The following is a 230,686-nucleotide window of genomic DNA, read 5'->3' on the forward strand; positions in this document are numbered from 1 at the left end:
TTGGGCGCCAGCTGCGCTGCCGATGGAGCTGCTGGCGCCGCCTGCCCTGCTGCGGAAGCCGTTGCCCCCGCAGCAGCAGGCGTTTCACCGCGGCCGCCCACACGACCGGCCGCGCTCCCCTCAGGCTGGCCCGTAATCGTTCGGCCAGCCGCAGGATCCACAGCCGCCCCCGGCAAGCCCGGGCGGCTCCCAGCAATGCCCGCATCAGCTGCACGCGGGCTCTCACCAGGTATTCCGGTTCCCGCAGGAATACCTGACCCTATCTTGCCAGCAGTTTCAACATTGCTGGCCCCAGCCTTAAGCCCTGCAGTTTCAGCCTGCCTTGCTCCTGTCTGCCCGCTGCCCTTTAATGCACCACCTGCAGCATCCTCTGATCCATCAGCCAATGGAACAGCAGCTGGGGACGACCCAGTGAGTTGCCCTGCCAAACCAGACGTTCCGCCTATCACCCGCCCACCGCCTGACGCGGCTAACGTTTCTCCCGCCTGCTCTCCTCTTAAAGGTACAGGCAATCCACTCATTACGGGCGGCTTCACCGTAGCTGCCTGTTCACCAGTCGCTAACGTTTTCCCGGCTGTTTGGGTCAGCATGGATTCCAGCTGTTCAGCCAATCCCTTCAATAACTGATGCAGTGGCGGACCAAATACAGCCTGATGCAACCCCTTTACTGTTTCCGCTGTAACGGGTAAACCACGCTGAAAAGCAATACCTGTCGCCTGCACCCATTCTTCAACAGGAACCTGCGCAGGTTTGGCGGTCATCATATTTTGAACGGTAGCTATATTATCCTTGGTTAAGGGTAATCCGCTTCGCTGCATGGCTAACAGCAGTTCCCGATTCCCTTTGGTATCCGGCAAACCGACCTCCTGAAGCAAATTGTTCAAAGACGCCTGTGGCAGTTCGGCTAATGTACCCGTCAGCGGTTTCATTACCGTTATGCCATTCTCACCTGGAGGCTGTACCTGAAGCAGGGTCGTTTCGCCTGGTCGAAGTGGGGTTTCCAGTTTTGCACGCACCTGCACACCCTGAATCTGAAGAACCGCATCTGCTCCATCATCGGATACACTAACCACAGACCCTCGCACAACCTGACCTTCTTTTAACTCCAGTGGCTTGGCATTTCCCGGTTTACTATCCCCCAGCAACCCCCGAATCACTGAACTTATATTCATACTCTTCACCTTCCCTCCATGTAACGCGTCTAATTAAAATAAAGTGTGCTGCTCTCCCAGCAGGTTACCGAGAAAACTGCGGCGATGCATGGGTGTAGCACCAAGAGCCATAATTTGTTCACGGTGAAATTTCGTTGCATACCCCTTATGTATCGATAAACCATATTTCGGATATAACGTATCCCAATCCTCCTTGCAAAGCCGATCCCGAGTTACCTTGGCAATAATGGATGCTGCCGCAATGGATTGACTATTGGCATCCCCTTTAATAATGGACAACTGTGGAATATTTAGATCTACCTTTTCGGCATCCACAAACAAATAATCTGGAACACCTTCCAGTGCTTCCACTGCCCGTTTCATGGCAAGTCGTGCAGCCTGTTTAATATTAAGTTGGTCAATCGTCTCTGCGTCCGCATAACCGATCCCAACGGACAACGCTTTTTCCATAATAATGTCATATAATGCGTCCCGCTTCTTCTCTGTTAGTTTTTTGGAGTCATTGACCCCTTCCAGAACCAGACCCGGAGGCAAAATAACGGCTGCCGCTACGACATCCCCGAATAAACATCCCCGTCCCACCTCATCTATTCCCGCTATGCGTTCAAACCCACTTTCCCAATACTCACGCTCATAGATGAGTAGATCTTTAGGCTCCACCGATTCCTTTTTTTTCTTTTTCGGTTCAACCAGGGCATCCAGTTGCGTCAATTCGGTTAACTCATTTATTTCATTCATTACATTGTCATCTCCTCTGCCCACTCTTGCTTTAACATTACTTTTATATCGTTATATTATATAGACGTAGATTCCCTATTTTTGTTCTACCAAACCAATTAAAACTAGAAACAAATTGCTTTAAAGCATATATGATAATTCATGTGAGTTATTATTTTATCGGTATCTGATGGTTTAAATTGAAGATATTCAGCATTGAGCAGGCTAAAACTTCATCAATCATCATAGCATGATTTACGAGTCCCAGATATACGGCGCAAGACAATCCCACAAAGTACAATTTTCTAGAAACCACTTCCAGTTCAAGTACATTCTCCGATCCATAATCCAGCACGCTAAAAAGCGACCGCTCCCGGTAATCCGGTAACGGCCGCTTCTTTCGGCAATTGCTTTATATTTAATAAGGGGCTTCCATAGAGAAACGTCCCATTTTACCTGCACGCAGTTCACGCAGAAAAGCCCGCGACGCTTTTTCCAAATCGATACGTCCGCCACTCACAACGCAACCACGTATGCGACCCACTTGTTCCATGATCGCAATGACATTATCTGAATCATCCGCATCCTTGGAGAACTCCTGAAGTCCATATCTCTCTTCCAGGGAGTCCCAGTAGTAACGCATCAGATAACTAATACCGAAAAAGGCGATATCTTCTGCATTTAGAATCTCTTCCTTAATCGCACCTGTTACCGCTAAACGATACCCCACGTTTTGATCCTCGAATTTCGGCCAAAGAATACCCGGAGTATCCAGCAATTCCATTTCCTTACCAACCTTGATCCACTGTTGCCCTTTTGTAACACCGGGACGATCCCCTGTTGCTGCAATATTCCGTCCGGCAAGTCGGTTAATCAGTGTGGATTTACCCACGTTTGGAATACCAACAATCAGCCCGCGAACCGCTCGAGGGTTAATCCCTTTAGCCAGTTGACGGTCAATTTTTTCTTTAAGAAGAAGCTTGGCTTGTGTTGGAATGTCTTTCACATTGGTGCCTGTCGAAGCATCTACAGGAAAAGCAGTGATTCCTTCTTTTTTAAAATATTCAATCCATTCCTGCGTCACTTTCGCATCCGCCAAGTCAGATTTATTCAACAGAATCATCCGGGGTTTCCCCTGTAAAATCTCATCAATCATCGGGTTGCGGCTGGAGACAGGCAGACGGGCATCCAGCAGTTCGATGACCACGTCAATCAGCTTTAACTTATCCTGAATCTGGCGTCTGGCTCGGGTCATATGACCTGGAAACCATTGAATCGTCACCTTGTCTTCACCTCATTATTTGTTGATATACAAGCTGGACCATAAAATCCGCATGAAGGCGAGTCTGTTCATTGAAAGCAGCCTTATTACAAGTACTTTCCGCTCTTCAGGATCAGATTGGCTCTGCCCTCTCCTTATCATGTGCATTTTATTTTTTGCTTATATATCCTGCATTCATATTAATGGTTAATCCACTTGATATCACCGATCGGCCAGAAAATCACATCTGCACGACCTACAATATCCTTCAGCGACACATAACCAATCATGCGGCTATCTGTACTGTTCGGACGATTATCGCCCATGACAAAAACATGGCCCTCAGGTACTTTCCCATCCGGGAATTGTTCATTCGGGAAATCCTTCACGTTATAGGTTCCGCCATTCGCTTCTGCAGCATCGATAGCTCCCTGAATATAAGTCTCATCGACTTTTTTACCATTGACCAGAACCGTATCGTCCTGAACCTCAACGGTATCTCCAGCGACAGCAATGACGCGTTTAATGAAATCACGGCCCTCAGATGGAACGTGGAATACAATAACTTCCCCGCGCTGCGGTTCCCTAATATCATACAAAATCTCATTGACGATCACACGTTCACCTGTATGAAAATTCGGCTGCATGGAAGGTCCATCCACAACAAACGGTTTGAACAGCAACCACCGAATCAAAATGACAAGTACTAATGCGATCACGATGGCTTTGAGCCATTCAACAATTTCATTTTTGGCTTTTTTGGATCGACTGCCTTTCTCTTCGGCAGCATTGCCCTGGTCTTGTTGAACTTCCTGTTCCATTAATGATCTTCCTCTCTTCACAGTACATGTTATAGCAGTTTTTACACATCCATCAGTTATGTAATCTTTCACGCAAGCATTACCAGTACATTCAATCCACAATTCAAATGTCCTTCAATAACTGATTTCACAAGCCTCCCGGACTATTCGCACGTGTGCCGCCATACCATTTTACTCGGAAGTGTACCCCCGGTTCAACTTTTCCCGGACAAAAACGAAAAGGGCTTGTCTCCAAGCCCTCTCCGGTATCCGTTATATTAACGAATTTCTTTAATTCTCGCTGCTTTACCGCGTAGTTCACGAAGATAATAAAGCTTCGCACGACGCACTTTACCACGGCGAGCCACTTCGATTCTATCGATTTTAGGGGAATGAAGCGGGAAAGCTCTTTCCACACCTACACCGTAAGAAATTTTACGAACTGTAAAAGTCTCACTGATTCCACCACCACGGCGTTTAATCACAACACCTTCGAACAATTGGATACGCTCACGAGTTCCCTCGATTACCTTAACGTGCACTTTCAAAGTGTCACCAGGACGAAAACTCGGAATATCCTTACGAAGTTGTTCTTGTGTAATCGCTTGAACGATATTCATCTATGACTCCCTCCTTCCGTACAGGCGTTCATACTTCTTCCAGAGATCACCTTGTCTCCTTCATTATCCATAGAGGACCGCCGTATTCCACATAACAGACTTATTGTATCACGCAGCATATCAAAACACAAGAATAAATATACATATTGCTGATGAACCAGACACAAATCTTTAATTTCATGTTTAACGATGCTGTGATCTATGAAATAGTTTGCTAACCCCATCACTATATTCCTATTCTATTCTCATCACTCTCATTACAAACATCCCTGCAACTTTTGAACCGTATATGTTGTGTTCTCTTCTTCGGGATCAGAAAACCATGATCAGCTTTTTAATAAGTCAACCTTCTAAAAGGGAAAAATCCTGTAACTTTATGTTATGCAAGATCGTTTATGATATAGCTTGTGGAATGATGTGGTGGATTATGCACCTTTTGTTTCAAAAAAAAGAAGAGATAACCATGTAAAAGGAGAACCCGTTAACCTATGAAACGCTGGAAAAAAATCATTCTTGCCGCACTCGCTTTATTGACTTGCACCGTTACAATGTACGCATACGCCGTCACTCACCCTACCAATGCCATATCCCACAAAGCATGTACGTCCTGGGATATGGTCAAACGTAAGGCGTTTCTAATGTCTCACTCCGACTATTCCAGCAAGCCTGTACTGGATTTGGCCACCTTTCAGATTAAGCAAGGTACAGCGACCGAAGTTCCTGTGCTCATGTATCATTACATAGAGCCTAAAGTGAACAATCGTGAAACAGGCAACAAATCGATCATTAACCTGGAAGACTTTGAAGAAAATATGAAATATCTGCACGAAGAAGGTTATCACACGATTACGCTGGAACAACTTGAACAATACGTCAACGGACAGATCTCATTGCCCCGAAAATCCATTGTCATCACCTTTGATGATGGATACCAGAACAATTATACGTTAGCTTACCCTGTTCTCAAAAAATATAATTTCCATGCTTCCCTGTTTGTTATTGGCAGCAAAATTCAGGATCAGCCCTCGGACTTTGATCCCGCCAAAAAATCATTTATCTCCAAGCAGGAGATGCAGGCCGCTATGGATGTCTTTGAGTTTAATAGCCATACTTATAATTTGCATCATAAAGGTTTTATGCGTTGCGGTGACAACGTGCCTGTGGGACTTGATACAAGCCTGCTGAATGACGACATCAAGCTGATGAAAGAAAAGGGAATTGATACTCCATACTTGGCCTATCCGTTTGGATATACCAGCACACAGATGATCTATCAGCTGCAGCAAAATGGGTATCGTATGGCCTTTTCCGTTCGATCCGGATTTGTGCGTCCAGGGGATAATCCCATGAAGCTGCCTCGACTAACCGTTACCACTGGAACAGATCTGGCAGCATTGCTTCATCCTGAATCAGACCAGCAGGATACACTTCCTGTGGTAGAAATCAGTCATTAACTCTGATTCGCAACGTGGATTAATACGTCCCCGCCCATGAATAGAGTCAAGCTGTACAGCCTTTCCGGCTAAGCTGGACTCTTTCAGCTTATTGAAGAAATGTCGTGCCTCCGTTTCACATCCTTCCGGGGCTGCAAGTTGTACATGATCAAGACCATCAAAGTGATATGACATATATTCCCTACCTTTAGTTTCATTTAGTGAAACACAGTTACATCATAAAACATAATTTTATAACCATGTTAATGGAAATCCAGTTTTTTTCAATATTTCCCATATCAAAAAGACCAACCCTCTGGTCATACAGGCTGGTCTTTCAATCTTTCGAATTTCTAAGCGCTTATACCCTATATCCAATTACTCCGTGTTCTTTTCACGATCAGCACGAAGCTTGTTTAGCCAAATTCGTTCTTTATCGGTCAAGTCCGCCTTGTCCAACATATCCGGTCTGCGTTCCAGCGTGCGGAGCAAGGACTGTTCCCTGCGCCATGCCTCGATATTTAGGTGATGTCCAGATAATAGCATATCCGGCACCTTCATCCCTCTGAATTCAGGAGGACGGGTGTAGTGCGGGTATTCCAGCAAACCAGTACTGAATGAATCCGTAACTGCGCTCGTTTCATTACCAAGCACCCCCGGAATAAGGCGTACATTACTCCGTGTTCTTTTCACGATCAGCGCGAAGCTTGTTTAGCCAAATTCGTTCTTTATCGGTCAAGTCCGCTTTGTCCAACATATCCGGTCTGCGTTCCAGCGTGCGGAGCAAGGACTGTTCCCTGCGCCATGCCTCGATATTTAGGTGATGTCCAGATAATAGCATATCCGGCACCTTCATCCCTCTGAATTCAGGAGGACGGGTGTAGTGCGGGTATTCCAGCAAACCAGTACTGAATGAATCCGTAACTGCGCTCGTTTCATTACCAAGCACCCCCGGAATAAGGCGTACGATGCTGTCAATTGCCACCATCGCTGGCAGCTCACCGCCAGTTAACACGTAATCACCAATCGACAATTCGTCTGTCACGAGAAATTCCCGGATACGCTCATCATAGCCCTCATAATGTCCACATATGAAGATCAGATGATCTTCCTGAACAAGTTCTTCTGCTTTTGCCTGTGTGAACGTCTCCCCTTGTGGGCACATGAGAATGATACGTGGCGGTTTCATCGTTGCTGCGGCTTCGCCGCGTTGCTCTAATACATCTTCGACAGCAGCAAAGATGGGATCTGGCTTTAATACCATACCTCCACCTCCGCCGTAAGGTGCATCGTCAACTGTATTATGCTTATTGGTCGCAAAATTTCGAAAGTTCGTTGCTCCCAGAGATACAAGCCCTTTGGTTTGGGCTTTACCCAGAATGCTGGTTCCGAACACGCCGTCAAACATTTCCGGGAAAAGGGTTAATACATCCACTTTCATGTTACAGCAGCCCTTCCATCAAATGAATCTTGACCTGCTGCTGCTCGATATCCACATCAAGCACGACATCATCAATAACCGGAATCAGAACTTCTTTACCTGCTGGCGTTTTGACAACCCATACGTCATTGGCACCTGGAGTCAAGATTTCAGAGATCGTTCCGAGCGTTTCACCCTCTTCGGTGATCACAGAACACCCAATGATTTGATGGAAGTAGTACTCACCTTCCTCCAGCTCAGCCAAATTTTCTTTCAACACCTTGGCCATGCCACCCTTAAACTTTTCTACTTCATTGATGTTTCCGTATTCTTTCAGATTAAGAATGTACATATTTTTATGCAAACGCGCAGATTCCACTTGAACTAATACGGGATGATTATCCGGTGTAAAAAGATACAATTCCGCACCTTTAGCGAACCGTACTTCCGGGAAATCGGTTAAAGGCATAATTCTCAACTCACCACGAATGCCGTGTGTATTGACGATCTTACCTACATTCATAAACTCTGCCATAAGTTCCTCCTGCAATCCATTCATATTGGTACTCATACTTGACGAGCTATTTCAATCCTATTATTTAAGTTTCAGCATGCACGAAAAGGGGCTAGGACATGCATCCTAACCCCCTTTCGTATATCTTTAAGATATGATATCGACGGTTACCCGTTTATCCATCTTAACTGCTGCTGATGTGACGACCGTACGAAGAGACTTTGCGATTCGTCCCTGTTTACCAATCACTTTCCCAACATCGTCAGGGTGAACGGTTAACTCATATACGACAAGCCGATCTTTCTCAACCGTCCGAACCGCCACATCTTCCGGATGATCGACCAAAGCCTTAGCAATTATGCTTACTAATTCTTCCATAGATGACCCTCCGAATCAGCACCTTATTTAGTCAATTTAGACTCGTGGAACTTCTTCATCACGCCCGCTTTGCTCAGCAAGTTGCGGACAGTGTCGGATGCTTGCGCACCGTTTTGAAGCCATTGCAATGCTTTATCTTCATCGATCTTAACAACAGCCGGTTGTTCAACCGGGTTGTAGTAACCGATCTCCTCGATAAAACGACCGTCACGTGGGGAACGGGAATCCGATACCACTACGCGGTAGAAAGGAGCTTTGTGAGCACCCATACGTTTCAGACGAATACGAACTGCCATTTGAAAATTCACCTCCTTCAATGAAATCTGTATATCGTTCAGCTGCCATTGGAATCAACGGAAAGGAAACTTCATTCCTTTGCCCAGACCCTTAAGCTGCTTCATCGCTTTGTTTTTGCCGCCTTTAGGTCCCATCATATCCGAGAACTGTTTCATCATGCGGCGCATCTCATCAAATTGCTTGATCAGACGGTTTACTTCGGCCAGAGATGTTCCACTACCTGTAGCAATCCGTTTCCGGCGGCTGTGGTTAATCATATCCGGGTTACGTTTCTCCTCGGTCGTCATGGAGTACACGATCGCTTCGATCCGTCCCATCTGCTTATCATCAACCTTCAGATCTTTGGCTTGTTTCATCTTGCCCATGCCAGGAATCATATCCATGATCTGATCGATTGGCCCCAGCTTCTTCACTTGATCCATCTGCTCCAGGAAATCTTCGAACGTGAATTCTGCATTACGCATCTTACGTTCCATTTCCTTGGCTTTTTCGGTATCGATGTTGGACTGTGCTTTCTCAATCAGAGAGAGCATGTCACCCATACCCAGAATACGAGAAGCCATACGCTCTGGATGGAAAGGCTCAAGTGCATCAAGTTTCTCTCCCAGGGAGGCAAACTTGATTGGACAACCGGTAACGGCTTTAACAGAAAGCGCAGCACCACCACGCGTATCTCCATCAAGCTTAGTCAGAACTACGCCGGTCAGATCAAGCTGCTGGTTAAAGTGTTCTGCCACATTGACCGCATCCTGACCTGTCATGCTGTCCACGACAAGCAATACTTCATCCGGGTTCACTACGCTGTGAATCTGACGAAGTTCTTCCATCAGTTCTTCATCGACATGCAGACGTCCAGCTGTATCGATAATGACATAGTCATTACCATTATCCTTCGCGTGCTGCAGACCCTGACGTGCGATCTCTACAGGGCTTGTCTGATCTCCCAGTGTAAATACTGGCGCTTTGATCTGCTCACCGAGTACTTGCAGCTGCTTGATCGCTGCTGGACGATAAATATCTCCTGCAACAAGTAACGGTCTGCTATTTTGCTTTTGCAGCATCTTGGCCAGTTTACCGGATGTGGTCGTTTTACCTGCACCCTGCAAACCAACCATCATCAGTACCGTAGGCGGTTTGTTGGCTTTGGCCAGCTTCGACTGGCTTCCACCCATCAAATCCGTCAGTTCCTTGTTTACGATGTCGATAATGACCATTCCGGGCGTGAAGCTTTCCATCACTTCTTTGCCAACAGCCTTCTCTTTCACCTTGGCGATGAATTCCTTGACCACTTTGAAGTTTACATCCGCTTCGAGCAATGCCAGACGTACCTCGCGCATCGCTTCGGCAACATCTTCATCAGACACCTTGCCTTTGCCGCGCAGCTTGCTGAACACATTCTGCAATCGGGTCGTTAATCCTTCAAATGCCATGATCCCACCTCCTTAAGCTGTAATACTGTTTTCAGGACCGATACGTTTCGTTCAACTCTTACAAACTATTCTCTGAGCTGATGAATAATATCGTTTATTGGTTGGTTGTTATCAATGGAAACGCCTGCGCGCTCCAAAGCATGTTGTAACTCTTCAAGATTACGGTTGCGCCGTTCGTGCTTCTCCAGCAAACCAAGCTTGCTTTCGTAATTTTCCAGCACTTGTTCGGCACGCTTAATGTGCTCATATACCGCCTGGCGGCTGATCTCGAACTCGGCTGCAATCTCGCCAAGCGAGAAATCATCATGAAAGTAATACTTTAAAAAAGTCTGCTGTTTCTCGGTAAGTAACAATTCATAGAAAGCAAACAGCAAGTTAATCCGGTTTGTCTTCTCAAGCCGGTTTTCTTGACTCATATCGGGGCACTCCCTTCGTCAAGGAGAAACACTTTACACTCTTGCAACGTTCCTAATAATACCTAAAACAAATCAGGTTGTCAAGCAAAAATACTTGTCACAATGAAAACACCCATTTCACGCTCGTATTTCGTCCCCAAATGGTTGATTTCCATCTGTTATTTTCCTGAAAATATCATCTCATATCTCCTCATATAAAACAAAAAACGAATACGTCTCCACGGGTGGAGCCGATTCGCTTTATATTACCTTCCCCGCCTCTAGCGAAGAGGAGTCAGGTATAGTAATACCATAAAGAAATGAAGAATACTGCCTGCCAGCACAAAGAGATGCCAGATCGCATGGTGGTACGGAAAACCACGCCACACATAAAAAACCGTACCCAGCGTATACATCAGTCCTCCAGCAACCAGCAGCACGATTCCACCTGTAGGAATGGCAGCCACAAGCGGTTGCCAGGCAATAATGATAAGCCAGCCCATTGCAATATAGAAAATCGTGGACATGAATAGAAACTTTTTCGTAAAAAACGCCTTAAAGATCACGCCGAATAATGCGATTCCCCAGATTACACCGAACAGGCTCCAGCCGAGTGTGCCCCGAACAGCAATAAACAAAAGCGGAGTGTATGATCCCGCAATAAATAAATAAATGGAAGAATGGTCAAAAATCTCAAATAAATCTTTCATTTTGCCATCTTTCCATGCATGCACAAGTGTTGAGCTCGTATACAGCAGCAGCATCGTGATCCCATAGATCGTGAAACTGACCACATGCAGTGCCGTGCCTTTCAAACTGGAAACTACAATCAACAGCACCAGTGCAGCTACACTCAGCGCAGCGCCGATTCCATGAGTCACTGCATTGGCGACTTCTTCACGTCGGGAATAGGTATAGGTATTGGCCATATCAACCGTCCTTTCTTACCCTATTGGAATTGCCTGATTCATTCCATTATACACGTATTGCCACTGATATAACACGTGACACTTATCACGTATATCAGTGGCAATACGGTCTACAATATTGATTTATTTAACGACTACGAATTGGATTCCTCTTCTTCTGTGCTTTGCTCTGGCTGTTCCTGGATCAATCCCGCGAACAAAGCGTGCACGAATTGCTCTGAATCAAATGGTTGTAGATCATCGATTTTCTCACCTAGTCCCACGAGCTTCACTGGCAAGTCCAGCTCCTGACGGATCGCAACAACGATACCACCTTTGGCCGTTCCATCCAGTTTCGTCAGTACGAGGCCAGTCACGCCACTTTTCTCACCGAAAAGTTTAGCCTGATTCAAGGCATTCTGACCTGTAGTGGCATCCAGTACCATCAGTACTTCATGTGGAGCTTCCGGAATTTCACGTTGAATGACACGATAGATTTTGTTCAGTTCGTCCATCAGATTGGATTTATTCTGCAGACGGCCCGCTGTATCACAGAGCAACACATCAGCACCCCGCTGCTTCGCTGCCTGCACCGCATCATACATTACAGCTGCAGGGTCAGAACCTGACTGCTGCTTGATGACTTCCACACCGGCACGTTGCCCCCATACTTCGAGTTGTTCAATCGCTCCGGCGCGGAACGTATCGCCTGCTGCCATGATCACCTTTTTGCCCTGCTGCTTGAAGCGATGGGCCAGTTTACCAATCGTTGTCGTCTTACCAACACCATTAACTCCGACAAACAAAATGACCGTGATGCCATCCGGATTCATTTTCAGTTCATTATTCTGCTCCCCGCGGAGCAGATCCGTCAGTTTTTCGGACAATACAGGCTGTAGTTCAGCCGCATCCTCGATTTTGCGTTTTTTAACCTCATCACGCAGATCTTCGATCAGTTTCATGACCGTATTGACACCTACGTCGGCTCCAATCAGAATCTCTTCCAATTCTTCATAGAACTCCTCGTCGATTTTTTTGCGACGGATAACGAGATCCGACACTTTCTCTACAAGGCCTTTACGTGTCTTTTCCAACCCATCTTTGAACTGTTTGGTGACCGACTCCGTTTTGCTTGCAATGCTGTCTCTCAGCTTTTTAAAAAAACTCATAAAGCCCCTCCATCGTGTACATTTCTTGGTTTAAATGATATTAGATGAGTTCATGTGTGACAACCAACTCTAAGATCAGGCAATAACAGCTTCCTCATCTTCCAGTTTAACCGAAACGAGCTTGGATACTCCGCCCTCTTCCATTGTGACACCATACAGCACATCGGCTTCTTCCATTGTGCCTTTGCGGTGTGTAACAACGATGAATTGGGTTTGTTCCGAGAACTCACGTAAATACTGGGCAAAACGCACCACATTGGCTTCATCCAGCGCCGCTTCGACTTCATCCAGTACGCAGAACGGTACAGGCTTCACATGCAGAATGGCGAATAATAATGCCATTGCAGTCAACGCTCGTTCTCCACCGGATAATAACTGAAGGTTTTGCAGCTTCTTGCCTGGTGGCTGGGCGACGATATCAATGCCCGTTTCCAGCAGACGCTCAGGGTCCATCAAGACCAGATCCGCGCGTCCCCCGCCAAACAGCTTGGTAAACACCGTGCCGAACTCCCGACGAATCGCATCAAACGTCATCTTGAATCGTTTGGCCATCTCGTCTTCCATTTCCCGAATGACCTGATACAACGTTGTTTTCGCTTCAACCAAATCATTCTTCTGCGTGCTGAGGAATTCATACCGCTCATTGACCCGCTGGAATTCCTCAATCGCTCCCAGATTGACATCGCCTAGAGCAGTTATACTGCGCTTCAGTTTTTGAACCTCTGCCTGTGTGCTTTCCACATCTTCTGGCACAGGATAACGCTCTTTGGCAAGTTCATAGCCGAGTTCGTACTCATCCATTAGTTTGCGCAAAATATTCTCTAACTCAACGTCAAGTCTGTTCACGGAAATCTCTGTCTGGCGCATCTGCTCTTCCACAGCTTTCAGTTGTGTGCGCTGTTCCTTCGTTTCACTCTCGGCTAGCTCAAGCTTCTTCGACAACTCGCTTCGGGCAGCACGCTTGAAGTCCAGCTCCTGTGCAGATTCGGCTTTTTTCAGTTTGAAATGGTTCAGATCTTCAATCTGTTTAACACTCTCAGTCTCTGTTTTTTTCAGATCGGCTTCCATGGAGGCCAACAACGTACGATTTTGACGAAGATCCTTCACCAGTGAATCCACTTCGCGCTCCAGACGCCGTAATTGCTCCTCGTTGGAGAATCGCTCCTGATCCAGTTTCCCTTCTCGCACTTTCAGTTCGGTGAGCTGGGTCTGCAATTCCTCCTTCGCGGATTCATTCGCTTTACGCGCGAATTCTGCGGCATGAATAGCCCGATGGGTCGCCTTCTCTTCTTCTTCAAGCTGCTCCAGCTTCTTCACAGCGACATCGCGAGCTGTATCCATCTCTTTGATCTCTTCGGTAAAGCCGGTCTTCTCCTGCCCGGCTACCGCAACCTGTTCCAGTACATGACGCAGCTCATGCTCCACTTGCTTCATTTCCATCGAGGCTTGCTGCTCTGCATTTCGTGTGTCGTCCCCGGACTGACGCAGCTCGTCCAGCTTGTCCTGACACTGCTCCAATTGCGCTTTCACATCATCCACACTGCGATGTAATTTCACAATCTGATTTTCGGTGTCCATAATATCTTGATCGAGCTGGTCCAGCTGCCGTTTCCGACTAAGCAGACTCACATTTTTTTTATGCTGGCTACCACCCGTCATCGAACCACCCGCGTTCACCACATCGCCTTCCAGGGTTACCACCCGGAAACGATATTGGCAGCGAGCCGCGATTTTATTGGCATCCTCCAGCTTTTCCGCAATAATGACATTTCCGAGTAGGCTTCCAATGATCGCAGCATAACGGGAGTCATATTGTACAAGGTCCGCACCAATTCCCACAAAACCATCCATGCCTTCGATCATCGAACGTTCACCCGCACCAATGGTACGTGGACGAATAACATCCAGCGGGAGGAACGTAGCTCTGCCCAATTGACGTTGCTTCAGAAAAGTGATCGCCTGTCTGGAAACCGATTCATTCTCCATGACGACATGCTGCAGTGAAGCGCCCATCGCTGTCTCTACCGCAAGCTCGATCTTCTCGGGCACTTTAACGAGCTCTGCAACAGCTCCATGGACCCCGTTCAGTGTACCTTTGCGTGATGCTTTAAGAACTTCTTTGACACCCAGCATAAAACCGTCAAAATCATCCTGCATTTCTTTCATTGTATCGCGACGGGAAACCTGGGCTTCACGCTTCTGCTCCCATTTACGGACAGTTCCCCGGCTTTCCTCAAGCAGCTTCTGCAACGACTGGAGACGTTCACTTTCCGTAATATATCCACCGCGCAGATCACTGATTTCCTTGCCCAGACGAATGACTTTTTTTTCAATATCCGCTTTGCGGGCTTCCAGCGTTTCCTTTTGGCCTTCCCATTTGCCGGATTCCTCAGCCGCTCGATTCATTCGCCGCTCCAACGTTTCTTTCTGCTGGTCTGCGTAACGAATCTCATTTCGCGTCTGAGCCATCTGATTCATCAGTTCCAGCAAGTTGCCTTTAAGGCTTTCCTCCTGCTGTTGACTAATTCCGCCAGTAACACCGATGAGTTTGGCCTCTTCCTCGGACAGACGGTTTCTTACGTCATTTAGTTCAAGCTCAAGGTTGGCGAACTTTTCACGCAGTGCAAGTAACTCGGCCTCACGCTCCCGATGTCTCTCTTCACTCGCTGCAAGCGTCACTTTAAGCTGTTCCTGATTCGTTTGCAGATGACGTGAACGTTCCTTCAGCAGTTCCCCAAGCCCTTCGCTCTTCTCCGTTGCTTCACTGAATTGCAGTAAGGCGGATTGCAGCTGTTCTGTCTCCATTTCCAGCGTACGCAGTGCATTCCGGTCACTTTCCAGCTTGGCATCATGAGTGGATACGATGGCAGCCAATCCGACTTCTTCCTGTTTTAACGATTCAAGTCGTTGATTGGCTTTGCTCCAGGACGCATGAATCTGTTCGATCTGATACACATACATGGAGATTTCCTGTGATTTCAGCTGTCCACGCAATTCCTTGTAGTGGATGGCTTTCTCCGATTGTTCCTTTAACGGACCAATCTGGTCTTCCAACTCGGTGACCAGATCATGAATGCGCAATAAATTCTGTTCCGTCTCATCCAGTTTGCGTGTAGCATCCCGCTTCCGAGATTTATATTTAACAATACCTGATGCCTCTTCAAAGATCCCCCTGCGATCCTCTGAACGGGTACTCAGAATCTCTTCGATTCGTCCCTGCCCAATAATCGAGTAAGCTTCCTTGCCGATCCCGGTATCCATAAACAATTCCGTAATGTCCTTCAAACGGCACGACTGTTTGTTGATAAAATACTCGCTGTCTCCACTGCGATGCACACGACGCGTTACCGTTACTTCACCAAAATCCAAAGCAAGCGCATGGTCCTCGTTATCCAGCGTCAACGAAACTTCACCATAATTAACAGCCTTCCGTGCATCACTGCCGGCAAAGATGATATCTTCCATCTTCCCACCACGGAGTGATTTGGCGCTTTGTTCCCCAAGAACCCAGCGTATACCGTCTGAAATGTTACTTTTCCCACTTCCGTTCGGTCCCACAACAGCGGTTATGCCACGAACGAATTCCATTTCCGTTTTGTCGGCGAATGACTTGAATCCACCCAGTTCAATCCGTTTCAAAAACATAGGGTCTCCCGTCACCTCCTCTTGCAAATTTCAAGTGTTGCACTCAGCGCCTAGTTAACGGTCAGGATAACATGCCCTGAACCTCTTTACAAAAAAAAGAGCAAAAAGCAGTCCGGCCGATAAATTCCGCCAGGCGGACCCGCGGGCTGCTCTTTGCTCTTCGTTTGTCTATGCGCCTTACGGTAAAGCTCAGGCTTCCGGAAGCTTCAGTCGATCCAGTGCTGCGGATGCAGCCTGCTGCTCGGCTTCCTTTTTGGAACGTCCTGTACCTCTGCCAAGCCGTTCTTGACCCATATGGACCTCTGAGACAAACTCACGTTCATGGGCAGGACCCCGTTCCTCAACGATACGGTATTCCAACGCTCCCATATTGTGGTGCTGAGTGAGTTCCTGCAATTCCGTTTTGAAATCGCTCATTTGCAACTTGCTGCCCAGAACGATCAACGGAAATACATGCTGATCCAGAAATGTCCGGACAGGCGCCAATCCCTGATCCAGATATAATGCACCGATGAAAGATTCAAACACATCCGCCAGAAGAGCCGGCCTTGTTCGTCCTCCCGTCAGTTCCTCACCTTTACCAAGAAGTACATACTGTCCAAAACCCAATGCTTCAGCAAATTTGACGAGGGAAGGCTCACAGACAATCGATGCCCGCAGCTTAGTTAATTCACCTTCCGGGCGATTAGGATACAAATGATACAAGTATTCCGATACAGTCAGTTCCAGCACCGCATCGCCCAGAAACTCCAGGCGTTCGTTATCCTGATGCTGACTGAATCGGTGTTCGTTTACATATGAAGCATGGGTAAACGCTTGTTTTAAAAGCTGCCTGTTGTCAAATTTGATTTGAAGTTTGTGTTGTAACTGCTTCAGATCTTCACTCAAACGAACTAGCCCCTTATGCTTCAAATTTTTTGAGAATAATGGTGGCATTGTGACCGCCGAACCCAAATGAATTGGACATGGCAATATTAACTTTAGTTTGACGCGGAACATTCGGAACATAATCCAGATCACATTCCGGGTCCTGATTTTCCAGGTTGATTGTTGGAGCAAGCGTCTGATGTGTGAGCGACAATCCGCAGATTACGGCTTCCACGCCACCAGCAGCACCAAGCATATGACCTGTCATCGATTTCGTGGAACTCACCGCAAGCTTGTACGCATGATCACCAAACGCTTTTTTGATCGCAAGCGTCTCGGATCTGTCACCTACAGGTGTTGACGTTCCGTGTGCATTGATATAGTCCACTTCTTCCGGTTCAATACCAGCATTACGCAGCGCCATCTTCATGCAGCGAGCTGCTCCGTCCGGATCAGGTTCTGTCATGTGATGTGCATCGCCAGTGAGACCGTAACCGATAACTTCACCGTAAATACGGGCACCACGTTTTTGAGCATGTTCAAGGGACTCAAGGATCAGAACACCTGCACCTTCACCCATGACAAACCCGTCACGTTCTGTATCAAAAGGACGGCTCGACTTAGCCGGATCATCATTACGCGTAGACATGGCACGCATCGCACAGAACCCAGCCAGACCGGTTGGTCTGATGGTCGCTTCCGCACCACCACAGATCATCGCATCCGCATCACCGTTTGCAATCAGCTTGAAGGAATCTCCGATGGAGTGTGTTCCTGTAGCACATGCGGTTACCACGTTGATGTTAGGACCTTTCGCCCCAAGTGAGATCGACATTTGGCCAGAAGCCATGTTGGAGATCATCATTGGAATAAAAAACGGGCTAACGCGTTTAGGACCTTTTTGCAACAAGGCATTATGTTGGTCCTCCCAAGTACCCAATCCACCGATACCCGATCCGATAGATACGCCGAAACGTTCTGCATCAATGTTCTCGTCAATTTTCAGACCACTGTCTTCAACAGCTTTGAAACCAGCTGCTACAGCGAACTGAACAAAACGGTCCATTTTGCGTGCATCTTTGCGATCCATGTACTCTTCCGGGTTGAAATCCTTAATCTCGGCTGCAATTTGAGTGGTGTATTCACTTACATCAAACGCCTCAATCTGAGAGATTCCGGACTTGCCTGCCATTAAACTGCCCCAGAACGTTTCCAAATCTTTTCCGAGCGATGTCATTACGCCCATTCCGGTAATTACAACTCTTTGTTTCAAACCGACTCACCTCTATATCGACTGCATTACGCAAGTATTTTGTGGGAATATCCGCAAACAGACAACTAGTCAACCATGATCCAAAGATCCGTTTGACCTCGCCGCTTGCGGAATGAGAATAACCAATGAATGATGAGAAGTCCCGCCTGTTCGAAAACAGGAGCGGGACTGAATTGACTTTAGGTATGAGATTGTATGTAGTTTACAACTTCACCTACGGTCGTGATTTTTTCTGCATCTTCATCAGAGATTTCCAAATCGAATTCATCTTCCAATTCCATGACCAATTCCACTACATCCAAAGAATCAGCACCCAAATCTTCTTTGAAAGATGCTTCAAGTGTAACTTCAGCTTCGTCTGCGCCCAAGCGGTCGACGACGATGCGTTTTACACGCTCCAATACATCGGACATCCGGTTCACCTCCTCCTTGGTATTATACGAGAATCGCAGGCAAAATGCCATAGAAGACATATGCGGCTCCCGGCCGGGGAACCCGGCCTTTTTCCGGCATTTCGGATCGTCCAGCGCCTGTTCCCCGACTATTGTTCAAGTCCGGGAAGAATTACATGTACATGCCACCATCAACATGCAGTGTCTGCCCTGTCATATAAGATGAAGCGTCTGAAGCCAGGAACGTGACAACACCGGCAATTTCATCCGGCTGGCCCAGACGGGACAACGGAATACCGTTCAACATGTTGTCCACGATCTCCTGGGACAATTCCTTCGTCATATCGGTCTCAATAAATCCTGGTGCAACGCAGTTCACTGTGATGCCGCGTGAGGCAAGCTCACGTGCAGATGCCTTCGTTAAACCGATGACCCCTGCCTTGGCAGCAACATAGTTTGCTTGTCCAGCATTTCCGAGTACACCCACAACCGAGGAGATATTGATGATTCTTCCAGATCGCTGCTTCATCATTGGACGCGTAACCGCCTTAAGGCAGTTAAACACCCCTTTGAGATTGGTTTCGATCACCTGATCAAATTCCTCTTCTTTCATACGCATGATCAGATTATCACGGGTAATTCCAGCATTGTTGACAAGAATATCAACATTGCCCCACGCCTCAAGCGCAGCTTTGACCATTTGTTCGGCTTCGTCCATCTGGCCCACATTCGCTTGAATCGTAATGGCCTGAACACCTTTGGCACGAATCGCTTCCGCTACTTCCTCAGCTGCCGCTTGACTGCCCGCATAATTCACGGCCACGTTTGCGCCAGCCTCGGCCAAAGCGAGTGCAATACTCCGCCCAATACCACGGGATGCACCGGTAACTAGCGCATTTTTGCCTTGTAATGGTTTAGACATAATCATTCCTCCTTTCCCCAAATCTAATCATGGTTAATCAAATTAATGCAGCTGCCGTTGTTTCGAGCGTCTCAAGACTGTTCACATTGTACAGTTTAACGGTTTTGTCTGTTTTTTTAATCAAACCTGTTAACACACTGCCAGAACCAATCTCGATGAAGGTATCTACACCTTGCTCAATAAGCCATGTCACACTGTCTTCCCATAAAACCGGAGAATAGACCTGTGCCGTCAACAATTCCTGAACCTTACCATCTTCCACTGGTCTTGCAGTCACATTCGCGACTACAGGGACCACCCCAGGTGAGAACGAAACAGTTTTCAGTTTCTCAGCCAGCTTCTCTGCCGCATCCTTCATTAAGGAAGAATGGAACGGACCGCTTACTTCAAGTGTAATGGCACGTTTACCGCCCGCTTCCTTGACCCGTTCAGCAACAGCAGCTACCCCTTCCTTCACACCGGAAATCACGATTTGTCCCGGGCAATTGATGTTGGCAAGTTCAACGGCATGACCACTTTCGGATACGTCCCGGCAAAGCACCCCCAGCGCTTCCCGATCCGCACCCAATACCGCAGCCATCGCACCCCGTCCACCAGGAACAGCCTGTTCCATATATTGACCGCGTGCCCGCACAATGCTTACCGCATCCGCGAACGAAAGAACGCCCGCCGCAACCAACGCACTGTATTCACCCAGGCTGTGTCCCGCGGTATAATCAGGCTGAATTCCTTTTGCTTTAAAAGCTTCAAGTAGTGCAATACTTGCTGTCAGCAGAGCCGGTTGTGTATTCGATGTCTGTTTCAACTCGGTCTCTGGTCCCTCAAAAACAAGATTGCTCAACGAGAAACCTAACGTTTCATCGGCTGTGCGAAAAATCTCTGTTGCGGCAGGCACAGATTCATAGGCATCCTTTGCCATGCCCACAGTCTGCGATCCCTGTCCGGGAAATACAAATGCTATTTTGCCCATCCAATTCATCTCTCCCAGCTGTCTAGTTTACCAAACGAGCACCGATGCACCCCATGTTAGTCCGCCGCCGAAACCAACCATAAGCACGGTATCTCCGGCTTTCATACGGCCTTCTTCAGCAGCTTCTACCAGAGCAAGCGGAATGGAAGCAGCGGATGTGTTGGCGTATTTATCTACGTTGACTACCACTTTCTCTTCAGGAAGCTCAAGTCGCTGCATTGCAGATTGGATAATCCGGATATTGGCTTGGTGAGGAACAAACAGATCCACGTCCGTACGTTCCAGACCAGCCTTGCGCAGCACTTCAACTGTCGCTGTACCCATCACCCGCACTGCAAATTTAAATACTTCACGGCCATTCATATAAATGTAATGTTTTTTGTTCTCAACCGTTTCTACGGATGCAGGCAGACGTGAACCTCCGCCCTCCATTTGAAGCAGGCTTCCACCCGCACCTTCAGCTCCGAGATCGAATGATTTAAATCCACGACCTTCCGGCACTTCACCAACGATAACCGCGCCCGCGCCATCGCCAAACAGCACACAGGTATTACGGTCGGTGTAGTCAGTAATGCGAGACAAGCAATCTGCACCAATAACAAGTGCATTGTTGTACATGCCGCTTTGGATAAAGCTTGTCGCTGTTGCCAAACCATATACAAATCCGGAGCAGGCAGCAGACAAGTCAAATGCCGCAGCGCCCTTGGCACCAAGCTTATCTTGCAAAATACAAGCAGTAGAAGGGAAGGAAGAATCCGGTGTAATGGTTGCCACAATAATCAGATCAAGATCACTGCCAGTCATGCCAGCAGATTCAAGTGCTTTGATAGCTGCCTCATATGCCAGATCCGAAGTCGCCTGATCCGGTGCAGCGATGTGACGCTCCTTGATTCCTGTACGACTGACGATCCACTCATCATTCGTATCGACCATTTTCTCCAAATCGCTGTTTGTCAAAATTTTCTCAGGTACATATTTACCTGTACCGATAACCCCTACCGGGCGTAAATTATTCATGTCGTCACTCACTTCCCGCTAATTTCCTTAGATATGCTCTCTACCAGCTGGTTCTGTACTGCAATCCGCGCTTGGCGCACAGCATTTTTGATGGCATTGCCATCAGCCGATCCATGACTCTTTACCACTAGTCTGCTCAAACCGAGGAGTGGTGCCCCACCATGCTCGGTATAATCCAGTTTCCGTTTCAAACCGCGCAGCTCAGGCATGAGCACAGCAGCAGCCAGTTTACTTTTGAGCGACGATGAGAATTGTTCCTTAAGCAGAGCGAAAATGGCACCTGCTGTGCCTTCGAGCGATTTCAGCAATATATTTCCGGCAAATCCATCACATACAAGCACATCACATGCACTTGTAAGCACGTCACGGGCCTCTACGTTACCAACAAAACGAATCGGAAGCTGCTCCAGCAAAGGATAGGCATGTTTGGTCAACTCATTCCCCTTACCCGGCTCCGTTCCCACATTAAGCAGCCCCACTCTTGGCGACGCGATTCCCTGCACTTTTTGCCGATACAAACTCCCCATCAGTCCATACTGTGCGAGGTGTTCCGGCTTGGCATCCATATTCGCACCGAGATCAAGTGCAAGTACACCCACATCATCGATCGTTGGAATCATGGGCGCAAGCGCCGGGCGCTCAATACCTTCCATACGGCCTACCACAAGCAAGCCGGCTGTCATCAGCGCTCCGGTATTGCCCGCAGAGATCATGGCATCTGCTTCGCCTTCCTTAAGCATCCGACCCGCAACCACCATGGAGGCATCCTTCTTGCGACGGACCGCCTTCACCGGTTCATCATCCGAACCGATCACTTCGGAAGCATGCCGAATCGTCAGATTAGCAGGTCTGGCACCTGACTGACTCAGAAGAGGTTCCAGCTTGGCTTCATCGCCGACCAGGACGATCTCTGTATCCGCCCATTCCGTAGCCGCGGCGATCGCACCTTCTACTGTTGCCGCAGGTGCGTTATCGCCTCCCATGGCATCAATGACGATTTTCATTCCAAATGACCTCCTTCTACGCTGTCTTCTCCACCTGAACGGTAGATGACAAAGTTGCCTTGAAACACCATTTCTTCACCTACATACGTGAATACTTCCACTTTTGCTTTGCCCTTTTGGCCGGAGATCGATCTCACATAAGCCTTCGCAATACATTTCTCTGCCAAATGAACCGAACGAACAAAACGAATGTCTGCGGAAGCTGTCAAAGCAATCTCGTCATTTATTACGGCAACAGCCAGCGAGTTGGCTTGCGCAAATACATAATGTCCCCGAGCGATCCCTGTTCTCGAAAATACGTGCTCTTCCTTAATCTCAAACAAGGAAATCCCGCTCTTGTCCAACTGCAAGTCCACAATATCACCGATAATCTCATGCAGGGGCAAGGAGCGTACCTGATCATAGGAACGCTCCGCCATCAGTTTCATCCGCTCCCGAAGCTCGGGAATTCCAAGTTCCAGTCTGTCGAGACGGATCGTCTGAATACTTACCTTCAACTGGCGTGTAAGTTCCTGATCCGTCACAAACGGGTTGTCTTCGATCATTTTGGTTAACTGCTGCTGCCTCTGTCTCTTCGGTACACGTTCGATGCCTGACACCCCCCGATGTATCGTTTACGGAACCGCCCATCCGGTCAGTTCAACATTCTTCTTCGTTACTTCTATAATTGCATCCCTGTTCCTGGCAGGGTCGTTCTCATACGAATGAAGGTTCATCTTTATGTAACGTCAAATCTTAGAACCTGGTACTAAACTATAGTATATCTCATCCCGTGTCAAAAAGAAAGGCTGGCTGAGCAAAAACAATCCCGCTTCGTAAAGCCCGGCTTCAGCGCACCTAGCAGATCCTATCGCAAGGTGGATGAACGTTAGAAACTTCTGCTGTGATTTCTCCAAGAAGAGACTGCGAGCAACTTGCGAATATACTCTTCGACTCTATAATCTAAAAAAAAGTAGCACCTCATCGAAATGAAGTGCTACTTGATGTCTAGCTATTATTGAGAGATGATCTCTCTTGCTTTGTACGTTCCGCACACTTTGCACACGTGGTGACTAAGTTTAAGTTCGCCACATTGTTCACATTTCACCATGCCCGGTACAGCCAATTTAAAGTGAGTGCGACGTTTGTCGCGACGCGTCTTGGACGTTCTCCGTTGAGGTACTGCCATTATTCCCACCTCCTTATCAAAATCAACCTTTGCAGGTAGTTGTTACGTTCGATTTTCACTCATGCTCATTTAAAAAAATCCTTGAGCCCTGCAAGCCGCGGATCGATAACTTGGTTATCACAACCGCAGTCACCTTCGTTCAGCTCATGGCCACACTTGGGGCATAACCCTTTGCATGTATCGCTGCATAGCGGTATAAACGGAAGATCCAGCAGAAAAGCTTCCTCGGCATAACCTTTCAGATCAACGCTCTCTCCATCCACATAGAAAGTATCATCGTCTTCAGGCAATTCCTCTGGCTGTTTCCCCTGCTTGAATTGCTCATGAAAATCAATATGAAAATGTTCATTAATTGGCTTGAGACACCGGGAGCACAACATGTCCACTCCTGCTGTCAGCACGCCATGAACATCCACAACGTCGCCCTCTCTGTACTCTGCAGATAAATCTGCAGACAGCGGGGTAACGGCTGTGATATCCTGTCGGTTAGAAACCAGTTCCTTGATATCCCACTGTTCCTTGAACTGTAGGGGGCGGTCACTGGTAGCCACTTTGCGAAATGGCATTAACATTTTCCATCACTCCAAACGAAACCAATTTCATAATTCAAATCAAACGCATTACGACAGTTATACAGATCAAGCCTGACTGTGAAACTCATCATATTCCTGACTGTATGTATTCTGACGTTTTATCGCAAAAAGTATTATGAAATTGACTTAACAAACAAAAATCATTATACCGATTTTCCAAGACGTTTGTCAACACTTTTAACTTTACACCCTTTTAAAAATGATGATCCAGAGCCGAACACGATCTCTGGTCCATTATAGGCTTATTCACGGATAAACTACAAGTCATGCATTTTGTCGCAAGCTCGGTCACATTTCGTTAATGATTTGTGTGATCTATATCACACGTACCCCCATGTGTCCTATCTATACTTGCTATAAAACGAAGCACGATAAGCTTCTACCACGATTTATTCAACTACATTATTACTATCAGGAGGGAATATCGATGTTAAGTCAAAACACGATTAAAGTAATCAAATCAACGGTACCCGTACTTGAAGTCCACGGCGAAGCCATCACACGCCATTTCTATGAAACGATGTTCAGACATCATCCGGAGCTCCTGAATATTTTTAATCACGCAAACCAGAAACAGGGACGGCAACAAGCCGCCTTAGCCAACATGGTATACACTGCTGCCCAGCATATCGATAATCTGGGCTCTATCCTGCCTGCCGTAAGGCAGGTTGCACATAAACATCGCAGCCTCGGCATTGTTCCTGAGCAATATGCAATTGTTGGCACTTATCTGCTTCAAGCCATCAAAGATGTACTTGGAGATGCAGCCACCGATGAAATAATAACAGCTTGGAGTGAAGCCTACAATGTGATCGCGGATGCCTTTATCGGCATCGAACAGGAAATGTACACAGAGTCAGAGCACCAGCGTGGAGGCTGGAAAGGATTCCGTTCCTTCAAGGTTGCAAAGAAAGTGCAGGAGAGCGAATTGATCACTTCCTTTTATTTCGTTCCGGAGGATGGTTTGCCCATTGCCAGCTATGAACCAGGACATTACATCAGTATCAGACTGCACCCAGAGGGGCATGCTTTTACCCAGATTCGTCAGTATAGCCTTTCGGATGCCCCAGGTAAACCTTATTACCGTATTTCCGTCAAACGTGAATGTGCTGTGATGGAGCGTCCTGAGGGGGTCATCTCCACGTATCTCCACGAGCACATTACTGAGGGTAGCGTTGTGGAGCTTTCCGCCCCAGCTGGCGACTTTGTCCTGAACATGGAAGATCAGCGCCCTGTTGTGCTCCTTAGCGGAGGGGTCGGACTTACCCCCATGATCGGCATGCTGAACACCCTTGTGAACCTTGGAGACAGACGGAGTATCACATTTTTACATGCAACTGCAAATGGAAGAACCCATGCATTCCGTGAACATGTGAACATGCTGGCAGAGAGCCACGAAGGGCTTCAGGCTTACTATTGTTATACACAGCCTACTGCTTCTGACCGTGAGAATGCGTATTTTCACAAGGAGGGTTATATGGATACAGACTGGCTTCGCCAGATAATCGGGGGACAGGATGCCACATATTATCTGTGCGGACCGGTTTCGTTCATGCGCGCAGTTTATACATCACTCCTAGACATTGGCGTTGCACCCGACGACATGCATTATGAATTCTTTGGACCCAAAACAAGTCTGGTCCCTTCGCCGGAGAATGTGTAAGCAGCCTATGAATAATAAGGCAATTTATATGCGTTTTAATTGGGTAAGCACTTCTCCTAAATCAGCTGTAAAATGATTTCAATTATAATCTCATTGCGTCGAAGGCGCGTTCTAACATCTTAGATGTAAGATTCGCGTCTTTTTCTCATGTCTTCAAGGCAACATGATTTGATCAAATGCTGGCACATCCCCTATGATGGAACTGAACTACATGATTTAAAATGGTACAGAACACGTTATACATTAAAATGATAACTCAGCCTGTCATCATTTGACCTATCTATTTAACATGATGTACATAACAATCCCCATTGTATTCGAAAGGAGTGAGCTCTAATATGAACGTCGTTGGCGTCATCGTTGAATATAATCCCTTACACAACGGGCATGTCTACCATTTGAGCGAGGCCAGACGACTCAGCGGAGATGACACTGTTGTGGCCGTAATGAGCGGCCCTTTTCTCCAGCGCGGCGAACCCGCCATCGTCGGCAAAAGGGCCCGCACGGAGATGGCGCTGCATGCTGGCGCTGATCTTGTGCTTGAACTGCCGGTTGCCTATGCGGTACAACCGGCCGAGTGGTTCGCCTTTGGTGCGGTGTCGCTGCTGCACCACACCGGCGTTGTGGACTCGCTCTGCTTCGGCAGCGAGTCCGGCGACCTCGCCAGCCTGCAGCGCATTGCGCGCGTGCTGGCTGTGGAGCCCGCAGGGCTGCGCGAGGATATCGCGCGCCGCCTGCGAGAAGGCGCCAGCTACCCCGCCGCATACGCAGGAGCGGCGGCAGCGCTGGCGCCTGGCGGCGTCAATGCAGACGACGCCGCTGCACTGCTGGGGCAGCCCAACAATTCGCTTGGGCTGCACTACCTGATCGCGCTGCAACGGCTGGACAGCGCGATCAGGCCCTTTACGGCGGCGCGTACCGGTGCCGCGTATCATGAGGCGACGCCCGGACCGGGGGCGATCGCCAGTGCAACTGCTGTCCGCCGCCTGCTGATGGCGGACGGACCCGAAGCCGCCGCGCCATACGTGCCGGCGGCAACCCTTGCCATTCTGCATCGCGAATGGCAGGAAAAGCGCGCTCCCGTGCACTGGGAGCGCTTTGCACAGCCGCTGCTGCACATCGCGGCTACCCGCCGTGCCTCCGAGCTGGTACACATCGCCGAGGTCACGGAAGGACTCGAACACAGGCTGAGCCGCACGCTCGCTCAGCTCCCGGAGCCTTCGGTCGAGGCGCTGCTGAGCGCGCTTAAGACCAAACGGTATACACGTACAAAGCTACAGCGCATGCTCGCCCATCTGCTGCTAAATCATACCAAGGCCGAGTGTTCCCCTGAGAGACTGGCTGAAGGTCCGGCATATCTCCGGGTGCTTGGATTCAATTCACAAGGACAGGCTCTTTTGAAATTAATGAAAAAGACGGCATCTCTGCCTGTCCTGCTGAGGCCATCGACTTTTACCCACAACCAGCTGGAACTGGATATACAAGCTCAGGCAGCATACGCACTAGCCTGCGAACATACCGATACACGCATGATGTACAGCGACTACTATGAATCACCGGTGAGAATCTAGCTCTGCATTCAGCCAATCTTTAGCCGGTTGTAACTTTACGATCCAGAAGGCCTCCCTATCGTTTATGCGGAGGGAGTCTCAACGTTCTGCTGCTTCCCATCAATGGTGTCTGGGATGATGACAACCCACACCGTTTGTTGTATGACTACGAATAAAATTGATCAAAAGACGTTGTTAGATGTGATATTATTCATTACATTCTAGAACGATGAACATGGGAGCGAACAGCGTATGCCAGGTTCATTAGACCTAATTATCGCAAACAAGGGGCGTCCCTCGTCATGCTCACGACTTATGGGATAGCCCCTCCATATCAATCTCTTACTTTTTATAAAGTCTGTCCTACACTCTCTTATACGTTACTTTTTCAACGAGAATGATCATTTTATGATTTGACAGACAAGCTTTTCAAATAAGCAAGCGCATCATCCACCGTGCTGACAGGAATAAGTTTCATCTTGGTTCCGATCTGCTCCGCCTTCGCCTCGGCTTCCTTATAATTGTCCTTGGGCACAAAGAAAAACTCCGCTTCTTTTCGGTCCGCCGCAACAATTTTGTGCACAACGCCACCGATTGCACCAACCACGCCTTCTTTGGTAATGGTACCCGTACCAGCAATCCGGTGACCTTTCGTCAAATCTCCAGGGGTCAATTGATTATAAATCTCCAACGTGAACATCAGTCCGGCTGATGGGCCACCTACCTGAGTATCCGTGAAGGATATCTGTTTATTCGGATCTTCTGCTTTGACCTTCTGAACCGCTCCGATCATGACACCCAGTGCCGGGCGAGTTTCACCCGTTTTGCTGTCTTTCACTTCAATGAGCTGAACGTCGCGGCTGATGGTCTCTCCGCCTCGCTCCAATTGCATCTCAACCGTATCTCCGGCCTTTTTGTTCTTTAACAGCTCAGACAGGACCGTATTGTCCGGGGTTGCGGTTCCGTCTACACCCAAAATAATATCTCCGGGCTTAATATCTCCCTTGGGTTTTGGATCCTCGGACAACCCAAATACAAAAATATGCTCAGGAACAATGGAGTATTTCACGCCCGCCTGCTCATAAGCCGCCTCCATTGCCGAGGATTGTGAATCACTCATGAACCAAACCTGTTCTGCAGAATATTCCGCTTCACTTTTGCCGCGCAGCCGATCTTCTTTTTTATCCACTTGAGCATTTCGATTAAACAAGGAGGTTCCTAGCAAAAACACATTGGCATATGTTGCCGACACTGTCGTCATCATAAAAACACCACGTTCTTCCTGATCGCCATCCTTAACGGTAACCATGGGTTTAACTTCGTCGGCGCTGCCAGGCATATAAATAATATATGGCGTTGGCATATACACCGCAACATAGACGACCAGAGCCACCACGATCACAAAGATCGAAGCTCTGAATCCGCCAGATTTCCGAATCCGATTCATTGCATGAGCCCCCGTTCTTTGTGTATCTTTCCATAATTATAAGTCTAACATTCCCCTGCTCCCGCATACAATGGTACAGGCCGGATAGGCCGCTGTTTACAGTAGTCTATCCGGTCAAGGCCGAACCGTTTGCGGACGTCATTCGGCCGTCCATAACTAATCCGAAGCCAAGTGCTAGACTTGCGGCTATCCATATGAGGTGAAACCATGACAATGCAGGGCGAAGTTGCGGGCTCTGGACCTTTACGAACAGCACTTCTGAGTACCGGTGCTTTATTACTGGTAATTGCAGTAGTTGTTTCGCCAAAAGAAGCCTTTGATGCTTCCATTCAGGGTCTGGATATTTGGTGGAAAATTATCTTTCCTGCCATGCTTCCATTCCTGATGTTATCCCAAATGTTGACTGCATTTGGCTTCACTCATGCGCTCGGCGTCTTACTCGGGCCATTGATGCAGCGCTGGTTCCGTCTGCCCGGCAAAGCCGGACTCGCTATTGTTGTCGGTATGTGCGGCGGTTTCCCGGCAGGGGCGGATACCGCATCTCGCTTGCTGCAGGATCGGCAAATTACCGCCAAACAGGCGGGGATTGTGGCCTCCACAGCTCATTTCGCCAACCCGCTGATGATTATACTTGTCATCGGAGCCGCTTTTCTCCACCAGCCTGCTGCCGGATATTTCCTTCTTGTGGTTCACTGGATAAGTGGCTGGATTGCCAACATCATCGGGGTACGTCTTCTGCCTGCGGAATCAAAGAGAGCACGTATCGCCTCTTCATCCGCTGAATCGGAACACAATAAGGCAATCTCCGATCCAATAAAGCCTGCTTCTGCACATCAAGCTGCTTCATTCAAACGGCGCAGCCTGTGGTCGCAAATGATGCTTGCCGCACGCGAGGCCCAGGAACGGGATGGACGCGGGTTCGGCAAACTGCTTGGTGACACCGTCTCCCAAGCTGTACAAACCTTGATGATGACCGGGGGATATATGATTGTGTTTGCCGTATTCATTCGGCTGCTCACCCTGTATATCACACCCGGCACTTCAGTCGCTCTCTGGCCCTCTCTGCTGGAGCTCCATCTGGGAGCCTATCACCTGAGCCAAAGCCAGTTGAGCCCTTTGCTCATCATATCTTTACTCGCAGCCATCCTCGGCTGGGGGGGTCTAAGCTCTCATCTGCAAGTCTCCGCTGTACTGAAAGAAGCCGGGCTTGCCACAGCATCCATGTTCTACTTTACCGGCGTACGCCTGTTTCATGCGATGATTGCCTTCTTGATCAGCATGCTGCTGTGGCTGCCATTCAGCCGTTACAGTTCTGAAGTCTGGGCCACGTTTCAGAGCAATCCAGACCATAGTTTGACACCCTTCCTAACCAAGCGATCCTTGATTGGCATGAACACCTCCGACATCATTGACGCCGTCTGGAGCGGCTTTCCGTCTGCCTGCATCGGTCTGGCATTACTACTCGCCGTCATGATCAGCCTATCGGGGCTGACCTTCTTGTTCAACCGCCGGTTTTCTCGATAATTTTCTGACGCAGCGCAGCTTCCACTTCAGGTGAGACCAGATCAGTGACATCCCCGTGGTAGTGGGCAATTTCCTTGACGATGCTGGAGCTCAGATAAGAATATTTCGGATTAGTCATCATAAAAATGGTTTCCGCATCCGGGTTTAACTTGCTGTTCGTCGAAGCCAGCTGCAGTTCATATTCAAAATCCGTCACCGAGCGGATACCGCGGACAATGACCTGTGCTTCTTTTTGCCTTACATAATTTGCCGTCAGATCACGGAAGCTGTCCACTTCCACATTAGGCAGATGACCTGTGACTTCCGTAATGAGGCTCTTGCGTTCTTCCACCGTAAACAATGGATTTTTGCTCATATTATTCAATACCGCCACAATGACACGATCAAACTGCTTCGACGCTCTCGCAATAATGTCCAGATGGCCCATAGTTACGGGATCAAAACTTCCTGGATATACGGCAATTCGTTCCTGACGATGAATCATTTCACTCATGAGGAGCCTCCTCTTCTGCTGTGCTAGGTTCTCCATCTTCTGTTGTTGCAGCAGGTGCATAATGATAGATGGATACAGCTGTCTCCCCATACAATGCTTTGCGCGTTTGTTCAAACGGGCCGAATTGCTCTGGGTAACTATATTTGGATTCATATTCAAGCACGATGGTCGCTTCCGGTTCAAGCAAGTCCAGCTCGTGCATTGTAAGCATTAACTCATCCCCATTTTTCATACGATAGGGCGGGTCCAGAAATACGAGATCAAATTGGGTGCTTCGCTTGGCGAGTGCCTTTAATGCACGACTGGCATCGTTCCGGTATATGGCCGCTTGATCTTCCAGCTTGGTTGCCTTCAGATTAGCACGGATTACTTCAATGCTCTTCGATTCCAAGTCAACAAAAACAGCCTTGTCCATGCCGCGGCTCAGCGCCTCAATACCGAGACCTCCACTGCCTGCAAACAGATCCAATGCTGTACCGCCCTCAAAATAAGGGCCAATCATACTAAACAACGCTTCCTTCACCTTGTCGGTGGTCGGCCGCGTTCCTGTGCCAGGAACAGCCTTCAGCGGTCTGCCTTTCGCACTCCCAGATACCACTCTCACTGATGAGTCACCTTTTCTCTCTATGTAAGTTTATTGATAAAGCTATCGTACCACAATCGGGTTCAGTTTGAAAAATAGTCCGTCTGCTTTCACTCCAGAAAATTGTTGACACAATTGTTGATGGATATGTATAAAAAGGAAACAATCGGGCGATTCTATAATTATCGACATCACAAGTGTCGTAGACAACCGCGGAGAAGACTTACGTTTCCCCATAAGCTCTTCGTCCGGTTTCTCCTCTCCCATGAAAAAGAAGCTCTCGAAAGAGGGCTTCTTTTTGTTATCATTATTATGTACCATAACCGCATTGACCCATTATAAAACCATTGCCCTCAGAAATACCTTCAGAAAATCCTATTCCCCATATTCATTCATACTGGCCTCCAATTCGGATTGAAACCATCCAATATCTTTAAGCCATTCTTCCATGTCATTCATAAATTCTGTATGATTCAAGTGTTCGATCTTATATTTCTTCAGTTTGTCACTCAGAAAAGCATAGAAGTAATGACTCAGCTCATATCGCTGTCTGCTTTTGCTGAACGTTTTATACTGATCCTCACTGACCGTCATATCAAAGTAAATCGTATTGTCCTTCTTTGCATATCTGACCGTCGATTTTCTCTCATATTCTTCAGGCAGACATCTAAAAACAAAGAACAGCTCAATGTCACACGCTTGATATTTACTTTTTGCTTTGTCAAACACAGGCTGTAATTCATCCGAAAGTGCGGCAACCTGTGTTATCCCTGAGGTGTCTGTCGACTTATCCAGTATCATGGCACACATGGCCTCCTCATAGCTCATTCAAATTCATATCACAAAAGTAAATCTGCGTTTTTGCCACTCCATCCAGCTTAGTTGCTTCTTTTTTTGTTACGAATGGATATATTCAAACTTAACAGCGGAATCAATAATCCCAATGCAGGAAAGGCCATATTCCATGACTGGTATCTGATCGATTGAATAACAATAAAGACAATCGCCATCAAGATTATGATCTGAGTAATCTGAAATCTGTCCAGATTACGCTTGAATGCCTTTTTAGAAACCATTCGAATCAGGAAATAGGCAACTAAACTATAAAAAACGATCATGCCTGTAACGCCAAAGAAAACGATTAAAGCAGCATGGCCCAAAATTTTGCCTCCTTCACTCCATCCTATTTCCTTAATTTTACCATATGAGTGAAAGAGAGTCATCGGAATACTCTAGCTGAACTTTCCACACCGTCCTTCATTTATTTCTCTTCACTGATCACTGTTGCGTTATAGATTACAATCCGTTTGCCATCCAGGTCAAAAAGCACCTTATTTCCATACTCCGTATCCTGCAAATCAATCTTACCTTCATACGTCTGAATCAATTCTCCCGAATCACCATACACTTTAACCACACGTTCCAGACCGCCGGAGTTGTTGGATTTCATCGTTTTGAGTGCACGTTCACCTGAAGCCGTGTTGAAATACCAGATGAAGCACCCCACAATAATGCCAAGTATGACCAACGAGGTCACCCATACACCCGTCTTTGCTTTTCTACTCAAAATAAACCCCTCCTTTATCCATGTTCAGTACTGTACGAGGCAGAGACGATAGCGGTTTCATAGTTCAGGCCATCAGCTATAAAAAAGAGGCCTCCCTTGGGAGACCTCTGTCCTACATCTTATACAGCGCTTTTACAGCGCACGAATAACAAATTCAAATTGCAGTTCGCCATCTGAGGCGATGCGGTATTCCGGATGAACCGGAGCCCCCCAGCTGTCGTCGCCGCCTACGCCCATTTGTTTGCCGGCTATCGTTACAACCGTATAATGCACCGGAGGCAGCTCATACGCATGTTGTGCATTCTCCAGTTCAAACGCTGTATATGGAGATACATTCAGCTCAACCGGAGCTGCAGCAGATTCAATTTTGAAGCCGCGTCCCGCGTTGTCGGTCAATTTGGCCCAACGTACACCCGTACGGTTGCCCGACTCCTGCGGTACAAGATATGGAGCAACGGTATCGGCTACCTTTCTGCCATGGATGCCCAGACGAGCCCCAAATGCCCGGTCCACATAGTTTTCTTCCGGTCCCATCGCGAGCCATTCCACATTTTCGAAGTCCGGTGAGGTTTTGAAGGAAAGGGCGTGGATCGGAAGCTCTGGCAGACCTGCCGTTCCGGTATACGTATTATGCACATGCACACTTCCATCTGCGCGCACGGTATAGGCCACTTTCACTTGAACATCTGCTGAAATATTGAGCTTGTACGTGAATTCAATCCGATATTGATCCGGGTTCTGTTCCGCTTTCCAGTTCACACATCTAGGCAGCAGACTTGCAGCATACCAAGCCCCAAGCTCGAAACCCATGGCAGTACCTTTATCATTATCGGTAGTCGCACGCCAGAACAACGGCATAGGAGGCTGTGCAATCGTCTCCTGACCTGACAGCTTCAGCGATACCAATGTTCCAAACGCCTTGGAGAACAGAACATGGGTTTGTCCTACCCTTACACCGATATTAACGTCCCCTTCAACGACCTGAATCTCATTTATCAGGTTCAGATCTGGCACCACAGTATCGTCTAATTGGGCTTCCGACCTGTCCTGAACGAATATAAACTGTCCAAAGGCAACTTCCTCGCCTTTTTTTGCCCACAACGTTGCTGCTTTTAATACAAACGCGGTATTCACCCCATATTCCCCACTAGCAAGAGATTCCACATGAAGTGGAAGTTTCACAATAGTCTCGCTTTGTGGGCCCACATTTACTTCAAGCGTTCCACGCAGCACTTCATGACCTTCACAATCCAGGCTGTATACCAGTTCGAATTCAGATGTGTCCGCGAACAAATTATTGTTAACGATTTTCACACCTTCCCGATCCGGGAACAGCTTGATGTTTTGGTACAGGAATTTGATTTCCTGCATCTTGGCAGACACTTTGCGGTCTGCGTGCACAATGCCGTCTCCACAGAACGAATAGTCCGAAGGACGATCACCGAAATCTCCGCCATAAGCAAGGAACTCTTTGCCGTAGCGATCTTTTTTGTAAATGGCCTGATCGATGTAATCCCAAATGAAGCCGCCCTGGTACATCGGATATTTATCTTCCAGTTCCGTATACTTATGCATACCGCCGATAGAGTTACCCATGGCATGCATGTACTCACAGCTGATATATGGTTTTTCAGGATTGGCGTTCAGGAACTCCTCAATGTCCGCCGGTTTGGCATACATGCGGGACTCCATGTCGCTCGTATCGTTGAAACGACGGTCATGGAAGACGCCTTCATAGTGAACGAGACGGGTGGGATCTGCTGTTCTGAAGTATTGAGATACTTTATAGATAACTTCACCACCATGAGACTCGTTACCACAGGACCAGATCAGAATGGATGGATGGTTTTTATCCCGCTCTAACATTGACACCGCGCGATCCATAACGATATCATGCCACTCTGGACGGTCACCAGGAATAACCCACGAAGGCTCAACTGCACCCAGTTTCTGCCATGATCCGTGCGTCTCCAGGTTCATTTCATCAATCACATACAATCCATATTCATCACACAGTTCATACCACAGGCTCTGGTTTGGATAGTGGGATGTACGAACAGCGTTCATATTGTTTTGTTTAATCGTCTGAACATCCCACAGCATGTCTTCCTTGGTTACAGCACGTCCGCGGCGCGGATTAAACTCGTGACGGTTCACCCCTTTGAACACAATACGTTTACCGTTGATATGCATCACTTTATCAATCATCTCAAAGGTTCGGAAACCAACTGACTGTGGCACAACTTCGACCACCGCGCCAGCCGCATCATATACACGAATATACAGACGATAAAGGTAAGGAATTTCCGCACTCCAAAGGTTTACTTTGCCGATCTCCTCACGAAGACTCACCAGACCATTGATAACTTCAATACCACCAAATGTTTTTACCGTGTTGCCTTCCGCATCCCGCAGTTCAGCCTCTACTTTTGCTCCGGCAGCTGCTTTCCCTTCAAGCTTGAGATCAACGTTTAACGTACCGTTTGTATAAGACTTGTCCAGATCCGTCACAACCCGCACATCGCGAATATGCGCAGCTGGCACAGTATACAGATACACATCTCTGAAAATACCGGAGAAACGCCAGAAATCCTGATCTTCCAGCCAACTGCCTGTGCTGCGTTGATACACTTCCACAGCCAGTTTATTCTCTCCGTCCTGAAGGAATGGCGTCAGATCAAAATCGGATGGTGTAAAGCTGTCTTCCCCATATCCGACAAACTGTCCGTTAAGCCATACATAGAATGCAGATTCCACACCCTGAAAAGAAATATATACCGGGTGGTTCTGCCATCCTGTTGGTAAATGGAATGTACGAATATAACTGCCTACCGGATTTTGGTCCTGTGGCAATGCGGGTGGACGCAGTTCATTCAACCCGTCCCAAGGATATTGGGTATTAACATATTGGATCTGACCGTACCCTTGGAGCTGAATATGCCCCGGCACTTCGATATCATCCCAACCGTCACCGGAGAAATCCTGCTTATAAAAAGCTTCGGGTCGGCAATCCGGACGGATGGCATAATTAAATTTCCATGTTCCATTCAGATCGTAGCGCATTGGCATCGCACCGGATGTCTGTGCTTCTTCCATGGTATGGTAGTAACGATGATCTGAATAAGCCTTGAGACGGTTCACTTCATACACGCTCACATCGCCGAGCCAGTTGATATCTGCTTGTGTTGCTTTCATTCAGCTCTCTCCCTCTTGAAACAAATATATTGATTACTTATTCAGTACAGATTCTTATTTTCCTTTTATTAAACCAACATAAACAAACAGAAAGACAGAGGCACGCCATGATGGTCGGCCTCTTCTTTCCTTCTTTCTTTCTGGCATTGACGTCCAATTAGACTTTATCGTACTGACTTATTTCACAGAACCAACCATACCTGCGACAAAGTGTTTTTGCATAATGAAGAATACTAAGGCGGTTGGCAATGTTGCAATGACGATGGCAGCCATAATGACACCATAATCCGGTGAATAACTGGAACCGAGGTTCGAGATTAACAGCGGGATCGTCTGTTGGTCTGGCGTTTGCAGTACCACGAGTGGCCAGAGGTAGTTATTCCAGCTGCTCATGAATGTGATGATCGCAGCGGCTGCATATGTTGTTTTCATCGTTGGCATGTAGATTTTCAGGAAAATACCAAGCTCGCTCAGACCATCAATCCGACCTGCCTCCAGCATCTCTTTCGGGAACATTTTGGTATTCTGGCGGAAGAAGAAGATCAGGAACGCCGTTGTGATGGTTGGCAGAATAACTGCTGCCATCGTATTAATTCCGATAAACGGTGCAAAACCGGAAATGGTAGCGAACATCCGGTATAACGGAACCATGAGCGCAGCGAACGGAATCATCATGGAAAGCAACAGAATGTTAAATACGATATCCCGTGACTTCGTCCGATACACTTCAAATCCATAGCCGGCCAAGGAACCAATTAATAGTGCAAGGATTGTGGAAATGACCGAAACGATTGCCGAGTTCCCCAGAGCCTGTACCAAGTTCGTCTGATCCAGCAATTTACTGAAGTTATCCAGGAAAGCTGATCCTGGCAGCAATCTGCCTTTGGTAACATCGACAGAAGCATTGGTTGAACTGACGAGCATCCAGAAAAACGGGAAGATAGATACAAATGCAACGATGGACAAAAAGACATAGGTGAATATACGTTTCGCTTTTGCTTTAGCCATTTCTCTCACCTGCCACTTTGAACTGGATTATGGACAATACGATAATCATCAGCACGATGGAATACGAAACGGTTGCCGCATATCCGAAGTCCGGTGAATATTTGAACGAAAGATTATAGATGTATTGGGAGATGGACATCGTCGCATTACCCGGGCCACCTTTGGTGATGTTCATAATTTCATCGAAGATTTGCAGTGTACCGATCGTCGATGTAATGGACGTGAACAGGATGATCGGCTTAAGCAATGGAACAGTAATTTTGAAAAATTGCGTGAATGCATTCGCACCATCGATCCGTGCTGCTTCATAGATCGATTGATCAATGTTCTGGAGAGATGACAGATAGAAAATCATGTTATATCCGGTCCAACGCCAAGTAACGGCGATTATAATCGTAATTTTAGCCCAGAACGGGTCAGTGATCCATTGAATCGGTTCAGCAATCATATGCAGATTCATCAGGAATTGGTTAACCATTCCATCGGAAGAGAACAGATATTTGAATACGACAGAATAGGCAACCAATGAGGTTACGCAAGGCAGGAAGATAGCAGTACGGAAGAAACTGCGGAAGCGCAGCGTACTGTCATTCAATAAAACGGAAATAAACAAACCAAGAATAATCATGACAGGCACTTGAATGATCAAATATAGAAATGTATTGGATACGGCCGTACGGAACGTTGTATCAATGAATAATCTTTTATAGTTATCCAGGCCCGTAAATTCAAGATTGGCTCCTACACCCGACTTGAATGATAAGAGCAGCGCTTGCAGCATCGGATAAAAGTAAAATGCAACGATCCCGATCGCAGCGAGTGATATAAAAGCCCATCCAGTCAAATTATTTTTCTTTTGGAGACTGTCTCCTGTATTCATGGCTTTGGCTTTCACAGTATGGCTCCTCTCTCTCCGTGTAACATGGATAGAACCCAGGGAGCCTGCACCATGTCCGGGTCGGCTGTTGCTTTTGCCAGACAGTGGAACGGCTCCGATGCTTCCTTGGGTTCTATAAGTTACCGTGGATCATCTTAGTTTAATTGTGCTTCAGCTTGTTTCTGTGCATCAGCCAGAACGTCATCAATCGCTTTGCCGTTCAGGAAGTTTTGCATTTCAACCACCAGAATGTCCTCGATGGCATAGGTGTTGATACCGTAGTTTACGCTAGGAATTTCTTGTGTCCATTTTGCAAAATCAGCAAATACTTTTTGTCCGCCGAAGAAATCGTCGGCTTTATCAAACGCTTCGCCTTCTGCTGCTGGTTTGTACGTGCCAATTGCACCAATGTTGTTCAGCAAATCTTGATACAATTGTTTGTCAGAACCGAATGTTTTACCCATGAAGTCAGCAGCCTGGTCTGCGCCAGCCACATTGTTCATGACATACCACGAGCTGCCACCCAAGTTGGATGCGTGTACAGAATTCGATTGTCCAGCCATTTTAGGAAGCGGTGCTACCGCCCATTTACCGGATTGGGATGCTTCTTGACGTACAGATGGTGTAATCCAGTTACCTGTAGGAATGGTAGCTACATCACCGTTGTTGAATGCTGCCACGAATTGGCTCCAGTCGGAGTTCAGTTTCACAACGTTGGCATCCATCATGGCTTTGTAAGTTACAAATGCTTCTTTCAGTGCTGCATTGCCAGCCAGATCAGGTGTTTTGCCATCTTCTTTGGAGTACCATGAACCAGCGGATTGGATCATCATACGGATCAGACCCAAGTCGTTGGGATCCAGTGTGATCAGATCTTTGCCTGTTTTGGCTTTCACATCTTTACCGATTTGGATGTAATCATCCCATGTGATATCTTGAAGGTCAGCCGCTTTATAGCCTGCTTGCTCCAGCAAATCTGTTCTATAGTAGAGACCCGTTACACCAGAGTCAAACGGAACACCGAACTGTTTGCCATCAAAAGCGGTTGGTCCCAGTTTGTAATCCGCGAAATCAGAAGCTTTGATTGTAGAGGACATATCTTTAAACGCATCAGGGTAAGCATTCAGGAAACTTTGAGCACGGTAATCTTCAATCAGAACAATGTTCGGAAGGCCGCTGCTTGTTCCCGAGTTCAACCCTGTATTCAGTTTTTGGATAATATCGGCTTGAGCATATTCAATGATATTGATTTTCAGATCAGGATTTTGTTTTTGATAAGCTTCTTTTGCTGTTTCTAATGCAGCAACGTTAAAGGCTTTGTCCCAAGCCCATATCGTAATTTCATTGGAGGTTTTTTCACCCTCACTTGCCTTGTTCCCTCCACCACCGGAAGAACATGCAGACAACAGCAGGACAGTAACGAGCATCAGGACCCACATTTTTTTCAAACGATTCAACTCCCCTTCAACCTCTTTGTGTTTAATTTGTTTGCATTTTCTGAAAGCGTTTGCTTTCGATAGATTCATCTTATCATTCCCAAATCTTCATTCGTTAGTAATAATTTTGTACGGATTTGTCATCTTATTGCCACAATGAAAACCTTTACAGAAAACGCTTGCACTAAATTTGGCTTTTTGTAATTTCTTTTGATTTTGTACTTTTTTGATCTGAATATTTTACAAGTCAAACCGTTTTCTAATCGTTGTGAACATCAAAAAGGTCCTCCCATGTTGTCTCAAAACAAACAGGAGGACCTTCTATATGATTCTACTTTTCTAAATCAATAAGGTTTTTATTCAATGCTACTCTGCTTCTTAGCTTGTGATCAATGGGAGTGTCACGGTAACCCGGGTTCCCTCCCCAGGTTTACTCATTATGGTCACCCCGTAAGGTGCGCCGTATAACAGCTCTATACGATCATTCACATTCCGAATCCCGATGCCACTGAACAATTGCCGATTGTTCTTCGGATTAGGCAGAGACTCACCCATGGAGAACCCTTTGAACCCTTCGATCCCGTCCCCATTATCCATGATTTCGCAAATCAGCGATTCCCCTGCTCTGGAAACCATCACATGAATAGTGCCTGTTTCCTTGGAATTGAACCCATGAAAAAAGGCATTCTCGATAAAGGGTTGAATCACCAGTTTGGGTACATGGTAATGTGTACAGTCCGGGGCTACATAAAAAGCTGCTTTAATGCGCCCTCCATATCGGACGTGATTAATGAACACGTAATTTTTCAGATTTTCGATTTCTTGCTCTACGGTCACTGTCTCACTCACGTTACTAATCGTATTCTGCAATAAGGCGATCAACGCATTAATGGTCTCGGCTGCCCTGTCCTTGTTGCCTTGCTGTACCAGCACTTTAACGGAAGCCAGAGTGTTGTACAGGAAATGCGGATTGATCTGGCTTTGCAGCGCCGCAAGCTCTGCATTTCGCTGCTCCCGCTGGGTAAGTACCAGTTGATCCACATAGTCATGCAGTTCGTCCAGCATGTAGTTGTAGGCATGACCTAGCTGTCGGCTCTCGTAACTTCCACTGACCGGAATATAGTTATCCAGATCACTTTTGGTAATATTGGACATCTGCTTCACGAGTCTCCGCAGTGATTTGGTAATCTGATTCGTAATAAGAAACACGAGTATCAGTGCTGTTGCCACAATGGCGGCGCAGATTAGGGCAATGGTCTTCATATCAATCAATTGCCCCATGGCCACATCCTTGTCCACGACGTTTACGATGTAAAACCGGTAAAATGGCAAGTATTCAGACAATACCACACTGTCCTGATCCATAACCCGTGCATTTACACCCTTTATGCTTTCGTTATTCATTTCTCTGGCATAGGTCAGCAATTCGAGTTGAGTGGTACCGATCCATTCTTCACGATTGGACGATACAATCTCACCCGCATCATTCAGGATGACCACATCGTTGCCTCTGCTCGTGAAACTGCTGTAAAACTGACGAAATACGCTCTCTCTCATAGTGACATAGACTGTGCCGTAGAGTCGGTTTTGGGCACGATCCGTCAATGCCTTGGTCGCTGAGATCATCTGCTGGGCAGTCTCATCTTTCGTCTGATAATCGTCAAAAATGATCCGGTTCGGACTCGCGGCCGCTTCCAACGTAATGGGCTGCTCCTTCAATTCATCCGCCGACAAACGAAGATGAGATCGATCCGTGGAATACGTACGTCCATTAATACCGCTAATTGTAATACCGACCTCATAGGACTCTGTTATCGACTGAATTCGGTCCATTGTCTCCCTCATATTATAGTAGGACTTCGCCATCGTAAGGGAGTCACCCTCCCCTTCAGACAGATAACCCCGGATTGCCCCGCTTTGGCTAACATTATTGGATACAGCAGCAATCGCATCGTTAAAGGATTCAAAGTTCGTTTTGATCTGGCCAAGCACCTTGGAGTTCGTAATGCTGAACGTCTCGGTAAACAGCTTGGTCGACATATGAATCGATGTCCATAGAATGAGCACAGAGACAAGAATGATACTCACGAACATAACGAGGAACAGTTTGGGGAAAAGTCCAAGCCTTGAAAATGCATTCATCCATTTCTTCATTTATTTCTTCCTTCTGACGTTATGCCCAGAATTTTCGCCGGTATCGGCTCGGTGACAGGCCGGTAAATTTTTTGAACACCTTGCAAAAGTAACTGTGATCGGAATACCCTACCATACTGCTAATTTCGGAAATGGTGACATCGTCCGAGCGGAGAAGTTCCTCTGCCCTTTCAATCCGAATTTTATTCAAATATTCATTAAAGCCTTCTTTTTTGTGTGAGGAGAAATAACTGGACAAGTATGATGGATTAAAATGAAAGTGCTTGGCTACTTCGGCCAGCCCGAGAGGCTGATCAAAATGCTCATGCATATATTCCAGCAGCATTTTCATATTCGGATCACTTCGTCGTCCATCTTCTCCAGTCGTGCACTCTTGTACCTCAGCCATGAACTGATCCAGCACATTCATGGCTTCGGTCAGACTGGAGGCACCATCCACATGTTTGAAGTAGGCATACTTGCTCTCTTCCAGCGCAGCAGACTGTACATCCATATCCGCCAGGGTAATGGTCACGTTAAAGATCAGATTGCCCAGAAATGACTTGATTTCAAACACGTCTGCAATATAATCCCGTCCCAACGTAAGGGCATGCTCTTGCAGATACTCTCTTGCCGCTTCTGTTCGATTACGCTTCACATGCTGCAAAAACATATTCACATTGAACTGATACCCCGCAGGGTGGAGAGGCGGAAGTTCACCATATACCAGAATAGGACGGTCCTCATAATAAAATCGATACTCCATCAGCTTGATCATTTGTGTTCGGTATACGCTGCCCATCTCTTCAAATGAAGAAAAGCTATCACTCAGCACCCAGCAAGATCCGTCCTGTACCTCCCTATTCTCGCTTGCCAACGCCTTGATCCGCTGCAGCATCCATTCATCCTTCAAAGGCTCTACATTAAGGAGTACCACAGGTGACGCGCCTTCGGCCGGAACGATTGCGCACTCCACGTCAGGAAGCAGGCTCCGTATCCTGGACTCCAATTGCTCGTTATCCAGCTTGTGCACATATGCCCGTGTGTCCTTCGACATATATAAGAGTAAGCGAAAGCAGTGGTGAGGAAATCTCTCTCTAATCATATGCATCTCGTTATCCTCATCAAGCGTAAAACCGGACAGCATCTTTTCCATCAGTTGTCCCAATCGCCAACCATCATGAGAAGGTTCAAATTGTAATTCGGGAATTTTGCCAGCAGTACGCTGAAGCACTTGTAATAATTCATTGGTATCCAGTTTCGGTTTTAATATATAGTCTGCTGCCCCATTCTGGAGCGTCGAACGTACATATTCGAATTCACTGAAGCTGCTAAGTACGATAACCTCAATCTGTGGATGGCTCGCTTTTAACGTCCGGACAAATGTTTCCCCATCCATCACAGGCATCACGATATCGGTAATGACAATATCCGGCTGTAACAAACGTACCTGTTCAAGTCCCTCTTCCCCATTGGAAGCTTCACCCACAATCTGAAATCCTTTGGATTCCCAATTCATATGATGCTTGATGCCTTGTCTTACCAGAAACTCATCGTCAACAATCAGCACCTTGCACAACCGGTTCATGACCCTTGACCCCCCTTATCTAATCTTTCCTCTATGTCTGTACAGGTTATACCATAAGATCTCCGATAGAATGGCCCCGTGTTAACGGTTACATTAATTTTAAAGTTTTGTACTCCTTGTTATATCTCAAAACGAACGTATAATCAATGGAAACTATCCTTAGTGTACACTACATTTCGACAAAATAAGAAGCCTTGGACCGCCATGAATCAGGTTGGCGAACCAGGACTTCTTATCTATGCTTGTGGTAAGATTACCCGATCTTCATTTAAGGTTCGATTCCCCATTGAAGACTCCCGGCAATGTGACCCGTTACCTTGGTCCAGTCGGCATAGGATGTTTCAGTTGGAGCAAACGAATAATCATCCGTCTGAGTGTAGTTGGTCCAGTCATTTTTGGAGAAGCGGGCTTGAATTTCAGTACTTTGCCCTACTGCCAGTGAACCGGCTGAAGATTTGAATCCGATCTCCAACACATGATCCGCCCCGGTTACCGGGGTCGACAGCATACTAAACGTACCTGTAACATTTTCATTTCCGGCTGTTGCCCAGTCACAGAAAAAGTTCTGAGCCTGAGCGCCATTGATTGTATAGTAGTAACGAATTGTGATGTCGGAAAGTTGAAGAGCCGTAGTTCCTGTATTCGTTAACTTGAACTTGGGATTAATGGAGTTCCCCGTTGCCGCAGTCGTTCCGTTAAACATCTCAATCCGAATGGTGCCCTCTGGCACAGCGGTGGTGTCTATGATGGTCAGATTCAGGATGGCATCATTGCCTGCACTGAAATGGAATGTTAACGCTGCACTTCCTTTGGGCAAAGATGCCAGGTACGTTTTGCTGATCATCACCTGATTGCCTGATAGAGTGTAGTCCGTACCTGCAACCAGCGTCGAAGTGCCATTACGTATACTACCAAGCGTGTTGCCGTTCAGCGTCAACGTTACAGGGATATTGGACTGGTTGCCAGTGTTTTTGTCAAACTCCGCATTCACTGGTGTAATCGCCGAACTGGTTACCGGAGTTGTACCTCCTCCACCTTCCCCACCGCCATTGTTTCCGCCAATACGGTCACCATATAGAATGCCTCGTCCATTCGTACCCAGGTACACTCTTCCATACAAACGTGGATCACCTGTAATGGTGGTCACGCGCGCATATTGATGCTGATCATCATTAATCCGCACCCAATTCGCTCCACCGTCATCGGAACGGAAAAATCCGCGTGTGCCGTCAATCTGTGCAATCGTATATAGTGCAGCCACGTTCTGTCCAGGTGCCGCTTTGCCAAAACCGATGCTGTCCGCTTCCTCTACATTGACCAGCCTGGTAAAGGTCGCTCCTGAATCGGTGGAATGCCAAAGACCGTATGGTCCTCCATCTTCGCTCCCACCTGCAAACCAAAGCTCACCTTCATTACCCGGAACAGCATCCAGATCCGCGTTGCCTTCTATCGGAAGCCCGGTAGCCGCCGATGCAGTGAATGATGCACCGCCATCGGTGCTGACATAGATTTTACCAGCAGCGAATCCATAGAATTTGTTTGGATTTACCCGGTCAGAGATCACTTTTGCCTGTGCGGGTATACCTGAACTCGCCGTCCATGAATTGCCGCCCATTGAATAATGAACACCTTTGTCTGACGTGCTCCATACCAGTCGGTTACCATTCGCAGAGATGGCTACTGTGCCTCCTCCTGCTGTGCCTGCTGGCTCTGCATTGGCTTTATACCACGTTGTACCTCCATCGCTGGATAAACCTATGGACTTGGCATTCGGATCTGCAGTGTAATCGGCTTTACCTACACGAACCATGGTGTTTGGACTCAACTCTGCAAAATCCAGGCTTTCCGTAGAGGCATAGTTGGGACTCGTAAACATCGTTGCTGGTGCCTGATCCAGATCATTATGGCGGAATCCGGAGATATCCCCTAGCCCGCTTAACAAATGTGCCCCGCTAGGTGGACTGATCAGATCCATGACCAAAGTCTCTTCGATTCCTTTAGCCATCACCGAAATATCGATGTTGTTCCCTTCATCCCAGTCTGTAAGATTTTCGGTTCCGTAAATGGTTGCACCCGTCCCATACATCATACGGTCGGAGTCAAACGGATCAATCTCCAGATCTCCAATCATCCAGCCCAATTTGGGCGAAATTTCAGGTGGTGCAGGGGTCACCCCGAACGTCAGCCAAGGAGCGGCCGAGATATCCTGTGTATACCGCATTTTGCGATTTGGATATCCTTCGAATTCCCAGATGCGGGTCCAGGTAGCTCCACCGTCCGTACTGCGGAAGAGATTTGCATCAGGCCACCAAGAATTGAGGGTTGCCACCATTAATGTACCCGGATGCTGTGCATCTACAGCCAATCCGCCATATCCAAAATAATTATCCGAGCTGCTGCTGGGTACTGGACTAATGTTGGTCCATACCCCTGTAGACGTATTTAATTTCCACAGCTCTCCCTTTGTACCATCATAAGGGCCTGCACCATTGCTGTACGAGATATAAAGACTTCCATCGGAATCCAACTCCCCGTGATGCGGCAAATAACCTGTAGGCTGTCCAGCGACCGCTGACCAAGTGGCTCCTCCGTTCGTACTGCGGTATATACTTTGATTTTTGTCGGCTACCCCGACATAGATGGTCTGTGTTGCCTGCCCAGCGGAGCCTGTTGATTTGTCAAAAGTGATCCACGAGAGGCCTACGATGTCACTCGTATACTCATTCGAAGGGTCCTCCACGTACGTTCCTGGATTCGGGAAGCTCGTTACTTTATTCCAGGTTACACCATAATCCGTACTTTTCCAGAGTCCATTGCCACTACGTGCACCAAAATACAAAATGCTATTTTGGTTTGGATCAACAGCCAGGCGTTCCCCCATGGAGCGCCCCGGCATGTTGCCGCCCACTTTGAACGGAAGAGTCGTTGTCTGCCAAGTATCACCACGGTCTGTAGAACGCAGGATGGAGCCGTTATTTTGGTCCCATGAATTCGTGTAGGTGCCAACAGCCATATACACCCGATTCGGATCAACCGGATCTGTTGCCAGCGCATCAATACCGTTTTTGTTCCAGTCATCCCAACCGACAAAATCGGTGAGCGGGGTCCAGCTCTCATTCACAGGATTCCAGCGATAGGCTCCCCCGATATCCGTTCGGGCATAGATTAGATCTTTTTCAGATTCATTGAAAATGATACCCGGCACAAAGCCGCCTCCACCCCCGGTCACAACATTTTTCCACTGGTATGTGTCACTTGGTGCAGCATCGGTTGTTCCGGCGAGTACTCCCAGTGAAACAGCTGCAACGACAACTGTCAGGCTCATGACTCGCAATGTCCCCAAAAACGTTTTCATAGTTACTTAGCCTCCTCTTCAATTTGCTCTTCGCATCCGATCTAATCCTGCTGTGTCCTCATGCTGATAAGTGCAGTCTCAGATATTTAATGCATGGGTCCAGGCAACCAGTACCACCTCCTCTCCAAAAACTAAAACGCTTTCATAAATATTTGATCACCGCCACTATCTGGATAATACTCTCAATATTTAACATTCGATGGCATTTAAAAAACACCTTCTGCCTGAATTTCATTCCTGTACTTTTTTTTGAAGTTTCACCTCTTAATGAACAACAAGAAAGGATGCCGTCATAAACAGCATCCTTTCTTGCTAGGTTATATTAAAATGAGTGCTCTTTCCTGATAATCCAGCGTGATTGGCACGGACAGATGTTTACTTCATGTCCGCTTGCGTGCCACTACCAAACGCGTACGTCCGCTGCCCTTTCACACCTGGTCTGACTACAAATAGAGAACCCGCATCAGGCGTCTCCGCCAGCCGCTCTTCATTAATGCCAGTTCGGGCAGTCGTAATATACAAGTCCTCCAAATCGGGTCCCCCGAAGCAGCAGGAGGTCACCTGGTCTGCGGGCACTTCGATCTGCTGCAGCAGTTCTGCTGTATGGGGGTTCCAGCGAGTGACTCTTCCTCCGCCCCAGTGGGCAACCCATAACATTCCCTCACTGTCTACGGTCATGCCATCCGGGAAACCGAAATCCTCCGGTATAGCAATAACACTTGTCCGATTCGTTATTTCTCCAGCAGCCAGATCAAAATCAAAACGGTCAATGGATCGTGTCGGCGTATCAATATAATACATCTTCTGTTGATCAGGACTCCAGCCCAAGCCATTGGACGTGGAAACATTCCTGAACATCGTTCGAACAGGCTGCCCTTCCTCCAGGCAATAAAATGCCCCCGCTTTGCTTTCGTTTTTCAGACTCATCGTACCTGCCCAGAAACGTCCAAGAGCATCACATTTCCCGTCATTGAACCGGTTGTTGTCCTTGCCTTTCTCCGGATCTTCAATGGGCTGTAAGTCTCCTGTGAGCAGGTTATACGTGTGGAAGCCACTGCGCAGTGCAACGACAACCTCGTCACCGTGGTAGGGCACAACCGCCCCTACATGTTCGCCAACATCATAAGTCCGATCCTCTCCTGTAGCCGGAACGTATACATGGACCTTGTAGCTTTCAATATCCACCCATAATAATCGATGGTGTTCAGCATCCCAGCTTGGACCTTCGCCCAGCAGTGCCGGGGTATGTACTGCAATGTTCAAGTTGCTCATGCCATCACGTCCTTTTTAAGATTTTACGCCGCCCGACCATTCAAAACCCACAGCATCCAAAAACGCTTTGGACAGGATCATGTGACCTGTTGCATCCGGATGAACGCGGTCATAAGTCAGCACGGACGTATAGAAATGATCCCAGAATGGAGTGAACGCAGCCTGTGTATCCACGAATATGGCATCAAATTCAGCGGCTACTCTGCGAACAGCTTCACCGTAGATATCCATGGTTGCGCGCATCGGATCTTCCGGATTGGCTTCCAGATAATAAGGACTCATCAGGACAAGTCCTTTTAGTCCAGGACGAACAGAAGCAACCAGATCACGCAATGTGGACTCGTACTCTTCCAGGAAAACCTGTGTATCTGTGGACAACGGATTGTCAAATTGACGCCATACATCATTAATCCCAATCATGATGGTCAGCCAGTCCGGTTTGAGATCAAGCACATCACGGTCCCAGCGCTGCTTCAAATCACGAATTGTATTACCACTAATACCCACATTCTGAATCCGCAGCATCAATTCCGGGTAGGTGGATCGCAGCAATGCATATACTTGTGCAACATAGCCATGACCGAGGCCAGAACTTCCTTCCCCAATAGGATGTGCACGGCCGCAATCTGTGATCGAATCTCCAATAAAGAGCAGCTTGTCATTTTTTTGCAGTTTCATTGTCGTTTTCTCCTTCGCTCTATCAAGCGTTAAAATAGATGGGTTCACTCGTATTCCTATTTCAGATCAGGAAAGTCAGGAACGCTGCCTGTTGCCGTGTTACCAGCCCTGATTCTTAAGCCAAGTCAGGCACAGGTCAGACCAGGCCCTTACGGCATGGTTATCCTCTGCCAATCCCAGACCATGTGAACCTTTTTCAAATACATGCAGATCATAGGGAATACCGTGTGCCCCCAGCGCGAGTGCATAACGCAAACTATTCTCCACAGGTACTGCCTCGTCGTCACTTGTATGCCAGATAAATGCTTCTGGGGCGTCGGCTTTCACCTGCTGCTCTGCACTAAAGGCCTTAATCTGATCGGCAGACACGTTCGCCCCCAACAGATTTTCACGGGAACCGGCATGTCCATATGATTCCATTGTAATCACCGGATAACAGAGAATAACCCGATCCGGGCGCGAACTCTCCCGTTCAATCGGATCTTCATGGTCTGGTTGACCCTTGTCATACAAGGTGCCCAGCGTGGCAGTAAGATGTCCGCCTGCTGAGAAACCAAGCACAGCAATTTTGGAAGGCAGAATTCCGTACTCCTCGGCATGAGCCCGTACATAACGGATCGCTCGTTGACCATCTGCCATGGGTGCGGGATGTTGGTGCGGAGCCACTCGATATTTCAGCACAAATGCGCTGATACCCGCCCGGTTGAGCAATTCAGCGATTGGAGCTCCTTCATGATCTGCCAGAAATCCGTAGCCCCCGCCCGGGCATACAATGACAGCGCTATCGGAACCGGGTTGAATAAATGGAATCAGATGAGGCATCTCGTCCTCATGGCCTTGGGCTGCATAAGGTGCAGCATGGTTCCACAATGGTATGGTTGGTGTCAAATGTAATCATCCTCTCTAAAATAGAACGGATACGTTGATCCGTACAGTCACTTTCCAATCTAAGGAATCGATACCATCATAACGGGAAGCACCCTTGCGCATCAATACCTTCCTGGTATCACTTTTTGTTCAATTTGTAACAGGTTACACGGAATCTACATGCTGGAAAGTGTTTTTAGCACATTTGTAACGTCTCAATGATTAATATAATCTTCGATACTGCTCAGGGGTTACACCCTCAATCCGCCGAAATGTAGCAACGAAATGACTTGCATCCCGAAAACCAACCTTTGCAGCCGTTTCCTTGACGGTCAGCTTGCTGTCTCCAGTCATCCATTCTTTTGATTTGCGAATACGAAGGAGGAGGAAGTAGTTGTAAGCGGTCATCCCAAAGGATTGTTTGAAAAGAGTATTCAGATGTCTGGGGGTAATGTCTGGTATGGCGGCCATCTGCTCCAGACCGATGTCTGGATCGGCATAGTGTTCATTCATAAATGAAATTAACGGAGCCAGCCGTTCCACGGCATGGGAGATCGAAGAACGACTGCCCGTCATGCCATGTTTTTTAAGCAAAATTAGAAATCGGTACATGTCCGCTGACGCTTCCAAACCGGATAAATCCTGGTCACTGCTGATGGAACCCAACACTTCCCTGCCATAGTATTCAAGCGGACTCTCTGGGTCCCACTGGTGAAGGGCTGCCTCCCCCATACCAAGTGATTCAGTAATGGCCGGGCACTGGGAGCCTCCAAATGTAATGTAAAGTGTCTCCCACTCCCCTTGCGAGCGTACATACTCATGCGGCTCATTCGGCGGCAGCAAAATGCCAGATGACTCTCCGAGAACTACAGTTGAACCTGCAAATCTGAACTCTCCGGCTCCCTTCACTGACTGAAGCCAGTGATAACAAGGATATCCGGCAGGTCTGTACACATTCTCCTGCTTGCCGTTATATCCTATACTCTCGATATAGAGCGGAAGCGGCTGATCCCGTGGGGTCATAAAATAGCGACGATGATCGGGTGTGATGAGCATTGGGATTCTCTCCTTTGAACAAAAGCCAAAATTATAGTTCCATATTCTTATATGTTTCATTACTTTTCTTATATTTTAAAAGTCATATCCATCATATAGTATAGAATTATTCTTATACAAGAGGTGAACACATTTGATTAGTAGCAAGCTACCCAAAATGTTCTACGGGGGCGACTATAACCCTGAACAATGGGATCACGAGACCCATCTTGAAGACCTGCGCATGTTCAAATTGGCAGGGATTGATATTGCGACGATTAACGTATTTTCATGGGCACTGATTCAGCCTGATGAAGTCACTTATAATTTTGAAGGACTGGACCAACTCATTAATAGTCTTTATGAAAGCGGTGTATACATCTGCCTTGCGACGAGTACTGCTGCCCATCCAGCATGGATGGCTAAGAGATACCCCGATGTACTGCGTGTCGATGCGGATGGACGCAAACGCAAATTCGGTGGACGGCATAATTCTTGTCCGAACAGCCCAACCTACCGCAAATACTCCGAGAAGATTGCAGACAAGCTGGCGGAACGTTACAAGGATCATCCGGCTGTGCTTGTATGGCATATCTCCAACGAATATGGCGGCGACTGCTACTGCGATAACTGCGAGAAAGCGTTCCGCGTGTACCTGAAAGAACGGTATCAGACTTTGGATCATCTTAACAAAGCATGGAACACCAATTTCTGGGGCCATACCTTTTACGACTGGGATGAGATCGTACTGCCAAGTAACCTGAGCGAGCACTGGGGAAACAACAATTCTACGTTCCAGGGCATTTCGCTTGACTACTCCCGGTTCAACTCGGACAGCATGCTTGACTGTTACCGTCTGGAATATGATGCAATCAAGAAACATATCCCGGATTCGGTCGTTACGACCAATCTGATGGGATTCTTCAAACAGCTCGACTATTTCAAGTGGGCCAAATATATGGATATCGTCTCCTGGGACAGCTATCCAGGTCTTGCGACTCCGGTAAGCTTCACAGCGATGGCTCATGATCTGATGCGTGGACTGAAGGACGGTCAACCTTTCATGCTCATGGAGCAGACTCCAAGCCAGCAGAACTGGCAGCCTTATAACTCATTGAAACGTCCCGGCGTCATGCGTCTGTGGAGTTACCAGTCCGTCGCCCATGGCGCGGATACAATCATGTTCTTCCAGCTTCGCCGTTCTGTCGGCGCCTGCGAGAAATATCACGGTGCAGTCATTGAACATGTCGGACATGAGAATACACGAGTATTCCGTGAAGTCGCAGAGCTGGGCAAGGAATTGCAGCTGCTTGGTGATAAAACCCTGGATGCTGCTGTTGAAGCCAAAGTGGCGATTGTGTTTGACTGGGACAACTGGTGGGCAATCGAGAAATCCAGCGGGCCTACCGTTGCGCTGAACTATGTGGACCAGATTCACAAATACTACGCTGCCTTCTTCCGCCGCAACATTCAGGTGGACATCGTTAGTGTGGATACCGATATCAGCAAATACGACATCGTGCTCGCTCCGGTACTCTATATGGTTAAACCAGGCTTTGCGGCCAAACTGGAGAAGTTCGTTGAAGCAGGTGGTACATTCCTGACAACCTTCTTCAGTGGTATCGTCAATGAGAGTGACCTCGTAACAACCGGTGGTTATCCTGGCGAACTTCGCAAACTGCTCGGGATCTGGGTCGAAGAAATTGATGCCCTGCTGCCTGAGCAAAGAAACCGTATTGTCATGAAAGAGGCTTATGGCGATCTTCAAGGAGACTATGGTTGCGGCATGTTGTGTGACTTGCTGCACAGTGAAGGTGCAGAGATCATTGCCGAATATGGAGACGACTTCTACAAAGGCATGCCTGTGGTAACCCGTAACACATTTGGTCAAGGTGAAGCCTGGTATGTAGCTTCCGATCCGGAAGATCGATTCCTGGACAGCTTGCTGGGCCAACTGGCTGCAGCCAAAAATATTGCTTCTCTTCTGGATACGCCGGAAGGTGTTGAAGTGACTGCTCGTACCAAGGATGGACAACAGTACCTGTTCGTCATGAATCACAACGCCACCACAAAATCCTATGATCTGGGTAATGCTGAGGCTCATGATTTGCTCACGGATCAGACCCTTTCAGGCATGATCGCAATTGAAGGCCGCGGTGTGCATCTGCTCGAAATGAAATAATTTTTTTGAGAATCGGATGATACAACATGTTACATGCCCATCGCATTGAACCCTGTTTCCGGCTCAAATGAGTCTAAATAGTTAAAATTTTAACTATTTGAGGTTTAACCTCTTTCAATCTGCTACTTCCCGTATCCGTCTAGACCGGATACGGGTTTTTGTCATTATTTGTGAGGTCCCCTGATAGAAGGAAATACTGCGAAGCAAAGCGAATTGGACGAGACACACAATTTAACGACGCCCCGCCGGAAAAAGGAAGCTATCTCCCAATAAGCAGATGAGCAATGAATTAAATCATATGCTGCAAAAATTGGTGACAACCAAGATGTCACTTATACCCTGCTACAATGGGAGTTGTAATCCAGCATCCTCTCCGGCGGCGCACCCTCGAAACGGAGTGGCTGACATGAATAGAACAAATCGGCTTGCCGCCATCGTTATGGCTTTGCAGCACGGTCACGAAACGGCACATTCCCTTGCAGAAAAATTTGAGGTTTCCCGCCGTACCATCCTGCGGGATATCCAATCCCTCTCCGAGATGAGTGTACCGATCATTGCCATCTCCGGTCCCGGAGGCGGCTTCAGACTTATGGATGGGTATGTACTGCCCCCACTGCAATTAGATCCGGTTGAAGCAGCTACTCTCATCTTTGCTCTTGAAGGCATAAGCCATTATGCAGACACCCCTTTTCAAGAGAAGCGCTGGACATTAATGGACAAAATCAAAAGCCTTATACCGGATGATGTCAAAGCAAGAATTGATCCCATGCTTAAGCAACTGAAACATGATGTTCCCGAGCGGAATTATATCCTCCATCATCTGGAACCCCTTCTGGCTTGTATCCCGGACCAGGGGTGGTTGCATATCTTATACCGCTCTGCTTCCCGTCAGCGATGGCTTACGATCTGTCCTATTCGAATCTATGCTTCTGCCGGTTTCTGGTACTGTGAAGCGTATTCGAAGGAGCATCGTGAACAGCGCCTGTTCAGGGCTGACCGCATTCTGGACATCAAGCCGGTTGGGCTATCCGAATCACAAAAGCTGGCGGAACAAGCGGAACAACAGCGCAGCAAACCGAAATCGCCCGAGCGCTCTCCGACGCGCGTTACAGCACGTCTGAGTTACAGTGGAATGATCGAGGCGGAACAGGACAAGCATATTGGTGAATTGCTGACCGAGATTGCCCCGGACGTCTGGGAGTTATCCTTCCTCTGTCCTCCCGGTGAATGGGCATGGGCCATACAATTTTTTTACCGTTTGGGACGTGAAGCAGAAGTACTTGAACCCGAGGATCTGCGGCACGAGATTCGTCAACATGCCGAGGAAGTATGTCAGATGTATCTGGCTTCCAACCATAATCGTTGCAGCACACTTTAAAAGGAGATCACCAAAATCCATGATGAACGAACCCATCGTAACTTATGAAGAAGCTGTGCAGCGAATACAGGCAGTGGGACTGCTCCCTCTGGCCCCCTTGTTCCCTGAATACCCTTCAATGTCGTCCATAACGCCTAAAGAGAACTGGCACCAGGACAATGAACTGGATCCCTGGTTGTGGCGTTCCCGGCTGGCTGAAGAAGGTGTAGCTGCCTACGGCAAATTTGTCAAAAAGAAAGCCATTCTAGTTTCACGTGAATATTACCCATGGGTGCACCGTCTGTTAGCAGATCCCAGAGTGATGGAAGAACAATATGATGCAGGGTTGATCTCTCGAGAAGCCTTCAAATTATACGAGATCATTGAGGAACAAGAGGGGATTGATGGACGGGCATTACGCTCAGAGGCAGGTTTTGGAGCCAAAGAAGACAAAAAAACGTTTGATCAGGGGTTGCTGGATCTCCAGAGTATGGGCGCCATTGTGATCTGTGGAACCAAGGAGAAAGAAGGCCTTGATGAAGGCAAGGTTGCATGGAACAGCTCCGCTTATGAGACCTCAGGCTACTGGATGAAACGTCAGGGCATTGAGCCGTTCGAGGGTAGTGTCGCAGACGCGAGCGAACGGCTGCTGCATCAATTGGAGAAACACACTTCTGCTGCCGCATTGGCCAAAATCCAAAAAGCCTTTAGGATGAATTGAGTAAAATGCATGGATACAGCACAAATCCCGGCAGCCGCAAAGGGCACCGGGATTTGTGCTGTAACAACGAATCATACTTACAGAATGACTCCATCCTTGAAAATCGCGATCTCACGAAATCCATGCTGCTCGCTGAGCGTATGCGCCCGGCCTGATGCAATATCAATCAGCTGGCTGAACAGCTGGATCTTGACATCTTCCATCGACCGGCCTTCGAGCAGTTGACCTGCGTTAAAATCAATCCAGTGCTTTTTCCGGTTCGCCAGGTCCGATTGAGTCGCGATCTTGACCGTAGGAACCGGGCCTCCAAACGGCGTCCCGCGGCCAGTCGTAAAGAGCACAATATGTGCACCCGCTGCAGACAGTGCTGTAACAGACACCAGATCGTTCCCAGGGGCTTCCACAATGTTCAGACCGGTTTGCGTGACACGTTTGCCATAACGGAGAACATCAACTACAGAAGACCGCCCTCCCTTTTGGGTACATCCCAATGACTTTTCCTCCAGCGTCGTAATCCCCCCCGCTTTGTTTCCAGGGGAAGGATTCTCATATATATTCTGACCGTGGTTCACGAAGTATTGTTTAAACCCATTGACCAGGTCTACCAAATCATTAAATACCTGCTCATTGGCCGCCCGATTCATCAGAATGGTCTCTGCACCGAACATCTCGGGAACTTCGGTCAATATGGCGGTTCCTCCAGCGGCAACCAGCATATCCGCTACGGAGCCAACGAGTGGATTCGCCGTAATTCCCGACAGACCATCCGAACCACCGCATTTTAATCCAATTTTGAGCTTGCTCAGGGGCAGGGGCTGACGCTGTTCATGTTCGGCAAGCTCCACCAGTTCTTCCATTAGGCGCAGACCTTCTTCAAGCTCATCATCTGTTTCCTGCGCTTTGAGAAAACGAACTTTCCCCTGATACTCCGGTGCGATACATTCACGGAACTGATCTACCTGATTATTTTCACATCCCAGCCCAATAACCAGCACACCGCCGGCATTCGGGTGTTCCACCAGGGAAGCCAGCACCTGCTGCGTATACTTAAGGTCATCTCCCAGCTGTGAGCAACCGAACGGGTGCGGGAAATGATACACGCCATCGACCCTGCTCCCGAACTGGGACTGCCCCATGCGAGCCAATGCTTCACATACTTTATTAATGCAGCCGACCGTATTGACAATCCAGATCTCATTACGGATGCCTGCTTCACCGTTAGGACGCAGATATCCATCAAAAGAGCGCAGCTGTTCCGGAGGCATGTCCGTCTGAACAGGCGCTCCAGGCTGATACTGATATTCAAGTAAACCATGAAGTCCTGTCTTGAGATTGTGACTGTGAATCCAGCTCCCCTGCTCAATCTGCTCTTTGGCTATCCCAATGGAAAAACCGTATTTCATCACGTCCTCGCCCGGTGCGAGGGTATGAATAGCTATTTTATGGCCTTTGGGCACATCGTCTCTTAGTGTAAAAGTAGTCCGGTCTGGCAGGGTGATGCTTTCCCCTTTTACATAATCCCGAAGGGCTATAATGACATCATCCTGCGGTTGAATCGCAATCCAGTCATTGGTTGTACGTGTTGTGTTCATCAACTCTCACCTTCCAGCATACCAATTTCGTGAACGAGTGCTTCGCGAAGCCCCTCTCGATCATCCAGATTCTCTCCCCAGATCGATGCATCAGACAATACGGCAGCTACGCTGTGGTCTAATTGCTGCTTATCCCTCTTCAGAGGATCATAACTATCCCAATGCTTGGCGAGTGCAGCCAATACATCCACATCATCCCGGAGCAGGACGGACTCACCGTTCAATCGCTGTCCCCTATAACCGTCTGGCGTGTTCATCGGACGATAAAGACACAATAATCCCGCAAATCCTTTTACAAGCCGTGCAGGCCAGTTCCCCTGGTTTTGTTCATAGGCCAGGAGTGTTGGCAGCACACGAACCTTGAACTTTCCTACTGTATTTAACGCAATATCCTGCAGCTTGTGATCAATATACGGATTGAGGAAACGTTCAAACACTTCTTCTGCGTACTGATCCAGATCAAGGTCCGGCATATCCAGGACAGGCACGATCTCCTCATGTACCGCTTCCCTAATCCACGAGCCAAACTGCGGGTCTTCCATCGTCTCTCTCACATGCTGCTTGCCATGCAGAATGCCGAGCGATGACATCAGGGTATGTGCCCCATTCAGAATACGAACCTTGCGCAGCTGAAAAGGTTTCAGATCCCTGACCCAGTGTACGTTGAGTCCCGACTGTTTCAGGGGAAGTTTCTTGTCCAGAGCCTCATCTGCCTGAATGGCCCAGAAATGATATGGTTCTGCCGTATTGATCAGCTGATCCTCGTATCCCCAGCGATTGGTCAGGGCGTCGGCTTCTTCCGTGGTCGGCGCACCCGTGACAATCCGGTCGACCAGATTGTTCAGGAACAGGTTATGGTTCTCGATCCATGAACGGAAACCCTCCGAATAACCGAAATCTTCACTATGCCGCAAGACACAGCTGCGCAGTACATCTCCATTGCCTTCGAGCAACTCACACGGCAGGTGAATCAATCCTCTGGATGGGTCCCCATCAAATCGCAGGTAACGCTGATGCAGGAAAACGGTCAGTTTACCCGGAAATGATTGTACCGGCTCATCTTGGATGTACTCTGAATACGTATATTTCAATCCGGACTCGGTTGTATTGGAGATGACAAACTCCAGGGAAGGCAGTTCCGCAAGCTTCAGAAAATCCTGCCATTCCTCGTACGGGTTAATACACGTTGAAAAAATAGAGATTAATTCCGTTCGTTCCACCGCTTTCCCCTCGGAAAGACCTCGGGTAATCATCGTATATAACCCGTCCTGATCACGAATCTGTTCCAGCTTTGCCTTTCCACCTGGCCGAGGCTGTGTGACAGCAACACTGCCATGGAATTTGCCTTGTCTGGCACTCTCATGAAGCATCCAGTCTGCAAACCCACGCAAAAAGTTGCCTTCCCCAATCTGAAGTACCTTTACCGGGCGTTCCATCACTTCTTTGCATCTGCGCTGACTATCACTTCCAAGCAGATTCAGCTTCAGCCTTGGTCGTTTCGTGCTCGCCGACATGAACACTCACCTCATCTTTTTATTTGTCATTATCAGATGTCTGACTGCATACTACACAGCCGCTACACTTCCATTGAAAACGCTTTAAATTCATTGTATCATCAATAAAAGGGAATTTAATTGCTTATATTGCGGTAAATGTACTCTTTCATGACTAGATATATCCATCTTTTCTGTGACCACTGTTTTGAAAGGAGATCGAATGGAACGTTTACCCGTTCGTACGACCATTCAGGCGGACTCGGGGATTCCCTTTCGTCTGGTGTATGCAGATACCAAGTCCCCTCAGAACGAGTTGCCGGATCATCTTCATGACTGGCATGAAATTATTTATGTTTATCGGGGGCAGGGTACTATTTTCATTGATACCGGGCTTGAAGATATGCAGGAGGGCGATTTGTTTATCATTCCGGGCAGCACGGTACATCGTGCACTGCCAGATGCCGGAAATCCGGTGACTTCGTCTGCTTTGTTCTTCAGTCCAGGGTTACTGGCATCTACAGCGGGAGGCAGCGCGTCAGCCATGCTCTCTCTATTTGAACGCTGCCGCAAACGCAGAGTGTACAAGAGACATCTGGAGGGCAAAGAACGATCCCAGGTTGCTGAGCTTATTGAAGACATCCATGCAGAATTCAAGCTGGAACATCACTTGAGTGCCCACGCAGCTCTGCTGCGATTGCAGCTGCTGCTTATTTTTCTGGAGCGGCTGGAGTCAGCTGGTCCGGCCAGTCCGGCCAGGAGCGTCCCTGGGCCAGGCTGGCTCTCCTCTACGCTGACTCATATTGATGAAGAGCTGCGCAAGGGTTTTTCCTTGCCAGAGCTGGCACGGCAAGCAGCGGTATCCCCTGCTCATTTCAGCCGTGCATTCAAAAGGTATACTGGCATGACCCTAACTGACTATACATTGGCCCGCCGGGTCATTATGGCGAAAGAACATCTGCTTCGAAACGATGAGACCATGGCCGTCGTTGCCGATGCCTGCGGCTTCGAGAGCTTGCCCCATTTTTATCGGCAATTTAAGAAACTGACAGGAACCACACCTGCTGCTTATCGTAAAACCATGAAAACGCAGGATCCATATTGAAGTATCATGACCTCCTGAAATGTAGAGATTTGTCTGAGTGTAACATATTCTTCCATACTATTCGTGTGATATGATATAATACTGAACTACAATGTCGGAAACGTTGCGTTTCTGCTGCCAGAGGAGCCCTACATCCCATGTTAAACGAAATGAATCGCAGAAATATCGGCATCTTCGCTCACGTCGATGCAGGAAAAACAACCACGACGGAGCATATGTTATTTCATAGCGGTGTCGTCCGCAGTCCAGGTCGGGTAGACGATGGAACAACAGCAACGGACTCTTTGGATATTGAAAAGGAACGAGGTATTTCCGTACAAGCTGCTATGACTTCTTTAATCTGGAAAGATACCATTATTGATCTCATTGACACTCCGGGTCATATCGATTTCATCTCTGAAGTCGAGCGATCCCTGCGTGTTATGGACGGAGCCATTCTAATTGTGTCTGCCGTGGAGGGAGTTCAATCCCAGAGCGAGACCATCTGGCATGCTCTCCGCTCCCTTGGAATTCCTACCTTAATCTATATCAACAAAATGGATCGGGTTGGCGCTTCTGCTGAAACGGTTATTGAACAGATCCGCTCCAGCCTCTCTCCCTTCATATGTGAAGTCCAGACTAGCCGTATGAACGAAGAGGTGTTTACTGGCATTGACTCTCTATGGAACGCGAGCCAAGCGCGGTTAACAGACTCTCCTTCATCTGTACCTGGCCTTTTTGAATTACTTGCCGAATTTAACGAAGATCTGATGGAATCCTATATTAATGGTGAATCCCCTCCTGCTCATTTGCTAGAAGAAACGTTTCGCAAACATGTGCATCAAGGCGAAATGTTCCCCATTTGTTATGGCGCTTCCGGCAGAGGAATTGGCGTAACTGAACTCCTGGATGCCATCATTGAATTTCTTCCTCCGCCTGCACAGCCTCAAGAACCTTCGGTATCCGGTGTTGTATTCAAGATTGAACGGGACAAAACGATGGGCCGTACCGCCTATGTACGCATGTATGGTGGCAGCGTCTATAATCGGGATACCATTTATAACTCCACTCGGGAGCTGGAAGAGAAGGTAACACAGATCCGTCGAATGGACGGTCGGAAATGGGCGGATACAGGTGCTGTACATGCCGGGCAAATCGCTGCTCTGTATGGACTCAGTGAAACACATGTTGGTGACATTATCGGCAGCCCCAAAGGTGTGCCCCCTATGCCACAGATGGCTGTTCCCTTGTTGACCGTGCAGGTACATGGTAAAGACATGGCACGTTACCCCGACCTTGTAGCGGCATTACAGGAGTTGACGGATGAAGATCCCCTGCTCGATCTGCAATGGTTGCCTGAAGAAAGGGAACTGCATCTCAAAGTGATGGGTACCATTCAGCTTGAGATTCTGTCCAGCTTGCTGATGAGCCGTTTCGGACTGGATGTCGCATTCGACCCGCCGTCCGTCATCTACAAGGAAACTCCTCGATCTTCGGGAGAAGGATACATTGCGTATACGATGCCCAAGCCCTGCTGGGCCATTCTTCGATTCAGTATTGAGCCTTTGCCACGTGGCAGTGGTCTGATCTACTCATCCACGGTCCGGACGGATCACCTCCTGCTTCGTTATCAGAATGAAGTCGAACGCCGTATTCCCGAAGCATTGTCTCAGGGTTTGCTGGGATGGGAAGTGACTGACCTGCGCATTACGTTAATTGAAGGAGAGCATCATGTATGGCATACCCATCCCCTGGATTTCGTTGTGGCCACGCCGATGGGGATTATGGACGGGTTGGCAAGCACAGGCACAACCCTGCTGGAACCCATTCTGAAATTCAGGTTAACGGTCCCCGAAGAGTATGGTGGCAAAGCGCTCAGTGATCTGGTACATATGCGGGCAACTTTCGAAGCTCCAATCATCGGATCCGGACGTTGCATCGTTGAAGGGCTTATGCCTCTGGCAACCTCCATGGATTATCCGGTGAAACTCCGTTCAGAGACAAGTGGACGCGGGGTGCTGACCACTTCTTTTGCCGGGTACCAGGATTGTCCATCGGATGCGACTCATGCACGGAAACGCAGAGGGGTTAATCCACTGGACCAATCCAAGTATATTTTAAGTGTTCGAAATGCGATTACATCATAAATGGAGTTGACTCTGTCGTGCTGATTAAATTTCTAATCTTTGGCCTGCTATGGCGGATTGTAGGCAATCCGATCGTGGCTGTCCTTATTTTCCTCATTATTCTATATTTCCTGGATCGTCGCTATGTTGGAGTGATGCCAAGCTTTATGAAGCCACTCAAGCGTATGCGTAATATCTCACGGCTCCGGCAGCAGCTTGCCATGAGTCCGAATGAAGTCTCCTCCAAGCTGGAATTGGCTCGCCTGTTGATTGAACGCAAACGTTATAGCGAAGCTCATGCCTTGCTGCTGGAACTGGAGCGTCCTTACGAGCAATCTGCCGAATACTGGGAGGCGCTGGGCACAACTGAACTTCATCTGGGTCATACGGAAGAGGGTGAGCGTCATATTTTGCAGGCACTGGATATTAATCCAAGAGTGAAGTATGGACGGCCTTATCTGACACTTGCAGGTGCATTCAAAGAAACTCACCGGGACAAATCTCTAGCGTACGTTCAGCAATTTCAGGAGATTCATTCCTCATCCAGTGAAGCGTATTATCTGCTAGGTTCGGTGTATCGCTCCCTTGGGCGTGCTGCTGACGCAAAACAAGCCTATGAACAATCCTTGAACGTGTATCGCTCCCTGCCAAAATATAAGAAGCGCCAGGAACGTCGCTGGGCTGTACGCAGCTGGTTCCGCAAACGTGGACTGTAAGACTGCCTGGTTACTTCATTATGCAATTGGATTGAATGTGGTGAATCTGAAAAGTACATATCCATTCATTTTTGACAAACGATTTACCAAATAAAAAGTGCACGGGCTCTGTCTCAAGACAGAAACCGTGCACTTTTTTACAGATTGAAAATTCATTCCGATTCTTATCATTTCACTAGATCAGCAGCCCTCGCAGACGTTCCTCATTAATCTTCATCCAGTCTACCCGTTCTCTCAACTTCCTGATCTGCTGCACTGCAACTTCAGGTTCATCTGTACCTTCAACCATTCGACTGATAAAATGCATCACGACATCCAGACTTCGAAGCAGAATCAGCTCCGGAATCACGCTCAGTTCTTCTGGTTCCAGGCTGACCCGTAGTCTGAATCCTTGAATCAGGCCCTCTAGCGCTGCCCACATCCATGCCTGCTCCTTGTCCATCGTCAGAAGGTCGGACATGGGAACCGCCAGCTCCATCACCCGCAGATCCCATGTAGCAAATTCAAAATCCAATATAGCACATATGTGACCCTGTGAATCTGCCAACACATTCGATGCATTCAGATCCCCATGTACCAGTTGATGCGGCAGAGCTTCCATCCCTCGGAGCGCATCAAACAAGTCTGGCAGCACATCCTTCAATTGCTGCAAGTCATCCGCACACGTCGACAGCATATCCGGGGGAGATGTACATAGTTGTAACAGTTTCTCTGGTGAACAGAGCGGGTAAGCCTCCTGAATCCGATAGTAAGGCGGATAGACGGGTTCCAGCGATAAGACGAGGCGTGCCATAGCGGAAGACAGGGTGCCCGCCGCCTGACCCAATTCAATCAGCTGATCAGGTGTATTCCAGACCGGGTTATGACCTTCACGATAATGGAATAACGCCACTATTTTGGTACGGTTCGTGAGGCGATCCTGCACGGCCAGAAATGTTTGATCCTTTGGGTCAGGAAGGCTCACGGGGGTCGGCACATCAAGCTCAAAGCCTGAACACGACAATGCTGACAGCACCTCATGTTCAAAAGCAATTTTTATTCGATCATTATGCGTTTCATACTGCCTAAGCACATAGCACTCTTGGTCAATCTCCACCATAAAGGTAGAGTTGTTCATGCCTCCTTTTCCGCGCTGAGCCTTCCAGTTGTGCTTGAATCCATAGGTGAATAAAACGTCGGAGATGAGCTGCTGTTCAATCTCATTTAGGGAACCTGAATCGATGTTGTGCACCAAAAATAACTCCTTTATCTCACGAAATGCAACCTCTATATGTCCCCATCTTAACGGATATGTCTCTTTCGGTCTAGTACGGTTTCCACGTTATATTCACCCTACACTCCACGCCGCACGGATCAGGCAAATGGATGGTATCCAGTACGATTCAGCTGCTCGGCAATCACTCGATATCCTCTTGCATTGGGATGAACCCTGTCCCAGAATAACAGTTCCCGTTCACGTCCCTCAAACCGGTCATAGACCTGAGCACAGGCATAGTTTCCCGATCCCGCACCATTCAAAAAAGAATTATACTGCCTCACCCAATAAGCAGCTTCCGCTGCTTGCGGATACGGGTTGTACAACCCAATCGTACGGATCATATATACATGGCCTCCTTTCAACTGCCGGATGTGCTTCATGATCTGGGATACGTTATTCCGAGTATCGCCCAGCACCTGTGTCATTTTACTCGCATTCGGAATCCCGCCACTTGCTTTGAATATACGGATCAGATCGTTCCCGCCGATCGACAACGTAATAATATCCGCTTCACGCAGCGATTGCCGTACTCTTGGATTGCCGGATATCATGTGCAGCATTTCCCCTGAGGTCAGTCCATTCACTCCCAGATTGTCCATGGATACAAACGAGCGCACATTCATTTCCGCCATTCTCCGATATAAAGGAACAAAGCCGGTGCCCAGCAGCGCTCCTGTACCTACCGTTAATGAATCTCCTATAGCCACATATCGATATACCATCCCGCCGCCCCTCTCTGCTGTGTTGTAAATTCCACATATACAATTCCTATATATGGTATGAAAGAATCTAAGACAAGGCGCGGGGTGGTGTCCGTAGGCATACACATTTATTTGTCCGTTTCACGAATCGTTTGTACCAAACCATAAAGAAAGCCCTGCCGGGAATGCCAGCAGGGCTGTTCATTACGATATCATTACATGCCTAAATGGCGATCCGAATCAACCGAATCCGTCTGTTCTTTGTTTGGGAAGGGCCACCAGTTGGCACGACCGAACATTTTCACCATTACAGGAACGAAGAATGGCAGGAACAACAGAGAATACAAGATCAATCCACTGAGTACCACCGTTGCAATTTGCATCATCGAAAGAACTCCCGATGGATACATCGCGGCGAATGTACCGCTCAGAATAACAGCTGCGGACAAAATTACCGTACCCATGTTTTTCATCGCATACAGCATGGCATCTTGCACTCTCATACCCTTGTTCTCATTGAAACGATCCATTAGGAAAATACTATAATCCACACCCAGTGCAATCAGCATGACAAATCCGAAGAACGGTGTTACCCAGCTGATGCCCGAGAATCCAAGTATATTCACAAAGATTGCTTCAGTCAGAGCCATGGATGTGAAATAAGCCAGCAACAACGAGATAATCAGATACAGCGGCATAATCACCGAACGGAGCAGCAGGACCAGAATAATAAAAGTACCTGCAAGCATCAGCATGACTGTGCGGGTATAGTCATTGTTCGAGATTTCCTGCAAATCTGCAAACGTACTGGTAACTCCGCCAATCGCAATATCCGCTTTTTCAAGTGCACTTCCCTGTACCGCACGATGTACAGCAGCTTCGATATCCGGGACACGATCAATTGCTTCGGTCCCATATGGATTCTCGGCAAAAATAACGTCAACCGTCATCGTTTTCCGATCTTGGGACAGATACGTATCGAATACCTGAGTGAAGTCCTTGCTGTTCAGTGCTTCTTCAGGAACATACCACCCTGCCAGATCGGAATCAGGAGAGTTTTGCAATTGTGTCAGGTAATCCTGGGCTGAGTCGAGTCCACCTGAAACCTGTTCGATTCCATCGACACTCTGGTTAAGACCATCCGTCAATTGATTCAATTGACCACTCAGGTCCGAGAAGCCTTGTTGAATTTTCTCCTGACCACCCTGGAGCTGTCCAAGTCCGTTCTGGATTGAAGGGATTTCGCTAATCACTTTTCCCTGACCGTCAGCAGCCTGTTTGAGACCGGATTGAAGCTGGCTGATCCCTGTTACAATCTGGCCCAGACCATTGGCAAGTGCCTTCTGCCCGGATGCTGCGGAGGCAAAACCCTCATTAGCCTGATTAATTCCTGCTGCAACTTCACCCAGCTTGGTCTGAATTTGCCCCAAACCTTGAGCGAGCTGTGCCGTGCCGGTACCCGTCTCACCAAGTGTGCCTTTGATCCGCTGATAATCCGCATCTTGCAGCAAATCCGGATAGCGTTCTTCAAGCGCTGTGAACGATTCGTTCAGGCTGGTCAATGCTGCAGATACACCTGTAAGCTGTTGTTGCAGTTCACCGACACCATCACCCAGTGCAGCAACACCTGCCCCCGCCTGACGATAGGCTTGAAGCAGCTGATTGTTCGCCTGAGCAAGTTGATCTGCACTCGTTTTGGCTTTTTGAAGACCCGCTTTCAAATCACCAGCGCCCGCGGAGCCATCACGAATTCCTTTTTCAATCTGCTGAAGTCCTTCTGACAACTGTGTAATACCCGATTGCAATTGTGAAGTACCTTTGGTCAGTTCTCCAGCCCCATCCGCAGCTTCTTTAAGTTGTGGTTCATTTTTGCTTAACTGACTGCTGGCTTTGCTCAGACCATCACGGATCTTATCCAGACCCGTTTTACCTTCGCCCAAACCATTAGACAATGTCCCCACTTGTTGTGTCACTTCAAAATCCTTGATTTCATCACCGGTTGGACGTGTCATGCTGCGCACACCGGAGATCCCCGGCACCTTCTCCACTTCTCGGCTGATCTTTTCGGCTAGTGCCATGTACTTGGCGTTATCCATAGCTTCATCATTTTGAATTACGACCTGACCCGGCAGCGATTCACCTGGACCGAAGCTGTCCGAAATGATATTGAATGCTTTGACCGAATCATATTTATCACCAATTTCATCGAGACTGTTAAACGACAGTTTGCCGTCGTAAGTCGCCAGCAATGGCACACATACCGCTGCAACGATGAGCAGAGCTGCCCATGGACGTTTTAAAGAGAAACGGCCAGCTGCACCATAAATCTTGCTCTCGGCATGCTCCAACGAACCTTTGGATGGCCAGAACAGCCTTTTGCCCAGCACGGCCATAAAAAATGGAACAATCGTGACTAATGCCAGCATCATCACGGCAATACCGACAGCAACCGCTACCGCGGAACGGTACAGCATAAACTGTGCAAAACCAATGGCAATGAATCCAACCAGCACGGCGAGTGCGGAGAAGAATACCGTTTTGCCTGCTGTGCGGTAAGTAGCAATGATGGCATCCCACGTATTTTCATGATGAGCCAATTCTTCCTTGAACCGGCTGATGAGCAGGATGCAATAATCCGTACCAATCCCGAACATGACCGCCACCATAAAGATCTGAGTAAATGTCGATATAGGAAAGTCTAGTCCGTCCACAAGGAACGCGACAATTTGCTGTGAAACAATGTAGCTTACCCCTACGGTAAGCAGCGGAACAAATGGAGCGACGAATGAGCGGAATACAAGAAACAGAATGAGCAAAATAAATACAACGGTAATGTACTCCGATTTCTTAAGCCCCTCTTGGGAACTCTCGACCGTATCCTCATCAATCAAGCCTTTGCCGGTTATGTAATGCTCCACATGGACCGATGACAAAGCTTCATTAAGGTCTTCGCGCATTTCTTTGACTGTACGATCTCCCTGATCAATGGAGAGCGACGTTAAGATCGTCTTGCCATCGGCAGAGATCATTTTGTCTGACAATTCAGGCTGAGAGAAAGGTTCCAGTATGGACAGAATGCCCAGCTTCTCTTTTTCGGCCTCCAGTCTCTTAACGGCTTGTTCTGCCTCTGCTTTACCATCGGCACCCAAACCATCCGGATTATAAAATACAAGAGCCAGCTGGCTGCCCTGCTGCTCTCCCTTTTGGGCTGCAGCTTCGTCCAGAATGGCCGCTGCCTGCGTAGAGGAGTACCCGTCAGGAACCGAAAACTGTCCCTTTTCCCGAATCAATTCACTCATGTTAGGGGCGGTGAACATTAATACGGCGGCCACGACGACCCATAGCCCCATCAACCACCATCGTGCTTTCAAAATCGTTCTCATTCGTTTTCCCGTCCTCCTTCATGCGTTAGCAAAGCTGCCAGCTTCTCAAAAGATTCAATGAAATTCTGGACCTCTTCCGGTTTAAAATGAACCAAATATGGCTCCAGAAGCTGCTGTATTTCCTGCTCCGTTTCCCTGTATACTTCACGGCCATGGTCCGTCAGGGTCAAATACACAACTCTGCGGTCACGCTCATCCCCGGCCCGATGGACCAGATTCCGATCCACCAGCTTGTTGACCAGCGCAGTAATGCTGCTCTTGCCTACACACAGAAGCTCTGCCAGATCGGAGGGCGTACAAGACGGTTTCTCTTCAATCATACGAAGTGCACAGAACTGATCGGTGGTAATGGTTTGCCCCATCCGCTCACGTATCTGGGTATCGAACCGTTTGGTTACGAGAAAAGAGGCATCCAAATAGCGATTAACCAGGCTCTTGGCATCCGGTGTGTTCATCTTTCATTCTCCTTCCCTATTATATAGTTCACTTATCAAACTATTCTTTAATGAAACTATTCTATAATGAAACTATATTACAAAGCAATACGTTTTTCCTATGTTTTTTATGTATACGACAAAAAAACAGGACGTCCGACTCAGCTCATTTGCCAAATCCAACATCCTGTTATAGTTATGCTCTATTTGCGTTGCAAAGTAGTAGACAGCATCAAAACTATTCTTCGTCTGGCTCCTCGTCTTTTTCCAACACACAGCGGAACCGTTCCACACCCGGAACCAACTCGCCCAGACTATACACCACGAATCCCGTATTTCGATAAAACTCCACCGCTTCCACATCGGTCTCTGCGATCAGTCTGTCGGGGTTATATTGGGCCAGCACCTGTGAAATCATGCCACGACCATAATTTTTAAAACGGTTCTCCGGCAGAACTGCGATGTGGTGAATGGTGATCTCACTCGTTCCTGTACTTTCATATCCAATCAGACCGATCAACTGGCCTTCGTCTTCATACCCTTCCAAATGCAGCTCGTCCTTATCAACATACTGTTGTAACGCACGATTCAACTGATCCGGGTCCGGAAAGACGGAGTAGGACAGCAACTCCTGCACTTCCGGCTCCTGTATGCGTGATTTTAAATGAATTAACACCCTGATTCCTCCTATAACTTGCTTGATTCCGTTATCGTATTGTAGTCGTTAGACTTTAAAAGTTCAAGTCATATGCTGTTCCAACTCCGATTGGAGTACAGACGTGATACCCTCCGTTACCTGTACTCCTGCCAAATGGTATGCGTCCAGCAGTGCACCACCGACTGCCGGTAGATTGCTGGTTATGTACTGAATTTTTGGTCCTCCAAGTTTATAGGCTGCATCCAGCCCCTTTTGAACAGCCTCCACCATATAAGGTGTACGTAGACAACTTCCAGTGAGCGCCATGGGCACCTGTTGGTCATCAAAACAGGACGCAAGCATAAGGATACCCACAACAGCCGTATCCGCTGCCGAGTCACATACTCTGACTGCAAGGGGGATATTCTGCGCCGCTGCTTCGGTCACCAGGGGAGCCATTTGACCAAATTTCCGATTGATGGCCTGTCTATTTTCAGCAAAACCTGCTACGCCGAGCGCCGCAAGCTCTGGAATGGAAGTTACATTCCAATACGTTAATACACGATCGATCCAGAGTTGATCACGCACCTCATAACGTCCTGCAAGGATGGAATGTACGGTATCATAAGCCAAAAAACGTGCTGCTGTCGGTGCATAGTGCCCGAACTGATCATTGCGAATCCATGTTCCCTGTCCCGTTTTACCCAGAATCAGAGAACCTGTACCTCCAATGGCTACAATGCCAGGCTCACCTCCAAAAGCCGCCGTATGTGCGATATGGCTATCATTTACCGCGCTGATTTCGCCAGAGATCCCTGTTTGGGCGAGCAATGCTTCAGCCCAGAGCGTATCTTCAGGCTGATTCAGACCTGCCATACCTGCCTGAATGGAGGCAATCTCCTGTACTTCTAACCTGGCTCCTTGAATCACTTCAGCAATGCCTTCCAACACATGCTTTTCTGCATTGGTATCATGATAACGGTTGCAGCCACCTTTTTGCACATACGATAAAATCTTACCGTTCTCATCGGCCAAAGCTACACGTGTATGACTTCCCCCGCCGTCCATTCCGATCACATATGTACTCATTCTTATCCTCCATGTTCCCGTGTGATGATTTCCCATGTCCCATGATGCTTCTCATGATGATCCTATGAAGCTACCGAGGAATACGAATTGCCGAGACCTACTTTGGTCCCGGCAGACCTACTATTGCTTCTGTGCAGCAAAACGAAGCAGTTCACAACGGAACTGTGTCGGTTCATCATATTTTTCCTCTTCAATCGTTTGTGTCACATGTTCCTGAAGCAGAATATTCCAATCGGTATAAGCATTCTCCAGCAATGCGATAGCCTCCGCTGTGGGTAGATTCAATTCAATCAATGGCTCAATCTCCCGGCCCGTGTTGATTTCTTTCTCCTCAACACTCGTACTCATCGTGATACAATGAATGCCGCCTGTGCGGGTTCCTGCCTGCAATCGTTCAATTGCTCCCACCAAGGCTTGTTTATTTGAAACATGTTCGAGGCAAGAGCAAGCAGCAATATAATCAAAATGATCCGGCTTGACCTCGTAATGCTCAACATCGGCTTTCTCTGCTTGTACCATATGATCAACCTGATATTCTTTCGCATATGTGCGAAGTCCATCAACAGCCTCGTCTAGCAAATCCACCCCGATGACTTCACTGTTCGTTTCTCCGAGACGCTGTGCAATCGGAATCGTATGTCTCCCTACGCCACAGCCCAAATCAAGAACACGCAGTTCCTTTTTATGAGCCAGCAAACGCTCCAGCATGTCCATCACCATCGGCATAGGCCTCGACATCCAGGTACCCGACGCGAATAACTCATTATTCTGATAGAAGTTGGAATGGTAACCCGCCTCTGCTTTTCGTGCAGCCTCAAATTTCTCATTGCCCATAAAAGCACCTCCATAGCTTAGAATTGAATCGTCAATGTCCCCGAACCTGCGAAAAGGATAATCGTAAGAATGACCATGATCACAAATGCCCCGGTCACAAGTATTTTCCCTGTATCCCGCTTATACGCACTGTCATCAAATAACTTCACTCCGCCAATAGTCATGGCTACTGGAGGAAGAAACAAGGTAATGAGAACAAGTAACACAACTGAATATCGATCCAATACAGGTTCTTCATATTCTGTCATGTTTGGCTGTTCCGGGAGTGCAGTTTTGGTTGCAACCAGATTGCCACAGGATTTGCATTTGAACTCATCCTCTGCCATTCCTTTATGACAGTATGAACATACTCTGCTTGTACGTGGCATGCCCTTCCTCCTTCCAATCACACCTTCTACTTAATACCCACAATGCATCACAGGAATCAGGTATTTACAGAATCAGAATGCGACAGGTTCTTTTTCAAAAAAGACTGCAATACGTCCTCATATCGGGTACGATCCACTTGAAACGCTGTTCCATGACCTGCACGGGGAATGGTCAGCAGTTCCTTTTCCGTCGGACAAGCTTCATATAGCCTGTATACCATTTGTGTCGGTACGAACGTATCTGCCTCACCATGAATAAAAAGAACCGGCACTTGAACGTTGGCAAGCTGTTGCAGTGCCGAAGCCTCTCCGAAGAAATAGCCCGCCTTCCATCTGGAGATGAGACTGGTAACAGGAATAAACGGAAATGCCGGCAGTTTGTATAGCTGTTTGAGCTGGAAAGTCAACTCCTCCTTCACCGAGGTATAAGCACAATCAGACACAATGGCCCTCACCTGATGCGGTAGAGCTTCACCACCTGTCATCAGTACGGTTGCTCCTCCCATTGAAATTCCGTGCAGAATGATCTCCGTCTCGCTCCCGGCCTCGCCGAGAACCCACTGAATCCATTGAACATAATCTTTACGGTCCAGCCAGCCAAATCCGATGATGTCGCCTTCACTTTGGCCGTGACCGCGATCATCTGGCATCAGCACGTTAAAGCCCTGTTTTTCTGCATAAAAGCGGGCAAAGCCCGCCATTTCCCGACCTTTTCCGGAATAACCATGCGCGAGAATAACCGTGCGACGTTGTGATCCGCCCTTTGACGGAAGCCAGGTTCCGTGTAACTTTAAGCCATCATGCGATTCAATGCGAACCTCGACCGTGTGCTGCTCGTTAAGCCACGCCAGATCAGAAACACTACTAATAATCTCGTTATCTGGTTCGGGCATAAGATTAGGATTATCAACGAGAAATGATTTGGGAGCACGCCGAATGGCCGTTTTGAAGAAGTAAAGCCCACCTAACCCTAGTATAGCAAGAACAATTAGCATCAGAATCGCAAAGCCATATACGAACATGAATATCCCCTCTCTTTCAGTCAAGCCTCCACGTGAAACATATATGTATATATCCCATAAAGCGCAAAAGGGCTGCAATCCTAATCGCTACGTAAGACTGCACACCCATATATGTCTGATCCCTTATATTAAATAATTCTGATCCACGCCCGTTCTCCTGAATGGACCCTATCATTTTATTTGTTGTTATTAACTTCCTCCAATGCAGAACAGGCTTCCTTATACGCAGGTAACAACGCATCCAGTAATGGCTCTGCTTTCATGGACTGTCCTTCCTTGGCGAGTTGCTCGATTTTGGCAAACAACGTGGATAGATATTCAATGCCAAGGCTTAGGCTGCCAGATTTCAGATCATGAGCAGACTCCGCTGCAGCTACGTGATTGCCGGACACGATATGTCGCCGCAGCACTTCGATTTTGCCCGGTGTTTCGTCGCGGTACATATTCAGCAACATGCCAAGCAGGGTTGAGTCCCCCTCACTGCTTAACTCCACAATCTCACTCACGATAGCCATATTCAGCACCTCTTTGGACTCGGACGAATGCTGCCACTTCTGAATCATGTTGTTCAACGTTTCCAGCGTGAAGGGTTTGCCAATAAAATCATTCATCCCGGCTGCAATACATTTGTCCTTCTCTCCATCCATCACATTTCCCGTCATGGCGATTACCGGAACGGGATGACGCATTTCATCCTGTTCCATGGCTCTGATTTTGCGTGTCGCCTCCAGCCCATCCATCACCGGCATCATATTATCCATCAGAATCAGGCTATATTTTTTGCTCAGAAAGGCAGCAACCGCTTCTTCCCCGTTTGAGATAGAATCCACTTGGGTAATACCGAGCTTTTTGAGCTGCATCAGCACAACTTGCCGATTAATGACATTATCGTCTGCCAGCAGGATGGATACAGGAACAGGGATTTCAGTCCGATCCTGGCTCTCCTGTGAGTGGTTCTCATCATCTTCTGAAGATGCTTTACTATGCTCCGTCTTGCCAAGCGGAATCTCGAACCAGAACGTAGATCCCTGCTCTTCCTGACTTAGGACACCGATTTGCCCATTCATTAAGGTAACCAACGAACGGCAAATCGACAATCCAAGGCCAGTTCCCTCATACTCCTTGGAGCGCCCTCGCTCCGTCTGCGTATAGGGTTGGAATAACGTTTTCTGATCCTCTTCAGCAATACCAATGCCTGTATCTTCAACCTCGAATCTTATATGTTGGTAGGCCTCGCACTCTTTGACCAAGGCTGCCCGGATTCGTACAGCTCCCTCAGTCGTAAACTTGTTCGCATTCTGAATCAGATTCATCAGCACCTGAGTAATGCGGGTGGAATCACCTTCAAGTACAGTACAGATGCGAGGATCATAATCGAGCGACAACTGATTTCCGTTCTTTCTCACTTTCGGTTCTAGCAAACGAAGAATGGTTTTGAATATGGATTCCAGGTTCACTTCAGCGATCTCAAGTCGCATCTGTCCAGCCTCCAGTTTGGAGAGGTCCAGTAGGTCCTGGATCAGTTTAAGAAGCATTCTGGCAGCCTCCTGAATAACAGAGACAGATTTTTGCTGTTCATCCGTCAGAGGAGACATCTGCAGCAGCTCCGCCATGCCCAGAATACCGTTCAGCGGAGTCCGAAAATCGTGACTGATGACTGCAATGAACGAACTTTTGGATTCATTCGCTGCCACCGCTTCACTTCTTGCTGCTTCAAGACTGGCATTATTTTTGGAAAGCAAGCGCTGCAGAGTAACCAACTCATTATTCATCTCTGAGAACTGACCCAGAATTCGCTCTTCCTGCTCCTTGCTGCGGATGATCTGATCGGATAACTGTTCAATCGTTCTACGCAATGATTCTATCTCGCTGTGTTCATTAGACATTACATCATCTCTCCTAATCGCGAATCCTGCCCATATCGTGTACGAATGATGGCTGTGTCAACAGATACTCTGCAACTTCAACAGCCTCATCCGCTCCGGGAGCATACCCGTCAGCCCCAATCGTTCTCCATAAATCGGGATCAATATTAAAGGGGTAACCCCCTACCATAATTTTTACGTGTGCCGTTGCAGGATGATTACGAATGAATTGGATAAGTTCTTTTGCAAGATGAAGATGATACGTCATGGTGACTGAAATCGCAACCACATCACCTCGATGGCGCTCAATCGCTTCAACTATGCTCCCATTGGGAACATTGGCCCCCAGATAGTAGGTGTCCCACCCTTCCATCTCGAACACATCTGTGAGCATGCGCAGCCCAATTTCATGCTGCTCGCTGCCTACACACGCTGCAACCATCTTTTTCTCCTGACCGGCATCAGTCAACCAGCGAGGATACAACCGAGATATAATCGCCTGGGTTGCAGCAGTACAAAAATGCTCCTGTCCCACACTGATACGGTTGTGCTGCCACAATCGGCCTATTTCATACTGAACAGGCTGAAAAATGTATCGATACATATCACGAATGGCAGCCCCGTCTTTCAATTGTGCATCGATTATACGTGCAGCCTCTTTCCGGTCACTGTCCAGCAATGCACGTAGATATGATTTCGCTGCCACTCCATAGGGCATGGCGTCGTTAATATAACCGGGTAATGTCTCGGCTTGTTCCATTCTGAGGATGCCTGTGTCCAAGTAATCAAGCACAAGCGCCTTGGATGGATTGTCGAATTCTTCTTCCACGGTCTGTTTGATCAGATTCAGATTGATTGCCAGATCCTCGGTTGACACGTTATAACCCGCCAAAAGGACTTTTAGCCAGGAAATATAGTGGGTAAACAGATTCGGGCTCTTTACAAGCACACTCTCCGCCAGATAATTCAAACTATATAAAGAATCCTGCTTGGTACGCATTCGTCCATTTTCTCCAAAGCGTTGCATGAGATCCGGCTGCAAAGCATACTGCTTTTCCGTTATTTTATCAGCCAAAACCTCTGCCTGCTTCAATAAGTGTTCTCCGGCTTCTTGATGAGTCATCTATCATCCCTCCTCCTGCCACCGTCTCTCTCAATCTGTACATCCCTTGTACCGTCATAACAATGATTGAGGTCGGCCAGCTGCTGTTCGGGATATCGTTCGGATACCACTTTATATATTTATTATACATGAAACTATGAATGAGCCTAAAAGCAGTCCAGTGATGATTTACAACAATTTTCCTATATTCTGCAGGGTCCTGCAAGTGATTTAGCAAGGTCCCCTCTCTTTTTTTTCGACAAATAAAAAACCGACCCGCGCTATTTGCGCAAGTCAGTTTTCCCCTCAGCAGCGAGTCCAAGCTTCTTTAATAAACGAATCGCATCTGCTTTTTCGGATGGTTCCAGCCCATCGACCGCATCAATAATCACCTGATGGTGCTGAGGAAAGATTTGTGTAAACAAATGTCTTCCTTCCTCCGTCAATTCAGCGTATATAACGCGCCGATCTTCCTTGGATGCCCGGCGAAAGAGCAGGTTTTTATTCTGCAACTTGTCCACAACATACGTGATATTACCGCTGGACATTAATACTTTTTCACCGATCTTTTGCAGAGCCTGCGGTCCTTTATGGTATAACAAATCAAGTACGCCAAATTCAGTCGTATTGAGTCCATGACTCTGGATATCCCGGTTGGACCTGGATGTTACGGAATTGTATGCGCGGGCGAGAACCACAAATAATTGTAAAGACAGTTCCCGATTGTCCTCCTTGTTCGGCATTTCGATAATCCTCCATCAGTTGTTTACATTTCGACCTGCGTCTGAAGATCGCATCTGCTCCCATTCTTCGCGCAGCATTCCCATACGAATCGAATCATAATGCTTGCCATTCACGATACGGCATCTCCGCATGCGTCCTTCTACCTGTAATCCTGCCTTTGAAGCTGAACGCATCATTCGTTCATTCCCTGACCATGTTGTCAAACCAACCCGGGCCAGCGGCAGCTGCTCGAATAAATGACCGGACCACATCTGGAGTACTCGTGTGCCGATTCCGCGGCCCCATTGGGCTGATCGATATAAGACTATTCCCATTTCCAGCCACATGGATGGACGATGTTCCCAATAATAGCTGATTGTACCGACGATTCCGCCATTCATCTCAATAATACGAATGGAGTCTGGATCAGAGTTGCTCTGAGTCGCTTCAAGTCTGTTTAACATGCCCCGTTCGAAGTCTTCGTAGCTCTCATGTTCAAGGGCATAATAGGGTGCATCCCATTGTTTCCATTCCGGTACGTCTTCACTATAGATCAATTCATAGAGTTCAGTCAGATCCTCTTTCTCCACACATCGAAGAACAATTTCATCATCCACTAACGGGTTTTCCCTCATCTATGCAGCGACCTCCCTTTCCGTTCATGAACGATGACGCTCATCAATGCTGCCATCGTCCTTCGCAAGAATGACGGTGTCCGCCATGTGGATAAACAGTCCATTATCGACAACACCTGGGAGCATATTTAACCGAACGTTAAGCTCCGCAGCATGTTCTATGACTTCCATGCGGCAATCCGCAATGAGGTTTCCATTATCCGTAAGATAACGTTGATCCCCATCCATACGCCATTCGGGATGACATCCAAGCTTCTCCAGCGCTTGGAAGGTCCACTCTGATGCAAATGGAACTACTTCAACCGGAAGCGGGAATTGGCCCAGTTTTTGTACTGCCTTGCTGCCATCGGCTACAATAATCAGTTTGTCGCTGTTTGCAGCTACAATTTTCTCCCGCAAAAGGGCCCCACCGCCGCCCTTAATCAGGTTGAACTCTGGATCAACTTCATCTGCACCGTCAATGGTCAGATCCAGACGCCCAATCTGGTCGAATGGAACAATAGGAATCCCCCATTCTCTAGCGAGCTTGTCCGACGCTTCCGAAGTGGCTACGGCCTGAATGTTCAACCCTTCACGCACCCGCTCGCCAATTCGGCATATGGCATAATACGCCGTTGACCCTGTTCCCAATCCAACCTTCATTCCATCTTCAACGTATTCTGCCGCCCGCTCAGCTGCTATCTGTTTAAGATTCATCTATAAACCCCCGCCTGCTCATGATTTAAGAAATACATACTGTAATTATTATAGATAAAACCACTGCCGATGTATATCCATGCCTCCCTTGGCCCATTGGAAAAATGGGCTGGATTCTTTGCTTTCCATCGCTCAAAGATTTTGTTTATGTATGACCCATATTCATTTCGTTTTTTTAATGTTTGAGGATGAAATTTAACCCACCATGTTATAGAATACAGAAAGAAACTAAAAAATGGGAATTATTCTAAATAAACAGTTCTTAATACCTATATATTACTTCATATGTCCATAAATACGTAAAATATTAAAAAAGTTTTAACGAAACTATTCAATTTAACGACAATTCATACGACATATTAAGTATAGATGTGTTTTAATAATTAGACACCTATGGGTATCTAGGTAAAAATATCTCTACATAGCGACTACTAACCCAAGACCATGGTCGCAGATTACGCCTCTGGAGGGATCGCAACATGAACTAAATTGTTACACGAAAGCACCAATACATTCTCTAATTCAAAAGAAGATCAGGAGTGGACTTTAGTGAAATCATTAAGTTGGAAAAGCATGTCATTTTTCTCAAAAAATCTGTTACTCTCATTTACGAACATCATCATCATCGGTGTAGCTCTTATTGCCAGCAGCTACTATTTTCAAAAAACAATTCTTGTAGATCAACTGCATGGACAAGTAGAACAAATCACCAAAAAATGGGCAGAGGGTATCGACTCTACCGAGGTACAAGCAGCTATTGCAGAAGGAAATTACGATGGAAAAGTACAAACGAAATTACGTGCTTATTTTGATGAAATGCAACAATATTATCCCAACATTGCACAAGCCTACATCTTTGGTGTCGAACTTGGCGGAGATAACAAGCGGTTAACCTCCCTTGTCGCCATGCCGACCAATCTGAAGGAGGCTTTTCAAAGCGAGAATATAAAAATCGGTGATATGTATGAGCAGCCTGTCGTTGTGGCGAACGCGCTGAAAGAAATGTTGAATACCGATCGCCCAACATTCACTACATTTTATTCCGATGATTTCGGAACCTGGACAACCATTGCGTATCCTATCAAGGATAGCAACGGCAAGATTTACTCCTACTTCGCCATCGATGCAGACGCATCAGCGGTACCAGCCGGACTGAACAAATTGCTCAAGAACGGAATTATTATCCTGGTAGCATTCCTGCTGTTGTTCCTGATTATCCAATATCTTGTTGTCAAAAACACACTTTCCCCTATTCGTCACCTGATCAAAGGGATTGATGACGTAAGTCGGGGTAATTTGAATGTCAAAATTCCTACTGGAAAAGACGATCTTGGAATTGTAAATGAAAAGTTCAATGCCATGGTTCGCAAAATCAATGATACCATCGTCAAAGTGCAAATCACTTCACAAGAAGTCAACGCGTCTGCCAAGGAATTATACGAAGTCTCTGAGAGAAACAGCGAGAATGCGGATTCCATCAACAACAACGTTACACAGATCACGTCCAACATTCGAGCACAGGAACAGGCTACCCGGGATAGTGCCCGCGCGATGTCCGAGATGGCAGTTGTCATTCAGACTATTGCCAGCAGCTCAGCGAGCGTTGCGGACGAAGCCTATGAAATGGAACGCCGTTCACAACAAGGGAACAGTGTGGTCCGTCAGGTATCCGAACAGATGAATCTGATTACGGAATCTGTTAAAAACACCGCTTCTGCCATTCAGGTTCTGGAAAGCCGTTCTCAAGAAATTGGCGATATTCTGAATATCATCTCGGGCATCTCCAGCCAGACAAACCTGCTTGCATTGAACGCGTCCATAGAAGCAGCACGTGTTGGTGAGGAAGGCCGAGGATTCGCAGTCGTAGCTGGTGAAGTGCGTAAGCTTGCAGAGCAGTCCGAACAATCCACGAGCCAGGTTGCTGTACTGATCCAGGAGATTCAGGCTGAAATCAGACAGGCCGTTCGTGCAATGGAACAAGGTACCTCTGAAGTGGATACCGGACTCAGTGTAGCCGATCAGACCGGGCAATTGTTCGAAGAAATTCTGGAAGCAGCGAAGAAAGTGTCCAATCAGATTCAGGAAGTATCCAGCGCTACAGAAGAAATCTCTGCCGGTACCGAAGAAATGACCGCTACTGCGGATGATTTGTCTGCCAGTGTGAGCAAGACAGCTGACAATAGTGAACGGATCTCTTCATCCGTTGATGAGCAAAAAGCATCCTTGATTACCCTTGTTGATTCCTCTACTCGTTTGAATACCATGTCTGAGGAGCTGCAAGAACTGATTTCCCATTTTAATGTAAGCAAAATCTAATTCAATCCACCATATGAACGGTATGAACCAAGGAGGAACAACTGAAGTGGTCAATAATCAATCATCATCTCCCCAAATAGTGGAATCTGGCCTGCCGGTTCTTCAGATTCCACTGGATTATGGGCGTCGTCAACAAAGCTTCTCTTATGAGTCCGCTCATATTCCACTAGAATCATCACTGAGTCGGGAACTTAAAGAGAAGCACGGCTCAGAAGGCATGTATCCAGCTTTACTGTCTGCGTATGCAGCATTATTGTTCCGTTTGTCAGGTGAACAGGAAATCGCCATCGGAACACTGGCTCCAGATCAGGCTGCTTCCCATGTGTTGGTGCAGATTCTGGGCAAGTTAACCTTCCGTGAGCTGATGCGTCAGATTTCTGAGCACCTCCAGCTCCATAATTCGCTTCAGCCCAAAGAAAATCCTGAGACCCTGTTCATGTATAACCGTGTACAGCTGCCTCAAGCTCCGCAAGTGTTAACCTGGAATATTCGTGATGATCAGGATATGCTCACTCTGGATCTGTTCTACGACAGCTCACTTCTGAATGAATCCACGGTCACCCGATATACAGAGTATTATCGTACTCTTCTTCTCGCCATGCTGCGAGATCAAAATAAAGCCATCGGTACAGTGGACATTTTATCTGCTTCAGACCGGTTGTTATATAGAGAGATGAATGATACCACCGTTCTCGAACCTGAGCATCAGACGATTCATGGCTGGTTTGAAGCTACAGCAGCCGAATATCCTGAATCACCGGCAATAACTTCCCCAACCGGTCGTTACACGTATAGAGAACTGAACGAACGTGCCAATCAGGTTGCCCGTGTGCTGTTATCCAACGGATTGCAAAAAGGTGAATTTGTCAGCATCTTTATGGAACGGAGTTTGGAAACTATTATTTCTTTGCTCGGTATCCTTAAGGCTGGCGGAGTCTATGTTCCTGTCGATCCCGAGCATCCACAAGAACGCAACAGCTATATTGTCGAAGATACAGCTTCATCATTTGTTTTGACCAAAGAGTCTTCTTTACCAGAAGCTTCACGGTTATTTTCAGGGATCACTACTGTTCGCCAAATCCTGGCCGTGGACGGAAAACTTGCCGGCTTTGCAGCAAGTAACCCCAATCTGGATATTCAACCAGATGACCTGGCGTATATCATCTATACCTCGGGCTCTACCGGCAAGCCCAAAGGTGCACTTATTGCCCATCGGGGTGTTGCCAATCTTGGCAGTGTCGTACAGCGAGATTGCGATATTAAACCAGGTGACGTATTAACCCAGTTTGCTACATACAGCTTCGATGCATCAGTTTGGGATACGATTGGCGCCTTGTTCTACGGAGCAGAGCTGTACCTGCTGTCTGCGGAAGAACGTGTATCCGTTGAAGAATTTGCGAGTGCAATTGAACGAACAGGCACAACGATTATTACGATACTGCCTACCATCTTTTTCAACCAGCTTGCTTCCTTCCTGTCGGACGAAGGTTTCCACAAGCTGGCCAAAGTCAAAATCATTACCGTGGCTGGAGAAGCTCTGTATGGAGAGCAGGTTCGTGCCTTCCAGCGCAAATTCGGCAACCAGATTGATATCGTCAATGTATATGGACCTACGGAATGTACGGTAGCAACAACGACTCACCGAATTAGCGAGCAAGTTCCGGATAGTGTCGTTAACATTCCAATTGGCAGACCGATTCATAACTATAAAGTGTATATCGTCAATGAAGAACAGCAGCTCTGCCCGGTAGGTGTGCCGGGAGAGGTATATATCGCAACACCAGCACTGGCCAAAGGTTATCTGAACCAGCCGGAGCGCACAGCACAGGCGTTCATCGATAATCCGTTTGCCATCAATGAGAAAATCTATAAGTCTGGCGATATAGCCAAAATGCTGGATAACGGATTGCTGGAATACGTCGGGCGCAGCGACTCACAGTTAAAGATTCGCGGTCATCGGATTGAGATCGGGGAGATCGAAGATCATTTTGCCCGTCTGGATCAGGTTCAGGATGTCGCCGTAATTCCCAAGAAGGAATCGGATGGTCAAAACATGCTTGTAGGGTACTTTACATCGAAAGATGGCAGTACACTTTCCGTCGCGGATATCAAAGCCGAGCTTACCGTCAAGCTCCCATCCTATTTTGTACCCAAATGGATATGTCAGCTTGATGAAATGCCGATTGCACCGACAGGAAAAATCAATCGCAAAGCGATGGTGTCTCTCCCTCATGTAGAGCGTCATGAAGATCGTCCTGACCGGGTAATGCCGGAGACAGAAACCGAAGCGATTATCCTGGAAGCCTGGAAAGAGATTCTTCAGCATGATGACTTTGGTGTAGAAGACAGTTTCTTCGCGATTGGCGGCGATTCTCTTCGGGTCATCCATGTACTGGTCATTCTGAAGCCGCATTATCCGCAGCTGAAAATTGCCGACTTTTTTGCCGAGAAAACAATTCGTGCCCTGGCACAACGGGTCGAGAAGCTGGCTCACGCTACAGAGGAAACGAGTCACTCATCAGTAAATGACGGCGTGATCACTCAATTGTCAGAACATCCTGTAGAGCTTTCATCACAGATTGGATATCCGGATATTCTGAATCCCGAGCATGTGCTCCTGACCGGGGCTACCGGATATCTTGGCTCCCATGTGCTGCAACAGCTGATTCTAACCTCGAATACACGCATCTACACTCTTGTTCGCCGCCCTGCAGATGGAAGCTCTGCGATGGAACGACTGAGCAGCGTAATGGAAGGTTACTTTGGAGCGGAACTGCTGCCTCTTCTCGCATCCCGCGTCGAGATTGTCGAAGGCGATCTGGAGCAGCCAAATCTTGGTCTTTCAGCGGAGCAGACGACTTACGTACAAGAACGAATTGACCGTGTGATTCACTGTGCCGCAGATGTACGACATTTCGGGGATGCAGCACAATTCGCCAAAACCAATGTAGATGGAACTATTGCATTACTTAAACTCGTTCGCAGCAAACCGGGTGCCTCTTTCCACCATGTATCCACGATGGGGATACCGGAAGATCTTGCCCTCAGTGGACAATGGGAGTCCTCATTGCAGTATGAACGCTTCCCAGCGGATCTGCACGTGGACAACCTGTACTCGGACAGCAAACTAGAAGCTGAGAAAGTGCTCATGATTGCTGCCGAAGAGGGTGTGCCAGTGAGCATCTATCGTGCAGGTAATCTGACCTGTCATTCCGAAACGGGGCGCTTCCAGTCCAATATCGACAGCAACGCCTTCTATCGTATGATTAAAGCCATGTTATTGCTGGGCAAAGCTCCGGCAGCCGACTGGATGGTTGATTTTACTCCTATTGATTATGCGAGTGAGGCCATTGTTCATTTGGCATTACGTCAGGACACAGCAGGACGTGTATTCCATATCTGTAATCCTGAGCCTATAAGCTATGACGACCTGATCCACTCTGTGAACCGGGCCGGTTATGAAGTAGAGACCATGCCTTTTGCGGAGTACACCAACTGGCTGTTCGATAGCAGCGTCAGTAAGGACCCGGAGGCGCTTCAACTGGCGATCGCCCAGCTTGAAGGAGACGGTGCCAAGGATTCTGCATACGTCTATGCCTCTCCTGTAACAACTGCCTATGTGGAACCAGCCGGCATCTTTTGCGCCAAAACGGATGATCGGTTCATCTCAAAAATGCTGGAGCATGCCACCGAGATTGGTTATTTTCCCAAAGCCGTCCGAACGCATTCCGGCAATCCTCCAGCGATAGAGTAACACCAATAAAGTGAATGCATATTGCATCTATTGATGAATACAAAGAAGCCACCTCAACGTCATTGATGACGGATAAGGTGGCTTCTTTCTTCATGATGACTTCTTAAATCCAGCGGATCAACGCAATGACAGCCAGATGAGCAGGATAAAAATATCGCCAAATCCAGCGTGGTCCTTTCAGACGAAACCCTGCGTTATAATAATGTGCAATTGCGATTCCTGCAGTAGCAATCACGCTGTACATCTGTATAGAGCTGCTGTGCAGAAAAATATACAACACATTTAGGAGCAGATGAGCCATTACCAGAACTGGACCCTGGAAGTAACGGAATAGCAATACAAGCACTAAGCCATACATACCGTAATCCATATGGATCATTTCCATGATCAAGCCCGCACCGACGACAATCGGGATACTGAGGATACGGACCGAAAGTTTATCGAGCACAATCAATACAAGAAGGGCAGACCACAATGTCCAGACCACATTCAGCGAATAATGATTAAAAGCCGCCATAAACGGCACTTGAGAAATTACTGCAATCCAGAACAGCCGCCATATGTACTTTTGTACGTTGCGAGTATGTTTATAACCGATATAGACGGCAAAAGAATATATGGGGAAAGCAATCCGACCAATGATTCGCAGCTCCCCCACCTGTGGATAAAAGACGGCCCCTATATGATCGATCAACATCGTGATCATGGCGATCCATTGCATCATTTTGTGCTAATCCCTCCTGCTTATCCTGAACTCTTGGGGTTCTGCAAGTCTTTCTTATATATGAAGTTCATAATACATGAACCCGGTGTCCAGCGTATAGCCCTCCGACTCATAAAGTGCCTGAGCCCTCTTGTTGCTTATCGCAGTAGAGAGCGCAATTCGAACAGCCCCACTCTCTTCCCCGTATTGCCTCGCAGCTTGCAGCAGTTTTCGCGCAATTCCACGCTGGCGATGATCCGAATGTACATACAGATCATTCAGCACCCAAATTGGCCTCATCGACACCGAGCTAAAGCTGGGATACAACTGCACAAATCCGGCTAATCCATTGGACAACCGCTTGTCCTTGAAGCTGCTCTTCTCTCCACCATTTGTATCCACTTCGGATTCTGCAATCCAAATAACGGATTCCTTTTGCTGCATTCGCGCTCTAATAAATTCACAAGCCCCGTTCCGATCTGGAGATTGATCGTAAAACATTCTGTACTCATTGAACAGCTGCGCCACTTCATTAATATCGCCAAGCTCAGCCCGTCTGATCCGATAAGCCATCTTTTCAGCTCCTTTGATATATAAAATCTTTCATGATTTCATCCCTCCCTTTTATTTTAAAGCACATCTAATCCTCTCCCCATTCATGATCTGCATCAAAGTTTGTAATATATTTCGATAATCCAAACTTAAAAAGTATATTTCATTGGAAGCGTCGCACACTATAGTCAGGTCATCGGCTTAGCTATATAGCGTAGGGAGGAGGAACTGAAATGGAGAAAGACAATATCTATGAACAGGTTAAAGCTCGTCTATTGGGTGTTGCCGACATGATCTATCAACCTTTTCAAGTTGGACCCTTTCACTGTGAACTCATCTATATTCAGTCTATTGTGGACACTCCAACAATGCGGGAAGCCATCATCAAACCACTGCTTGAGGAGGCCTCCCGAAATGAAATGGATCCCCTCTTCATCACTCGTGTCATGACCGGATCATTTTTCACGCTCAACAGCCATCATTCGGAATCAGCAGAAGCTATAGTGGATGATATTGTGTCAGGTAATGCTGCCTTATACATCGAAGGTATTTCGGGCATGATTCATTTTGCGCTTCAAAATTATCAAAGACGTTCCGTGCCCGAATCAACCAATGAAGTCGTGATCGTCGGCCCTCAGGAAGCCTTCATTGAAGATGTTCATGTGAATATGTCACTGCTCCGGCACAAAATCAAACATCCCGATCTGAAGATGATCAAATTCACCATCGGAAAATATACGAAGACTGAGGTATTCGTTGTATATATTCAAGGGTTATGCACAGCGGACATTCTGGAAAACGTATTGGAAAGTCTCGGTAATATTGATATGGATAGCAGTTTGGGTGTGAGTTATTTGTCCGAATTTCTTGAGGACCATCCGCTCTCTCCATTTCCACAATATCAATATACGGAAAGGCCCGATACAGTTGCGGCAGCACTCGTTGAAGGGCGGATTGGGGTCATGCAGGACGGAACCCCTTTCTCCCTGCTCCTTCCGGTTACTTTTTTCTCGTTGATGCAGTCATCGGAAGATTACTATCAACGATTTCATTCGGCGTCCTTTATCCGAATTATCCGTTTGCTGTTTGCTTTTATAGCCTTTCTGCTACCTTCCTTCTATGTCGCCGTCACTACATTTCACCCGGAGATCATTCCGACCAACCTGCTGATTACCATCGCATCTGCAAGAGAAAATATTCCTTTTCCCGCTCTGATTGAAGCGCTCATTATGGAAGTGACCTTTGAAGGTCTGCGCGAAGCAGGAATACGTATTCCGAAGCCGCTGGGTCAGACGGTATCCATTATTGGCGGGATTGTTATTGGACAAGCAGCCGTTCAGGCTGGAATCGTGTCAGCACCACTGGTTATCGTCGTTTCCATCACAGGCGTCGCCGCTTTCATCATCCCGCACTTCGAACTGGGACTGGCCTTCAGGCTGCTTCGTTTTCCGGTGCTCTTTATGGGTGGCACTCTGGGCCTGTTTGGCATAGTAATTTCGATCTATCTGATCTATTGGTATATGGTCAGTCTTCGCTCCTTTGGCGTTCCATACATGCAGCCCTTCGCCCCCCTCGTACTGCGTGATATCAAGGATACCATCGTTCGAGTGCCCTGGTTTCTGATGAAGAAGCGACCCGCAGCCTACGTAGATACGGATGAAGAGAGGCAAAAAACCTGATGAAACATGGGATCGTTCCCCTCAAATGGATTGTCGTTTTGATGTGCGTTTTAATGTGCAGTGGTTGCTGGTCCAAAGTCGAAATTAATGAACGATCTTTTATAACCGCCATGTATGTGGATAAAGGGGGGAAGCCGGGTGAAATCGAGCTTTCTCTAAGCATGCCACTGCCCAACCGAATTTCTCCGGAAGGTACGGGTGGACCCGGAAAAAATCCATATGCGCTCGTTTCGGCAACAGCATACACTATAGCTGATGCCTTGGAGAAAATTCAAACCGATCTCACACGAAAGCTTTCCTGGGGACACACACGGGTCGTGGTATTTGGCGAAGCATACGCCAGAGAGGGAATTCAAGATACGATGGAATGGATCTCACGTGAGCCTTTATTCCATCTGAGCAGTTACGTTATGGTTGCCAAGGGCAGAGCCAAAGATATAGCTGATCTAACTCCCGTTTTTGAGGAAACACCAAGTGATGTGCTAAGAGAATTTGCAACCGAGGAAAATATGCTGAAAACGCAAGTAATCAGTATACTTACCGCTGATAAAATGAACCAGGGCTTTGCGGCCCCCTTGCTGCAAAGCAGAGAAACTGTGATGCAAAGTGAGAATAATGCTCGCAAAAAATGGACGAGTCAGGTAGGGGCTGCTCTTTTTAAACAGATGAAAATGGTCGATACTATTCCGGCCGAGGAAACAAGGAGCGTAGCCTGGGCCAATCGCAAATTGGATACCTTAGCCATTTCCTTGGAAACCAACAAAGAAAAGGCGAGCATGACGGTTTACAATATGAATTCCAAGATCAAGGTCAGACTTGTAAACGGACGGCCTTTTTTTGACATTACTTTACTGGGAAAGGCAGAGCTGAATTCCGTGATTCCCGTTCTCAAGGTCAAGGATATTGTGGGTGTTCGAACGATTGAGCAGAAGGCTAATGAAAAAGTGAGTGCCTATCTGACACAGGCAATAAGAACGGGCCAACGCAAAGAAGCCGATATTCTGATGCTCGGTTATCGACTGGAATGGGCATATCCACGAATCTGGAAACAGCTGCGGCCCGTTTGGAATGAGTATGTCAAAAATGAATTGCAGTTTCATGTTAATGCCAAAATCAACATTCAGTTTGTAGGTTCGGAGTCCAGCTTCTGATCAGAACAGATGAGGATAAGCATGAGGCCACTTAGGAGGAAAATGAATGGTAGCTGTTGTTTTGTTTGCCGTGCTTTACATACTGGAGTGGCCCATGATCAAGTCCAGCAAAAAGGGGATGAAACGGGCCTATTTCATTCTGCTGGGGATATTTCTGGTATGGAATACCCCCGCAGTCTCAGTACCGGGATGGCCTAATCCCAATGATATCATCAGATTGCTCTTCGGCTGGGCAGACCGCCTCTCTGGCTAAGGAAAGGAGTACGCCATGATCAAACTATCTGCCGGACAAGCCTACCGCTTTATGTTTGTCTATCTATATTCCGAACCCATTGCGTTTTTGCTGCAGCGATTGTTCAAAATGAGCGGATATCAGGGATGGTTATCCACGCTTGGTGGCTTCGCCATCAGTCTGATTCTTCTGTTTTTCACTTACAGACTAGGGGCTGTGCACCCGGATCGACCATGGATTGATTTTGGGGAAGAAATTGTAGGCAAGGTCATTCACAAGTTGTTCCTCGGTCTCATTTTGTTGCTGTGCCTGTATCTGATATCCATTGATGTGGAGAATTTCATCGTTTTTCTGCAATCCATGTACTTGCCCGAGACACCCATCTGGGTAACAGCAACCATAACTCTCTTTTGTATTAGTCTATCGGCACGCTCAGGTTTGATTACGATCGTCTATTTGTCAGAGGGTATATTTCTGGTCCAAATCTTCACATCTATCTTTATCATGCCTGCGGTAACGGGTGGGGGAAATCCGGATATCTTGCTTGCCATGTTAACTCATCATGATTTGAGAGAAATCATCAAAGGCTCGTTTTCAACGATGCCCTGGTTTTCCGAATGGATGATGTTTCTGTTTCTCGCCCCTGCTGTTGCTTTCAGACGCCCGCTTCTGAGAAGCATGGTATTCGTAGGTTCAACGCTTGCGTTATTTATTATCGTGTTCTGGATGTTTACCTTGATGAGTTTTGGACCCTATGAGGCCAGTAGTCTTCGTTATCCGCTGCTCGAGATGATCCGTTTTGCCCGCTATGGGGATTTTCTGGATAATTTTGATCCTTTTCTGATTGCCATCTGGTCTACAACCATGTTTACCCGCAGTTCATTTCTGCTGTACGTAGCTTCGATTTGCCTGGCTAAACTAACGGGGGTCCGGCAGGATAAAACAGTCATCTATTTGCTTGCGGGAACTGCCGCTTCTTTTGTACTTCAATATGCCAAAGATGCCGCTGCCTATGAATTGGCTATCCGCTCCCATGCCATTGATGTATATACCGTGCTGATCGAATGCATGCCTATTTTCTATGTTGTTATATACTGGATGCGATTTGGAAAACGCAAAAAGGCGAGCAAAGCATCTGCCGCTCCCTCGCCGTGACTTGCATTAGTACAATTCAGCCTTTTGTGCTTGCGGAGGGTCTGTATCCGGGAAAATAACCCCTTTTTTCAAAATTAGATTGGCATACTGCGCACGTTCACCGGTTGCGATGATTGCATAAGCTCGGGAAGCCCTTTCATAAAAAGCGAAACGCTCTTCGTGATCAAAGGGGTCCGTGATCCCTTCATGGTCAAGAATCAGCCTGCGGTAATCTTCCCAGATGATGGGTACTACCTGGTCACCCTTGACGACCTGCATTACGGCTGCTGGCCGCTCAGCGTAGGTATCCAATGGATACAATGTTAGAATGGCCTCCAGCAATTCCACGGTACCCAACCCATCGCAGCGAATCAGTCGCTGGGCATGACTGGCTGCAGGAAAGTTGCCATCGGCCAATACCATCTCATCTCCATGCCCCATTTCAGACATCAGTTTCAGCAGTTCCGGGGGTATTATTGCGGGAATGTTCTTCAGCATACACAATTCTCCTCGGTCGGCTCCATAATCAGCTGGAGCGGATTCATCTTCGTAACCTCACCATCTTGTATCCTGCATTTATGCATACAGTGGCATTTCTATTTTATCAGTATTTCCCAAGCTATGCATAAAACAAGTTCAAATCTACTTTGACAAAAATAGTTGTTTGGCATATAGTTGTTATAACAAGTAAATGAACTGAGAGTAATTTGCTGAAAGAAAGAGAGGATTTATATGGGGATGGACTATTCGCTCGACCAATCCATTGGATTTATGCTGGGCATGACACACCGCAAAGCTTCGGCTTTGCTCGCTATTCGATTCAAACCCTATGATATTACGACAGAGCAATTTTCTGTTCTGTTTAATATCGGTAAAGGTGAAGGGGTGAATCAGAAGGAAGTTGCCACTCGCGTCTATAAAGACCAGCCCACCACTGCACGAATTATCGACCTATTGGAAAAGAAGGGCTGGGTTGATCGCCGTACCAGCGAACAGGACCGTAGAGCGTATTTGCTCTATCTGACCGAAGAAGGAAAGACATTGCTTGATCAGCTGGTTCCGCTCGAAAGAGAAATGAATAAAAATCTTACTGAAGGTATTCCCGAAGACCAGATGGAAGCATTTAAACATACTCTTTCCCTCATGAACAGCAACCTGTAACGAATTTTACACCAGGGGGAATGAACAAAATTATGAAAAACTCTGACTCAACACAAGTCAAACTATGGACAACCGATTTTATTTTGCTTATGTTATGCAACTTTTTACTCTTTCTGCAGCTTCACATGATTGTATCTCCACTGCCTTCCTATGTGCAGGACCGTTTTCACGCCAATGCCTTTGAAGTCAGCCTCTTCACCTGTCTTTTTGCCCTCAGCGCCATTGCAGCCCGACTCTACTCCGCGAAAGCACTAGAGAAGGGTCTTCGTAATGCCATGATCTATATCGGCCTGACCGTTGCCTTGCTCGCTACACTTGGATATTACTTCGCAGCAGGCATTGCTGTCCTGTTATTGCTGCGCATGGTGTTCGGGATCGGGTTCGGCATGAGCAGCACGGCCTTCCCGACGATGGCGTCGGATATTGTGCCCGTAAAACGGATGGGTGAAGGTATGGGTTATTTCGGCCTGTCCACAAGCCTAGCCATGTCCATGGGACCCATTATTGGGGTCACGGTATTACAAGGAGCCGGGTTCGTAACCCTTATGTTATGTACCGCAGGGGTTATAGCGGTCATCTATCCGCTCAGCTATTCACTGACACGCAAAAAAGCTGTCAGCAACAAAGCTGGCGTGATGCAGACATCACCTGCTGGAACAGCTGCGGTGTCTGGCGTTAAGGCAAAGACCCCTTTTAATCGCAAGCTGATCCTGCCAAGTATTCTGAATTGTTTGCTGTCCATCACTTATGGTGGATTGGTCGGTTTTATCGTGCTCTATGGCAAGGAAGCCAATCTGGCTAACCCAGCGTTGTTCTTTTTATTTAATGCTCTTGCTGTATTGTTGGTTAGACCCTTCGCAGGACGTATCTATGACAGTAAAGGTCCCAAAGCCTTACTGATTCCCGGGGCAATATTCATCGCTGTCGGACTGATCATTCTTTCCTACGCCACTTCCATGTCAATTTTGTTTGTTGCTGCATTTATATATGGAATCGGATATGGCTCGATGCAGTCTTCGCTGCAAACGTGGATGATTCAAATTGTCTCCCCTTCACAGCGCGGTATGGCGAATGGCATGTTTCTGAACACACTGGATCTGGGGATTGCTACGGGAGCTCTTTTGCTTGGCGCTATTGCTTCCATGACCAGTTATACCGATATGTACCGTTATTCCGTCATCTTCATGATTATTTTCCTGCTGATTTACCTGATTCAGGGAAAACGAAGTGGAAGTTTCAGTGTGCCTGTACATCAGATACTTTCTCATACACATATAGAAGCACAGAATACGGAACAGCAACCAACAGAACGGAAACATAACGAATCCAAATAAAATAACGATTTCCATGGGAACGCGTCTACACTGGGACTCCAGAGTAGACGCGTTTTTTATATCTCATATTCAGAGCGGACTTTTCTTTCTCCGTCCCTGTACATATTTGCCAGGCTGCTTCACATCGTCATTATCATTACGTTCACGTTTTTTCTGTTTAGTACCTGAGGTGGGTTTATTCCCCTGATCTGGCTTGACTGCCAGCAATGTAAGTAACCCTCCTACCGCTCCGGACGCGGCAAGAATACCAAATAGAAGAAAGTGATGGGATCCGATCAACAATGAGACGACTGGTGGACCAAGAGACACGCCAATAAAACGCATGCTGCTAAACAAGGCCGTAATGGTCCCGCGCTGTTCTTTATCCACACCTTCAGTAACCAGGGCATCCAAACACGGCAATGTGGCCCCTATGCCTGCACCTCCAAGGGTGAACAAACTGACGACCACATAAATGTTGTCAAAAAGTCCAATGACGCCAAGAGACACAGTCAAAACAGCAAGTCCGATAAACCCAAGCCATTTCATTCTTGTCTTGTTCTTCCCAATCCATTTCCCGGCAAGATAAGATGACAGACACAAGGCTGCCAGCGGAATGGCAAGCACAAGTCCTTTGAGTACGCCTTTTAATTTGAACTCCGACTCCAAAGTCTCCGATAAATAAAAGAGCACACCAAAAAGCACAAACATGCAAATACCGCCGATTGCAAAAATGGCATACAACCAGCGTCCCTTCTCTTTCAATACACTGCGAATGGAGGCAATAAACTCAGGAAAGCTTGGCGGTTCCTCATCTTTTTTAGGTGTTTTTACCAGAAAAATAACGAGGACCAATGACAGCACACAGAGTACCGGAATGGCCATAAAAGGCAAATACCAAAGCCACATCGCCAGTGCTGCACCTAAAATGGGGCTTAATACTTTACCGAAAGTATTCGAAGTCTCAATGATCCCAAGGCTTTTACTCACCTCGTTTTCATCATCGAACATGTCTCCTACCAGTGGAATGACAATCGGAAAGGCCCCAGCTGCCCCAATCCCTTGCAAAAGCCTGCCGGCGAGAATGATCCAGTACGACGCATTTCCATTCATCATCCAGGCTGCCCCTCCCGCAACCGCGCCTCCAGCTGCTGCAATGATGAGGCTGGGAATAATGACGGCTTTCCTGCCAAATCGATCCGACAGATACCCTGCAAGTGGAATGAGCAGGATTGCGACAACCGCATAAACCGTAATTAGCATGCTGACTTTGAATGAGGAAACTTTCAATTCACGTTCAATTTGCGGAAGGATGGGAATCAGCATGGAATTGCCCAGCGTCATGATTACCGGAATGGAAGCAAGTGCGACGAGGTCCCACTTTTTGTCGTTCATACCTCAACCACCTTTACAGATTCAGAAAACTACAACGTTATTGTGGGTTGTTCTGCAGTTGAATATACGGATATGTAAAAAACATCACTTCGAATCACAACGCAAAAAGGCCGTCTCACCGAATTCGGTGTCCCGACAGCCTTTTGCGCGATGGCTTTTATGAAGTTGTATAATCGGATGCTTAATGTAACACAAATTGTTGGAGTGCTGCGCCGCCATTGAACACCAGGCACAACTGGTCTATCTCATGTTCCGTCTCCAGGTTACAGCGTACCGTTATCCATTGGAGATCCTTTCCATTCACAGACCCGGCAGGCCCCGGAACGATACAGGTCCCGAGCAACCGGCCGTCCGGACCTCCAGCTCTAATCTCAAGAGTACCAGCTTTTCCAAAAGCAGCGACCCTGCCCTCAAACTCACGGGCTTGTCGGAACGCATTGTCGTGAAATGAAACCCACGAGGATTGACCTTCACGATACAAGGGTTCACCTGAAGCTATTGCGCGGACAGCTGAACGCCCTTCCAGACATTCATCCAAAAGAATACCTGCATATGCATCGTAATTTTCCGCATAAGTAGGCTGATTCAATGCGCGTGCAGGAATAATCTCACCCTCGATGTGGATCTCCGCAGTCTGACGGATATCTAATGAGGAACGACCAGCCATGATTGACCAGGAGGCAGTTTCAAGGCAGTATCTGTCACGAGTAACATCCCACAGAGCCAGTTTCTCCATAGGAATTTCGAAAGAGACCTTCTCTACTGCGCCAGAGGCAACATGAATACGACGAAAGCCGATCAATTGTCTTTGCGGGCGTTTCACTCTGGAAGTTTGCGCACGTCCGTACAGCTGTACCACTTCATCGCTGTCATATGACCCGTTGTTCTCCACCTGTACCTCAATCTTCAGCATATCATCTCCAGAAGCTCCCTGTACCCGATCCACTTGGATTGATGTATACTCAAATTCTGAATAAGTTAACCCATGACCAAAAGGAAACAGAACCGGGCCTTCATGATACATATAGGTTGTATCGTTAAGAATGATGTCATAATCCATGATGTTCGGAAGCTGCGATTCATCCTCATACCACGTCATGTTCAATCTGCCAGCGGGCGCATAATTTCCAAGCAGAACATCCGCAAGCGCATTTCCCAATTCCTGCCCTGCATGCGTCAAATATACAATTGCCGGAGCTACATCTTTCAACTCCTGCAGTGCAAATGGATAACTGCCCACAATGACAACCACCGTATTCGGGTTGACGTTGCAGACTTCCTTCACCAGTTGAACCTGATCAGGCGGAAGCAGCAGACTTGGACGATCGATTTCCTCTTTGCCGTTAATATACGGACTATTACCGACAACGACTACAGAGACGTCGCTGTTCTGTGCAGCTTCTCTCGCCTGCTCTATTCCATCAGAATTTACATTCAGCTTGAGCACAGCAGGCTCCTGCGTTCCGTCTACGGCATTTGGATTTCCAGATGCACTCAAGTCCTTGTCTGTTTGTTCCGTTATAGGGAAGAGCACCACCTGCCCCTGCTGTTCAGTCAACGCCAACGGAATCCCATTCCATGATCGCAGCGTACTGTTTCCATCTGCTTGCGAATCAATCTGAATCACTTCCTTGACGAACCAGCCACCAATCTCCGGTGCATTCGCCTGATAAATGCCCTGTTCCGTTAACGAAACATAGCGATTATTGTTCACACTACGAAGCGTGTGACTTCCCCAGCCCCAGTCCTGATGGATGAATTCGGCTGTCTCGGCACTGCCTTCCGGGACGGCAACAAGCTTTCCTTCAGCACCAAGCGTGATTACCTTTCCATCGCCTGTTCTCAAGCTTATGCGATCATTCCCATCTGTAAATGTTACTTCTGCTCCGGCAAGCTGCTTGCGCAGTCCTTCAAAAGCGGTAACACGATAAGGCAGCGTGCCGCTGTACCAATCGGTATAGACCACATTCGCAAGGGGGCCAATCACGCTTACTTTTTGCAGCGTTTCTGCTTGCAGTGGGAGCAGACCCTCATTTTTGAGTAAAACGATAGACTCGGCAGCTGCTCTATAGCTTAACTTGGCATGTTCAGGTGCACACAATACAGACTCTGATATCGAAGCATACGGATTCAGACCCGTCTGATCCAGTTGACCAAGCCGCATCCGCACGCCAAAAATATTGCGAATGGCCCGGTCAAGATCCTCGACCTCCAGCAGGTTCCGCTCAAGCGCCTCTTCCAAGGCAGATACGACTAATTCAACCTCGTCCGTCAGACAGTCCACGCCTGCCTTTAATGCCCCTGCCGCTGATTCCGCATGCGTGGCGTGATAACCATGATAATTGACCGTCTGGGACAAGTCACCCCCGTCACACACGATAAATCCAGGCATCGCCCACTCACCCTTGACCACATCATTCACATATGGACTTTCAATGGCTGGTGTCCCGTTGATCGAATTGTAGGCTGTCATCATGGACAACGCCCCGCCTTCTACGAAAGGCGTCTCGAATGCTTTTAAATAATATTCACGCAAGTTTCGCGGATCGATGCTGGATGAACAATTTAACCGATCCTTCTCATTGTTGTTGGCAAAAAAGTGTTTTAACGTCGCTACCATTTTCAGATAGAAAGAGTGATTACCCTGCATGCCTTTCACAAGCGCTGCCGACATTTCACCCGTCAGTACGGGATCTTCACCGTAACCTTCTTCCGTTCTGCCCCAACGCGGGTCCCGTTCCAGATCGACGGTTGGCGCCCATAAAGTCAAGCCATGGCGCTCAGGTGCACGATGATGGTATGCTCGGGCTTCATCCCCGATGACAGAACCAATTTCACGCAAGAGTTTCGTATTCCAGGTGCTCGACAGACCGAGCGGCTGCGGGAAAACGGTAGCCTCGCCAATCCAGGCAACCCCGTGAGCCGCCTCACCTCCAACATTGTATCCGGGTATTCCCAATCGGGGTACAGCTGCTTCACGTGTAGGAATTAATCGAATTTTCTCCTCGGTTGTCAGACGCGCGATCAAATCATCCAGTCGTTCTTCCAATGGTAATGTTGCGTCCCACATTGGATATTGGACATACTCCTTCATGCTAGGCCCTCCTACGCATTATTAGGTAAGTTTGAGTTGCTTCCATTGTTCCAACAGATTCAGTGTACGTTCGCAATATTTCCGTCCTGCCTCCGGCTGATTCACCTGATGCTCGTGCACATACGCATTAAAGTAAGAGGAAAGTATTCGATAGGCCAGTCGGCGAGCCTGTCCCTCATTAGACATATCCTGCGGTTGACCATAGCCTTCATGAAAGGCAGCTGATTCTGTCGATAAAATAGCTTCAAACTCCCTGTCGGCAAACATGGAACGATCCCCATCAATAATGGCAGCAATGCTCAGCTCCCCGTTTTCCTCATGGACAAGCACGTTAGCTTCCCACAGATCATTATGAACAAGAACCGGAACAGTCACTTGATCAAATAAATCCTTATTCTTAATGAACATATCTGCGATTTCTTTCCCTACACCCGGCATGTACCCAGCTTGTGACGCTTTAACTGCCGTCTCTTCTGCCAAAGAGTGCAGCACCCCGGACCAATGATCCGAGCCTTTAATCGTTCCATCGCCTTGCGGCCAGCCAAACGATTCACCCTCAATCTGATGCATGACAGCGGTGTAAGCGCCGAGTTGATGATATAATCGCTCTTTCTCTGTCCCCGAAATCGATGGATGATCCAACTGCTTACTGGGGATGAACTCCATAAACATGTACGTTCTTGGAATGATTAATCCGCTGTCATCACAGGCAATAATATTCGGTGCAGGAATACCTGCCTTACGGTAATGTTCATAAACGACAGGTTCGGCCGCCATCATCGTGCGTTCAAATGAAAATAACGGATCGCTCGCAGAACCGGACGCCATCATTACCCGCTCCGGGGCCAAACGCAAAATCACATCCGTATGTGATGCATTTTCAAGCTGAATCCGGTACGTTGTATTAAAAAGTCCACCATGCAGAAGAGCAAAACTCTTCACGATGGTAGCGGTTCCAAAATTTTTCTCCACCAGATGGTGCAGCAACTCTGCTGTAATGGTTTGATGTAACCCTGAATTCATTGTGATCATTTATTTAATCCCCTATCTTTATCTGTCACTAGCAATTTACATGATACTACCATTCAATTGCTAAAACCATATCTTCTATGGCATGACAGTAAACAAACAGACGGCACCTTCGGTACCGTCCTTCTGTTATCCAAAATACTACAGTTGAATTGTAAGCGAGCTTGTACCCGCTGCTGCCGCAACGACAACACCATTTGTACCGGAAGCTTGGGAACCGCCATCTACGCTGGATACACTCTCAATGCCACGCAGCACGAGACTCCATGGTTTGCCTGCACCTTCAGCACGAACTTCCAGAACAGAGCCGTTACGGGATACGTTAACAACCAGCTCCTGCTCAGCACTTTGGTTTACAACAACCGCTTGAGTCGAGTTACCGTCAGCCAGTTCGAACAAGTGAAGGGACACATGATCCGCAAAGTCATAATCCGGTTTGCTATCCACAGCACCAACAGCAATCAGGCTGTTTGGCTTAACCATCATTGGCAGTGTTTTGAAGTCATGGTTTTCGCTAACCCAGCGTCCACCTTCAACTTTGGCACCTGTCAGGTAGTTGGTCCATGTTCCTTCAGGCAGGTAATAACGAACATCACCCTCCTTGTTGAAGATTGGAGCCACCAGAATCGAATCACCAAACATGTATTGAGTATCCAGGCTGTACGTAGTCGGATCCTCTGGGAAATCCAGCAGCATCGCGCGCATCATCGGAATACCTTTTACCGTCGACTCCACCGCAGAATTGTAAAGGTACGGCATCAGGCTGATTTTAAGTTTGGTAAAGTCACGAACAACGTCCACGGATTCCTCGTCAAACAGCCAAGGCACACGATACGAAGTGCTTCCGTGTAAGCGACTGTGAGAAGATAAAAGCCCGAATTGTACCCAGCGTTTGTATACGTCAGGGGTTGCTGTGCTTTCAAAGCCGCTGATATCATGGCTCCAGAATCCGAAACCGGAAAGTCCAAGCGAGAGGCCGCCACGAAGTGATTCCGCCATGGATTCATACGTAGAAGAGCAGTCTCCGCCCCAGTGAACCGGGAACTGTTGACCCCCTGCTGTTGCAGAGCGTGCAAACAGGGCAGCTTCGTTTTTGCCAATCTTCTCTTCGAGCAATTCAAATACAGCTTTGTTATAGAGCTGTGTATAGTAGTTGTGCATTTTAACCGGATCAGAGCCATCGAAGTAGACGACATCTGTCGGAATTCTTTCACCGAAGTCAGTCTTGAAGGAATCCACACCTTGATCAAGCAGGACTTCCAGCTTGCTCTTATACCAATTCACAGCATCCGGATTCGTGAAATCAACCAGAGCCATACCTGCTTGCCACATATCCCATTGCCATACACTGCCATCCGCTGTTTTCACCAGATAACCGTTCTCCATACCTTCATCGAACAAGTAGGATTTTTCTGCAATGTACGGATTGATCCAAGCACAGATTTTAAGACCCTTTTCTTTCAGACGTGCAAGCATGCCTTCCGGATCCGGGAACATCGCTTCGTCCCATACGAAATCAGACCATTGATATTCCTTCATCCAGAAGCAGTCAAAATGGAATACAGAAAGCGGAAGATCACGTTCAGCCATGCCATCTACGAAATGGTTAACCGTTGCTTCATCATAATCCGTTGTGAATGATGTGGTCAGCCACAGACCAAACGTCCATGCCGGTGGAAGCGCTGGTTTACCTGTTAATTTCGTATAATTATCCAATACATCTTTTGGATTGTCACCACCGATAATGAAGTATTCCAACGTCTCTCCTTCTACGCTGAACTGCACTTTAGATACATTCTCAGATGCAATCTCGTATGATACGCGTTCAGGATGGTTTACAAATACGCCATAACCTTTATTGGACAAATAGAACGGAATGTTCTTGTAGGACTGCTCACTGCTTGTACCGCCGTCCTCATTCCAGGTATCTACGATTTGGCCATTCTTAACAAACGGTGTGAAGCGCTCACCAAGTCCGTAAACGTATTCACCAATGCCAAGATCAAGCTGCTCGCGGAAGTACGCTTCCTTACTCGGACCTGTAATATAACCAGCCGCTCTTTGACCGCTACCTGTAATCCGTTTTCCTTCATACAGGAAGCTGACGTCCCAACCGTTCGTTTTGTCGATTTGAACTTCCAGTTTGCCGCTTTTCAGAACAGCGCCTTGATCATTTTTCGAGATATCAACTTTCGCATCCTGATGGTTAAGCTCAAATTCAGGCCCTTTTTTCACTCCGCCCTTATGGTGATTCAAGGTTACACGAATAACGTTAGGCATAGGGGAGCTGTACGTTGCTTTAAGCAATGTACCGTTCAACGTGTCACCTTTGGTGCGAATATATTTAGTTGCCGCATATACGGTCAAAGAATCCTCTTTTTGCACAATATCACGAATGTCAGTCGGGTTTTGAATGTGGTACCCTTCACGAGTCATCCAGAATCCATCAGTAAATTTCATGTTTTCTTTCCCCCTTCGGTTATACTATAATAATATTGACATTAATAACGAATTTCTTCTCATATTTTGACCAAATATATCACGATTTTGATATTTCTTATCCGATTCTTTATAAACGCCACCAATCTATGGGAACGTTTACATTAATAATGATGCAAAAGGAGAATCTCCTATGGAACGTGAACGATTACGGGAAGACCGCATTCACGGCAATGCCATGTATCCCGTCAGTGTGTACCCGGATATTCAACAGTTGAATGGCGACAGCATTCTGGATTGTCACTGGCACGACGAGATGGAGTTCACCATGGTGACTCAGGGCAGTGCTGTTTTTCAAATCGATATGAATACAGTAGAGGTTCAGGCGGGAGACGCTATTTTTATCAATCGGGGTGAGATTCATGCAGGCTATCTGAAGGGTGATGTCCCCTGCGTTTTTTCATCCATTGTATTTCACCCGGAGCTGCTGGGCAGTCGGACATTTGATGCTGTACAGGAGAAATTCGTGGGCCCGCTTGTACACAAAACGATTCTTCCTCCTTATCATATCCGTGCTGATGAAGCGTGGGGACAAGAGATTCTTCATCATTTAAAACGAATTTTTGCCAATCATGCCACCGGGGCTGCCACTTGTGAGATGACAACGAAAGCTTACCTCTATTTAATATTTGCACAAATGTTTGAACATATGAGACCTGCTCCACTCAAGGGGACCGTTTCGGCAGGCAGCCATGATAAAGTGGAACGCCTCAAATCCGTGCTAAGCTATATTCACAAGCGATACCCCGAACCCCTCAAGTTAAAAGAACTGGCAGATGAAGCCAATATGAGCGAAGGACACTTTTGCCGCTTTTTCAAACAGATGGTGCAGAAAAGTCCGGTCGACTACATTAACTATTATCGCGTTCAGCAGGCCTGTTATCAGCTTGAGAATACCGACCACAAAATTGTAGATATTGCCATGGACGTCGGCTTCGAGCATTTGAGCTACTTCATTACAACGTTCAAGAAACACAAAAATACGACCCCCTCCCGATATCGCAAAATGTTTTATGAAAATGTGGAGATGGAACCTGCGCTAATCTAGTCATAAACGTTATGAAGCTGCCGGAAACGCTTTGGTGACGACTGTTCACTGCTTTTCACATGTGGATCTCATAAACAAAAGGTGCCACTGATCGTCTGAAGCGCGGCTTGTCCACTTGACAGGTCACACTTCAGTCGGCAGTAAGCACCTTTTTATCATTCTGATGGATGGAATTTAATTCTTCAACAGCTCCCAGGAGCTGTACTCATGGACCGAAAAACCGTTAAACGACGAATGTGTACTCGCCATTTTCTCAACCAATTGGAGCTGTGTTTCCATATACGCTGTACCTTCTTCATAAAAGGTGATAAAGTCACCTTCCTTGCTCTGCTTGGTTTCCACGGCAATGGATACCGTTTTGCCAAGAAGTGCTGCTTCCGCAAGCTCATCCTTCGCTACATTATAGATCGCTGCAGCCGTATCCCGATACGCCATAATGGTGATTGAATCGAACTTGCGAATCATCCAGCTGCTTACATTCATCGTTGAACCCGGAATTTTGTAACCATCCAGCCAGAAGGGCAGGTCTGCAGCTACAGGCATTTTCATCCAAGCGGCCCGATCGACAATGTATTGAACGTTCCCCTGCCACTGTGTAATCACACTGGCCTGATTGGTTTTCCACTCTGGATGGACATGAGGTTCAATATCCAGATGAATGCCAGCAAATTTCTCATTGGGCTCTACTTGATTTTGATACGTTTCAACCCAGTCCAGAAAATCGGCAATTTGCTGCCGACTCTCGGTCAATCCCCAGGCAGGTCTGCCATCCATGACGTCCACGGCAATATTTTTCTCTCTGGCTTGACGAATGAAAGATGTATAGTACGGAAGCTTTACATCCCGATTCATTTGTAGGTAGATCGTATTGATATTGTTCGTTGTGGCAAACTTCAGCACTAGCTGAGGGTTATTTTGAATCTGTGTGGTATCCCATACCCAGGTTGCTCTTACCGATCCCTGAACCGTTCCATGGATGGTTTCATAACTGTCGACTGAGCCAAGTGCAGTGGCTTTGCAAGTATAAGCATTACTCGTAAACAGCATGAAACAACCAATTAACAAAACTAAATATTGACCCCTTTTGCTTTTCATATTTATACACTCCCTTAGATGTTATGCAGCTCTGACGTGCAAATCCCGATGAAAATCTGTCGTTTTATATTCATTCAAAGGTATTGATTCGAAGTACGACTATTTACATTGCTTCTATATGCAACATCATCTCTTAGACTCACGACGAAAGAATCATATAATATTATTTCGGGTATACACACTTCTGTATTTATAGTTCTTAAGACTCATTTATAGAAAATATTATCATTTACGCTTTATTTCCCCCTTTCTTGAGTCATTCATTACATATGAATAATAAACGACCGAAGACCTAGTAAGCGCTTTCTGTCCAAACACAAAAAAAGGCCGCTCTAAGGCGACCTTCATTTTCCTCCCCATTTCAAGGACAAATGGATGTGGATTATTCGTTAGTTCCCGGCTGGTGCAGCCGGTGTATTCTCCACCATCTCATCAAACAGAGATACCAGCTCAATGCCTTCTGCCGAAATGCGTACCAAGCCTTTATCAGACAAGCGCAATTCCGGAATAACAACAAGCGCCAGCAGAGACAGCGTCATAAATGCGTTATTTAACGTACAGCCAGCAGACTGTAACGCTTCACTTATAGCTGCAGATTGAGCTGCTACTACTTCAAAAGATTCCGTGGACATCAGGCCTGCAATGCGCAGCGGGAATTCGGTCACACTAGAGGCAGTCACGACGGCTACGCCTCCCTGCATCCCAATGACCCGGTTGCCCGCCTCAGCCATCAATGCGTCATCATTACCGATAATGAGCAGATTGTGGCTGTCATGCGCAACGGTCATGGCAATGGCCGCAGGACATGTAAAACCAATGCCTCCTACAAGAGCAACAGCACGATTTCCCGTTTGTTTGTGACGCTCCAGCACCGCAATTTTGCAGATTTCACCAGAAGCCGGAATGACGACATTACCATGTTCCACCGTGACATTAACATGCTTTTCCTTCGTATCCACATGATTCTCCGTCACATGAATGACTTTCGCTCCAATGGTACCTTCGGTAATCGGTGCAGACAGATTCATGTCCTTCGGCTGGATATTGGCCGCAAGTTTCACTGTGTTCAGCGCTTCTTCCGGATAAGTGAAGCTATCCCATACCGCTGTCATTTTGCCGTTCTCTGCCACAACATGCCCCGCGGCAATCGTCATCCCTACACGGACATCCGCCAAGCGTCCATCCAGCAAAATAATGTCAGCGATATTCCCCGGGATCACGGCACCAACGTCACGGGCTACGCCGAAGCGTTCAGCGGTATTGATGGTTGCCATCTGGAAAGCCGTGACCGGCTTTACCCCTTGCGAAATAGCCAATCGAACGACAAAATCCATATGACCTTCTTTAAGCAATGACTCGGAACTCCGATCATCGGTCACCAGCATCATGCGGCGAGTATCCAGACCAAGCTCTGTGCAGGCTTTGATCGTTTCCGCAACGTCATGCCATGCTGAGCCCTGACGCATTTTGGCATACATGCCAAGCCGCAGACGTTCCACCACATCTTCCTTCGTAACACATTCATGATCCCCCGTAACGCCACTTGCTGCATAGACTGGCAGGCGCCAGTCATCCGCTGCCCAAGTAAAGTGACCATCTGCCACCTTGCCTGCCCGCAGCGTTGCCTGAATCTCACCGATCATCGTCTCGTCACCGTACACCACCCCAGGAAAGTTCATCACTTCACCAAGACCAATCATATCCGGTCCCCAGGATAGAGCTTCCGCCACTTCTTCAGGTCCAATATACGCGCCTGTTGTTTCCAGTCCAGGGTGTGTGGACGGAACACAGGAGGCCACCTGCATATAGGCAGCCATGGGTGTCGTCCGAGCTTCATCCAGCATCAACCGCAGACCTTTCAGTCCAAGCACATTGGAGATCTCATGCGGGTCAAAGAAACCACCGGTCGTCCCGGAAGGCAGTACGGCTCTTGCAAACTCCGTTACTTTCATTTGAGTACTTTCAATGTGACAGTGCCCATCCAGCAATCCAGGAGCAATGTATTTGCCTTCAGCCTCAATGATGCGTGTATGTTCTCCGATCGTATGGCTTACATCTTTGCCTACATATGCAATCCGGGCTCCCTGTACCGCTACGGACATCCCCGGCAAAATCTCTCCCGAAATTACATTAACCAGCGTTCCACCCCGAATGACCAATGTCGCAGGCAAGTCTCCCCGTGCTGTTGCTACCAAATCCGGTACACAATCCGCCATTAACGGGCGTTCAAAAGATGGTGTGTTCATGCTGCTGCCTCCTTCATGAAATAAACGATCCAAAAAAATAGATTGCTACGATTATATGAGTACCAACTCGAAGTGTAAAGTAAATTCACATCTATTGTGCATCAACACAAAATAAGATTCCAATTTTAGCTGCAGAACCCAAATCATTCAATTTAATGACGTAAACTGTTATCTATTTCATTCCTATTTCACTTCTATTTCAATCCACTTTCTCTATTCTTCTCCGAACAAGTATTTCACAATACCACAATATACAGAAAGACTCCCGTCCCTACGAACGGAAGCCTTCTTTCTTTGGTAAAGATGCTATTAATCGGCTTGGGAGGCAGACACCTTGCCCATGTCATATAATTCTTCGGACTGGGATGTAATGAACGGGCTTGGTTTACCCAGGCAGTACACGTGCAGCAAATGCATGGCTCGAGTACATGCCGTGTAAAACAGCTTACGTTCATGTTCCTGGGCGTATTGTTCTGCAGAGCCATCGTAGATCAGAACCGCATCAAACTCCACACCTTTAGCCAGGTAAGCAGGGATGATATGCACACCACGTTCAAAGGCCAGTGTTGTTTTTTTGATCAACTTCGGTGCGGCAGGCAGTACTTCACTTAACGCTTCATGTACATCCTTGCTCTCTTCCGCCGTCTTGCAGATCACCGCAACCGATTCGTACCCTTCCTGAATCAGATGGCGGAGATCGGATGTAATGACGTGCAAATGCTCCTGTACCTTGGAAGAAACCATCACTTTCGGCTTCTCCCCGCTCCGGTTAAATGGAACGATCTCATCTCCACCGGGAACCATTCCCCGGGTAAACTCCACAATCTCCTGTGTTGAACGATAACTTCTCGTCAGTTCAATCAGTTCTGTATTTTCCGGTCCATACAGGTTAGTCAGAGGCCCCGTACCACTCAATACCGAGGAATGTGCATAGATGGCCTGATTGAAATCTCCGAGTGCCGTCATCTTAGCTCTCGGGAACAATCTTTTCATAAAAGCCAGCTGAAAAGCAGAGTAATCCTGAGCCTCATCAATGATCACATGACGGATGTTGGAGTTAATATGGAAACCGAGCAGCAACTCGCGCAAATACAAATAAGGTGTGATATCCTCATACGCCAACTCCTGTGCTTTCAACCTGTGAAGAGTCATATCCCCGATCTCTTCCCAGTATGGAGGCAGCGCTTCATCTCCCAATAGGCGAATCATCTGAGCCCGGTCGTTGAATAAATGCGCGTACAGCTGACGAACATCGACAAAACGCAAGGATTTGATCCATTTACGCAAAGGCTTGAGCCGATCACTCACAACCATACGGGCGAGTATTTCCCTTTCCTGCTGGAAATCGTCGAACGTATCCGACTTTCCTTTTTGCTTTCGCTTCAGACGCTGATAAGCACGTTGCAGATCCTCAGGCTCCATCAGGTCCAGTTGTTGATCTACCCAAGGAGCCTCTAGTTCCCCTTTACCGAACGCAGATAACTCTTTGAGCATCCAGTCCCGTAAGATTTCCAGACGATTCACCAGCTTAACGGAGGACTCAAAACTGTAAAATTTCTCGGCCATGGCCTCTGCCGTGACAACAGCCCGCCCCTGGAATCGAACAGGCTTGAACTTCATGCCTTCGGTCAGCATGCTGTCCTTGTATCGTGTAATGACCTTGAGGAAGGAGTCAGACGACTTGAATCGAATGCCGGACATACGTGCTTCGTACTGAGGATCTTCTGTTCCGGTGAGCACATATTCAAGTTGAATGAATGGATCTTCCAGCTGATATTCACGTCCCAGACGGCGTTCCAGATACTCCTGAAACGTCGTTTGCAGCATATTTTCCTCACCAAGTTCAGGCAGAACGGTGGAAACATAACTGTTGAACATCGGGTTTGGCGAAAAAAGGACCATCTGATCCGCTTGCAGATGCTCGCGGTATTTATAGAGAAGATACGCCACACGCTGAAGTGCAGCGGATGTTTTGCCACTGCCCGCAGCTCCCTGTACGATCAGCATGCGAGTCCGGTCATTACGGATAATCCGGTTTTGCTCCTTTTGGATTGTCGCCACAATGCTTTTCATCTGTGCATCCGAGGTCCGGCTGAGGACGGCCTGCAGCAGCTCATCCCCAATCGTAACTCCGGTGTCAAACATAAAGCGGATACGTCCATCCCGAATAACAAACTGCCGCTTCATCTCAATATCACCGCTAATCTCACCACTCGGTGTCTGATACGCGACCGGACCTGGCGCACCATCGTAATACAGGTTCGATATCGGTGCACGCCAGTCATAAACAAGGAAGGATTCCTCCTTCTCATCCAGCAATGATGCGATCCCCAGATAGATTCGTTCTGCATTCGGATAGCCATTTTCCTTAAAATCAATGCGTCCAAAATACGGTGAATGATGCAGCCGTTTCATTTTGTCCAGTGCTGCTGCCGTATTCAAATGACTGCGCTCCCGGTCCGATAGAACCTGTGATTGCTGCCGCATGCTGGTAGAGGTCTCACCCACATCATCCGCTTCGCTGAAGTTCATGGTGACTTCGTCCCAAAAGTCTTTTCTCATCCCTACAACTTCGTCCCTGAAGGAACCTACCTCTTTTTCCAGGATGTGGATTTTCCGATCAATCTGTTCTGTTACAATGTTGACCCGCTGCTGCTCCTCGCTCCATTGCTGGTCTGTACTCATATGTTAATACGCCCCTCTTTCCCCGGATTGTGTCCTCAAAAGCCCATTTGACAAGCCCGAAAAGGCTATGGTATAATTAATTAGAAAGTAAACATTTTTATTTTATGTTAATTAGTTCTAATTTTCTGAAAACCATTTTTTATTGTACCAGTGACTGCGTCCCGTTGCAAGCGGAGGCGTTTTTTGTTGTTTATTTAATGTTTTAACTGATTGTCTTGCGATTTTTCTTCTATTATTACCCAAGAACGACTTGGCTATTGTTAGACTCCCTTTATTTCCGTAATTCTTGTATGGTTTCCTTCCAGCGCGCCATCGCTTCAGACTCATCCTTTAATTGAAATGTTATCCCTGAAGTAATCTCTGCATAAGGTGCTTGATCCACACGTACATTCACCACTTCTGCTTCAAAACGATCTCTGGGAACCATGGTTTCCCTGATCTGAGATAACGGACTTACTTCCAGACGGATATGCAGCAGACTTTGCTCATGAACTGCAATCAAGGTAGCCTTGCCTGTTCGGCTCATATTCATACTTGTCTGGGTTCCTTGCCATAGAGCCAGTCTAAGCCGCGTTGGACTGATAGCAATCACTTCGCCCATGCTGATCATTGCCTGATGGGGCCAGGCATCTTCGGACACCGTTAACAATTGCATCGCTTCATGCTGTTTCTGCTCCAGATGATCACCACTCAGCCACTCTAACCATTTGGCGTCCAGCTTTGGTACATTCATTTCGATATCCCTCGGTTCATTTAGATTCGGATTTCGTTGCAATAATTCCACTATGTATGCAAAACAACCCGGACACGCGGTCCGGGCTAGTTGTGCTTCCATTGTATATGATGACCCCTCATCACTGCAATCTGGACTGCATGTTTAGGGCCATTTAAGCCAATTCAAAATTGTATCTTGGGACTCTTTGTCTTCACTGGATCCGTGTACATGCTCGGCAAGACGATTCAATCGTTCCAGTTGATAGCCGTAATCATAGATCGCGGAAGCCACAATGGATAGTCTCAACATTCCATCCTGATTCTTATCAAACTGAGCAATCGCCTGTTCCATGAAACGATCATTGTCCAGAATGAACTGTGCTGCCTCTTCACCGTTCGGTTTCAATTTATCTTCGAACTTGAGTAATGCATGTTCATGGAATTTGATAACAAGCTCCAGATGTGTATCAAAGAACTGATCCATTTCCGGTGTTCGCTGTGCCTGGAAATAATGGCGTTCTACCGAATCCAGCACATCAAATCCCTTTTGCAGACTCAGCAGCATCTGTTTGTATACGACCATCTGCCGGGTCTCGCTGAATTTGGAACGTTTCATCTTCTTCTGTTCTTCTTCAAACAAATTATACTTATCTGACAAAGATTTAATCGAACCGCCCAGATTATTTTTCTCATCCCGGAACACGACTTCCTTGATCTCATCCGAGATGGACGTACGCAGCAGCAGTGACATGCCACTGAACACACTCTGAATCTGCTTCACGAACTGAATCTTCGGCTTGGGTGGAAATACCGTAATGTTAATAAGAAAAGCAGATACAATACCGACAAGTGTCAGCAGGAAACGGTTCAATGCAAAATGCCAGTCACCCGACGCTTCCATAATCGATACAACGGTTACCAGCGTCAGACCCACCGTCTCGCCCATATTCAATTTAAGACAAATCATAATCACCAGCACAATAATAAGCCCGACGGCGATGGGCTCATTGGATAGCACCATGCCTCCTATCAGCGCAACGATTGCCCCAAGTGTAGTGGTCTGCAACTGATCCAGGAAGTACTTCCATGACCGGTAGATGGATGGCTGCATCGCAAAGATGGCCGCGATTGCGGCGGGAACGGGAGATTGCGGGTTCAGGAACATGCTGCTAAGGTACAGGGCCAGCGTGACCGCAATCCCTGTCTTAAGTACACGTGCACCAAATGACATGGTGACCCCTCCTCTTTTTCAAAACTGATTTCATTCGTTTGATCATTATCATTATTACCCCATATTTCTTTTTTTGCCCGAATCAATTCAGGAGAACGATTTATTGTATCATGGAAGCCTTTGGGTTACCATGCCCTGTATCCTGTTGATGAGTTAGATTCCCTGTTACTTCTATGTATACACAACAATACCCCACACTCCACTCTCGGAAGTAGGGGTATTGTAGGTTTAACTCAAACGGAGAAAGTTATGAGAACCTTCCTTCCCATTCACGCTTGAACTGCTCTACAAACTGCACCATAAAGTCATGACGCTGGGCTGCGAGCTCCTTGCCATAGGACGTGTTCATCAGATCTTTCAGCTTGAACAGCTTTTCATAAAAGTGATTGATTGTGGTACTGCGTCCATTCCGGTATTCCTCCCGCGTCATCTGCTCTCGTGGTGGAAGGGCTGGATCATACATCTCACGACCTCTCGCACCGGCAAATGCAAACGTACGCGCAATACCAATGGCGCCCAGTGCATCCAGGCGATCCGCATCCTGTACCACCTGAGCTTCCAGCGATGAGACGGCGGGACGCTGCCCTCCTGCATAGGAAATGGAACGAATGATATTGACCACATCTTCCCGGGTACCCACTTCCAACGGCTGGGTATCCAGCCAGGCGTTCAGCTTCGCCATGCCCACTTCCAGACTCTCGTTCAGCTTCTCATCCGGCACATCATGAAGCAATGCAGCCAATTCACAGACGAAAGGATCGGCTCCCATACGATATGCAAGCTCAACCGCAAGTGTGGTGACCCGTTCGATATGAGGCCAATCATGACCATCCGCATGCGCTGCGGCATCTCCCTGAACAAAAGCGCGAGCTGCGCGAAGAATGGCCTCTCCGGTAAACGTTCCATCAACATGATCCACATGCCCCGATTGCTGCGCACTTGGGTTCAGATGTTGAGGGGAATTATCTTGCATCTTACACTTCCCCGCCTTCGCGAGCTTGTTCACGAGGTATACGTCTTGCCACACCCGTCTTGACCGCTGCTTCAATCACACGATTGCGCATCGATTTGACAATCTTGTCGTTGAACACACTCGGGATAATGTAATAACGGGTACGTTCTTCATCCGAAATGGCCGAAGCAATTGCCTGGGCTGCAGCCAGCTTCATTTCCTCATTAATTTCACTTGCACGACAGTCCAGAACGGCTCTGAACATCCCCGGAAAACACAATACGTTATTGATCTGATTCGGGTAATCTGAACGGCCAGTTGCCATGACAGCCACAATATCCTCCACTACAGAAGGCATAATCTCTGGGACCGGATTCGCCATGGCGAAAACAATCGGGTCGGCCGCCATGGATTGTACATCTTCACGGGTTAACAGATTACCGCGTGACAACCCGATAAATACATCCGCTCCGCGAATCACGTCCCGGAGTGAGCCTGTCTCCAGCTCCGGATTGGTACGAGCCGCATAGTCGGTCCATACTTCATTTTCATAGGAATTCGTTCTTACCAGCGCCCCGTCACGATCGACACCAACCACCCGGTTCGCTCCTGCAGATAGCAGAATATTACTGCAAGCCACACCCGCTGCACCGATACCGCAGACAACGATTTTCACATCCGTAATGGATTTCCCTACCAGCTTAAGCGCGTTAATCAGACCTGCGTATAGTACAACTGCCGTACCATGCTGGTCATCATGAAATACCGGAATGTCCAGTTCCTCATTCAGACGACGCTCAATTTCGAAGCAGCGCGGAGACGAGATGTCCTCCAGGTTAATGCCACCAAATGCCGGTGAGATCGCTTTCACAGTTCGAATGATTTCCTCGGTATCCTGTGTATCCAGACAGATTGGAAAAGCATCTACACCTGCAAACTGTTTGAACAGCATCGCTTTACCTTCCATGACCGGCATCGCGGCACGGGGGCCAATGTTCCCGAGTCCCAGTACTGCACTGCCATCGGAAACGACTGCAACGGTATTACGCTTAATCGTCAGCGAGAATGCCTTGCCCGGCTCTTCTGCAATCGCTGAACATACCCGAGCCACATCCGGTGTATATACGCGTGACAGGTCTTCACGGTTATGAATGGGGACCTTCGGTGTAACTTCGATCTTGCCGCCCAAATGAAGCAGGAACGTCCGATCCGATACGTTAATAATGGTTACACCTTTAAGCTGGCGCACCCCTTCTATAATTTTGCTGTTATCTTGTGCATCCGTTACGGCGACAGTCAAGTCGCGCACACTTACATCCTGATTGGTCGAAATCACGTCGATGGCAATGATATCCCCGCCAGCTTCCGAGATGGCCGAAGCCACTTCGCCAAATTTGATATCCTTTGTTGTCATTTCCAGCCGAATAATGAAGCTGTTGCCGTCTAGATTCCTTTGATTCATTCCAATTCCTCCCAGACTGAAAGTCATGAGTTACAATGTTACCTGTTTGTCTTCGCTGCGCGGACACGTTTATCCTTTATCTTGCCCAGAAAAAGTACTCAACTTGCCCTTTGGATGACAAAAAGGCCACCCTTTTATCGTCTAATAAGACGGTAAGGGCAGCCTTCTGTACGCGGACTCCATTCATTCTGCTTAATGGATCACCATATCCTATTTTCGCTCCGTTGCTCTGCGCAGGACCTGGATATCGTATGGCTGGAGCTCCAAACTCCCCTCCATCATATCACCGCTCAACAGATCACTGTAGGACTGCTCGTCCAATTGAACTTGCTTCGTTTCTGGTGTGTAGTTCTGTACAAACACATAATCAGCTGTTCCATCTGTTCGGATATGTGCCGTAACTCCGGCAGGAAGCTGCGTTTCAAGCGCACGTTCAATGCCCAGGTCAGCGATTAGACTTCCATAGAAATCATCATAAAACGGTGCTTTGGTACGTGTTGCTATATAATATGCTTTACCTGCTCCCAGACGGTTAACCGTTAACGCTGGTCGGCCAGCATAAAAGTCGGAGCGATACGTAGCCAGTGCTTCAGCACCTTCCAGATGAATCAGGTCGCATAATTCAATTGCATCATACTCGGCATTCAGTTGAAGCGCGTTGCCCTTCACTGGGATCACCCCGTTCAAATCCCGATCATGCAATCCGTCGATTTCTTCCGACCAGATCCCAAGCGTTTTGCGGAGCGGTCCCGGGAAACCGCCCAGGAAACACAGATCATTCTCATTGACGATGCCTGACCAATACGTAGCTACGAATGTACCGCCATTTTCAACGAATTGTTCAATCCGTTCCCCGACCCCTTCACGCACCAGGTAGAGCATAGGCGCGACCAGCAGCTTGTATTTGGACAGGTCGGCATCCATATCAATTACGTCAACAGCAACTCCCTTTTTCCAGAACGCTTCGTAATGGGATTCAACCGTTTGCTCATACTTCACCCCGATATTGCGCGGACCTTGTGAATCATTAACGGCCCAACGATTTTCCCAATCGAAGATGATGGCCACCTCTGCCGGTACCGATGTTCCTACAATGGCTTCCATGCCTTCAAGAGCCGTTCCCACGTCCGTTACATCCTGGAACACACGAGTGTGTTCTGTTCCAACATGATCTACTACCGCGCCGTGAAGTTTCTCACTGGAACCACGACTTTTTCTCCATTGGAAGTACTGTACACTATCCGAACCGTGTGCTACCGCCTGGAGAGAAGAAAGCAGATGCATGCCAGGCTTTTTCAGCTTGCTCACCTCTTGCCAGTTGGTTGAACTCGGAGTACTCTCCATCAACAGGAAAGGCTGCCCACCTTTAATTGAACGAACGATATCGTGCATCATAGCTATTCTCGATGCCAGCTTGTCTTCTTCGTCTGCATCATGCCAGGTTGGGTAGCTGTCCCAGGAGAGGAAATCCAGAATGTCCGCGAACTTCCAATAGTTTAACCCTTCATAAAACTCCATCAGATTTGTTGTCACCGGCAGGTCCGGATTTTTGGCCTTCAGCGGCTTGGTTTCGTGCACGATAAAATCAGCGGTCTGATCCGTAACGAATCTGCGCCAGTCCAAATTCATCGCGTGGACCTGTGTCTCTCCGTGTGGGGCAGGTGACTCCACTTGACTCCAGTCCGTTACGGTATGACTCCAGAATGTCGTCCACCAGGAATGATTCAGCTCATCCAGCGTGCCGTATTTGTTTTTCACCCATCCGCGAAAAGCGTCCTGGCAATAATCACAGTGGCAATCCCCGCCAAATTCATTGGAGATGTGCCAGCCAATGACTGCGGGATGATCCGAGTAACGTTCTGCAAGTTTTGTATTGATTGCTGTAACCTTCTCCCGGTACACCGGGGAGGTGTAGCAGTGGTTATGACGGAAGCCATGCAGGTTGCGAACCCGATTGGCCCCTACACGGAGCACTTCAGGGTATTTTGCCGACATCCAGGCGGGTCTTGCTCCGCTTGGGGTAGCCAGGAATGCATAGATTCCATTGGCAGCAAAACGATCCAGTACTTGATCCAGCCATTCAAACGTGTATACGCCTTCCTCCGGCTCAAGGGATACCCATGAGAAGATGCCAATGGACATCACATTACATTTGGCAAGCTTCATCAATCGAATATCTTCTTCAAGCACTTCAGGATAGCGAAGCCATTGCTCCGGATTATAGTCTGCGCCATGTAACATGCGCGGCACTTTCGAACTTACGGGTGAATATTTGTATGTCATGCTGACAACTCCTTAATCATTTCAATTTGATTTATCTATTTGATCAACGCAGCATTAGGCTGCTCATCCCATTCCGTTTCATTTTCCAGTCCGGCCTTGAGTGCTGAAAACGATTGCAACTTCTGGCCCTTGAAGTCAAACATCGTCAGGTTCCCCCAGTTATTCGGATGGCCAACAGACCATTCTTCCTTGCTTGGAATCCAGGCAGGCTCCCAATAGTAGAATCCGGCACCGAGACCGCCGGGAACTTCACGAACAATTTGCAGCAGATCCTTCAGATAACGTGTCTGTCCTTCCACACTTGCCGGATACCCTGGCAACAGTAATTCTTCCTGATTCAGAATCCACTCGTGGCCATCAGGTTGCTCCAGTGTCCAAGGATAAGCCGTTTCAACAACGTTGATCGGTTTCCCGTACCGTTCAGCCAAGTCGTGCAGATTGTCCCGCAACGCGTCCAGTGTTCCATGCCACCAGGGATAATACGAGAGTCCAATGATATCAAACTCCACCCCAAGCGCTTCAAAGCGATCATAGAACTTGCGGCTCTCTGCATTATCCCCGCCGCGGTCAATATGGATCATAATCTTGATTTCCGAATCAACGGATTTAACTGCAGCAATACCATACTTCACAAGCCCAGCAAAACGCTCCCACTGTTCATCCGTATCATGTTCTTCTCCGCTGACTCGCCCTTCATCCCATAACATGCCCGGCGTAATTTCATTCCCTACCTGTACCATATCCGGCAGGGCATCATGCTCCTTGAGTGTTCTCAGCACATCTGCCGTATAGTTACACACCGCACGTTGCAATTCCTCATAAGACAGTTTCTCCCAGGCCTTTGGCTTCCATTGATTGGCAGGATCAGCCCAGCGATCGGAATAATGGAAATCCAGCAAGAAATGCAGGCCGTGCTCCTTGATCCGTATGGCAACCGCCACCGTTCGCTCCAGATTACAGAATCCGCCTACAGGGTCGTTCCATATACGCAAACGAATTGCGTTGGCGTCTCCCATCTTGAGAAGGGTCAGCAAGTCTTCCTGCTGCCCGTTCTCATCACGATAGCTCCCACCATGCTGCTCAATTTCATCCATAAATGACACATCCATTCCAAGAATGAATGCCTCTTCCTTTAAATTGCTCACTTTATCAACCTCCGTTTAATTTAGATGCAGGCTCAGCCTTTAACCGAACCCAAGGTCATACCTTTGACAAAGAAGCGCTGCAGGAATGGATACACAATGAGGATTGGCGCACTTCCAATAAAAATCTGTGCCGCTCTTACTGTGGTTTGAGAAATGGTCTCCATCTCTTTCGGGTTCATGGCCATCGTACTCATATCACGTTTGATAATTACGGTCTGCATGAAAGTAGCCAGCGGATAATCCTTGGCATTGTTCATGTAGAGCAATCCGTCAAACCATGAGTTCCAGTGAAACACCATGCTGAACAGTGCAATGGTTGCGATCGATGGCATAGAAATCGGCAGGAAAATACTGAACAACGTTCTGAAGTGATTGGCTCCATCCATCAGCGCTGCTTCCTCAAGCTCTTTCGGAATACCCCGGAAGAAGTTTAGCATCAGAATAACGAGGAAGGTGTTAACAGCTCCCGGCAGCACAAGCACCCAGAAGGAATCCATCAGGCCGATCTTCTGGATGACCATATAGAAGGGAACGAGTCCTCCATTGAAGATCATACTAAAAACAAAAATCCATGAATAGACGGTTCTTCCTTTAAACTCATTATTTTCTTTCGACAACGGGTACGCCGCCAAAAAGGTAATCAGCAACGTAATTCCCGTACCAATGACTGTCCGCAGCAAGGAAATCCAGAGAGAGTTTAGGAAAATCGGATTATTCATCGTTTTTTTGTATGCTTCAAGTGAAAACCCTACCGGCCATAGGCTGACGAGGTTGGCATCTGCGGCAGCCTTGTTACTGAAGGATACAGCCAGGACATGAATCATCGGTACAATACACATAATGGCAACCAAAATGAGAAAACAAATATTGATGACGTTGAACACGCGATAAGGCGTTGATTTATGATACATCGTGGTCCCTTCTTTCTCCGTTCATTCGATTAGAATATGCGATATCCGGCGTATTTTTTGGCTAAGCTGTATGATACAAGGATCAAGACCATGCTGATGACCGATTTAAATAATCCAATTGCGGTCGCGAAGCCCATCTCTCCATTTTCCAGCGCCGAGCGATAAACGAATGTATCAATAATGTCGCCCGTTTGATATACGAGCGGGTTGTACAGATTGAAAATCTGATCGAACCCAGCGTTAAGTACATTACCAAGAGCCAGTGTTCCAACCACCATTAGCATCGGTACAAGAGACGGGATGGTAATATGCAGCGTCTGCTTCCAACGACCCGCTCCGTCAATCTCTGCTGCTTCATACAACGCCGGGTTAATGCCGGCAAGGGCAGCCAAGAAGACAATCATGTTATAGCCGAATTCCTTCCACACATCCGTTAGAATGATCGTTGGTCGGAACCAGCTGTTATCTCCAAGGAAGAAATATGGCCCAAGTCCGAATGTCCCGAGTACCCGGTTCACCAGTCCTCCGGTGGATAACAGATCGATCAAAATCCCGCCCAGGATGACCCAAGACAAGAAGTGAGGCAGATACACCAAGGTTTGGATCGTTCGCTGGATCGCCATCTTGCGAACCTCATTGAGCAGAATCGCGAACACAAACGGGACAAACAAGTTAAAGATGAGTTTGAGCACAGCAATGATCAGTGTATTCCAAATGACTTGCAGGCTGTCCTCGCGTTCAAACAAATATCTAAAATTATCAAGCCCGACCCACTCCGAGCCGCTGATGCCGAGCCATGGTTTGTAGTTCTGAAATGCCATAACAATTCCGCCCATAGGCACATAACTGAATATAATCAGAAAGATGATGGCTGGCAGCAGCATTACGTGGAATGGCCAAGTTCGTTTCAAAGTTCTCATGATTGCTCCCCCTGTAATTCTTCCTACTCAAGTGCTCCCCGAGTGGCTTATACTGCGATTATATCAACCGTATGCATAGGTCAAACAGCACATAAAAGCAATATAAATGGCACAAAAGCAACCAGTTTGGACTCGCTGTATTTCCAATCATTCTTCCTTTGCTGCTCCGTTCCACTTGCCCGAAAAATATGCTCCCACAACGACAAAAAGCGTGCAGACTTGTATCGTCTGCACGCCCTTGAACCTTATTTTTTCACACTGTCATACCATTCGTTGACCTCTTGTGTGATTTGGTCACCGCCACCCGATTTCCACGTTTGTACAAATGTATCGAACGCATCTACCGGATTTTTGCCATAAATGATTTCGTTAAACGTTTGGTTCTCAATTTTGTTCAAATAGTCCAGCTTCGATTTCATCGTCTGCGTTGTAGGACCTGTAAACATGTTTTTGTAAGAAATTTCTTCCTGACTCAACAGTACTTTTGCTGCTGCAGGCGTTTCGGAACCATAATTGACGGCAACATCTTTTTCAAGCTTGGTTTCCGGTTCTTTACCGTCAGCCAGATTCAATAGAGCTTTCATCTGAGCGTCCGGAATACGCGCGCCATCACGCACGAGCAAATAACGTACAACGTTTACATATCCACCGTCAATTTCATCTGGCTTCTTCTGTTTTCCGTCTGCATCCAATTGGTAGTCATATCCTTCAAACAGTCCATTGTCATAAGGACTTCCTGCTGCCGGATCTGCATAGTTGTCAAACAAATAGTTCTGATACGTAAAGAAAGCTTCAGGGTGTTCCATGTCTTTCTTGATCAATACAACACCATTGACAAATTGCGTGCCGTGACGCATCGCTTTACCTTCAGGCCCTGTCGGAATTTCAATTGGTTTCCATACTGCACTTGGTACATTTTTCACCGTATCCGTCAACGGCCATCCGCTCATCCAGTAAGGACCCGGGATAATACCTGCCGTACCAGCAACTGCCGGTTCTGCCGTTTTGTTCTCATCCCATAACGCTGCTTCCTGAGGGATGTACCCTTTTTTGAGCCATTCGCTCAATTTGGTCAGACCTTGCTTCATGCCCGGATTGATGGAACCATACTCCAGCTTGCCGTCTGTACCCACATTCCATTGAAATGGCAGTGTACCGTAAGCACCAAAGATCCAGGATGGATCACCCATCCATGTGTTCATGGATGTTTTGAAACCGATGCTCAGTGGAGTGACCTTGTCTGGAGCCAATCCATCCGGATTTTTATTTTTGAACGCTTCCATTACGGCTTCCAGCTCGTCAATGGTTTTTGGCGCTTTCATGTTCAGCTTGTCCAGCCAGTCCTGACGAATCCAGAGCAGGTAATCATTGTTGTATGCATAGTCTAGTACGGGAATACCCATTCTTTTGCCGTCCCGGCTGTACTGGTTCCACACATTAGGGTCCTGCTCCATCGCCTTTTTCCAAGTATCGGAAGCGTATTTGTCGAACAATGGGCCTACTTCCTGATACATGCCGGAATCAATCAGGTCCTGGGCAAGCAGATTATCCCCAACCGTTACAACATCCGGCATTTCCTGACCGGAAGACATCGCGAGACGAAGCTTAGTTGCAAAGGCTCCATTGGTGTCCGTTACAGACCACAAGGATTTGATTTCAATTCCAAATTTGTCTTTGGCCCACTTGGTTGCCACGTTATTTTCCATGGATTCGCCATTTTTGAATTTCAGCTCAGGGTCGATTCCCCATGCTGTTGTAATCGTTACTGCCGGATCATATTTTTCTTTGTATTCGTTTTCAACGGCTGACGTGCTCGAACCCGCGTTCTCACCGCCACTGTTGCCTCCTCCACATGCAGATAGGATGACAGCCAGACACGTTGTCGTAGCTAGGAGCGGCAGCCATCTCTTTTTTGTAGATTTCGCTCTCATTAGTTGTTCCCCCTCAATCGTTTTGGTTACCCTTTCATTATAGGCCTGCCGGGTCTTTCAGCCTATGTCACGAAAACAAGATTTCTGCACCTTTGGCAACCTATATACGAGAATGATGTCAAAATTATGCCTGATCCCGATATTCATTCGGTGTCATTCCATAATGCTTTTTGAACATTTTGCTGAAATATTGCGGATTTTGGTACCCAAGTTCACTGGTGATCTCGTATATTTTTTTGTTTGTGTTCTTGAGCAAATACAGGGCACGCTCCATCCGCATACGAATCATATAATCGCCCAGCCCCTCACCAGTCTCTGCTTTGTAGATCTTGGACAAGTACACGGGATGCAGATACACTTTGTCTGCGATCATCTTCACGGACAGATCCTGCCCAGCGTCTCTGGTCACCATCTCCTGAACCTGCTTGATGACGTGCCTGCGACTCTGTACACCGTCCTGATCCGACAGTTCCTCCTGCAACTTGGCAAGCATCTCAGTCGCCCAGCGGCGAAGCTTGTCAGGTGATTGAATCAGCTGATGCGCCAGCAGCAGGTCGAATCCTGCATGATCAATCTCATGTACAAGGTGTCCCTGCTTATGCGCAATATACATAAATGCATTCGTCACAGACAGATACATCTCATATACATGTTCCCTGGAGAGACATACACGTTCCGCTGCATCAAAAACGGCGTCCAGCTTTCGTGCCGCTGCCTCCCATTGTTTGGTTTCGAGCAATTGCGGCAGCACAGGCGGCTTATACAGTTCTTCAAGCGCTTGCTGTGCCGCATCATTCTCCGGACGTTTGGATAACTCGTTATCCATGTATATGATTGTGTTTTCCTCTGGCCCGGACAGTACCAGTGATCCCAAACCTTTACGATAAGCTGTTGTCAGATCAGCAAAGGGAAACGGCGCTGTGACTACCATGGACAGATCCCCTTGCAAATATCGAATAACATGCTCGCGAAAAGTCCCAACAGGCTGTTTCAGTTCCTCCACATTCGTTAAGACTGGCTCCGTCCATCCCTCTTTTTGTATCATCATGACCAGACACTCATGTGGACCTCGTCCAAACCAAACGTTGTACTGGGGACCAAACACCTCTTCGGCGATATTGCCCACTGCAAACTCCATTAAATCCAGCGATTGCTGATCCATTGCCGAGAACCGGCCTGTAAGGCGAATCAGCATCATTACCGTTGGCTGGTCCGGCTGAAGCGCAATCTCGTATTTTTCCAGCTGTTCACCTAATGCACGAGCCGTAATCTCACGCCCCAGTAACAGATCATGCATCAGATTTTCCCGCAAAATTTTATAATCGGACTTCCGGCTATACAGCAGCCGGTGGTATTTATCGAATTCATCCCATTCCCCCCGAAGGGACGAAATCGCAGCAGAGACCGAAGCCATGAACTCCTCATCATTCACTGGCTTGAGAATATAATCGGCAGCCTGCAGCTGAATGGCTTTCTTGGCATATTGAAAATCACTGTGACCGGTCAGCAGGATGCAGCGGATATGCGGCCATCGGCTGCTTACCTCTTCAATCAGTTCCAGTCCGGACATGCCTGGCATTCGAATATCCGTAACGACAAGGTCTACGGCATTCTCTTCCATGATCTGCAGTGCTTCCTTTCCAGAGGCTGCACGCAAAACCGTCGTAACCCCGAGTTCTCCCCAGGGAATGGTCAATTCCAGACTTTCTGTCACATACGTTTCATCATCCACAAGCAATATATCGATCAAGCTAGTCACTCCCTATCTGCTATGTTATACCGTGGTGTTATGGTGTTCTTGTCATCTTCTTGCGTCTCTTCCCAACGTCTCTATTCTTCGTATTCCAGAAGAGTCTCCTCGGCGGCGGGCCACAACAAAGTCACACGCAACCCTCCAAGTGGTGATTCCGTAACACGAAGTCCAGCCTGTTCCCCATATCTGAGCTGTAAACGCTGATTGACATTCCACAGACCACAACCCATCTCCTGATCCATGCTGCCTGTAAGTTTGTGAAGCAGCATCTGCCTTGCCTCTGCATCCATACCTTGTCCATCGTCATCGACTGTAAGCATCATCAGGCCATCTCTTTGCTCTCCCGATATCCGTATTTCCCCCGCCTCGGCATCTGCTTCAATCCCATGAATAACCGCATTCTCTACCAATGGTTGTATGATAAGAGGAGGCACCTCCTGCTTCAGAAGTTCTTCCGACAAGTCAATCCTGTAATGTATCCGGTCCATGCGCATCTGCTGAATCTCCAGATAACAAGTCACGAACTCGATCTCCTCTGTGAGGGGTACCACATCACGTTCCTGCCTCGTGGTATACCGATAGTATCGGGACAGATTATGCGACATGGCAACGACGGCATCGACACGCTTCAGCTTCGCCATGCTCGTAATGAATGAGAAACAATTATAGAAAAAGTGAGGATTAATCTGTGATTGCAGCTGTTTCAGTCGGGCTTCACGTACATGAATCTGCTCCAGATACACATGTTGAAACAACTGTTGAATTTGCTCGACCATGGAATTGAATCGTTCGGACAAAAAGCTGAATTCATTCCGTCCTCTGGGTGTGATTCGGACTGAATAATCCTCTTGCTTTAATCGTTGGAATCCCCGAATCAACTGTTTGACAGGCACCTGGACCTGGACATACAGCAGGTATGCTACGCCAAAGCTCATCAATAACAAACAGATCATGGCTGAATAAAACAGTATATTGGATTGATGGATCGGCTTCAGAATAGCCGATAATGGCATGTAATCGACCAAGTACCAGCCGGTTGTGCTGGACTTTACCGTATTAACCATGTAAGGCTCGCCGTCAATGACTACCGTTCGGTTATCCACATCCTTAAGTTTGTCGATCGCCAGCTTGTCCATCAGCTGACCCGTCAGACCACGATCCGAAGTGCGGTTATAAATAACGCCGGACTCTTCACGATAATAGAAAGGATCATGCCGTCCATCATCCTTAAATTTATCCAGCATATCCCGAATGTTGTCACTGTCGAACTCCAACTTGATTACGGTTTCGGCATTGGCTGCCGGATCACTGATACCATATGGAGATACGGTAATCCAGCTGAATATGAATCGCTCATCATCACCGTCCTGAATCTTGCGAACATTCCACCCGGATGATATGCTGCCTCGCAGTGCCTGTTCATCGTAGGTCCGGGCATCTCTTTCAGAGATAACCCTGCCCAGCGATGGGGAATAGAGATATAGCTTCGTTGTCCAATTGGATGAACTTTCCTGAATGCTTAGCTTATTCTGAATCCGTTTAACAAGATTGATCGTATCCAGATCGAAATATTTACTGTCGGCGTAGATCCGTCTGAAGCTCGCTATATCAGGATCATGGATGAGCAAATTGGGCCATGAAGATAACAGCTCGATATGCGTATTGACCTGATTTTGAAAAAATTCCAGCTGGTTGCTATTGGAACGATTCAGTTCATCTCGCAAAACTGCTGTTGTTTTATGGTTCGAATACCAGTACAGCAGTACGACTGGAACCAGCATAATTAGAATTAAAATGACCATTTTCGAAAATAGATTCGTCCGGTATGACATCTTCTTACCTCACCTTGCCTTCATTAGTCAGTGAATCTAATTTTAACGATGAAGGCGTTAAACATAAACTGTTTTTTCTAAAAAGAGTCCACTTCACAGCTCATCCTCATTCATGACTTCATCCATTGTGAATCCATTCTCTTTATATCGTAAGCGTTATCATCTACATGCTAAAGGTGACAAAACCAACTTTTCTGCACTAATTGCAACTTCCGCGCAAAAAAAAGAGCCGGCTACCGCCAGCTCCTTCCTCATCCTTTTACGCGTTAATATAAATCTATTTCATAACGTTCTTCTTATGTATTCATTCTGTTTTGCTTATCCAAGGATTATGGAATATCGTAATCAAACACGGTGTTTTCTCCATCAACCGCGACATCCAGTACAATATCGATCAGTTTTCCTTTCACTTGCAGCGGGCATTCTGCCAAACCGGAAAATGCCAGTTGACCCTTAAACGTTCCGTACGGTTCAATCTCTACGTTTACAGGCTTTAACCGGACAGAACTCAGCGATTCGTACAGTGGATCATCCTTGAATTTGTAACTGCGGGCCAAATCAGGCAATAGTACTGCTGCTACAGGTTCCCTGCTGTAATTCTTGAGTGTCAGGTCACAGTTTACCCGTGTAATTCCATTATCCAATACATCATAGGTGCAGGAGCTCTTATTTTGGACATAGGAAACACCATTGATTCCGGAAGCTCCCCATTTGGCTACATACATCAATTTATCCGTCATGTAAGAGTAACTGAGAACAATGACAAGCACGATCAACCAAAGCCTTTTCGCCAGAGAAGGATAAAACGGCATCATTTCTTGACGGGTAAGATAGTAGCTGCTCGCTAATAAGCCCATTCCCAGAAATAACGTGATATGTACACCCCTTACATAGGATGTGGTATAAGGCGATAACCCCATGGCAGACAACATGGTGTCCCCCACAGAGAAACCGAGGTGATGCTTAAACGTAAAAATGATTCCAAACATCAAAAACATTACAGAGAACACAAGTCTGGTCCTCGACACATGATCACCCCCTAATCAACCACCTGATTATATCATATTTTTCCTTATTATGGTTTACAATCCAAATAAAAAAGACGCTTCCGGTATAAACCGAAAACGTCTTGGATTTTGAACCTAAACTATTTCTTCGAGAGAAACGCATCAAGCTGGTCTTGTTTGGCGGCAATGATTTTATCAATACCTGCGGCTTTCAGCTTCTCCAGATATTTCGGGATCATCTCGTTTGGATCTACTGCACCCGAGGTCATGCCCGGTTTGAACTGTTTGTTTACATTGTTGACCGCAGCAATTTCGTTTTTGACGGATTGGCTGTTGAAAGTAAAGCCCAGTGCAGGCGACTTGACGCCTTTGGCATTAAACTCCTTGAACTTCTCCCATTTCTGCGGATCTTCATTATCCCAAAGGAAGTTCAGGAACTGATTGCCCAGCTGCCATTGTGCGCCCGGGTTGTACGTACGACTGTTGGCGTCTACTCCTTGCGGGAGAGTAATAATGTTTTCTTCGCCGTCTTTTTTCACATAGTGTGTACCTTCGATTCCGAAATTGAGCAGGTTATTGATCTCTTTGTCGGAATGCAGCAGGTTAATAACCTGCATGGCTTTCTCCGGCTGCTCGGAGGAACGGGAAATGGCCAGCATGGCACCCGAAGCATCACCGGTTGTAATCGTAGGCTGGGTCATCTCAATCTGGGTCAGCGGATATCCAACGTACCCTTCTTCTTCCTTATCTTTACCTGGCTTCATGCCGTCGGTCCAGAGGAAAGCCTTGCCTGCCTTCGCCTGATCTTTCGGGAAAACATTGGACGTTGCCGCATCACTGTTGATGTATCCTGCCTGATACCATTTGCGCGCCAGTTCGGCTGCTTCCTTGAATTCAGGTGTCTCTACTTCATTCAGCACCGTCGTTGTACCTGCTGTTTTGGAAATTACACCAGGAACGGATGCATCGCCGAGATAATCCCAGTCCAGGTTTTCCAGCAGTCCGTTACCATTGGTATTGGACATATAGAACGGAGTAATACTAGGTTCATTTTCCTTGATGGTTTTAAGCAGCGGCTCCAGGTCAGCCCACGTTTTCACTGCGGTCAGATCGAGCTTGTATTTGTCAGCCAGATCTTGGCGTACGAGTACGCCACGTGTGGCTGCCAACTCCTTGTTGGTAGGAACACCATAGTTTACGCCATCCACCTGCGAACCTTCCAAGAAGGCTGGGTCAAGATTTTTCTTGATATCCTGGCCATACTTGTCAAGAAGCTCATTGAGTGGCAGGAAAGCACCTTTCGCTACATTGACAGTGTAATTCTGCCATGCCGCCGTGAAAATAATGTCCGATTTTTCACCGGAAGAGATCATGAGATTCAGCTTGTTATCCCACTGGCCCCAGTCGATTGCATTGATCTTGAGGGTAGCTCCGATCTTTGGCTCCATCTTTTTGTTGATCTCCGCTTCGACCAGAGCCACATCTTTCTGTGGTGTGCCCGGATAATACAGCGTCACTTCATAGGGCTTGCCCCCGCTCTCTGCTGCACCGCCGCCTTCGGCTCCCGGTGTTGTTCCACCTTTGTCCGATGAGCATCCTGCCAGCACCAGGCTCAGCGCCATAACGGCTGCTGCCATACGCGGCCATACCTTTAACGTTCTAAACAAGTGAACCCCTCCCGTCATTTGTTGGACTCAGCAACCGATTGCCCCAATTCGCAATGTTCCCCAATCTGCAAAAGTCCGTTCCATTGCCGGCCCTCCGGCATGCTGTTCTCGCTGCTTTTTGTATATGCCCTCTCAGGTCCATCTCGTTTATCCGTTGCTCTCTCCGCTAACCGGCCGGAGTTATCCCTTCACTGCGCCTACCGTAAGGCCCTTGATGAAATACCGCTGGAAGAACGGATATGCCAGTACAATTGGACCAATACCGACAACAGCCATCGCCATTTGCAGTGTTTTATTTGGCAGATTCAACAATCCGCCCTGTGATGAAATCTGTGAAGAGACATTGGAGTTGGATGTTAAATATTGAATATCGAGCAGCGTTCGGTACATCAGGTACTGAAGGCTGATCGTCCGGTTATCCGATATAAAAATCATGCTAAGATACCAGTCATTCCAGTAATTCAATGTGCTGAACAACGCAACGGTTGCCATCACCGGAAGGGAAAGCGGAAGCACGATTCGCGTAAACGTTCTCAATTCACCTGCACCATCAATTCGTGCCGATTCGAGAATCGATACCGGAATGGAGTTAGCGAAGAACGTACGCATGACCAGTACGAAGAACGGCGACAGCAGCAGCGGCATGATCAGTGCGAGAATGGAGTTTTTCAAATCCAGTACGTTCACATAGACCAGATACCAAGGGACCAGACCGCCATTGAACAGCATGGTGAAAAAGATGAAAAAGGCGAACCACCCGCGATACGGCAAATCCCTCCGGGAAAGCGGGTACGCATACAATGCCGTCAGCGCTACACTCGTTATCGTACCTATCACGGTTACAATAATGGAAATGCCATAGGAATGGATGATCTGATCCATGTCCTTGAACAGAAATTCATAGGCAGTCAGACTGAACTTCTCCGGAATCAGTTTGTACCCGTTCGCAATAACCGTCGTCTCGTCCGAGAATGAGATCGCGAAGACAAGCAGGATCGGCACGATGCAGGCAATGGCATAGAATATAAACATAGCGTGTATGATGGACGCGGAACGCCGCGACACGGCTAATGGATCACGTGATTTCACAGCTGGCTTGCCTCCTCTCAAAATAATGCATTATCTTTGTCCATTCTCCTGACGATCGTATTGGATACGAGAACTAACACAAATCCAACAACAGCTTGATAGAGCCCGGCTGCAGAGGACATCCCGATATCGCCCCCGATGAGGAATGTACGATACACATACGTATCCAGAACGTTCGTGACCGGGAATAATGCGCCCGATTCCAGTGGAACCTGGTAGAACAGACTGAAGTCCGCATAGAAAATACGACCGATTTGCAGCAGTGTCATAATCACGATTAGTGGCACAAGGAACGGAACCGTAATGAAGCGAATCTGGTGCCACTTGCTCGCGCCGTCCAGTACAGCCGCTTCATAATATTCCTCATCGATACCTACCACTGCTGCCAGATAAATAACGGCATAGTAACCGATATTCTTCCATGTATTCACCAGCGGCAAAATGTAAGGCCAATACTTGGGTTCCGAATACCAATCAATAGGCTGTCCGCCAAAGAGCTGAAGGATTGTCGAGTTCATGAATCCTGAATCCTTGCCGAGAAAGGCAAGCACCAGATAACTGACTACAATCATCGACAGAAAATAGGGAAGCAGCATAAGTGATTGATACAATTTGGACATGGCCTTGTTCTTCACTTCATTCAATAAAATCGCGAGCCCTACCCCTACAAATAAATTCAGGGCAATAAATACGGTGTTATATGCGAGCGTGTTGCGTGTGATCTCCCAAGCATCGCTCGTGGAGAACAAATACTTGAAATTATCCCAACCGCTCCACGGGCTGCCCCAAATGCCGTCGGCATAATTGACATTTTTGAACGCAATCAGAACACCGAACATCGGCATATAGTTGTTCACCAGCAGAAACAGAATGCCTGGCAAAAACATGAGATACAAAACCTTGAATTTACCTAGATTGTACAGGACAGACTTTCGTTTTCGAACCGGTATATCCGGTATGCCCTGTACAGCTGATAGACGTGCTCCCTTACCCGCCTGGGGTTGTGTCTTCATAACTTGTTCTCCCTCACTCCTCTTGAATTTCATCCTCAGGATGAAACACCGCTGTGTCTCCTGTGGTTCAAGTATACGGCGAGGCGCTCAGGACCACTATCTGCTGTGGTGACCTATTCACTTATCAAATTATGACTTTAGGTCACGAAAAAACAAAAGACGCAGCATGCTGCGTCAAATCTGTACCGCTCGGGACTGTTTGCGAAACTCCTGTGGTGTAATGCCCGTGCACTTTTTGAACATTTTCGTAAAGTGAGAGTAGTTGTAATATCCAACCTTGCCTGCAATATCCGTGACCTTCACGGTGGACTGGGACAATAATGTCTTCGCCTTGGCTACTCTGCGCTGGAGAATGAATTCGGATAGCGACATGCCCTTTTCTTTTCGAAACAGGCGAGATAGATATGCCGGATTAAATCCGGCAAAAGATGCAAGTTCTTCACGCATCAGCTCTTCGCCGATGTGATTTTCAATGTAAATGCACAACTGGTCCACAATGGTCATTGGACTGTGATCGTCCGGATACAATACCGGGATCGCACGACTAATCAGGTCTGAAGTCCAATGCTTCAACTGGGGCAACGAACGCGTCACAACACTTTCTTCCGGCTCCCGTTCGCCCGGATACAGGCTGCGTACGGATACATTTTTTTGATGAAGCAGCGGATAGACCACATGCAGCATCGCATGATAGTACAAACGCAGAATTTCTGGTGACAGCCGCTCCTGGGCAGCCAATAACTCAAAGATTTCATCCACACGCTCGCGCAGATCCTCGAACTTCCCGGTTTCAAACAGAACGGAAAGCTCGGGAAACCACGGGATCGGCAAAAAGCGATCCTCCGCTTCCCGGCCTTGCACATCATATTTGAAGACCCCTTCAAGCTCGTTAATATTGCGACGCTCCATATCCATCAGTTCGTTGAGCATGCCCTGCAATTCTGTAATCGCTACCGGGACTCCGACATAACAGGATAATCGGCAGTAGAAATAGGAACCGCACTTCCGGATATAGCTCTGACATCCTTCTGCCAATTCGCTTGCTGTCGGGCTGATGCCATCCTGTTCGTAGGCCAGCACAATATTTAATCCGCTATGATCCTGAAATACTTCCCCAGGTTTGTCACCAAGCAGCATCTCTTTGGCCGCATTGCGAAGCGCATATTCCAGCACCTCCTCATCCCGCAGGTCGAATTCCCGCACCCATTCCTCAACCGATATGACAATCGGCAGAACATGAGCTTGCGGATCAATCTCGGCTCCATAGACCTCCGCCAGTTCCTTTAACTTTTGCGGGGTTAGGGTAAGACGCTGTGAGACGGCATCTTTCCAGAAACGCTCCGTCAGGAGAGGTTTGTGGGTTTGCCAACGTCTGTACACGGTTTCATATACTTCATTGGTGCGGGAATGCTGTTCTCCATCCTTGATTTTGTCGATTGCCTGCGTCACCACCTTGAGCAGCTGATCCGCTGGAGCAGGCTTCAGCACATAATCGAAGCTGTTCAGTTTGATCGCCGTCTGGGCATAATCGAACAGGGCATGCCCCGTCAGAAAAATCGTAAGTATACCGGGATCATGTTTCAATACCCAGCTCTGCAGATCGAGTCCCGTTTCACCCGGCATTTCAATATCGCAGATCATAATATCTATGGGTTGGGCTTTTAACAGCATTCTTGCCTCTTCTGCATCGCCAGCACTGAATACCTGGTCAATGCCGGCCAGGGTCCAATCTACCCCTTCCACCATTGCCTGCAAGGCATACACTTCATCATCCACGATCAATAGGTTCCGCATAGGCTCCCCTTTCTTCCTCTTCCGTCTGGGCAGGTACATGAATCATGACTGCTGCTCCTCCGTCTGACTGATTCATGAATTGCAATCCGGCACTTTCGCCATACTTCACAATCAGTCGATAAGCCACGTTCCAGATTCCAATGTGCTGTCCACCCGGATCTTCGGCGTAATGCCCCAGTTGCAGGCGTTCCAGTATGCCTTGTTCAAATCCAACACCATTATCCGTAATGGAAAGGTGAAGGACGGAATAATCCTCGGCACCCCTGTCTGAATGAGAGCCAGATAACGTTTTCGATTTCCAAGCTCGTATACGAATGACAAAGGGTTCTGAACGCCGCTGAAAACCATGAATAATGGCATTTTCCACAAAAGGCTGAATCGTCAAGGGTGGTACCACATAATGCCCGAGATCGGATGCAATATCCAATGTGAAATCCAGCTTGTTCGGAAATCTCAGCTTTTGGATTTCCAGGTAGTGACGGATATGTTCCAATTCTTCATCCAATCGGATGACACGTTTGCCAGCACGCAGGCTGAACCGGAAATAATCAGCCAGATGGCCAGCCATCTGCTGCACCAGCCCATGCTTCTGCAATGAAGCCAAACTATGAATAATATTCAATGAATTCAGGTAAAAGTGCGGATTGATCTGCATCTGTAATTGTTTGAACTCCGCTTCCCGGGTTCGCAATTGCTCTTCATATACGTCAATCTTCAAATGCTGGATCTCACTAGTCATCTGATTGAAGCTGTGCGTGACAAACTCCAGTTCTGACGAAGATGGTGTCTCCAGTCTCACATCAAGTTCCCCCAGGCTGACTCTTCTCATTCCCCGAATCAACACATTCATCGGGCGGAACAGGAGCTGTCTAAGAAAGATCAGCGCAGTGATCAGGATGACAGCTGCCCCTATCGGAAGCAGGCGAATAATTCGCTGAAAAAATGGCAGGTTTCGCATCATGTCCTCCTCGGGTAGCAGGACGATATAATTCATCTCTGACATGGCTGAGGGAATGCCCAACATTAGATACTGGCGTGAATCGCCTTTGGAATTCACTTCAGAGATCACCTGATAGGGATTCTTCAACCCAGCAATATGGCCTGCAGCGAGTTCAATCTGCGACGGATTCAACGCCGAATCAGACAATGCCCCGCCATCTGCTCCCAAAATGACTGCCCCTCCCCGGTCCCCGGATTCCGTGAACTGCTCTGGATGGTTCAGCGCATTCATGTCAACGAGTGCCCCCGCATAGAACTGAGAATTAATGCGGACTGTTTTGACAAGAGCATTCCATGCCCCACCATGAACAATGCTCCATTCCGGCTTCTGTATATCTCCCTCGAGTTGCTGCATCTGGACAGGCATACTCTCCTGCACGACCGACTTTTTGACATCATAATTGCCTGAGGTGGCCAATAACAGATCATCATTCACCGCGTCGTATAGAAAAAAAGAATCAATCAGATTATAAAAACCGATATCGGTCATGAATTTGTTCATAATACGCTGTTTCGCAATAATATAATCGCCGCTACCGTATTCGAGGAAAAACAATGAGATAATATCCGGGTCTCTCTCGCCCAGACTGTATAAATAACGATTGGTCTCCTGCAGCACACGCTCATTCTGTTCTACACTCTTGGCAAGATGATTCATATTGGTGAGAGATACTTGATCACGTACCACCTTCATGGCGTAGACGTTGTTGTAATAGAGCAGCAGGAATAAGGGGAGCATGATCAATGTCAGACCCACAATAAATTTAAAGCGCAGTGAACGGATAAAATTCATGAATTCCCGCCCTTTGGTTCCATATGGAATTATTTCTTCACCACATATTGGTGTAACCGCTATCAGTTATAACCAGATCTTTTCCCTTTTCGCCAATTTCTTCCCGCATTACTTCCAACTTCTTCCGTATTATGGCATGTTAATTGTAAATATGGTCGCCTTCTTCTGTCTATGCGTTACCGTGACCTCTCTTTGTCAATTCTGGTGACTTCCCCTCGGCTTTCCGTCAAGTTCAATGCGCTAGTTCTACATAAGTTCTCCATTCTGTAAAAAAAATCCTGCTCCCATGATGGATGAAACCCATCTTAAAATATATATGTATCTTGTTCCCTCACTCCACGAACGCCCGGTGATGACATGCATACGATATAGAACTCCTTGGGGTCAATACCAGGGGGGAGGGAGGCATCTACAATGAATATTCAACTCGTCCCATTGCATTATGTATACCTTGCATTTATCATCCTGATTGTTGCCGTTATGGTCCGGCGCAGAGATACAACCATCATTTGTGTCACAGGTATCATGACTATTGGACTTCTGGCGACAGAAACATTAAGCGGATCGGTTGCCGGTATCTTCAGCAGTTTTATCTATGCAACCAAGGAACTGCTCAGCACCATTTTTATCATTTCCATCATTGTTGCGATGAGCCGAGTGCTTATTCGGACGGGAATTAACGAGGTCATGGTATCACCACTCACCCGTTTTATCCATTCTCCACAGGTCGCGTTTTGGGGAATTGGGCTGATCATGATGGTCGTATCCCTGTTTTTCTGGCCTTCACCCGCCGTCGCCCTGGTCGGAGCTGTACTTCTTCCTGTAGCGGTACGCGTGGGTCTTCCTCCTATTGGCGCCGCTATCGCCATGAACCTGTTCGGCCATGGTATCGCATTGTCGGGAGATTATATCATCCAAGGGGCTCCAAAACTTACAGCAGATGCAGCTGGAATTCCCGTAACTTCCGTTATGACCGCAAGCATCCCGTTGGTTATAGTTATGGGAGCAGTGTCTACATTTACAGCATTCTGGATGCTCCGCAAAGAGATGAAGTCTGGTTCCACTGTTCAGCGGAACATTCCTGTGCCGGGTCAAACAACGACTGCTCTTTCTCCTGCCCCTGCTTCTAATTCTTCCACCCTGTCCGGGGATGCAGATGTTCAACGTCGCTCCATGCCCCCACGTCTGCAAAAGGCATTCGCTCTAATGATCCCACTGTTATTCACAGTGGATGTTATCCTGATGTTTGTGTTAAAGCTGCAAGGCGGTGATGCCACAGCGCTGATCGGTGGAACCTCCGTGCTCATTCTGATCATCGTGTCGCTTGCCGCGCATCGTCATACAGGGTCTGAGAAAACAACAAGTTATTTAATAGAAGGATTTCAGTTCGGGTTCAAAGTGTTCGGTCCAGTCATTCCGATTGCTGCTTTCTTTTATCTGGGAGATGCTGCAATTACAGAATTATTTAACAATCCTCTGCCTGATGGATCACACGGTATCGTAAATGATCTGGGGGTTGCTCTGGCAGGGTTGGTGCCTCTGAATGATACGGTAGGCGCGATAACGATGACTGTAACCGGTGCGATCACGGGAATGGATGGGTCGGGGTTTTCGGGAATATCGCTGGTCGGCTCCATCGCAACTATGTTTGCAGGTTCGGCCGATTCTGCACCTGTATTGACGGCACTGGGTCAGGTCGCCGCCATATGGGTTGGCGGTGGGACCTTGATTCCATGGGCCTTGATTCCAGCTGCAGCCATCTGCGGGGTCAGTCCATTTGAACTGGCGCGCCGCAATTTGAAGCCTGTACTGCTGGGACTAACGGTAACGACCATTGTAGCCATTTTTCTGATTTGATGTGCCAGCACTGATCCTATTCAAACTGAAAAGATGTATTCAACCGGGCCCAGCTTCTAAGCTCATCCCGGTTCCATGTCGCTATACGCAGCATTTCTTCATAAGGATTTCCCTGAAGACCCAGCACCGAAGCAAACGCCGGCTCCGTCTTCCATCCCTTCAGTTTCAGTTTGCGAATCTCATGATGTCCAGCTGCACCCCAAAGATGTAACAATTCCCACTCCACCAGCATATGCACATAAGCATTCTGCCTGATTACAGGCACCCTTTGGGCGAAAATCTCCACAGGCCAGTTACCCACTTCCACACCACAGGTCATATATGGATGCTGGCCTGCACGACCATTCCCACGTTTACATTGAAAACCCTGCATCCCGCTCAGCTCGCGGTTCACCAGAGTTTCGAACGCCCCCAGATCCGCTGCCTCACATAATAGATCGAGATCACTTCCCGGGATATCGATATCAATCGGGACCGTGCCCGCCGGATAAGGCTGGTGAGCGGCTAACCTCTGTAACAGCCCACTCTCCTGCAAAGCGTAATACGCATCTTGCTGGCGCTCATTACCCGAGGCCAGATGTGCCATTACATCCGCGGTTGTAATCATGTCATTGTCACATCCTTGGGAATCCGATCATTCCGACACACCTGTAATCACTTGTTTGACACGTCCTACCTGCCCGCTGGTCAAACGCACTTTGATCCCATGCGGATGTGTAGGGGATTTAGTTAATAGATCCTTCACGATACCACGTGTCAGCTTCCCTGTAGGTTGATCCTGCTTCAGTACAATATCCACTTCAAGACCCGGTTTAATGTTTACTCTCTGTTGGCCGTTCAAGCGCTTCACTCTCCTCTTCCACGTATTCCATATCATGCAGCAATGAATCACAAAGCTTCATCTATTGTAGACGTTTTGGATTCAAAACGAAAGGCACGACTCATGTTCAGGTATAGAGCAGAACGGTCATTTCCGGTCGGATGAAGTGTTATCTGACTTGTTTTTCATTGCTTTGAGCGCGGATCGATAGACTTCGTCTGCACTTTTCTCTTCCTTACTGGTATCGGCTGGAGGAAGTTCAACTTCTGTTCCAGTCGGTTTACGAAATTGAAGCAGAGCCTGACGATAAGCTTGGTCGCCATCTGTCCCCTGTGCTTCTTTGTTCGGAGCTGCGGGGATCTTTTCCATTGGTTCCTCCATGGGGTGAACCTCCGCTTGTCTATGCTCACCATGTTCCAAATGCGCTGTATGTTTCACCGGTGCGTGATTGCGATCCTCCTTCTGTACAGCAACAACATCGTCGTGCAGCAGGACTGGCCCCTTATCCTCCTCAGCGATTTTGGAAGCTCGTGCTTCTGCCACCTTGCGGGACGATCTGGAGTTATAAATCAATAGAAATACAACTCCTATAACAACAATTACCGCCAAAATAATCAACATATGAGCATCCTCCTCATCGTCCGCCTGTAGGCAGCCTTATTCAATATATTGGTGCCCTATTCTGCGAATAATATTTCTTCTTATTTCGTATAGAGCAGCAAAGTAGCGGGAATGCTCCAAACAGGAATATCAGCAGAAGACTGTGTTTACTGATTGCAGAGAGATTAAAGAAAACGAATTGAGGAGGAATGATCTGCATGAATTCGCGTGCCATTTTGATCAATATCATCGTGATTCTGGTGATTCTGGGTGCCGGAGCAGCCGGGATCTACTATTACAACCAATCTACCAGTTATGTCAAAACCGATAATGCGCTTGTAACCGGGCAGCCTATCTCGGTAGCTTCCGCTGTAAGCGGCGAGCTTCGATCGTGGAAAGGCGAGATTGGTACATCCTTTAATGCAGGCGATAGCCTGGGTACCGTCTCCGCTGCAGGTAAATCTACACCTGTTACGATGCCGGTTAATGGTACGATTGTACAGCAGACTGCTGTGGAAAATTCGCTTGTATCTGCCGGAACCCCCCTCGCAAGGGCTTATGATTTCAATAACCTATACGTAACGGCCAATGTGGAAGAGACCGTAATTGATAAGATTAAAACCGGTCAGATCGTGGATGTGTATGTTGATGCTTTTCCTGATACCACATTGACGGGTAAAGTGGACCAGATCGGACTTGCCACTGCCTCGTCCTTCTCACTGCTGCCATCTTCGAATACCAATGCGAATTACACCAAAGTCACTCAAGTTATCCCGATCATCATTACCATTGAAGGATATAAAGGACTGGGTGTAGTTCCCGGCATGAGCGCTACTGTGCGCGTTCATATTTAAGGCTGCTGATGGACAATCAAAATAATCAACTGCCCCTTGGGAAAACCATCGCTGTCTTGCTGCTTGGTGCGTTTATCGCCATTCTGAACCAGACTTTGCTTAATGTAGCCATTCCGCATCTGATGAATGATTTTAACGTCTCGGCTACGACGGTGCAGTGGCTGTCCACGGCTTATTTGTTGGTGAACGGTGTACTTATTCCGATTACCGCCTACTTAATCGAGTCCTATGGGACTCGCAAATTGTTCGTAACAGCCATGCTGCTGTTTACCCTCGGTTCTCTGATCTGTGCCATCAGTCCGGGGTTTACCGTCATGCTTATCGGACGAATTGTTCAAGCCAGTGGAGCTGGCATTATTATGCCTCTCGTTATGAACGTATTTCTGACCGTGTTTCCTCCAGAGAAAAGAGGAACGGCCATGGGGACGATGGGTATTGCCATGATGTTCGCTCCGGCCATCGGTCCAACTCTATCCGGTTGGATTGTGGAGCATTATACATGGCGTATTTTGTTCTACATGGTCATTCCGCTCGCCTTGCTCGATATTTTGTTCGCCTTTATCTGGCTAAGAAACGTGTCCAAGCTGACTTCGCCAAAATTTGATGGCTTTGGTGCACTATTCTCCACTATCGGTTTCGGATTTCTGCTCTATGGATTCAGCTCTGCCGGAGATAAAGGCTGGACCAGCGCGACGGTGCTGCTAACATTGATTATCGGTGTGCTTTTTATCGCCTTCTTTGTACTCCGAGAGACGGCCATGAAGAATCCACTGCTGGAATTTCGGGTGTTCAAATACGATATTTTCACCATCTCGACACTCGTCAGTGCAACGATAAACATGGCACTCTTTGGCGGGATGCTGCTGCTGCCGATTTATTTACAAAACATACGGGGATTCTCTCCTCTACAATCGGGGCTGCTGCTGCTGCCTGGTGCATTGTTAATGGGCGTTATGTCTCCCATCTCTGGTGCCCTGTTTGACCGGATTGGCTCTCGCCCCTTGGCCATTGTCGGTTTGATCATTACGGCCATTTCCACATTTGAGTTCAGCAAATTGACGGGTGAGACACCCTATGGTCATATCATGATGCTATACACCTTGCGGAGTTTTGGCATGTCCATGCTCATGATGTCCGTCCAGACCGAGGGCCTGAACCAGTTACCCCCTCATCTCACCAGTCATGGCACAGCCATGTCCAATACAGTCAGGCAGGTCGCAGGTTCGATCGGGACAGCCCTGCTGATCACGGTGATGGCAACACGTGCAGGCATTCATTTGGCAGATTACAGCAACACCGTGACGACAACCAATGTGGCGCTGACGGAGCAGGTGGGTATGCTCGGCACACAGATGGCAACCGCCGCTGGAATGCCGGCAGAACAAGGTTCTAGTCTCGCATTACAGCAGCTCTATGGTATCGCTGTTCAGACGTCAACGATTGAAGGCATTAATGATGCGTTCATTGTAGCAACCTGGATTTCGATCATTGGCCTGTTTCTCTCGCTGTTCCTGCGGCGTGCGCGTTCCCGGCCTCGTCCAGTCAAGCGAGACCACTAACGCTGCAATTTCCTCTCTTCATCAGTCACTTTCAGCTTTCCGGCTAGGTTAGAACCTAACCGGCATAACAAAAACCGCAAGTCTCACTGGAGACCTGCGGTTTTTCACTTTTTCATGGACGCTTTGATGGTGATGTCATGTTATGTTTCGCCGCTTCTCTCGCCTTTACAGCCAGGAGTTCCGATACGGTTACAAAACGATATCCCTGTTCCTGAAGCTTGGGCAGAATCGTTTTCAGCGCAGTCACGGTCTGGGATTTGCCTTCCACCTTATCATGGAACAAAACAATATCTCCATTACGTGCATTCTTCAGCACCTTGTTCACGATCGCTGATACGCCCGGAGAAGCCCAATCACGTGTGTCCTGATGCCAGGACCACAGCACAATGGTATATCCTTGTTGTTTTGCGGCCTGAATCACCATGTCATTATAATACCCGCCAGGTGGCCTGAACAATAAGGGCCGAGCTGCACCGGCTTCCACAATGGATTTCTCTGCTTCGTTCATTTCAAGGCTGTACTTATCCGCCCGTGTCGATCTGACAGCGTACGTATGTGCATACGTATGATTGGCAATTTCATGTCCTTCTCGCTGCTCCTGCTGAATCAGTTCAGGAAACTTCTCCGCCCATTTGCCAAGCACAAAAAAAGTGCCTTTGGCCTGATACTGCTGGAGCAAAGCCAGAATCTGTGGAGTCTGAACCGGATCAGGTCCATCATCAAAGGTTAAGGCAATGAGTTTGTCATGCGTGGGGACCTCCCACACAATCTCTCCCCGTTCCTCATAATACTGCCGATTCTTTTGTGCAGGTTTGGCATAGGCAGTATGGCTGCCAAGCAAAATAATCAGGGTACACAATCCGATGCATCGGGCTGCCTTCAGGTTCATGTTGATGTCCTCTCTTTATCTTCAAACGTAAACTCCTTGTTAGCATTTCCCGATTCATCAGAACTATTTATCGTGTAATCACATTAAGTGTTTTTCAGCGCAGTAGCTTCCACATCATTGATAAATCGGCGGAGCTTAGCCGCTACATCCCGGTTGATTTCACCATTTTCGTATAGCTGCTGTATCGTATTGCGCTGTTCCTGAATCGCCACCATTTGCAATTCCAGCTTCTCCTGATCAAATGGATCCTCGGTTTTCCCCTGGTTCCAGGTTCGTAATTTGGCAATGACCCGTTCATATTTGGAGATGACCGAAAGTGCTACGATGCGGTTACTATCGTTCATATGAGCGCGGATCGACTGGATTGCCGCTTCAGAGGTACGCAGCTTCACTTGACGGAATAGATCTGCATTCTCCAGCATGAATGGTTGAGCCGGCTTCCGGGACCGATGGGTGAACACATGTCCAAGCATTCGCCCAATTTCACTTAGTGAAAACATCATCTGAGTGTTGGCACGATTTGCAAGCATCATTTCTTTGCGATCCAGCCAGCTATTACATTTAAAGGCGGCTTCGGCCGCAATGACATTTTCATCCATCATGTTCTCAATTTCCTTGCGTTCAGCTCGTGTACCGATGAGGTTAATGGCTGTTTCCTGTTTCAAAATGTCTTTGCGCTTATCGGCAGTTAGTTCACCAGCAGCTTGCCTGATATATTTCGAAAGATCGGAGACGACGGCAAGTGCAGCCGCTTTGTTCTCATCGTTCATCTCCGACTTGACTGCACGAATGGCAGCATTAAGCATAATGTCTTGCGCTTTCCGCTCTGTTGTTAAAGGTGTGCCTTCTTCCACTTTCCCATCATTTTTGGCCAGTATCGGAAGAAACACACTTGCAGCGATCAGGGTGAACAGAATAACTCCTGCTGCCAGGAAAATAATGAGGTCCCGTTCAGGAAAAGGCGACCCGTCCTGGAGAATATAAGGAATGGAGAATGCCCCAGCCAGTGTTACTGCACCTCTCACACCTGATAACGTAATGATCATGATTTCTTTCAACCTGGGCTTTCCAATCGATGATTTCTTGAGAAAATGTTCATTGCCTTGCCAGAACAGATAAATCCAGATAAAACGCAGAACCAGTAACAGCAACGAAATTAATCCCACATACCCAAGTACTTGCAAGTTATCGAACGAAACGTTCTCAAAAATGGTACTCAGCACATCGGGAATCTGTACCCCCAGGATGACAAAGACCAATCCATTCAAAATAAATAAAATGACAGACCAGGTGCTGGCAGACACCACCTGCATCTTCAGTTGTACCGATTCCGTGCGGTCACGCTCTATCGCGTGAATAATACCGCCCGCAACGACAGCCAGGATACCCGAAACACCGATCTCTTCGCTTACCAGATAAATGACGAACGGCGTCAAGATTTGCAGCAGCATATGAATGGTGACATCTTCCATACCCAGACGCCGTATCCAGACGCCAAGTCGGATCAGCAGGAACGATAACAAAGCACCAATCAACAACCCGCCAATGGCGATAAGAAGGAAGCTGAATGACGCCTGTGTCAGGGAAAATACACCCGTAACCGTTGCGGCGATCGCAAATTTGAATGCCACCAGACCGGAGGCATCGTTCATTAATGCTTCACCCTCCAGAAGCCTATGTATGCTTTTTGGCAAATGAACTCGACCCGCCATGGCACCAACAGCTACCGCGTCTGTCGGAGACAGAATGGCCGCAAGTGCAAAAGCCGCAGGCAGCGGAATGGTTGGAATAAGCCAATGAATTGCGTATCCAGCTACCACCACAGTCACAAACACAAGCCCGAGCGCCAGCAGCAGGATGGGTGCCCTCAGATTCCACAACTCGTGCCTTGGCGTTCGTTTGCCATCATTGTATAGCAAGGGCGCGATAAAGAGGACAAAAAACAATTCCGGATTCAGTGGCAAATGCACCCCAGCAGGCAGCAGTGCAATGGCTACCCCAAGTACAATTTGAATCAGCGGAACGGGGATAAATGGCACGAACCGGTTCAAAATATTCGATAAACCGATCAGTACCAACAAAACAAGTACGGCAATAAACAGTTCCATGATGACAATCCCTTCCGCATAATAAAGTGGTAGATGCAATTGTGTGTACCTTATTTTAACATAAACCGAGATTGGTTATAAAAATGTTGTCATATCCATTTCTCAATTCATACAGAGAAGTTCAGCCATCGTTGAAGATTTCTGATTGATTCTGTATATAAGATGTTACAATATGCTCAGGACAATACCCGTTTGGAAAGGAACTTGGAATCTATGGCATTTGGAATTAAACGGCAGGAGTTAGCCGAGTGGAAGGAACGTGTATCTCGCGGCGAGCTTGCCTATCTCACTCATTTCTGGATTGACAACCGTTTTCCCGGCATTACCAGTGTGACCAAAGTAGGTTGTGCTGATTTGAAACGGCTTGAAGACTGGTGCAAGGAACACGAGCTGAACCCACGTTATATTCATCGGCGTCAGCCTTTCCCACATTTTGATCTGCTTGGCGAGAAACAGAAGGAGATTCTGATTCAGGAAGGTCTGACCGATCATCTTCAGCGATTCCATATATGATTAAAAAAGCGCCAACCTTCAAGGTTCATGTCCCTCAGTGGGAATGAAATCTTAAAGGCTGGCGCTCTCCAATATGCATCTTTTAACGATGTGTTTGCTCCAATGCTTTCATTTTCTCCAGCAGTTTCAACTCAATCTTCTTGATCATGGCAAACATCTGGAGTTGTTCTTCCTCCGTAAGCGCCTGCAGCAGCTCCCACGTCATCCGGCCGCGATTGTTAATCAATGTTTTTGCAAGCTTCTCCCCATCTTCCGTTAAGGACAGCCATACAATTCTTCGATCCTCTTCACTGCGCACCCGCTGGATCAAACCTTCGCTCTCCAGTTGATTTAGCACAATCGTGGTTGCTCCAGAAGATAAACTGAGTTGTCTTGCCACATCAACAGCCATACAGCGTTCTTCACGTAAAATCATGCCCAATATATGACTTTTCGTCGGATTCAGTTTGCAGTTTGTTTCATTCTTCTGTTGTTGATCCAATACTTTATTTTTATATCTAAAGAAGGCCTCCAACAATTGATCGACATTTGCCAATTGAGAGTTCCGCTCCGTATCCGGGCTCATAAACGTTCCCCCTGCCTTTGATCATAACCTAACTAATATTGTAACATATTTGCACTATTTTGTTTGTGAAAAATGCGCTTGTTGCCCATAACCCTTTACTTGTCTGTAAAGCTCATGCTTATTTTGGGGTTTCATGTGACAAGCTATCTAATAGCATGAACAGATAACCACTAAAGGAGGGATCAAGCAGTGAACATCTATATTGTTTTCGATAGTGAGGGCGGACATACCCGCGCACTTGCCGAGTCCATTGCGGCAGGCGCAGCCAGTGTACACGGCGCAACGATTCACCTGCATTCCACAGAAGAAGCCGACATTTACAAGCTGGTGGAGATGGACGCCATTATCTGGGGTTGTCCTGGTCATTTTGGTTCCATCAGCTCCGGTTTGAAAAAGTGGATCGACAAATTAGGCTACCTTTGGGCGGAAGGCAAACTGGTAGACAAAGTTGGTGCCGTATTCTGCACCATCGCCACAGAGCATGGTGGTCTGGAATCCACTCTGATTCATTTGCTGACACCCATGCTTCATCAGGGCATGATTATCACTGGATTGCCCGGTAACTTTGCAGATAACGCCTTATATGGCTCCTATTATGGTGTTGGTGTGACTTGTCCCGTTGATCGTGATCAGATGCTTAGTGACCAGGGTATTGCCCTGGGTAAAGCTCTGGGAGAGCGCGTGGCACGTATAACGAACCGACTGATCACTTAGAATTCTTAAACGAGTTCTGTTTAACAAAACCACACTTATATCAAGCCTGCGATTATTCTGCAGAAGCAGAGGGGTAGCAGGCTTGAACTTTCCTTAAATGGAGAATTTAAAACCATCTATTGCAATATGTTAATTCGTTTGTTTATAATAGCGTATATCATCTAAGTTACTTTTAGTTACTTAATGATTTTTGTAAATTTGTTATTATAAAGTAATACGATTTTATCCATTATATTGCAAGGGAATTTTACACATGAATCAGAATACACATTTGAAAACAGACGTATGTATTGTGGGAGCCGGACCAGGTGGAGCGCTGCTCTCATTTCTGTTGAACCAGCAGGGAATATCGACCATTCTGATCGAGCGCCAACCGCATCTGCTCAAGTCATTTCGCGGGGAAGTGCTTAATCAGGATGGCGAAGATTTATTGAAAAAGCACGGATTGTACTCTTTGGTCGCGAAGCGTGGTGTTCTTCCTTTGGAGGAGATTCAGTACTGGGAGAATGGTCAGATTATTCATACGATTACCCCGGATAAGCAGGAATCACATGTAGGCATTCATGTGCCGCAGGATCATCTGCTGGAAGTCATTGTGTCACAATCGCGGACACTGGGGAATGAACCTATTCTTTTCAATACCGTTATGACTGGATTGTTACGTGATAAAACAGACCAGACGGTTGGCATCAACATTCGGCAAGAAGGAAGACCGGCTTCGATTGAAGCAGCTGTTATTGTTGGTGCAGATGGCAGATATTCAGCTGTACGCAAACATGTGGGTCTGACCCCCGATATCCGTAAACATGGGTACGACCTGTTATGGGCTCGAATTCCTGCTCCGGCAGGCTGGGAACCCGCTGTTCGAATGGCCAGCATGGATGGTCAGCAGCTGGCGCTATTCTCCCAATTTGGAGGGTATGTGCAGATCGGATGGAATATACCACAAGGGGCATTCTCCAAGCTGCGCGAACAGCCTTTCGCTCCGTTTGTACAGCAACTTGTGGCAGCCTTCCCCTGTCTCGCTGATTCGGTAGCCGAACATATTCGGACCTGGAGTGATTTTGTTTTGTTATCCGTAGAGAGCAGTTTTGCCGAATCGTGGGCGCAGGGCAATGTAGTATTGCTCGGCGATGCGGCACACACGATGACTCCGACGGGTGCATTTGGATTAAATGCAGCACTGGAAGATGCAGATGCGCTCTCCAAGTTGCTTATTGCGATGTCAGATAATCAATTCAAATCCACAGAACAATTGCAGATGCTGCAAGCTATCCGTGGAGAAAAAGTGAAACGGCAGTTGGCCCGACAACTTGAAATGGAATCTTCATTCCAGCAGCGGTACGAATCTTTTCAATAATCAATGGCTTTTCCAATAGTAGACATCGCCAAACAGCCGTTCACTTCCTTCGTCCTTCAGGAAGCAATCGGCTGTTTTTGGTTTTTCAGTTTGTGATCTGATTCTAACTTATTTAATTAACTTATTTATAGTTATCATCAGTTCATCCAAAACCTCGTTATCGCCTTCTGAAATTCGTTCAACGACACAGCTTTTCATATGATCTTCCAATAGTTGCTTTCCTACTCCATTCAACGCAGATTGAATGGAGGCAATTTGATGCAATACGTCATCACAATACGTATCCTTCTCAATCATTCCTTTTACTCCACGCACTTGCCCTTCAATCCGGTTCAACCGGCTAATTAATTTCCGCTTTGTACTCTCAGAATGATGGCTTTTCCGTTTATTTGAAGAGGTGTGGTCACATGAAGCAGCCTCAAGTATCGTATTATCCATGTAGATCAACTCCTTTATTACACATTACCACCCCCTCCTAACCCATGTAAAGGGAGCAAGAAGTATCATGGTACGTGCTAAGAGAACGGCTTGTCATCAACCAAGATCGAATCGGTCGGGCAACCATCTACTGCATCTTGTAAGTCTTCTAGCAAATCCTGATCTATTACTGACATTCCGCGGTTGTCGTCTCCTTCGAAAATTACGTGTGCCAAACCCTCATCATCATAACCAAAAATCTCAGGCGCCACTGCTCCACATGCACCACAAGCGATGCAAGTATCTTTATCAACACAGGTATATTTAGACATATTATACCCTCCTTACAACGAGATATCACCCAAAAGGCTGTTTCCAGGAAAATAAGTTAAGAATAACCCCGGTCGAAAGTTGACCGGGGTCATAAGAGTTACTTAACTAACTCACTGATTTCAGTGAGATTTTCGGCAAAGCCTACAAACACCTTATCTCCAATGACAATGGTTGGAACAACCTGTTTTCCAGTCAACTTCCTGACTTCCTCAGCATACTTGGCGTCATCTTCACAATTGTAATCCGTATAGGGCAGTTCATGCTCTTTAAAGTAACGTTTAGCATAATTGCAATCGCTACAGGTTGGGATTGAATAAATCTGAATGGATTCCGTCATGCCCAATTACCCTCCTTGCACTTCAATATATATTACGCTCCGACGTTATATCCTTTTTTACGGATCGCTTCTTCAATTTCAGCGATTTGAACTTTAGAATCGTCAAATCGAACTTCTACTGTTCCTTGTTCAAAATTAACGTGGCCTTCAGCGCCAATAGCGCTAATTGCACCTTCAATTTTAGGAACACAAGAACGGCAAGACATACCTTGAATTTTTACGGTAGCTTCTTTCACTGTTTTCACCCCCTTTCAAGCGTCATAGCTTTCAAGTTCTCCAGTGTCATTCGATTAACGAATTTGCTGAATTTTTCTTTGCCTTTCGCATGCATCTTATAATATTCAATAATTGCGGTAACGGAGGGAATAAGCTGATCCTCCGTAAGTCCGGAACTTAGCAGCATGGCGAAGGAGGTTTTAAGCCCCTTCGACTCGCCACCAACATAAATATCGAACTTATCGCGCATCTTGACGACCCCAATATCCTTAATCAACGGTTCACTAGTGCCTAATGCACACCCTGCATATCCAATCTTTAGTGGTGTAGGCGTATCGATACCGGAAATGGCTTGATTTAAATTTTTGGCTGTTTCCAAGCCTGCTTCTTCTGCACCTCTACAAAAATTGCAAGCAATCAGACTTTTGGTTACAAATCCTGCAGGATTTATTTCAAGACCGTGATCCTCAAGTTCATTTTTGATCTGATCTCGTTGTTCAATCGATACTTCTGCGTAGAGTTGCTTAAAGGGTGTCATTTCCACTTTTGAATCTGGGCCAATAATCTCGCCAATTTTAACTAGTTGCTCCGGAGTGAATAAACTTCCACCAAGTTGGATTGCTGGACTAATCGCTATTTTAATTTTATCTTCCATGCCCATACGTCTCTACTCACTTTACATCTACTACGAAAGGTACTGTAAAGACTTCCCCATCGTGTTGGAATTGGCCCCAGATTTTATAAATTCCGCTATGCGGGAAGGAGGTCATAAATTCCGCTTTTGGACCTGTTGCCTTTTCCTCTGTTGGATGAACATGCAGATATTGCTCTGCATCCTCAGAAAGGATAACAACATGACCTACAGCACCGAGGTATTGTTCCAGGTTATTGATCCCTTCGTTCGTTTTCGCATCCATGATATTAAAAGTCAGATTTACATCTTCGTTGGCCTTTGTGCTACTCAATGAAAGTTCGATTTTTTTACCATCCACTTCTTTTACAAGATTGGAATCCGCTTGAACAGGCTCTTGGGCTTTTGCTGCCCCCCCAACGTTCACCCATTCACTGGGTGTAGTACTCGCTCCACCTTTTGGAACAAAGTCGGCAAGGATTTGGTATTCTCCTCCGGCTGGGAATGAAGTTTCAATCTCAAACTTTCCATCGCCCTTATAATCAGGATGAATGTGATTAAAGTAAGAAAGATCTTTACTCACCACGATAAGGTGCATTCGTTTTTCGTGACCCGTTTCAAATTCTTTAACCGGATTTCCATCAGCGTCCGTGATTAAGATCGTCAGATGCGAATCTTCGTTGGCCTTCACATCTGATGCAAAGGAGAACGAGGCTTTAAGGGTACTTGCTGTTGAATCAGCATGAGGCCCTGCATGATCATGACTCACAGTTTCATTTTCAGAATTCATCTCATCATGATTCATACCACCATGTCCATCTGTATGTGCACTTTCTTTAGGGGTTCCGCAAGCAGACAACACACCGAAAGCTAAAACACCGGTTAACATTAGCATGATTTTTTTCCTCCTCATCATTATTGCCCTCCTATTGTATGGCCTTGATTAGTGACGTATTTTTACGCGTTGCAATCGGAGGGCGTTGAGAACGACGGAAACCGAACTCAAGGCCATCGCTGCGCCTGCAACCCATGGCGCTAACAGACCGATAGCAGCAATAGGAATGCCTAAGGTGTTGTAACCAAGCGCCCAGAACAAGTTTTGCTTAATGTTGCGCATGGTCTTACGACTCATGTAGATAGCATCAGGAATACTGGATAGATCGCCGCGCATGAGTGTTACATCAGCCGCTTCCATCGCCACATCTGTCCCCGTACCAATCGCCATACCAATATCTGCAGTTGCCAAAGCCGGAGCATCGTTGATACCATCGCCAACCATGGCCACTTTTTTACCTTGAGATTGTAGTTTTTTCACTTCTTCCGCTTTTCCTTCAGGCAAGACCTCTGCACGAACATGGTCAATACCCACTTGAGCAGCGATGGCTTTCGCCGTACGTTCATTGTCACCTGTAATCATAATGACCTGGATGCCCATTTCTTTCAGACGGCTCACTGCAGCTTTCGAAGTTTCTTTAATCGTGTCTGCTACAGCGACCATACCTGCATATTGACCATCAATAGCAACCAGCATCGCAGTTTTGCCCGCTTCTTCCAAACGTGACATCGAATGATAAGCTGCTTTTGCATCGATATTATACTTTTCCATCAGTCGACGTGTACCCACGAGTAGCTGTTTACCTTCAACCATTGCTTGGATTCCGAAACCCGGAAATGCTTCAAAGGATTGAGTTCCTGGTAGTTCGATATTTCGTTCCTGGATGCCCACAACGATGGCTTCTGCAAGTGGATGCTCAGAATTTTTCTCTGCAGCTCCAACAAGTTTCAGGAATTCATTTTCATTGCCAAGAGCGACGACGTCAGTCAATTCAGGTTTACCTTTTGTAACAGTACCGGTTTTATCCAGAAGGATCGCATCAATTTTATGCGTCTGCTCCAGATGCTCCCCGCCTTTGAACAACACCCCTAGTTCAGCCGAACGACCAGACCCCGCCATAATGGATGTTGGGGTTGCAAGTCCAAGTGCACAAGGACATGCGATAACAAGAATCGCAATTGCTTTTTCTAACGAACCTGCAAAATCACCTGGTGTAACCCAGAAGTACCAAACCACGAAAGCAACTATTGCAATCCCTACAACGATCGGGACGAATATGCCCGAGATCACATCGGCTACCCGCTGAATTGGTGCTTTTGATCCCTGAGCTTCTTCAACAACCTTAATAATTTGTGCAAGAGCGGTTTCTTTACCTACTTTGGTTGCTTTGATCCGAAGAATACCGTTTTTATTAATCGTAGCTCCAATCACAGCATCTCCGACTTTTTTCTCTACCGGAAGGCTTTCACCCGTAAGCATGGATTCATCCACAGATGAGTTCCCTTCCAGCACCTCTCCGTCTACAGGTACTTTATCTCCTGGACGAATAAGGACAACATCTCCTACAATGACTTCATCCACTGGAATGGTAAGCTCTTTACCATCCCGGACCACTAATGCCGTCTTCGCCTGCAGACTCATCAGTGATTTAATAGCCTCTGATGTTCGGCCTTTCGCAAGTGATTCAAACAATTTACCCATTAGAACCAGTGTAATAAGGACCGCACTCGTTTCATAATAGAGGGATGGACCATGATGCATACCGTCTGCCATACTTGACCATTGAATGGTCAAATATAAACTGTAGAAGTACGCTGCAGAGGTACCTAGTGATACCAACACATCCATGTTGGCACTCCCGTTCCGGAGAGCCTTATACGCACCCACATAGAACTGTCTACCAATATAAAATTGTACTGGTGTAGCCAGGATCAGTTGGAACCACGGATTCATAAACAAATCCGGTACATAGATCCATGAAGTGAACGAGAAGTGACCTACCATAGTCCACAACAGCGGCAAGGAAAGAATTGCCGAAATCAGTAATTTCCGTTTTTGATTGCTCAGTTCTTTGGCGCGATGGTCACTTGCACCACCACTGGAACCGTCTGCCTTGATGATCGCTGTATAACCGAGTTTGCTCACCTTTTCTTTCATGTCTTCGATGGAAACCTCACCAGGAGAAAATTCAACTCGGGCCGTTTCCATGGCGAAGTTTACTGAAGCGTTAGTCACGCCGGGCAGCTTGTTCAGGCCCTTTTCAATTTTGTTCGCACATGCTGCACAGGTCATGCCTTCAAGATTGAACTGCGCAACCTCTGATACGGAACCATATCCCAGTTTTTTGATTTTTTCCTCAAGTTCTTTCATTTCCACTTTCGTGGGATCATACGTTACACTTGCCTTTTCCAAAGCAAAGTTAACATTTGCTGATGTGACCCCGTCCATTTTACCGAGGCCTTTTTCAATTTTGTTTGCACAAGCTGCACAAGTCATACCTGTAATTTGTATACTCGACTGTTTTGTCTGAGCCTCTGCTGTTGCCACAATAACTCACTCCCCTCATGCCGTTACTTATGATACTTCATAGCCCTGTTCTTCAATAACTTCTTCGATCTTCTCCAACGAAACCTGACCTTCGTCATACGTCACTTCAACTGAATCATCAACGAGATTTACTTTGCCGGATACATTTATTTCTTTCAAAGCACCTTCGATGGAATTTACACAATGTTGGCAACTCATACCTTGTACCTTCAATACAATGTTTTTCATTTTATTTCGTCCCTTCTTTTTTGGATTAGTTTGATCTAAACAGCGGGTTAACTCTTGAAGACAGCTGTTCGTACTTCGCAAACAAAGTATACCCCCCTACCCTATATTAAGTCAAACGATTTTTTATATTTCTGTAATGCATGCACAATAAAGAAGCTATCTCAGAAGTTTATTCATAATCGTCATCAACTCTGAGATGCTCCCTAACGTCCTCATGATACGTTCCCTTTTGAATGAACCCTTGATTCCACGGACTTGACGTTCATATAACTTAATCGATTTATTTGAAACTGTGTTTTACTCTATTCGAAAAATGGATCTTACGGTTTGAATGACAGTGGATAATCATAGCAATCATACCCCCAACCCCTATATTTGTAGATAAAAAATTTTCAGAAGGTCGATCGCGACCCTCTGAAAAAAGCATCTTATATAGGAATATCGTCTACGCCTTACAGGATCACGCTCTACCTTAATAGGGCAACGAACATCTCATATTCATCAAAGAACGCAAAGCTCAGGCTTCGCTTCCATTCATCGCGCTTACTCGAAGTTCTGTCCAAGGCAGTGGAACCTGTTCCGGATGACGCAGCCGAACGGTTCTGCTCTCCCCAGGGAGCAGATCGAAATAGTTGTCACTGAAACGGACACGTCCGAGGGGCAGTTCGAGCTTCACCAAGCGGGCGATGCCGCCACTCGCTGTCACCGTGACCGATTGTTCCTCCTCGTTCACGTGCACACTGAGCCGGGATTGAGGCAGCTTAACATCTTTCGGATCACGTAAGAAATATCGATTGAATGGTGCTGAAAAACCTTCACCTACCAATTCAACCATCACCTCTTCTGCCGGTCTGCCTCCCAATACTTCCGCTTCGCTGAATTCTGCAATGCAAGCGGACGATTGTGCGCCTGTCTCCACACGATACAAACTGGAATACACCATCTCCCCATCCAGTCCATAGACATGAAGTCGAAGCACCCCATTTAACATCTCCCGTGTATCATTCACGACCCATAGTCTAAGCAGCTCACCCGGCTCATGTTCCAGCGACAATAAAATGGGATGAAAGAATATTTTCCCGTAATAAAAAGAGGCTTTCGGCAGCAGCTCATAGTCAATCATGGACCAGCTTGTGCCCGGCCAGCTGTCATTCAGCTGCCACACGAGGGCTCCACTATTGCGATGATTGATCCGCCGGAAATGCTCAATGCCGTATCGTAATCCTTCTGCCTGTGTCAGCATTGAATAATTCATATACTCTTCCATATTTTGCGGAATGCCCGTATATCCTTCCATCAGGAGAATGCCTTTCTGATGATTGGTATCCTTGTTCCGATAGGCCATTTCGGGGCTGCCCCAATAGAACTGCCCTGCGGGCATGTTTTTCTCCAACGTGTACCGGTTGGCCGAGGCATGCATGCCGAATTCACTGCTGAACAGGGCATTGTCCTTTTTATAATTTTTGAATGTCACTCCTTGAATACTGTAGTCCAGCAGTGGCGGCTCGCCGTGTTTTCGTGGATAGACGGAACCATGCCATACCTGCCAGTTGTGACGATCCCCTACATCCGGATCGTTGGCATCATTGCCATTACTGTCACCATACGGCGAGGAAGGCCAGTATGGACGAAATGAATCCAGCTGCTCCAGCACTTCCGGGAGCAGCTCATGATAGATAAGCTCTCCATAAAAGGGGCTGGTAATATCTCCACTGGCAGACTTCATGTCATAGAGCCAGTCAATTTCGTTATTGCCACACCAGAGTGCAAGCGAAGCACGGTTGCGCAGGCGCAGGACATTATTTTCGACCTCATCCCGCACATTGTTCATGAAGTCACGATTGAAATCAGGGAATAAGGCGTTGGCAAAAGCAAAGTCCTGCCATACCAGTATTCCTTGCCGATCGCATTCATCATAAAAGACCTCCTTCTCATATATGCCTCCTGCCCAGACACGCAGCATATTCATATGTCCTTCCACGGCCAACTCGATCAGTTCACGATACCGGTAGGCAGGAATGGCACCAATCAGATGGTCCGCCGGAATCCAGTTGGCACCCTTGGCATACACACGGACTCCGTTCAGGATAAATGTAAACGCATCTTTACCCTGTTCATCACGAAGGGCCAGTTCAATGGTTCTTACACCAAAAGGCTCATTGTAATGGTCTACTTCCACCCCATCTGCAAATAACGTAACTTCCAGCCTGTACAAGTAAGGTTCGCCCAGATCATGCGTCCACCATAATTGCGGTGAATCCAATTCCAGTGCTGTATCTGCGAGACCATTTTCCACAACAACTTCGGCAGTTCGTGCCACTTCCTGTCCGCCCGCGTCCAATAAACGTATATCGCATGACATAGCCACCGCTTTTTCACGTTTCTGTCTGCTGCGGAAAGACAATACAGACTTCACGTCAGCAGTGACATGGACAACCGCTTGCTCTTTGCTGGCTGATTCAGTACGCGCAAATACGCTTTCCAGTTTCGCAATCGTTCGTCTCTTCAGCCGCACCCCGCCCCAGATTCCTACGGTAACCATCCGTGGACCCCAGTCCCAGCCAAAATTCATCGCTGCTTTGCGTAACCATGGCCGTTCCTTCGTATACGAAGACCAATCGAATGTCTCCTTGTCCTTGTGATGCAGATAAAGGGGGTCAAACTTGACTGCTATAACGTTCCAGCCATCACGAACCAGTGTCGTGACATCGAAAGTGTGGGACATGAGCATATTGGCCGTTTTGCCCACTTCATGTCCGTTTACATATATGGTGGCGAACGTATCCAGCCCGTCGAAGACCAGCTCGAAGGACTCCTCCGTCTCCCCAGCCTTCACCAGATTGAAGCTGGTGCGATACCACCATTCCTTCTGTTCGATCCAACGACTCTTGGCATCGTTATGCCCATAGTAGGGCGGATCAATAATGCTGCGTTCCACCAGAGCGGAGTGAACATCTCCTGGCACCTCTGCTCCGATCCAGAATCGATCGTCCAGCGCAGCCGCTGCCACATCCATGGCCCGCTTCTCTCCTACCTCGAAATGCTGAATCTTCCACTGTCCTGATAATTCCTGATTTGAACTATTCATCTTCATCCTGCCTCGCTCCCCAGATCCTTTAGTTAACGAAAACGTTTGCATTATTACATGACTTCATTCGTGTTTTGTTCACGTTTAACTGCAGGAAGGCTTGTACGACAATGCCTCCTCACGGTATTCACTCGGAGTTTTGCCTGTGTGCTTTTTGAACAGCCTGCTAAAATACTTAACATCCTCATATCCGCTGATGGCGGCGACCTCACTTACTTTCGCGGGAGATACCACCAACATGTCCATCGCCCGCCGAATTCGCATCTCTGTTACAAAATCACCAAAAGTGACGCCTGTTTCTTTCTTAAACAGCTCACTAAGATGTCCCGGATGCACATGAACCTGACCTGCGACATGCTGCAAGCTGATATCCTGTGCCAAACCGGATTCCATATAAGCAATCGCCTTCTGTACATGACTTGTCCGCCCCTGCCCTATTTGGTTATGGTATGCATACATCACACCGTATAAATGATGAAATAGCAGATCCCGAAGCTCACCCGCCACCGCATCCGGATCTGGCATCCACGGTTCGAACCGCTCCAAGTCTTCTCTACCTATGGCACGCATCGTACGAATCAGCCAACGCTGTCCGGCATTCACCACGGAATGCAAACAGGCATCGAAGGACTCTGGTGTAACTTCCGGGTCCAGCCTCAGCTCAGCCATCAGTTCTTGTACCCATGTGGTGAGCATAATCGAGTCGTTATCCAGTAATATTGTCCCTAATGTGGTTTCTTCCTCATGATGAAGAACCGTTTTGCCGCCTTTGCGGTGCATGACGTCTTCATATTTCCATATCCTGTCTTCGAGCAACCCATGGTAACGATACGCCATCGAAGCTGTCCGGTAGCTCTCATGCAATTGATCGACCTCCCAACAGGGTAGCCCTACTGCTGCACGCAGTGTACATTTTAACAGCTGCTCGATCCGGTTTAATGCAATACCCAGCGTAAATTGGAATTCCTGCTTGTTCGGTGGTAACTGTAAAACACAGATGATCCGGTTCTTTTGCATTTGAGCGATCGCACCTGGCAGAACATCTTCCAGCATATTTTGCACGGCAAAGTTCAATAATGCAGCCGATGAACGACTCCAGCCTGCCGCTTTCAAGATCAGAACTTGTCTCTGTATCTGCTCTTTGCCAGAATAACAATCCGATTGTACATTCATTCCCGGCTGGAGAAATACAGGACAAGGGCCGGATTCAACGTCTCCATCAATGATCCATTCAGTGAACAGACGCTGTCTGTTCTCACGAAGCAGCTGTCCTTCTCTTGATTTTTCAGCCCATCGTTCGGTAATCCGTTGTTTGGCCTGAAGCACTGTCTTGATAATTTCCTCCGGCTTGCTCGTCTTGAGCAGGTAATCCGTCACACCTTGCCGAATCGCCTGCTGAGCGTAAGAGAAGTCATCGTATCCCGATAAAATAATAACCTCTAGTTCCGGCAGTAGCTTCAGCCCTTCCTGTGCCAATTCAAGCCCCGTCCTGCCTGTCATCCGAATATCCGTCATTAGAATATGCGGCCTCTCATCAGCCATGCGTGTTAACGCCTCTTCTGCCGAGGCTGCTGGCGGGAGAAGCTCGATCCCCAGTTCATGCCAGGCAATTACACTGGCAAGCCCTGTTCGAATAATTACTTCATCATCAACAATCAGTAATCTCATGGCGATTCCTCCAGGATTGGAATGGAAAATGAAATCCGGGTTCCACCCCCAACCCGGCTGTCCACTTCGAGCTGCGCCTCAGCACCATAATGAAGCAGCAGTCTCTCGTTCACATTGCGGAGCCCGTAACCACCTTGGGAAACTTGCTGCATAGGCTCTTTTTCCGTCCAAAGGCAGTTTGAATGATGCTGCTCTTGCTCATCTGATGGCACAAGACTACGTCTAATCTGATCCAGCCTGTCCGGCTCCATGCCCGCACCGTCATCCAGCACCAGCACATTCAGCCGTTCCTCGTCCTGGCGAATCATGATCGTAATCGTTCCCATGCCTGCTTTCGGCTGAATGCCATGAATCATCGCATTCTCTACAAGCGGTTGGAGCAGCAATTTCAGCATCATCCGCTGTTCAAGTGCCGGATCAACAATATAATGCACAGCGAACTTGTCGGGAAAACGGATGGATTGCACGCGGACATAGTGACGAATATGGGCAATTTCTTGTCCTACGGGGCAGTATTCCTTACCCTGATTCAGACTGATACGCAGGAAATCACTCAATCCCTCGACCATATCTGCAATTTTTTTCTCTTCCGACATCAAGGCAATCCAATGGATGGACGAAAGGGTGTTATACAAGAAATGAGGATTGATCTGCGCCTGTAGGGCTCTAAGATCAGCTTCCTTCTTGCGGGCCTCCCCGCGTATAACCTCTTCCTTCAGGCTTTCGATATGTGCGCCGAGCAGATTATAACTCTCTCCTAGCCGTCCAATCTCATCATCACTTTCGGAACGGAACAAAGGCAGCGGCCGATCCGGATCGATCCGGGACAGATGCCGGGTCAGTACCCGGAGCGGTCTTGTCACACGGCGTACAGTAAACCAGACCAGCCCGGCACTGATCGCAGCAGACATGGTAACAGCAACCGCAGTGAGAATAAGGATATAGCCATTTTCCGACTTGTATTGGTCGTAAGGTACTGTTCCGGTTAACGTCCACCCCGTCAGCTGTTCCGGGTAATAGAGCAAAGTACGTTTATCCTCTCCGCTGCCATATGTGGTCGTTCCGCTACCTCCTTGCTGAATCAGCGTCTGTACACCCGGCTCAATCTGATCCAGTGACTTTCCAAGACGGGATTTATCCATGGAAGACAAAATCTCTCCAGATGGTCCAATCAGCTCAAGCCGCCCTTCTCCCCTGCCAAGCCCCAGCGCGGCCCAGTCTTTGGAGATCGCTTTTTCATCCAGACTGATCGCCAGCCAGCCAATCGGTCGATAGTCATGGATACTGCGAATGGGCCGAACCAATGTGATTACATTTTGGATACCCGCATAATTCTGAACCGGATAGACACCTGTCCACGCTTTGACCGCATCTCCATGTGGAGCAGGAGGATAGGCCACATTGGATGATTCGTACCATGTAGCCGTAGTCAGTGTTGCATCGAAACGGTCCGGATAGATTGCAATGTTGGCAATATATTTTTTGGAGGCAGCCAGATTGGTCATCCTGCCCAGGATATCTACACGGTCCAGCTCATGGTCCTCATTACGGCTCAGATACTGCTGGATATCCCGTTCCCCGATTAGGAAAATCGACAGGTTCTCTGCGTCCTGAAGCATGTAACGAAGATTCGCTTCTACTTGCTTTAGCGTATCCATGCCAGACAGCTTGGTTTTTTGTTCCGTGATGCGGGAAGAGATCAGGAAGGCGAACAGACCCAGCACCAGCAGCGGCACAATCATGGAAGCCGTCACAACAACCGAGAGCTTCCTCTGCAACGAAGATGTGAGCCAGCGTCCCAAACCTTTTCCCTCCTCTGGATGCGCGTTCGTTTAACCTTTGACAGCTCCCGCTGTCATGCCTTTCATGACCTGTTCCTGGAATACAAGGTACAGAATAATGGTCGGAATCACCGAAAGCGTCATGGCAGCAAGCGTCAATCCGTAATCCGTCTGATAACCGTCAGCAAAGTTCGCAATAGCCAGCGGTAACGTTTTCAATCCGGTTTTGTTAATAAACACGAGTGCAAATGAAAAGTCATTCCACGCATGCAGGAAACTCAGAATCGTGACCGTCGACAAGGCAGGAACAGACATCGGAAGCATGATGCGGGTGAACAATCCCCAAAGACCTGTTCCATCGATAAATGCAGCCTCTTCAATGTCACGCGGTACACTTGTCAAATAGGCAGTAAGCACAAATATAGCGGTTGGCAATGCAAACGCCGTATACGGCAGGATCAGTGCCCAATACGTATTTAGCAGGGACATCTGTTTCATCAGAATAAACAATGGAACGAGCGTACTATGAATGGGAATGAGCATGCCCACAACAAAAAAGGTCATGATCAGCCCTTTCCAGCGAAATTGGAAGCGTGCCAATATAAATGAAGAAAGTGCTGCGATAAACAGCGTCAAAATAAGTGAACCAACGGACACAATCAGTGAATTGCCAAATGCGGTGCCCAACCTGGAACTTTCCCAGGCATTGCTGAAGTTCTCGAAGTTCCATTTCTCCGGGAGACCGAAGGGTCTGCTGTAGAAATCTTCATTCGTCTTGAACGCACTGATCACGAGCCAGTAAAACGGATACAATGTTAAAATACCATAGACCGTCAGCAGCGTCCAAACAATTCCGCTGCGCAAGCGGTGAGCCGAATAACCTGTCGTACGTCCAGGCGATGGCATTGATACCGGTGTCACACTCATTACAGTTCCCCCTCTCCTTTAGTTCTCTTTTCGTTTGCGACTGGTTACCCACTGGCTTGTTCCAATAAGCAGCAGGGAAATCAGCACGATGGTCGTTGAGATGGCACTACCGAAGCCATAACGGTACGTTGTAAAGGTTGAATTATACATATACGTAGCAAGCAGCTCCGTTGCATGTGCCGGTCCACCTTTGGTCATGATGTACACCAGGTCGAAGGACTTCAGACTGCCCGAGATGCACAGAATGATTGCCACCTGAACCGTTCCCCAAATCATGGGCAAAGAAATGGATACCAGCTTGCGAAGTCCCGATGCACCGTCAATCTTGGCGGCATCATGAATCTCGCCTGGAATGTTTTGCAGTGCCGAGATGAAGATAATCAGATACAAGCCGACAAAGCTCCAGAGCAGCGGCGGCACCAGCGAGAAAATCGCGATTTTGTCATCGGACAGCCATTGCAGCTTCCAACTCTCCAGCCCGAGTGCGTCCAGCAGGAAGTTCAGTATCCCGATCTGCGGATGATAGATATATTGCCAGATCATGCCAATGACGACCGTGGACAATACCATCGGCAGAAATACGGCTGAGCGCAGGAAGCGCTGTAATGGATTGCTTTTGTGTAAAATGACCGCGAGCATCAGCGCCAACGGAATTTGTCCGAATACCGACGCCAGAACAAAAATAACGTTATTTTTCAGTGCCCGCCAAAATACGGGATCATGCCATATTTCCACATAGTTATCCAGACCAATATATTTCGATTCTCCGATACCGGACCAGTTGAAGAAGCCATAATACGCTGACCACACAACTGGCACAAATACAAACAACGCATAAATAATGACTGCCGGGGCAAGCCCCAGCATAATAAAACGCCGACTGCGCAGTGCGTTCATTTCGCTCACTTCCCTTCATATATGCCTTTCCAACCTGTGCACTCCATCCTTGTAAATGAAAACCCCTCCCCTGCCGGGAAGGGGCATGAACAGATCAATCCTCATCGAAATAGTCATTGGTCTACTCACTTTCATGATTCAATCCATGACCTATCTATCGATTATTCATTACCAACCGCGTTCGCCTGAGCAGCCTGAATTTTAGCCGCAATATCTTCGGCTTTCCCGCCCATGAGCAGCTCCTGCAATCCGTTATTAATGACTTCAACCGTTGCCGATCCCAGCTTGGAATCGTAAACCGGATTAATTTTCACTTCCTGCATCAGATCGTACAATTCAACGAACAATGGATGTGCATTGGATTTGTCCAGATCGATCTTGTAACTGACCAGCGTACTGCTGTCCAGTGTTGCCTTCTGACCATCAGGTCCTGCCAAGGCGTAGAACAACTCCATGGCTGCATCCTTTTGGGCGCCTTCCAGCTTTTTGCTCACACCCAGCCCGGTTCCTACAACACCGGATGTTGTTCTCGGCTCACCCTGACCACCATCCACTGGGGGAAGAATTGTAATGTGCGTGTTTTTCAACACATCTTCAGGTGCGTTATTCACCAGGTTCGCCAGCGCCCACCCACCGTTCATGACCATGGCCGCTTTGCCCTGGAAGTACAGCTGCATCATTTGAGTCTCGTCGATACTGTTGAATCCGTCCTGGAATGCCTTGCTGTTGCCAAGTTCCTGCATTTTGTTCAGCGCCTGGATGAATTGTGGATCAGTAAAACTTGCTCCATCCTGTGCCGCTGCTTTCAGAAACCAGTCTGTACCCGTAATCCGATCAGCCAGCGTACTGAAGATGGTCGATTGAGCTACCCAATTCGCCTTGTTGCCCAGCGCCATTGGAATGACCTTGTTTTCATTGAACGTAGCAATCGCCTGTTCCAGCTCGGCCCATGTCTCAGGCACTTTCACGTTATACTGTTTGAACAGCGCCTCGTTGTAATAGATGAAGGAACTTGGTGCCAGATTCATCGGCACAGAGTAGATATTCCCGTCCACGGTATATCCGTCCAGCGCGTTAGGTATAAAATTGTCCTTCCACTCCGGCTTTGCGTCCAACTCGGCATTGATCGGCTGCAGCAGATCCCCTTTTACAAATTCCTTGGTCATCGCATCCGGCCACATAACAAACAAATCCGGCATTTCATTGGCCGCCGCCACGGTCCGAAGTCTGGTTTTGAGCCCATCTGTAGGCAGGCCTTCATCCACTACTTCGATATCCGGGTGTGACGCACGGAAGTCATCAATAATTTTGCGCATCGCTACCGCTTTGGCATCCTGCCCGGTCCAATTGTGCCAGAGTGTGACGGTTACTTTATCCTTGCTGCCACTGCCTTCTGAGCTGTCACCGCCCCCGCAGCCAGCAAGAACGATGGAAAACAAAGCCATTGCCAATATTCCCGAAAGCCATTTTTTCAACATCACTTTAATCCCCCTTGGTGATTTGATTACACTTATTGTAAATGGTAACGCTAACATTCTGTAAGGTGACGATCCACGGGTACAGGGGTGAAAAATATCGGATACCTTGTTTGATTACGCCATCTTTGCTTCCATATAAAAAGAGCCCTCACAATGAGAGCTCCCGATCAATGATAAATAAGTGCTGATTTATTTCAAATTTTCTTTCACAAGTGCTGCAAAAGCTTCCGAACCTTCCGTGGTCAGATGTACGCCATCTTTTTCAAAATATTCGTCATGCCCCTCGCTTGCACTGTGCCAATCAATCAGTGATACGTTACTGTAGTCGGAAGAAGCTTCATTCAACGCTTTGTTGACTGTTCTCTCCCATGGACGAGGTACCCGAACAGTAACCAGATATACGTGTTCTTCATCCTTCAAATAATCCAGCACGGAATTCAGGCTTTTCGAATTAAATGAACCGTTCGTTCCAAGTTCCAGTACGACCTGGCTGCCCAATTGATTGTTCTGCTTCAGACCATCCAGTACATCGGCAGCTTCCCACATCTGACGTCCGACGTGACCGTCCACGTAAACTCCCGATATGCTTTGTTCAAGATAAGGCTTTGCATCCAGAATAACTGAATCTCCAATGACCGTAGTATGAATCTTGCCGTCTTTGGCTGGAAGGACTGTTCCCCCTTCTTCTTGGGACGAGTCAGACGTATTGACAGGATCTTCCGGTTGCTGGGTACCATTCTCTTCAGAATCGTCGGTTTGATCACGTTGATCGTTGGTGCCTTTGGCCTGACCGGCTGGGTTATTCAAGTCGTCAGGAGTGGTTCCTTTCTCCTCCCCTGATGATGATTCGTCCGGTTCGGATGTCGGGTCAGGCTTCGTCGTTTGCTGCTCACCTTTGCCTGTTGGTTCTCCAGCATTCTGCGCAGGTTTATCGTTTTTCTGTGGCTCAGGTTTGCTGCCGGAATCCGGAGTATTCACTGCTGCCGGAAGAACATCCTGCCCTTTTTCCTCCACTACGGAGTGGTCTGCATTCAGGGCGGTAGACATCGATACCGAATGGGAATCGGAATTCGCTGCAGAAGTGATCATCATCTCTGACACGGTAAATGACATCAGCAGAATGCTCATCAGCAATCCGGCGCGCTTCCACCATACGTTACGGATCCCCGTTGCATACCTTCCTCTTCCCCATAATCGGGACCAGGAAGCACGGAAGCCGTTATAACGAATTGGATTTTCAATATATTTAAGTGACAAGGAGGCAAGCGCGACCGTTGCAGCAACCTGCAAAACCATTCGGACAGGATGTGCTCCACCCGTGTCTACCGCCGGACTTGTTAGAATAATGACAGGATAGTGCCACAAGTATAATCCATAGGACCGTTCACCGATCCAGCGCATCGGCTTAGCGCCAATGAATCGAGCAAGTAAGGAGGAAGGATGAGCCAATACAGCTACGAGCAATGTCGTCGCTATGGCCTGAAGCACCATTCCTCCTTGATATAATGAAGGATCATACTCACTGCTATTCAGCATCATGTAGATTAACAAAGCCAGCGCAGCTGCGCCGGATAGATCCAGAACGCTCCGATGGACGCTGGCAAGGGACGACGACAGCTTGCGACTCGGCCATACCACGGCCAGTGCAGCACCTGCCAACAGGGCAAATGCTCGCGTATCGGTTCCGTAATAAACACGGCTCGGGTCCAGATCCGGATTATACATGATAGCCATTGCACCTGCTGACAATTCGGCTGCCACGACAATGAATACGACCAGCCATCCCTTTCTTTTGAACAAGAGGATGGCCGCAACCAGTAAAAGAGGCCATACGATGTAGAATTGTTCTTCCACCGCCAGCGACCAGAAATGTCCGAAAGGTGACGGTGGGCCGAAACTTTCGAAATAGGAAACGTGATGAAAAATGTACCACCAATTGCTTATGTATAAAACGCCCGAGACAATGTCACCACGCAGGGCAGCAAGCCGGGAAGGGTCCGTGCATAGCAGCCAGATCATTACCACTGCGGTCATGGTGAGCATACCGGGTAACAGGCGCCTTACTCTTCGAATCCAGAAATCACCGAGCGATATCCGGCCTTGCTCCTGCCATTGTGTCAAGAGGATGTCTGTAATCAAATAACCTGAAAGAACAAAGAAAATGCCTACACCGAGCAGACCGCCCGGGATAAAATCTAAATTCAAATGATACCCTATTACTGCAAGCACAGCGATAGCTCGCAAGCCATCCAATCCGTTCATATGCCGCTTGCTTTTCAATGGTTGTGACATGCATGCCCCTCCTTGTTACGGTAAGTAGACATCATGGGTGTCCGGGGCGTTTGAGAACTCCTTGTGGTTCTGGTTGTCATTGACATACGTATTGCACCTTCCATCATTCATTTACAACATAAAGAAGACGTATTTCTCTAAAGCATAGTGTTATTTACGATGTTCTTTATATTTTCTAGATCTCCCGTTTAGCATTATACGCCCGAAAGAATCTTCACAAATTACAATAATAGTTACAATCACATGAAACGATGTAACCTTTCCTGCCAAGCATATACAGCTGTAAAATCATACTCTAATTTAGTCGTGAAATACAGCATTTTTCATGGAATGGCTAATATTACCTAGCCTGATTTTGTTATATAAGCATATCTCTTTGGATTCGGAAATGTGTGCTTGAACCAATAGCAAAAGGCTGCCGACTTGCTCAGCAGCCAATAACCATTATAAACCTATCTCTTGTGGGATTGAAAGTTTTGCTCATAATTGCTTCTTGGTGCCTAGGACTCTAGAGGTAAAATGGATGAACCTTCTCTTCTGAACTGCCATCAAGTATCCGATAAGAGGACCGTCCCACGTACATGGGAATTTGCAGTTTGTCCAAGTTAACCATCCCGTTGTCCAGAAAGTACTCCGGGTCCTGATACCGCTGCATCACTTCGCCCGCGATCCATTCATGATCTCCGTACGTTGTGATATCGATCACCTTGCACTCATAAGCAAAGTAAGCATCGGTCAGTATGGGTACATCTACCTTGATCCCATCCTCATAATTAATGCTGAACTTTGAGAATTTATCCGTATCTCTTCCACTGAAAGTACCTGCTGCCTGTATCCACTCGGATCGATGGCCCGGTAGAAAATGGACCCCAAACACCCTGCTCTGCTCTATCAAATGGTAAGAATACGTCTCCTTTCGCAGCGATATGCCGTATATCCCGGGAGACGACCCAATATAGGTATGCCAGCCTGAGGCCATTACATTTTGCAATCCCTCATGACGGGATGTGACCACTGCCACCATTCCAGGATACGAATAAAATAACGGTTCATCTATCGGTTTCCGCATTGGATTCACCTCTCCATTGTCAGTTGCTCCCCAGCTTCCAAGGGCACCACTTTTATCCAATATTATACATAAAAAGTAATCTTTCATCTACAATAATTGCGCACTTTAGTTGTAATAAAACGGCCTAATAGGCCGCTTGCATTTTTACAATACACCGATTTGGGTTTTCAATTCCCTGATACTATCAATAACCCGATCCGCCTGAGCTAGTTCATCAGCTTGAGCAAAATCAAAATTGCATCCGATGGAAATTAATCCATTCTCCTTCGCTGCCACAATGTCAGACAAACGATCACCGATGACCATTCCTTTAGTGACCTTATATTTCTCCATGATGGTGCGGACGAGATCAGTCTTATTCTGTGATGAAATCTGCTGTATGCTGAATGTTTCGGTTACCCACTCATCCAGATGATAATAGTTTACGATGGCATTTAAGTATTCAATTTGTCCATTACTCGCTATGTATATTGGTATGCTCTTCTCTTTGCAATATTGCAAAAGCTCTTCTACGTACGGATACAGTGCACCATGGCCTGCCTCAATATTCGCAATCAATCTCTCATGAAACCATTCATTTGCTTGATGTCTGATGTGATCCGAGTAGCCCGGCAATAGGTTCTCCCAGACGACCGGTAGAGGAACTCCCATAATTTCACGGTACTTTTCCACAGGTGTCTCCTGCTCCCATAATCCCTTTGTTCTCAGAAGATTAAAAGTGTCATGCAGTGAATTTTCCAATATTCTATCTGTTTGAAATAGCGTTCCATCCATATCAAAAATCAATGAAAACATAAGTTCATGTTCCTCCTTATAATCAGCACATATATCGAAATAAAATGGTCACTCTACATTAGTGAAGCCACTATTCATCAACATACGTGAATACCTATCATTTTACAACTCTTCTACATTTTCTAGATGTCCTGACAGAAATCACTTCCATATTCCAAGATTGGTTATGAACTGCCTCTCATTCGTCCATACTATAACCTACGAATAAAACGTCATCACGTATGGCAGGGGAGGAAGCACCATGAACCGGAAAAACCCGCATCATCTCAATCAACCTGCAGCAGAATTACCCGTTCCACTTGAATTCGACCGAAGTTGGCTGACCCAACTGGAGTCCAGACTCGATAAAGGCGGCCCATGGGGCGATTACAGACTCTTTCAGCTTGGCATTCAAGCGGAAGAGACCAATTTGATTCCCAACTTTGATGAAATCCAATGCCTGAAGCATTTACAGGGACTTACCCCGCTTCCACACCAGATGGATACTGCACGCAGAGTACTGTTTGAAATGTCGGGACGTGCCATTCTCGCCGATGAGGTGGGACTTGGCAAAACGATTGAAGCTGGCCTGATTTTGAAAGAATATATGGTCCGTGGTCTCGTATCCAAAGTGCTCATTCTTGTGCCTGCATCCCTTGTACTTCAATGGGTCCGTGAACTGAATTCCAAATTTGGCATCCCTGCGATTGCACAGAAAAAAGCGTATTCCTGGCAAAATGAAATTGTGGTTGCCTCCATGGATACAGCGAAGCGTGATCCACATAAAGATTTGCTGCTGAATACGGATTACGACATGATTATTATCGACGAGGCCCATAAGCTCAAAAATAAAAAAACGACCAACTATCAATTCATGCTTAAGTTACGGAAAAAGTACTGCCTTTTGCTCACGGCTACGCCGGTTCAGAATGACATGAGCGAGCTGTTCAATCTCATTAACCTGCTCAAGCCGGGACAGCTTGGTCGTCAAGGTGATTTTGCGGCCAATTTTGTCGTCGACAAACGTATTCCGAAAAATCAGGAGCAGCTCAAGGATGAGTTGTCCAAAGTCATGATCCGTAACCGACGCGGCGAAGGGCCTGTTCAATTCACCAAACGGAATGTGTCCAATGTGAATTTGCAGTTATCGGCCGAAGAACAGGCACTTTATGATGGTGTAACTTCCTTTGTGAAAGATCAGTATCAGGAAGCGGGTGGCAACCTGAGCAGCATGCTTTCCCTGGTGACGTTGCAGCGAGAAGTATGCAGCAGCCGGGATGCCGTATTTGTAACACTGGTCAATCTGTCGAAGAAACTACCACTGGACTCCCCGCTTCGGGACAAGATCTGGGAACTGGTTGCACATATTAAAGCGATCAAGGAAAATACCAAGGCTGAGAAAACGATGGAACTCGTTCGTAACATGAATGAGAAAGTTATTATTTTCACCGAATATCGTGCTACGCAGGAGTACTTGCTTAATTATTTTCGCAACAACGGCCTGACCGCTGTTCCCTACCGGGGCGGCATGAACCGTGGTAAAAAAGACTGGATGATGGACCTCTTCCGCGGCCGTGTGCAGGCGATGATTGCAACTGAAGCGGGTGGTGAGGGAATCAACCTTCAATTTTGCCATCACATGATCAACTTCGATCTGCCCTGGAATCCCATGCGTGTAGAGCAGCGGATCGGCCGCGTACACCGATTGGGGCAGCAGAATGATGTGAACATCTACAACCTCTCAACGACAGGTACAATCGAGGAGCATATTCTGAATCTGCTGCATGAGAAAATCAATATGTTTGAAATGGTCATCGGTGGACTGGATGTCATTCTGGAACGGCTGGAGAAGAAAGAGTCCATTGAGAAAAGTCTGTACAAAATTATGCTTGAGTCACAAAACGAAGAGGATATACGCCGTAAAATGGACTCGCTTGGACAATCACTGAACTCTATTCAGCGTGAAGTGGCAGATGAGGCACCCGCCGTATCCGGTCTTGACCTTCGCAAAGGAGGTCTCTAATCATGACCATGTCGCCCCATGAAGTGCAAGCTTACGTTCTCACTTACCTGGAAACGCTCGATTGTCAGATCATGGAGCGGTCTCCTGCCCATGTAACGGTAAAGCTATCTCCAGAAGCCGACAAGGCGTTAACCAACCGTCCGTATTATTGGGGATTTGTCGAGCGTACCGGAGCACCTGCGGAGACAATGTCTTTTACGTTTGTATTTGATCCGGACGCCTATCAGCAAGCATTGGAAGCTGCTGAAGCAAAGGCTGCACAATCCGCTCCAACAGCAGGTACAAGTCCCGGCACCGAAGCGCCAAAAGATACGATTCTCGGCAGGTACTTCGGCATTGTCCCTTCTCTCCCCCAACTAGGACCCGGACGAATTTTAAAAGAAGATGTGGTATATGGCAGTCGCAGGTTACAACAGATCTTCAATGCAGCCCGTGAAGGCGGCGCATATGTAAATCTGTTCGAACAGGCTGCAAAACGGCAATTGCGCGCTACCGCACCGGCGGTATATGAACCGTGGCTTGGTGTCTGCTTCAAAGTGGAATTTGCCTGTGATTTGAAGCGGGAGGAACTGCATTTTATTGGGATCTCCCTTCGTACAGGGGAAATTATCGAGAAATTCGGCTCCAAGCTGAACAAACGTGACCTTAGTCCAAGGCTGGCAGAGAATATGCACGTACAGACAGCCAAGATATCGTTAACCGATGCCGGGGCTGCTCTGGAGTCTCATTTGACGAACCGCTTATTGAAACTCGATTATAGCTGGGCTGAGAAAGCCAAAGAGCGGCTTGATCTGGAACTCGCTGTTGTGGATACCTACTATGAAGCGGTTCTTAGAGAAGACACGCCTGAGGTTGATGCGGATAGGCTCTCTGATTCCAGTAGAGAGGATAAAGCCTCTGATAAAGAAGAGGCCGGGCCATCTCCCCATATTCCCCCTTCTCGCTCCGGAACCTCTCGAATCCAGAACGTACATTTACAGCCAATTGAACTAACTGGCGTGATGAGCGGATCTGATGTCGAACTTGCAGCTGAATCTGCTGTTCAGGCAGAAATCGAACCGGATACGGACCCTGAACAGGATAAAGCCCGACAAGCCGTAATGGACCGTGAGGCCATGAAGCTGCAATACGAGACGCGCCGTACCGAGATGATCTGGCAATATGAACCTAAAGTGAAGGTGACCGCCATTAGCAGCGGCATGTTTCATTTGAGATAGACGACGAGGACACTACTTTTCCCGCAAATGACGGCAAAAGTAGTGTTTATTCATGAGTGGCAGCCCGACAGGTTGCAGCAACCTTTGCAGAGCCTGTCCTCTAGAATGAAACTAGAAACGATCATGTAACGAATACAGCTTCTATTCGTCATGATATGTACTCGAGAAGAGGCGGTGTTCGCATGAAACGACCCTTTCACCCCGCGTGGAACCTAATACGACGAATTACAGGCATTGCTGTGTGCCTTCTGTGTGTAAATCCCCTGCTCCCTTTGCTTCAAGCAGAAGGTGCAGGTATTCAAGATGGATCTGAATCGCTACAATCCTTAACCATTACCCAAAGTACGGCTGTGCTCCATTCAGATACAATGGCCCCAGATACGGTTCAACAGTTTGCACGCGAACAAGCGCTCATTCTTGGGTCTGAAGCGACCGGGAAACGTTGGAAACAGGCTGAATTGGACTTTTACCCTCTGGGTCCAGGTACGCGCAGTTGGCTTGTATACGCTGATGTTGAAGGGTCTCCCGTAGGTTATATGATTATTTCAGCGGACCTACAGGGGCAGTTGCAGCTCAGTGAATATGGTCAGGGAGAACAGCGGCCTTACAGCAGTTCCTTGTTGGATCAAGCGTTGGATAAACAGCAATTGAACCTGCAAAATCTTATTACTGGTGGAGGAGAGCTTCATTTGCGTTATGCTCCTCCACTGCTCGCCTATTGGAAAGTGGTAAGACCCGATGCTGATGCAATTTATATCGACGCAACCAATGGTGATATCTTGCCAGTGGGGATTCTAAATGCACTGGAAGTGGATTCACAGACCACGAAACGGCTCCACTCCATCACCCCACTGTCTGGACAAGTATCGCTCATCACGGCGGAACCATCAAAAGTCTCCACGTTATCTGTGGATTCGATGCATCTGCAATCCGTGTTTAATCCCGCGGACAATCTAATATGGATTACGTCCAAGGCAGTCTCAATCACCGGAGTGGTGGCATTGAATCTGCAATGGAAGGCAGATAGTAAGATCGTTTACTCTGCGGATCATCAAAATGTTTTCTATGGTGGGCCTTTGCCTGTCAGCGGGTATCAGATCTGGCGTGATGACCACGGAACAGCTCAAATACAATATGTAGCTATTGGCGGGCATACTTCGGTGAGGAGATTAGTACCTCTTCAGACCTTGCTACGGGATGGACATTTCTATGCCATCAAGCCCTAAGCATTCCAAATATGATATTATAAGGTATATTCTTCTTATTTGAACATTGGAGTGTTGATGATAGTGAAACGATTTGGAATCATGACCGGAATCGGTGTAGTTGTTTTTTTCCTGATTGGCCTGTTGTTTATGAACTCTTATATCCATAATACCGGAGCAGAGAACGTACAGATGATGGAAACGTTAAGTACAACGGACCAAGCCATCGGTTTTGTGGAAATAGACGAGCACGGAAATGGCATCTATTTGACGAAAAAAACTCTTCCGGAGTCCGTCGAACTTTTAAGATCAAGAATGGCTGAACAAGGCTGGACTTATACGGCTCAGGAAGGATCAGGATATTTTTTTGAAAAGGATAATCAGACGGTTGTATTGACAACGACGGTATGGCAACGAAAGTACAGACAGATTAAAGTACAGCATAATATTGTGAATGTAGCTGATGTCCACAACAAATAAGACGCCTTCCTCTGCTTCATAGGAATGCGTCTTTTTCTTTGAGATCAGATATAAGGCTGATCCATAATTATCCTTTACCTGAAGAGCTTGGTTTCTCCCTATTTTCCTGCGAATGTATTGCTTTTTCCTTTTTCCCAACCCATAGGGATACGGCAAAAGGAATCATTCCGAACCACTTCATCGTCCAAGGCTCTTTGATCTTCGTGCGTCCTTTACGTTCCTCTTTGGGTGTGTCGATATAATGAACGACTCGCTCTGTAATGTATTTCACCAACTCGTCGCTTTTGGCCATAAACTTACCTCCCGTAGCTCCGGCAAAGCCGGGGCTTATGTTATCCCTATTGTGTGCAGAAGAGATCCGAGATAAACATTTTTTTTGCTGTAAAGAGTATGAAAACTACAAGAATGCACAGTCTAATGCCAAAGGTATCCATCCGGCCTTTATTGCCTATAGATGCCTATTTCAAGAAGGAGCGTGTATTCTCATGTATAAGCTGCTGGCCGCATCGATGGCATTGCTAATCAGTATTCTTTGCGTCCCCCTGACTTCTCGCGTCGCCACGGCGCAATTCGCCTTACCCGATCTTCCTACATTCCATTCGCAACAATCACCCCTAAGCCCATCCATGCTGCCGGTAACCGATGGGGATGCCTATCGCTCCACCCACCATGCGTTTGCAGCACCTGTCATCCTTTTGGACGTTGGTCATGGCGGCATTGACGGTGGAACAACAGACCATGGCGTACTGGAAAAAGACATCAATCTAGCCATTAGCCAGAAGGTGTATCTCCTGCTTCGCAGCAAGGGTTATGCAGTCATCATCAACCGACTCGGCGATTATGCGCTGAGTGACGAAAATCGCTGGTTAAACAGTCGCTCACGTCACCGCAGGGATTTGGCTCAACGCAAGAGCCTCAGCGAAGAGGTGAGCACTGATATCGTTGTCAGCATCCATGCCAACTGGAGCCCCCGATCGGAAGCGCGAGGTCCGGTCGTTTTACATCAGAACGAGGGACGCAGCTATCTGCTCGCAGACTCCATTCAGAGTCAGCTTAATCAATTGTACGGAAGCAAACATGACGTATCCTGGGGCAAACCCTTTTATCTGTTAAATCATGTAAAACAACCGGCTGTAATTGTCGAAACCGGATTTCTAAGCAATGCCCGCGATCGTGACATGATTAGCAATCCGAAAGAACAGAAACGGATCGCACAGTCCATAGCAAGCGGCATTATTTATTATCTGTCGGCAGTTTAAGCTCCGGCTTCCAATGCCACACATCATGAACCAGATCGCCAATACCAACGAACTCGATCTGACCTTTGAGCCGGGAGACGGATTCATGAACTACAGCTGATGTGTTCATTCCGGTATGTCCAACATGCCCGATAACCACACACACATCTTTATCTAGAGCACGCTGAGCCGCAAGATCCATTTGTTTGCGAATATGCGGTTTGGAATTATGATCGTCCAAAAAAATGTCATTCCCAACTGGGGGCATGCCTTTAGTCACTGCCAATTCTCCAACCACGGAGCGAAAGTTGGTACGGCTATCGACAAAAAACAAACCACGCTCTTGACAAACGTCCAATACAATGGACATGATGCGTTTATCGGATGTAATTTTGGATCCCATATGGTTGTTCATGCCAATTGCATATGGGACATCGTCAATGGCTTTCTCCACTCGGTCACGGATTTCTTCGTCCGTCAGATTGGATGTGATCGCACCTGGACCCAACCATTCGGGCCTTCCCTTCTTGGGCTCCATGGGCATGTGGACAATCACATCCTTCCCTTTTTCATGTGCTGCGATTGCGTCTTTCTTTGTCGTTTGCAAAAAAGGCATCACCGCTACCGTTAGCTTCACAGGAGTCGCCAAAATTTCTGCCGTCCCTTTCATGTCATTTCCGACATCATCAATGATAATCGCCATTCTATGCTGTGATTTATCTCCGGAAGTATGTGAAGAGATCTGATGTGGTACATGCTGTGAATCCGCACTACTGTAAGGCAGATTTCCTCCATTGACTATTAATATCAAACCGACTAACACTACTGACATCTTCACTTTCCAGGAGCATGACCACCCTTTTCGCCCAGCCTTATTCATCCATCGTTCCCTCCTTTGTTCTGTTCCATCATTATTTGAACAATGAAGGGGGAATATGTAGACCAAAAAAACCTGTTCATTCCAATGAAAAACGTAAAATCGCAGTATTGGACTGGCACAAGCGGTATTGACGGGGCATTTGTATAATGCGGTCTTAAATAAGAAGCGTCCCTAACCATGCCAGGACGCTTCTTATTACCAAAATTACTCTTCAATTATTTGGTAGACCACAGCTCCATACGCTGAGCATATTTCTCGTTGATGATATCTTCTACTTTCTCATCGCCAGCCTTTTTCATATCCTCCAGCATCTTGTCGAATACCGAATTGGCTTCGGCCTCACTTGGGGCAATAATGGCTCTCGTAATGCTCTGATCCATAATATCCTTCACTTTCTGTGCCGTCAGCGCTTGAGGTGTTCCCCCATCCGGATTCAGGTTGTCATACTGTGCTGTATCCCATACGGAATCGCCCAGACTCTTAATGGCCAGTTCATCCACTTCACTGCGCTGGAATTTAACCGCCATGTCATACGGCTGTCCGTTCGGGTCCAGACCATTTTTGATAAACCATAACCATTTGCGAACGCCGCTTTTCTTCACCGTATCATCCCAATTATCCTTGAAGCTTTGCAGGAATTCAGGTTTCGGTTGTCGCTTGCCATCCACCATGGTGTACTGTTCGCCTTCCTTGCCCCACAGCAGCAAATGCTGTCCTTCATCACTCGCCAGATAATTAAACAGCTTTATCGTTTCTTCCGGGTGTTTGTTGTTTTTGGTAATCGCGATCGCGTCCCATCCAAGCGAACTTCTTGGGCCAAACGTTGTTTGAGCCGGATCTACACCTGGAGCAACAACTTTGTAAGCAAAGAGTTGATTCTTTTCCCCGCCATCCTTCTTCAGGGCCGCATTGCCGTTCCCCGGGTCCCAATATGCACCTGGGGTAGCGAATACTGCACCAGTCGTCAGCTTTTGAATCCAGGTCTGTGTTTTGCTAATTGCAAATTCCTTTTCAATCAGACCTTCTCTATATAAGCGATTCATGTATAACAGCATCTCGCGATATTTGGGGTCCTTGACATCATATTGCAGACGTCCATTGTTGTCATAATACGTCTTTAAGCCCCACATGCCTTTGAATGTTCCCAGATTTGCGCCCATGTTCTCGCCGTTCATCGTCATCGGAATGGATTCTTTGCCATCAATCGTATTGTATTTTTGTTTGAAATTTTTTAGTAGTGCTTCGAACTCGTCTGTTGTGAGGGGCTTTGAACCATCTGCTTTATCCGGAAGGAACTCTTCCAATAGGCTTTGTCTCATCAGCATACCGAAGACCGGATCACTGTCGAGTCCATACCAGTTTGCCAGATAGTAGTTCTTGCCGTCGGTATTACGTGTTTTGGTCAAGGTATCTCCGTACATTTCTTTCAGATCAGAACCATATTTCTCAATTAACTCATCCAGTGGAATGAATGCCCCGCTTGAAATGTATTTGTCGAGGGAAGCATCTCCCCGGCTCATGACTACCACATCCGGATAGTCCCCACTCGCGAGCATCAGGCTCAGTTTTTCCGTTGGATTACCTGTTGGCTGCTGGATGGAGATCTCTATGCCCGTCTTTTTGGTAATTTCCTGGGCAACTGCATCGGTAAATGGTTCTCCTTTGGTATTGCCATCAAACCAGGTCAGCGTAATCGGCCCTTGTTCCCCATCTTTACCTACTGTTTTGTTCTCTCCATCGTTAGAGGAGCAGCCCGCTAACAAACCAACGACTAATGCAGCAGTCATACCCATCGTGATCCATTTTTTTGTCTTTATCATTGACACCCTAATTCCTCCCAATGAATAAATTCCTAAATTGCATGATCGAGCAATTACAAAACAATCTTGGCCCACCCCCTTTCAGGAGAGGTCGCAGGACGAGTCCGTCCCACAACCGGATCATGGAATCGCTTAACTCTTTACCGCTCCCAAAGTCATACCTTTAACAAAGTACTTTTGCAGGAACGGATACACCATCACGATTGGTAATGTGGCTACCATCGTAGCAGCCATTCGAATGGTATCGCTGGAAACCGCATTTCGTTTGGCCGAGTTGGCCAGCATTTGCGTTTGCGAAATCATGCCACCGGTCTGAAATTGATTTAATATTTTCACGAGCACGGCTTGCAGAGTCTTCAGATCCGAACTATAGGTGAACGCATAGGAATCAAACCACGCATTCCAATGCCCTATCGCTTGAAAAAGTCCCACTGTTGCAAGTACAGGTGTTGTCAGCGGCATCACAATTCGGAAGAAAATGGTCAGATCGTTAGCCCCGTCTACCCTCGCCGATTCTTCAATCTCATGGGGGAGCTGTTCCATGAAAGTACGAACAATGATCATATAGAAGACATTCATCAAACTTGGCAAAATGAACACCGAAAAGGTATCGATCATATTCAGCGCCTTAAGCACCATGTAGAACGGAATCAGTCCGCCACTGAAATACATGGTAAAGATAAAGTACAGGTTCCAGCCTTTGCGACCAATTAAGTTCCGCCGACTTAGCGGATACGCAAGCATCGTAATGACGAGAACCGATAGCGGTGCACCAATCAGCGTTCGTTTGACGGTTACCCACAGCCCGCTTAAAATCTCGCTATCTTTCAAAATCTGCTGATAGCTGTCCAAGGTCAGATCTCTGGGCCACAGATAAACGCCGCCTCGCACCGTATCCTCCGCGCTGTTCAATGAAAGAACGAGTATATTCCAAAACGGAAGAAATGTAACCAGTAATACGAGAATAAGAATGAAATATACAATAATTTTGAAAATACGATCCCCGAATCGGTTCAGAATCATTACAAGCGCTCCCCTCTGTCTTTTGTAGTTAGAACAACGCCTGGTCGTTCACTTTTCTGGAAATCCGGTTCACGATAAGGACAAGAATGAAGGCAACAACGGATTTGAACATTCCCACAGCAGCACCATAAGAAAACATGCTGTTTTGTAGTCCGTATTTGTAAGCATAAATATCAATAACTTCGGAGTATTCAAGCACAGTATTATTTTGCAGCAGGTATTGCTGTTCAAATCCCGCATTCAAAATGCCTCCGACCGCGAGAATAGCCAATATGACAATTGTAGGGCGCATGGATGGCAGCGTTATATGCCACATTTGCTTGAATCGGCTGGCTCCGTCCACCCTGGCCGCTTCGTAGAGCTCCGGATTAATGGAAGCGATTGCAGCAAGATACATAATGGCACTGAACCCCATCTCTTTCCACATGTTCGACAATGCGATAATCCACCAGAACAGAGGCCCGTTTTGCAAAAATGCAACGGGTTCTTTGACAATGCCCAGCAGAACCAGAATGTTGTTAAGCATTCCATCCGAAGCCAGCAGCGTAATCACAATGTTGGCTGCAATAACCCATGAGATAAAATGCGGCAGATAAGAAACCGTCTGTACAAAACGTTTGAAAAATCCCTGTCTCGCTTCATTCAGTACAAGCGCAAGGATGATTGGCGCAGGAAATCCGAAGAACAGTGTCAGCAAGCTTGTCGCTAGCGTATTACGCATAACCCGATAGAAATCCCCTGTAGTAAAGAAATACTCAAACCACTGGAAACCTACAAATTCGGCATGGAAGAACTGATGTAAGAACGATCCCCCACCCGGCTGATAATTTGTAAACGCCATATATAGTCCAAACATCGGACCATAGGAAAATAGCAATGTCGCAATAAAGGCAGGAAGCATAAGCACGAATAACCATTTTTGCTCTTTTAGTCTGCTTATCAGATTATTGCTCCTGACTGTTTTGATAGCGCTTACCTTATGCATTAAGTACCCTCCCTTTTTCTATACAGCAGCATGGTCGGCCATATCTTGATTCAACTTCTCTCCTATAATCATAAATTTGACAAGGATTACTCGCCATAGTTGAATTCTCCGAAAGATACCGCTTTTTAAAGATGTTTTTGTGCAAAGAGAGGATTGGATTTCCATATTCACTCTGCTATGATGAACTGTGCAACGAATATTCAGTCAAGAGAGGGCTTCCGGATGCGCCAATTTTATAGAAGATTTATGTACATGCCTTTTGTAAACCTGAGTTTTCGTTCCAAACTGTTTATGGTATTTGTTCTGGTCACGATCATTCCGATGATGCTGTTGGTTTACTTTTCCTATGAGCTCACCAAAACGAAGCTTACTGAGCAGATCTACATCAATATGACGAACTCAACGGCTCAAATCACTAAAAATCTGGAGAACAAACTGGATAGCTATGAACACATTTCCGCCTCCATTTATTTGGATAACCGCCTTGCCAATTACCTTACAAACGAGTATCAGGATGATCCATCTTATCTGGATGTCTATAATTATATTGGCAATCGAATCGACACCGTGATGGCTGCCTACCCTGATTTTGATAGCGCATTCATTTATTCGGATAATCCGTCGCTGCCCAAAGACAATTATTATATCCGGCCGATCACACCGGAAGTTCAGGACACGGAACTGTTTCACAAGCTGCAGCAATCCTATGGGAACATTATTCATCTCTCCACGCCGCAGACAGAGAACGGTCCTGCCATGTTTACACTCGCTCGGCTGCTGAACAACAATAGTAATCAGTACCCCTATGGGATGCTGGTCTTTCAAATTTCGGAGTCGGTCATCTATTCTCTCATGGAAAAAGAAGCAGGTGGCAAAGATATTTTTATTATCAATGACAAGGGTATGATTCTGTCTTCAGCGGACAAACAGTTAATCAATACAAGCCTGCCCGAATTGCTTCATCAGAATTTTGACGAGACGCCTTCAGGCAGATTTGATACAACATATCAAGGCGTGAAGGCTCTAGCCGTCTATAACACGCTCAAAAATGGCTGGAGAACGGTGTCCATCTTCCCGTATGACAGTATTATCAAGGATGCTAAGTCCCTCTCTCAGCTGATTATCAAAATTTCTCTGGGCTTCATCGGCGTGGCGCTGCTGCTCATCTATATTACTGCTTCGCTGTTTAGCAATCGCATCAGGACGTTAATTCGGATGATTCGACGGATTGAGCGGGGGGATTTCAACCCTACTCATGAGGAGCAAATGGGCAGTGATGAGATCGGACAGCTTCACTTTGCATTCGAACAGATGACAACCCGGTTGAAAAGTCTGGTTACCGAAGTTTATCAGAAGGAACTACAGAGCAAGGAAGCCGAACTGGACCTGCTTCAAGCTCAGATCAATCCTCATTTTCTGTATAATACACTCGGTTCGATCTCTTCTCTGGCCGTGAAGCATCAGGATCCACAGATTCAGGATATGGTTCTTCACCTGGCCAAGTTTTATCGGATATCCCTTAACAAAGGAAAGAGCATCCTGACCATCAATGAAGAGCTGAAACTGACCCAGAGTTATAATGCAATTCAACTTATTCGGTTTAAGGGCAAGCTGAACATCATCTACACGATAGATCAATCGATCCTGCCCTACTCGACCGTAAAGCTTGCGTTACAGCCTTTTGTGGAGAATGCAGTCATTCACGCTCTTTGGAATCAGGATCGGCCTCTAAATATCCATATCAAGGGTGTCATCGAGAACAATAGTATCATCTTATCGGTTATAGACGACGGAATGGGCATGCGGCGAGAGAAGCTTGAGGCTTTGTTTGAAGAGAAAGAAGGAAGGGGTTATGGCATTTCAAATGTGGATCGGCGGATTAAGCTGAAATTTGGTGAATACTACGGTGTTAAAGTGTATAGCAAGCTAGGTATGGGAACTACCGTACAGATCCGTCTGCCGCAAAAAGAGATCCAATAAAAAAGGAGTGCGATGCAGCCGTTACCGACCTACAAAGCACTCCTTTTAAACCGTTCTACAACATCCTATTATACCTGCTCACGAATACGATACACCAGGCTGTCGAAATCGCCGCGCAGAGGCAGCTCCACCCCGATGTTCATCAGCGCACGGCCACTGACCGTTAACCCCAGTTCTTCAATGAGATAGGTCTTGTCAGCCTGAAGGCCTGCCAAACGGAGTCTAGGCAACGGTTCACCCAGCTTCTGCGAGTGAAGAAAAGCGAATAGCACATGGTCACTTGCGGCAGCATCACTGTACTGGACAGCAGTAACCCCCTTATGCCGAAGCGAAGTCAGACGGGATTGTTTGCCGAATTGCACCAGTTGACGAATGGCTTTGTACTGACCGATGAATTCCCCGGACTGTTCAATCCATTCATCACTCCACTCGTTCAGATTGGAGCCGACACCAAGCGTGCCCATCATTGCACTGTGGAAACGATACTTCAGAGAGACGTTTCGACCGTTCATTCCTGTAGGTGACTCGGTTACCCAACAGGTCATCATACGTGGTGCGTACGTATACGAGAAGCCTTCCTGAATGCTCAGGCGGTCGAACGCATCCGTATTGTCACTCGGCCAGGACTGATCGGCATAACGGAAGATGCCCAGATCAATCCGCGAGCCACCTCCTGCGCAAGTCTCAAACTCGACATCCGGGAACTTGGCTCGCAGCTGTGCCCATATATCATACAAGCTCTGGACATGCCTTACCCATACTTCTTTCTGGCGGTTAATGGGGTGACCCTTCATGCCCGGCTCCGTGATCGTCCGGTTCATGTCCCATTTAATGAACTTAATCTCATGATTACCAAGCAGTTCGGTCATAAAATTGATAATGTATTGCTTGACCTCCGGCTTGGAAATGTTCAGCAGCAGCTGATTGCGAAGCTCCGTACGTCCCCGGGTCTCAAAATGATATACCCAGTCCGGATGTGCTCTATAGAGATCACTATCCGGGTTAACCGACTCCGGCTCCACCCATATGCCGAATTCCATCCCCAGTCCGTGAACCCGGTCAATCAGCTCAACAAGTCCGTTCGGGAACTTCTCTTTGTTCACGTTCCAGTCGCCCAACCCCGCACGGTCGGAATGCCGCTGCCCAAACCAGCCGTCATCCACAACGAATAGTTCCACACCCATTTTGGCTGCCCTTTCGGCAAGTGCCATTTGGTCCTGGGCATTAACATCGAAATAGGTAGCTTCCCAGGAGTTGTACAGCACTTTACCGATTTCACTGCGCGGCAGTATGTAATTGTATTGGTACTGATGCAAGCGATGGCTCATGCCGCCAAAGCCCTCAGGGCTGAATCCGCCGACAAAGACAGGCGTCTCAAACGTCTCGCCCGCACCCAGCAACCATTCATTGTCAAAATCATGGATGCCACCTGTTACCCGTACATGCGTGAATGGGGTCTTCTCCGCAACAATCTTCCAGTTGCCGCTCCAGGCAAGAGCACCAAACCATACCCCACCGCCGCTTTCTGTGGAAAGACCATCATCAATCGCAAACCATGGGTTGGCATGACCGTCAGTGAAACCTCTTCGCGATTCAAGTACCTTTTTTCCCTCTGTCAAAATGGTATTGCGCAGTTGGAATTCACCCGACCATTTCCCCGTAACATGCGTCAGGCGGTAATCCTGGAGATATGGCAAAGTCCAAGCTGCGGATTGCATGCTTTCCAGCACAATATCCTCCTGCCCCGTATTTATGATATTGGCATAACGCTCTACCAGGTCGAATTCCGGGATGACCCGATAGACCAGCTGCGTTTCAAGTGCATACACCTGATCCTTCAACGTAATAATCAGCGTCTGTCTGCCATCCTGTTCAATGACCTCGTGACGGTCATACCTAACCTGAAGATCGCGTACACCATCAGGCATGCGCAGTTTCAGAGATGGCTCTGTATAAAATGCGCCTCCCCAGAAGCTGTACTCCTCCACCTCTCCTTCCACTTCCGCGTCAAAAGAGCTGTGGGATTGTAGATGGAGCAAAGGAGCGCTGTCCTCGATACTCACTGGATCTCCCCAATACAGATGCTGGAGGTGTTCTCTCTCATTAATTCCGAAAATATAGGATGAATGTTGTGTCTGTATTGCAAATATACGCAATTGTTCATGATATTGAATCGTCATGCTTACCCCTTTCAGGTTCCGTGTTTTGGTACCTATATGCTGTGTGTTGTGAACATACATATTATTGTAGGAAGCAGCAGGCGGATTAGCCATATCGCAATCTTACAATCCATAGGGGAAATCATCTGTCATCTCAAAATTATGAAAATAAGGCTGCGATATAATTCGCAGCCTTAAAGCTTACTTCAAAATCAGGTTATAGATGGCCTGAGCCGCTTCTGCCCGGGAAGCAATCCCTTTAGGCACAAACTGTCCCTGTCTTTGGCCTTGGACCAGTCCCAATCGGGCTGCATGCTTCACCGAAGCCGTTGCCCATGAAGAAACCTGAGCCATATCTGTAAACAAGATGTCTGTAGAACCAACAGGCGGTACTTTCCCAACATTCCGCTCATAGGCTTTCATCAGCATCACCGTAATTTCTTCACGAGTAATCTGTGCGTCCGGTTGGAAACGGGCTGCGCTTCGGCCGTTTACAATACCGGCTTGCGTCGCAATCGAGATGGGTTCCGCGTACCAGTCATCTGTCGCTACATCTGTAAAGTGTACTTCCCCTGCTACAGTCAGTCCCATGGAATGAACGAGCATAGTGGTGAATTCAGCGCGGGTGACAGCACGTCCTGGCTCAAATTGATCTACATGTGTGCCTTCAACATAGCCCTTTGCTGCCAACTCCTTGATTACACTGCTGGCCCAATGATTGCCCGGAACATCGGTAAACGTCCGATCCAGTTCCAGAACGGCATACTTGCTGAAGTGGCTCACTTTAGTCGTTAATACGCCATTCACGTAATCTGATTTGAGAAATTCCAATGTCCCATTTTTGTTAATATAATATATTCCTCCCTGTGAAGGGTCGAAGCCTTCAGCCGCTGCCAGGCTCAGCGTAACCGGGTGATCAAAAGCAGCGAGTGTTTCGGTTGTACCTGATTTAGTTGTTGCCGAAAGGCTGAATTCAACGATTTCTCCCTTAAGGGTAACCGTTGCCCGGGAAGATGATTCTACTGCAGCAATGACCTCTTTGGCCTTGCTGCCAAGCGGGACCATTTTCAGGGAAATCGTACTATCTTCCTGTTGCCCCGCTGGTAGCTTGCTCAGTAGCTGCTGGAACAAACTCGCAGGTACTTGCAAAGTTAACTTGCCTGATTTCACTTTCAGTGTATGGTTGCCGAGTTGGCGTAAGACAGCTGATGACAGTTGCAGCTCCTGAGTACCAGCCTTGATGTCTATAACGACTTTCCCTGCCTCACTGTCCACCTTCAGCATATCGGCTGTGATGACCCGTGTTGTTGTATCGTTCTCCTGAGCCGTGCTGTATCCAGAGTTCCCGCTCCCGCTAGTATTACTGTTATTACCGTTGTTGCCATTGTTGCCAGGATGGCTTGGGTTTCCTGGGTTTTCTGGATTGACTGGTTTCTCGGTCAATTTAACCAATTTCGATTCAGCTGGCCCCAGCGAGATGGACCATGCACCCGTGGCTGACGAAGATTCACCTGTCCACAAGTCTTTTAACGTGTAGGTTTTGGATTCATTCAATCCGGCACGGCCTAGATTAATCGTTTTGTTTGCTGAACTATTGGCGCTGTAATTAAATACGGCGAGGTAATAATCATTGCCGTCTTTCAGAACAAACGTATCTGCGGCATTTGCATTCGTATTTCCTTCAAGCGGCTTGAATACTTTGCCTTTCAGCGCCACCTGAAGAACATCCGAGTTATTGTACAATGATGTCATGTATTCCTGTGCCTTGGGAACGTTCACATCATCGGAATCCATCATCACCGTGCCGGCAATTACACCGGAATTCACCCGGCTACGGGCTTCCTCCAAGCTTGAAGCACTGCTTAATACCAAATGATCCGGATCTGTATAAGAATAGATCGTCCCATTTTGCCAGAAACCATATGTCAATGAATTGAGCATGTACTCCGTCTCATTGATTTTGCCATAGGTGTCACAAGAGATCCGTCTGCTATGCGCATATTGACTTGGAAAGATCGGTGCAATGGACGCACTAATGAACATTTTCCCATCCAATCGCTCTTCGACATAACGCATCCCTTCATTGTAAGCCTGGATTCCTGTCGTCATGGTTGTATCATAATGCTGACCTTCCAGTGAGCCATGGGTTAGGAAATCCAGTTTGATGAATGTGAATCCAAGTGATTTAAACTTATCCAGAAAATAATTCATACGCATTTGACTCCCCGGATGTGTCACATCCAGTGCATATGCTCCATCCAGTGTCGGCAGAGGTTTACCCTCAGCATCCTTGAGCACAATATCACCATACGTATATTGCCCGTTGGTACCATCTACTTTTTGGCTCATATCGTTGCCCCAATACACAAATGGTCCCCAATAGATGCCTGCATGCTGACCATTGTCCTTAATGACAGATACGGCTTGGGCAAGCTCAGCATCACTTAGATTGTCCCAGTAGGAATCCATATTAATGAATACATTGCCGTTATTGTTGAACTTCTTAAGATTGTTCTTGAAATAATTGGACACATCCACTACGTTCTGATACGAAAGCCCGCTATCATAAGCTCCCCAGCTATTCCAACCTACTGGAACACCTTGTGGCAGCTCTGGATTCAACGCCAGCGGAGGAGTAATAATCGCATTGGCTTTACCGTATTCTTCAAGTCCTGTACGGTAGTCACTGAAACCACCTATCATAATCAGTGATGAGGACAGTTCAGTACCAGTCAGGCTGCCATGTGGCTGAGTATCGCGAGTAACGTCACTCGCTGCACCACCATACACCGCAAATTCATTCAGACGATTAGCTGAGCCTTTCCAGTCAATACCGGTCTTCCAGGTGTCATGGGTTACTGAACCGATCACCAGACCGTTACGTGTCGAGTTATTGAATACTGTTGTCATCTCATAGCTGGTATCCGCCCGGTTCATGGTTTGAGATTTGTAGCGAATCCAGGCGTCGTTGTCAAAAGGTACTGTAAGCACACGATTATCCGAGCTGACGCCGATATCCACACCGCCCGTATTTTTAACCGTAATTGGTGACATGTAATTACTCTTGATCTCTGAATCACTGAAGGCATCCAGACGGTTGAGGAAATACGATTTATCTTCATAAAACCGATAGACCTGCTTCAGGGTTGGTTTGCCAGTCGACGTATGAACAAAGTTCAACTCAATGCCTTTGCCGAATCCATCCTGAATCTCCACAGGTGTTCCACCGCTCGTATGACTCTCATAACCTTTGGTTTCCACAAGGCTCTCACCAAGTTTAATGCTACTGAAAATACCCCGCATCTTCTGCCCTTCTGCCCAGCTATATCCGACGAATCCAGTCTGGGTATTATAAGACACGTCGTATTGTCCGTTCGATACCAGAAGGCCATACGTGTAATCAGTCACCGTGATATCCCCGTATCGTTGCGAGTCACCCGGTGTTCCCAGATCGTCATCTCCTTCACCTGGATTTTCAGGTTCTGTCTCTATCGCAGGCTCTACGATAATCCGGTCAAGATCGGGAGAATAGCCATTGTTGTCTGAAAAGGTAATCGTATTCTCGCCTTCAGTTAATGGGAGTGTAAGATCATACGTACCTACCGTATCCCAATCCGGGGTTTTGGGCAGGTCGTGGAACTGCTCTTCCCCGTTATTTGCGCGGACATAGAAACTGCGCGGATCACCGGAAAAATAAGCGACCGTAACGCGGTAATTACCTGTCATCGGGGCTATAATCTTATTGAACGTTAAGGAGCTCCCGCCATTCAGATATCCGACCTTTTTGCCACCTGATGCTGTGGGGCTGTCCGTTACACTCGCTTCACCAGTCAGCGTATTGTCCGAATCTTCGGCTTCATAACTGATTTTATACGGAATCACTTCAATTCGGTCCAAATCAGGGGAGTACCAGTCATGATCCGAGAACGTGATGGTATTGACACCCTTATGAAGAGATACCTCCACATCATACATGCCAATCGTGTCCCAGCTTGCCGTTTTGGGCAGATCAATCATCTCGTCCGTGTCATTGTTTACCTGCATATAAACAGGTCGCTGATCACCGGAAATATAAGATATTCGAATCAAATATGTACCATCTGCCGGTACGTTGATATTCGTAAATTGCAGTGAACTGTTTTTGTTCAGATCGGTTACTTTCTTCCCACCCGAACTAATGCTGCTGTCTACCACCTTGGCATTGCCTTTCAAAATGTTGTCAACTGCTTCTGCCTCAATGATTGCACCATGCAAATTTTTCTTCCAGTCGTCTCCGCCCCCTTCCTCTGGAGGACTACTGTCCAAACCGCGGATCACGATCTTGTCGATGTCGGGAGAATACCAGTTGTTGTCATCAATCAGGATTGTGTTGGTTCCAGCGTTCAACGGAAGGGTCACATCATATGTTCCCACCGTATCCCAGTCGACTGTCTTGGACGGTTCTTCAAATTGCTTCTCCCCGCCGTTCGCACTAATATTGAATGGCCGCGAATCACCTGAAATGTAGTAAACGGAAATTTTATAATTTCCTGTTTCACTTACAGTGACATTGTTAAATTGCAAGGAACTGCCTTGGTACATGCCTCCGACCTTTTTGCCGCCTGAAGCCGTCGGGCTATCAGAGATTTGCGCGTTGCCAAGCAAAATATTCCCCTCGGCCTCGGCTTCATAGGTATTCATATCATCGGCGTGAGCTGTTCGGGCGAACTGGCCCCCGCAAACTACCAAGCAAAAAATGATAAAGAACACAAATCCTTTTTTCATCATCCGTCCCAACATAACATGCCTCCATTTTCTAATGATTGAGTTAGGTCTCCCTATGCCTATTCCTGCAGTGGTTCACAGCCATTATTTGTAATCGCTTTCATAAAGAGCTGTCAAATCAATACCCCTCTCTCCTCCTTCCTTTCCTATATGCCTTATTGTAAAAAGGAGGAGGGGGATGTTCCATACCACAATGTTACTATTCATACAGGAAAGCCTCTTTCATTTGCCATATCATGGGGTAGTAAGAGGGAGCCTATCCAAATCATGTTCAAGGAAAACAGGAGTATGAATATCAGCTTTACCAGACAGCCTCTATCGTCACATACTTTTCCTGTATTCGTTAGGTGTTACGCCCTGTGTCTTCAGGAATAGAGAAATAAAATAGGATGTACTCTCATAGCCCACGGTCTGCGCGATATCGTGAATCTTGAGCGAGCCGTCTGCCAGCAGTTCCCTGGCTTTATCCAATCTGATGCGTGTCAGATAATCGTGGATCGTCATCCCTGTTTTGTCCTTAAAAATGGATCTCAAATAGTTCGGTGACAAATAGACCTGATCAGACAGGCTGTTAATGGTAATCGGCTGATTGTAATTCTGGTCGATGAGGGTACGGACCTTGTGAATCAGTTTTGCATTTTTGTCCATAAACCGCTCGCCCAGCATGCTCACCGCATCTTCCGCAGTACCGAGAATCAGATCCTCGATTTCATGCAGAGTCAGTGCATTATAGATGGAATGATACAGCTCAGCCCGCTTTGGAACGGGTTTATGAAGCTGCTCCAGCAGTTCATTCACGAGATCTATCGACCAGTCGCAGATGATTTTTTTCTTGACTCTCAGTGTTGCCAATCCCTCAATATACCCGTGCAGCTTCTGTGCCGCCCATTCAAAATCCAGTCGGTTAATGGAATCGAACCATTCCTTTTGATCAAAAGGGGGCATATGCTCTGTATAGAACTGATTCGTAACGGTGCCAGCATGAATAATTGCGCCTGTACCTTCATAGAAACGCTCATTCAAGATGGTTCGTGTCTCTTCGTACAGACAGTGAATATGGGATAACGCGGTCTCTTGTCCGCCTACAGCAGCCGTCACCGTAAAATCCAGGGCACTACGGATAGCCTCAGCCAAGTCCTCCCACGCATAATATCCCGGCTGCTGTGCCGCTTCCATAAATACACCGGTCTCTCCTTCCTTGTAATCCACAAAGATCGCTTTCAGGTTCTTCGCCTTGAAGAAATGATCGAGAAAAGACACCAGCCGCCCTGTACATTCCTCCAGACTTTGCTGTTCTCCTTCGGTCTCCTTCGGATCGATACTAAACAAGGCCATTGCATATCGGGTGGTCTCAGGTTGCCGGGTTAGACGGCTGAAACTAAAAGCGAGATCAATAGCACGATCCTCGTTTTTTTCGTAAGATAATTCCTTCAGGATATTGGCTTTGGCCGCCTCCATGGAACGGTTCTTAATTCCAACTTCGTCACAACGCTGTTTAACTTTACTGACAACGCTTTCAATTTCATTTAAATCCAAAGGTTTTAGCATATATCCCACGGCCCCTACGTTGATAGCCGATTTTACATATTGAAATTCATCATGTCCGGTCAGAAACATCACCTGGATTGAATCGTAGCTCTCATGTATCTTTCTCGCCAGATCAATACCGTTCATGATCGGCATCTGAACATCGGTAAGAACGATATCAGGCTGGGTGGCCTCAATCTTCTCCAAGGCCTCCCTGCCGTTACTCGCCGTTCCCATGATATAGATACCCATCTCTTCCCAACGGATATAATCCCTCATCATCTCAAGTCCCAGTTCTTCATCGTCTACCAAAAAAATACTGTACATCAACGTCCCCTCCCTTTGTATCTTTCTGTCTCTATTATATGTTTTTCCCTCCGTGGGACCATGGTCCATATAAATGAAAGTTATTTTCAAGTATAGATCGTTATTTTACCAACTCCAGCTCGCTATTGAAATAGTAACTTTCGTCTGCTTCGGCATGAAGGATCGTTCTTTGTTTGCCCCAACAAATGGTGAACGTTCCTGCCGAGAAAGTATGAATGTTCGTAGAAATTAACTGTCCGTTCTCCCAGACGATGTCAACCTCGGCATTCCCTTTTGCTCTCAGCCCGGTTATCGAGCCTGTGCTCCATGCCTGTGGCAGCGCTGGGAGAAGGTGAATCTCGCCCGCATAACTTTGCAGCAGCATCTCCGCTACGACAGCTGTACCGCCGAAATTTCCATCAACGACGAAAATATTACTCTCTGCTCCAGCAATTCCGGATTTGGAATAGGTGAACAGATTATCGAAGCACAGGCCGCCGATCAAATGTGAGAGGTGTTTATATGCCGTCTCCCCATCATGCAATCTCGCAAAACCCAGTCCAAACAAAGCAGCTGTAAATTCAACATCCTCCAGCTCTTCCTGGACCATGCGGTTCTCCAGCGTTACTCGTACTGCCGAACTGAGTTCCGGTGTACGGTCAGATGTAATCCGACTGTCCGGATACAGCGCATACATATGAGACAAATGCCGATGCTCTGGCTGCGCCTCCTCATAATCCTCCAGCCACTCCTGTAACTGCCCTTTTTTGCCGATCTGTAGAGGTGGAAGCTTGCCAATTGCTTCTTCCAGCTTGCGTCCGAGTTCTTCGTCTTTGTTCAAAAGTTCAACTGAATTAAGACAAAATTCAAAGAGCCTGCGCACCAGCATCTGGTCCATTGTCGTTCCCATGGACAGCTGTTGTGCCCCTTCTCTCGAATTACCGGGATAGAAATGGTTCTCCGGTGAATTGGAAGGACCCGTCACCAGCCAACCGTTCCGAGGATGCTCACACATGTAATCCAGATAGAAGGCCGCGGATTCTTTAAGTACAGGATAGGCCACATTCTCTAGGAAAACACGATCCTGACTGTACTCATAATGCTCAATCAGGTGTGTAGCCAGCCATAATCCGCCTGTAACGTTCAGCCCCCACGAGGTTTCCCATCCAGGCAGCGTAAAGCCCCATACATTGGAGAAGACATGAGCGACCCATCCGTCGCATCCATACACATGACGAGCCGTTTCCCTGCCCGCCTGTGCCAGATCCACAATATACCGAAATAACGGAAGATGACTCTTCCCCAGATTTGTAATCTCTGTAGGGTAATAATTCATCTGAGTATTTACGTCAAGGTGATAATCACAGCTCCAGCCCATTCGGCACGCTTCACCATCATTCCAGATTCCCTGGAGATGGAGTGGCAATGGAGAGTTCTCGCGAGATCCCGCGATGGTCAGATACCGTCCATATTGGAAAAACAAGGCGAACAGCTGCGGATCTTCATCCCCACCACTCTGTTCCAACAAACGAATACGCTGATCTGTAGTGAGGCCGGATTTCCTCTTGACCCCGAACTGAATATCTACCTTGTCATATTGCTCGCTGTAATCGCGGATATGATCCTTCCTCAGTGAGGTATAACCTTTATTTAAAGCTTTCACCAGCGTATAATTGCTCTCTGTTTTCCAATCCGAATCTGTACGACGATAATCCGTGCTTACACTAAAATAAATCCATGCCTCATCCGCTCCGGTCACGGTCAATCGGTTTCCATCTTTCCTGGCGATGTTCCCCCCGGATACAACCAACTTCAACAGGCCCTTGGCCCATACGCCGCAGGTTCCATCACTATGTACATTTTCCGTTGCCTGTCCTTGGAATTCAAGCGTGTTGTCATCTAAGGCTGCAACCTTGAATGATTCCGTTCCCCCTTCCAAACCTAGCGTAAAGGATACGCTACCAGGAGCTTCGCTCCAAATTCGGGAGGCCACTATATCATCGGCGTGAGAAGCGAAAACTTCACGTCTAATCGTGGTGTCGTCATCCTTCCAGAACGCCCCAGCCAGTGCATGAGTCAGATCCAGCTCACGTTGGAAGCTTCCAGCTTCATCAGAACCCGGATTCTTCTTTTCAAAATCAATAACAACTTCACATAATCCAAGATGGGTGCCGAAATTACGCTTCTTTGGCTGCAAATGCTGTTTGGCAAGACGATCCCCTTCATCATAATCGCCCGAGAAAAAATAGCTGCGCATCTCTTCCAGTGCAGCCTTGCCTCCTGCCGGAGGATACTCCGGGTCAATCTGTCCTGACCAGTAGGTAACCTCGCTCATACTCCACACCTCACGATGCGAAGACGCCATAACCACTGCTCCTATTCTACCATTGCCCAGCGGCAGGCCTTGAGACCAATCCGCAGCAGGAGTTGAATACCACAAAGTAAAATCGTTCATATCATGTCCTCCAGTCCCCAAACAAATAAACGCGCGATCTGTGAGATACAAAAGCGCGCGTTTGACTTTGTTTTTATTTTAAAATCGATCATGGTTCCGCTTAATTATTTGACTCCGATCCGTTTTCCTTCACGGTCAATCTGAAGATTTTGGATTCCGCCGGTTCCAGCGAGACAATAAGCTCTCCAGACGTTTCCCCTTGTGAGCCTTCCCACAGATCTTGCACATTGTATAGGGCATTGGCGTTTAGCCCGGCCCGTTCCAGCGAGATGGGTTTCTCCGCAGCCTGTGCAGCATCAAAGTTGAAGATGGCGAGATAGAAACTCTTTTCTTCCGGCGATTCCAGGACAAACACGTCAGAAGACAGCTTCCCCATATCCCCTTCAACTGGACGGAAGGTTTTGCCCATACGAGCAACGTTCAAAATATCCGTGTTACCAAGCCAAGCTCTTGCTCGTTCGGCAGCTTCCTCTTTGCGGAAGTCATCCCCGAGCAGGAGCACCGTTCCGGCAATAACTGAAGCGGTCAGACGGCTGCGTCCTTCATGCCAGCCGGTAGCTTCCTGGTTGAAGCTCTTGTATAACACGGAATGATCCGGATCATTGTAGCGATAGAGCGTATTACTCATCCACCAGCCGTGTGTCAACGAGTTCAACAGATATTCAGTATCCGCAAGTGTACCGAAGACATCACAGGAAATACGACGGCTGTGAGCTAAGGCATATGGAAATAATGGAGCGATGGACAAGTTAATGAAAAACGGCCGTCCGATTACTTCTGGCGAGAGCTTATGCTGCAAATAAGACATGCCATAGTGATAAGCCGCGATCCCTGTTGTAATATCCGGATTGTGGTGCTGTCCTTCCAGCGAGCCATGTGCCAAGAAATCCAGTTTGATATATTCGAAACCTTCCGAGATGAATTTGTCCGTGAACCAGTCGATCCTTTGCAGATTGCCGGGATGTGTCGGATCAATAGCCAGACCACCGTCTACATCCGGCAGGATCTCGCCATCACTGTCACGCAGCAGAATGTCTCCATAGGTGTATGTGCCGTTCGTTCCTTCGACCACCTGACCGAACTGATCGGGCCCTCCCCAGAAGGCAAATGGGGTCCAGTACGTTCCGGCTCTATGCCCGTTTTGCTGCACCCGGTCCAGCGCATTCTTCATTTCTTCTGGCGTAAAGTTGTCCCAGAACGCATCAAAGTTGATGTATAACGTATCCTCATTCTCGAATCCAAGCGGCTGTACTTCATTTTTCAGAAAATCGGTGGTCGCTATATACAAATCATAGTCCAGATCACTCATGGCCGCAGACCAGCTGTTCCATCCGATCGGGACACCCCCCTCCCAAGGCAATTGAGCCTCAATCCAGGTATTCGCCTGACCGTAGGCTTCAAGACCTTCACGGTAGTCTTCATAGAATCCGATGAATACCAGGGGGGATTCAACTCTCTTTCCCTTCACATAACCATGAGGCTGGGAATCGCGAGTCAGTTCACTCACGGCACCGCCGTACAGATCAACTCCCTCGATATGTCCACTTTGTTCGCTTTGCATACGGATCCCTGTTTTCCAAACCTTATGCGTAAGGGAACCCATCACAATTCCCCTGCGGCTGTCGGGCGCGAACAAGGCCGTTACCTCATAACTCTCCACATCAAGCGGCGGCTTGACCACTGTATATCTGACCCATTTGTCGTTATCAAACGGTACACGCAGAATGCTCGGTTCATTCTGGCCGGATTCTCCACCGATTGACACCGCTTTGGATTGGATCACAGCCATCCGGTTCGCCTTAAGCTCTTCATCCCCGACTATAGCGGTCTGTACCAGTACATACGGTGAGGATTCAAACATATAGAAATGCTGCTCCAGCTGCGGCAGCAACGAAGCTTTATGCAGAACAACCAAGCGGATGCCTTTTCCAAAACCTTCTCGTACAACATCTTCCTTTGCCACCAGCTCGTGGACCTGATAATGATCCGTGCCGTATTCCCGACCCTGCCAGCGAAAAGCACTACGGATGCCCTTCACATAAGATGAATGATTGCCTATACAAGACACTTCACCATTTTCAAGATTAATCTCTAAGCTCACGTGCCCGTTTGTAACGCTTACAAGATTAACATTCTGTTGCTGCACTTGTACGGCTGTATCGCTAGTTAGCATCATATGCCTCCTTATTGTTGCATGCTGTGCCTTGAGCGGAGCCGGTTATGTCTCCCCTGCCCAAGTCTGCCCTCATTATAAAGACGGAACAGCGCATTTTCCATGCAACGATCTTCCGATCTATAACGCGATTTAACTCAGCTTAACCTTGTAGGTCCGTCCTGCAGATGTAGGGAAGCTTATGATGTTTAAGTCGGTATTATCCGTCTCAACCACGTGGCCGTCAAGGGTTACCACAAACGGGCCTTCACCCCTAAGCACGCAGTCCCGGCCCAATTGTGAAGTGATGTGCGCTTCAGCAAGTTTTCCGTTGTTCCACCGGATGCTGACCTCAAATCCGCCTCGGGCACGCAGGCCGGAAACGCTGCCCTGCTGCCAAGTATCCGGCAGTGCGGGAAGCAGTTCGAGATACGGTCGGTGAGATTGCAGCAGCATTTCCGCAATTCCGGCAGAAGCGGCGAAATTGCCGTCGATCTGAAACGGAGGATGTGCGCCCAGAAGATTAGGATATACACCGCCATGGTTGTATTGCTCGGACGCTCCATCTCTGACCAAACGGAGCATGTTGGAGAGCAAATGTAGGGAACGGTTTCCATCCCTGAAACGGCTCCAAAGCGCAACTCGCCATCCAAGGCTCCAACCCGTGCTTTCGTCTCCCCGTCTTTCAAGCGAGGTTCTGGCAGCGCCAAACAACTCTGGTGTCTCCTCGTCCGAAATCTGTCTCCCCGGATACACGCCTACCAGATGCGAGGTATGCCGGTGGTAAATGTCCTCATCCTCATAGTCCTTCGACCACTCCTGCAATTGACCGTATTTGCCGACTTGCAAAGGCAGAAGACGTTCGCGGATGCTTACCAGTTCTTTTCTAAAATCCGGGTCCGCTCCAAGAATCTCCGACGCTTTAATACAGTTGGTGAACAACTCCCAAATCAATGAGATATCCATGGTTGAACCCGGACTAACCGCAGCTACGCCTTCCACAGTCCGGAATTTATGCTCCGGTGAAGTCGAAGGTGAAGTTACAAGGTTGCCGCTACCATCGTCAATAAGCCAGTCCAGTGCAAACAGTGCAGCTTCCTTCATCACTGGATAAGCGGAATTCCGCAAATATGTCTCGTCTCCGCTGAAGGCATAGTGCTCCCATAAATGCTGGGTCAGCCAAATGCCTCCCATCGGCCAGAAGGCCCAGCTTGGATCACCATCTCCGTAGTTGCCCACTGGAGCCGTTTGTCCCCAGATATCCGTGTTATGATGCGCCGTCCAGCCGCGGGTGCCATAGTTGACCTGCGCGGTCTCAACACCCTTCTTCGCCAAATTGCTGATTAAGTCCAGTAAGGGCTCATGGCATTCAGCCAGATTGCATATTTCAGTCGGCCAATAGTTCATTTCGGTATTAATATTCAACGTATAATTGCTGCTCCAGGGAGGACGAGTTACTGCATTCCATATGCCCTGAAGATTCGCAGCCTGCGTTCCCGGACGGGAGCTTGCGATCAGCAAGTAGCGCCCATAATGAAAGAGCAGCTCCACGAGCCCCGGATCCTCCGCACCATAGGTCGTAATCCGCTGTTCAGTGGACATCTCTTCCGGAGCAGGTGAATTCCCAAGCTCAAGCTTCACCCGATCGAACAGCAAACGGTAATCCGCAATATGCGAGTCAAGCAGGTTGTCATATGGCTTGTCTACCGTCTCATTCAGATATGAACTTGCAATGAAGGATGCATCTTTTCCCTCCATTCCCGGAATGGCATCGATACCGTTAAAACTTGTAGCTGCACTGAAATAAAAGGTTGCCGTTGTCGCACCCAACACATGAATTCCTCTGCCATCTATCGTTACCTGTCCATCCTCTGTCTTCACCGCTAGCTGGCCTTCAAAGACCATGCCCTTGTTAGTTCCGGGGTCACCGTATCGGATCGGATCGTCGCTTGCAAAGTAGCTGGGATCGACATGCTCCGGGGCCGTTCCTTCCAGAACAAAGCGGTCTTCCCTAACGCCAGTCATATGCCGAAGCGGACTATCCAGCGACGCATGTACATTCAGTGCACCTTCCACACTTGCAGCCAGCCGCAGTACAAGAACCTGATCCGGATGAGAGGCAAACATTTCACGGGTATAGATAACATGGCCAATCTGATATTCAAGGCTGTGCACTGCATTTTCGACATCCAGCGTCCGCTTGTAGGAATGGTAGATGTCCCCGTGTTCAAAACGCAGAAGTAAATCTCCGAAAGGCAGATACGATTGGGTGTACGGGCCCATCATCTCTTTGGTCAGCGTGTCTGCTTCCGTATAACGTTCCTCCTGTAACAGCTTGCGAACCTTTGGCAGAGCGTCCTTTGCCCCAGGATTGTTGCCGTCCTTCGGATAACCGGACCACAGGGTGTCCTCATTCAAGCTGATTTTCTCCTGCTCCACCCCACCAAAGATCATGCCGCCCAGACGGCCATTACCTATGGGAAGCCCTTCGGTCCATACATGTGCAGGTTTGTCATATTGAAGTTTCATGTGCACTCCCCCTCATGATTTCTCGTTTGCTAGTCAGTTCCTTCTTGAACATTAGTGAACGTATTATCGGCAAGATCAACCTCAGTGCATGCGCTTACATAGATTGTTTCTTCTAAGCTGGATAACTTTCCTGTCTCGCTGGTGGAGATTATTTGATTCGACTTGAACACTAGCCCATGAGTGGATTTGGCGCTTACAATTTGGACATCTCCACTGGTTTCGAAACGGTTGTTCAGGATAACGACCTGTCGGTGAACGGGGGCGCTCTCATCTACCTCCACATTCTCCGGGGAAATGAAGATCACCGTATGCTCCCTGCTGCCACATTCAATAAAATGGTTGTCGGTGATCATCACCTCCTCTACCCTTCCGGACTCATACCAGGACTCGGCATCCACGGCTATCAAAATGGCATTCATGGACATACGTTCAAACGTATTCCCGGTAATCAGCACTTTCCGACGAGTCGTTACGAGTATGCCACGTGTTGGCACTCGGGCAAAATGATTATTTGTAATTTCCACTTCCGGTGTCCAGGTTACATTCTCAATGACATCATGCCTGCCCATACCTTCCGGTACCGGATGAGCAAGGGTCAGCAAGAGCTCACGAGCACTTAAACGCTTAACGGCAACCACATGGTTGGAGGCGTAGGTCGTCAACGAACCGGAACGGACAAATTCGATCTCATCACCAGGATAAAACGCCGGAAGCCCATACGTCTGGGGATGCATGAATCGGACCTTCACGCAATCCACTGCCAGCTGATCTACAATTCGTAAATAGGTACCGTGGACATTGACAGGATCATCATGTGAACCGGAAAAATGGCTGTCCATTACCGCAACCTTGCCTCGGCAGCTGGATATATGCAGAAAATCCGCAAATCCGGCAACCATGCGCCCCGTTTCGGTCCGGGGAGCCAGATTCATCCGTGAGAAGGTCAGATTTGTGCTGAACTGGCCGACGACACCAAGTCCGTGCAGGAAATGCAGACTCACATCTCTCCACGAAATATCTGAACACTCGGTCATAAAAACTCCAACTTGATCTCGAATGCCATCGCGGTTTTGCAACACATGACCAACGACCACATCCGGCTGAAAATCAAAATGCAAACGGATGGTCATGGGCTTAAGCTCTTCCACAGATTGGGCCAATTCCAACCAGTTGTCAATTCGCCAGGTTGTATTTCGCAATGGGTCATAGGTTTGCATGGGACCTTTCGCAAAGCTCCAGTCTTCACCGAGCCAGGTTAGCTTGTTGTCCCGAATCTGATAACGGGAATCGGGGTGGATCCGGGCATCGAAATGGCGTTTTCCGGTAGAGATAATCGTCATCTCGGTCACCGTCGGCTGGTGATAGTCCGTACGCAGGTTGCGAATCTCTACATTGGTGCATTTATCCAGCAAAAACAGGGTCTGTTTGCCGTGGAAAATAAACAGGGAGCCGTTGCCTTCCAATGTGACATCGTTCATCCCTTTCAGCAAAATGGCAATGGTCTTGGTCACGTCTTGGTTCTCTTCTTCACTCGTGGTATTGGAGATATAATAAGGCGCCCGAATCGCTTTCTCCGGGTAGAAATGATACCTTCCTCTCGCACAGTCCAGCACCACCGGACCAGGGATTTCGAACGCCGCCCGAATGGCACGAGCCATGGCTGGCTGGGTGTCCAACTCGGAGTCCGGCATAGCGCCATAATCTATCAGTCTGACCGTTGTGGAATTCGTGTTATGTTCTTGTTCTGTCACAGGACTGATAATCCCACCCTTCTTGGTATGTTAACGCCTCCATTGCTTAACCTCTATCATCGCGTTTACTCCATCATCATACTTCTCTTCTGCCTAAATACAAGGAAAATCAGGTGCCGGTACAGCATAGGCACCTGATTCCGATATCCCTGTTCATTACTTGCTTGTGTCATATGCTTTTTGCAGAATTTCCAGATAACGATCGAGCTTCAGGTTCTGCAAGCCTTTCACATAAGCATCCCAGTCCTTATTCAGGTCCTTGTTGCCTGTAATGAATTGCAGTTCATTTTGCTCGATATAGTTTCTGATGTTGGTTTGCAGCAAGCTGGCTTCGTCAATTTCGTTTGGATCAATCCAGACGGACCAGATCGGGAACAACTCTTTGGGCTCATGGCCTTCATACAACAGCGATGCGTCATATAATCTTCGCTCATAACCATTGGATGCATAAATATCTGTGCCCTGAACATAGGTATCACGATATTCTTTTGGCATATAGAAGTGAGCCATGCCGCTCCAGCCCGCATTGCGTGGCGCCTCACCTTCGGCCATAGGGATTTGTTTCACTACAGGTTTAACGTCTTTACCCAGTGCCACATCCCCATCCACCGGATCAGTCCAGTCGATTCCCTTCATCCCGCTTGCACCGTTCGTTTGGCCTTCTGGTGTGAACATGTAGTCAACCATTTTGATCAGGGCAATCTGCGCTTCTTCACTTGCCTTGTTTGTGATTACAAATTTCGCTCCTGGAGATACACCGCCCGCATCATGCGTCGCATAGGACACACCCTGTGGTCCGGAAATCGGTGGCAGCGGGTTATAGTGCGCCGAGCGTGTGTTGCCTTCATCGATGTTTACGAAGATTGCGGGATGCATGGCTGCACCGGCGCCTAGAATTTCAGCATCTGCATTTTCACCGATTTTCTTGAACGCTTCTGCGTTTTGTGTGAATGCGCCAGGGTCAATCAAACCCGCATCAAAGAGGGACTTGATGTACGTCAATCCTTCTTTCCATTCCGGTGTAATCGCCGCAGATTGGACTTTCCCATTTTCCATTTGCAGGTAGTTTCTGTCGTCATCATAGACAAAGGCATTCATCAGGAAGGGAATAATGCGTACGCCGAACTCCTCTATGGAACCACTCAGCGGCACCTCATCTGCTTTGCCGTTTCCGTTCGGGTCCTGCGTTTTGAATGCTTGCAGCACGTTTTTGAATTCTTCGGTAGTCTTTGGCATTTCCAGATTCAGCTTTTTCAACCACTCGGTATTAATCCACATCTTGCTCGGGTAGGAGCAGTGGAAACATTCCGTATACGCAACAAGACCATAGATATTGCCATCAGGTGCAGTATTAAGCGTTTTCAAATTAGGATTCTTCTCCATGGCCGCTTTGATGTTGGGAGCGTATTGATCAATGAGATCGTTCAAAGGAACGAGCACACCCTGCTTGCCATACTTCAGCAGATCTGCCTGAGAGAATTGGTCTATATAGTGGGTAAGTAAATAAGCATCAGGATAGTCGCCGCTTGCCAGTGAGATTTGTCGCTTTTCCTTGGCCCCATCCGATGGATTGATCTCCCAATTGAATTTGATATTAAATTTGTCCTCCACAAAGGCAGTGAATTTATTGGTCGGAATATCAATGCTGGAGTCCTGGACTGCGAACACGCTGATGTTCACCTTGCCGCCCTCTTCCGAGCTCCCTGGTTGTGCAGTTGAGCTTCCATTGGAACACCCGCTCATGACAACTGTGAATGCCACGACAAGCATCAATAACGTTACCATACTTTTCTTCAAATCTGATCACTCCCTTTTGTTGTTTACCAGTTGAGACGATGGAACCTTGCGTGTGAACTTCTATATCTTCTTTCTCCATACACCGAAACGAAGGATCACCCTTTAACGGAACCGACCAGCATCCCCTGTACAAAATGGCGCTGTACAAATGGATAAATGACGAGTACAGGCAATGTTGCGACTACAATTAACGAATATTTTAACAGTTCGGTAAGCTGCTGTCTTTCCACCATTTTCGCCAAGTCCATGGCCCCCGAACCGTTATTTTGAATGATGATACTTCGCAAGATGAGTTGCAGCGGAAACAGGTCTGCCGATTTGAGATAGATCAGGGCGTCAAAGTACGCATTCCACTGTCCCACTGCATACATGAGAACCAGCACGGCTATGATTGGCTTCGATAACGGGAGTACAACGCTCCAGATGAACCGCATATCACTACAGCCGTCAATTTCACTGGCTTCCAGAAGCTCCCCGGGAATGGAAGATTGAAAGAACGAGCGAGCAATAATAACCTGCCATACCCAGATTGCGTTCGGGATCAGTAACGCCCAGCGAGTATCAATCAGATGAAGCTGCTTCACCACCATATAAGTTGGGATCAGCCCCCCACTGAAAATCATGGTGAAGGTAATGATCATCATCAGGGTGTTCCTGCCGAAAAAGGTTTTGCGTGACAACGGATAGGCAATCATGATGGTCAGCACTACACTGATCAGCGTACCGGCGGCCGTATAGAAAATGGAGTTACCGTAGCCGGTGAGAATCTCAGGTGTATTAAATAATGCCTTGTAACCGTTGAAGGAAATATCTACGGGCCAGAGCCACACTCGACCGGAAGTTACTGCTGCCGGGCTGCTGATTGAGCTGCTGACGATAAATATCAGTGGGTAAATGACCACCAGCGCCACGAGACTGAGCAAAATGTAGATGGTAACCAGAAACGTTTTGTCCACGGCGGACTCTTTAATCTTGGTTTGAACGTTTGCAGCCATAGGTGAACTCCTTTCCTACCAAATGCTATTCTTCGTAACTCTCTTAGCCAAACCATTCACCGTAACCAGTAAGACCAGATTGATCAGTGAGTTGAACAGCCCTACGGCAGTTGCAAAGCTATAGTTGGCATTCAATAGGCCGACTCGGTAGACATAGGTTGCAATGATTTCAGAATTGGCCAGATTGAGCGGATTCTGCAGCAGGTAGACTTTCTCAAATCCAATCGCCATGACATTTCCGACATTCAGGATCAAAATGATGACAATGGTTGGCACCAGCCCGGGCAGATCCACGTGACGGATTTTTTGAAAACGCGAGGCACCATCGACTTTGGCTGCTTCGTACAATGTGGGATCGATTCCGGCAAGTGCTGCCAAATAAATAACCGCACTGTAGCCCGCAGTCTGCCAAATATCGGACCAGACGTAGATTGAGCGGAACATGCCTGGCTCACCCAGAAAATTCACGGAATCCAGCCCAAAGAAGTTCATGGCGATGTTCACAAATCCAAGCCGTGGTGCCAGGAACAGCATAATCATGGACACCATCACGACTGTTGAGATGAAATAGGGTGCAAAGGATACGAGTTGGACGAAATTCTTGAACTTGGCTCCGCGTACCTCGTTAATCATGAGTGCGAGCACAATCGGAATTGGAAATCCGGCCAACACTAAATAACCGCTAAGTAAAATGGTGTTTTTCACCAGGGTCCAGAATAATGGGTTCTCAAAGAACAGACGAAAGTTTTGAAAACCAACCCAGTCACTTCCCCATATTCCCTTGATGACGTTGTAGTCCTTAAAGGCAAGAACTGCATTGATCATCGGATAATACTTGAAGATGAGAAAAAATAGCAAGGGCGGAATCACCAGTAGATGTAACTGCCAGTGCTTTATCATTCTTTTGCGGGCATTGGTCAGAAAACCAGGTGCCCTCGGCTGTGTTGATGTCTTGTGATTTAATACGATTTCCTTCTCCAGAACAATCCCCCCTTACCAGCTGTGTGTGGAACGAAATTATGATAGCGCTTTCTTGACTCTGATCTTAATCGATTTGGATGTCCCATATACAGGTACACCTGCGCCGTTAAACGTACAGTTATCCTGTTTTTGGGGGCACACATCTGCAGTACGACAGCCATTTTTCCATTACGAGGGCGTATTTGCAAAAAAAAGACCGCATTGTCCGGAACACGGACAACACAGCCTAAAGGTCTTCCTTTCATTAATCGTCAACCGATTGTCTATACACACTGGGTGAAACGCCATTCAATCGTTTGAAAGCCCTCCTGAAGGAGTGAGAACTATTATAACCTACCCGTGACGCAATCTCGTCCACCGTATAATTGCTCTCTTTTAACAAAATCACAGCCTGGTCCATTCGGACTTTGATCAGGTGATCGGAGAAATTAACACCCGTAAACTCTTTGAATAATTGAGAAATGTATTTTTCTGGCCGCTCAACATGCTCTGCCACCCGATACAGAGTCAGCTCTGTATCTGAATACATTTTTGCAGTATATTCCTTAATCTGTTTGATGATTTGAATATGGGCATCCTTCTTCTTGTTTGCAATAACGGAGCACAGCTCTTCCATGATCTCATAAAACTCGGCTTTTATCGTTTCGAGCGGCTCCGAAGAACCAATATCAATGACTCGCCGTTTCACATTCTCGATGGAAGCATATTCCGTAAACGCCTTTTGGTCCAGCAGCTTGAGAAAAGTCCCCTTCATTTCTCCAACAAGTTGATGCTTCATTTCCATGGACAGTTCCCGCTGTTCCATGTTCTGCACCATGATTGCATCGACAATCCGTTTGGCCTCTTCAAGTTCTCCTGCCCGGATTGTGCCAATCAGTCGCTGCTCCGAATCCAGCGGGTAATAATACGTTGTATTTTCGGTTTGGGCTTCGTTGTTCCACATCATGCCTTTTTTGTTCATATAGACTGCATACTCCAGCGCCTGATTGGCCTGATCAAAGGAAAGGCTGATTTCTGTCAACGATGTAAAGAAATTTCCGAATCCTGACTGGATGGTGATCCTGTATTCATTGAACACATACTGTGTCAGATTCTCCATGATATGCGTGATATCTTCCTTTTCACGATCCATTTCGGAGTCGGTTTCCTTGGAAAAGAACAGGATGACCACTTTATCCGAGCCCATATCCGTCATCAGGACATCTACACCCAGTTCAGCCACAGCCTGCTTCAACAGCAGTCGGGAGGCATTCAGTTCATTCAGGATCTCAACGCTGTCCATACTGGCATAACCCTTAATCTGGACAATTCCTGCATATCCCGTGCCTTGATACAAACGAATATCTGCCTGTTCGGCGGCGGAAAGAATCTCATCCCGTGATTTGAATTCGCCGGAGATCAACCGCTTCAGGAAAGCATCCCTGACCAATGGGAGCTGGCGATTCAATTCGGATTCGAGCAGCTTGTTCTTGGTAAGCATATCGGCGATATTTCCACTCAAAAAATCAAATTCATTTTTGGGGGTCGATTCATCCTTCCCAAACTGCTCTTTCATTACACTTAACAGTCGATTGATTGGCACACTGTTGCGATAGGCCAGCACAAGCCCAACAATCAATCCGATGAGCAGTGTGCCGCCCGTAATCAACATCGTCATCCCCTTGATCCTGTTTGCATTCTCCATCAGGACATGACGAGGAATACCCGCTTGGTATACCCATCCGTTCTTATCGGACCTCGTCGTGATCACAAGATCATCCCCATAGAACTGGCTGACTCTACTTGGGTCAAACTGAGAGTCAGAGGCCATTTTTACCATCTCGGGCTCGGAGCTCCCTTGCAGCGCAATGGTATTGCCCTCCGCATCGCTGATATGAACCCAGCCACCGTATCGGTCATTCAGGCTGGACAGCAGACTAAGAATCATTTTCTCGTCAATGATGACAACGGCGACAGCTGGTGAAGAATCATTGAAGCTGTCCAGAGGCAATGACTGCATATATGTGATTACGGTAGTCTGCTTTCCCCTGCTGATATAGGAGCTGAGCGGTTTAATCTCACTCCGGTGGGTCTTCCCCAACACATCCTTCATCCATTCTTCCAACGAAAGATCGTTATAACGGAAATTATCGTAATAGTGATTCGGTCTGTAAGAAGAGCCCGGGGTCAAAATTAGATTGTAATTCGCAAGATAAATATAATAATTTTGCAGAAAATCATTGGTCTGTCCAAAGGTCAACACATTCTCCATCGTTCTCCATATCCCATATACGTTGGTTTCGTTGTCCCTTTCATTCATCAGAACGTTCAATTCCTGATTGACTGCAAGCTGCCGGGTGAAACCTTCCACTTCCGCCATGCGGCGCTCCAATATTTCCTGACTTTTCTGCAGCTGGGTAACGCTGTTCTCAATGGAGATGGATTGTGTTACGGAGATGGACGTCAGATAAGACATGTAACCGCCAATGCTGGGTATCACCAAAATGATCACGTAGGAGATTAAAAATTTACGAAAAACACTGGAATATTTAATGGGTAACCCTCCTCCCCCTCCTTGAGGTATTGGTAGCGTTATCAAAGATAATAATATTTTTCGGCTTAGTCAATTGTTTTATCTCATTCTTCAATCGTATATCATTCGGGAATGAATAAAAGGCAACGATAAAAAAGATTATCATTGCTTTTTTTAACATTTCCGAAGTTCTCTATTTGAGAAGATGAACGACTCCAATAGCCCGTTTTTCTGTGCCACAAGCTTCTATTTCCATCCTTCCTTATCATTCAGAAAAAAGGGGCCAAGATGGCCCCTAATCCTGTTTCACATCATTTCTTCTTTGGTTCTTCCCCCTCAGTCCGGGCTTTTACAACCTGATCGGTCGATGCTGCTTCAACATCGCCAAAGGCCCAGTGTGTGGAAGGAACATCCTTCCACTGCGGTTGTGAAACGTTCGTAAGCGGTGCTCTGCCCAAAGCTCTGTTGATAGCTACAACGGCTTCTGCTCTTGTCAGTAAGGCATTCGGTCGAAAAGTTCCATCACTATAGCCTTTCAGGATGCCTGCGCTTTGCGCTTTCAATATAGCTTCTTTGGCCCAGTGGCTGCCGATATCAGAGAATCCATCGCCTGAAGTCTCGGAAGCCGAACCGAGAAGGGCCACAAGACTGGCCATCTCCGCACGAGTCAATGGCTGATTTGGCTTAAACGTACCATCCTTGTACCCATTCATCAGTCCCATCTTGCTTACCTTGGCAATGGCATCAGCGCCCCAATATCCGGACTGAACATCACTGAACTCATCCATTGGTCCCGTAGCGTCTTTCTCAGAGATCATTGCGAGAATGGTTGCCATTTCTGCACGAGTGAGCTTGTTATGCGGCTTGAACAAGCCGCCCGGATACCCTTGAATATACGCTTTATACGGAGTATCCTGATCATTATCCGTTCCTTGTCCCCCATCTGGTGTGCCAGATTCTGGAGTTCGTGACGGGACAGAAATGTCTGTAGGCTGGACGACTGGTGCCGATGGTCCGCCTGGATTGGATGGTCCGCCTGGATTGGATGGTCCGCCTGGATTGGATGGCGTACCTGGATTCGAAGGATTCGTTGGTTCAACGTTTCCAGTAGGGACAGTAAATTTCAGCTGATCAGTCAGCATAAGATCACCGGATTTCTTCACAGCTTTGAATGTATGCTGGCCTTTCGTCAGTCCTGAGACGCTGTAAATCTCCTGCATCATTTGCCGACTCGGACTATATGCGTTCACGGTTTGCTTCAGTTGTCCATCGACATAAATATCCACTTCTCCCTGATCCGGTCCAGTAGGTGTAATCAAGCTTATTCCAGTGCCCTTGAAGGTGTATTCGAAGAAGTCCCCATCCACCGTCGTAGAATGTACATCATTGAGGTAATCACCGCCGAAGGCAAAACTGAGATTCAACGTTCCCACGGGCTGTGCAGCAAGATACGTTTTGCTCAGTGTAACGCTGTCGCCATTAACCGTATAATCAATCCCCCGAACCAGTTCATTGGCGCCGTTGGTAATGCCCTTGAAGCTTCCCGCCTGGATCAGCAGCGCTACATCAATGTCAGCCTGAGCAGAAGCTAATTTATCAAAGCTCGCATTCACCGGATTAATCATATTCGGGAGTTCAACCTTGAGCATATCAAGCAGCATGAATCTACCCGTTTTCTTGACGGCCTTCAGCGTGTGCTGCCCATCAGGCAGGCCCGATATGCTGTATAGGTTCTGCTGTGCCAATCTTCCGTTGCGATACGCACTGACCGTTTCCTTGAATTGACCATCCACATAGATATCCATATCTCCCTGTGACTGGTCTACCTCCGTGAACAACTGAATCCCTGTTCCTCTGAAGGTATATTCAAAAGAATCACCATTCGTCTCGGTATACTGTACATCATCCTTATAGTCGCCCATGCCTCTACCGGTACTGCGGGACCATGAGCCATTGTATTTTATTGCCGGATCGTCGTTATTGATCAGGACGTAACGAATGCCCGTTGTATCGCTAACTCGAACAGTAAGAGTTTGCGGATCACCAGCACTGAAATTGACAACGAAGTCTGTTGTTCCTACATGCAGTTGGGTGAGATATTCTTTCTTAATGATCAGTTTGTCATCGACCACCGTGTAGTCGTCTTCACTGAGCATTATACCGTCATTTTCAATGCCAGTTAATGTGTTTCCGTTCAATGACAGCGTGACAGCAATGTCCTTCTGTTGCTCTGCTGCCTTGTCAAAATCAGCAGAGGCCGGACTAACGGTGCTGTTCTGCCCTCCTGTAGGAATTTCCGTTGTTACTCTAAGCGCATCCAGCAGCATATACTGGCCCGATTGTTTGACTACCTTCAAGGTATGCGGACCGTTAGTCAATCCAGCAGCACTATACAGCGCCTGTTGCACTTCTCGTTCACCACTGGTATAAGCGTTTACCGTTTCAGGCGCCTCATTGTCAAGCGTGACAATCATGTCTCCGAGCCCATGATCCTTTTCCGTCAGCAGGTCAATGCCTATTCCGGTAAAGGTATATTCAAAAGAATCGCCGTCAGTTTCAGTAAAATGCACATCTTCGTTGTAATCCCCGAAACTTCTGCCGGTGTTTGAACTCCATGAACCCGTGTATTGAATATGGCTGTCATCATCATTAATGTAAACCACATCGGTAACAGCAGCAGCATTCACGGAAGCATCATTTACTGCATTTTCTGCATTCGCGGTTGGGTCAGATCCAACGTCCAGGTCAGACTCTTCCTGTATATTCGCTGGACCAGGGGTCGAGGAATCCGTAATGGCGATGCTCAGATCCTGTCTGCCATCGATTTGCTCTTTACCTCCGTTACGCTTCCAATCCCCACTATAGCGCATACCGGTATCATCATCATTAACGGCCGATGTGCCGCTCAGTGCAGTTACCTTAAGCATTCGGGAAGCATGTGGTTCCAGCAGGCCGCCACTAAATTCCTGATTATAATTCCCCAGCTCGGAATGGCTCCAGAGATCACGGACCGAAGCGGGACCTTCAAGACCAATATCACTCCATTTCACTTTGACCTCGGCACTCCGATTGCCCAGATTGAACAGAGCTACGTTGTACGTACCATCTCCGTTATTCGCATACCATACCTGCTGTTTGGTGTCCATGGATACCGGATGGGCTGGACGTCCGGCCTGATTGACCGCAATGACTTCATCATTCGTGAGCAGCTCCAGTCCAAAACTGTCCAGCCTGGTCAGATCATTACCTGTATATAGCGGGGCTGAGGAGATCGCCCAGAACGTGGTAGCAGTCCTTCGCTCGTCCTTGGTCAGACCATCCATTGAGCCATTCCCGACATTCAGAGAATCAAAATCGTTCCAGCCCCCTGGACCTGCATCCCGCCACCAGATGGCCGCGATGGGGAATAGACGTGAAATACTCGACCACTCCGTTAAGCCCTTAGTGCTGTCGTAGGCTTCAACATCCCAGTCGATTCTCCAGCCGTTTGCATACTTTTTCCAGAAGTCCACGTAATTGTGGTCAAGCGCCCAGGAAAGCTCAAACCAGATGTTATTTCTATCCAGGGCTTTGGACCATGCCTCCACATCACCGCGTGCATCCCGGCTCAGGTTATTGATTCCCGATCCTGGAGTCACACTGTCGAATTTGACAAAGTTGATGCCCCACTCGCCCAGAAGGTCCGCGATGGAGTCAATGTACTTCTGCGCGCATGGGTTCGTAAAATCGATTTTGTACGTGTACGAATCCCAAGCATCCATAACAACGAGCGGCTTTACCGCAATATCCTGCATACGACATGCTCCCCCCGTCCCATACACCTCAAGATTTTTGTTATAGGCGGTGATGGATAATCCCGGAATCAGATAGATCCCGATCTTCTGCCCGTTATTATGGACATAATCGATGACCTCTTGAAATCCGTTCGGATAAAGAACAGTACTTGGAATAGGACGGCCGTATTCATCTTCATCACCGTTCCAGCCAGCATCGATATTAATGTATTCATATCCATGGGCTTGCAGCTTCTCGCGCATGGCATCCGATTGCTTCTTAATGCTCTCCGCCGAAGTCCAGTTACCCGCCCCGTCATACACCTGCATGCTGTAACTGCTCCAACCCATATACGGCTTTTGAGCCAAATTTTTATCCGCTGCTTGTGCTACATTGCCTGTCATTCCCATAATCCCAAACTGCACTGCCGCAATCATGAATACCATAAAATACATTGCCATCCTTTTTCCGATTCGTTTCAAATTATCCCTACCCCCTCTGAATGTGGTCATTCAAATCATGGTTGATAGCGCTTCCATACGAGAAAAGAATAGTGGATGCCTGATTCACAAAATAGGTACAATTCGGTATTTTACGTACAATTAACCTGAATTGAAGGGGCAAATTGTCGCAGAACAAACATATTTCCATTACTGGATAAATAAACAAAGGAATCTTCTTCTCTTTTCAAGTGGAAAAAATGAGATGAACCCCTCAGGACGAACACTTATTAAAATTCGTAAACAAATAAAAAAAAGTTCCTCGAGTGGCATCAATGCCCTTCGAGGAACCTTTAACGTATTACATATAATGCGGTCGAGAGGACTCGAACCTCCACGGGGGTTAGCCCACACGGACCTGAACCGTGCGCGTCTGCCAATTCCGCCACGACCGCTTATTTCATATCCCCGAGATTTAATATCGCGGCGACAAGAAATAATATATCACGTACAGGTAATTAGTGTCAACCCCAAAATATATCTTCCCTTCTATGATCATAATTGATGATAAGATCCGAAAGAATTTTCCTATTATCTTCATTCAAAACGATGCGAAAAAGCAATTCATTGTCCAATTTCTATCCATATGAAACAGTTGTTACTTTTTTGTCATCGATTAGATACGCACTTCCGAGTTTTTTCTACATGGAAAGCTGGAATTCCGTTAACATTGAGGTGCTAAGAAGTGATTAAAACAGGTTTGACATTTTCGCATTTATGCAATATAGTTTCAAAAGGTTACAAAAACTTAATTATTCATTTGCCGAGTTTCATGTTTGAAAACGGGGGAACCATTTTGGGTGAATTATTCTTATACATAGGAAATATAGGGAACCTTCTACCGAACCCTTAGCTAACTCCGTAGGCATCGAAGGGAGAACATTGATTTTGAAAAAACTTATTATCTCCATTTTTGGAGCAGCAGTTCTATTTACATCCGGTGCAGCAAGCACAGAGGCAAGCAGTATTAACACCGTCGTTAACAACATGACTGGCATACCTTACAAATGGGGCGGCACGACAATGGCCGGATTTGATTGCTCTGGATTTATGAGATATATTTTCAACAAATATAGCATTGAATTGCCGCGCACTTCCCAGCAGCAGGCCAAGGCCGGAACGCCGATATCCAAAGCCAATCTGCGTACAGGTGACCTGGTGTTCTTTAATACGATGGGCAATGGCATTTCACATACGGGTGTATATATCGGTGGCGGACAGTTCGCTCACGCTTCAAGCAGCAAGGGCGTCAGCATCACCAAACTATCCAACCCTTACTTCAGCGATCGTTATGTAACCGCACGCCGGGTAACAGGCCAGTTTATGTATAATAAGATGCTTGGCAAAATATAAGTTTGATTGATATAGCGCAAAGAGGAGGCTCCGGGTGAATCCGGGACCTCCTCTTTGTTTTGGGGCTTTTGTTTACAAATCGGGTGTGCTGTAGACTTCTATACTTAATGTAAAGCCTTCTGTACTCTCATTGCGCCCTGAGACAACGCATGGCCGCCGCCTACGGCCCCAGCTACCGCAACCGTCTCCATAATCTCCTGATCGGTTGCTCCTTTGGCACGGGCTTCTTCCACATGGTAAAACGTACATACCTCATTGTTAGCGAACAATCCGATGCCCAGTGCAATTAGCTGTTTGGTCTTGGCATCTATCGCTCCTGCCTGAAAGCATTCTCCAGTGAACTCATGATAAGACTTCACCACAGCCGGCAGCACGTCACTTAATTCTCCAATCTGATCCTTATAGGCATGAACCTTATCATTCATTAGTGTCAAGGTTACCGCACATCCTCTCGGCTGATATGTTACAAGCTCTCACTGTACCTATCTTCTCTCCCGAGAGGTGCAATTATGCCAAATCATCCATGGTAAATGAACCTAAAAAGGCATGTCCTATTCTTCGAGCAGACTCTTGCGTGGTTCGCTGAACAATTGATACCGATAATTCCGGTCGAGTTTGACCACACGACGATTTTGACGACGAATGAGTACCTGCTCCCCGTCCCAGGCTACTACGATGCCTGTTACATCATTCGACTGAATCTCATCTCGTACCACTCTTACTTTTTCACCCGATAAACGCAGTGCATCCAATTCTGCATCACTGATCATATTCCCGGCGCCTACTTTCCAAAAAAATTATTTACAAAAAGAGACCTAAATGAAAAGTCATTTAGGTCTCACGTGACTGTATTGGACTGTCATGTCATTCGAAAGTATGTCCCGACTGAAAGTTACCGCTGCGCGTGCTCTTTGCTGTCGTTCTTCTCGAACCAAAAATCAAGCACTTTGGCGGACATCACACGTTCTTCAAGGTACTCCACTTGATGCGGTGTAAATTGTTCTTTCCAAGAGAAGGACAACTCTTCGCACAAGCCTACAATCGTCAGCAATTCTGACCAGGCAACGTAGCGTTTGTACCAGAAAAATTGAGGATGTTCAATCATATAGGGATAAAGGTCATCGAATTCCGTATGTTTACAATCCAGGGCACGTTCAAAATGAACTTTCGATTCCGCCAGCTTATCAATAAAGAATTGTTCTGTTGCCGGTTGGTTCCCCATGGTGTTGCCTCCTCTCCCTAACATAACCCCATTATAAATGAAATCGGCGGTCATGCAAAGGCATTGTTCAAAAATTAGGCCCTATTCCTTTAAAATGTCACATTTCATTATCGTCAAATTGAACCGTACCGTCATTCAGTGAACGAATGCGTACCAACGCTTCAACCGGGATGCCCTGCTCTCGAATGGTACGTGCTCCGGCCTGAAAACATTTCTCGACCACGACACCGAATCCAACCAGTTCCGCACCCGAACGTTCAATAATTTTGATGACACCACGAGCGGCATCTCCATTGGCAATGATATCGTCAATAAACAAAATACGGTCATTCTCATGAATGTATTCGCGGGACACCATGATATCCGTTACGATTCCTTTGGTAAATGAAGGTACTCTTTCACAGTAGGCGTCGGGGTCAGCCAAAAGTGTTTTTTTGCGACGGGCAAATACCAGCGGAACACCCAGCTCATACGCGGCGGCAAACGCAACCGGTATCCCGGAAGACTCGACTGTAATTACCCGGGTTACACCACTTTCACGGAATCGAGCGGCAAACTCACGCCCCATCTCCATCGTCAATCCAGGATCAATCTGGTGATTTAGCAGACCATCCAGCTTAAGCACCTGATCCGAGATGACTACACCTTCTTGTAAAATTCGTTGTTTCAATACTTCCATAATTTGACCTCCCAAGCCTATCCTATGACGTAAAAGTATCATATATCTGGCTATCAGTTCAAGCGAAATTGACTATACCCTTGTCCGAATCATGCAAATGACCCCAAAGATACACATCGTTTGTCATGACTTTGACGGGTCAAGCATACCTTGTACCATGGCACCCGCATGTCCAAACTATTCAGGGGCCTGAGAGGGGAAACGCATGAAACAGGCAATTCGGGTGCTGCAGATCGCATTTACATACATTGGAACGGTCGTAGGAGCCGGCTTCGCTACAGGTCAGGAGATATTGCAGTTTTTTACCCAGTATGGCAAATGGGCCACCATTACCATCGGCTTATCCACCATGCTCTTTGTCTGGTTAGGTACAAAAATGATGCTGATTGCTCACGATACAGGCTCACGTTCTTATGAAGATCTCAACAAGCATTTGTTCGGTCAGAAAGCAGGTAAATGGATTACATGGGTTACCCTCATGATTCTCATTGGAGTAAACAGTGTCATGCTGGCTGGAGCCGGTTCGGTCTTTGTAGAACATCTGGGGCTGCATTACCAGACGGGTCTGATTGTAACGCTTGTCGGTTCATATCTGCTGCTTGGACGGGGGATTCAGGCCATTCTGCAAATGAACAGTATCGTGGTACCGATGATGCTGCTGCTCTCCCTGCTTATGATTACAAGCACCATACATCATCCCGGCGCAGACCGGTTTATTACATTAACCACTGACAGCCATCCAATCCAGGTCTGGTTATCTCCCCTGTTATATAGTTCATTCAACCTCGCACTTGCCCAGGCAGTACTCGTTCCGGTAGGCAATCAGATTCGCAGCCGAAAGGTACTGAAGTGGGGCGGCGTTCTGGGCGGGATTGGGGTGGGATTCATGCTTATGGCCGCCCACTTCGCCATGTCGGCACAGATGCCTGGTATCACACAGTTTGAGATCCCAATGGGCAGTATTGCCTTTCAGCTTGGATGGGCAGTCCAATCTGTGTATGTATCCCTCATTTTCATGGAAATCTTCAGTACGTTTGTAGCCGACATTTATGGAATGACCCTCCAACTCAGACAGCATCTCCAAGTACATCCCAAAATAATCATTCTGGCCATCATGCTGTTATGTTATTCGCTCAGCCAGTTTGGTTTCAGTTCCCTGCTCTCTATCCTTTACCCCATTTTCGGAAGTTTGGCACTAATCTGGGGTGCAAAATTAATAATGGATCGATGGGGGAGCTTTCGCGGACGCAATAAAAATCTGTAATCACACATTCGAATGATACGGATGAAAATTTTCCTGAACATAACAATAGCCGCTGTTCGCACAGCGGCTTCTTTCTTTTTCCACCCCAGCACTTAACCCTGGCTCGGAAATTGCAAATATATTTTTTTCAGCTCATTGACCGATCTGCCCAAAGAATAATGAGTCTTGGCTTTCTCACATGCCGAACGGGCCAGCTCATAGCGGTATGCCGGGTCCAGCATAACCTTCTCCAGCGCTTCTGCCAGTGCAGACGGGTCCTCTGAGGGAACCAGCAAGCCGTTACTGCCATTCTCGATCTGCTCAGGGATACCGCCAACATCTGTGCCTACAAGAGCGAGACAGCTAAGAGCTGCTTCAGCGAAAACGGACCCAAACGCCTCTGCCCGCGAAGGAAGTACGAAGATATCAAAGAAAGGCATGAATTCCTCTGGGTGAAGCGTGTAACCGTAAAAGATAGTCTCATTATAAATACCCAGCCGCTGGGCCAACTCTTCCAAATCCGGACGTATCGGTCCATCTCCGATAATATGAAGTACGTAATCATGTCCCCGGGATTTAAGCTCGGCGCAGGCTTTGAATAGAATATCCAGCCCTTTCGCCGGAACCAGCCGACATACGGTGACGAGCTGTGGAATGGCATTGTCATGGGGTATCGGTTTAAACCGCTTCTCATCAAATCCATTAGGGATCACACCAATGATATCGGGGTGCTTCACATAAGGTGTCAAATAACGACGGAAGGAATCCGACACGGTTAACAGCCGCTCTGCCTGGTGCTCAAGTTCACCATAGATGGCCAGGAGGAATTGATGCTCCGGTCCGTCCGGGTCAATCCTTCCATTCAGAATCAACTCTCGCTCATAACTGGAGTGGATCGTTTGAATGAGGGGAACATCCGGGAAAACGTTCTTCATCGCAAGCCCTGCAATAGGGTGATGGGCATGAATCAGATCGTAAGGCTTCTGGATACGAAGCTTGGTCCACCACAAATAATCCCGATAGGTTTGCATATATTTTTGCACGACAGGACTGTCCTGATACAGCGTCCAGTCGAACGTCTCAAACTGGATATCTTCTCTGCCCTTATTGCGAATTCGCTTAGGCAACGAGAACAGGTCCATTTCCCATCTTGGGGTTGTAAACCTCTCTTGCATATAAGGGATCATAGAGGATACACCTCCGGGCTGCTCCGGAGGAAAGAAAAGCGCCTGCAGCAATCTCACCGTTAGTTTCCCCCTTTCTAGCATAAGTCTTTCAGTCATTTCAATGATGATAAGTCTCTCCTATATATTATGACATATGGAGGCTTGAACATCTATAATTCGTTGCAGGGCACCCATCCGCCTGATCATTTCCCGGCTCCCTTTTGTATGGGAGCTTGGACATTACACCGCTCAGAGATGGAAGTACTCAGCCTGCAATCCTTGAGTCGTATATACAGCATATTCGGAAGAAGCTCGGCTAAGAAGAAGGAATGATCATTAATCAGTTAACCGGCAGTGACTGCTTTTTCATATGTACTGAATCCGCCTACCTCTGCGACGAAGGTGTAGCCATTGCGGGCATAAAAGGCATTCAATGTTGCATTGGTTGCTCCACAATCCAATCGTACAACGTGTTTATCCTCGAAATGAATGCCGCTGCTGGACCATTGCAATATCGCACGCCCCAATCCACCTTGAGCATACTTCCTGCGAATCGCTAATCGGTGCAAATAAAGTGCACCATCCCCTGTATGCGCTTTGCTTCCCCACAGATGTACATCCCACGCGCTGGGCTTACTCATCAAAATGACCATGCCAGCGATGTCAGAACCCTTCTTAAATACAAATACGTCTCCCCGCAGAATTGCCTCTTCCGTATTATGGGAATCCTCCCCTTTTAACAACGCGTTCCATTGGGAAGACCCTTGACTCCGCAGCCATTCAGCGGTTTCCATAAGCAGAGATTTTACATCCTCCGTGTCTTCCGGCTGAGCCTGTAATGCTTTAAATTCATCATTAATGTAATCTGTATCGATCCTGAATGAATGCTTCATGATTCTCCTCCACTTCCAAGTCACTCTTAAACTAATGGTACTATACCGGGAAATGACTTTTTCGTCAAAATGCAAACAAAAAAGGCAAGAGGCTGCTGCCTCTTACCCATCAATCTTGGCTTCATCAATAATTTCATTTCGGTATAACATCGTAAGATGTAAAGTATCAAATTCAAGCTCTTTGTCAAGCTCCCGCATCAGAACTTCAACCAGACTCTTCCGCTGGGCACTTGTACCAGGAACCTGATAATCCATATAGCCTGTCAAATCTGCATGGGAGGTGTCAATCGTTGCCGTACCGACAGGTAACCCTCCGCGTTCTTGAAGAAACAGTTCATATACCCGAAACTCCCGATCTTTGCGTACTAACATCACATAACAGGCTTCTTCAGCAGCTTCAAACTCATCGAGATCTTCTTCCTCCTGCATCTCATACTCATCTGCAAAATCCCGGTGCACCCATTCTACAGAGTCGAGCTCATACCCGTGATGCCACATGCGAATCGTAATCGTATCGATAATTTCTTCATCCAGTTCTCGTATCAGCAATTCTGCTGCTGCATCCTGATAACTCTCCGAAGGTTCATCATACCAGTGTATCTCGCCCTGCACATCGGCACCATATTGTTTTAAAGATGCTTCGGCGAGTTCTTGTCCACTAGCGTCATTAAATAGATAGGTGGATATGCTGCGTCCGGCACTTACCATCTCCATCTCCAACATATGTTCCGGGTCTTCATATGTAAATGATTCGGCTGGTGAGCCGGAAAATTCGCGTACTTCACTTGGATCAGACCCATCATTCTGTCGGTCGGTGTTATACATGTCCTCAGAATGCGATGATTCATTTAGCCCATCTGTGTGGGAGTCTGGCTTCTGTAATACAGAATATAATGTACCGCAGCTTACGAGCACCTCATATTCTGCAGCACTTACCGCATCCGCGAGTGTACGAATATAGTCGTGTACCTTCTCCACAATCACATGCTCAGTCTCTTCAGGTAACCAATCCTGTTCCATCTGAAGGCTGCCGGACATCCGATCCCCTTCCCTGAACACAAGCAGGAGCGAACCCGCATATTGACCATCCACCATAATATCCTGCACTTCGCCACCTAAAGTACGAAGATCGGGAATCAGCTCTATTTTCAGTTCCATGTACCTTTCCCCCTCAGTTCCTAACGTTATTCTGTTAGGTTACCCTTGAGAGCGATAGTTTATAAGGTACACCATTTTTTTCAGATTCAAGAATGCGATCATTAGACGGATAACACATATTTTTGAATCGCATGCGCCACACCCTGGTCATTGTTCGAAAGCGTAACTTCATCTGCAGCGGCTTTGACTTCCTCCGGAGAATTGTCCATGGCGATCCCTTTACCCGCAAAAGTTAACATCGTGATGTCATTGTAGTAATTACCCACTGCCATAATTTCGGAGGGAAGGATCCCCTTTGCCTCAGCCAGTCTTTTTAGTGCTGCACCTTTGGAAGCCTCGGGGTGCATCAGATCAATAAAAAAGTCACCGCTGCGTGTCATATAATAAGGCAGGTTCCAAGTTGACCACTCCTGTTGCACCGCATTCATCTGCTCAATGGGTCCAAATGCCGTGAATTTGGCAAGCGGCTCTGTCATGTCCGCCCATTGTGGCAGCTTCAGCGGCTCTGCCATAAAGTTCTGGTACATCTCTCTCACCTGGAGTTCCAAGCCTTCCGGCTGATCCACATAAAGTCCAAAAGCCGTATTAATATCGAAATGCACGCCCTGCGTGCGGCAGTACGAGATGAAGGGCTCAAGTCCTTGTCCATCCATGGCAAAATGGTGCACAACTTCACGAGTCTGGACCTTAGCAGTTACTGCTCCATTATGTGTAATGACATATCCGTCCAGTCCCATCTTCTCCATAAACGGGATCGTGTTCGCCGGACCTCTGCCTGAACACAGGACAATCTCCGCTCCCTGCCGTGAAGCACGTATTAAGGTCTCTTGTGTCAATTCGGTGAGTTCATGATGATCATTGAGCAGCGTTCCATCTACATCCAGTGCGATTAATTTAATTGTCATTGTCTTCATTCCTTATCTGTAAAAGAGTCGCACCCACCCAAACCCTCCCTTCCGAGGGAGGGCCCCAGAGGGCTCTGCCCTCTGGACTCCCGTCTCGTTAACCGGCGGCTGGTGGGATCTTGCTATGTGACGGTCGGTGTGGGAGCGCCTGGTCGCCGGGTCTGCCGCTTGACAGCGGCAGACCCGCCCAAGCTCAAGCGGAACCTTTTCGGGCAGGACGGGAGCTCTTGCGCCTCTGGCGTCGTGGGCAGGGCTTTGCCCCCTGCCCGAGCTCCCTGCTCCGCTTCGCTAAGAGCGGGAGCTGTTATTTTCGCAGACGATCTAACTCGTCTGCGGTTAGTTCGCGATAACTGCCAATTTGCAGATTGGCATCCAGCTCCAGGTCACCCATGGCTACACGTTTCAAATAAACCACACGTTTCCCTACAGCCTGGAACATTCTTTTCACCTGATGAAACTTACCCTCATGAATAATCAATGAGATGGAAGAGAACACGCCATCTTCTGTTTCCTCACGATGAAGCACTGTCAACTCCGCAGGCAACGTCTCATATCCATCGTCCAGCTGAATGCCGGCTTTGAACCGTTCAATATCTTCCTCATTCACGTTCCCCAGCACACGGGCTTCATACGTCTTGGGCACATGTTTACGCGGAGATAACAGATCGTGGGCAAGCGGGCCATCATTGGTTAGGATGAGTAAGCCCTCTGTATCCTTATCCAATCGTCCCACAGGGAACGGATTGAAGACACGATCCTCTCTGCGCAGCAGATCCAGCACCGTTTTATCCCGGTTATCTTCGGTTGCGGACACCACGCCCGGTGGTTTGTGCAGCATCAGGTAGATCATCTCCCGATATACAATCCGCTCTCCGTCCGCTTCAATTACGTTTACATCTGGATTAACCTGCACGCCGCTATCTTTTACCGGCTTCCCATCCACATAAATTCTGCCCTGCTTTACCATCTTTTTGAGTTCACTTCGTGATCCCACACCCATATGGCTCAATATTTTATCCAGACGGAGTGTTGACTTGCCTTTTCCACTCATACCGATGTCCACCTCCATCCTGCCGGATATTCATTCTTCAATACACCATCCAGCCATTTCCCCCAGCCAGCAGCGAAACCATCCACACATACCAGGGTGTAGCCTTTGGCAGCCGACCCTTCTTCGAGCATCACTCGTTCTTCTTTAATATTCAACGTCTCTCCCTTCAGGTATCTCACAGCTTCCCCATCAGCTGATGACAGGTTCACACTTCGACGTGCTTCCCGTACCTGCAAAGCACACGCCAACGGGTGGGAGGGAACAAATCGGCCATTCTTGACTGTGCCCATAAACCAGCCTGGACGAATAACCTTCAGCCCCTCCAGCCGCGCAGCACCCACAGATGACTGATATATACGATCCCCGTAACATACCGTTTCTCCTTCCAACTCCAGCTCCAGGCATTCATTGACAAACTGACTGTAGATCGCTACCGGGTCCATACTGGTTGAATCGTTACCTCGCCCCCGCCCCCGTTCAACCTTGCGTCCACCCGCTTCTTTGCCTTTTCTGCCTGCTATGCTCGTATCCTTATTTCCATGAGCACGTCTGTCACGTCTGTCATTACTCTCTCTGGATTCCATTCGCAGGAAACGTTCCTTTTTACGATCAGCCTTGGTCATAGCAATTGAAGAAGCAGCAATAGAGTGATCCTTGTTCCCATCTGCATCAATCTCGGACACTTCCATGAACTGTCCGCACTCCATTGCTCCTTCTTTAACTACTCCCGGTTGATCTGTTTCTAATCCTTGTCCTGGACGATGCTGTAGAACAGCGACATAATGCCCCTCTCCTTCCAAAAGGTGAGGCCACAATCTGGCGGTACCCTTCGTCTGATCCAGCACCGCTTCCATCGCCACTGCCTTCTCTGGCATCATCTGATGAACCCAATCGGGGCGACCGGAGGCGAATCCTGCCTTTTTGGGAATATCTGTTACAGCAAAATCTCGATTCATATTGAGGAACTCTGCAATCATGCCTTCATTTTCCTCAGGCGCAAACGTACATGTGGAATAGACGATCGTTCCACCAGGTGCAAGTAACCTCGCAGCAGTCTCCAGAATATCCCGCTGCATGAGCACGCATTTTTCCACTGAATGATGCTCCCATGATTTCACCATGTCCTCATCTTTGCGGAACATGCCCTCGCCTGAGCAAGGCGCGTCGATTAACACTTTATCAAAATAATGAGGAAATGCACTTGCAATCCGTTCCGGTGATTCATTCAATACAACAGCATTGCGTACCCCATACAATTCCACGTTTTTGGCGAGGGCTTTCGTACGTTCCGCATGGATATCATTCGTAACAAGTACACCCTTGCCTTGCAGCTTGGCAGCAATCTGGGTGGTTTTGCCTCCGGGTGCAGCACACAGATCCAGCACTTGATCTCCAGGTTGCACCTGCAATAGTTCAACCGGAGCCATCGCACTTGGTTCCTGGATATAATACAAACCTGCATGATAATAGGGATGCAACCCTGGTTTAACATCGTGAGGAACATAAAACCCTGTCTCACACCACGGAATAGGTCTTAAATCATACGGAGCAATCTCATTGAACTGTTCCATTGATATTTTTAACGTGTTCACTCTCAGTCCTGCATGCGGGGATTGCGTATACGAATTCATAAATGATTCAAATTCTATACCTAACAAATTTTTCATGCGCTCCTCAAATATCGAAGGCAGCTGTACAGCCATAGTCCCACTCATCCTGTCTTGTTAAAATTTCATACCGCTCTATGTTATCATATCCAGGCTTTGCTTTCCTATTGCTTCATACATATTCCACTACAGCGTGTAATGTAGTATAATGGCAAGTAGATTGATGAATGTGCAAAAATCCGGGTGTTTATGCATATTATCCCATCCTGTGATTTTGCCAAACTATATTCAATATGATCGATGGGGGATGTCTTAATGAAATCCAAGAAGAAAAAGAAAAGTGCTGCGATCCTTATTTTCCTGGGTATTTTTGTTGTATTAATTGCAGCACTTGTTCTGGTAAATCAGCAATCCAAGAAACAAATGGACGCCGTGGGGAACGCTTATGGTATCGCTGCCTCCAAGCTTAATCCCGCAACACGCGAACTGCTGAACGATCCGAACTACCAACAAATTATTTTGCCGGCTGATCTGAAAGCCAAAATCGATAACAAAGACAGCTTCTTTGTATATTTCTTTGCCTCCGACTGTTCACACTGCCGTGCAACAACACCTCAGCTGATGCCGCTGGTGGACGAGGAAGGGATTCAACTGCCTCAGTTCAATCTGCGCGAATTCGATTCCGGTTGGAGCGATTACAACATTGAATACACACCAACTCTGGTATATTATCAGGAAGGCGTTGAGAAGGACCGTATGGTTGGCGGGCTGCAGGAAAATGGCAGTGATAACGGTTATACGCTGGATGACTACAAGCAATTTTTCGAGAAATACAAAGGCAGTGCCACTCCATCGGCAAGCTAATCGTATAATCCTTCGCGGGTTGTGATGGACCGTTTCGGATCATATTTTCCTTTGTATGGACAAGCTCTGGAATCATTCCATACTTTAATGATGTCCTTAATATCAAACACCCCGGCCAATTCCTCTAGAGGAACTGTCGGGGTGTTTTTTATAGATCATCTGTCTAACCATATGTTAATGATGAGATGAATGATGTCTTTTTCTATTACAAGCTTACTCGCTCTGCACGTTCTGTTCCTGCTGCATTGCTTTCATCTTCTCTTCATAGATTCGTCCACGTGTAGGACTTCGGCGTTGAGGAATATTAGGCTTCAGTTCAAGTGCCCGTTCTCGAACCTCCCGGACCAGTACCTCATCCTGAATCTGAATGTACAGGTCTCTGTATGGAAATTGCTGCGGCTCAGGACCAGAAAGTCCACGAACTAGCTCCTGCACTTCCTGCACCAACGGCCCAAGGGCAATACCCCGCGAAGTTTTCGGATATGACTTTAACAGATCTACCGAACTCTGTAACATCATGCGTGCTCCGCGAAGATTAGTATTTCTGAAATGGTACAGCCCCACTGCGATCTGTAACAACCCTTTGTACATCGAATCCCGATCCCGTTCAAGCCACAGTTCTTCCAATACCTCATGGCACTCAAAATAGTCCTGATCCCGATTGAAGTATATCAGATAGTCAACATACAGCGGCTCATAGCTGCTCATCCGGGTTTTCGCCCTTTCTGGCTGCATTCAGAAGTGCCTTCACATCATCCAAGAGGTCTTTCAAACCTTCCATATCATGACGCTCCCAGCAATCATTGAAACGTTTCTGTGCTTCAATCGCTTCGTTCACGAGATGATAGAAATACAACTGATGTATGATGTTCAGTGTTCTTGACACAATGTTGGAATCATCCTCGAATGCCTTCTGTGCCTCCAGAATTTGCAAACGGATGGCCGACATTTCATTATCCAGTACAAAAGCAGCCTCTGCTGTCTTTTTCAGCCTTGCCCGCATGTCATCCGGCAGACTCTCCCGGAACTTGTAACTCAGGGAGTGCTCAATCGTGGCCCAGAAGTTCATCGCCAGCGTTCGAATCTGAATCTCGGCCAGCACGTTCTTCTGTCCAAGAGCAGTCTGAACAGGATACTCAATAATCATATGGAAACTGCGATAGCCGCTCTCTTTGAAGTTGGTGATATAATCCTTCTCAATTAAAACCGTCAAATCCTTGCGACCGCGTATATACTCGGCTACCCGACGAATATCATCCACAAACTGGCACATAATGCGGATACCTGCAATATCCTCAATACCAGTTTCTACCTGATCAAGCGGCACATTCAGGCGTCTGGATTTCTCCAAAATACTGGATATTTTTTTGACACGACCGGTAACGAACTCGATTGGGGCGTATTCTTCCCTTTTCTTAAGCTCCGCCCGCATCGTTTTAAACTTGACTTTCAATTCCTCTACCGCTTGTTCATAAGGAAGTAAAAATGTACCCCAGTCTCTACCGTCCATGCTTATGCCTCCTGTCTCTATAGCTTCCCCTGTTCTTATCCATTATACATGATGTTAAGCGGGGGGAAGAGTCCCGTACGACATTACCCTCTTCCACGCTTCTAATTTTCAATCCGGGGAACTCCGAAACATTGCTTACCGATGCTCTGCACCGACAGCTTCCGAAATATGGTTGTAACCATCTTTGCGCAGCAATTCACGCAGTCCGGCATGAATGCGTCGATTCACTTCAGGACCCTCATAGATCAATGCTGTGTATATTTCCACCAGGCTTGCTCCCGCTTTAATCTTTTCATAGGCATCTTCGCTTGTGAAAATACCACCTGAACCGATGATTGGCAGTTTGCCTTCGGTCTGACGATAGATTTGGCGAATGATCGCCGTGGAACGGTCTCGCAGCGGCTTGCCACTTAGTCCACCCGTTTCCTTGGCATGCTGATGGGACAGACCATCACGGCTGATCGTTGTGTTGGTTGCGATGATGCCGACAACTCCACTATCTGCAATCGTACTTACCATATATTCAAGCTCTTGATCGTTGACATCCGGTGCAATTTTGACCAATACCGATTTAACCGGACCACCCGCTCTTTTGCGCTGCGTCTCCATCTCATTCATAACAGCGACAAGCAATTCCTTCAATTCATTCCCATGTTGCAGATTACGCAAATCCGGTGTATTTGGTGAACTGATATTTACCACGAACAGATCCGCATAATCATATAGGGCCCGAATACATTTTGCATAATCCAAATGCGCTTCTTCATTCGGTGTCGCCTTGTTCTTACCTATATTCACAGCCACTGGAATTCGGCGCTCCTTGAGGCTTGCCAATTCACCGGCCATCGCTTCGGCTCCGAGGTTGTTGAAGCCCATTCGATTCACCAAAGCTTCATCGGGAGGCAAACGAAATAACCGCGGCTGGTCGTTGCCTGGCTGTGCAAGCGGTGTGACTGTGCCCACTTCCATAAAGCCAAACCCGATGGAAGAAAAGCCCGTTACAGCCTGTCCGTTTTTGTCCAAACCGGCAGCTAGTCCTACAGGTGTAGGAAAGTGGCAACCAAACATGTCCACAGCCAGATCCGAAGTTTCACGCACGCCATACATGACACGTAACCCGGAAGGAACCGGGCGAATGCTTCCCATTCCGCTTAGACCGCCGATAATTAGATGATGGGCCTGCTCTGGGTCCATTTTGAACAACAAGGGTTTAGCAAGACTTCTGTATAACAAATCAATCACTCCGTTCTGTTCCGGTACGCTAAAAAACTGCTTTCCGTCTTTTCATATGTAAAAAAACACTCTATACACAAGTCTATCCGTTTCTTCTTCAAAAGGAAAGTAGTTTGAGCATAGACAGAAGCATTTTGCACCCCTCACAAGCAACAGAAATCGTATAATGCAAAATGCTCACAAGAAATCCACCCGCCTACTGGAAATGGCGAGTTGAATTCTTTACAATGGGAGCATGGCTACATCTATATAGCCTTATTCCATGAAGGAGGAAAGCCCATGGCTCCCAAACGCAAACCACCTACTTTGCAGCAAAAGAAAGATGAGGTCAACCGGAAAGCCATTATCTGGACGGCAGCCAGCGTCGGTGGACTGATCATTATCATTGGTGCGCTTATTATTATCGCCAACCTGTAACAGCTTCAATCGACTGTTTCGGCATCTACATACCAATCCAGCATGGATTTTACGTTTTCTCCGGTCTGAATCACGTGGTATTTCGTTTAATTCAACCAATGATACGTTTTATTCGGATTATTTTGCTTGGGAACAAGTGTGTACTGGTAGCGATCCTTCGCTTCCGGAACAAGTGTTGTTTCTGGCAGCAGATCTTTCCCGATGCGTACCGGAGTTCCCTGAGGAGCGAGAGCAAACAGTTCTTCCACATCTTCAGTACTCATTCTCACACATCCAAGGGATTCATCCAGCCCAATACTGTTCGGCTCGTTGGTCCCATGGATGGCATAGTTCGTATCAGAGAGTTGCATGCCTCTACTCCCAAACTCGCCATTGGAACGACCATTTGGATTCACAACCTTGTCTGAAATTACAAATGAACCCTCTGGAGTGCGATCTCCACCAAGCCCCACCTCGTAATTCCGAATGATGGTGCTGCCACTGATCAATGCAAGCTTATGTTTGCTCTTGTCCACGATAATCTCAAGCCGGTCCTCCAAAAAAGGCTGTCCGCCTAAAGTGTCTATAAACGCAGCATTTTGGTCTAGCGGCGAGTCTGAATTTACACCTGATCCATCAGCTGTATTCCCCCCTTTTCCCGTTTGCCCTTGTTGGTGCATAGCCAATAGTGTCGGAAACATCTGGGTCATGCCTGGAGCCGTCTCTCCCAGAATATTATTTGGAAAAGGCTGTGCCAGCTGTGCTACATTTTTGGGCCAGGTTCCTTTTTGTTTTTTATATGTAATGATGGCACTCGACAGAGCTGCCGCAGATTCCTGTTTGGCTGTCCACGCTTGTGCAAGGCGCTTGATCTTTGGCGATACCTCAGGTGGTTCACAGTTACACTGCTTGGCATCATAACTCTGTGCAGTTAATTTTCCATTGCTGTTTGTCTGAACGATGTATTTTACGGGCATATTACGCTTCCATAATGACCAGTTACCCGCGATTTGCATTCCGAGCACTGCCGTTCGCTGCACGTTCGAATCAGAGCCAGACCATGCTGCTGCAAGTGCGGCTCCGCCCTGGTCACCTCCACCAAATGCACCTGCGGTAAACACATTGGAATTCGTAACAGGAGTCGAATCTTCCCCACTATTTCCTGATCCATTCTCCTCAGCGTCATCCGTCGATTCCAACGCCGAAGCCAGCGCATTCGCTGCATCACGGTTAAAACCTGGCGCATCGGCAGGCGGTAACCCTGCAAGAACAAGCAGCATCAAAAGGGTGAGCCACATTTTGCGAACACGGTGCTTTTTCTCCTTTTGCTCCGCCATCTCGACTAGCTTTTCCTGATAATCCACCCATATATCTGCAGGTGCCTTGCTTCGCTCGAAAGCCTCGTAGACTTCACCCGCCTGCTGAAAACAATAGTTCGCCTTGGCCTCCTGTCCTTCACCCAAATACTCCTTACCGAGCAAATACCAGGCCATTTTATTATCGGGATGTTTCTTTACATATGTTCTAAGATGAGTATTTTGCATCCGATCCTCCATCATTTCGCCTTTTTGCGTTTCTCTATATATCGGCAAATGGAGACAAGAAATACATAGGACTTGAGTACCCGGATCAACCTCACTGCATTCGACAAAAAAAGCACACTCCTCTGCCGCAAAGACAGAAGAATGTGCTTTTCATATATAAGGAATTAGCCTTCTTTGTTAAAAGGTTCATCCGCTACTTTAATGGAGTCCGTAGGGCAGCCGTCGCAAGCATCCTGCATATCGTCGAACAAGTCGTCTGGAATTGCTTTGATCCCTTGGTTGGCATCTCCATCGAAGATCACTTCTGCCAAACCTTCATCATCATAGTCATAAATGTCTGGTGCCGTTGCTCCACAAGCTCCGCACGCAATACATGTATCCTTTTCAACCCAAGTATATTTACTCATTACCAATCTCTCCTCCTATTATTCAAGAACGCACAGTATTTTTATCTAGAAACATATTAATACAAAGTAAGAGTTATTACAAATTATTTTACAACCTCAAGATTTCATTATGCCCTATTTAATCGAGACTTTGCAAATTATCTTTTTGCAGCGAGGTCCCCCGAACTTTGTGATTGCGAAGTAACACAGAAGGGTCATCCCCCAGCATCCCCGCTGTAACGACAGCATTCTCACCAAATTTGTCACGCAGCTGATCCATAATACGAATCAGATTTTCCTTTTTTGGTTTCTGTTCATATTCAAACAGATCAAGCTGTACCGCCGACTCCTCTCGGGGAATGAGCGTTTGAAGGGTCACCCCCAACATCCGCACCGGTTTTCCACCGCCCCAATGCTTGGCGAACAAAGCACAGGCCTCCCGGTATATAATGGAAGCATCCTCGGTAGGCACTTCCATCAGGCGTGATCGGGTAATGGTCTTCATATCCGGTGTGCGAATCGTAATCTGAATCCCCTGAGCGAGCATTTCGTGCTTGCGCAACCGTCTGGCAACCTGGTCACTTATATTCAGTAAGACCCGGTGTACATCGTGCAACTCAGATATGTCCGCAGGCAATGTCGTTGTATGTCCAATCGATTTGTTCGCTTCACGCTCCGCCTGAACAGGTGAATGATTTATGCCGTTGGCGGAGTTTTTCAGCCAGGTGCCATTAATTCCAAAAACATCCGTTAACATCCGCTCGTCTGATTTGGCCAATTGCCCGATCGTTTCAATCCCCAGCTTCTTCAGCTTTTCGGCTGTTTTCTTACCGATTCCGAACATCTCATTACAAGGTCTATGCCACAAAATCTCGGGGACATCCCTCATCCGCAAAATCGAAATGCCGTTCGGTTTCTTCAAATCAGAGGCCATCTTGGCCAGCAGCTTGTTGGGCGCAATTCCGATGGAACAAGGCAACCCCAGTTCGTCCCGGATTCTGGTCTGTATACTTTCTGCAATTTCCAGCGGTGTACCGAACTGTCTGGAGCCTGTAATATCGAGGTAACACTCATCAATGGAGGTCGCTTCAAGCAGCGGAGTATAACTATAAGCGATTTTCATGAATTCTCTCGAATACGTTCGATATAAATGAAAATCCGGACGAATGACAATTAAGTCAGGGCACTTCTTCAACGCTTGATGAACAACCATCCCTGTCGAGATGCCTCGGCTTCGAGCCGTGTACGAACACGTTACAATGACACCTTTGCGCACTTCACTGCTGCCAGCAACGGCCGTCGCTTTTCCTCTATATAATTCCGGTTCCTCGGCTTCATGTACAGAGCAATAAAAAGCATTCATATCGACATGCAAAATCACCCGTCCGGCGGCAGGATAATATCGATCTACATTTATGTTGTTATGTGTTTGGTCTGAGGACATGATCCACCACCGCCCTTTCGTATACACAATTCCGTTAAATGCACTCTCTACTCTATTATATCAAAATCCCTTATGTAAAAATCATTGATGCCTACCTTATTTTCGGAGAGATTTAACGATCGATCGAATGACACCCCACACGGCAATGACGATAATAGCGATGATAAGGATTGAAATAATTGTATTTCCCCACACAAAATGCATCCTCTGGCCTCCTTCGCTAAAGCTATATGATGATCTCCTATTCATGCCTGGAATATATGCAATTAAATGAAGCATAACATATTACAAGACGCCGGTTCACAGCGCTCTCCACTGCCTGATCCATCATTTGTTACACGAAACAGTGAATTCGGTGTAGCATTTGGCTATAATGGTGTTATAATAATTCATTATACAAATTCACGATTTAAGGACAAATCTATACTTTGAATTTAACACAGTGTAGCGTTGCAGAATCGAAGGATTTATGACTATTATAATTCTTGCATTTCCCAAACAAACCATTAAACTTTCAAAAAAGCGCTTCATCTTAAAGGAGGATCTTCATGTCAAAGGCCATCTCCATCTTCGATACAACTTTACGTGACGGCACACAAGGGGAGGGAGTCAGCTTATCGGCAGATGACAAGCTCAAAATTGCCAAGAAGCTCGATGACCTGGGTGCTCATTATATTGAAGGCGGAATTCCAGGCAGTAATACCAAGGACATTGAGTTTTTCAAAAGAGTCCAGGAATTAAACCTGAACGCCAAAATTGTCGCTTTTGGCAGCACTCGCCGCAAAGGCAGCATCGCGAGCGAAGACGCCAATTTGAAGCGCATGATTGAATCCGGTGCTCAGGCAGCGACACTCGTGGGGAAATCATGGGATTTCCATGTGCACACCGCTTTGCAAACGACTTTGGAAGAAAACCTGTCCATGATCTATGACTCCATAGCCTATCTCAAACAAAACGGCATGGAAGTCATTTTTGATGCTGAGCATTTCTTCGACGGATTCAAGAACAACCCGGAATATGCACAAGCTGTATTAATCAAAGCTCATGAAGCCGGAGCGGACTGGCTTGTGATGTGTGATACGAACGGCGGAACCATGCCACATGAAGTGTATGAGATCGTATCCACGCTCGTGAAGCGCCTCCCACAGGCCCAATTAGGTATTCATACACATAATGACTGTGAACTTGCTGTCGCTAATACTTTAAGCGCAGTACAAGCCGGGGCCCGACAGGTTCAAGGTACAATGAACGGTTATGGAGAAAGATGCGGCAACGCCAATCTGGCTTCCATTATCCCTAATTTGCAGCTGAAGCTCGGGTATGAATGCGTGTCTGAAGAGTCGATGAGACAGCTCACCAATGTTGCCCGTTATGTCAGCGAGATTGCTAACGTGAATATGCCAATCAACCAGCCTTATGTCGGGAATGCAGCTTTCGCCCATAAAGGCGGCATACACGTCTCTGCCATTTTGCGCGATTCCCGAACTTACGAACATATCGTACCGGAGCTCGTCGGTAACAAGCAGCGCGTTCTCGTTTCCGAACTGGCAGGACAAAGCAACATTGTGTCCAAAGCACAAGAACTCGGTCTCGAATTCGATCCGAGCAGTCCTAACTCACGTCAGATTATCGAGAAAATCAAAGATCTGGAACATCAGGGCTATCAATTCGAAGGAGCCGATGCCTCTCTTGAATTGTTAATTCGTGAAGCAAACGGGGATATGAAAGAACTGTTTACCTTTGAATCGTTCAAAATGCTTGTTGAAAAAGCGGCCGGCAAGTCTGTTGTTTCGGAAGCTTTTGTAAAACTTAATGTAGGTGGAACAAGTGCGTATACCGCAGCTGAAGGCAATGGTCCGGTCAACGCTTTGGATAATGCGCTTCGTAAAGCGCTTGTGCAATACTTCCCTTCACTTGCCAATATGCACCTCTCTGACTACAAAGTACGTGTATTAGATGAAAAGGATGCTACTGCCGCGAAGGTGCGTGTATTAATCGAGTCCAAAAATACGGAGAATACGTGGAATACAGTCGGCGTGTCCGAGAACGTGATTGAAGCGAGCTGGGAAGCCCTCGTACACAGTTTCCGTTATGCCCTTCTTCAGGAAAAATTGCAGGACGAGCCTGATGTAGTCCATGTTCCTGCTCACGGACTAAGCAACCATTAATGCATATTTCCCGGAAAATAAAAGAGGGCCTGTCTCCAAAATTCATTTGGCAGACAGGCCCTTCTGCTTCTTGCTTGGTTAATCCGCAATTAAATCCTTGATTTTGCGTTCCAACTCTTTCTCAGGTAAAATCCCAAGAATGATTTCCTGAACAACACCTCTGGAATCAATCAAGACATTGGTCGGAAAAGCGATACCATTATACTTGGCATATTCTGTTCCGTCCTCATCCAATAAAATAGGGAACGTCAGTTTGTATTCATCAACAAAAGCTTTGGCATCCCTGATTTTATCGTATGTCGTTACATTTACACCGTACAGATCCATTTTATCCTTATACTTAGCTGCCAATGTGTTGAGCGCAGGCGCTTCCTGCTTGCACGGTTCACACCAGGAAGCCCAAAAACTGACGAATGTGGCCTTTTCTTTGGTCCCACCTGCCGTATAGGTTTTGCCATCCATAGCCTGCAATGAAAATGCCGGTGCCAGCAATCCGGCTTTGGGCCCGATCTCCGTGGGCATCGGTTCCTCTTGCTTAAACACGGCTGCGATGCCGTTGCCTGCATTTTGAGCCAATGCAATGCCGACGAGCAATATCACACCGAGCAGTATGTATATATTTCGTTTCATGACCAGCCACCCTTTTGTATGATCAGCATATCAAGATTCACGCTCGACATGCGAAATGTTTCAATCCCTCTTTTATATTGTACCCTTTTCCTTTAAAATTTTACAATCTGGAATAACATAAAATAGGAAAATTGCGATCGCCGCACTTCAACGAAGCACGGCGCATATAAAGGAAGCTTTATTTCCTATATCAAGAACATAATGTAGTTCCGAAGTTTATACTATCTGATATTATCAAAAAAGGACTCCTGCCGAAGCAGGAGCCAAAGAGAGAGGGGTGAATACAAATGGCAGCACTTCACGGGCAGCAAAACACCTTCTACATCCCCTCCTCCGTAGAGCAGGAGATATCAAAGTACATGTTCCTTTCGCTGCCAATGGAAGCCTGCGGGGTTGTGCTGGGTGAAGCCGCAGCGGGCGGCATACGAATCAGTCGGTTTCAGCCCATTCGTAACGTAGCGCCTGACCCGCTGCACCATTTCTTACTGGATGATGCAGAATGGATTCGGTGTGTATTCAATGAGCCGCAGCTCATCGGACTCTTTCATTCCCACCCTCGTACCGCTCCTGTACCCTCCACCGAAGATCTGCGTAATCTTCCGATGTTCGCCGGTTTACTTCAGGCTTATCTTATAGGTTCACCTGAGCTTACACCTGAAACACAACCACAGATGATGCTGAACGGTTATCAGATCCACACAGGTAACGAGCGATCCAGTGAACCGGAACCGAACGCAGCATACAGCCTACATCCCGTTCAGCTACGCGTGACTTAACTGGGTATACAAATCCCCCAATGTATTCACATTTTTACGAGTCATGTCCTCCAGATAACAAGACCATAACTGTGCCGTCATCTTGGCATCTTCCAAGGCGTGGTGCCGTCCATAGATTGGAATGCCTCTGGATTCCAGCAGCTCATCCAGCCCATAACCCGGTCTGCTCGGTTCGAGCCAACGTGCCAGCATCATCGTATCGATGAGCCGGTGCGTAAGCCTCACTTTGGACGTCCGCCATAAAGCCGCATTCAGAAAGGCCCGGTCATGGGCACTCGCATGAGCCACCAGAACACTCCCGCCTACAAAAGACATGAAATCATGCAAACCTTCCAGTAACGACGGCGCGTCCAGTGTCATTTGCTGTGTAATTCCCGTTAATTCGGTAATGTGCTCCGGAACGGCAACCTTGGACTGAACCAACGTATAGAATTGCTCTTTCTCCAGCACTACACCGCCACTGATCCGCACCGCTCCAAAGGAAAGGATCTCATCCCCATGTTGGGGAGAGAAACCCGTCGTTTCCAAATCAAATACGACAGCATTCAATTCATTCAAGGGTGTGTGCAGCACCTCGGGTCTGCGCTGTTCTCTCATCATCGAACGGATAAACGCCATATGTTGCGCCGTAGGGGCTCCCATTATGGATGCGATGGCGGAAGGAACCCCTCCCTGGCGCAGCGAATTCCAGAATCCTGTATTGCCCCTTGCCGGCTCTCTCATGGACGTCTCCTTTCTGCAAAACGAAGTTGTCGTTGCAGCGCACGATGCACTCGCCGCACCAGCCCTAACGTATCTCGTAGTTCATAAAGCATCTGTTTTTCCTTCAATTGTTTTTCATTCAGGAAACCACCGCTATGCTGCAACTCTTGCTTGATGACAATCGGTGTACTGCGTCGCAGCTTCAAAGCTGTCATAAATGCACGTTGTGCGGCATCCAACAAAGTCAACGGCACCGCTTCAAGTGAAACCAACCTTTGAATTCGTTTAATTGTAGAAGTTTCTTTGATCCCATGCTGCAAAGCCAGAAAACGCGCACTGTTTACCAGCGGGATATACAAACCATATTTGACATCAAATCCGCCTGCATGCTCACCGAATCGCTCCGTCACTACTCTTCCAAGGATGTTCAGCGTTGCCTTATGTTTAACGGTATTGCGCAGCACCGCATCCGAAAGCTCAGGAACGGACCTGAATCCTTCATAAAAAGCTGTAATCCATTGGCGCGCCAAATCTTCTTCTCCTGCAACAAAACGCATATCAGAAGCAATAATTAGGTTTCGAACCGGCTCCCATGACAGGTCCGATCCCCACTCTTTCAGTTGTTGTTTCCATGCTTGCAGCGTTTTCCTCCACAGTGACTCAGAACACATCACTTTGCCCTCACATTTGGCATAACCAAGTTCCTCAAGCATATCGGTCATTCGAAGTCCGAGTTCGGCAAAATATAGTTCTTTCCCCTCATGTGGGAGATCACTAATAATCATGCCATTGTCCTGATCGCTCCATAATGTCGCTTCTTCCCTGCCGGAACTGCCAAAAACGATAAAGGCATAGGGGACGGGAGGTCGGCCTAAGCCTTCCTCTACCATCCCCTGGATGCATAACTCTACTGCTCGCCGGGCAATCCGGTCATGCAATTCATTTACCGTCTGGTACCATTCCATTGGCGACAAGGAAGCGGACAACAATTCCTGGAGCTCATTCTGCAAGTTTACACGTGCCTGGCGCAGTTCTTGAGTAGATGCCGCACCATCTATTCCCTGATAGGACCAGGATTGATTTATATATGGGATGGGTTCCATCATGTCCAGCCTCCTTGAAGCATGATTCAGCAATCATTCCTCTTAGGAGCTGAACGTACCGCCATTGGATTTAGTTTCACCATTTTTCATTTGTTCGGGGTACCCGTAAGTACCATGCTCACTTAAATCCAGACCCATCGTTTCTTCTTCTTCCGTTACACGGATTCCCATGATAGCTTTCATACCACCGAGAATAATGAAGGACATAACCAGTACGAAGGCAAATGCGCCTGCCAGACCCAGAAGCTGAACGCCCAGTTGGTGGAAACCGCCACCGTAGAACAGACCCGCTTGACCTACACCTGCATTCTCAGCAAGTTCCGGTGTTGCGAACAAACCTGTGGAGATCGCTCCCCACATACCTGCAATACCGTGTACAGAGAAAGCATAGATTGGATCGTCAATTCCTTTACGCTCAAAGAATTGAGCTGTGAAGAATGTGATTACACCTGCCAGAGCACCAATGACCAGAGCTGCCCATGGTTCAACGAAAGCACAAGCACCTGTAATGGCAACGAGTGCCGCAAGCACACCATTCAGCATGCTAGGGATATCGGATTTACCCAATACAGCCCATGAAATCAACAGCGCCGCAACACCACCAGCAGCTGCAGCCACATTTGTAGTCAATGCAACATAACCGAAGAATCCATCTCCCATGGCAGACAATGTACTACCTGGGTTGAAGCCGAACCAACCGATCCAGAGGATGATTACACCGAGTACGGAATACACTTGGTTGTGACCTGGAATGATGTTAGGTTTACCATCCTTGTTATATTTACCGATACGCGGTTTCAACAGAATGGTAGCTACCAACGCTGCAGTTGCACCTGTCAAGTGGACAACCGTTGAACCTGCAAAGTCTTGCATGCCGAGTTCTGCCAACCAGCCGCCGCCCCATACCCAGTGAGCGACAACCGGATACATGATAATGGTATAAAGTGTACCGAACACAATATATACACTCATCTTTGCACGTTCTGCCATACCACCGCAGGCAATAGCCAGTGATACCGCTGCAAAGGCGAGATGGAATACAAATTTGATCGTGAGTGGGACATCCGAGAAGGCCAATGATTCGAAGGAAGCAGCCATTCCGTCACCACTCAGGAAGAATCCGGTTGTTCCGAAGAAACTGTTACCATTACCGAAGCCAAGACCGAAGCCCAAAGCCCAGAAGGCAATAACGGAAATCCCCAATGTCAGAATCGTTTTACCCGCAATATGTCCTGCATTTTTCATACGTGTTGAGCCAGCTTCGAGTAAAGCAAATCCCCCTTGCATCAGGAAAACCAGCACTACAGCCAGAAACGTAAAGGCTGAGTTCAGACCGCTTTGGAGTTCGATGTTAGTCGGCCCCTCCGCAGCTGCAAATGCGCTGACTGGGAAAGCCAGTAACGTAAGCATTATTAACACCGACACCATCCATTTCTTTCTCATATACCCCACTCCCTCTTATGTTAAGTTTCTTCACATATCGTGAAACTCTTAATGCCATTATAAGCAGAAGACAGGAAAGTTGACAAGAGTATTTTCATCAAAACTGAAAATTATTTCTGGGAATAAAGTCTTACGTCTTTTTCTTGCACTTAAGTACATAATCATATGGAATGAGTACATAGATATAGAAATGCTGTATACAACTTGCCAAAGCATAACGTTTGACTGTACGGTTAGAAATCATGTATCATAACTATTAGTAAGAAAAAAATGGGGCGGGTTATGCAAAGCCGCAATTGGAATCTACAATTCCCTACATTTGAACTTGCAAGCGAGGTGAATATCATTGGGGATATGAAATTATTTCGGATTGGCGAACTTGCCAAAACCGCAGGTGTGAGCGAGCGAACGATTGATTATTATACGAAGCTCGGACTGATTGCCCCTGAAGAGCGTACACAAAAAAACTATCGTCTCTATAGTAATGAAACTTTAACCAGGCTTGAACGTATTGTACAGATGAAACAAGAGAAATATAGTCTCGACGAGATTAAACATTCTCTTGAGAAGTGGAGTCTGGTGAGTACAGAAGAACAGGTTGCCAGCAAGTTGACAACATTGGAGCTTCATGTACAACAGCTTGAGCGTGAAGTGAATGAACTCAAACCGCTGCTTGGCGAGATGAAACCTGTACAAGCACGTAAAATGATGGCAGGACTCCTTACCAAGAGCGCCGGTACGATGGAAGCACTGAAAATCTTGCTTGAGAACACCATGATGTAGCTATTATCAGAAAGCGGAGGTATGAATATGAGTTTTAATAACGGTATGTTCGTTTTGATCATTATCGCCTTTTTGCTCTCTTTATGGGCGCAATTTCGCGTTAAAAGTACATTCAACCGTTGGTCTGATGTCAAAAACCTGAATGGAATGACGGGGTACGATGCCGCACGTCACATGCTCGACTCCAACGGCCTCCATGATGTTCCCATTGAACCCGTGCGCGGAGCTCTCTCCGATCATTATGACCCGATTAATCGAGTCGTGAGGTTATCTGAGCCTGTATATTATGAAAACTCAATCTCGGCCGTCTCAGTTGCGTGTCACGAAGTCGGCCATGCCATTCAGCACAAAGAAAGCTATCCGATGTTGGCACTGCGTCACCGGATTTTCCCGATTGTTAACTTCGCATCCGGGCTAGCTCCTTTCTTGCTCATTGCCGGATTTATCTTTAATGCAATGAACCTGGTCGGTATTGGTATCATCTTCTTCTCCGTAACTGTTGCATTCCAACTCATTACGCTGCCGGTCGAGTTCAATGCAAGTAACCGGGCAAGAGAGATTATGGTATCGGAAGGTTATATCCGTAATGAAGAAGAAAGAGGCGTCGCCAAAGTACTGAATGCCGCGGCATTGACCTATGTTGCTGCAGCGTTAATTTCGCTACTGGAACTGATTCGTTACATCGGAATTTTCAATAGTCGTGACTAATTGAAAACAAACAAAAACAATACCCCACCGTTACTCGGATGGGGTATTGTTTTGCTGTAAACCGAAATAGTTAAGCAAGAATGAGCGAAATGATTGTGCTACAAGTGGTAGTTTGTCATCCGCACGGTGGATTAATCCAATTGTACGCGTCACTTTTGGATGAGAAATGGCCACATGCGCCGGTTGCAGCGGATTCGTCTGGAAAAGCGCCATTTCCGGCAATAAACTCACACCCATGCCAGCCGCAACCAATCCTCGAATAGTATCCGTCTCTTCACCCTCAAAAGCAATTTTAGGTGTAAATCCAGCTTCAAGACACGCATGCCAAACAATCGGACGCAGAGAATATCCTTTACTGAATAACACAAATTTATCATCTTTAAGTTGTTCTAAGGCAATGCTCTCTTCATCGGCCAATGGATGATTCGGCGGAAGGATGGCGTGCAGTTCTTCCGTTAGCACAATGTCACCATCCACCTGATCGTGCTTTTCCGGAAACGGAGATATAAATGCCAAGTCCACTTCAGCCGATAACACATCACGAATGAGCGTCGGGTACATGCCTTGCTTGAATCTGAATTTCACGTTAGGATAACGCTGACGGAACGCTGCTACAACCGAAGGAATCAAGTGAATACCGAGACTGTGAGGAAAACCGATACGGATTTCACCATGTTCCGGATCGAGGAACTCATGAACTTCCCCAACCGCCTTGTCCAGATCTTTCAATATACCTTCAATTCGTTTACAAAAGAGCTGCCCCACTGCGGTCAACTGCAGATTTCTCCCCTTTTGCATAAAGAGGTCCACTCCCAGTTCTTCCTCCAGCTGATGAATCTGACGACTCACGGCAGACTGCGCAACATGCAATTCCTCCGCCGCCTGCGTAACATGCTCCTTCTGTGCCACTTTCAAAAAGTAATGCAACTGTCTTAATTCCACTGCCCCTGATCTCTCCAATCTGCTATACCCTACTTATCCTTGATTGCTGCATATTCCGTCTTCAGATCATTCCGCTACCGCTTAAAGCTTCGAGGTTTCCATAACCGGATGAGAAGTCCATAAATGAAGAAACCACCTAACAATCCGCCCAAATGAGCCATCCAGTTAATACCCGACATGGCGAACGAAAAAATAATCCCGAATACGAGCAACGTGTACAATGTTTTACGCGATGCTTCATCCATCATCGTCCGCTGGAACAAGGCCACATAGAGAAATGCGCCATATATCGCATAAATCGCCCCTGAAGCACCAACGGAAATGGTAGTCGCTCCAACCGAGTTATACCAAGCAACAGCCAAAATGTTACCCAGAATGCCTCCACCCAAGTAAAGCACTCCATATCTCAGTGTTCCAAGCAGCCGTTCCATTGGGGGCGCAAACACGATAAGTGCAAAGCTGTTAAATAACAAATGACTGAAGCCTGCGTGCAGAAACATGGACGTGATGTAACGCCACCATTGTTCTGCGAATAACTCGTAATTCGTAAGCGCTCCGAATTCAAGCAGCGTCCTACTGTTTGTCGAACCGCCGTTAAAACTTAACACGATAAACATAACAACATTGGCTATTAAAAAAATCGACGTCAAAGGGAAAAATTTCAAATAACTTTTCCAGTTCTCATACCTTATAAATATCATACGTTTCTGCTTTCACTCCACCCTGTTCAGATCAGCCGCAAGCCTGATCCACGCTAATGGTCCTTCGCCCGAATTGGACAATGCCTTTCATAAAAGATTATAATGGATTTTGGCACGGATCACCAACTTATAAGGAGGAACATTATTATGGCACAAGAACGTACAGGAGCAGCCACATTTAAAGGCAACCCTATTACATTGATCGGACCCGAGTTGAAAGTGGGCGATCAAGCCCCCGATTTTACATTGAGTAAAAATCTGGTTGAAGATGCATCCTTGAAAGACTACGCAGGTAAAATCAAATTAATCAGCGTCGTTCCTTCATTGGACACCGGCGTATGCGATGCCCAAACCCGCCGTTTCAATGTTGAAGCTGGCGACCTTGGAGACAATGTTGTCGTATTGACAGTCAGCGTTGACCTTCCATTTG

At 47.4% G+C, this 230,686-nt stretch carries 187 protein-coding genes, 1 tRNA gene and 1 riboswitch (1 of these 189 cut by a window edge); of the genes, 40 read left to right on the forward strand and 148 right to left on the reverse strand.

The annotated features are described in order from the left end of the window. The 5 genes from PPA03S_RS08510 to rplS all read right to left on the reverse strand — a co-directional run. Window positions 1-1,172 (reverse strand): TP0910 N-terminal domain-containing protein (locus PPA03S_RS08510; protein WP_501193426.1); only part of this gene is annotated, 1,172 nt, incomplete at its 3' end. Between the two features lie 33 nt (window positions 1,173-1,205). Then, window positions 1,206-1,910 carry a ribonuclease HII gene (rnhB, locus tag PPA03S_RS08515; protein WP_068964024.1) on the reverse strand — a complete coding sequence of 235 codons (705 nt, stop codon included), beginning with the start codon at window positions 1,908-1,910 and terminating at the stop codon, window positions 1,206-1,208. Between the two features lie 397 nt (window positions 1,911-2,307). Further along, window positions 2,308-3,171 carry a ribosome biogenesis GTPase YlqF gene (gene ylqF / locus PPA03S_RS08520; protein ID WP_062321814.1) on the reverse strand — a complete coding sequence of 288 codons (864 nt, stop codon included), beginning with the start codon at window positions 3,169-3,171 and terminating at the stop codon, window positions 2,308-2,310. Window positions 3,172-3,350: 179 nt separating this feature from the next. Further along, window positions 3,351-3,971, reverse strand: coding sequence for a signal peptidase I (lepB, locus tag PPA03S_RS08525; protein WP_062321815.1), 621 nt, complete (start codon window positions 3,969-3,971; stop codon window positions 3,351-3,353). A gap of 257 nt (window positions 3,972-4,228) precedes the next feature. Continuing rightward, the gene (gene rplS / locus PPA03S_RS08530) at window positions 4,229-4,570 is read right to left on the reverse strand and encodes a 50S ribosomal protein L19 (protein WP_024630190.1); all 342 of its coding nucleotides are present in this window, start codon (window positions 4,568-4,570) and stop codon (window positions 4,229-4,231) included. A 488-nt stretch (window positions 4,571-5,058) separates the two neighbouring features. On the opposite strand from rplS, the gene PPA03S_RS08535 reads away from it, so the two are divergent. Beyond that, on the forward strand, window positions 5,059-6,024 hold the full coding sequence (locus PPA03S_RS08535) for a polysaccharide deacetylase family protein (protein WP_062321817.1): 966 nt from the start codon (window positions 5,059-5,061) through the stop codon (window positions 6,022-6,024). Window positions 6,025-6,381: 357 nt separating this feature from the next. Here PPA03S_RS08535 and PPA03S_RS08540 read toward each other — a convergent pair whose 3' ends face one another. The 20 genes from PPA03S_RS08540 to PPA03S_RS08635 all read right to left on the reverse strand — a co-directional run bounded on the left by PPA03S_RS08540 (window position 6,382) and on the right by PPA03S_RS08635 (window position 24,344). After that, complete coding sequence (locus PPA03S_RS08540; protein WP_439955829.1) at window positions 6,382-6,696, reverse strand: hypothetical protein; 315 nt, start codon at window positions 6,694-6,696, stop codon at window positions 6,382-6,384. Then, complete coding sequence (trmD, locus tag PPA03S_RS08545; protein ID WP_062321819.1) at window positions 6,677-7,444, reverse strand: tRNA (guanosine(37)-N1)-methyltransferase TrmD; 768 nt, start codon at window positions 7,442-7,444, stop codon at window positions 6,677-6,679. Before trmD ends, PPA03S_RS08540 begins: the two co-directional genes overlap by 20 nt. 1 nt (window position 7,445) lies before the next feature. Next, window positions 7,446-7,958 carry a ribosome maturation factor RimM gene (rimM, locus tag PPA03S_RS08550; RefSeq protein ID WP_062321821.1) on the reverse strand — a complete coding sequence of 171 codons (513 nt, stop codon included), beginning with the start codon at window positions 7,956-7,958 and terminating at the stop codon, window positions 7,446-7,448. A gap of 126 nt (window positions 7,959-8,084) precedes the next feature. Then, window positions 8,085-8,315 carry a KH domain-containing protein gene (locus PPA03S_RS08555; protein ID WP_024630185.1) on the reverse strand — a complete coding sequence of 77 codons (231 nt, stop codon included), beginning with the start codon at window positions 8,313-8,315 and terminating at the stop codon, window positions 8,085-8,087. A 23-nt stretch (window positions 8,316-8,338) separates the two neighbouring features. Further along, the gene (gene rpsP, locus PPA03S_RS08560; RefSeq protein ID WP_024630184.1) at window positions 8,339-8,611 is read right to left on the reverse strand and encodes a 30S ribosomal protein S16; all 273 of its coding nucleotides are present in this window, start codon (window positions 8,609-8,611) and stop codon (window positions 8,339-8,341) included. A 54-nt stretch (window positions 8,612-8,665) separates the two neighbouring features. Then, window positions 8,666-10,042 (reverse strand): signal recognition particle protein, encoded by a 1,377-nt coding sequence (gene ffh / locus PPA03S_RS08565; protein ID WP_024630183.1) that lies wholly within the window; start codon window positions 10,040-10,042, stop codon window positions 8,666-8,668. A gap of 65 nt (window positions 10,043-10,107) precedes the next feature. Next, the gene (locus PPA03S_RS08570) at window positions 10,108-10,458 is read right to left on the reverse strand and encodes a putative DNA-binding protein (protein WP_062321823.1); all 351 of its coding nucleotides are present in this window, start codon (window positions 10,456-10,458) and stop codon (window positions 10,108-10,110) included. 260 nt (window positions 10,459-10,718) lie between these two features. Continuing rightward, window positions 10,719-11,366 carry a PAQR family membrane homeostasis protein TrhA gene (gene trhA / locus PPA03S_RS08575; protein WP_062321825.1) on the reverse strand — a complete coding sequence of 216 codons (648 nt, stop codon included), beginning with the start codon at window positions 11,364-11,366 and terminating at the stop codon, window positions 10,719-10,721. Between the two features lie 134 nt (window positions 11,367-11,500). Beyond that, complete coding sequence (gene ftsY / locus PPA03S_RS08580; RefSeq protein WP_053783769.1) at window positions 11,501-12,514, reverse strand: signal recognition particle-docking protein FtsY; 1,014 nt, start codon at window positions 12,512-12,514, stop codon at window positions 11,501-11,503. 75 nt (window positions 12,515-12,589) lie between these two features. Beyond that, complete coding sequence (gene smc, locus PPA03S_RS08585; protein ID WP_062321827.1) at window positions 12,590-16,159, reverse strand: chromosome segregation protein SMC; 3,570 nt, start codon at window positions 16,157-16,159, stop codon at window positions 12,590-12,592. Window positions 16,160-16,348: 189 nt separating this feature from the next. Then, window positions 16,349-17,047, reverse strand: a complete 699-nt coding sequence (rnc, locus tag PPA03S_RS08590; protein WP_062321829.1) for a ribonuclease III — start codon at window positions 17,045-17,047, stop codon at window positions 16,349-16,351. 13 nt (window positions 17,048-17,060) lie between these two features. After that, window positions 17,061-18,299, reverse strand: coding sequence for a beta-ketoacyl-ACP synthase II (gene fabF, locus PPA03S_RS08595; protein ID WP_024630177.1), 1,239 nt, complete (start codon window positions 18,297-18,299; stop codon window positions 17,061-17,063). Window positions 18,300-18,478: 179 nt separating this feature from the next. Continuing rightward, a complete protein-coding gene (gene acpP / locus PPA03S_RS08600; RefSeq protein WP_024630176.1) occupies window positions 18,479-18,712 on the reverse strand; it encodes an acyl carrier protein in 234 nt (77 codons plus the stop codon). Between the two features lie 151 nt (window positions 18,713-18,863). Then, on the reverse strand, window positions 18,864-19,613 hold the full coding sequence (gene fabG, locus PPA03S_RS08605; protein ID WP_062321831.1) for a 3-oxoacyl-[acyl-carrier-protein] reductase: 750 nt from the start codon (window positions 19,611-19,613) through the stop codon (window positions 18,864-18,866). Between the two features lie 37 nt (window positions 19,614-19,650). Then, window positions 19,651-20,583 carry an ACP S-malonyltransferase gene (gene fabD / locus PPA03S_RS08610; protein ID WP_062321833.1) on the reverse strand — a complete coding sequence of 311 codons (933 nt, stop codon included), beginning with the start codon at window positions 20,581-20,583 and terminating at the stop codon, window positions 19,651-19,653. Between the two features lie 27 nt (window positions 20,584-20,610). Then, entirely contained in the window at window positions 20,611-21,600 is a 990-nt protein-coding gene (locus PPA03S_RS08615; RefSeq protein ID WP_062322268.1) for a beta-ketoacyl-ACP synthase III, read from the reverse strand. A gap of 8 nt (window positions 21,601-21,608) precedes the next feature. Next, complete coding sequence (gene plsX, locus PPA03S_RS08620) at window positions 21,609-22,604, reverse strand: phosphate acyltransferase PlsX (RefSeq protein ID WP_062321835.1); 996 nt, start codon at window positions 22,602-22,604, stop codon at window positions 21,609-21,611. Continuing rightward, window positions 22,601-23,149 (reverse strand): transcription factor FapR, encoded by a 549-nt coding sequence (gene fapR, locus PPA03S_RS08625; protein WP_062321838.1) that lies wholly within the window; start codon window positions 23,147-23,149, stop codon window positions 22,601-22,603. Before fapR ends, plsX begins: the two co-directional genes overlap by 4 nt. 449 nt (window positions 23,150-23,598) lie before the next feature. Next, the gene (rpmF, locus tag PPA03S_RS08630; RefSeq protein ID WP_017689233.1) at window positions 23,599-23,772 is read right to left on the reverse strand and encodes a 50S ribosomal protein L32; all 174 of its coding nucleotides are present in this window, start codon (window positions 23,770-23,772) and stop codon (window positions 23,599-23,601) included. A gap of 65 nt (window positions 23,773-23,837) precedes the next feature. Beyond that, a complete protein-coding gene (locus PPA03S_RS08635; RefSeq protein WP_062321840.1) occupies window positions 23,838-24,344 on the reverse strand; it encodes a YceD family protein in 507 nt (168 codons plus the stop codon). A 448-nt stretch (window positions 24,345-24,792) separates the two neighbouring features. Between PPA03S_RS08635 and hmpA the strand changes: the two genes are divergently transcribed. Together hmpA and PPA03S_RS08645 are read left to right on the forward strand one after the other, a co-directional pair. Beyond that, complete coding sequence (gene hmpA, locus PPA03S_RS08640; RefSeq protein WP_062321842.1) at window positions 24,793-26,028, forward strand: NO-inducible flavohemoprotein; 1,236 nt, start codon at window positions 24,793-24,795, stop codon at window positions 26,026-26,028. Between the two features lie 338 nt (window positions 26,029-26,366). Then, on the forward strand, window positions 26,367-27,599 hold the full coding sequence (locus tag PPA03S_RS08645; RefSeq protein WP_062321844.1) for a nucleotidyltransferase: 1,233 nt from the start codon (window positions 26,367-26,369) through the stop codon (window positions 27,597-27,599). Window positions 27,600-27,984: 385 nt separating this feature from the next. On the opposite strand, the gene PPA03S_RS08650 is transcribed toward PPA03S_RS08645, so the two are convergent. Continuing rightward, entirely contained in the window at window positions 27,985-29,025 is a 1,041-nt protein-coding gene (locus PPA03S_RS08650) for a SepM family pheromone-processing serine protease (protein WP_062321846.1), read from the reverse strand. Between the two features lie 207 nt (window positions 29,026-29,232). On the opposite strand from PPA03S_RS08650, the gene PPA03S_RS08655 reads away from it, so the two are divergent. After that, a complete protein-coding gene (locus PPA03S_RS08655; protein ID WP_062321848.1) occupies window positions 29,233-30,549 on the forward strand; it encodes a nucleoside recognition domain-containing protein in 1,317 nt (438 codons plus the stop codon). Here PPA03S_RS08655 and coaD read toward each other — a convergent pair. The 16 genes from coaD to PPA03S_RS08740 all read right to left on the reverse strand — a co-directional run bounded on the left by coaD (window position 30,527) and on the right by PPA03S_RS08740 (window position 50,657). Next, window positions 30,527-31,033, reverse strand: coding sequence for a pantetheine-phosphate adenylyltransferase (coaD, locus tag PPA03S_RS08660; RefSeq protein WP_157284048.1), 507 nt, complete (start codon window positions 31,031-31,033; stop codon window positions 30,527-30,529). The two genes, PPA03S_RS08655 and coaD, sit on opposite strands and share 23 nt — an antisense overlap. A gap of 1 nt (window position 31,034) precedes the next feature. After that, on the reverse strand, window positions 31,035-31,646 hold the full coding sequence (rsmD, locus tag PPA03S_RS08665) for a 16S rRNA (guanine(966)-N(2))-methyltransferase RsmD (protein WP_062321852.1): 612 nt from the start codon (window positions 31,644-31,646) through the stop codon (window positions 31,035-31,037). 354 nt (window positions 31,647-32,000) lie between these two features. Next, entirely contained in the window at window positions 32,001-32,453 is a 453-nt protein-coding gene (locus tag PPA03S_RS08675; RefSeq protein WP_217998927.1) for an Imm44 family immunity protein, read from the reverse strand. 50 nt (window positions 32,454-32,503) lie between these two features. Further along, window positions 32,504-32,785 (reverse strand): hypothetical protein, encoded by a 282-nt coding sequence (locus PPA03S_RS08680; protein ID WP_062321858.1) that lies wholly within the window; start codon window positions 32,783-32,785, stop codon window positions 32,504-32,506. 101 nt (window positions 32,786-32,886) lie between these two features. Continuing rightward, the gene (locus PPA03S_RS08685) at window positions 32,887-33,192 is read right to left on the reverse strand and encodes a hypothetical protein (RefSeq protein WP_062321860.1); all 306 of its coding nucleotides are present in this window, start codon (window positions 33,190-33,192) and stop codon (window positions 32,887-32,889) included. Window positions 33,193-33,324: 132 nt separating this feature from the next. Beyond that, complete coding sequence (gene lacZ / locus PPA03S_RS08690; RefSeq protein WP_062321862.1) at window positions 33,325-36,387, reverse strand: beta-galactosidase, LacZ type; 3,063 nt, start codon at window positions 36,385-36,387, stop codon at window positions 33,325-33,327. A 177-nt stretch (window positions 36,388-36,564) separates the two neighbouring features. Then, window positions 36,565-37,395 carry a carbohydrate ABC transporter permease gene (locus tag PPA03S_RS08695; protein WP_062321864.1) on the reverse strand — a complete coding sequence of 277 codons (831 nt, stop codon included), beginning with the start codon at window positions 37,393-37,395 and terminating at the stop codon, window positions 36,565-36,567. Then, a complete protein-coding gene (locus PPA03S_RS08700; protein ID WP_062322270.1) occupies window positions 37,388-38,275 on the reverse strand; it encodes a carbohydrate ABC transporter permease in 888 nt (295 codons plus the stop codon). Before PPA03S_RS08700 ends, PPA03S_RS08695 begins: the two co-directional genes overlap by 8 nt. Before the next feature lie 152 nt (window positions 38,276-38,427). Further along, the gene (locus tag PPA03S_RS08705; protein WP_062322272.1) at window positions 38,428-39,720 is read right to left on the reverse strand and encodes an ABC transporter substrate-binding protein; all 1,293 of its coding nucleotides are present in this window, start codon (window positions 39,718-39,720) and stop codon (window positions 38,428-38,430) included. A gap of 366 nt (window positions 39,721-40,086) precedes the next feature. Next, a complete protein-coding gene (locus tag PPA03S_RS08710; protein ID WP_062321866.1) occupies window positions 40,087-41,862 on the reverse strand; it encodes a cache domain-containing sensor histidine kinase in 1,776 nt (591 codons plus the stop codon). Between the two features lie 19 nt (window positions 41,863-41,881). Beyond that, entirely contained in the window at window positions 41,882-43,429 is a 1,548-nt protein-coding gene (locus PPA03S_RS08715) for a response regulator transcription factor (protein ID WP_062321868.1), read from the reverse strand. Window positions 43,430-43,697: 268 nt separating this feature from the next. Then, window positions 43,698-46,784: a cellulose binding domain-containing protein gene (locus PPA03S_RS08720; protein ID WP_062321869.1), complete on the reverse strand. Its 3,087-nt coding sequence runs from the start codon at window positions 46,782-46,784 to the stop codon at window positions 43,698-43,700. 375 nt (window positions 46,785-47,159) lie between these two features. Beyond that, window positions 47,160-48,056 carry an SMP-30/gluconolactonase/LRE family protein gene (locus PPA03S_RS08725; protein WP_062321871.1) on the reverse strand — a complete coding sequence of 299 codons (897 nt, stop codon included), beginning with the start codon at window positions 48,054-48,056 and terminating at the stop codon, window positions 47,160-47,162. A gap of 15 nt (window positions 48,057-48,071) precedes the next feature. Then, on the reverse strand, window positions 48,072-48,734 hold the full coding sequence (locus PPA03S_RS08730; RefSeq protein WP_062321873.1) for an SGNH/GDSL hydrolase family protein: 663 nt from the start codon (window positions 48,732-48,734) through the stop codon (window positions 48,072-48,074). Window positions 48,735-48,833: 99 nt separating this feature from the next. Beyond that, a complete protein-coding gene (locus PPA03S_RS08735; RefSeq protein ID WP_082704058.1) occupies window positions 48,834-49,622 on the reverse strand; it encodes an alpha/beta hydrolase in 789 nt (262 codons plus the stop codon). Between the two features lie 201 nt (window positions 49,623-49,823). Continuing rightward, entirely contained in the window at window positions 49,824-50,657 is an 834-nt protein-coding gene (locus PPA03S_RS08740; protein WP_062321875.1) for an AraC family transcriptional regulator, read from the reverse strand. 133 nt (window positions 50,658-50,790) lie between these two features. Between PPA03S_RS08740 and PPA03S_RS08745 the strand changes: the two genes are divergently transcribed. From PPA03S_RS08745 to PPA03S_RS08755, 3 genes are all read left to right on the forward strand, one after another. Then, window positions 50,791-52,818, forward strand: coding sequence for a beta-galactosidase (locus PPA03S_RS08745; RefSeq protein WP_062321877.1), 2,028 nt, complete (start codon window positions 50,791-50,793; stop codon window positions 52,816-52,818). A 406-nt stretch (window positions 52,819-53,224) separates the two neighbouring features. After that, window positions 53,225-54,196: a helix-turn-helix transcriptional regulator gene (locus PPA03S_RS08750; protein ID WP_062321879.1), complete on the forward strand. Its 972-nt coding sequence runs from the start codon at window positions 53,225-53,227 to the stop codon at window positions 54,194-54,196. Between the two features lie 19 nt (window positions 54,197-54,215). Continuing rightward, on the forward strand, window positions 54,216-54,896 hold the full coding sequence (locus PPA03S_RS08755) for an AlkZ-related protein (protein ID WP_062321881.1): 681 nt from the start codon (window positions 54,216-54,218) through the stop codon (window positions 54,894-54,896). Window positions 54,897-54,973: 77 nt separating this feature from the next. Here the strand turns inward: PPA03S_RS08755 and PPA03S_RS08760 are convergent, their stop codons facing one another. Together PPA03S_RS08760 and PPA03S_RS08765 are read right to left on the reverse strand one after the other, a co-directional pair. Next, a complete protein-coding gene (locus PPA03S_RS08760) occupies window positions 54,974-56,488 on the reverse strand; it encodes a UxaA family hydrolase (RefSeq protein ID WP_062321883.1) in 1,515 nt (504 codons plus the stop codon). Continuing rightward, the gene (locus PPA03S_RS08765; protein ID WP_062321885.1) at window positions 56,488-58,002 is read right to left on the reverse strand and encodes a tagaturonate reductase; all 1,515 of its coding nucleotides are present in this window, start codon (window positions 58,000-58,002) and stop codon (window positions 56,488-56,490) included. Before PPA03S_RS08765 ends, PPA03S_RS08760 begins: the two co-directional genes overlap by 1 nt. A gap of 202 nt (window positions 58,003-58,204) precedes the next feature. Here PPA03S_RS08765 and PPA03S_RS08770 point away from each other — a divergent pair, with 202 nt between their 5' ends. The 3 genes from PPA03S_RS08770 (at window position 58,205) to PPA03S_RS08780 (ending at window position 61,907) form a co-directional block, all read left to right on the forward strand. Continuing rightward, on the forward strand, window positions 58,205-59,086 hold the full coding sequence (locus tag PPA03S_RS08770) for a helix-turn-helix domain-containing protein (RefSeq protein WP_062321887.1): 882 nt from the start codon (window positions 58,205-58,207) through the stop codon (window positions 59,084-59,086). A gap of 137 nt (window positions 59,087-59,223) precedes the next feature. Further along, complete coding sequence (locus PPA03S_RS08775) at window positions 59,224-61,212, forward strand: elongation factor G (protein WP_062321889.1); 1,989 nt, start codon at window positions 59,224-59,226, stop codon at window positions 61,210-61,212. 17 nt (window positions 61,213-61,229) lie between these two features. Then, the gene (locus tag PPA03S_RS08780; RefSeq protein WP_062321891.1) at window positions 61,230-61,907 is read left to right on the forward strand and encodes a tetratricopeptide repeat protein; all 678 of its coding nucleotides are present in this window, start codon (window positions 61,230-61,232) and stop codon (window positions 61,905-61,907) included. 175 nt (window positions 61,908-62,082) lie between these two features. Here PPA03S_RS08780 and PPA03S_RS08785 read toward each other — a convergent pair whose 3' ends face one another. The 14 genes from PPA03S_RS08785 to rpiA all read right to left on the reverse strand — a co-directional run bounded on the left by PPA03S_RS08785 (window position 62,083) and on the right by rpiA (window position 76,654). Continuing rightward, on the reverse strand, window positions 62,083-63,138 hold the full coding sequence (locus PPA03S_RS08785) for a phosphotransferase (protein ID WP_062321893.1): 1,056 nt from the start codon (window positions 63,136-63,138) through the stop codon (window positions 62,083-62,085). A gap of 122 nt (window positions 63,139-63,260) precedes the next feature. After that, complete coding sequence (locus PPA03S_RS08790) at window positions 63,261-63,887, reverse strand: GDSL-type esterase/lipase family protein (protein WP_062321895.1); 627 nt, start codon at window positions 63,885-63,887, stop codon at window positions 63,261-63,263. 194 nt (window positions 63,888-64,081) lie between these two features. After that, entirely contained in the window at window positions 64,082-67,249 is a 3,168-nt protein-coding gene (locus PPA03S_RS08795) for an MMPL family transporter (RefSeq protein ID WP_062321897.1), read from the reverse strand. Continuing rightward, window positions 67,246-67,704: a MarR family winged helix-turn-helix transcriptional regulator gene (locus tag PPA03S_RS08800; RefSeq protein WP_062321900.1), complete on the reverse strand. Its 459-nt coding sequence runs from the start codon at window positions 67,702-67,704 to the stop codon at window positions 67,246-67,248. The genes PPA03S_RS08795 and PPA03S_RS08800 overlap by 4 nt, the downstream gene beginning before the upstream one ends. 217 nt (window positions 67,705-67,921) lie before the next feature. Continuing rightward, window positions 67,922-68,359 (reverse strand): GNAT family N-acetyltransferase, encoded by a 438-nt coding sequence (locus tag PPA03S_RS08805; RefSeq protein WP_062321902.1) that lies wholly within the window; start codon window positions 68,357-68,359, stop codon window positions 67,922-67,924. Window positions 68,360-68,422: 63 nt separating this feature from the next. After that, complete coding sequence (locus PPA03S_RS08810; protein WP_062321905.1) at window positions 68,423-69,409, reverse strand: N-acetylglucosamine kinase; 987 nt, start codon at window positions 69,407-69,409, stop codon at window positions 68,423-68,425. Between the two features lie 120 nt (window positions 69,410-69,529). Continuing rightward, window positions 69,530-70,243, reverse strand: a complete 714-nt coding sequence (locus tag PPA03S_RS08815; protein WP_062321907.1) for a class I SAM-dependent methyltransferase — start codon at window positions 70,241-70,243, stop codon at window positions 69,530-69,532. A 17-nt stretch (window positions 70,244-70,260) separates the two neighbouring features. After that, on the reverse strand, window positions 70,261-70,611 hold the full coding sequence (locus tag PPA03S_RS08820) for a hypothetical protein (protein ID WP_062321909.1): 351 nt from the start codon (window positions 70,609-70,611) through the stop codon (window positions 70,261-70,263). 56 nt (window positions 70,612-70,667) lie between these two features. Continuing rightward, the gene (locus PPA03S_RS08825; RefSeq protein ID WP_062321910.1) at window positions 70,668-71,633 is read right to left on the reverse strand and encodes an alpha/beta hydrolase; all 966 of its coding nucleotides are present in this window, start codon (window positions 71,631-71,633) and stop codon (window positions 70,668-70,670) included. 176 nt (window positions 71,634-71,809) lie between these two features. Next, a complete protein-coding gene (locus PPA03S_RS08830; protein ID WP_062321912.1) occupies window positions 71,810-73,519 on the reverse strand; it encodes a sensor histidine kinase in 1,710 nt (569 codons plus the stop codon). Window positions 73,520-73,532: 13 nt separating this feature from the next. Then, complete coding sequence (locus tag PPA03S_RS08835) at window positions 73,533-74,621, reverse strand: cobalamin B12-binding domain-containing protein (protein WP_062321914.1); 1,089 nt, start codon at window positions 74,619-74,621, stop codon at window positions 73,533-73,535. A gap of 260 nt (window positions 74,622-74,881) precedes the next feature. Next, window positions 74,882-75,343: a MarR family winged helix-turn-helix transcriptional regulator gene (locus PPA03S_RS08840; protein WP_062321916.1), complete on the reverse strand. Its 462-nt coding sequence runs from the start codon at window positions 75,341-75,343 to the stop codon at window positions 74,882-74,884. Between the two features lie 15 nt (window positions 75,344-75,358). Continuing rightward, window positions 75,359-75,958, reverse strand: coding sequence for a GNAT family N-acetyltransferase (locus PPA03S_RS08845; protein ID WP_062321918.1), 600 nt, complete (start codon window positions 75,956-75,958; stop codon window positions 75,359-75,361). Window positions 75,959-75,982: 24 nt separating this feature from the next. Then, entirely contained in the window at window positions 75,983-76,654 is a 672-nt protein-coding gene (rpiA, locus tag PPA03S_RS08850) for a ribose-5-phosphate isomerase RpiA (RefSeq protein ID WP_062321920.1), read from the reverse strand. A 573-nt stretch (window positions 76,655-77,227) separates the two neighbouring features. On the opposite strand from rpiA, the gene PPA03S_RS08855 reads away from it, so the two are divergent. Then, window positions 77,228-78,970 (forward strand): methyl-accepting chemotaxis protein, encoded by a 1,743-nt coding sequence (locus PPA03S_RS08855; protein ID WP_062322276.1) that lies wholly within the window; start codon window positions 77,228-77,230, stop codon window positions 78,968-78,970. Window positions 78,971-79,016: 46 nt separating this feature from the next. Beyond that, window positions 79,017-82,724, forward strand: a complete 3,708-nt coding sequence (locus tag PPA03S_RS08860; protein WP_062321921.1) for a non-ribosomal peptide synthetase family protein — start codon at window positions 79,017-79,019, stop codon at window positions 82,722-82,724. 103 nt (window positions 82,725-82,827) lie between these two features. Here PPA03S_RS08860 and PPA03S_RS08865 read toward each other — a convergent pair whose 3' ends face one another. Together PPA03S_RS08865 and PPA03S_RS08870 are read right to left on the reverse strand one after the other, a co-directional pair. Further along, on the reverse strand, window positions 82,828-83,448 hold the full coding sequence (locus PPA03S_RS08865) for a TraX family protein (protein WP_245683555.1): 621 nt from the start codon (window positions 83,446-83,448) through the stop codon (window positions 82,828-82,830). Between the two features lie 54 nt (window positions 83,449-83,502). After that, window positions 83,503-84,000, reverse strand: a complete 498-nt coding sequence (locus tag PPA03S_RS08870) for a GNAT family N-acetyltransferase (protein ID WP_062321923.1) — start codon at window positions 83,998-84,000, stop codon at window positions 83,503-83,505. Window positions 84,001-84,212: 212 nt separating this feature from the next. Here PPA03S_RS08870 and PPA03S_RS08875 point away from each other — a divergent pair, with 212 nt between their 5' ends. Genes PPA03S_RS08875 through PPA03S_RS08890 form a run of 4 tightly spaced genes read left to right on the forward strand, consistent with a single transcriptional unit; the run spans window position 84,213 to window position 88,196 of the window. After that, entirely contained in the window at window positions 84,213-85,658 is a 1,446-nt protein-coding gene (locus tag PPA03S_RS08875; protein ID WP_062321925.1) for a spore germination protein, read from the forward strand. After that, window positions 85,658-86,809, forward strand: a complete 1,152-nt coding sequence (locus PPA03S_RS08880) for a Ger(x)C family spore germination protein (RefSeq protein WP_062321927.1) — start codon at window positions 85,658-85,660, stop codon at window positions 86,807-86,809. Before PPA03S_RS08875 ends, PPA03S_RS08880 begins: the two co-directional genes overlap by 1 nt. 46 nt (window positions 86,810-86,855) lie before the next feature. Then, window positions 86,856-87,062, forward strand: a complete 207-nt coding sequence (locus tag PPA03S_RS08885; protein ID WP_062321929.1) for a hypothetical protein — start codon at window positions 86,856-86,858, stop codon at window positions 87,060-87,062. 15 nt (window positions 87,063-87,077) lie between these two features. After that, window positions 87,078-88,196, forward strand: a complete 1,119-nt coding sequence (locus PPA03S_RS08890) for a GerAB/ArcD/ProY family transporter (RefSeq protein WP_062321931.1) — start codon at window positions 87,078-87,080, stop codon at window positions 88,194-88,196. 6 nt (window positions 88,197-88,202) lie between these two features. Here the strand turns inward: PPA03S_RS08890 and PPA03S_RS08895 are convergent, their stop codons facing one another. Beyond that, window positions 88,203-88,673: an RbsD/FucU family protein gene (locus tag PPA03S_RS08895; RefSeq protein WP_062321933.1), complete on the reverse strand. Its 471-nt coding sequence runs from the start codon at window positions 88,671-88,673 to the stop codon at window positions 88,203-88,205. A gap of 240 nt (window positions 88,674-88,913) precedes the next feature. Between PPA03S_RS08895 and PPA03S_RS08900 the strand changes: the two genes are divergently transcribed. Further along, complete coding sequence (locus PPA03S_RS08900; protein WP_062322280.1) at window positions 88,914-89,336, forward strand: MarR family winged helix-turn-helix transcriptional regulator; 423 nt, start codon at window positions 88,914-88,916, stop codon at window positions 89,334-89,336. 32 nt (window positions 89,337-89,368) lie between these two features. After that, window positions 89,369-90,670 carry an MFS transporter gene (locus PPA03S_RS08905; RefSeq protein WP_062321934.1) on the forward strand — a complete coding sequence of 434 codons (1,302 nt, stop codon included), beginning with the start codon at window positions 89,369-89,371 and terminating at the stop codon, window positions 90,668-90,670. A 69-nt stretch (window positions 90,671-90,739) separates the two neighbouring features. On the opposite strand, the gene bcbE is transcribed toward PPA03S_RS08905, so the two are convergent. The 4 genes from bcbE to yicI form a co-directional block, all read right to left on the reverse strand. Then, the gene (gene bcbE / locus PPA03S_RS08910; RefSeq protein WP_062321936.1) at window positions 90,740-92,044 is read right to left on the reverse strand and encodes a bacillibactin exporter BcbE; all 1,305 of its coding nucleotides are present in this window, start codon (window positions 92,042-92,044) and stop codon (window positions 90,740-90,742) included. A gap of 181 nt (window positions 92,045-92,225) precedes the next feature. Beyond that, entirely contained in the window at window positions 92,226-95,138 is a 2,913-nt protein-coding gene (locus tag PPA03S_RS08915) for a glycoside hydrolase family 3 C-terminal domain-containing protein (protein ID WP_062321938.1), read from the reverse strand. Window positions 95,139-95,159: 21 nt separating this feature from the next. Further along, window positions 95,160-96,170, reverse strand: coding sequence for a phosphotransferase family protein (locus tag PPA03S_RS08920; RefSeq protein WP_062321940.1), 1,011 nt, complete (start codon window positions 96,168-96,170; stop codon window positions 95,160-95,162). A 138-nt stretch (window positions 96,171-96,308) separates the two neighbouring features. Continuing rightward, window positions 96,309-98,627 (reverse strand): alpha-xylosidase, encoded by a 2,319-nt coding sequence (yicI, locus tag PPA03S_RS08925; RefSeq protein ID WP_062321942.1) that lies wholly within the window; start codon window positions 98,625-98,627, stop codon window positions 96,309-96,311. Between the two features lie 172 nt (window positions 98,628-98,799). On the opposite strand from yicI, the gene PPA03S_RS08930 reads away from it, so the two are divergent. Then, window positions 98,800-99,714, forward strand: a complete 915-nt coding sequence (locus PPA03S_RS08930; protein WP_062321944.1) for a helix-turn-helix transcriptional regulator — start codon at window positions 98,800-98,802, stop codon at window positions 99,712-99,714. A 174-nt stretch (window positions 99,715-99,888) separates the two neighbouring features. On the opposite strand, the gene PPA03S_RS08935 is transcribed toward PPA03S_RS08930, so the two are convergent. From PPA03S_RS08935 to PPA03S_RS09030, 20 genes are all read right to left on the reverse strand, one after another. Then, window positions 99,889-100,809 carry a hypothetical protein gene (locus tag PPA03S_RS08935; RefSeq protein ID WP_062321946.1) on the reverse strand — a complete coding sequence of 307 codons (921 nt, stop codon included), beginning with the start codon at window positions 100,807-100,809 and terminating at the stop codon, window positions 99,889-99,891. A 389-nt stretch (window positions 100,810-101,198) separates the two neighbouring features. After that, complete coding sequence (locus PPA03S_RS08940; RefSeq protein WP_062321948.1) at window positions 101,199-103,055, reverse strand: adenine deaminase; 1,857 nt, start codon at window positions 103,053-103,055, stop codon at window positions 101,199-101,201. A 309-nt stretch (window positions 103,056-103,364) separates the two neighbouring features. After that, entirely contained in the window at window positions 103,365-105,740 is a 2,376-nt protein-coding gene (gene helD, locus PPA03S_RS08945) for an RNA polymerase recycling motor HelD (protein WP_062321950.1), read from the reverse strand. A gap of 271 nt (window positions 105,741-106,011) precedes the next feature. Further along, a complete protein-coding gene (locus tag PPA03S_RS08950; protein WP_062322281.1) occupies window positions 106,012-106,473 on the reverse strand; it encodes a hypothetical protein in 462 nt (153 codons plus the stop codon). A gap of 144 nt (window positions 106,474-106,617) precedes the next feature. Continuing rightward, window positions 106,618-107,685, reverse strand: a complete 1,068-nt coding sequence (locus PPA03S_RS08955; RefSeq protein WP_062321952.1) for an FUSC family protein — start codon at window positions 107,683-107,685, stop codon at window positions 106,618-106,620. A gap of 247 nt (window positions 107,686-107,932) precedes the next feature. Then, entirely contained in the window at window positions 107,933-108,658 is a 726-nt protein-coding gene (locus PPA03S_RS08960; RefSeq protein ID WP_082704060.1) for an HD domain-containing protein, read from the reverse strand. A 1-nt stretch (window position 108,659) separates the two neighbouring features. Beyond that, a complete protein-coding gene (locus PPA03S_RS08965; protein WP_062321953.1) occupies window positions 108,660-110,099 on the reverse strand; it encodes an NAD-dependent malic enzyme in 1,440 nt (479 codons plus the stop codon). 210 nt (window positions 110,100-110,309) lie between these two features. Then, window positions 110,310-112,382: a beta-galactosidase gene (locus PPA03S_RS08970; RefSeq protein WP_062321955.1), complete on the reverse strand. Its 2,073-nt coding sequence runs from the start codon at window positions 112,380-112,382 to the stop codon at window positions 110,310-110,312. 35 nt (window positions 112,383-112,417) lie between these two features. Then, a complete protein-coding gene (locus PPA03S_RS08975) occupies window positions 112,418-113,527 on the reverse strand; it encodes a glycoside hydrolase family 53 protein (RefSeq protein WP_082704061.1) in 1,110 nt (369 codons plus the stop codon). Window positions 113,528-113,559: 32 nt separating this feature from the next. Continuing rightward, on the reverse strand, window positions 113,560-114,438 hold the full coding sequence (locus PPA03S_RS08980; RefSeq protein ID WP_062321957.1) for a carbohydrate ABC transporter permease: 879 nt from the start codon (window positions 114,436-114,438) through the stop codon (window positions 113,560-113,562). A 29-nt stretch (window positions 114,439-114,467) separates the two neighbouring features. After that, window positions 114,468-115,358, reverse strand: coding sequence for an ABC transporter permease (locus tag PPA03S_RS08985; RefSeq protein WP_062321959.1), 891 nt, complete (start codon window positions 115,356-115,358; stop codon window positions 114,468-114,470). 245 nt (window positions 115,359-115,603) lie between these two features. Beyond that, window positions 115,604-117,289 (reverse strand): extracellular solute-binding protein, encoded by a 1,686-nt coding sequence (locus PPA03S_RS08990; RefSeq protein WP_062321961.1) that lies wholly within the window; start codon window positions 117,287-117,289, stop codon window positions 115,604-115,606. Between the two features lie 124 nt (window positions 117,290-117,413). After that, window positions 117,414-119,039, reverse strand: coding sequence for a response regulator (locus tag PPA03S_RS08995; protein ID WP_062321963.1), 1,626 nt, complete (start codon window positions 119,037-119,039; stop codon window positions 117,414-117,416). Window positions 119,040-119,119: 80 nt separating this feature from the next. Next, window positions 119,120-120,874, reverse strand: coding sequence for a sensor histidine kinase (locus tag PPA03S_RS09000; RefSeq protein WP_062321966.1), 1,755 nt, complete (start codon window positions 120,872-120,874; stop codon window positions 119,120-119,122). 329 nt (window positions 120,875-121,203) lie between these two features. After that, the gene (locus PPA03S_RS09005; RefSeq protein WP_062321968.1) at window positions 121,204-121,902 is read right to left on the reverse strand and encodes a hypothetical protein; all 699 of its coding nucleotides are present in this window, start codon (window positions 121,900-121,902) and stop codon (window positions 121,204-121,206) included. Window positions 121,903-122,021: 119 nt separating this feature from the next. Continuing rightward, complete coding sequence (locus PPA03S_RS09010) at window positions 122,022-123,548, reverse strand: ABC transporter substrate-binding protein (protein ID WP_062321970.1); 1,527 nt, start codon at window positions 123,546-123,548, stop codon at window positions 122,022-122,024. Between the two features lie 180 nt (window positions 123,549-123,728). Beyond that, on the reverse strand, window positions 123,729-124,637 hold the full coding sequence (locus PPA03S_RS09015) for a carbohydrate ABC transporter permease (protein ID WP_053783705.1): 909 nt from the start codon (window positions 124,635-124,637) through the stop codon (window positions 123,729-123,731). Window positions 124,638-124,654: 17 nt separating this feature from the next. After that, window positions 124,655-125,650, reverse strand: a complete 996-nt coding sequence (locus PPA03S_RS09020) for an ABC transporter permease (protein ID WP_062321972.1) — start codon at window positions 125,648-125,650, stop codon at window positions 124,655-124,657. A 174-nt stretch (window positions 125,651-125,824) separates the two neighbouring features. Further along, complete coding sequence (locus PPA03S_RS09025) at window positions 125,825-127,444, reverse strand: response regulator transcription factor (RefSeq protein ID WP_062321975.1); 1,620 nt, start codon at window positions 127,442-127,444, stop codon at window positions 125,825-125,827. Beyond that, window positions 127,419-129,236, reverse strand: a complete 1,818-nt coding sequence (locus PPA03S_RS09030; RefSeq protein ID WP_062321977.1) for a sensor histidine kinase — start codon at window positions 129,234-129,236, stop codon at window positions 127,419-127,421. Before PPA03S_RS09030 ends, PPA03S_RS09025 begins: the two co-directional genes overlap by 26 nt. A 414-nt stretch (window positions 129,237-129,650) precedes the next feature. Between PPA03S_RS09030 and PPA03S_RS09035 the strand changes: the two genes are divergently transcribed. Beyond that, the gene (locus PPA03S_RS09035; RefSeq protein ID WP_062321979.1) at window positions 129,651-131,093 is read left to right on the forward strand and encodes a hypothetical protein; all 1,443 of its coding nucleotides are present in this window, start codon (window positions 129,651-129,653) and stop codon (window positions 131,091-131,093) included. A 16-nt stretch (window positions 131,094-131,109) separates the two neighbouring features. Here the strand turns inward: PPA03S_RS09035 and PPA03S_RS09040 are convergent, their stop codons facing one another. From PPA03S_RS09040 to PPA03S_RS09050, 3 genes are all read right to left on the reverse strand, one after another. Then, a complete protein-coding gene (locus PPA03S_RS09040; RefSeq protein ID WP_062321981.1) occupies window positions 131,110-131,700 on the reverse strand; it encodes a DUF4269 domain-containing protein in 591 nt (196 codons plus the stop codon). Between the two features lie 27 nt (window positions 131,701-131,727). Further along, window positions 131,728-131,934: a YwbE family protein gene (locus PPA03S_RS09045; RefSeq protein WP_062321983.1), complete on the reverse strand. Its 207-nt coding sequence runs from the start codon at window positions 131,932-131,934 to the stop codon at window positions 131,728-131,730. 126 nt (window positions 131,935-132,060) lie between these two features. After that, complete coding sequence (locus tag PPA03S_RS09050; protein ID WP_062321985.1) at window positions 132,061-132,534, reverse strand: hypothetical protein; 474 nt, start codon at window positions 132,532-132,534, stop codon at window positions 132,061-132,063. Window positions 132,535-132,731: 197 nt separating this feature from the next. On the opposite strand from PPA03S_RS09050, the gene PPA03S_RS09055 reads away from it, so the two are divergent. Together PPA03S_RS09055 and PPA03S_RS09060 are read left to right on the forward strand one after the other, a co-directional pair. Then, entirely contained in the window at window positions 132,732-133,367 is a 636-nt protein-coding gene (locus PPA03S_RS09055) for an efflux RND transporter periplasmic adaptor subunit (protein WP_062321987.1), read from the forward strand. Between the two features lie 8 nt (window positions 133,368-133,375). Beyond that, complete coding sequence (locus tag PPA03S_RS09060) at window positions 133,376-134,926, forward strand: DHA2 family efflux MFS transporter permease subunit (RefSeq protein ID WP_062321989.1); 1,551 nt, start codon at window positions 133,376-133,378, stop codon at window positions 134,924-134,926. Window positions 134,927-135,038: 112 nt separating this feature from the next. Here PPA03S_RS09060 and PPA03S_RS09065 read toward each other — a convergent pair whose 3' ends face one another. Beyond that, window positions 135,039-135,815, reverse strand: a complete 777-nt coding sequence (locus PPA03S_RS09065; RefSeq protein ID WP_062321991.1) for a polysaccharide deacetylase family protein — start codon at window positions 135,813-135,815, stop codon at window positions 135,039-135,041. A gap of 83 nt (window positions 135,816-135,898) precedes the next feature. Beyond that, window positions 135,899-137,923, reverse strand: coding sequence for a Na+/H+ antiporter (locus PPA03S_RS09070; protein WP_062321993.1), 2,025 nt, complete (start codon window positions 137,921-137,923; stop codon window positions 135,899-135,901). 213 nt (window positions 137,924-138,136) lie between these two features. Here PPA03S_RS09070 and PPA03S_RS09075 point away from each other — a divergent pair, with 213 nt between their 5' ends. Then, window positions 138,137-138,436, forward strand: coding sequence for a hypothetical protein (locus PPA03S_RS09075; protein WP_062321995.1), 300 nt, complete (start codon window positions 138,137-138,139; stop codon window positions 138,434-138,436). Window positions 138,437-138,518: 82 nt separating this feature from the next. On the opposite strand, the gene PPA03S_RS09080 is transcribed toward PPA03S_RS09075, so the two are convergent. After that, a complete protein-coding gene (locus PPA03S_RS09080; RefSeq protein WP_062321997.1) occupies window positions 138,519-139,001 on the reverse strand; it encodes a MarR family winged helix-turn-helix transcriptional regulator in 483 nt (160 codons plus the stop codon). Between the two features lie 189 nt (window positions 139,002-139,190). Between PPA03S_RS09080 and PPA03S_RS09085 the strand changes: the two genes are divergently transcribed. Then, entirely contained in the window at window positions 139,191-139,715 is a 525-nt protein-coding gene (locus PPA03S_RS09085; RefSeq protein WP_062321999.1) for an NAD(P)H-dependent oxidoreductase, read from the forward strand. Window positions 139,716-139,968: 253 nt separating this feature from the next. Further along, on the forward strand, window positions 139,969-141,075 hold the full coding sequence (locus PPA03S_RS09090; RefSeq protein WP_062322001.1) for an FAD-dependent monooxygenase: 1,107 nt from the start codon (window positions 139,969-139,971) through the stop codon (window positions 141,073-141,075). 108 nt (window positions 141,076-141,183) lie between these two features. Here the strand turns inward: PPA03S_RS09090 and PPA03S_RS09095 are convergent, their stop codons facing one another. The 17 genes from PPA03S_RS09095 to PPA03S_RS09175 all read right to left on the reverse strand — a co-directional run bounded on the left by PPA03S_RS09095 (window position 141,184) and on the right by PPA03S_RS09175 (window position 160,614). After that, window positions 141,184-141,513 (reverse strand): metal-sensitive transcriptional regulator, encoded by a 330-nt coding sequence (locus tag PPA03S_RS09095; protein WP_062322003.1) that lies wholly within the window; start codon window positions 141,511-141,513, stop codon window positions 141,184-141,186. 77 nt (window positions 141,514-141,590) lie between these two features. Then, window positions 141,591-141,824: a ferredoxin gene (locus tag PPA03S_RS09100; RefSeq protein ID WP_062322005.1), complete on the reverse strand. Its 234-nt coding sequence runs from the start codon at window positions 141,822-141,824 to the stop codon at window positions 141,591-141,593. Window positions 141,825-141,922: 98 nt separating this feature from the next. Continuing rightward, window positions 141,923-142,162, reverse strand: a complete 240-nt coding sequence (locus PPA03S_RS09105; protein WP_062322007.1) for a glutaredoxin family protein — start codon at window positions 142,160-142,162, stop codon at window positions 141,923-141,925. A 32-nt stretch (window positions 142,163-142,194) separates the two neighbouring features. Continuing rightward, on the reverse strand, window positions 142,195-142,398 hold the full coding sequence (locus PPA03S_RS09110; protein ID WP_062322008.1) for a heavy-metal-associated domain-containing protein: 204 nt from the start codon (window positions 142,396-142,398) through the stop codon (window positions 142,195-142,197). A gap of 5 nt (window positions 142,399-142,403) precedes the next feature. After that, a complete protein-coding gene (locus PPA03S_RS09115; protein WP_062322010.1) occupies window positions 142,404-143,039 on the reverse strand; it encodes an NAD(P)/FAD-dependent oxidoreductase in 636 nt (211 codons plus the stop codon). A gap of 10 nt (window positions 143,040-143,049) precedes the next feature. Next, on the reverse strand, window positions 143,050-143,904 hold the full coding sequence (locus PPA03S_RS09120) for a DUF8832 domain-containing protein (RefSeq protein WP_245683556.1): 855 nt from the start codon (window positions 143,902-143,904) through the stop codon (window positions 143,050-143,052). Window positions 143,905-143,952: 48 nt separating this feature from the next. Then, window positions 143,953-146,391 carry a heavy metal translocating P-type ATPase gene (locus PPA03S_RS09125; protein WP_157284037.1) on the reverse strand — a complete coding sequence of 813 codons (2,439 nt, stop codon included), beginning with the start codon at window positions 146,389-146,391 and terminating at the stop codon, window positions 143,953-143,955. Between the two features lie 27 nt (window positions 146,392-146,418). Beyond that, window positions 146,419-146,619, reverse strand: coding sequence for a cation transporter (locus PPA03S_RS09130; protein ID WP_062322017.1), 201 nt, complete (start codon window positions 146,617-146,619; stop codon window positions 146,419-146,421). Window positions 146,620-147,136: 517 nt separating this feature from the next. Further along, window positions 147,137-149,713, reverse strand: a complete 2,577-nt coding sequence (locus PPA03S_RS09135) for a beta-mannosidase (protein ID WP_082704063.1) — start codon at window positions 149,711-149,713, stop codon at window positions 147,137-147,139. 78 nt (window positions 149,714-149,791) lie between these two features. Beyond that, a complete protein-coding gene (locus tag PPA03S_RS09140) occupies window positions 149,792-151,375 on the reverse strand; it encodes a helix-turn-helix domain-containing protein (RefSeq protein ID WP_062322019.1) in 1,584 nt (527 codons plus the stop codon). Further along, window positions 151,372-153,177: a cache domain-containing sensor histidine kinase gene (locus tag PPA03S_RS09145; protein WP_062322021.1), complete on the reverse strand. Its 1,806-nt coding sequence runs from the start codon at window positions 153,175-153,177 to the stop codon at window positions 151,372-151,374. Before PPA03S_RS09145 ends, PPA03S_RS09140 begins: the two co-directional genes overlap by 4 nt. Window positions 153,178-153,207: 30 nt before the next feature. Next, window positions 153,208-154,062, reverse strand: coding sequence for a carbohydrate ABC transporter permease (locus PPA03S_RS09150; RefSeq protein WP_062322288.1), 855 nt, complete (start codon window positions 154,060-154,062; stop codon window positions 153,208-153,210). A gap of 39 nt (window positions 154,063-154,101) precedes the next feature. Then, window positions 154,102-154,980 (reverse strand): carbohydrate ABC transporter permease, encoded by an 879-nt coding sequence (locus tag PPA03S_RS09155; RefSeq protein WP_062322023.1) that lies wholly within the window; start codon window positions 154,978-154,980, stop codon window positions 154,102-154,104. 161 nt (window positions 154,981-155,141) lie between these two features. After that, window positions 155,142-156,458: an extracellular solute-binding protein gene (locus PPA03S_RS09160; protein ID WP_062322025.1), complete on the reverse strand. Its 1,317-nt coding sequence runs from the start codon at window positions 156,456-156,458 to the stop codon at window positions 155,142-155,144. Between the two features lie 189 nt (window positions 156,459-156,647). Next, window positions 156,648-158,750: an acyltransferase family protein gene (locus PPA03S_RS09165; RefSeq protein WP_062322027.1), complete on the reverse strand. Its 2,103-nt coding sequence runs from the start codon at window positions 158,748-158,750 to the stop codon at window positions 156,648-156,650. 508 nt (window positions 158,751-159,258) lie between these two features. Then, window positions 159,259-159,819, reverse strand: a complete 561-nt coding sequence (locus PPA03S_RS09170; protein WP_062322029.1) for a flavin reductase family protein — start codon at window positions 159,817-159,819, stop codon at window positions 159,259-159,261. Window positions 159,820-159,963: 144 nt separating this feature from the next. Then, window positions 159,964-160,614, reverse strand: coding sequence for an HAD family hydrolase (locus PPA03S_RS09175; RefSeq protein ID WP_062322031.1), 651 nt, complete (start codon window positions 160,612-160,614; stop codon window positions 159,964-159,966). Window positions 160,615-160,855: 241 nt separating this feature from the next. Here PPA03S_RS09175 and PPA03S_RS09180 point away from each other — a divergent pair, with 241 nt between their 5' ends. The 4 genes from PPA03S_RS09180 (at window position 160,856) to PPA03S_RS09195 (ending at window position 165,518) form a co-directional block, all read left to right on the forward strand. After that, entirely contained in the window at window positions 160,856-162,616 is a 1,761-nt protein-coding gene (locus tag PPA03S_RS09180; RefSeq protein ID WP_062322033.1) for a DEAD/DEAH box helicase, read from the forward strand. A gap of 2 nt (window positions 162,617-162,618) precedes the next feature. Further along, the gene (locus PPA03S_RS09185; protein WP_062322035.1) at window positions 162,619-163,833 is read left to right on the forward strand and encodes a YqhG family protein; all 1,215 of its coding nucleotides are present in this window, start codon (window positions 162,619-162,621) and stop codon (window positions 163,831-163,833) included. Between the two features lie 182 nt (window positions 163,834-164,015). Then, window positions 164,016-165,059, forward strand: a complete 1,044-nt coding sequence (locus tag PPA03S_RS09190) for a hypothetical protein (protein WP_062322036.1) — start codon at window positions 164,016-164,018, stop codon at window positions 165,057-165,059. 63 nt (window positions 165,060-165,122) lie between these two features. Further along, window positions 165,123-165,518: a hypothetical protein gene (locus PPA03S_RS09195; RefSeq protein ID WP_062322038.1), complete on the forward strand. Its 396-nt coding sequence runs from the start codon at window positions 165,123-165,125 to the stop codon at window positions 165,516-165,518. Window positions 165,519-165,585: 67 nt separating this feature from the next. On the opposite strand, the gene PPA03S_RS09200 is transcribed toward PPA03S_RS09195, so the two are convergent. Further along, window positions 165,586-165,810 carry a YqzE family protein gene (locus tag PPA03S_RS09200; protein ID WP_062322040.1) on the reverse strand — a complete coding sequence of 75 codons (225 nt, stop codon included), beginning with the start codon at window positions 165,808-165,810 and terminating at the stop codon, window positions 165,586-165,588. A 193-nt stretch (window positions 165,811-166,003) separates the two neighbouring features. Here PPA03S_RS09200 and PPA03S_RS09205 point away from each other — a divergent pair, with 193 nt between their 5' ends. After that, the gene (locus tag PPA03S_RS09205) at window positions 166,004-166,777 is read left to right on the forward strand and encodes an N-acetylmuramoyl-L-alanine amidase family protein (RefSeq protein ID WP_062322042.1); all 774 of its coding nucleotides are present in this window, start codon (window positions 166,004-166,006) and stop codon (window positions 166,775-166,777) included. Here PPA03S_RS09205 and PPA03S_RS09210 read toward each other — a convergent pair. The 4 genes from PPA03S_RS09210 to PPA03S_RS09225 form a co-directional block, all read right to left on the reverse strand. Beyond that, entirely contained in the window at window positions 166,752-167,636 is an 885-nt protein-coding gene (locus PPA03S_RS09210; RefSeq protein WP_062322044.1) for a divergent polysaccharide deacetylase family protein, read from the reverse strand. The two genes, PPA03S_RS09205 and PPA03S_RS09210, sit on opposite strands and share 26 nt — an antisense overlap. Window positions 167,637-167,851: 215 nt before the next feature. Next, window positions 167,852-169,456: an extracellular solute-binding protein gene (locus PPA03S_RS09215; RefSeq protein ID WP_062322046.1), complete on the reverse strand. Its 1,605-nt coding sequence runs from the start codon at window positions 169,454-169,456 to the stop codon at window positions 167,852-167,854. A 132-nt stretch (window positions 169,457-169,588) separates the two neighbouring features. Next, the gene (locus PPA03S_RS09220) at window positions 169,589-170,479 is read right to left on the reverse strand and encodes a carbohydrate ABC transporter permease (RefSeq protein WP_062322048.1); all 891 of its coding nucleotides are present in this window, start codon (window positions 170,477-170,479) and stop codon (window positions 169,589-169,591) included. A gap of 28 nt (window positions 170,480-170,507) precedes the next feature. Next, the gene (locus PPA03S_RS09225) at window positions 170,508-171,464 is read right to left on the reverse strand and encodes an ABC transporter permease (RefSeq protein WP_062322050.1); all 957 of its coding nucleotides are present in this window, start codon (window positions 171,462-171,464) and stop codon (window positions 170,508-170,510) included. Window positions 171,465-171,716: 252 nt separating this feature from the next. Here PPA03S_RS09225 and PPA03S_RS09230 point away from each other — a divergent pair, with 252 nt between their 5' ends. Next, window positions 171,717-173,444 carry a cache domain-containing sensor histidine kinase gene (locus tag PPA03S_RS09230; protein ID WP_062322052.1) on the forward strand — a complete coding sequence of 576 codons (1,728 nt, stop codon included), beginning with the start codon at window positions 171,717-171,719 and terminating at the stop codon, window positions 173,442-173,444. A gap of 68 nt (window positions 173,445-173,512) precedes the next feature. On the opposite strand, the gene PPA03S_RS09235 is transcribed toward PPA03S_RS09230, so the two are convergent. The 13 genes from PPA03S_RS09235 to PPA03S_RS09295 form a co-directional block, all read right to left on the reverse strand. Further along, entirely contained in the window at window positions 173,513-175,624 is a 2,112-nt protein-coding gene (locus tag PPA03S_RS09235; RefSeq protein WP_062322290.1) for an alpha-galactosidase, read from the reverse strand. A 180-nt stretch (window positions 175,625-175,804) separates the two neighbouring features. Continuing rightward, window positions 175,805-180,283 carry an S-layer homology domain-containing protein gene (locus PPA03S_RS09240; RefSeq protein ID WP_217998929.1) on the reverse strand — a complete coding sequence of 1,493 codons (4,479 nt, stop codon included), beginning with the start codon at window positions 180,281-180,283 and terminating at the stop codon, window positions 175,805-175,807. 405 nt (window positions 180,284-180,688) lie between these two features. Next, window positions 180,689-182,221, reverse strand: coding sequence for a response regulator (locus tag PPA03S_RS09245; protein WP_062322055.1), 1,533 nt, complete (start codon window positions 182,219-182,221; stop codon window positions 180,689-180,691). A gap of 100 nt (window positions 182,222-182,321) precedes the next feature. Next, a complete protein-coding gene (locus PPA03S_RS09250) occupies window positions 182,322-184,655 on the reverse strand; it encodes a glycoside hydrolase family 95 protein (protein WP_062322057.1) in 2,334 nt (777 codons plus the stop codon). A 100-nt stretch (window positions 184,656-184,755) separates the two neighbouring features. Continuing rightward, window positions 184,756-186,831, reverse strand: a complete 2,076-nt coding sequence (locus PPA03S_RS09255) for an alpha-galactosidase (protein ID WP_062322059.1) — start codon at window positions 186,829-186,831, stop codon at window positions 184,756-184,758. Window positions 186,832-186,960: 129 nt separating this feature from the next. Continuing rightward, window positions 186,961-189,336: a glycoside hydrolase family 95 protein gene (locus tag PPA03S_RS09260; RefSeq protein ID WP_062322061.1), complete on the reverse strand. Its 2,376-nt coding sequence runs from the start codon at window positions 189,334-189,336 to the stop codon at window positions 186,961-186,963. Window positions 189,337-189,365: 29 nt separating this feature from the next. Then, a complete protein-coding gene (locus PPA03S_RS09265; protein ID WP_245683557.1) occupies window positions 189,366-191,087 on the reverse strand; it encodes a right-handed parallel beta-helix repeat-containing protein in 1,722 nt (573 codons plus the stop codon). A gap of 156 nt (window positions 191,088-191,243) precedes the next feature. Then, window positions 191,244-192,884, reverse strand: a complete 1,641-nt coding sequence (locus PPA03S_RS09270) for an extracellular solute-binding protein (RefSeq protein ID WP_062322063.1) — start codon at window positions 192,882-192,884, stop codon at window positions 191,244-191,246. Between the two features lie 95 nt (window positions 192,885-192,979). Further along, window positions 192,980-193,879 carry a carbohydrate ABC transporter permease gene (locus PPA03S_RS09275; RefSeq protein WP_062322065.1) on the reverse strand — a complete coding sequence of 300 codons (900 nt, stop codon included), beginning with the start codon at window positions 193,877-193,879 and terminating at the stop codon, window positions 192,980-192,982. 15 nt (window positions 193,880-193,894) lie between these two features. Further along, the gene (locus tag PPA03S_RS09280) at window positions 193,895-194,779 is read right to left on the reverse strand and encodes an ABC transporter permease (RefSeq protein WP_174532117.1); all 885 of its coding nucleotides are present in this window, start codon (window positions 194,777-194,779) and stop codon (window positions 193,895-193,897) included. 325 nt (window positions 194,780-195,104) lie between these two features. Further along, the gene (locus PPA03S_RS09285) at window positions 195,105-197,315 is read right to left on the reverse strand and encodes a helix-turn-helix domain-containing protein (RefSeq protein WP_082704065.1); all 2,211 of its coding nucleotides are present in this window, start codon (window positions 197,313-197,315) and stop codon (window positions 195,105-195,107) included. Window positions 197,316-197,683: 368 nt separating this feature from the next. After that, window positions 197,684-201,607, reverse strand: a complete 3,924-nt coding sequence (locus PPA03S_RS09290) for a X2-like carbohydrate binding domain-containing protein (protein WP_245683558.1) — start codon at window positions 201,605-201,607, stop codon at window positions 197,684-197,686. Window positions 201,608-201,957: 350 nt separating this feature from the next. Beyond that, a tRNA-Leu gene (locus PPA03S_RS09295) sits at window positions 201,958-202,041 on the reverse strand. Between the two features lie 356 nt (window positions 202,042-202,397). Continuing rightward, a riboswitch (cyclic di-AMP (ydaO/yuaA leader) is annotated at window positions 202,398-202,529 on the forward strand. 5 nt (window positions 202,530-202,534) lie between these two features. Between PPA03S_RS09295 and PPA03S_RS09300 the strand changes: the two genes are divergently transcribed. Then, a complete protein-coding gene (locus PPA03S_RS09300; RefSeq protein ID WP_062322071.1) occupies window positions 202,535-202,999 on the forward strand; it encodes a C40 family peptidase in 465 nt (154 codons plus the stop codon). Between the two features lie 104 nt (window positions 203,000-203,103). Here PPA03S_RS09300 and PPA03S_RS09305 read toward each other — a convergent pair whose 3' ends face one another. From PPA03S_RS09305 to PPA03S_RS09320, 4 genes are all read right to left on the reverse strand, one after another. Continuing rightward, a complete protein-coding gene (locus tag PPA03S_RS09305) occupies window positions 203,104-203,433 on the reverse strand; it encodes a carboxymuconolactone decarboxylase family protein (protein WP_062322073.1) in 330 nt (109 codons plus the stop codon). Window positions 203,434-203,550: 117 nt separating this feature from the next. Further along, window positions 203,551-203,769 (reverse strand): hypothetical protein, encoded by a 219-nt coding sequence (locus PPA03S_RS09310; protein ID WP_062322076.1) that lies wholly within the window; start codon window positions 203,767-203,769, stop codon window positions 203,551-203,553. Window positions 203,770-203,891: 122 nt separating this feature from the next. After that, window positions 203,892-204,221, reverse strand: coding sequence for a hypothetical protein (locus PPA03S_RS09315; RefSeq protein ID WP_024629266.1), 330 nt, complete (start codon window positions 204,219-204,221; stop codon window positions 203,892-203,894). A gap of 97 nt (window positions 204,222-204,318) precedes the next feature. After that, window positions 204,319-204,900: a xanthine phosphoribosyltransferase gene (locus PPA03S_RS09320; protein WP_062322078.1), complete on the reverse strand. Its 582-nt coding sequence runs from the start codon at window positions 204,898-204,900 to the stop codon at window positions 204,319-204,321. Window positions 204,901-205,105: 205 nt separating this feature from the next. Between PPA03S_RS09320 and PPA03S_RS09325 the strand changes: the two genes are divergently transcribed. Beyond that, window positions 205,106-206,164, forward strand: a complete 1,059-nt coding sequence (locus PPA03S_RS09325; RefSeq protein ID WP_062322080.1) for a YkvI family membrane protein — start codon at window positions 205,106-205,108, stop codon at window positions 206,162-206,164. A gap of 92 nt (window positions 206,165-206,256) precedes the next feature. Here the strand turns inward: PPA03S_RS09325 and PPA03S_RS09330 are convergent, their stop codons facing one another. From PPA03S_RS09330 to PPA03S_RS09355, 6 genes are all read right to left on the reverse strand, one after another. Next, window positions 206,257-207,387, reverse strand: coding sequence for a glycosyltransferase family 4 protein (locus PPA03S_RS09330; RefSeq protein WP_062322082.1), 1,131 nt, complete (start codon window positions 207,385-207,387; stop codon window positions 206,257-206,259). A 266-nt stretch (window positions 207,388-207,653) separates the two neighbouring features. Beyond that, on the reverse strand, window positions 207,654-208,202 hold the full coding sequence (locus PPA03S_RS09335; RefSeq protein ID WP_062322085.1) for a GNAT family N-acetyltransferase: 549 nt from the start codon (window positions 208,200-208,202) through the stop codon (window positions 207,654-207,656). 102 nt (window positions 208,203-208,304) lie between these two features. Beyond that, the gene (locus tag PPA03S_RS09340; RefSeq protein WP_062322087.1) at window positions 208,305-209,360 is read right to left on the reverse strand and encodes a hypothetical protein; all 1,056 of its coding nucleotides are present in this window, start codon (window positions 209,358-209,360) and stop codon (window positions 208,305-208,307) included. Between the two features lie 101 nt (window positions 209,361-209,461). Next, the gene (locus tag PPA03S_RS09345; protein WP_062322089.1) at window positions 209,462-210,265 is read right to left on the reverse strand and encodes a Cof-type HAD-IIB family hydrolase; all 804 of its coding nucleotides are present in this window, start codon (window positions 210,263-210,265) and stop codon (window positions 209,462-209,464) included. 304 nt (window positions 210,266-210,569) lie between these two features. Then, the gene (locus PPA03S_RS09350; RefSeq protein ID WP_062322090.1) at window positions 210,570-211,316 is read right to left on the reverse strand and encodes a pseudouridine synthase; all 747 of its coding nucleotides are present in this window, start codon (window positions 211,314-211,316) and stop codon (window positions 210,570-210,572) included. Further along, complete coding sequence (locus PPA03S_RS09355) at window positions 211,313-213,019, reverse strand: RsmB/NOP family class I SAM-dependent RNA methyltransferase (protein WP_062322092.1); 1,707 nt, start codon at window positions 213,017-213,019, stop codon at window positions 211,313-211,315. The genes PPA03S_RS09350 and PPA03S_RS09355 overlap by 4 nt, the downstream gene beginning before the upstream one ends. Before the next feature lie 219 nt (window positions 213,020-213,238). Between PPA03S_RS09355 and PPA03S_RS09360 the strand changes: the two genes are divergently transcribed. After that, window positions 213,239-213,787: a thioredoxin family protein gene (locus PPA03S_RS09360; protein WP_062322094.1), complete on the forward strand. Its 549-nt coding sequence runs from the start codon at window positions 213,239-213,241 to the stop codon at window positions 213,785-213,787. Between the two features lie 213 nt (window positions 213,788-214,000). Here the strand turns inward: PPA03S_RS09360 and PPA03S_RS09365 are convergent, their stop codons facing one another. From PPA03S_RS09365 to PPA03S_RS09375, 3 genes are all read right to left on the reverse strand, one after another. Then, the gene (locus PPA03S_RS09365) at window positions 214,001-214,495 is read right to left on the reverse strand and encodes a DUF309 domain-containing protein (protein ID WP_062322096.1); all 495 of its coding nucleotides are present in this window, start codon (window positions 214,493-214,495) and stop codon (window positions 214,001-214,003) included. Beyond that, window positions 214,482-215,297 carry a GTP diphosphokinase gene (yjbM, locus tag PPA03S_RS09370; RefSeq protein ID WP_053783647.1) on the reverse strand — a complete coding sequence of 272 codons (816 nt, stop codon included), beginning with the start codon at window positions 215,295-215,297 and terminating at the stop codon, window positions 214,482-214,484. The genes PPA03S_RS09365 and yjbM overlap by 14 nt, the downstream gene beginning before the upstream one ends. Before the next feature lie 135 nt (window positions 215,298-215,432). Beyond that, complete coding sequence (locus tag PPA03S_RS09375) at window positions 215,433-216,530, reverse strand: quinone-dependent dihydroorotate dehydrogenase (RefSeq protein ID WP_062322098.1); 1,098 nt, start codon at window positions 216,528-216,530, stop codon at window positions 215,433-215,435. 279 nt (window positions 216,531-216,809) lie between these two features. On the opposite strand from PPA03S_RS09375, the gene PPA03S_RS33245 reads away from it, so the two are divergent. Continuing rightward, window positions 216,810-216,947 carry a hypothetical protein gene (locus PPA03S_RS33245; RefSeq protein WP_162842436.1) on the forward strand — a complete coding sequence of 46 codons (138 nt, stop codon included), beginning with the start codon at window positions 216,810-216,812 and terminating at the stop codon, window positions 216,945-216,947. Between the two features lie 86 nt (window positions 216,948-217,033). Here PPA03S_RS33245 and PPA03S_RS09380 read toward each other — a convergent pair whose 3' ends face one another. From PPA03S_RS09380 to PPA03S_RS09390, 3 genes are all read right to left on the reverse strand, one after another. Further along, entirely contained in the window at window positions 217,034-218,470 is a 1,437-nt protein-coding gene (locus PPA03S_RS09380; protein ID WP_062322100.1) for a L,D-transpeptidase family protein, read from the reverse strand. A gap of 164 nt (window positions 218,471-218,634) precedes the next feature. Further along, the gene (locus tag PPA03S_RS09385) at window positions 218,635-218,877 is read right to left on the reverse strand and encodes a ferredoxin (protein WP_062322102.1); all 243 of its coding nucleotides are present in this window, start codon (window positions 218,875-218,877) and stop codon (window positions 218,635-218,637) included. A 118-nt stretch (window positions 218,878-218,995) separates the two neighbouring features. Next, complete coding sequence (locus PPA03S_RS09390; protein WP_062322103.1) at window positions 218,996-220,300, reverse strand: DNA polymerase IV; 1,305 nt, start codon at window positions 220,298-220,300, stop codon at window positions 218,996-218,998. A gap of 548 nt (window positions 220,301-220,848) precedes the next feature. Between PPA03S_RS09390 and cimA the strand changes: the two genes are divergently transcribed. Beyond that, entirely contained in the window at window positions 220,849-222,468 is a 1,620-nt protein-coding gene (gene cimA / locus PPA03S_RS09395) for a citramalate synthase (protein WP_062322105.1), read from the forward strand. Window positions 222,469-222,546: 78 nt separating this feature from the next. Here the strand turns inward: cimA and PPA03S_RS09400 are convergent, their stop codons facing one another. Continuing rightward, entirely contained in the window at window positions 222,547-223,098 is a 552-nt protein-coding gene (locus PPA03S_RS09400; RefSeq protein ID WP_062322107.1) for a TlpA family protein disulfide reductase, read from the reverse strand. A gap of 287 nt (window positions 223,099-223,385) precedes the next feature. Between PPA03S_RS09400 and PPA03S_RS09405 the strand changes: the two genes are divergently transcribed. Continuing rightward, complete coding sequence (locus PPA03S_RS09405; protein ID WP_082704067.1) at window positions 223,386-223,874, forward strand: Mov34/MPN/PAD-1 family protein; 489 nt, start codon at window positions 223,386-223,388, stop codon at window positions 223,872-223,874. Here PPA03S_RS09405 and PPA03S_RS09410 read toward each other — a convergent pair. The 3 genes from PPA03S_RS09410 to PPA03S_RS09420 are packed head-to-tail and all read right to left on the reverse strand — an operon-like array spanning window position 223,860 to window position 227,122. Next, window positions 223,860-224,597 carry an exonuclease domain-containing protein gene (locus PPA03S_RS09410; protein WP_062322111.1) on the reverse strand — a complete coding sequence of 246 codons (738 nt, stop codon included), beginning with the start codon at window positions 224,595-224,597 and terminating at the stop codon, window positions 223,860-223,862. The two genes, PPA03S_RS09405 and PPA03S_RS09410, sit on opposite strands and share 15 nt — an antisense overlap. Further along, complete coding sequence (locus tag PPA03S_RS09415) at window positions 224,594-225,688, reverse strand: DUF294 nucleotidyltransferase-like domain-containing protein (protein WP_082704075.1); 1,095 nt, start codon at window positions 225,686-225,688, stop codon at window positions 224,594-224,596. The genes PPA03S_RS09410 and PPA03S_RS09415 overlap by 4 nt, the downstream gene beginning before the upstream one ends. Window positions 225,689-225,721: 33 nt before the next feature. Further along, window positions 225,722-227,122 (reverse strand): ammonium transporter, encoded by a 1,401-nt coding sequence (locus PPA03S_RS09420; RefSeq protein WP_062322113.1) that lies wholly within the window; start codon window positions 227,120-227,122, stop codon window positions 225,722-225,724. Window positions 227,123-227,476: 354 nt separating this feature from the next. Between PPA03S_RS09420 and PPA03S_RS09425 the strand changes: the two genes are divergently transcribed. Next, window positions 227,477-227,905, forward strand: a complete 429-nt coding sequence (locus tag PPA03S_RS09425) for a MerR family transcriptional regulator (protein WP_062322299.1) — start codon at window positions 227,477-227,479, stop codon at window positions 227,903-227,905. A 27-nt stretch (window positions 227,906-227,932) separates the two neighbouring features. Next, window positions 227,933-228,613 carry a zinc metallopeptidase gene (locus tag PPA03S_RS09430; RefSeq protein ID WP_062322116.1) on the forward strand — a complete coding sequence of 227 codons (681 nt, stop codon included), beginning with the start codon at window positions 227,933-227,935 and terminating at the stop codon, window positions 228,611-228,613. A 30-nt stretch (window positions 228,614-228,643) separates the two neighbouring features. On the opposite strand, the gene gltC is transcribed toward PPA03S_RS09430, so the two are convergent. Both gltC and PPA03S_RS09440 read right to left on the reverse strand, forming a co-directional pair. Beyond that, complete coding sequence (gltC, locus tag PPA03S_RS09435) at window positions 228,644-229,555, reverse strand: glutamate biosynthesis transcriptional regulator GltC (RefSeq protein WP_062322118.1); 912 nt, start codon at window positions 229,553-229,555, stop codon at window positions 228,644-228,646. 74 nt (window positions 229,556-229,629) lie between these two features. Next, entirely contained in the window at window positions 229,630-230,256 is a 627-nt protein-coding gene (locus PPA03S_RS09440) for a rhomboid family intramembrane serine protease (protein ID WP_062322120.1), read from the reverse strand. A 147-nt stretch (window positions 230,257-230,403) separates the two neighbouring features. On the opposite strand from PPA03S_RS09440, the gene tpx reads away from it, so the two are divergent. Beyond that, a protein-coding gene (tpx, locus tag PPA03S_RS09445; protein ID WP_062322122.1) for a thiol peroxidase crosses the window boundary here: on the forward strand, window positions 230,404-230,686 show its 5' portion. Its footprint extends 236 nt past the window's final position; only the first 283 of its 519 coding nucleotides appear in the window; it begins with the start codon at window positions 230,404-230,406; the stop codon falls past the right edge of the window.

The organism is Paenibacillus pabuli NBRC 13638 (assembly GCF_001514495.1).
Classification (GTDB): domain Bacteria; phylum Bacillota; class Bacilli; order Paenibacillales; family Paenibacillaceae; genus Paenibacillus; species Paenibacillus pabuli.

Excerpts from the sequence above, each read along its gene's own strand:
- PPA03S_RS08905 (WP_062321934.1), top strand. The coding sequence starts at position 89,369 with ATGAAAAACTCTGACTCAACACAAGTCAAACTATGGACAACCGATTTT.
- PPA03S_RS08760 (WP_062321883.1), bottom strand. The coding sequence starts at position 56,488 with ATGAACACAACACGTACAACCAATGACTGGATTGCGATTCAACCGCAG.
- PPA03S_RS09290 (WP_245683558.1), bottom strand. The coding sequence starts at position 201,607 with ATGGCAATGTATTTTATGGTATTCATGATTGCGGCAGTGCAGTTTGGG.
- PPA03S_RS08770 (WP_062321887.1), top strand. The coding sequence starts at position 58,205 with ATGGAACGTTTACCCGTTCGTACGACCATTCAGGCGGACTCGGGGATT.
- PPA03S_RS09405 (WP_082704067.1), top strand. The coding sequence starts at position 223,386 with ATGGCAGCACTTCACGGGCAGCAAAACACCTTCTACATCCCCTCCTCC.
- lacZ (WP_062321862.1), bottom strand. The coding sequence starts at position 36,387 with ATGAAAGCAACACAAGCAGATATCAACTGGCTCGGCGATGTGAGCGTG.
- PPA03S_RS09180 (WP_062322033.1), top strand. The coding sequence starts at position 160,856 with ATGAACCGGAAAAACCCGCATCATCTCAATCAACCTGCAGCAGAATTA.
- PPA03S_RS09160 (WP_062322025.1), bottom strand. The coding sequence starts at position 156,458 with ATGTTGAAAAAATGGCTTTCGGGAATATTGGCAATGGCTTTGTTTTCC.
- PPA03S_RS08985 (WP_062321959.1), bottom strand. The coding sequence starts at position 115,358 with ATGAGAACTTTGAAACGAACTTGGCCATTCCACGTAATGCTGCTGCCA.
- PPA03S_RS09080 (WP_062321997.1), bottom strand. The coding sequence starts at position 139,001 with ATGAGCCCGGATACGGAGCGGAACTCTCAATTGGCAAATGTCGATCAA.
- PPA03S_RS09185 (WP_062322035.1), top strand. The coding sequence starts at position 162,619 with ATGACCATGTCGCCCCATGAAGTGCAAGCTTACGTTCTCACTTACCTG.
- PPA03S_RS09385 (WP_062322102.1), bottom strand. The coding sequence starts at position 218,877 with ATGAGTAAATATACTTGGGTTGAAAAGGATACATGTATTGCGTGCGGA.
- PPA03S_RS08840 (WP_062321916.1), bottom strand. The coding sequence starts at position 75,343 with ATGCCGAACAAGGAGGACAATCGGGAACTGTCTTTACAATTATTTGTG.
- PPA03S_RS09115 (WP_062322010.1), bottom strand. The coding sequence starts at position 143,039 with ATGGGCATGGAAGATAAAATTAAAATAGCGATTAGTCCAGCAATCCAA.
- PPA03S_RS08615 (WP_062322268.1), bottom strand. The coding sequence starts at position 21,600 with ATGAATAATTTACGCCCGGTAGGGGTTATCGGTACAGGTAAATATGTA.
- PPA03S_RS09175 (WP_062322031.1), bottom strand. The coding sequence starts at position 160,614 with ATGTTTTCATTGATTTTTGATATGGATGGAACGCTATTTCAAACAGAT.
- PPA03S_RS08920 (WP_062321940.1), bottom strand. The coding sequence starts at position 96,170 with ATGATCACAATGAATTCAGGGTTACATCAAACCATTACAGCAGAGTTG.
- PPA03S_RS08675 (WP_217998927.1), bottom strand. The coding sequence starts at position 32,453 with ATGAGCTATGAGGAGGCCATGTGTGCCATGATACTGGATAAGTCGACA.
- PPA03S_RS09360 (WP_062322094.1), top strand. The coding sequence starts at position 213,239 with ATGAAATCCAAGAAGAAAAAGAAAAGTGCTGCGATCCTTATTTTCCTG.
- PPA03S_RS08810 (WP_062321905.1), bottom strand. The coding sequence starts at position 69,409 with ATGAGTACATATGTGATCGGAATGGACGGCGGGGGAAGTCATACACGT.
- PPA03S_RS09225 (WP_062322050.1), bottom strand. The coding sequence starts at position 171,464 with ATGCATAAGGTAAGCGCTATCAAAACAGTCAGGAGCAATAATCTGATA.
- PPA03S_RS09135 (WP_082704063.1), bottom strand. The coding sequence starts at position 149,713 with ATGAAGATGAATAGTTCAAATCAGGAATTATCAGGACAGTGGAAGATT.
- PPA03S_RS08650 (WP_062321846.1), bottom strand. The coding sequence starts at position 29,025 with ATGAATCGGATTCGGAAATCTGGCGGATTCAGAGCTTCGATCTTTGTG.
- PPA03S_RS08715 (WP_062321868.1), bottom strand. The coding sequence starts at position 43,429 with ATGAACCGGTTGTGCAAGGTGCTGATTGTTGACGATGAGTTTCTGGTA.
- PPA03S_RS08845 (WP_062321918.1), bottom strand. The coding sequence starts at position 75,958 with ATGAGGGAAAACCCGTTAGTGGATGATGAAATTGTTCTTCGATGTGTG.
- PPA03S_RS09420 (WP_062322113.1), bottom strand. The coding sequence starts at position 227,122 with ATGAGAAAGAAATGGATGGTGTCGGTGTTAATAATGCTTACGTTACTG.
- PPA03S_RS09350 (WP_062322090.1), bottom strand. The coding sequence starts at position 211,316 with ATGAGTGGAAAAGGCAAGTCAACACTCCGTCTGGATAAAATATTGAGC.
- PPA03S_RS08955 (WP_062321952.1), bottom strand. The coding sequence starts at position 107,685 with ATGTCATTTGGTGCACGTGTACTTAAGACAGGGATTGCGGTCACGCTG.
- PPA03S_RS09120 (WP_245683556.1), bottom strand. The coding sequence starts at position 143,904 with ATGCTAATGTTAACCGGTGTTTTAGCTTTCGGTGTGTTGTCTGCTTGC.
- PPA03S_RS08885 (WP_062321929.1), top strand. The coding sequence starts at position 86,856 with ATGGTAGCTGTTGTTTTGTTTGCCGTGCTTTACATACTGGAGTGGCCC.
- PPA03S_RS09070 (WP_062321993.1), bottom strand. The coding sequence starts at position 137,923 with ATGGAACTGTTTATTGCCGTACTTGTTTTGTTGGTACTGATCGGTTTA.
- PPA03S_RS08655 (WP_062321848.1), top strand. The coding sequence starts at position 29,233 with ATGACAATGCAGGGCGAAGTTGCGGGCTCTGGACCTTTACGAACAGCA.
- rimM (WP_062321821.1), bottom strand. The coding sequence starts at position 7,958 with ATGGCAGAGTTTATGAATGTAGGTAAGATCGTCAATACACACGGCATT.
- PPA03S_RS09210 (WP_062322044.1), bottom strand. The coding sequence starts at position 167,636 with ATGAATAAGGCTGGGCGAAAAGGGTGGTCATGCTCCTGGAAAGTGAAG.
- PPA03S_RS08695 (WP_062321864.1), bottom strand. The coding sequence starts at position 37,395 with ATGGCTAAAGCAAAAGCGAAACGTATATTCACCTATGTCTTTTTGTCC.
- rpiA (WP_062321920.1), bottom strand. The coding sequence starts at position 76,654 with ATGAATCTTAAACAGATAGCAGCTGAGCGGGCGGCAGAATACGTTGAA.
- PPA03S_RS08880 (WP_062321927.1), top strand. The coding sequence starts at position 85,658 with ATGAAACATGGGATCGTTCCCCTCAAATGGATTGTCGTTTTGATGTGC.
- PPA03S_RS09075 (WP_062321995.1), top strand. The coding sequence starts at position 138,137 with ATGGCATTTGGAATTAAACGGCAGGAGTTAGCCGAGTGGAAGGAACGT.
- PPA03S_RS08915 (WP_062321938.1), bottom strand. The coding sequence starts at position 95,138 with ATGAAGGAGTATGTCCAATATCCAATGTGGGACGCAACATTACCATTG.
- PPA03S_RS08790 (WP_062321895.1), bottom strand. The coding sequence starts at position 63,887 with ATGGTATATCGATATGTGGCTATAGGAGATTCATTAACGGTAGGTACA.
- acpP (WP_024630176.1), bottom strand. The coding sequence starts at position 18,712 with ATGTCCGATGTATTGGAGCGTGTAAAACGCATCGTCGTCGACCGCTTG.
- PPA03S_RS09245 (WP_062322055.1), bottom strand. The coding sequence starts at position 182,221 with ATGTACAGTATTTTTTTGGTAGACGATGAAGAACTGGGACTTGAGATG.
- PPA03S_RS09190 (WP_062322036.1), top strand. The coding sequence starts at position 164,016 with ATGAAACGACCCTTTCACCCCGCGTGGAACCTAATACGACGAATTACA.
- PPA03S_RS08890 (WP_062321931.1), top strand. The coding sequence starts at position 87,078 with ATGATCAAACTATCTGCCGGACAAGCCTACCGCTTTATGTTTGTCTAT.
- PPA03S_RS08570 (WP_062321823.1), bottom strand. The coding sequence starts at position 10,458 with ATGAGTCAAGAAAACCGGCTTGAGAAGACAAACCGGATTAACTTGCTG.
- PPA03S_RS09035 (WP_062321979.1), top strand. The coding sequence starts at position 129,651 with ATGAATATTCAACTCGTCCCATTGCATTATGTATACCTTGCATTTATC.
- PPA03S_RS09000 (WP_062321966.1), bottom strand. The coding sequence starts at position 120,874 with ATGTCATACCGGACGAATCTATTTTCGAAAATGGTCATTTTAATTCTA.
- fabD (WP_062321833.1), bottom strand. The coding sequence starts at position 20,583 with ATGGGCAAAATAGCATTTGTATTTCCCGGACAGGGATCGCAGACTGTG.
- PPA03S_RS33245 (WP_162842436.1), top strand. The coding sequence starts at position 216,810 with ATGGCTCCCAAACGCAAACCACCTACTTTGCAGCAAAAGAAAGATGAG.
- PPA03S_RS08755 (WP_062321881.1), top strand. The coding sequence starts at position 54,216 with ATGATGAACGAACCCATCGTAACTTATGAAGAAGCTGTGCAGCGAATA.
- PPA03S_RS09320 (WP_062322078.1), bottom strand. The coding sequence starts at position 204,900 with ATGGAAGTATTGAAACAACGAATTTTACAAGAAGGTGTAGTCATCTCG.
- PPA03S_RS09250 (WP_062322057.1), bottom strand. The coding sequence starts at position 184,655 with ATGAACGATTTTACTTTGTGGTATTCAACTCCTGCTGCGGATTGGTCT.
- PPA03S_RS09315 (WP_024629266.1), bottom strand. The coding sequence starts at position 204,221 with ATGGGGAACCAACCGGCAACAGAACAATTCTTTATTGATAAGCTGGCG.
- PPA03S_RS09390 (WP_062322103.1), bottom strand. The coding sequence starts at position 220,300 with ATGTCCTCAGACCAAACACATAACAACATAAATGTAGATCGATATTAT.
- PPA03S_RS08775 (WP_062321889.1), top strand. The coding sequence starts at position 59,224 with ATGTTAAACGAAATGAATCGCAGAAATATCGGCATCTTCGCTCACGTC.
- PPA03S_RS09275 (WP_062322065.1), bottom strand. The coding sequence starts at position 193,879 with ATGGCTGCAAACGTTCAAACCAAGATTAAAGAGTCCGCCGTGGACAAA.
- PPA03S_RS08720 (WP_062321869.1), bottom strand. The coding sequence starts at position 46,784 with ATGAAAACGTTTTTGGGGACATTGCGAGTCATGAGCCTGACAGTTGTC.
- PPA03S_RS09025 (WP_062321975.1), bottom strand. The coding sequence starts at position 127,444 with ATGCGGAACCTATTGATCGTGGATGATGAAGTGTATGCCTTGCAGGCA.
- PPA03S_RS09165 (WP_062322027.1), bottom strand. The coding sequence starts at position 158,750 with ATGTCACAACCATTGAAAAGCAAGCGGCATATGAACGGATTGGATGGC.
- PPA03S_RS08950 (WP_062322281.1), bottom strand. The coding sequence starts at position 106,473 with ATGAATGTACCAAAGCTGGACGCCAAATGGTTAGAGTGGCTGAGTGGT.
- rplS (WP_024630190.1), bottom strand. The coding sequence starts at position 4,570 with ATGAATATCGTTCAAGCGATTACACAAGAACAACTTCGTAAGGATATT.
- PPA03S_RS08855 (WP_062322276.1), top strand. The coding sequence starts at position 77,228 with ATGTCATTTTTCTCAAAAAATCTGTTACTCTCATTTACGAACATCATC.
- smc (WP_062321827.1), bottom strand. The coding sequence starts at position 16,159 with ATGTTTTTGAAACGGATTGAACTGGGTGGATTCAAGTCATTCGCCGAC.
- PPA03S_RS09230 (WP_062322052.1), top strand. The coding sequence starts at position 171,717 with ATGCCTTTTGTAAACCTGAGTTTTCGTTCCAAACTGTTTATGGTATTT.
- PPA03S_RS08795 (WP_062321897.1), bottom strand. The coding sequence starts at position 67,249 with ATGAGAACGATTTTGAAAGCACGATGGTGGTTGATGGGGCTATGGGTC.
- fabG (WP_062321831.1), bottom strand. The coding sequence starts at position 19,613 with ATGTCTAAACCATTACAAGGCAAAAATGCGCTAGTTACCGGTGCATCC.
- PPA03S_RS08700 (WP_062322270.1), bottom strand. The coding sequence starts at position 38,275 with ATGAATACAGGAGACAGTCTCCAAAAGAAAAATAATTTGACTGGATGG.
- PPA03S_RS09170 (WP_062322029.1), bottom strand. The coding sequence starts at position 159,819 with ATGCGGAAACCGATAGATGAACCGTTATTTTATTCGTATCCTGGAATG.
- PPA03S_RS09280 (WP_174532117.1), bottom strand. The coding sequence starts at position 194,779 with ATGATAAAGCACTGGCAGTTACATCTACTGGTGATTCCGCCCTTGCTA.
- PPA03S_RS08870 (WP_062321923.1), bottom strand. The coding sequence starts at position 84,000 with ATGGCTTATCGGATCAGACGGGCTGAGCTTGGCGATATTAATGAAGTG.
- PPA03S_RS09040 (WP_062321981.1), bottom strand. The coding sequence starts at position 131,700 with ATGATTACAACCGCGGATGTAATGGCACATCTGGCCTCGGGTAATGAG.
- PPA03S_RS09260 (WP_062322061.1), bottom strand. The coding sequence starts at position 189,336 with ATGAAACTTCAATATGACAAACCTGCACATGTATGGACCGAAGGGCTT.
- fapR (WP_062321838.1), bottom strand. The coding sequence starts at position 23,149 with ATGATCGAAGACAACCCGTTTGTGACGGATCAGGAACTTACACGCCAG.
- PPA03S_RS09255 (WP_062322059.1), bottom strand. The coding sequence starts at position 186,831 with ATGATGCTAACTAGCGATACAGCCGTACAAGTGCAGCAACAGAATGTT.
- PPA03S_RS09240 (WP_217998929.1), bottom strand. The coding sequence starts at position 180,283 with ATGAATACCTATGAAGCCGAGGCCGAGGGGAATATTTTGCTTGGCAAC.
- trmD (WP_062321819.1), bottom strand. The coding sequence starts at position 7,444 with ATGAAAGTGGATGTATTAACCCTTTTCCCGGAAATGTTTGACGGCGTG.
- PPA03S_RS09325 (WP_062322080.1), top strand. The coding sequence starts at position 205,106 with ATGAAACAGGCAATTCGGGTGCTGCAGATCGCATTTACATACATTGGA.
- PPA03S_RS09065 (WP_062321991.1), bottom strand. The coding sequence starts at position 135,815 with ATGAACCTGAAGGCAGCCCGATGCATCGGATTGTGTACCCTGATTATT.
- PPA03S_RS08635 (WP_062321840.1), bottom strand. The coding sequence starts at position 24,344 with ATGTTAATGCCATTTCGCAAAGTGGCTACCAGTGACCGCCCCCTACAG.
- hmpA (WP_062321842.1), top strand. The coding sequence starts at position 24,793 with ATGTTAAGTCAAAACACGATTAAAGTAATCAAATCAACGGTACCCGTA.
- PPA03S_RS09020 (WP_062321972.1), bottom strand. The coding sequence starts at position 125,650 with ATGAAGACACAACCCCAGGCGGGTAAGGGAGCACGTCTATCAGCTGTA.
- PPA03S_RS09440 (WP_062322120.1), bottom strand. The coding sequence starts at position 230,256 with ATGATATTTATAAGGTATGAGAACTGGAAAAGTTATTTGAAATTTTTC.
- rnhB (WP_068964024.1), bottom strand. The coding sequence starts at position 1,910 with ATGAATGAAATAAATGAGTTAACCGAATTGACGCAACTGGATGCCCTG.
- bcbE (WP_062321936.1), bottom strand. The coding sequence starts at position 92,044 with ATGAACGACAAAAAGTGGGACCTCGTCGCACTTGCTTCCATTCCGGTA.
- PPA03S_RS08815 (WP_062321907.1), bottom strand. The coding sequence starts at position 70,243 with ATGGGCAATGAGAAATTTGAGGCTGCACGAAAAGCAGAGGCGGGTTAC.
- PPA03S_RS09205 (WP_062322042.1), top strand. The coding sequence starts at position 166,004 with ATGTATAAGCTGCTGGCCGCATCGATGGCATTGCTAATCAGTATTCTT.
- PPA03S_RS09140 (WP_062322019.1), bottom strand. The coding sequence starts at position 151,375 with ATGAGATTACTGATTGTTGATGATGAAGTAATTATTCGAACAGGGCTT.
- PPA03S_RS09425 (WP_062322299.1), top strand. The coding sequence starts at position 227,477 with ATGAAATTATTTCGGATTGGCGAACTTGCCAAAACCGCAGGTGTGAGC.
- PPA03S_RS09430 (WP_062322116.1), top strand. The coding sequence starts at position 227,933 with ATGAGTTTTAATAACGGTATGTTCGTTTTGATCATTATCGCCTTTTTG.
- coaD (WP_157284048.1), bottom strand. The coding sequence starts at position 31,033 with ATGATTCATCGTCAGGAACGAATTGCCGTATATCCAGGAAGTTTTGAT.
- PPA03S_RS08555 (WP_024630185.1), bottom strand. The coding sequence starts at position 8,315 with ATGGAAGAATTAGTAAGCATAATTGCTAAGGCTTTGGTCGATCATCCG.
- PPA03S_RS08935 (WP_062321946.1), bottom strand. The coding sequence starts at position 100,809 with ATGAAAAGCAAAAGGGGTCAATATTTAGTTTTGTTAATTGGTTGTTTC.
- PPA03S_RS08535 (WP_062321817.1), top strand. The coding sequence starts at position 5,059 with ATGAAACGCTGGAAAAAAATCATTCTTGCCGCACTCGCTTTATTGACT.
- PPA03S_RS09030 (WP_062321977.1), bottom strand. The coding sequence starts at position 129,236 with ATGAATTTTATCCGTTCACTGCGCTTTAAATTTATTGTGGGTCTGACA.
- PPA03S_RS09235 (WP_062322290.1), bottom strand. The coding sequence starts at position 175,624 with ATGACGATTCAATATCATGAACAATTGCGTATATTTGCAATACAGACA.
- PPA03S_RS08895 (WP_062321933.1), bottom strand. The coding sequence starts at position 88,673 with ATGCTGAAGAACATTCCCGCAATAATACCCCCGGAACTGCTGAAACTG.
- rpmF (WP_017689233.1), bottom strand. The coding sequence starts at position 23,772 with ATGGCAGTACCTCAACGGAGAACGTCCAAGACGCGTCGCGACAAACGT.
- PPA03S_RS08820 (WP_062321909.1), bottom strand. The coding sequence starts at position 70,611 with ATGCCACGTACAAGCAGAGTATGTTCATACTGTCATAAAGGAATGGCA.
- PPA03S_RS08800 (WP_062321900.1), bottom strand. The coding sequence starts at position 67,704 with ATGAACACACCGGATGCCAAGAGCCTGGTTAATCGCTATTTGGATGCC.
- PPA03S_RS08750 (WP_062321879.1), top strand. The coding sequence starts at position 53,225 with ATGAATAGAACAAATCGGCTTGCCGCCATCGTTATGGCTTTGCAGCAC.
- yjbM (WP_053783647.1), bottom strand. The coding sequence starts at position 215,297 with ATGGACGGTAGAGACTGGGGTACATTTTTACTTCCTTATGAACAAGCG.
- PPA03S_RS09215 (WP_062322046.1), bottom strand. The coding sequence starts at position 169,456 with ATGATAAAGACAAAAAAATGGATCACGATGGGTATGACTGCTGCATTA.
- PPA03S_RS08835 (WP_062321914.1), bottom strand. The coding sequence starts at position 74,621 with ATGACTCATCAAGAAGCCGGAGAACACTTATTGAAGCAGGCAGAGGTT.
- PPA03S_RS08765 (WP_062321885.1), bottom strand. The coding sequence starts at position 58,002 with ATGTCGGCGAGCACGAAACGACCAAGGCTGAAGCTGAATCTGCTTGGA.
- PPA03S_RS09340 (WP_062322087.1), bottom strand. The coding sequence starts at position 209,360 with ATGGAACTGAAAATAGAGCTGATTCCCGATCTTCGTACTTTAGGTGGC.
- cimA (WP_062322105.1), top strand. The coding sequence starts at position 220,849 with ATGTCAAAGGCCATCTCCATCTTCGATACAACTTTACGTGACGGCACA.
- PPA03S_RS08875 (WP_062321925.1), top strand. The coding sequence starts at position 84,213 with ATGGAGAAAGACAATATCTATGAACAGGTTAAAGCTCGTCTATTGGGT.
- helD (WP_062321950.1), bottom strand. The coding sequence starts at position 105,740 with ATGAGTACAGACCAGCAATGGAGCGAGGAGCAGCAGCGGGTCAACATT.
- PPA03S_RS08990 (WP_062321961.1), bottom strand. The coding sequence starts at position 117,289 with ATGAGAGCGAAATCTACAAAAAAGAGATGGCTGCCGCTCCTAGCTACG.
- PPA03S_RS08960 (WP_082704060.1), bottom strand. The coding sequence starts at position 108,658 with ATGCAAGATAATTCCCCTCAACATCTGAACCCAAGTGCGCAGCAATCG.
- PPA03S_RS08970 (WP_062321955.1), bottom strand. The coding sequence starts at position 112,382 with ATGACATACAAATATTCACCCGTAAGTTCGAAAGTGCCGCGCATGTTA.
- ftsY (WP_053783769.1), bottom strand. The coding sequence starts at position 12,514 with ATGAGTTTTTTTAAAAAGCTGAGAGACAGCATTGCAAGCAAAACGGAG.
- PPA03S_RS08830 (WP_062321912.1), bottom strand. The coding sequence starts at position 73,519 with ATGTCTAATGAACACAGCGAGATAGAATCATTGCGTAGAACGATTGAA.
- PPA03S_RS09155 (WP_062322023.1), bottom strand. The coding sequence starts at position 154,980 with ATGAACGCACTGCGCAGTCGGCGTTTTATTATGCTGGGGCTTGCCCCG.
- PPA03S_RS08940 (WP_062321948.1), bottom strand. The coding sequence starts at position 103,055 with ATGAACACACCATCTTTTGAACGCCCGTTAATGGCGGATTGTGTACCG.
- PPA03S_RS09100 (WP_062322005.1), bottom strand. The coding sequence starts at position 141,824 with ATGTCTAAATATACCTGTGTTGATAAAGATACTTGCATCGCTTGTGGT.
- PPA03S_RS09055 (WP_062321987.1), top strand. The coding sequence starts at position 132,732 with ATGAATTCGCGTGCCATTTTGATCAATATCATCGTGATTCTGGTGATT.
- PPA03S_RS08710 (WP_062321866.1), bottom strand. The coding sequence starts at position 41,862 with ATGAAGAAATGGATGAATGCATTTTCAAGGCTTGGACTTTTCCCCAAA.
- PPA03S_RS09345 (WP_062322089.1), bottom strand. The coding sequence starts at position 210,265 with ATGACAATTAAATTAATCGCACTGGATGTAGATGGAACGCTGCTCAAT.
- PPA03S_RS09150 (WP_062322288.1), bottom strand. The coding sequence starts at position 154,062 with ATGCCATCGCCTGGACGTACGACAGGTTATTCGGCTCACCGCTTGCGC.
- PPA03S_RS09200 (WP_062322040.1), bottom strand. The coding sequence starts at position 165,810 with ATGGCCAAAAGCGACGAGTTGGTGAAATACATTACAGAGCGAGTCGTT.
- PPA03S_RS09400 (WP_062322107.1), bottom strand. The coding sequence starts at position 223,098 with ATGAAACGAAATATATACATACTGCTCGGTGTGATATTGCTCGTCGGC.
- PPA03S_RS09105 (WP_062322007.1), bottom strand. The coding sequence starts at position 142,162 with ATGACGGAATCCATTCAGATTTATTCAATCCCAACCTGTAGCGATTGC.
- trhA (WP_062321825.1), bottom strand. The coding sequence starts at position 11,366 with ATGGCCAATACCTATACCTATTCCCGACGTGAAGAAGTCGCCAATGCA.
- PPA03S_RS09310 (WP_062322076.1), bottom strand. The coding sequence starts at position 203,769 with ATGATCAGTGATGCAGAATTGGATGCACTGCGTTTATCGGGTGAAAAA.
- PPA03S_RS09380 (WP_062322100.1), bottom strand. The coding sequence starts at position 218,470 with ATGCAAAATACTCATCTTAGAACATATGTAAAGAAACATCCCGATAAT.
- PPA03S_RS09130 (WP_062322017.1), bottom strand. The coding sequence starts at position 146,619 with ATGAAAAACATTGTATTGAAGGTACAAGGTATGAGTTGCCAACATTGT.
- PPA03S_RS08740 (WP_062321875.1), bottom strand. The coding sequence starts at position 50,657 with ATGCTCATCACACCCGATCATCGTCGCTATTTTATGACCCCACGGGAT.
- lepB (WP_062321815.1), bottom strand. The coding sequence starts at position 3,971 with ATGGAACAGGAAGTTCAACAAGACCAGGGCAATGCTGCCGAAGAGAAA.
- PPA03S_RS09090 (WP_062322001.1), top strand. The coding sequence starts at position 139,969 with ATGAATCAGAATACACATTTGAAAACAGACGTATGTATTGTGGGAGCC.
- yicI (WP_062321942.1), bottom strand. The coding sequence starts at position 98,627 with ATGAAATTTACTGATGGATTCTGGATGACTCGTGAAGGGTACCACATT.
- PPA03S_RS09060 (WP_062321989.1), top strand. The coding sequence starts at position 133,376 with ATGGACAATCAAAATAATCAACTGCCCCTTGGGAAAACCATCGCTGTC.
- plsX (WP_062321835.1), bottom strand. The coding sequence starts at position 22,604 with ATGAAAATCGTCATTGATGCCATGGGAGGCGATAACGCACCTGCGGCA.
- PPA03S_RS09095 (WP_062322003.1), bottom strand. The coding sequence starts at position 141,513 with ATGGATAATACGATACTTGAGGCTGCTTCATGTGACCACACCTCTTCA.
- PPA03S_RS09285 (WP_082704065.1), bottom strand. The coding sequence starts at position 197,315 with ATGTCTTATCTGACGTCCATCTCCGTAACACAATCCATCTCCATTGAG.
- PPA03S_RS08930 (WP_062321944.1), top strand. The coding sequence starts at position 98,800 with ATGGAACGTGAACGATTACGGGAAGACCGCATTCACGGCAATGCCATG.
- PPA03S_RS08645 (WP_062321844.1), top strand. The coding sequence starts at position 26,367 with ATGAACGTCGTTGGCGTCATCGTTGAATATAATCCCTTACACAACGGG.
- PPA03S_RS09365 (WP_062322096.1), bottom strand. The coding sequence starts at position 214,495 with ATGAGCAGCTATGAGCCGCTGTATGTTGACTATCTGATATACTTCAAT.
- PPA03S_RS09355 (WP_062322092.1), bottom strand. The coding sequence starts at position 213,019 with ATGGCTGTACAGCTGCCTTCGATATTTGAGGAGCGCATGAAAAATTTG.
- PPA03S_RS08865 (WP_245683555.1), bottom strand. The coding sequence starts at position 83,448 with ATGATGCAATGGATCGCCATGATCACGATGTTGATCGATCATATAGGG.
- PPA03S_RS08965 (WP_062321953.1), bottom strand. The coding sequence starts at position 110,099 with ATGAATCAAAGGAATCTAGACGGCAACAGCTTCATTATTCGGCTGGAA.
- PPA03S_RS09335 (WP_062322085.1), bottom strand. The coding sequence starts at position 208,202 with ATGAAGCATTCATTCAGGATCGATACAGATTACATTAATGATGAATTT.
- PPA03S_RS09050 (WP_062321985.1), bottom strand. The coding sequence starts at position 132,534 with ATGTTGATTATTTTGGCGGTAATTGTTGTTATAGGAGTTGTATTTCTA.
- rpsP (WP_024630184.1), bottom strand. The coding sequence starts at position 8,611 with ATGGCAGTTCGTATTCGTCTGAAACGTATGGGTGCTCACAAAGCTCCT.
- ffh (WP_024630183.1), bottom strand. The coding sequence starts at position 10,042 with ATGGCATTTGAAGGATTAACGACCCGATTGCAGAATGTGTTCAGCAAG.
- PPA03S_RS08980 (WP_062321957.1), bottom strand. The coding sequence starts at position 114,438 with ATGTATCATAAATCAACGCCTTATCGCGTGTTCAACGTCATCAATATT.
- PPA03S_RS09220 (WP_062322048.1), bottom strand. The coding sequence starts at position 170,479 with ATGATTCTGAACCGATTCGGGGATCGTATTTTCAAAATTATTGTATAT.
- PPA03S_RS08725 (WP_062321871.1), bottom strand. The coding sequence starts at position 48,056 with ATGAGCAACTTGAACATTGCAGTACATACCCCGGCACTGCTGGGCGAA.
- PPA03S_RS08730 (WP_062321873.1), bottom strand. The coding sequence starts at position 48,734 with ATGAAACTGCAAAAAAATGACAAGCTGCTCTTTATTGGAGATTCGATC.
- PPA03S_RS09410 (WP_062322111.1), bottom strand. The coding sequence starts at position 224,597 with ATGAGAGAGCCGGCAAGGGGCAATACAGGATTCTGGAATTCGCTGCGC.
- PPA03S_RS08900 (WP_062322280.1), top strand. The coding sequence starts at position 88,914 with ATGGACTATTCGCTCGACCAATCCATTGGATTTATGCTGGGCATGACA.
- PPA03S_RS08825 (WP_062321910.1), bottom strand. The coding sequence starts at position 71,633 with ATGTTCGTATATGGCTTTGCGATTCTGATGCTAATTGTTCTTGCTATA.